221 protein-coding genes, 2 tRNA genes, 1 rRNA gene, 4 pseudogenes and 1 other annotated feature (2 of these 229 only partly in view) are annotated in these 230,686 nt (G+C 37.8%); of the genes and pseudogenes, 38 read left to right on the plus strand and 190 right to left on the minus strand.

All coding sequences use genetic code 11. From position 1 onward, the window contains the following. A 16S ribosomal RNA gene (locus RBL01_RS08325) occupies positions 1-1,400 on the minus strand; it reaches 159 nt to the left of the window's first position. A 790-nt stretch (positions 1,401-2,190) separates the two neighbouring features. Between RBL01_RS08325 and RBL01_RS08330 the strand changes: the two are divergent. Beyond that, a pseudogene (locus RBL01_RS08330) lies at positions 2,191-3,481 on the plus strand (ISL3 family transposase). A gap of 109 nt (positions 3,482-3,590) precedes the next feature. Here RBL01_RS08330 and RBL01_RS08335 read toward each other — a convergent pair. The 5 genes from RBL01_RS08335 to RBL01_RS08355 all read right to left on the minus strand — a co-directional run bounded on the left by RBL01_RS08335 (position 3,591) and on the right by RBL01_RS08355 (position 8,369). Next, positions 3,591-5,096, minus strand: coding sequence for a HAMP domain-containing histidine kinase (locus RBL01_RS08335; protein ID WP_002328187.1), 1,506 nt, complete (start codon positions 5,094-5,096; stop codon positions 3,591-3,593). Further along, positions 5,093-5,779 (minus strand): response regulator transcription factor, encoded by a 687-nt coding sequence (locus RBL01_RS08340; RefSeq protein ID WP_002290973.1) that lies wholly within the window; start codon positions 5,777-5,779, stop codon positions 5,093-5,095. The genes RBL01_RS08335 and RBL01_RS08340 overlap by 4 nt, the downstream gene beginning before the upstream one ends. A 192-nt stretch (positions 5,780-5,971) precedes the next feature. Continuing rightward, a complete protein-coding gene (gndA, locus tag RBL01_RS08345) occupies positions 5,972-7,393 on the minus strand; it encodes an NADP-dependent phosphogluconate dehydrogenase (RefSeq protein WP_058128772.1) in 1,422 nt (473 codons plus the stop codon). 169 nt (positions 7,394-7,562) lie between these two features. Beyond that, complete coding sequence (rpmF, locus tag RBL01_RS08350) at positions 7,563-7,742, minus strand: 50S ribosomal protein L32 (RefSeq protein WP_002290970.1); 180 nt, start codon at positions 7,740-7,742, stop codon at positions 7,563-7,565. 57 nt (positions 7,743-7,799) lie between these two features. Next, positions 7,800-8,369, minus strand: a complete 570-nt coding sequence (locus RBL01_RS08355; RefSeq protein ID WP_002295352.1) for a YceD family protein — start codon at positions 8,367-8,369, stop codon at positions 7,800-7,802. A 185-nt stretch (positions 8,370-8,554) separates the two neighbouring features. Here RBL01_RS08355 and RBL01_RS08360 point away from each other — a divergent pair, with 185 nt between their 5' ends. Further along, a complete protein-coding gene (locus RBL01_RS08360) occupies positions 8,555-9,457 on the plus strand; it encodes a LysR substrate-binding domain-containing protein (RefSeq protein ID WP_002319209.1) in 903 nt (300 codons plus the stop codon). Between the two features lie 34 nt (positions 9,458-9,491). Here RBL01_RS08360 and pyk read toward each other — a convergent pair whose 3' ends face one another. The 3 genes from pyk to dnaE form a co-directional block, all read right to left on the minus strand. Then, positions 9,492-11,276 carry a pyruvate kinase gene (pyk, locus tag RBL01_RS08365; RefSeq protein ID WP_002295355.1) on the minus strand — a complete coding sequence of 595 codons (1,785 nt, stop codon included), beginning with the start codon at positions 11,274-11,276 and terminating at the stop codon, positions 9,492-9,494. Positions 11,277-11,349: 73 nt separating this feature from the next. Beyond that, positions 11,350-12,312, minus strand: coding sequence for a 6-phosphofructokinase (gene pfkA / locus RBL01_RS08370; RefSeq protein WP_002304759.1), 963 nt, complete (start codon positions 12,310-12,312; stop codon positions 11,350-11,352). Positions 12,313-12,479: 167 nt separating this feature from the next. After that, the gene (gene dnaE, locus RBL01_RS08375; RefSeq protein WP_002328602.1) at positions 12,480-15,794 is read right to left on the minus strand and encodes a DNA polymerase III subunit alpha; all 3,315 of its coding nucleotides are present in this window, start codon (positions 15,792-15,794) and stop codon (positions 12,480-12,482) included. Between the two features lie 230 nt (positions 15,795-16,024). Here dnaE and RBL01_RS08380 point away from each other — a divergent pair, with 230 nt between their 5' ends. Then, positions 16,025-16,210, plus strand: coding sequence for a YjzD family protein (locus tag RBL01_RS08380; RefSeq protein ID WP_002295359.1), 186 nt, complete (start codon positions 16,025-16,027; stop codon positions 16,208-16,210). Between the two features lie 61 nt (positions 16,211-16,271). On the opposite strand, the gene RBL01_RS08385 is transcribed toward RBL01_RS08380, so the two are convergent. After that, positions 16,272-17,468, minus strand: a complete 1,197-nt coding sequence (locus RBL01_RS08385) for a multidrug efflux MFS transporter (RefSeq protein WP_002290958.1) — start codon at positions 17,466-17,468, stop codon at positions 16,272-16,274. 169 nt (positions 17,469-17,637) lie between these two features. Continuing rightward, positions 17,638-19,074 (minus strand): NCS2 family permease, encoded by a 1,437-nt coding sequence (locus tag RBL01_RS08390; RefSeq protein ID WP_002298256.1) that lies wholly within the window; start codon positions 19,072-19,074, stop codon positions 17,638-17,640. Between the two features lie 292 nt (positions 19,075-19,366). On the opposite strand from RBL01_RS08390, the gene RBL01_RS08395 reads away from it, so the two are divergent. Continuing rightward, positions 19,367-20,176: a Cof-type HAD-IIB family hydrolase gene (locus tag RBL01_RS08395; protein WP_002296740.1), complete on the plus strand. Its 810-nt coding sequence runs from the start codon at positions 19,367-19,369 to the stop codon at positions 20,174-20,176. A gap of 308 nt (positions 20,177-20,484) precedes the next feature. Here the strand turns inward: RBL01_RS08395 and RBL01_RS08400 are convergent, their stop codons facing one another. The 5 genes from RBL01_RS08400 to RBL01_RS08420 form a co-directional block, all read right to left on the minus strand. Continuing rightward, positions 20,485-22,638 (minus strand): penicillin-binding protein 2, encoded by a 2,154-nt coding sequence (locus RBL01_RS08400; RefSeq protein WP_307781078.1) that lies wholly within the window; start codon positions 22,636-22,638, stop codon positions 20,485-20,487. A gap of 293 nt (positions 22,639-22,931) precedes the next feature. Beyond that, positions 22,932-23,780 carry a MurR/RpiR family transcriptional regulator gene (locus tag RBL01_RS08405; RefSeq protein ID WP_002287653.1) on the minus strand — a complete coding sequence of 283 codons (849 nt, stop codon included), beginning with the start codon at positions 23,778-23,780 and terminating at the stop codon, positions 22,932-22,934. A gap of 224 nt (positions 23,781-24,004) precedes the next feature. Next, entirely contained in the window at positions 24,005-25,945 is a 1,941-nt protein-coding gene (gene thrS, locus RBL01_RS08410) for a threonine--tRNA ligase (protein WP_002326078.1), read from the minus strand. 336 nt (positions 25,946-26,281) lie between these two features. Continuing rightward, positions 26,282-26,461, minus strand: a complete 180-nt coding sequence (locus RBL01_RS08415) for a 2-hydroxymuconate tautomerase (protein ID WP_002287649.1) — start codon at positions 26,459-26,461, stop codon at positions 26,282-26,284. 46 nt (positions 26,462-26,507) lie between these two features. Next, on the minus strand, positions 26,508-28,331 hold the full coding sequence (locus tag RBL01_RS08420; protein ID WP_002327143.1) for a heavy metal translocating P-type ATPase: 1,824 nt from the start codon (positions 28,329-28,331) through the stop codon (positions 26,508-26,510). A gap of 277 nt (positions 28,332-28,608) precedes the next feature. Between RBL01_RS08420 and helD the strand changes: the two genes are divergently transcribed. Beyond that, entirely contained in the window at positions 28,609-30,888 is a 2,280-nt protein-coding gene (helD, locus tag RBL01_RS08425; RefSeq protein ID WP_002327144.1) for an RNA polymerase recycling motor HelD, read from the plus strand. Between the two features lie 92 nt (positions 30,889-30,980). Here the strand turns inward: helD and RBL01_RS08430 are convergent, their stop codons facing one another. The 21 genes from RBL01_RS08430 to RBL01_RS08530 all read right to left on the minus strand — a co-directional run bounded on the left by RBL01_RS08430 (position 30,981) and on the right by RBL01_RS08530 (position 47,248). Continuing rightward, positions 30,981-31,628, minus strand: a complete 648-nt coding sequence (locus tag RBL01_RS08430; RefSeq protein WP_002324387.1) for a hypothetical protein — start codon at positions 31,626-31,628, stop codon at positions 30,981-30,983. Between the two features lie 178 nt (positions 31,629-31,806). Beyond that, positions 31,807-32,526 carry a YebC/PmpR family DNA-binding transcriptional regulator gene (locus RBL01_RS08435; RefSeq protein ID WP_002287641.1) on the minus strand — a complete coding sequence of 240 codons (720 nt, stop codon included), beginning with the start codon at positions 32,524-32,526 and terminating at the stop codon, positions 31,807-31,809. A gap of 130 nt (positions 32,527-32,656) precedes the next feature. Next, positions 32,657-33,808, minus strand: coding sequence for a nucleotidyltransferase (locus RBL01_RS08440; RefSeq protein WP_002324388.1), 1,152 nt, complete (start codon positions 33,806-33,808; stop codon positions 32,657-32,659). 216 nt (positions 33,809-34,024) lie between these two features. Further along, positions 34,025-34,765, minus strand: a complete 741-nt coding sequence (locus tag RBL01_RS08445; RefSeq protein WP_002287639.1) for a class I SAM-dependent DNA methyltransferase — start codon at positions 34,763-34,765, stop codon at positions 34,025-34,027. Between the two features lie 3 nt (positions 34,766-34,768). Continuing rightward, positions 34,769-35,128 (minus strand): ribosome silencing factor, encoded by a 360-nt coding sequence (gene rsfS, locus RBL01_RS08450; RefSeq protein WP_370531476.1) that lies wholly within the window; start codon positions 35,126-35,128, stop codon positions 34,769-34,771. A 20-nt stretch (positions 35,129-35,148) separates the two neighbouring features. Then, positions 35,149-35,742: a bis(5'-nucleosyl)-tetraphosphatase (symmetrical) YqeK gene (gene yqeK, locus RBL01_RS08455; RefSeq protein ID WP_002287635.1), complete on the minus strand. Its 594-nt coding sequence runs from the start codon at positions 35,740-35,742 to the stop codon at positions 35,149-35,151. Further along, the gene (locus RBL01_RS08460; RefSeq protein ID WP_002287632.1) at positions 35,726-36,376 is read right to left on the minus strand and encodes a nicotinate-nucleotide adenylyltransferase; all 651 of its coding nucleotides are present in this window, start codon (positions 36,374-36,376) and stop codon (positions 35,726-35,728) included. Before RBL01_RS08460 ends, yqeK begins: the two co-directional genes overlap by 17 nt. 9 nt (positions 36,377-36,385) lie before the next feature. After that, positions 36,386-36,697, minus strand: coding sequence for a ribosome assembly RNA-binding protein YhbY (gene yhbY / locus RBL01_RS08465; protein WP_002290852.1), 312 nt, complete (start codon positions 36,695-36,697; stop codon positions 36,386-36,388). Between the two features lie 15 nt (positions 36,698-36,712). Continuing rightward, positions 36,713-37,822, minus strand: a complete 1,110-nt coding sequence (gene yqeH / locus RBL01_RS08470; RefSeq protein WP_058128767.1) for a ribosome biogenesis GTPase YqeH — start codon at positions 37,820-37,822, stop codon at positions 36,713-36,715. Then, positions 37,819-38,346 carry a YqeG family HAD IIIA-type phosphatase gene (locus RBL01_RS08475; protein ID WP_002290848.1) on the minus strand — a complete coding sequence of 176 codons (528 nt, stop codon included), beginning with the start codon at positions 38,344-38,346 and terminating at the stop codon, positions 37,819-37,821. The genes yqeH and RBL01_RS08475 overlap by 4 nt, the downstream gene beginning before the upstream one ends. A 227-nt stretch (positions 38,347-38,573) precedes the next feature. Then, the gene (locus RBL01_RS08480) at positions 38,574-39,359 is read right to left on the minus strand and encodes an acetyl-CoA carboxylase carboxyl transferase subunit alpha (protein ID WP_002290847.1); all 786 of its coding nucleotides are present in this window, start codon (positions 39,357-39,359) and stop codon (positions 38,574-38,576) included. After that, positions 39,352-40,221, minus strand: a complete 870-nt coding sequence (gene accD, locus RBL01_RS08485; RefSeq protein WP_002290846.1) for an acetyl-CoA carboxylase, carboxyltransferase subunit beta — start codon at positions 40,219-40,221, stop codon at positions 39,352-39,354. The genes RBL01_RS08480 and accD overlap by 8 nt, the downstream gene beginning before the upstream one ends. Continuing rightward, the gene (locus RBL01_RS08490) at positions 40,222-41,601 is read right to left on the minus strand and encodes an acetyl-CoA carboxylase biotin carboxylase subunit (protein ID WP_002295381.1); all 1,380 of its coding nucleotides are present in this window, start codon (positions 41,599-41,601) and stop codon (positions 40,222-40,224) included. Positions 41,602-41,608: 7 nt separating this feature from the next. Then, entirely contained in the window at positions 41,609-42,028 is a 420-nt protein-coding gene (fabZ, locus tag RBL01_RS08495; protein ID WP_002287621.1) for a 3-hydroxyacyl-ACP dehydratase FabZ, read from the minus strand. Between the two features lie 24 nt (positions 42,029-42,052). Further along, entirely contained in the window at positions 42,053-42,529 is a 477-nt protein-coding gene (accB, locus tag RBL01_RS08500) for an acetyl-CoA carboxylase biotin carboxyl carrier protein (protein WP_002290844.1), read from the minus strand. Between the two features lie 2 nt (positions 42,530-42,531). Then, positions 42,532-43,767 carry a beta-ketoacyl-ACP synthase II gene (gene fabF, locus RBL01_RS08505; RefSeq protein WP_002327146.1) on the minus strand — a complete coding sequence of 412 codons (1,236 nt, stop codon included), beginning with the start codon at positions 43,765-43,767 and terminating at the stop codon, positions 42,532-42,534. A gap of 18 nt (positions 43,768-43,785) precedes the next feature. Beyond that, positions 43,786-44,523 carry a 3-oxoacyl-[acyl-carrier-protein] reductase gene (fabG, locus tag RBL01_RS08510; protein ID WP_058128766.1) on the minus strand — a complete coding sequence of 246 codons (738 nt, stop codon included), beginning with the start codon at positions 44,521-44,523 and terminating at the stop codon, positions 43,786-43,788. A gap of 11 nt (positions 44,524-44,534) precedes the next feature. Next, positions 44,535-45,452 (minus strand): ACP S-malonyltransferase, encoded by a 918-nt coding sequence (fabD, locus tag RBL01_RS08515; protein WP_002324392.1) that lies wholly within the window; start codon positions 45,450-45,452, stop codon positions 44,535-44,537. Positions 45,453-45,558: 106 nt separating this feature from the next. Next, positions 45,559-45,783, minus strand: a complete 225-nt coding sequence (locus tag RBL01_RS08520) for an acyl carrier protein (RefSeq protein WP_002287614.1) — start codon at positions 45,781-45,783, stop codon at positions 45,559-45,561. A 52-nt stretch (positions 45,784-45,835) separates the two neighbouring features. Then, positions 45,836-46,798 (minus strand): beta-ketoacyl-ACP synthase III, encoded by a 963-nt coding sequence (locus RBL01_RS08525; RefSeq protein WP_002287612.1) that lies wholly within the window; start codon positions 46,796-46,798, stop codon positions 45,836-45,838. Positions 46,799-46,807: 9 nt separating this feature from the next. Continuing rightward, positions 46,808-47,248, minus strand: a complete 441-nt coding sequence (locus RBL01_RS08530) for a MarR family winged helix-turn-helix transcriptional regulator (RefSeq protein ID WP_002287610.1) — start codon at positions 47,246-47,248, stop codon at positions 46,808-46,810. 305 nt (positions 47,249-47,553) lie between these two features. On the opposite strand from RBL01_RS08530, the gene RBL01_RS08535 reads away from it, so the two are divergent. After that, the gene (locus RBL01_RS08535) at positions 47,554-48,519 is read left to right on the plus strand and encodes a GIY-YIG nuclease family protein (RefSeq protein WP_002326067.1); all 966 of its coding nucleotides are present in this window, start codon (positions 47,554-47,556) and stop codon (positions 48,517-48,519) included. A gap of 56 nt (positions 48,520-48,575) precedes the next feature. Here RBL01_RS08535 and RBL01_RS08540 read toward each other — a convergent pair whose 3' ends face one another. The 6 genes from RBL01_RS08540 to RBL01_RS08565 all read right to left on the minus strand — a co-directional run bounded on the left by RBL01_RS08540 (position 48,576) and on the right by RBL01_RS08565 (position 54,311). After that, positions 48,576-48,806: a YkuJ family protein gene (locus tag RBL01_RS08540; protein WP_002287607.1), complete on the minus strand. Its 231-nt coding sequence runs from the start codon at positions 48,804-48,806 to the stop codon at positions 48,576-48,578. Between the two features lie 85 nt (positions 48,807-48,891). Further along, positions 48,892-49,779 carry an NAD(P)-dependent oxidoreductase gene (locus tag RBL01_RS08545; protein ID WP_002287606.1) on the minus strand — a complete coding sequence of 296 codons (888 nt, stop codon included), beginning with the start codon at positions 49,777-49,779 and terminating at the stop codon, positions 48,892-48,894. An 88-nt stretch (positions 49,780-49,867) separates the two neighbouring features. Then, the gene (locus RBL01_RS08550; protein ID WP_002287605.1) at positions 49,868-51,091 is read right to left on the minus strand and encodes a glycosyltransferase family 4 protein; all 1,224 of its coding nucleotides are present in this window, start codon (positions 51,089-51,091) and stop codon (positions 49,868-49,870) included. Between the two features lie 16 nt (positions 51,092-51,107). Further along, positions 51,108-52,154, minus strand: a complete 1,047-nt coding sequence (locus RBL01_RS08555) for a glycosyltransferase family 4 protein (RefSeq protein ID WP_002319376.1) — start codon at positions 52,152-52,154, stop codon at positions 51,108-51,110. A 163-nt stretch (positions 52,155-52,317) separates the two neighbouring features. Continuing rightward, positions 52,318-54,045: a phosphoenolpyruvate--protein phosphotransferase gene (gene ptsP, locus RBL01_RS08560; protein WP_002290826.1), complete on the minus strand. Its 1,728-nt coding sequence runs from the start codon at positions 54,043-54,045 to the stop codon at positions 52,318-52,320. Beyond that, positions 54,045-54,311 carry a phosphocarrier protein HPr gene (locus RBL01_RS08565; protein ID WP_002287602.1) on the minus strand — a complete coding sequence of 89 codons (267 nt, stop codon included), beginning with the start codon at positions 54,309-54,311 and terminating at the stop codon, positions 54,045-54,047. Before RBL01_RS08565 ends, ptsP begins: the two co-directional genes overlap by 1 nt. Positions 54,312-54,789: 478 nt before the next feature. Here RBL01_RS08565 and RBL01_RS08570 point away from each other — a divergent pair, with 478 nt between their 5' ends. Together RBL01_RS08570 and RBL01_RS08575 are read left to right on the plus strand one after the other, a co-directional pair. Next, positions 54,790-57,024: an ATP-dependent Clp protease ATP-binding subunit gene (locus RBL01_RS08570; protein ID WP_002287598.1), complete on the plus strand. Its 2,235-nt coding sequence runs from the start codon at positions 54,790-54,792 to the stop codon at positions 57,022-57,024. Between the two features lie 147 nt (positions 57,025-57,171). Then, positions 57,172-57,492 (plus strand): DUF1827 family protein, encoded by a 321-nt coding sequence (locus RBL01_RS08575; RefSeq protein ID WP_002290825.1) that lies wholly within the window; start codon positions 57,172-57,174, stop codon positions 57,490-57,492. Positions 57,493-57,696: 204 nt separating this feature from the next. On the opposite strand, the gene RBL01_RS08580 is transcribed toward RBL01_RS08575, so the two are convergent. From RBL01_RS08580 to RBL01_RS08600, 5 genes are all read right to left on the minus strand, one after another. Beyond that, on the minus strand, positions 57,697-57,921 hold the full coding sequence (locus RBL01_RS08580; protein WP_002290824.1) for a hypothetical protein: 225 nt from the start codon (positions 57,919-57,921) through the stop codon (positions 57,697-57,699). A gap of 194 nt (positions 57,922-58,115) precedes the next feature. Further along, positions 58,116-59,696 (minus strand): peptide chain release factor 3, encoded by a 1,581-nt coding sequence (locus tag RBL01_RS08585; RefSeq protein WP_002290823.1) that lies wholly within the window; start codon positions 59,694-59,696, stop codon positions 58,116-58,118. A 400-nt stretch (positions 59,697-60,096) separates the two neighbouring features. Then, positions 60,097-61,473 (minus strand): hemolysin family protein, encoded by a 1,377-nt coding sequence (locus RBL01_RS08590; protein ID WP_002290822.1) that lies wholly within the window; start codon positions 61,471-61,473, stop codon positions 60,097-60,099. Between the two features lie 127 nt (positions 61,474-61,600). After that, complete coding sequence (locus tag RBL01_RS08595; protein WP_002290821.1) at positions 61,601-62,719, minus strand: AI-2E family transporter; 1,119 nt, start codon at positions 62,717-62,719, stop codon at positions 61,601-61,603. Between the two features lie 81 nt (positions 62,720-62,800). Continuing rightward, entirely contained in the window at positions 62,801-63,760 is a 960-nt protein-coding gene (locus RBL01_RS08600) for an IS30-like element IS6770 family transposase (RefSeq protein ID WP_410779630.1), read from the minus strand. A 168-nt stretch (positions 63,761-63,928) separates the two neighbouring features. Here RBL01_RS08600 and RBL01_RS08605 point away from each other — a divergent pair, with 168 nt between their 5' ends. Further along, entirely contained in the window at positions 63,929-64,363 is a 435-nt protein-coding gene (locus tag RBL01_RS08605; RefSeq protein WP_002290819.1) for a GNAT family N-acetyltransferase, read from the plus strand. Between the two features lie 77 nt (positions 64,364-64,440). Here RBL01_RS08605 and RBL01_RS08610 read toward each other — a convergent pair whose 3' ends face one another. The 3 genes from RBL01_RS08610 to recX form a co-directional block, all read right to left on the minus strand. Beyond that, the gene (locus RBL01_RS08610; protein WP_002290817.1) at positions 64,441-64,974 is read right to left on the minus strand and encodes a DUF402 domain-containing protein; all 534 of its coding nucleotides are present in this window, start codon (positions 64,972-64,974) and stop codon (positions 64,441-64,443) included. A gap of 93 nt (positions 64,975-65,067) precedes the next feature. Then, positions 65,068-66,246, minus strand: a complete 1,179-nt coding sequence (mutY, locus tag RBL01_RS08615) for an A/G-specific adenine glycosylase (RefSeq protein ID WP_307781085.1) — start codon at positions 66,244-66,246, stop codon at positions 65,068-65,070. Continuing rightward, complete coding sequence (recX, locus tag RBL01_RS08620; RefSeq protein ID WP_010721729.1) at positions 66,239-67,036, minus strand: recombination regulator RecX; 798 nt, start codon at positions 67,034-67,036, stop codon at positions 66,239-66,241. The genes mutY and recX overlap by 8 nt, the downstream gene beginning before the upstream one ends. A 107-nt stretch (positions 67,037-67,143) precedes the next feature. On the opposite strand from recX, the gene rlmD reads away from it, so the two are divergent. Then, positions 67,144-68,526, plus strand: a complete 1,383-nt coding sequence (gene rlmD / locus RBL01_RS08625; protein ID WP_002318633.1) for a 23S rRNA (uracil(1939)-C(5))-methyltransferase RlmD — start codon at positions 67,144-67,146, stop codon at positions 68,524-68,526. Positions 68,527-68,699: 173 nt separating this feature from the next. Here the strand turns inward: rlmD and RBL01_RS08630 are convergent. Then, positions 68,700-69,278: pseudogene (locus RBL01_RS08630) on the minus strand (lytic polysaccharide monooxygenase). A 321-nt stretch (positions 69,279-69,599) separates the two neighbouring features. Here RBL01_RS08630 and RBL01_RS08635 point away from each other — a divergent pair. Further along, entirely contained in the window at positions 69,600-70,070 is a 471-nt protein-coding gene (locus RBL01_RS08635) for a TspO/MBR family protein (protein WP_002292857.1), read from the plus strand. Positions 70,071-70,177: 107 nt separating this feature from the next. Here the strand turns inward: RBL01_RS08635 and RBL01_RS08640 are convergent, their stop codons facing one another. The 5 genes from RBL01_RS08640 to RBL01_RS08660 all read right to left on the minus strand — a co-directional run bounded on the left by RBL01_RS08640 (position 70,178) and on the right by RBL01_RS08660 (position 74,618). Beyond that, positions 70,178-71,404, minus strand: coding sequence for an LCP family protein (locus RBL01_RS08640; protein WP_002295400.1), 1,227 nt, complete (start codon positions 71,402-71,404; stop codon positions 70,178-70,180). A gap of 754 nt (positions 71,405-72,158) precedes the next feature. Next, complete coding sequence (locus tag RBL01_RS08645) at positions 72,159-72,359, minus strand: cold-shock protein (RefSeq protein ID WP_002292860.1); 201 nt, start codon at positions 72,357-72,359, stop codon at positions 72,159-72,161. 133 nt (positions 72,360-72,492) lie between these two features. Further along, positions 72,493-73,101 (minus strand): superoxide dismutase, encoded by a 609-nt coding sequence (locus tag RBL01_RS08650; RefSeq protein ID WP_058128688.1) that lies wholly within the window; start codon positions 73,099-73,101, stop codon positions 72,493-72,495. Positions 73,102-73,185: 84 nt separating this feature from the next. Further along, positions 73,186-73,656 (minus strand): GtrA family protein, encoded by a 471-nt coding sequence (locus tag RBL01_RS08655; RefSeq protein ID WP_002292862.1) that lies wholly within the window; start codon positions 73,654-73,656, stop codon positions 73,186-73,188. Positions 73,657-73,703: 47 nt separating this feature from the next. Continuing rightward, complete coding sequence (locus RBL01_RS08660; RefSeq protein WP_002317368.1) at positions 73,704-74,618, minus strand: cation diffusion facilitator family transporter; 915 nt, start codon at positions 74,616-74,618, stop codon at positions 73,704-73,706. Between the two features lie 145 nt (positions 74,619-74,763). On the opposite strand from RBL01_RS08660, the gene RBL01_RS08665 reads away from it, so the two are divergent. After that, positions 74,764-75,567: a DUF1189 domain-containing protein gene (locus RBL01_RS08665; RefSeq protein ID WP_002348731.1), complete on the plus strand. Its 804-nt coding sequence runs from the start codon at positions 74,764-74,766 to the stop codon at positions 75,565-75,567. A 177-nt stretch (positions 75,568-75,744) separates the two neighbouring features. Further along, positions 75,745-76,692: a phosphoglycerate dehydrogenase gene (locus tag RBL01_RS08670; RefSeq protein WP_002289148.1), complete on the plus strand. Its 948-nt coding sequence runs from the start codon at positions 75,745-75,747 to the stop codon at positions 76,690-76,692. A 67-nt stretch (positions 76,693-76,759) separates the two neighbouring features. On the opposite strand, the gene RBL01_RS08675 is transcribed toward RBL01_RS08670, so the two are convergent. The 7 genes from RBL01_RS08675 to mltG all read right to left on the minus strand — a co-directional run bounded on the left by RBL01_RS08675 (position 76,760) and on the right by mltG (position 82,279). Further along, positions 76,760-77,053, minus strand: a complete 294-nt coding sequence (locus RBL01_RS08675) for a HesB/YadR/YfhF family protein (RefSeq protein ID WP_002318627.1) — start codon at positions 77,051-77,053, stop codon at positions 76,760-76,762. Between the two features lie 27 nt (positions 77,054-77,080). After that, on the minus strand, positions 77,081-77,746 hold the full coding sequence (locus RBL01_RS08680) for a potassium channel family protein (RefSeq protein WP_002289151.1): 666 nt from the start codon (positions 77,744-77,746) through the stop codon (positions 77,081-77,083). Positions 77,747-77,885: 139 nt separating this feature from the next. Then, positions 77,886-78,518 (minus strand): response regulator transcription factor, encoded by a 633-nt coding sequence (locus tag RBL01_RS08685; protein ID WP_002295404.1) that lies wholly within the window; start codon positions 78,516-78,518, stop codon positions 77,886-77,888. Between the two features lie 6 nt (positions 78,519-78,524). Beyond that, positions 78,525-79,592, minus strand: coding sequence for a two-component system sensor histidine kinase LiaS (gene liaS, locus RBL01_RS08690; RefSeq protein WP_002318624.1), 1,068 nt, complete (start codon positions 79,590-79,592; stop codon positions 78,525-78,527). After that, positions 79,589-80,320, minus strand: coding sequence for a cell wall-active antibiotics response protein LiaF (gene liaF, locus RBL01_RS08695; protein ID WP_058128689.1), 732 nt, complete (start codon positions 80,318-80,320; stop codon positions 79,589-79,591). Before liaF ends, liaS begins: the two co-directional genes overlap by 4 nt. A gap of 168 nt (positions 80,321-80,488) precedes the next feature. Then, positions 80,489-80,968 carry a transcription elongation factor GreA gene (gene greA / locus RBL01_RS08700; protein WP_002289156.1) on the minus strand — a complete coding sequence of 160 codons (480 nt, stop codon included), beginning with the start codon at positions 80,966-80,968 and terminating at the stop codon, positions 80,489-80,491. A 135-nt stretch (positions 80,969-81,103) separates the two neighbouring features. Then, entirely contained in the window at positions 81,104-82,279 is a 1,176-nt protein-coding gene (gene mltG, locus RBL01_RS08705; RefSeq protein WP_058128691.1) for an endolytic transglycosylase MltG, read from the minus strand. Positions 82,280-82,482: 203 nt separating this feature from the next. On the opposite strand from mltG, the gene RBL01_RS08710 reads away from it, so the two are divergent. Beyond that, complete coding sequence (locus RBL01_RS08710) at positions 82,483-83,652, plus strand: serine hydrolase domain-containing protein (protein WP_128704423.1); 1,170 nt, start codon at positions 82,483-82,485, stop codon at positions 83,650-83,652. An 84-nt stretch (positions 83,653-83,736) separates the two neighbouring features. On the opposite strand, the gene RBL01_RS08715 is transcribed toward RBL01_RS08710, so the two are convergent. Genes RBL01_RS08715 through RBL01_RS08770 form a run of 12 tightly spaced genes read right to left on the minus strand, consistent with a single transcriptional unit; the run spans position 83,737 to position 96,676 of the window. Beyond that, a complete protein-coding gene (locus RBL01_RS08715) occupies positions 83,737-84,696 on the minus strand; it encodes an NAD-dependent epimerase/dehydratase family protein (RefSeq protein ID WP_058128693.1) in 960 nt (319 codons plus the stop codon). A 5-nt stretch (positions 84,697-84,701) separates the two neighbouring features. Then, positions 84,702-85,607, minus strand: a complete 906-nt coding sequence (locus RBL01_RS08720; RefSeq protein WP_058128694.1) for a hypothetical protein — start codon at positions 85,605-85,607, stop codon at positions 84,702-84,704. A 23-nt stretch (positions 85,608-85,630) separates the two neighbouring features. Then, complete coding sequence (locus RBL01_RS08725) at positions 85,631-86,785, minus strand: glycosyltransferase (protein ID WP_058128695.1); 1,155 nt, start codon at positions 86,783-86,785, stop codon at positions 85,631-85,633. Further along, entirely contained in the window at positions 86,782-88,323 is a 1,542-nt protein-coding gene (locus RBL01_RS08730; RefSeq protein ID WP_058128696.1) for a lipopolysaccharide biosynthesis protein, read from the minus strand. The genes RBL01_RS08725 and RBL01_RS08730 overlap by 4 nt, the downstream gene beginning before the upstream one ends. Before the next feature lie 9 nt (positions 88,324-88,332). Beyond that, positions 88,333-89,811, minus strand: coding sequence for an O-antigen polysaccharide polymerase Wzy family protein (locus tag RBL01_RS08735; protein ID WP_058128697.1), 1,479 nt, complete (start codon positions 89,809-89,811; stop codon positions 88,333-88,335). Positions 89,812-89,816: 5 nt separating this feature from the next. After that, the gene (locus tag RBL01_RS08740; RefSeq protein ID WP_058128698.1) at positions 89,817-90,797 is read right to left on the minus strand and encodes a glycosyltransferase family 2 protein; all 981 of its coding nucleotides are present in this window, start codon (positions 90,795-90,797) and stop codon (positions 89,817-89,819) included. Position 90,798: 1 nt separating this feature from the next. After that, complete coding sequence (locus tag RBL01_RS08745; RefSeq protein WP_058128699.1) at positions 90,799-91,776, minus strand: glycosyltransferase family 2 protein; 978 nt, start codon at positions 91,774-91,776, stop codon at positions 90,799-90,801. After that, complete coding sequence (locus tag RBL01_RS08750; protein WP_058128700.1) at positions 91,777-92,838, minus strand: NAD-dependent epimerase/dehydratase family protein; 1,062 nt, start codon at positions 92,836-92,838, stop codon at positions 91,777-91,779. 3 nt (positions 92,839-92,841) lie between these two features. Beyond that, a complete protein-coding gene (locus RBL01_RS08755) occupies positions 92,842-93,543 on the minus strand; it encodes a 2-C-methyl-D-erythritol 4-phosphate cytidylyltransferase (RefSeq protein ID WP_005880956.1) in 702 nt (233 codons plus the stop codon). Beyond that, complete coding sequence (locus tag RBL01_RS08760; protein ID WP_080391766.1) at positions 93,540-94,394, minus strand: phosphorylcholine transferase LicD; 855 nt, start codon at positions 94,392-94,394, stop codon at positions 93,540-93,542. Before RBL01_RS08760 ends, RBL01_RS08755 begins: the two co-directional genes overlap by 4 nt. Before the next feature lie 33 nt (positions 94,395-94,427). Continuing rightward, complete coding sequence (locus RBL01_RS08765; protein ID WP_080391767.1) at positions 94,428-95,231, minus strand: glycosyltransferase; 804 nt, start codon at positions 95,229-95,231, stop codon at positions 94,428-94,430. 53 nt (positions 95,232-95,284) lie between these two features. Next, positions 95,285-96,676 (minus strand): sugar transferase, encoded by a 1,392-nt coding sequence (locus RBL01_RS08770; RefSeq protein ID WP_058128703.1) that lies wholly within the window; start codon positions 96,674-96,676, stop codon positions 95,285-95,287. Between the two features lie 538 nt (positions 96,677-97,214). On the opposite strand from RBL01_RS08770, the gene RBL01_RS08775 reads away from it, so the two are divergent. Further along, positions 97,215-98,198 carry a serine hydrolase gene (locus RBL01_RS08775; RefSeq protein WP_307781086.1) on the plus strand — a complete coding sequence of 328 codons (984 nt, stop codon included), beginning with the start codon at positions 97,215-97,217 and terminating at the stop codon, positions 98,196-98,198. Between the two features lie 214 nt (positions 98,199-98,412). Here the strand turns inward: RBL01_RS08775 and RBL01_RS08780 are convergent, their stop codons facing one another. The 16 genes from RBL01_RS08780 to map form a co-directional block, all read right to left on the minus strand. Beyond that, the gene (locus tag RBL01_RS08780) at positions 98,413-100,551 is read right to left on the minus strand and encodes a glycosyltransferase family 2 protein (protein ID WP_058128705.1); all 2,139 of its coding nucleotides are present in this window, start codon (positions 100,549-100,551) and stop codon (positions 98,413-98,415) included. Positions 100,552-100,590: 39 nt separating this feature from the next. Beyond that, on the minus strand, positions 100,591-102,177 hold the full coding sequence (locus tag RBL01_RS08785; RefSeq protein WP_072538643.1) for a class I SAM-dependent methyltransferase: 1,587 nt from the start codon (positions 102,175-102,177) through the stop codon (positions 100,591-100,593). Then, positions 102,167-103,387 carry an ABC transporter ATP-binding protein gene (locus tag RBL01_RS08790; protein ID WP_058128707.1) on the minus strand — a complete coding sequence of 407 codons (1,221 nt, stop codon included), beginning with the start codon at positions 103,385-103,387 and terminating at the stop codon, positions 102,167-102,169. Before RBL01_RS08790 ends, RBL01_RS08785 begins: the two co-directional genes overlap by 11 nt. Positions 103,388-103,398: 11 nt before the next feature. Further along, the gene (locus RBL01_RS08795) at positions 103,399-104,205 is read right to left on the minus strand and encodes an ABC transporter permease (protein WP_002289081.1); all 807 of its coding nucleotides are present in this window, start codon (positions 104,203-104,205) and stop codon (positions 103,399-103,401) included. Positions 104,206-104,414: 209 nt separating this feature from the next. After that, positions 104,415-105,695 (minus strand): EpaQ family protein, encoded by a 1,281-nt coding sequence (locus RBL01_RS08800; protein WP_307781087.1) that lies wholly within the window; start codon positions 105,693-105,695, stop codon positions 104,415-104,417. Between the two features lie 43 nt (positions 105,696-105,738). Continuing rightward, entirely contained in the window at positions 105,739-107,772 is a 2,034-nt protein-coding gene (locus tag RBL01_RS08805; RefSeq protein WP_058128709.1) for a hypothetical protein, read from the minus strand. A 34-nt stretch (positions 107,773-107,806) separates the two neighbouring features. Continuing rightward, positions 107,807-108,658 carry a dTDP-4-dehydrorhamnose reductase gene (gene rfbD / locus RBL01_RS08810; protein ID WP_002294531.1) on the minus strand — a complete coding sequence of 284 codons (852 nt, stop codon included), beginning with the start codon at positions 108,656-108,658 and terminating at the stop codon, positions 107,807-107,809. Positions 108,659-108,755: 97 nt separating this feature from the next. Further along, complete coding sequence (gene rfbB, locus RBL01_RS08815) at positions 108,756-109,784, minus strand: dTDP-glucose 4,6-dehydratase (RefSeq protein WP_307781088.1); 1,029 nt, start codon at positions 109,782-109,784, stop codon at positions 108,756-108,758. 21 nt (positions 109,785-109,805) lie between these two features. Beyond that, complete coding sequence (gene rfbC / locus RBL01_RS08820) at positions 109,806-110,378, minus strand: dTDP-4-dehydrorhamnose 3,5-epimerase (RefSeq protein WP_002286442.1); 573 nt, start codon at positions 110,376-110,378, stop codon at positions 109,806-109,808. A 13-nt stretch (positions 110,379-110,391) separates the two neighbouring features. Continuing rightward, positions 110,392-111,258 carry a glucose-1-phosphate thymidylyltransferase RfbA gene (gene rfbA, locus RBL01_RS08825; RefSeq protein WP_002286449.1) on the minus strand — a complete coding sequence of 289 codons (867 nt, stop codon included), beginning with the start codon at positions 111,256-111,258 and terminating at the stop codon, positions 110,392-110,394. A 99-nt stretch (positions 111,259-111,357) separates the two neighbouring features. Beyond that, on the minus strand, positions 111,358-112,065 hold the full coding sequence (locus tag RBL01_RS08830; protein ID WP_307781089.1) for a glycosyltransferase family 2 protein: 708 nt from the start codon (positions 112,063-112,065) through the stop codon (positions 111,358-111,360). 4 nt (positions 112,066-112,069) lie between these two features. Next, on the minus strand, positions 112,070-112,897 hold the full coding sequence (locus tag RBL01_RS08835) for a glycosyltransferase (protein ID WP_010721709.1): 828 nt from the start codon (positions 112,895-112,897) through the stop codon (positions 112,070-112,072). After that, entirely contained in the window at positions 112,897-113,697 is an 801-nt protein-coding gene (locus RBL01_RS08840) for a glycosyltransferase (RefSeq protein ID WP_002377108.1), read from the minus strand. The genes RBL01_RS08835 and RBL01_RS08840 overlap by 1 nt, the downstream gene beginning before the upstream one ends. Next, entirely contained in the window at positions 113,690-114,829 is a 1,140-nt protein-coding gene (locus RBL01_RS08845) for an MraY family glycosyltransferase (protein ID WP_002331243.1), read from the minus strand. The genes RBL01_RS08840 and RBL01_RS08845 overlap by 8 nt, the downstream gene beginning before the upstream one ends. A gap of 75 nt (positions 114,830-114,904) precedes the next feature. Then, positions 114,905-115,828 (minus strand): YihY/virulence factor BrkB family protein, encoded by a 924-nt coding sequence (locus RBL01_RS08850; RefSeq protein WP_002286461.1) that lies wholly within the window; start codon positions 115,826-115,828, stop codon positions 114,905-114,907. Between the two features lie 31 nt (positions 115,829-115,859). Further along, on the minus strand, positions 115,860-116,624 hold the full coding sequence (gene map / locus RBL01_RS08855; RefSeq protein WP_002294533.1) for a type I methionyl aminopeptidase: 765 nt from the start codon (positions 116,622-116,624) through the stop codon (positions 115,860-115,862). A 157-nt stretch (positions 116,625-116,781) separates the two neighbouring features. On the opposite strand from map, the gene RBL01_RS08860 reads away from it, so the two are divergent. Beyond that, positions 116,782-117,222, plus strand: a complete 441-nt coding sequence (locus RBL01_RS08860; protein WP_002286465.1) for a flavodoxin — start codon at positions 116,782-116,784, stop codon at positions 117,220-117,222. A 177-nt stretch (positions 117,223-117,399) separates the two neighbouring features. Here RBL01_RS08860 and RBL01_RS08865 read toward each other — a convergent pair whose 3' ends face one another. Further along, a complete protein-coding gene (locus RBL01_RS08865; protein WP_002286467.1) occupies positions 117,400-117,969 on the minus strand; it encodes a TetR/AcrR family transcriptional regulator in 570 nt (189 codons plus the stop codon). A 255-nt stretch (positions 117,970-118,224) separates the two neighbouring features. Between RBL01_RS08865 and RBL01_RS08870 the strand changes: the two genes are divergently transcribed. Then, complete coding sequence (locus tag RBL01_RS08870; protein WP_002297964.1) at positions 118,225-119,457, plus strand: aminopeptidase; 1,233 nt, start codon at positions 118,225-118,227, stop codon at positions 119,455-119,457. A gap of 382 nt (positions 119,458-119,839) precedes the next feature. Next, positions 119,840-119,953: pseudogene (locus tag RBL01_RS08875) on the plus strand (tyrosine-type recombinase/integrase); the annotation flags it as partial. Positions 119,954-119,998: 45 nt separating this feature from the next. On the opposite strand, the gene RBL01_RS08880 reads toward RBL01_RS08875, so the two are convergent. Next, positions 119,999-120,072: transfer RNA gene (locus RBL01_RS08880), tRNA-Arg, on the minus strand. A gap of 153 nt (positions 120,073-120,225) precedes the next feature. Between RBL01_RS08880 and RBL01_RS08885 the strand changes: the two genes are divergently transcribed. Beyond that, positions 120,226-120,390 (plus strand): hypothetical protein, encoded by a 165-nt coding sequence (locus RBL01_RS08885; protein WP_002286676.1) that lies wholly within the window; start codon positions 120,226-120,228, stop codon positions 120,388-120,390. 70 nt (positions 120,391-120,460) lie between these two features. On the opposite strand, the gene eis is transcribed toward RBL01_RS08885, so the two are convergent. The 11 genes from eis to sfsA form a co-directional block, all read right to left on the minus strand. Then, on the minus strand, positions 120,461-121,642 hold the full coding sequence (gene eis / locus RBL01_RS08890; RefSeq protein ID WP_002286589.1) for an enhanced intracellular survival protein Eis: 1,182 nt from the start codon (positions 121,640-121,642) through the stop codon (positions 120,461-120,463). Positions 121,643-121,764: 122 nt separating this feature from the next. Further along, the gene (locus RBL01_RS08895; RefSeq protein ID WP_307781090.1) at positions 121,765-122,178 is read right to left on the minus strand and encodes a DUF3284 domain-containing protein; all 414 of its coding nucleotides are present in this window, start codon (positions 122,176-122,178) and stop codon (positions 121,765-121,767) included. Continuing rightward, complete coding sequence (locus RBL01_RS08900; protein WP_002286596.1) at positions 122,178-122,360, minus strand: DUF3188 domain-containing protein; 183 nt, start codon at positions 122,358-122,360, stop codon at positions 122,178-122,180. The genes RBL01_RS08895 and RBL01_RS08900 overlap by 1 nt, the downstream gene beginning before the upstream one ends. A gap of 30 nt (positions 122,361-122,390) precedes the next feature. Further along, positions 122,391-122,612: a hypothetical protein gene (locus tag RBL01_RS08905; RefSeq protein ID WP_002286598.1), complete on the minus strand. Its 222-nt coding sequence runs from the start codon at positions 122,610-122,612 to the stop codon at positions 122,391-122,393. 67 nt (positions 122,613-122,679) lie between these two features. Then, entirely contained in the window at positions 122,680-124,140 is a 1,461-nt protein-coding gene (locus RBL01_RS08910) for a PTS sugar transporter subunit IIC (RefSeq protein WP_002327159.1), read from the minus strand. Positions 124,141-124,247: 107 nt separating this feature from the next. Further along, on the minus strand, positions 124,248-124,568 hold the full coding sequence (locus RBL01_RS08915) for a PTS lactose/cellobiose transporter subunit IIA (RefSeq protein ID WP_002286604.1): 321 nt from the start codon (positions 124,566-124,568) through the stop codon (positions 124,248-124,250). Between the two features lie 29 nt (positions 124,569-124,597). After that, entirely contained in the window at positions 124,598-124,915 is a 318-nt protein-coding gene (locus RBL01_RS08920; RefSeq protein WP_002286606.1) for a PTS sugar transporter subunit IIB, read from the minus strand. Positions 124,916-125,065: 150 nt separating this feature from the next. Then, positions 125,066-127,768, minus strand: coding sequence for a sigma 54-interacting transcriptional regulator (locus tag RBL01_RS08925; protein ID WP_307781091.1), 2,703 nt, complete (start codon positions 127,766-127,768; stop codon positions 125,066-125,068). A 62-nt stretch (positions 127,769-127,830) separates the two neighbouring features. Continuing rightward, complete coding sequence (locus RBL01_RS08930; RefSeq protein WP_043902468.1) at positions 127,831-129,108, minus strand: DEAD/DEAH box helicase; 1,278 nt, start codon at positions 129,106-129,108, stop codon at positions 127,831-127,833. Further along, on the minus strand, positions 129,108-130,121 hold the full coding sequence (locus RBL01_RS08935) for a Gfo/Idh/MocA family oxidoreductase (RefSeq protein WP_307781092.1): 1,014 nt from the start codon (positions 130,119-130,121) through the stop codon (positions 129,108-129,110). The genes RBL01_RS08930 and RBL01_RS08935 overlap by 1 nt, the downstream gene beginning before the upstream one ends. Before the next feature lie 15 nt (positions 130,122-130,136). Then, complete coding sequence (sfsA, locus tag RBL01_RS08940; protein ID WP_002327162.1) at positions 130,137-130,865, minus strand: DNA/RNA nuclease SfsA; 729 nt, start codon at positions 130,863-130,865, stop codon at positions 130,137-130,139. Positions 130,866-131,029: 164 nt separating this feature from the next. On the opposite strand from sfsA, the gene RBL01_RS08945 reads away from it, so the two are divergent. From RBL01_RS08945 to zwf, 3 genes are all read left to right on the plus strand, one after another. Continuing rightward, entirely contained in the window at positions 131,030-131,371 is a 342-nt protein-coding gene (locus tag RBL01_RS08945) for a DUF4828 domain-containing protein (RefSeq protein ID WP_043902469.1), read from the plus strand. A 183-nt stretch (positions 131,372-131,554) separates the two neighbouring features. Further along, a complete protein-coding gene (locus RBL01_RS08950; protein ID WP_002286616.1) occupies positions 131,555-132,202 on the plus strand; it encodes a metal-dependent transcriptional regulator in 648 nt (215 codons plus the stop codon). 14 nt (positions 132,203-132,216) lie between these two features. Continuing rightward, the gene (zwf, locus tag RBL01_RS08955) at positions 132,217-133,743 is read left to right on the plus strand and encodes a glucose-6-phosphate dehydrogenase (RefSeq protein WP_002327164.1); all 1,527 of its coding nucleotides are present in this window, start codon (positions 132,217-132,219) and stop codon (positions 133,741-133,743) included. A 48-nt stretch (positions 133,744-133,791) separates the two neighbouring features. On the opposite strand, the gene ileS is transcribed toward zwf, so the two are convergent. From ileS to RBL01_RS09040, 17 genes are all read right to left on the minus strand, one after another. Further along, positions 133,792-136,590 (minus strand): isoleucine--tRNA ligase, encoded by a 2,799-nt coding sequence (gene ileS, locus RBL01_RS08960; protein WP_002327165.1) that lies wholly within the window; start codon positions 136,588-136,590, stop codon positions 133,792-133,794. Positions 136,591-136,851: 261 nt separating this feature from the next. Continuing rightward, positions 136,852-137,559, minus strand: a complete 708-nt coding sequence (locus RBL01_RS08965; RefSeq protein ID WP_002286622.1) for a DivIVA domain-containing protein — start codon at positions 137,557-137,559, stop codon at positions 136,852-136,854. 20 nt (positions 137,560-137,579) lie between these two features. After that, positions 137,580-138,362 (minus strand): RNA-binding protein, encoded by a 783-nt coding sequence (locus tag RBL01_RS08970; RefSeq protein ID WP_307781093.1) that lies wholly within the window; start codon positions 138,360-138,362, stop codon positions 137,580-137,582. 48 nt (positions 138,363-138,410) lie between these two features. After that, entirely contained in the window at positions 138,411-138,689 is a 279-nt protein-coding gene (locus RBL01_RS08975; protein ID WP_374047770.1) for a YggT family protein, read from the minus strand. A gap of 23 nt (positions 138,690-138,712) precedes the next feature. Continuing rightward, on the minus strand, positions 138,713-139,312 hold the full coding sequence (locus RBL01_RS08980) for a cell division protein SepF (RefSeq protein ID WP_002286627.1): 600 nt from the start codon (positions 139,310-139,312) through the stop codon (positions 138,713-138,715). A 13-nt stretch (positions 139,313-139,325) separates the two neighbouring features. Beyond that, on the minus strand, positions 139,326-140,003 hold the full coding sequence (locus RBL01_RS08985) for a YggS family pyridoxal phosphate-dependent enzyme (RefSeq protein WP_002286628.1): 678 nt from the start codon (positions 140,001-140,003) through the stop codon (positions 139,326-139,328). A gap of 16 nt (positions 140,004-140,019) precedes the next feature. After that, the gene (gene ftsZ, locus RBL01_RS08990; protein WP_002286629.1) at positions 140,020-141,261 is read right to left on the minus strand and encodes a cell division protein FtsZ; all 1,242 of its coding nucleotides are present in this window, start codon (positions 141,259-141,261) and stop codon (positions 140,020-140,022) included. 22 nt (positions 141,262-141,283) lie between these two features. Further along, positions 141,284-142,609, minus strand: coding sequence for a cell division protein FtsA (gene ftsA, locus RBL01_RS08995; protein ID WP_002286631.1), 1,326 nt, complete (start codon positions 142,607-142,609; stop codon positions 141,284-141,286). A 155-nt stretch (positions 142,610-142,764) separates the two neighbouring features. Then, positions 142,765-143,985 (minus strand): cell division protein FtsQ/DivIB, encoded by a 1,221-nt coding sequence (locus RBL01_RS09000; protein ID WP_002324422.1) that lies wholly within the window; start codon positions 143,983-143,985, stop codon positions 142,765-142,767. Positions 143,986-143,999: 14 nt separating this feature from the next. Then, positions 144,000-145,088, minus strand: coding sequence for an undecaprenyldiphospho-muramoylpentapeptide beta-N-acetylglucosaminyltransferase (gene murG / locus RBL01_RS09005; protein ID WP_307781094.1), 1,089 nt, complete (start codon positions 145,086-145,088; stop codon positions 144,000-144,002). A gap of 25 nt (positions 145,089-145,113) precedes the next feature. Next, positions 145,114-146,475, minus strand: coding sequence for a UDP-N-acetylmuramoyl-L-alanine--D-glutamate ligase (murD, locus tag RBL01_RS09010; protein WP_002297989.1), 1,362 nt, complete (start codon positions 146,473-146,475; stop codon positions 145,114-145,116). A 13-nt stretch (positions 146,476-146,488) separates the two neighbouring features. Next, complete coding sequence (gene mraY / locus RBL01_RS09015) at positions 146,489-147,451, minus strand: phospho-N-acetylmuramoyl-pentapeptide-transferase (RefSeq protein ID WP_002324424.1); 963 nt, start codon at positions 147,449-147,451, stop codon at positions 146,489-146,491. Between the two features lie 25 nt (positions 147,452-147,476). After that, positions 147,477-149,669: a penicillin-binding transpeptidase domain-containing protein gene (locus RBL01_RS09020; protein ID WP_010729098.1), complete on the minus strand. Its 2,193-nt coding sequence runs from the start codon at positions 149,667-149,669 to the stop codon at positions 147,477-147,479. Continuing rightward, positions 149,670-150,071, minus strand: coding sequence for a cell division protein FtsL (gene ftsL, locus RBL01_RS09025; RefSeq protein WP_002294542.1), 402 nt, complete (start codon positions 150,069-150,071; stop codon positions 149,670-149,672). It lies immediately after the preceding gene. Positions 150,072-150,075: 4 nt separating this feature from the next. Continuing rightward, positions 150,076-151,035, minus strand: coding sequence for a 16S rRNA (cytosine(1402)-N(4))-methyltransferase RsmH (rsmH, locus tag RBL01_RS09030; protein WP_002297994.1), 960 nt, complete (start codon positions 151,033-151,035; stop codon positions 150,076-150,078). A gap of 20 nt (positions 151,036-151,055) precedes the next feature. Further along, positions 151,056-151,487: a division/cell wall cluster transcriptional repressor MraZ gene (gene mraZ / locus RBL01_RS09035; RefSeq protein ID WP_002297995.1), complete on the minus strand. Its 432-nt coding sequence runs from the start codon at positions 151,485-151,487 to the stop codon at positions 151,056-151,058. A gap of 169 nt (positions 151,488-151,656) precedes the next feature. After that, complete coding sequence (locus RBL01_RS09040) at positions 151,657-152,025, minus strand: DUF3397 domain-containing protein (protein ID WP_002327166.1); 369 nt, start codon at positions 152,023-152,025, stop codon at positions 151,657-151,659. Between the two features lie 170 nt (positions 152,026-152,195). On the opposite strand from RBL01_RS09040, the gene RBL01_RS09045 reads away from it, so the two are divergent. Both RBL01_RS09045 and RBL01_RS09050 read left to right on the plus strand, forming a co-directional pair. Next, positions 152,196-153,152, plus strand: coding sequence for a magnesium transporter CorA family protein (locus RBL01_RS09045; protein WP_002324426.1), 957 nt, complete (start codon positions 152,196-152,198; stop codon positions 153,150-153,152). A 72-nt stretch (positions 153,153-153,224) separates the two neighbouring features. Next, positions 153,225-153,341: a DUF4044 domain-containing protein gene (locus RBL01_RS09050; RefSeq protein WP_002291876.1), complete on the plus strand. Its 117-nt coding sequence runs from the start codon at positions 153,225-153,227 to the stop codon at positions 153,339-153,341. 54 nt (positions 153,342-153,395) lie between these two features. Here the strand turns inward: RBL01_RS09050 and recN are convergent, their stop codons facing one another. The 20 genes from recN to rplU form a co-directional block, all read right to left on the minus strand. Next, positions 153,396-155,078 carry a DNA repair protein RecN gene (recN, locus tag RBL01_RS09055; RefSeq protein WP_002286651.1) on the minus strand — a complete coding sequence of 561 codons (1,683 nt, stop codon included), beginning with the start codon at positions 155,076-155,078 and terminating at the stop codon, positions 153,396-153,398. A gap of 17 nt (positions 155,079-155,095) precedes the next feature. Beyond that, positions 155,096-155,545, minus strand: a complete 450-nt coding sequence (locus tag RBL01_RS09060) for an arginine repressor (RefSeq protein WP_307781095.1) — start codon at positions 155,543-155,545, stop codon at positions 155,096-155,098. Positions 155,546-155,651: 106 nt separating this feature from the next. Further along, positions 155,652-156,470, minus strand: a complete 819-nt coding sequence (locus RBL01_RS09065) for a TlyA family RNA methyltransferase (RefSeq protein WP_002286655.1) — start codon at positions 156,468-156,470, stop codon at positions 155,652-155,654. An 8-nt stretch (positions 156,471-156,478) separates the two neighbouring features. After that, a complete protein-coding gene (locus tag RBL01_RS09070) occupies positions 156,479-157,369 on the minus strand; it encodes a polyprenyl synthetase family protein (protein ID WP_002286656.1) in 891 nt (296 codons plus the stop codon). A 1-nt stretch (position 157,370) separates the two neighbouring features. Continuing rightward, the gene (locus RBL01_RS09075) at positions 157,371-157,595 is read right to left on the minus strand and encodes an exodeoxyribonuclease VII small subunit (RefSeq protein WP_002286657.1); all 225 of its coding nucleotides are present in this window, start codon (positions 157,593-157,595) and stop codon (positions 157,371-157,373) included. Between the two features lie 4 nt (positions 157,596-157,599). Further along, entirely contained in the window at positions 157,600-158,937 is a 1,338-nt protein-coding gene (gene xseA / locus RBL01_RS09080; protein WP_002327168.1) for an exodeoxyribonuclease VII large subunit, read from the minus strand. Beyond that, the gene (locus RBL01_RS09085) at positions 158,938-159,792 is read right to left on the minus strand and encodes a bifunctional methylenetetrahydrofolate dehydrogenase/methenyltetrahydrofolate cyclohydrolase (RefSeq protein WP_002327169.1); all 855 of its coding nucleotides are present in this window, start codon (positions 159,790-159,792) and stop codon (positions 158,938-158,940) included. A 96-nt stretch (positions 159,793-159,888) separates the two neighbouring features. Next, entirely contained in the window at positions 159,889-160,338 is a 450-nt protein-coding gene (gene nusB, locus RBL01_RS09090) for a transcription antitermination factor NusB (protein ID WP_002286662.1), read from the minus strand. After that, positions 160,331-160,756 carry an Asp23/Gls24 family envelope stress response protein gene (locus RBL01_RS09095; protein WP_002286664.1) on the minus strand — a complete coding sequence of 142 codons (426 nt, stop codon included), beginning with the start codon at positions 160,754-160,756 and terminating at the stop codon, positions 160,331-160,333. Before RBL01_RS09095 ends, nusB begins: the two co-directional genes overlap by 8 nt. Before the next feature lie 246 nt (positions 160,757-161,002). Further along, positions 161,003-162,067, minus strand: coding sequence for a M24 family metallopeptidase (locus RBL01_RS09100; RefSeq protein WP_002286665.1), 1,065 nt, complete (start codon positions 162,065-162,067; stop codon positions 161,003-161,005). Positions 162,068-162,235: 168 nt separating this feature from the next. Continuing rightward, a complete protein-coding gene (locus RBL01_RS09105; protein ID WP_002286666.1) occupies positions 162,236-162,481 on the minus strand; it encodes a GlsB/YeaQ/YmgE family stress response membrane protein in 246 nt (81 codons plus the stop codon). Between the two features lie 138 nt (positions 162,482-162,619). Then, entirely contained in the window at positions 162,620-162,994 is a 375-nt protein-coding gene (locus RBL01_RS09110; protein ID WP_002286668.1) for a DUF956 family protein, read from the minus strand. Positions 162,995-163,076: 82 nt separating this feature from the next. Beyond that, positions 163,077-163,991, minus strand: coding sequence for a PTS system mannose/fructose/sorbose family transporter subunit IID (locus RBL01_RS09115; RefSeq protein WP_002327172.1), 915 nt, complete (start codon positions 163,989-163,991; stop codon positions 163,077-163,079). Between the two features lie 20 nt (positions 163,992-164,011). After that, positions 164,012-164,815, minus strand: a complete 804-nt coding sequence (locus RBL01_RS09120) for a PTS mannose/fructose/sorbose transporter subunit IIC (RefSeq protein ID WP_002324432.1) — start codon at positions 164,813-164,815, stop codon at positions 164,012-164,014. Positions 164,816-164,847: 32 nt separating this feature from the next. Beyond that, entirely contained in the window at positions 164,848-165,837 is a 990-nt protein-coding gene (locus RBL01_RS09125; protein WP_002327173.1) for a mannose/fructose/sorbose PTS transporter subunit IIA, read from the minus strand. Positions 165,838-165,939: 102 nt separating this feature from the next. Further along, positions 165,940-166,431, minus strand: coding sequence for a mannose/fructose/sorbose PTS transporter subunit IIB (locus RBL01_RS09130; protein WP_002289455.1), 492 nt, complete (start codon positions 166,429-166,431; stop codon positions 165,940-165,942). 190 nt (positions 166,432-166,621) lie between these two features. Then, complete coding sequence (locus tag RBL01_RS09135; RefSeq protein ID WP_172436870.1) at positions 166,622-169,429, minus strand: sigma 54-interacting transcriptional regulator; 2,808 nt, start codon at positions 169,427-169,429, stop codon at positions 166,622-166,624. Positions 169,430-169,862: 433 nt separating this feature from the next. Then, positions 169,863-170,156, minus strand: coding sequence for a 50S ribosomal protein L27 (gene rpmA, locus RBL01_RS09140; protein ID WP_002289452.1), 294 nt, complete (start codon positions 170,154-170,156; stop codon positions 169,863-169,865). Between the two features lie 12 nt (positions 170,157-170,168). Beyond that, on the minus strand, positions 170,169-170,513 hold the full coding sequence (locus RBL01_RS09145; RefSeq protein WP_002289451.1) for a ribosomal-processing cysteine protease Prp: 345 nt from the start codon (positions 170,511-170,513) through the stop codon (positions 170,169-170,171). Positions 170,514-170,539: 26 nt separating this feature from the next. Next, the gene (gene rplU, locus RBL01_RS09150; RefSeq protein WP_002289450.1) at positions 170,540-170,848 is read right to left on the minus strand and encodes a 50S ribosomal protein L21; all 309 of its coding nucleotides are present in this window, start codon (positions 170,846-170,848) and stop codon (positions 170,540-170,542) included. A 19-nt stretch (positions 170,849-170,867) separates the two neighbouring features. Beyond that, positions 170,868-170,944, minus strand: a sequence feature (ribosomal protein L21 leader region). 185 nt (positions 170,945-171,129) lie between these two features. On the opposite strand from rplU, the gene RBL01_RS09155 reads away from it, so the two are divergent. Beyond that, a complete protein-coding gene (locus RBL01_RS09155) occupies positions 171,130-171,771 on the plus strand; it encodes a uracil-DNA glycosylase (RefSeq protein ID WP_002326491.1) in 642 nt (213 codons plus the stop codon). Positions 171,772-171,832: 61 nt separating this feature from the next. Here the strand turns inward: RBL01_RS09155 and RBL01_RS09160 are convergent, their stop codons facing one another. The 5 genes from RBL01_RS09160 to RBL01_RS09180 all read right to left on the minus strand — a co-directional run bounded on the left by RBL01_RS09160 (position 171,833) and on the right by RBL01_RS09180 (position 175,816). Next, the gene (locus RBL01_RS09160; protein WP_002298016.1) at positions 171,833-173,464 is read right to left on the minus strand and encodes a SulP family inorganic anion transporter; all 1,632 of its coding nucleotides are present in this window, start codon (positions 173,462-173,464) and stop codon (positions 171,833-171,835) included. A gap of 122 nt (positions 173,465-173,586) precedes the next feature. After that, on the minus strand, positions 173,587-173,946 hold the full coding sequence (locus RBL01_RS09165) for a DUF1304 domain-containing protein (protein ID WP_002323271.1): 360 nt from the start codon (positions 173,944-173,946) through the stop codon (positions 173,587-173,589). Positions 173,947-174,104: 158 nt separating this feature from the next. Further along, positions 174,105-174,178 (minus strand) — tRNA-Arg (locus tag RBL01_RS09170). Positions 174,179-174,486: 308 nt separating this feature from the next. Then, positions 174,487-175,170 (minus strand): O-methyltransferase, encoded by a 684-nt coding sequence (locus tag RBL01_RS09175; protein WP_002288107.1) that lies wholly within the window; start codon positions 175,168-175,170, stop codon positions 174,487-174,489. 127 nt (positions 175,171-175,297) lie between these two features. Beyond that, positions 175,298-175,816 carry a signal peptidase I gene (locus tag RBL01_RS09180; protein WP_002327176.1) on the minus strand — a complete coding sequence of 173 codons (519 nt, stop codon included), beginning with the start codon at positions 175,814-175,816 and terminating at the stop codon, positions 175,298-175,300. A gap of 210 nt (positions 175,817-176,026) precedes the next feature. Here RBL01_RS09180 and RBL01_RS09185 point away from each other — a divergent pair, with 210 nt between their 5' ends. Then, positions 176,027-177,871 (plus strand): hypothetical protein, encoded by a 1,845-nt coding sequence (locus RBL01_RS09185; protein ID WP_307781096.1) that lies wholly within the window; start codon positions 176,027-176,029, stop codon positions 177,869-177,871. 44 nt (positions 177,872-177,915) lie between these two features. Here the strand turns inward: RBL01_RS09185 and RBL01_RS09190 are convergent, their stop codons facing one another. The 11 genes from RBL01_RS09190 to RBL01_RS09240 form a co-directional block, all read right to left on the minus strand. Further along, complete coding sequence (locus tag RBL01_RS09190; RefSeq protein WP_002326494.1) at positions 177,916-178,920, minus strand: lipoate--protein ligase; 1,005 nt, start codon at positions 178,918-178,920, stop codon at positions 177,916-177,918. Positions 178,921-178,930: 10 nt separating this feature from the next. Further along, complete coding sequence (locus tag RBL01_RS09195; RefSeq protein ID WP_002299607.1) at positions 178,931-179,671, minus strand: MBL fold metallo-hydrolase; 741 nt, start codon at positions 179,669-179,671, stop codon at positions 178,931-178,933. A 69-nt stretch (positions 179,672-179,740) separates the two neighbouring features. Further along, positions 179,741-180,544 (minus strand): DUF975 family protein, encoded by an 804-nt coding sequence (locus tag RBL01_RS09200; protein ID WP_002288098.1) that lies wholly within the window; start codon positions 180,542-180,544, stop codon positions 179,741-179,743. After that, positions 180,544-181,626 carry a M42 family metallopeptidase gene (locus RBL01_RS09205; protein ID WP_002288096.1) on the minus strand — a complete coding sequence of 361 codons (1,083 nt, stop codon included), beginning with the start codon at positions 181,624-181,626 and terminating at the stop codon, positions 180,544-180,546. The genes RBL01_RS09200 and RBL01_RS09205 overlap by 1 nt, the downstream gene beginning before the upstream one ends. A gap of 140 nt (positions 181,627-181,766) precedes the next feature. Then, a complete protein-coding gene (gene dltD, locus RBL01_RS09210; protein WP_002288094.1) occupies positions 181,767-183,035 on the minus strand; it encodes a D-alanyl-lipoteichoic acid biosynthesis protein DltD in 1,269 nt (422 codons plus the stop codon). A gap of 2 nt (positions 183,036-183,037) precedes the next feature. Then, positions 183,038-183,271 (minus strand): D-alanine--poly(phosphoribitol) ligase subunit DltC, encoded by a 234-nt coding sequence (gene dltC, locus RBL01_RS09215; protein WP_002288092.1) that lies wholly within the window; start codon positions 183,269-183,271, stop codon positions 183,038-183,040. Positions 183,272-183,315: 44 nt separating this feature from the next. Then, positions 183,316-184,521 carry a D-alanyl-lipoteichoic acid biosynthesis protein DltB gene (dltB, locus tag RBL01_RS09220; RefSeq protein WP_002327178.1) on the minus strand — a complete coding sequence of 402 codons (1,206 nt, stop codon included), beginning with the start codon at positions 184,519-184,521 and terminating at the stop codon, positions 183,316-183,318. Continuing rightward, positions 184,518-186,032 carry a D-alanine--poly(phosphoribitol) ligase subunit DltA gene (gene dltA, locus RBL01_RS09225; RefSeq protein WP_002317605.1) on the minus strand — a complete coding sequence of 505 codons (1,515 nt, stop codon included), beginning with the start codon at positions 186,030-186,032 and terminating at the stop codon, positions 184,518-184,520. Before dltA ends, dltB begins: the two co-directional genes overlap by 4 nt. A gap of 10 nt (positions 186,033-186,042) precedes the next feature. After that, positions 186,043-186,192 (minus strand): teichoic acid D-Ala incorporation-associated protein DltX, encoded by a 150-nt coding sequence (locus RBL01_RS09230; RefSeq protein WP_002288113.1) that lies wholly within the window; start codon positions 186,190-186,192, stop codon positions 186,043-186,045. Between the two features lie 280 nt (positions 186,193-186,472). Then, positions 186,473-188,515, minus strand: a complete 2,043-nt coding sequence (locus tag RBL01_RS09235) for an ABC transporter permease (RefSeq protein ID WP_307781097.1) — start codon at positions 188,513-188,515, stop codon at positions 186,473-186,475. Further along, on the minus strand, positions 188,505-189,272 hold the full coding sequence (locus RBL01_RS09240) for an ABC transporter ATP-binding protein (protein ID WP_002327180.1): 768 nt from the start codon (positions 189,270-189,272) through the stop codon (positions 188,505-188,507). The genes RBL01_RS09235 and RBL01_RS09240 overlap by 11 nt, the downstream gene beginning before the upstream one ends. A gap of 326 nt (positions 189,273-189,598) precedes the next feature. Here RBL01_RS09240 and nrdD point away from each other — a divergent pair, with 326 nt between their 5' ends. Both nrdD and nrdG read left to right on the plus strand, forming a co-directional pair. Further along, on the plus strand, positions 189,599-191,788 hold the full coding sequence (gene nrdD / locus RBL01_RS09245; protein WP_002327181.1) for an anaerobic ribonucleoside-triphosphate reductase: 2,190 nt from the start codon (positions 189,599-189,601) through the stop codon (positions 191,786-191,788). Positions 191,789-192,102: 314 nt separating this feature from the next. Continuing rightward, positions 192,103-192,705 carry an anaerobic ribonucleoside-triphosphate reductase activating protein gene (gene nrdG, locus RBL01_RS09250; protein ID WP_307781098.1) on the plus strand — a complete coding sequence of 201 codons (603 nt, stop codon included), beginning with the start codon at positions 192,103-192,105 and terminating at the stop codon, positions 192,703-192,705. Between the two features lie 53 nt (positions 192,706-192,758). Here the strand turns inward: nrdG and dinB are convergent, their stop codons facing one another. The 10 genes from dinB to dnaX all read right to left on the minus strand — a co-directional run bounded on the left by dinB (position 192,759) and on the right by dnaX (position 200,834). Beyond that, entirely contained in the window at positions 192,759-193,880 is a 1,122-nt protein-coding gene (dinB, locus tag RBL01_RS09255) for a DNA polymerase IV (protein ID WP_002328212.1), read from the minus strand. A gap of 108 nt (positions 193,881-193,988) precedes the next feature. Then, positions 193,989-194,861, minus strand: a complete 873-nt coding sequence (gene rsmI, locus RBL01_RS09260) for a 16S rRNA (cytidine(1402)-2'-O)-methyltransferase (protein ID WP_002318291.1) — start codon at positions 194,859-194,861, stop codon at positions 193,989-193,991. 68 nt (positions 194,862-194,929) lie between these two features. Next, positions 194,930-195,277, minus strand: coding sequence for a DNA replication initiation control protein YabA (locus tag RBL01_RS09265; protein WP_002288076.1), 348 nt, complete (start codon positions 195,275-195,277; stop codon positions 194,930-194,932). Next, a complete protein-coding gene (locus RBL01_RS09270) occupies positions 195,270-196,094 on the minus strand; it encodes a stage 0 sporulation family protein (RefSeq protein WP_002324566.1) in 825 nt (274 codons plus the stop codon). The genes RBL01_RS09265 and RBL01_RS09270 overlap by 8 nt, the downstream gene beginning before the upstream one ends. A 35-nt stretch (positions 196,095-196,129) precedes the next feature. Next, a complete protein-coding gene (gene holB, locus RBL01_RS09275; RefSeq protein ID WP_002327183.1) occupies positions 196,130-197,068 on the minus strand; it encodes a DNA polymerase III subunit delta' in 939 nt (312 codons plus the stop codon). 13 nt (positions 197,069-197,081) lie between these two features. Then, complete coding sequence (locus RBL01_RS09280; RefSeq protein ID WP_002292340.1) at positions 197,082-197,411, minus strand: cyclic-di-AMP receptor; 330 nt, start codon at positions 197,409-197,411, stop codon at positions 197,082-197,084. A 14-nt stretch (positions 197,412-197,425) separates the two neighbouring features. Next, the gene (gene tmk / locus RBL01_RS09285; RefSeq protein ID WP_002327184.1) at positions 197,426-198,070 is read right to left on the minus strand and encodes a dTMP kinase; all 645 of its coding nucleotides are present in this window, start codon (positions 198,068-198,070) and stop codon (positions 197,426-197,428) included. 63 nt (positions 198,071-198,133) lie between these two features. Then, positions 198,134-198,730, minus strand: coding sequence for a recombination mediator RecR (recR, locus tag RBL01_RS09290; RefSeq protein WP_002296223.1), 597 nt, complete (start codon positions 198,728-198,730; stop codon positions 198,134-198,136). A gap of 24 nt (positions 198,731-198,754) precedes the next feature. Then, positions 198,755-199,069: a YbaB/EbfC family nucleoid-associated protein gene (locus RBL01_RS09295; protein WP_002327185.1), complete on the minus strand. Its 315-nt coding sequence runs from the start codon at positions 199,067-199,069 to the stop codon at positions 198,755-198,757. A gap of 19 nt (positions 199,070-199,088) precedes the next feature. Further along, the gene (dnaX, locus tag RBL01_RS09300; protein ID WP_002327186.1) at positions 199,089-200,834 is read right to left on the minus strand and encodes a DNA polymerase III subunit gamma/tau; all 1,746 of its coding nucleotides are present in this window, start codon (positions 200,832-200,834) and stop codon (positions 199,089-199,091) included. A 214-nt stretch (positions 200,835-201,048) separates the two neighbouring features. Here dnaX and RBL01_RS09305 point away from each other — a divergent pair, with 214 nt between their 5' ends. From RBL01_RS09305 to RBL01_RS09325, 5 genes are all read left to right on the plus strand, one after another. Next, on the plus strand, positions 201,049-202,296 hold the full coding sequence (locus tag RBL01_RS09305; RefSeq protein ID WP_002294044.1) for an SPFH domain-containing protein: 1,248 nt from the start codon (positions 201,049-201,051) through the stop codon (positions 202,294-202,296). A gap of 24 nt (positions 202,297-202,320) precedes the next feature. Continuing rightward, the gene (locus RBL01_RS09310) at positions 202,321-203,505 is read left to right on the plus strand and encodes a hypothetical protein (RefSeq protein WP_002327187.1); all 1,185 of its coding nucleotides are present in this window, start codon (positions 202,321-202,323) and stop codon (positions 203,503-203,505) included. Further along, positions 203,502-204,299: a TPM domain-containing protein gene (locus tag RBL01_RS09315; RefSeq protein ID WP_002289232.1), complete on the plus strand. Its 798-nt coding sequence runs from the start codon at positions 203,502-203,504 to the stop codon at positions 204,297-204,299. Before RBL01_RS09310 ends, RBL01_RS09315 begins: the two co-directional genes overlap by 4 nt. Positions 204,300-204,406: 107 nt before the next feature. Continuing rightward, complete coding sequence (locus RBL01_RS09320) at positions 204,407-204,988, plus strand: IS3 family transposase (protein ID WP_002301617.1); 582 nt, start codon at positions 204,407-204,409, stop codon at positions 204,986-204,988. Beyond that, complete coding sequence (locus tag RBL01_RS09325) at positions 204,958-205,791, plus strand: IS3 family transposase (protein WP_410779649.1); 834 nt, start codon at positions 204,958-204,960, stop codon at positions 205,789-205,791. The genes RBL01_RS09320 and RBL01_RS09325 overlap by 31 nt, the downstream gene beginning before the upstream one ends. A 393-nt stretch (positions 205,792-206,184) precedes the next feature. Here the strand turns inward: RBL01_RS09325 and RBL01_RS09330 are convergent, their stop codons facing one another. Continuing rightward, positions 206,185-206,841, minus strand: coding sequence for a Crp/Fnr family transcriptional regulator (locus RBL01_RS09330; RefSeq protein ID WP_002289231.1), 657 nt, complete (start codon positions 206,839-206,841; stop codon positions 206,185-206,187). A 192-nt stretch (positions 206,842-207,033) separates the two neighbouring features. On the opposite strand from RBL01_RS09330, the gene RBL01_RS09335 reads away from it, so the two are divergent. From RBL01_RS09335 to RBL01_RS09345, 3 genes are all read left to right on the plus strand, one after another. Further along, a complete protein-coding gene (locus RBL01_RS09335) occupies positions 207,034-207,312 on the plus strand; it encodes a hypothetical protein (RefSeq protein ID WP_002289230.1) in 279 nt (92 codons plus the stop codon). Positions 207,313-207,330: 18 nt separating this feature from the next. Continuing rightward, positions 207,331-208,539 (plus strand): MFS transporter, encoded by a 1,209-nt coding sequence (locus RBL01_RS09340; protein WP_002294047.1) that lies wholly within the window; start codon positions 207,331-207,333, stop codon positions 208,537-208,539. A 181-nt stretch (positions 208,540-208,720) separates the two neighbouring features. Then, positions 208,721-209,680: an IS30-like element IS6770 family transposase gene (locus RBL01_RS09345; protein ID WP_002322607.1), complete on the plus strand. Its 960-nt coding sequence runs from the start codon at positions 208,721-208,723 to the stop codon at positions 209,678-209,680. Between the two features lie 74 nt (positions 209,681-209,754). Here RBL01_RS09345 and RBL01_RS09350 read toward each other — a convergent pair whose 3' ends face one another. The 9 genes and pseudogenes from RBL01_RS09350 to RBL01_RS09390 form a co-directional block, all read right to left on the minus strand. Beyond that, complete coding sequence (locus RBL01_RS09350) at positions 209,755-210,120, minus strand: DUF2512 family protein (protein ID WP_002289228.1); 366 nt, start codon at positions 210,118-210,120, stop codon at positions 209,755-209,757. A 156-nt stretch (positions 210,121-210,276) separates the two neighbouring features. After that, positions 210,277-211,050, minus strand: a complete 774-nt coding sequence (locus RBL01_RS09355) for a DeoR/GlpR family DNA-binding transcription regulator (RefSeq protein ID WP_025478950.1) — start codon at positions 211,048-211,050, stop codon at positions 210,277-210,279. Between the two features lie 173 nt (positions 211,051-211,223). Further along, positions 211,224-212,084: a ketose-bisphosphate aldolase gene (locus tag RBL01_RS09360; protein WP_002289226.1), complete on the minus strand. Its 861-nt coding sequence runs from the start codon at positions 212,082-212,084 to the stop codon at positions 211,224-211,226. Beyond that, a pseudogene (locus tag RBL01_RS09365) lies at positions 212,084-213,502 on the minus strand (PTS fructose transporter subunit IIC). The gene RBL01_RS09360 and the pseudogene RBL01_RS09365 overlap by 1 nt, the downstream one beginning before the upstream one ends. 56 nt (positions 213,503-213,558) lie before the next feature. After that, the gene (locus tag RBL01_RS09370) at positions 213,559-214,008 is read right to left on the minus strand and encodes a PTS sugar transporter subunit IIA (RefSeq protein ID WP_002296225.1); all 450 of its coding nucleotides are present in this window, start codon (positions 214,006-214,008) and stop codon (positions 213,559-213,561) included. A 444-nt stretch (positions 214,009-214,452) separates the two neighbouring features. Further along, a complete protein-coding gene (locus RBL01_RS09375) occupies positions 214,453-214,716 on the minus strand; it encodes a type B 50S ribosomal protein L31 (protein WP_002290330.1) in 264 nt (87 codons plus the stop codon). 98 nt (positions 214,717-214,814) lie between these two features. Beyond that, positions 214,815-216,110 (minus strand): transcription termination factor Rho, encoded by a 1,296-nt coding sequence (rho, locus tag RBL01_RS09380; RefSeq protein WP_002290332.1) that lies wholly within the window; start codon positions 216,108-216,110, stop codon positions 214,815-214,817. Next, positions 216,107-217,378, minus strand: a complete 1,272-nt coding sequence (locus RBL01_RS09385) for a UDP-N-acetylglucosamine 1-carboxyvinyltransferase (RefSeq protein WP_072538662.1) — start codon at positions 217,376-217,378, stop codon at positions 216,107-216,109. The genes rho and RBL01_RS09385 overlap by 4 nt, the downstream gene beginning before the upstream one ends. 164 nt (positions 217,379-217,542) lie before the next feature. Next, positions 217,543-218,412, minus strand: coding sequence for a class II fructose-bisphosphate aldolase (locus tag RBL01_RS09390; protein WP_002294057.1), 870 nt, complete (start codon positions 218,410-218,412; stop codon positions 217,543-217,545). 102 nt (positions 218,413-218,514) lie between these two features. Here RBL01_RS09390 and RBL01_RS09395 point away from each other — a divergent pair, with 102 nt between their 5' ends. Beyond that, the gene (locus tag RBL01_RS09395; RefSeq protein ID WP_072538663.1) at positions 218,515-218,727 is read left to right on the plus strand and encodes a hypothetical protein; all 213 of its coding nucleotides are present in this window, start codon (positions 218,515-218,517) and stop codon (positions 218,725-218,727) included. On the opposite strand, the gene RBL01_RS09400 is transcribed toward RBL01_RS09395, so the two are convergent. The 8 genes from RBL01_RS09400 to RBL01_RS09435 form a co-directional block, all read right to left on the minus strand. After that, positions 218,704-220,314 carry a CTP synthase gene (locus RBL01_RS09400; protein ID WP_002286999.1) on the minus strand — a complete coding sequence of 537 codons (1,611 nt, stop codon included), beginning with the start codon at positions 220,312-220,314 and terminating at the stop codon, positions 218,704-218,706. The genes RBL01_RS09395 and RBL01_RS09400 overlap by 24 nt on opposite strands. A gap of 178 nt (positions 220,315-220,492) precedes the next feature. Continuing rightward, complete coding sequence (locus RBL01_RS09405; RefSeq protein WP_002328217.1) at positions 220,493-220,780, minus strand: hypothetical protein; 288 nt, start codon at positions 220,778-220,780, stop codon at positions 220,493-220,495. A 479-nt stretch (positions 220,781-221,259) separates the two neighbouring features. After that, positions 221,260-222,600 (minus strand): type I glutamate--ammonia ligase, encoded by a 1,341-nt coding sequence (gene glnA, locus RBL01_RS09410; protein WP_002287001.1) that lies wholly within the window; start codon positions 222,598-222,600, stop codon positions 221,260-221,262. A gap of 27 nt (positions 222,601-222,627) precedes the next feature. Continuing rightward, positions 222,628-223,020, minus strand: coding sequence for a MerR family transcriptional regulator (locus RBL01_RS09415; RefSeq protein WP_002299672.1), 393 nt, complete (start codon positions 223,018-223,020; stop codon positions 222,628-222,630). A gap of 228 nt (positions 223,021-223,248) precedes the next feature. Then, the gene (gene hflX, locus RBL01_RS09420; RefSeq protein ID WP_002289406.1) at positions 223,249-224,478 is read right to left on the minus strand and encodes a GTPase HflX; all 1,230 of its coding nucleotides are present in this window, start codon (positions 224,476-224,478) and stop codon (positions 223,249-223,251) included. Between the two features lies 1 nt (position 224,479). Further along, a complete protein-coding gene (miaA, locus tag RBL01_RS09425; RefSeq protein WP_002327195.1) occupies positions 224,480-225,397 on the minus strand; it encodes a tRNA (adenosine(37)-N6)-dimethylallyltransferase MiaA in 918 nt (305 codons plus the stop codon). Positions 225,398-225,400: 3 nt separating this feature from the next. Continuing rightward, a complete protein-coding gene (locus RBL01_RS09430) occupies positions 225,401-226,138 on the minus strand; it encodes a glycerophosphodiester phosphodiesterase (protein ID WP_002289404.1) in 738 nt (245 codons plus the stop codon). 90 nt (positions 226,139-226,228) lie between these two features. After that, the gene (locus tag RBL01_RS09435) at positions 226,229-226,756 is read right to left on the minus strand and encodes a hypothetical protein (protein WP_002289403.1); all 528 of its coding nucleotides are present in this window, start codon (positions 226,754-226,756) and stop codon (positions 226,229-226,231) included. Between the two features lie 179 nt (positions 226,757-226,935). Here RBL01_RS09435 and clpP point away from each other — a divergent pair, with 179 nt between their 5' ends. After that, positions 226,936-227,529 (plus strand): ATP-dependent Clp endopeptidase proteolytic subunit ClpP, encoded by a 594-nt coding sequence (gene clpP, locus RBL01_RS09440; RefSeq protein WP_002289402.1) that lies wholly within the window; start codon positions 226,936-226,938, stop codon positions 227,527-227,529. Positions 227,530-227,632: 103 nt separating this feature from the next. Here clpP and RBL01_RS09445 read toward each other — a convergent pair whose 3' ends face one another. The 4 genes from RBL01_RS09445 to efrA all read right to left on the minus strand — a co-directional run. Continuing rightward, on the minus strand, positions 227,633-228,118 hold the full coding sequence (locus tag RBL01_RS09445; RefSeq protein ID WP_002319637.1) for a gamma carbonic anhydrase family protein: 486 nt from the start codon (positions 228,116-228,118) through the stop codon (positions 227,633-227,635). A gap of 151 nt (positions 228,119-228,269) precedes the next feature. Further along, positions 228,270-228,467, minus strand: a complete 198-nt coding sequence (locus tag RBL01_RS09450) for a hypothetical protein (RefSeq protein ID WP_002319636.1) — start codon at positions 228,465-228,467, stop codon at positions 228,270-228,272. A gap of 94 nt (positions 228,468-228,561) precedes the next feature. Next, positions 228,562-230,322 (minus strand): multidrug efflux ABC transporter subunit EfrB, encoded by a 1,761-nt coding sequence (gene efrB, locus RBL01_RS09455; RefSeq protein WP_002299665.1) that lies wholly within the window; start codon positions 230,320-230,322, stop codon positions 228,562-228,564. Next, positions 230,319-230,686, minus strand: partial view of a multidrug efflux ABC transporter subunit EfrA gene (gene efrA / locus RBL01_RS09460; RefSeq protein WP_002299664.1) — the final stretch only. 1,363 nt of this gene lie beyond the right edge of the window; only the last 368 of its 1,731 coding nucleotides appear in the window; the start codon falls outside the window, past its right edge — the gene reads right to left on this strand; the stop codon is at positions 230,319-230,321. The genes efrB and efrA overlap by 4 nt, the downstream gene beginning before the upstream one ends.

The following is a 230,686-nucleotide window of genomic DNA, read 5'->3' on the forward strand; positions in this document are numbered from 1 at the left end:
GGAACGTATTCACCGCGGCGTGCTGATCCGCGATTACTAGCGATTCCGGCTTCATGCAGGCGAGTTGCAGCCTGCAATCCGAACTGAGAGAAGCTTTAAGAGATTAGCTTAGCCTCGCGACTTCGCAACTCGTTGTACTTCCCATTGTAGCACGTGTGTAGCCCAGGTCATAAGGGGCATGATGATTTGACGTCATCCCCACCTTCCTCCGGTTTGTCACCGGCAGTCTTGCTAGAGTGCCCAACTGAATGATGGCAACTAACAATAAGGGTTGCGCTCGTTGCGGGACTTAACCCAACATCTCACGACACGAGCTGACGACAACCATGCACCACCTGTCACTTTGCCCCCGAAGGGGAAGCTCTATCTCTAGAGTGGTCAAAGGATGTCAAGACCTGGTAAGGTTCTTCGCGTTGCTTCGAATTAAACCACATGCTCCACCGCTTGTGCGGGCCCCCGTCAATTCCTTTGAGTTTCAACCTTGCGGTCGTACTCCCCAGGCGGAGTGCTTAATGCGTTAGCTGCAGCACTGAAGGGCGGAAACCCTCCAACACTTAGCACTCATCGTTTACGGCGTGGACTACCAGGGTATCTAATCCTGTTTGCTCCCCACGCTTTCGAGCCTCAGCGTCAGTTACAGACCAGAGAGCCGCCTTCGCCACTGGTGTTCCTCCATATATCTACGCATTTCACCGCTACACATGGAATTCCACTCTCCTCTTCTGCACTCAAGTCTCCCAGTTTCCAATGACCCTCCCCGGTTGAGCCGGGGCTTTCACATCAGACTTAAGAAACCGCCTGCGCTCGCTTTACGCCCAATAAATCCGGACAACGCTTGCCACCTACGTATTACCGCGGCTGCTGGCACGTAGTTAGCCGTGGCTTTCTGGTTAGATACCGTCAAGGGATGAACAGTTACTCTCATCCTTGTTCTTCTCTAACAACAGAGTTTTACGATCCGAAAACCTTCTTCACTCACGCGGCGTTGCTCGGTCAGACTTTCGTCCATTGCCGAAGATTCCCTACTGCTGCCTCCCGTAGGAGTTTGGGCCGTGTCTCAGTCCCAATGTGGCCGATCACCCTCTCAGGTCGGCTATGCATCGTGGCCTTGGTGAGCCGTTACCTCACCAACTAGCTAATGCACCGCGGGTCCATCCATCAGCGACACCCGAAAGCGCCTTTCAAATCAAAACCATGCGGTTTCGATTGTTATACGGTATTAGCACCTGTTTCCAAGTGTTATCCCCTTCTGATGGGCAGGTTACCCACGTGTTACTCACCCGTTCGCCACTCCTCTTTTTCCGGTGGAGCAAGCTCCGGTGGAAAAAGAAGCGTTCGACTTGCATGTATTAGGCACGCCGCCAGCGTTCGTCCTGAGCCAGGATCAAACTCTCATAAAAAGTTCGAACAATCTTGCGATTGTTAAGCTCAATTTGTTTGCTAGCATATTGCTTGCTTGTTAAAAATGTTTGTTGTCTCGAATTGAATCAAGACGCCCTACACATTTGGTTTATCTTACTTTGTTCAGTTTTCAAAGGTCTAATCTTTTTGTTTCAACAACTCTTTAATCTTATCAGATTCAAAAGAGAATGTCAACAACTTCTTTGTTTATTTTTTCTAAACGTCTTTATCACTCATTAGCAGCGACTTGATTATCGTATCATCTTTATTGTTATTTGTCAATAACTTTTTTGAAGTTTTTTTCGATAAAATCAAGCTTTATTAGCTATCTCATTTAAACGACTTCGTTATTATAACATGACATCAAAAGTGCGTCAACACTATTTTTTATAATTTTTAGCGACACCTTAAAGGAATCATTTAGAACAAATAATAATATAGCAATCTCTTTATAAAATTGCAATAGAAAATTCCCTATTTTTATTTATTATTTTTAAACACGAATATTACAGTATTTTATTGTTTTTTCGTTCATCTAAAAGCTACTTACATTTAATTAACGGATGTTATTCTATTTAATTGTTCGCTAGTTTTTTTATAATGACATCCCTGAATTTCTCACTTGCTTGTATTTTGTACCTTATTCTTTGTTGGATATATAAAGGCTCTATACTTTTTGATGTTGGTGGATGACACCAGCATCTTTTTTATTTTCCAAAACATATAGAAAAGACACCTTGAAATCCTTTAGAATTAATTTGGCGAACCAACCCAAAAGGAGGAATCAAGATGTCTTACACTCACCTTATCAAAGAAACATTAGATATTCTAGACTTATCAGTTACTTTTAACGAAAATTGTCTCACAAAAGAAAAATACAAAGGGCAAATCTGTCATATTTATCGTGGAAACTTGATTTATACAGCCCAAGAATGCATCCACTGTAAACACCAGATTGCTTCAGATATTGTGCGTTGGGGTACAACAACCGTCCGGTTGTTAATGAACGATGTTTCTGAATACCGTACCTACCTCGAATTGAAAAAGCAACGCTTCAAATGCAAAGCTTGTCAGCGGACCTTTGTCGCAGATACTTCTGTTGCGAAAAAACATTGTTTCATCAGTGAGAAAGTCCGCTGGTCTGTCGTGACTCGTCTGAAAAAAATACCTCAATGACAGAGATCGCCGCTCAGAAAAATCTATCGGTCTCTTCTGTTTACCGTATTATGAAGCGATTTTATCGTCCGTTGAATCCTTTTCGGACACCGTTACCTAAGGTACTTTGTTTTGATGAATTCAAATCAGTTCGGGGTGTTTCAGGTGCTATGAGTTTCATCATGATGGATGGACAAACACAGCGCTTATTGGACATTGTCGAGAACCGACAACTGCCTTTTTAAAACGTTATTTTAGTCATTTTTCACGAGAAATTCGTGAAGCGGTCGAATGGATCGTGATTGATATGTACGCTCCTTATGTATCGCTCGTTAAAAAGCTGTTTCCAAAAGCACAGCTGATTATTGACCGGTTTCACATCGTCCAACATATTGGTCGTACCTTTCGCAATCATCGAATCAAAGAAACGAACCAACTATTAAAAAGCAAAGAACAAAAACACTATCAATTAGGTAAGCAATTAAAAAGATACTGGAAACTTCTTCAAAAAGATGAACGCAAGCTTGATTATACTCGACGCCTTTGGCGACCTGGCTTCAAAGCTCATTTAACAGAGACCGATATTGTGGATCGCTTACTGAAAGGGAGCCCTGCTTTGCGTGTAGGCTATCAGTTATATCAAGACTTTCTTTACGCTGTAAAGGAACGAGACTACGTATCGTTTGAAGAACTACTTACCAATAATATCATGCTTCCCGAAGGCTATCAGACGACCTTGAGAACGTTCCAGAAATTTCTGCCACAAATCAAAAATGCTTTACAACAAAGTTATTCAAATGGCCCACTTGAATGTCTGAACAACCATATCAAAGTGTTAAAACGAAATGCATATGGCTTTCGTAGCTTTTATAATTTCAAATTGCGCATCATGATTCGTCATGGCAACGCATTGATTTTCAACTAAAAAAGATCAAGAGGAACTGATCCACTTGATCTCCAATTATTCTAAGATTTCTCTTTACCAACATCATTTGACAAAGAGCCTATATAAAAAGACAAGTAAAGCACATGCTTTACTTGTCTTCTGCCTTTGCGATAGGAATAAAGATTCTAAAAATTGTCCCTTGCCCTACTACACTTTCTGCTAAGATACGTCCTTTATAGTTTTCAACCAGTTGTTTAGCGATAGACAACCCCAGACCATTTCCACCCTTCGTTCTAGCTCTTGCTTTATCCACTCGATAAAAACGATTGAAGATCTTATTAAGGTCTTCTTTGGGTATTCCTTCGCCAAAGTCCTGAATCGCGATCTCAAATTCATTCAGAGTGGAAGAAATAGAGATATGGACTTCTTTTCGTGTAGTTGAATACTTTACTGCGTTATCCAATATGATAATGATTAATTGTTCAAAGTGATTACGATAAATTTGCAGGGTCACTTCTTTTGTCAAATCATCATCTAAAGTGATCACATAGTCTGGATATAATATCTTGAAATTATTATAAACTTGATAGGTGACTTCTTTTCCTTTAGTTGTTTCATTCGCATAATGAACATCTACTTGTTCTGCTCTTGATAAGTCTAGCATCTCTTGAACTAAGCTTTTCATACGGCTGATTTCTTGCATGCTGGCGCTTAATGATTCTTCTAATATCTCAGGATCATCTTTCCCCCAACGATTTAGCAGACTAAGATGCCCTTCAATAATTGCAACAGGTGTCCTTAACTCATGAGATACGTCTTCCACGAATTGCTCTTGTTGTTCAATATACAAACGCATACGGTCAAGCATCTCATTGAATATTTCAGCTAAATCTGCCAATTCATCATTTGTGTCGATTTCAGGCATGTGGATATCTGATTGCGGATCTTTACCTATAGTATCCATTGTATCTCTGAGTACCTTGAGTGGTTTTAAGAAATAAGAAGATAAAAAGAAACCTAAAATACTACTTAAGATCAAAGAAACAACTTCTAAAACAATAAGAGTCAATAATAGCTTATTTCGGATATCATAGAAAGAAGATAATTCATAGAAGCTTTGCGCATAGCCAATCTTTTCTCTTGTACCTTTAGAATATATAGGCTGGATAGATAAAAAGCCAGTTTTTCCTTCTAGTGTAACGATCGTTGGCACTTTACGAGTAGTCTGAATCAGGTTTCGACTGTTTTCATGGGTTTTAAAAATCAAGTTCTCGTCCAAATCATAAACATAAAGACCCATTGATGGCTGCCCTAGCTCAGCTATAAAGGAATCGATCTTCATTAAGTTTCCTTCGACCAGTGAAGTATGATCTACGACCTCATCTCCGTCATTTGTCGCTTTCGTCAGATTACGATACGTATTTACTAATGTCAGTTCTTCATCCGAGTTAGCCAAACGAGAAGCTACTTCTGAAATCGTACGCTCTACATTGTTTCTTTCTTTTGCCACAATCAGATTGATAGATGATTTATAGGTAATGACAGCGAAAATTGTAAACACAACGAATATGAAGAAAGAACTCGCAAAGGCCCACTTGATTGTCAAGGAGGGCCCTTTCAGTTCTCTTTTTTCCGATTTTTTCGGCTTTATCACGAGCGCATCACATAACCTGTTCCGCGTACAGTTTGGATATAGCTTTCCTCCCCGGGAACGTCAATTTTGTTGCGAAGATAACGAATATATACGTCCACTACGTTTGTTTCAACTTCTGTTTCGTATCCCCACACTTTATTTAGTAAAACGTCACGTGCTAATACCACGTTCACGTTTTCCATTAAAGTAAGCAGCAACTCGTATTCTCTTTTTGTTAGTTCAATTACTTCATTTCCGCGACGTACGACACGGTTTTCTTTTTCGATAGTCAAATCGCGATAAGTAATAGTAGTTTGTTTAGCCACATTTTTATCGCCTTCAATATCGATTCGACGCAACAATGCACGAAGACGTGCTAATAATTCTTCGATAGCAAATGGTTTGACGATGTAGTCATCTGCTCCGTGGTCAAGTCCAGATACACGATCGATCACAGAATCTCTTGCAGTCATCATAATGATTGGTGTATTTTTGACTTGGCGTACACGTCTGCAGACTTCTAAACCGTTCAATTCTGGGAGCATCAGATCCAACAATATGGCATCCCACTCATTATTTAATGCCGCATCTAAACCAGTTCGGCCGTTGTAGTGGACTTCTGCGTTATACCCTTCATGCTTCAACTCTAGCTCGACAAATCGTGCCAAGTTCTTTTCATCTTCAATGATTAGAATATTGCTCATTTATTATTTTATCCTTTCTATTCTACTGGCTTTTTAAAAACTCTATCATTATACCGATAATATGCTTAAAAATCTATAGTCATTTTATCATGGATAGCAATTTTAAAAAAGAGCTGAAGTCTACTCATAACAATCGACTTCAGCTCTTTCGTCCTCTTTTTATTTTCTCATTTCCTAACAGCCGAAAGACTATTATTCTTCATGGTACCATGAGTAATGGAAGATTCCTTCTTTGTCGACACGTTCATAGGTATGTGCGCCAAAGTAATCGCGTTGGGCTTGGATTATATTTGCAGGCAGACGTTCTGCTCTGTATGAATCGAAGTAAGCGATGGCTGATGAGAAAGTCGGTACAGGTACGCCAGCTTGGACAGCCAAGGCAACGACGTCTCTGACTGATTGCTGATATTTTTTCGTGATTTCAACGAAGTAATCATCTAGCAATAAATTTTCGATCTCAGGATTTTTGTCATAGGTATCCGTAATTTTTTGCAAGAATCGAGCTCGGATGATACATCCAGCGCGCCAGATTTTTGCGATTTCACCAAATGGCAAGTCCCAATCAAATTCTTTTGAAGCGACACGTAATTGAGCAAATCCTTGGGCATAACTCATGATTTTACTGAAATACAACGCTTCTCGGATTTTTTCGACCAATTCTTTTTTGTCTCCCGTGAACTCAAAATCGTTCGTACGAGATAAAATCTTGCTTGCTTGTACGCGTTCTTCTTTATAAGCAGAAATATAGCGGGCAAATACAGATTCAGTGATCAATGGAAGTGGCACACCTAAGTCAAGCGCGCTTTGGCTTGTCCATTTACCTGTTCCTTTATTCCCAGCTGCATCAAGGATCACATCTACTACTGGTTTACCTGTTCCTTCATCGTCTTTACGTGTCAGAATGTCAGCAGTGATTTCTATCAAATAGCTGTCTAATTCGCCTTGATTCCATTCTTTAAAGATATCAGCCATTTCTTCTACTGAAAGGTTTAAAATATTCTTCATTAAGTCATAAGATTCAGCAATCAGTTGCATATCTCCATACTCAATACCGTTGTGTACCATTTTCACATAATGTCCGGCTCCATTTGGGCCAATATATGTGACACATGGTGCTCCGTCTTCTGCTTTTGCAGAAATTTGCTCTAAGATTGGTGCAACTAGCGCATAGGCTTCTTTTTGTCCACCAGGCATGATTGAAGGTCCTTTTAAAGCTCCTTCTTCACCACCGGAAACGCCTGTACCGATAAAGTTGATGCCAGAGTTGGCTAACTCTTCATTACGACGCATCGTATCTTTAAAGAATGTATTTCCTCCGTCAATCAAAATATCGCCTTTATCAAGGTGAGGAAGTAACTCTTGGATTGTTGCATCTGTTGCCGGTCCTGCTTTGACCATTAGCAAGATCCGACGTGGTTTCTCGATAGATTCTACAAATTCTTCGATTGTATATGTTGCTTTGAAATTTTTATCTGGGTGTTCTTCTACTACAGCGGTTGTTTTAGCCCCTGTACGATTGAATAAAGCCACTGAATAGCCGCGGCTTTCTATGTTCAAGGCTAGATTTTTACCCATAACGGCCATACCGACAACGCCGATTTGTTGTTTTGACATATGAACTCCTCCTACATACGGGATTTCTCCCTAATCTCTTACATTATAGCTTAACACGGCTACATTGCAAACTAAAGAACAACATATTTTTTATTTACCGACTACAAAAAAATAAACCTCAAGGCTCCATGGTTAGCCTTGAGGTTTTACATTTTCTAATTAAAATGTATTAAGCTTCTTTTGACATTACGTCCTTACCATCATAGTAACCACAATTTGCACATACGTGATGGCTTTTTTTCATTTCACCACAGTTTGGACATTCGTTTAACCCTTTGATTGTCAATTTGTAGTGTGTACGACGTTTTGCTTTTTTAGCTTTTGATGTTCTTCTAGCTGGTACTGCCATTTTGCTACACCTCCTTGTAAAGTCTTGTATCTAAATTAGACACAATATATTCCAATCTTACTTGTTATCGTCGTCTTTTGATTTAGAATCAAAAAGTTCAGATAGTTTTGCAAGACGAGGATCAATTTTATTCTCGGCTTCTTCCATTTTTCTGCGCTGGTATTCTTCTTCGGAAACAACTTCCCAATCATTGCCTTTTGGAAGTTCTGTTGCTGCTTCCTCTTCTTTTGTCAATACCCGCATTGGAATCGCCAATAAGATGTTGTCTTCAATCGACTCTGCTAAATTCAATAATGGACCTTCAATTAGCAAAATCTCATCCGCAGACATTTGTTCATCTCTACTTTGGAATTGTTCTTCTGTCATGAATACTTCGTCTACAGAAAAATCCATGGGCAGTTCAACAGGTTCTAGTGAACGTGTTGAAGGAACTGTCAAAGTCGTCTGCACAGTGTAATGAACGATATAGCCTTTCTTATCAACTGAGACCAAACCTTCGACTTCCACTGGCGCAACATCAAGTATTAAATTGTCTCGCTTCATGAGAGCGGCTTTCAAGTCGAGCGTCTCATGAAAAGTTAACGGTGTCTCCTGGTATTTTCTCAATTCCAATAAAGACCATTTCATTTTTCATCACTCCTAAGCAACAAAAGCAATTATACAGGGCAAAAAGCATGTTGTCAATGAAATTTTCTTGACACCTTGCAGTTCATAAAAAAACAGAAAAATCTTTATTAGAAAGCCTCTGTTTGCTATCACCCTCAGAATCATTTACAATAATCATTATTCCATTAAAGGAGCGGATGATCTTCATGAACACGAAAGATATCGAATACTATGTCCAAATCGTCAAACAAAAAAACTTTACGAAAGTGGCTAATTATTTCCGTGTGAGCCAACCTACTATTACATATGCATTACAACGTCTTGAAAAAGAGTTTGATACCGTACTTATTACAAGAGATCGATCGCATCACGATTTAATCGTCACGCCTTCTGGAAAGCAGCTGTTTCTCCATGCACAAACCATTCTCCAAGAGATTTCTACTGCAAGAGCTGAAATCACTCAGTTGCAAAAGAAAAAGCTTCGTTTTGGGATGCCTCCTATTATCGGCAATGAATACTTTCCTAAACTGTCAAGTTACTTTATCAAGCATGAATTGATGAATCAAATTGAGATTACCGATGGAGGCTCTCGGGACTTATACGGGATGATCCGACAAGGGAGGATCGATTTAGCTGTATTAGGCTCAACACAGCCAATCGTGGATCAATATTTAGAAACAGAGTTACTTTTGGACAAACGTTTCATGATCGTCGTGCCACCTACACATCCTCTTTCCAAGCAGGATACTGTCTCTTTCAAAGATATAGCAGATGAACAGTTTGTACTATTGAACGAACATTATGTCCACCCCGCAGCATTCACTAAGCTTTCTAAACAAACACATACTCATCCAAAAGTTGTTTATCAAAGCAATGACTTGACGATTTTAAAGAGTATGGTCCGAGAAAATGTGGGTATCGGTTTTTTGGCAGAGATTGCTGTCCATCCTGAAGATCATTTAGTTTGCCTCCCTCTTTCAGATGAAGTTCAGCCTCGCTTCTTGATTTCATTGGCAAAACGAACACAGCAGATCGTCACGCCTCTTCAAGAACAAGTAGTCCAAGTTATCCATGAATTCGTTACAGCACAAAAAAACAGCTCTTCGTAAAAGAAGAGCTGTTTTTATTTTTTATTAAGCTAAATTAGATAGCTGTTGTTTCGCCACGGTAAACGATGCCGCGACGTGAATCAACGGTAATCAATTCACCTTCTGTAATTGTTGTTGTTGCGCCTTTAGCACCAACGATTACAGGAATATCTTGTGCAATTCCTACAACTGCAGCGTGAGAAGTCAATCCGCCTTCTTCAACGATAACAGCAGCTGCTTTTTCGATTGCAGGCATATATTCTTTGTCAGTTGATGGTACAACTAGAACCATTCCGTCTTTTGCTTTTTTTACAGCTTCTTCAGCAGATGAAGCAATAACTGCATTTGCAACGACAGATTTTTGTCCAACGCCTTGAGCTTCTAATAATTTAGAACCAATCATTTGAATTTTCATCACGTTAGTTGTTCCGCGTTCACCAACTGGTACACCAGCAGTGATCAAGATTAAATCGCCTTCTGATGCGAAACCTAATTCAACAGCTTTTTTAGCTGCTAGTTCAAACATTTCATCAGTTGTTGATGGTTTTTCAGCAACTGTTGGGTAAACGCCCCAGTTTAACATCAAACCACGTTTTGTGCGTTCGTCAAAAGTAACAGCCAAGATATCTGCATCTGGACGATATTTTGAAATCATTTTTGCAGTGTATCCTGATTCAGTTGCAGCAACGATTGTTTTCACGCCTAGATTTTTTGCAGCACGAGCTACAGATAAACCGATTGTTTCAGTTACATCTGTTTTATCGAATTCGTTCAATTGGAATGTACCTAATTCTGATAATGCATTTTCAGCTTCTTGGTCGATACGTGCCATTGTTGAAACAGCTTCAACTGGGTAGTCCCCGTTTGCAGATTCACCAGATAGCATTGTTGCATCTGTGCCATCAAATACAGCGTTAGCAACGTCAGAAGCTTCCGCACGTGTTGGACGTGGGTTTTCTTGCATTGATTCTAACATTTGTGTAGCAGTGATAACTGGGATACCAGCAGCATTACATTTTTTGATGATGCGTTTTTGAACCATTGGTACTAGTTCAGCTGGGATTTCAACACCCATATCTCCGCGGGCAATCATAACACCGTCAGAAACTTTGATGATTTCGTCAATGTTGTCGATACCTTCTTGAGATTCGATTTTAGGGAAGATTTGAACATGAGTCATGTCTTTTTCTTCTAAGATTTCGCGGATATCTAGAACGTCTTGTGCTTTACGTACAAAACTTGCAGCGATAAAGTCGATATCGTTGTCTAAACCAAAACGAATATCGTCAGCATCTTTTGGAGTAATACCTGGCAAACTAATAGAAACGCCTGGTGCATTTACCCCTTTACGTGATCCTAGCATACCTGCATTTTTAACTTCTACGACTAATTCACGGTTTGCTTCGTCTTTTTCAATGATTTGCATATCGATCAAACCATCATCAAATAAAATGTGTCCACCAACGTGAACATCGTCAAATAATCCTGGGTAAGTAACCGCGATTTTTTCTTTTGAACCTACATGTTCAGGATCCATAGAGATGCGTGTTTGATCTCCTACTTCAAATTTGATGTATCCTGCACGACCAAAATCAGCTTCTGTTGTGCCTTGAACAGTTGTACGGATTTCAGCTCCTTTTGTATCTAAAAGAATACCGACATCTTTTCCTGTCTTTTTAACTGCTTCACGGACCATAGTCATACGTGATAATTGTTCTTCATGGTCACCATGAGAAAAGTTAAAGCGGAAGACATTTGCCCCAGATTCAATCAATTGAGAAATAATTTCTACTGAGTTACTTGCTGGTCCTAATGTACTAACGATTTTGGTTTTTTTCATTTAAAAAACTCTCCCATTCAATTTTGTTTATTTAAAGCTGTACACAGCTTAAATAGCTTGGTTTCTTTCACTCTTAAAATGAAAGTGAATTATTTAGATCATATAGTGATAAGTCTGGTTTATGTTTGTTGTTTTCAAGTGTATCAATGATGTCAGACGCAACGATTTCGTTGTCATGGATACCGACACATAATCCACCTTTTCCTTCTTGAAGCAATTCGACAGCGTAAGCACCGAATTTACTTGCCAACACGCGGTCGCGTGCGCTTGGTGCTCCACCACGGACAACGTGTCCCAAGATAGATACACGTGTATGATAGTCGCCAAATTCTGAAAGTTTCTCAGCGAATTCATTTCCGCCCATTACACCTTCAGCCAAGATGATCAAGCAATGTTTCTTCCCGCGATCGCGGCCTTCTTGGATTTTTTTAGCAACTGAAGCCATATCAAAATCATGTTCTGGGATGATGATTTCATCCGCTCCGCCAGCCACACCTGACCATAAAGCGATGTCTCCTGCATTGCGTCCCATTACTTCGATAACGAATGTACGAACATGAGAAGTCGCTGTGTCACGAATACGGTCAATTGATTCTAGTACTGTATTGATTGCTGTATCAAAACCGATTGTGAAATCAGTCCCAGGAATATCATTATCGATTGTTCCAGGAATACCTACTGCTGGGAAACCGCGTTTTGTCAAAGCCATTGCGCCATGATAAGAGCCGTCTCCTCCGATAACCACTAGACCTTCGATTCCGAATTTTTTCAATTGTTCGATTCCTTTTAATTGACCTTCTTCAGTTGCAAATTCTGGATAACGTGCAGAATACAAGAATGTACCACCACGTTGGATCTTGTCACCTACATCTGCCACATCAAGACGACGAATATCTCCAGCAACTAAACCGGCAAAACCATAATTGATCCCGTATACTTCCAGTCCTTCGTAAATACCTTTACGAACAACGGCACGAACAGCTGCATTCATTCCAGGTGCGTCTCCGCCACTGGTCAAAATTCCGATGCGTTTCATAATAAACATTCACCTCATTAAAATACTTTATCCTAAGTATTACTTAGGTTTACAACCATTTTTGCGTTAACCACGACTAACATTCTAACATTATTTTTCTCACTTGTCTTGATTTACGGATAAAAAAATGAAAAAAAATGAAAGCAAGTAGTATTTTTTACCGTAAGTTATTTGAAAACCACATTATCTTCGCCAAGCAGATAAATAAGTTGCCCCTTTATACTCTTGCTGTCATCCACCCAATAAGCATCTGACAGAACTACTTTTCGTTGCGTTTTTTCGTGATACATAACTACTGGTATATATCCTGGGTGTTTCTGAAAAATCACTTGTAATTGTTTCATTATCTCGGGATCTTCTCGTTCTTCTGTAATACGCAAATAGCAAGTTTGCGAAGGATACTGGGCTTCTAACTGGTTAGGATCAGCAAAGCTTTCTCCAATTAGTTGCAGTTCCTGATTATATTTGCTGATTTCGCTCCGCCCTTGAACAAAGATCACTCGATCAACGGCAAACAAATTACGATATTTACGATAAAGAGTTGGAAAAACTGTGACAGAAATTTCTCCACTACTGTCGGTTCCTTCAACAAAGGCCATCAGTTCTCCTTTTTTTGTCCGAATTTCTCTAACTTCCTTGATCATCACTAATAAATTGACTGGTTGATTAGGGACGATATCTGTAATCAGCTGAACTTGTTTAGCTAAACGAAGACGATCAAACCCTTCTGCAGGATGACCTGACAAATAAATACCTAAGTACTCCTCTTCCAGCTTCAAGCGTTCTTCTAGTGTATAGTCAGCGACTTCTTCTTCTTTTAATGCCATGATTCCCAGCAAGTCAAGACTTCCACCACTGTAAACGATATTTTGGATTTTTCCTTCGAGATCAATCATCAATTGTTTCCTGTTAGGAGATAATTCATCAAAAACGCCTACTGCTGTCAGTGATTGCAGTAACTCTAATTTCAGCCAACGCTTATCGATCCGTATGAGGAATTGATCCACTGACTGGAACGGGCCATTTTGTTTTCTTTCGTTTAATATATCTTCTACAAAATCACGCCGAATACCTTTTATCGCTGTCAGTCCGAATCTGATTTCTTTCTTATTGACCAACTCAAAACTGGAATTACTTTGATTAATGGACGGCGAGGAAAGTTTGAGTTTATTTTTACGTGCTTCTGCAATATATTCTTTCAATTTTGATGTGTTATGCCGAACAGAATTCATCAGGCTGGTAAAGAAAGCACCTGGATGATGGGCTTTTAGATACGCCATTTGGAATCCCACGAATGAATAAGCAAATGCATGTGACCGATTGAATCCATAGTTTGCAAATTTTTCGATATATTCATATACGGTCGCTGCTGTTTTTTCCGAATATCCCTGTTGTAATGCTCCTGATACAAAATGCGACTTTTCTTCATCTAATACGTCTTTTTTCTTTTTACTCACTGCCCGTCGCAGAATATCTGACTGCCCTAATGTAAATCCAGCCATAGTCGAGGCGATCTGCATGATTTGTTCCTGATAGACGATCACTCCATATGTGTTTTTCAAAATCGGGATCAGTGAATCATCTGGGTAGCGAATGGCTTCTTTTCCTTTCTTCCTGGCAATGAAGGTATCTATATTTTGCATAGGGCCTGGTCGATACAATGCATTGACTGCGGCAATATCTTCGATGTTTTCTGGACCTAATCTTCGTAAAACGTTCCGGATACCAGCAGATTCAAATTGAAATACTCCTGAGGTTTCGCCTCGTTGAAACAAGAGCAGCGTTTTTGCATCATTTAGCGGGATCTCTTTTAATCGGATCTCATACCCTTCTACTCGCTTAACAGCTTTCAAAGTAAAATCAATAATCGATAAGTTGCGTAGTCCTAAAAAGTCCATTTTCAAAAGACCGATTGCTTCTACCTCATTCATCGTATACTGGGTCAGAAAAGCTTCATCAGAACCGCGTTGGAGCGGAACTAGTTCAAGTAGATTCTTATCGCTGATAACTACACCTGCTGCGTGAGTCGAAACATGTCTTGGCAATCCTTCTAAAATCACTGCAGTTTTGAATAAAAGTTGGTTTTTTTCGCTTGCCTGAACTAATTCTACTAATTGATGCGAAGTTTTATAAGCTTGGGTCAATGTGATTTTCAATTGATTGGGTATTGCTTTTGACCAGCGGTTTGCTTCACTTTGCGATAAACCAAACACTCTAGCTGCATCTCTAAGAACCATTTTTGCTGCCATTGTGCCAAATGTTGCGATTTGTGCCATATGATATTGTCCATACTTTTCTCGAACATAATTCAATACTTCTTCACGTCGATTGTCAGGAATATCCAAATCGATATCTGGCATCGTAAAGCGTTCGGGGTTTAAAAAGCGTTCGAACAGCAAATCATATTCTAATGGATCCACATCTGTGATTTCTAACACATAGGCTACTAATGAACCCGCAGCAGAACCACGACCTGCACCGGTAACGATTTTGTTTCTATGAGCAAAAGCCATTACATCCCATACGATCAAGAAATAATCATCGAATCCCATTTGATGGATGACAGATAACTCGTAGTCCAAACGTTCTTGGTATTCCTTTGTATAATCAGTGATTCGGCGTTCCACTTGCGAATAGCATAACTCTCTTAAATATTCTCCAGCTTGTTTTCCATTAGGAACTGGATAATGCGGAAGTAATTTCTGATGGAACTGGAATTCAAATGAAATCGATTCAGCTAAACGCTGGGCGCCTATTACAGCTTGGGAAAGACCCGCTTTTTCGAATCGTTTGATCATTTCTTGTTCTGAAAGAAGATAGCCATTTGCTGTTAGTGGTAAAGATGCAGATAAATTTTCTAAAGGTATTTGGCTTCCATCTTTGATATGTTTCATCACTTCAAGTGCAAAAAGTTCTTCTTGTTGTAAACTAGCGATGGGATGTAATGCACAAAGCGAATAATTTTCTTTTATCACATACTGATACCATTCAGGCAATTGATCAGGCGTGTTTTCTGTCAAGCCGATATAAAAATTTCTAGTAAAAACATTTTCAAGTAAAAACTGCCAATGACCGAAAAAGTTATCCTCTTTATTGAAAGCCTCAGAAACAGAATGATTTGCCGGAACAACAAACGCTAGATGGTCGGTTTCTGTCATTTCTGCAAGTTCCAATTTTTCTTGGATCATTTTTCGGCTGGAAAGTTTCATCAGCTGCTGATAACCTATTTCATCTTTTGCGTACGCAAGCAAGCCATAATTTTTTTCTTCATAAGTATAACTAAGATGTAATCCAATGATTGGCTGTACTCCTTCTTCTACACAAATACGATAGAATTCAGGTGCACCGTATAAGACATCTTTATCCGTTATGGCTAATGAAGTGTAGCCTTGTTTTTTTGCTTCTTGTACATATTCTCGAATACGTATTGTACTTTGTAAAAGAGAATAAGAAGTAATTGTATAAAGTTGTGGGAAAAACATCTTGCATTCCGCCTTTTTTTTCGTTAAAATTCACTAGCGTTAAAAGGTTTGATCCTTTTACTTTCATTAAGATAGCAGGCGCTGAAGTTGATTATTCCACTTCATTTGCTTGCTTGTAATCTTTAGGAATGAGTTCTTTCGCAAGAACTCAAATTTTATTGAGATTTGGTCTCGTTTCTTTACATTCAAAGAAAATCTGGTAAAATTAAGATAGAAAAGAGGTGTTCTTTATGCGATATATCGTTACATTATTCTGGGCTGTCGTTCTAGGTCAAGTAGTCGGTTATATTGGTGCTGCATTAACAAGCGGAACATATGATTTTACTTTGACAACAATCATTTCATTCATTGCGGGTGTCATTATCCTTTTGATTGGTGCAGTTGCGCCAAGAAAAGAAACCTCTGCCCATTCGTAAAAAAACAGCCAAGAGCTTGAGATATCTCAAGCTCTTTTTTATTTTCTACTCCTCACCACCATTATAATCTGCTGCGAAGAACTTTACGAAAGTTGAATAAAGAAAGAAGAATATTTGACAGAACAAACAAACTTGTCACAATAAAAACAGCACTGTAATTATAAGCATGCGCGACTGTCGATCCTAGCATGGGACCTAAAACTTGTCCAAAGTTGCTAAACATCTGATTGTAGCTATAGATTCGGCTGACTCCTTCTTGAGGCGTAATCTTACTGATCAGTGTATTGACAGAAGGCATCAAAGCGCCAGTTGAAAAGCCTAAAATAAAGCGAAGTATACCTAATTGGAGCGGTGTAGTGACGAATGCCATAGGTAAATAACAGCAAAATGATAAAATGAGTCCTCCAATTAGAACTTTTTGATTCCCAATCTTATCCCCTAGTTTTCCTAGTTTCGGTGAAGAAAAGACAGCGGAAACACCAGCTATCGAAACAATCAAGCCGCTGACAAAAAGGATATTTTCTGTACTTCCGCTCAATTCACGAATATATAAGGTCAAAATAGGGCTGATCGTAGTGATTCCTATCTGTAAAATCAAGGTCGTAATGAAGAGACCGATCAAAATAGAGAGATGATCCATTTTTGAAAAAATTTCTTTGGTGCTTATCAGATCTTTTTTCTCGATTGGATGGAAATCTTCTTTGACTAAGAAGATGGTCAGCACCGTTGTGATCATCAACAAAGCCCCTGTGATCAAGAATACATTTTCCATACCAAACCACTGAGCCAGTGCACCGCCCATTGAAGGTCCGATCAGATTTCCAGCAATCGCTCCGGTAGACAATGTTCCTAACGCCCATCCGCTCTTTTCTCTAGGTGCCTGTGAAGCAATCATCGCTGTGGCATTTGGAATATATCCAGACAAAATCCCATTCCAAAACCGCATGATCAAAAGCCAATACGCGTTCGGTACAAAAGCCAAAGATCCCATTGTTAATGTCATCCCTGCTGCTGCACGGATCATCATGAGTTTTCGGCCTTTTCGATCAGCTAGATTTCCCCAGATTGGTGCAACCACGGCAGATGCAAAAGCAGTCACAGAGATTGCTAGTCCCGAAAACAATTCGATTTGATCTTTTGGTGTTCCTAGTTGCTCGACATAAACTGGTATGAATGGCATAACTAAACTAATACTTGCACCAGTGAAAAAACAGCCAATCCACGCAATCACTAAATTTTTTCTCCAATTAATCTCCATCTATCATCCCTCTTTCGTCTCTTTTATCATACCTATTTTCGAATAAACAAGCAACGATCTCGCCAGTAAAAAGAGAAAAATCCCGCAAAGGTCATTTTATATGTAACGTTCTTTTTATGTAAAACAAAAAGAGATCGGAACAAATACTGTTCCAATCCCTTCTCTTTAGTTAAATTGTTGCTAGAATGATGAAGTTGATAATGAATAAAATATCAACGATCCACAAAGCAACAGAAACTTCATTGTATTTTCCTTTGATTACTTTCACAATTGTATAGAAAATAAATCCTGCTGCAATCCCATAGGAAATGCTATAGCACAATCCCATAAAGATCGATGCAAAGAAGGCCGGTAAAGCTTCTTCCATATCTAGCCATTTGATGTCTGCAAAAGAAGCCATCATCATTACTCCAACTAAAATCAATGCTGGCGCAGTTGCTTGATTTGGTACAATGGCGATCAGTGGAGAGAATAAACTACTTAATGCGAATAGCACTGCCACTACTACTGAAGTCAAACCAGTACGTCCACCGGCCCCGATCCCAGCTGCAGATTCGACATAAGTTGTTGTATTCGATGTACCAAAGATAGCCCCCACGGAAGTAGCGATCGCATCGGCAAATAGTGCTTTATCCATTTTTGTTTTGAACCCACGACCATCTTCCAACGCGATCTCGTCTTCTTTTGAGAAAATGCCTGTACGGCGTCCTGTACCGATAAATGTTCCGATCGTATCGAAAGTATCAGATAAACTGAATGCGATGATCGTCATCAATACTTGAGGAATCTTGGAAGAATCACTGAATAAAGATTGCATGCCTTCAGAGCCAAATGCTGCACCGAAAGTTGTTCCTAATTCTTTAAATGAATTACCTAACGAATTCGTTTGCCAATCAATGGAACTTAAATCAACAACCCCCATAAAGATACCAAGGACTGTGGTCGCTACGATACCGATAAGAATAGCCCCACGGACATTTTTTACAACTAAAATGGCTGTCAGTACCAAACCAATCACAGCCAATAAGATAGGAGCGTTGTCAAAGTTGGCTAACGCAGGGACGATTCCACCATTTATCGTAACATTTGTCGCTTTTCCGCCTTCAACGACAGAGCTCGAAATAGCTGACTGGTCTGCTGAAAAAGATAAGAATCCTGCATTTTTGATTCCGACATACGCAACGAAAATACCGATCCCGCCACCAATCGCATGTTGAAGACTTTCGGGAATCGCCCGAATAATCATTTTTCGAATATTTGTGACAGTAATAAAAATATTGATTAATCCGCAAATAAACACCATCGCCAAGGCTTGTTGCCAAGAATAACCAAGCCCAAAAACGACCGTAAAAGTGAAAAATGCGTTCAATCCCATACCTGGTGCCTGAGCATATGGTACATTTGCGAACAATCCCATTACCAGCGTACCAATAATCGATGCAATGATTGTCGCTAGAAATACTGCTTGGAAGGGCATACCTGATGCTGACAAAATCGTCGGATTTACGAATAAGATATAACTCATGGCAAAGAATGTCGTTACTCCCGCCATTATTTCAGTTGATACATTTGTATTGTTTTTCTTTAAACCGAAAAACTTTTCCATAAAAAGTTCCACTCCCTGAATTTTTTTCTGATGGAAAACTATAATAATAAAAAATAAGTAAAATAGGGCAAATCCATCGAACAATTTCAAATTATATAGACGTTTCATTCGCTTTTCAACGTTTTTTTAACAAAAAAAGCGAAAATAATACTTAACGTTCGTGTTTAGCTTGTGTTTAGCTATTTATATAGCCATAACTGTAGTTTTTGTTAGGAATAGCTGATTGCTCTTGTTAATTACCTAAAATATGCTAGACTAAAACAAATGCTAGTTGAGGAAGGAAGGACCCTTATTGAATAAAAAATTAATTGCCATCGATCTGGACGGAACTACCCTCAATCAAGATTCGATGATTACATCTAAAACAAAAGAGACTCTGAAAAAAGCAATCAATGCCGGTCATCATGTCAGTATTGCTACAGGACGCCCATTCCGAATGAGCCATCAGTTTTACCAACAATTAGAATTAACAACACCGATGGTTAATTTTAACGGCGCATTAGTACACATCCCTAATCAGCACTGGGATGGTGAAAGAGAAACGTTGATCAATCGTGAAATCGCTTTTGAAATCTTATCGCAAAAAAAGCAGCTAAATTTAGATTTTATCGCTGCTGAAAATCGTGATACTTTTTTTATTGACAGTTTTGATTTCTTTGATGAAAAAATTTTTGCTTCTTCTCGTCCAGGAGAGAAGAATTTGCTTTCTCCTAAAAATTTGACGACAAATCCTACGTCTTTGCTTGTCCGAACAGACAAACGTTTTGCAGGAGCTGTATCTGCTGAATTAACACGTCAATTTGGCAGTTATGTCGATGTTCGGACATGGGGTGGACCTACTGCCATCTTAGAGATTGTTTCAAAAGGAATCCAAAAAGCAAAAGGCGTGCAAGAGATTGCTAACTACCTGTCTATCGATCAAAAAGACGTCATTGCCTTTGGTGACGAGCATAATGATTTGGAATTGTTGGATTATGCAGGTTGGGGAGTAGCTATGGCTAACGGTACTGATCAACTCAAAGGCATTGCAAATGATGTCACTCCTTTGAGCAATCAGGAAGACGGTTTAGCTGTTTATCTGGAAAAACTACTTAAACTATAATAGAGAATTAGATTCCACAAAAAAGAGGTTGTGACAATTTTTGTCACAACCTTTTTTGCCGAGTAAACGGTGTTCTCCTGCCAACTCCTCAATCACAAGTCACAATATTCATAAAACATGAGAAGCTGTTTTTTTGAACTTGTTCCTTGTGACTCGGAGCTGAATGGCAGGCCCACGACCTCTTGATAAACGGCGTTCAAAAGCCAGTTTCTCGGTATGAAGTCAAATTTAAGCAAAAATGTGAGAAGCTATTTTCACAAAATTTTTCTTCATACTCGAAACTAAGCGGCTTTTTCACGACCTCTTTTTTATTTTGCCATGAACATATCATAATACGCGTCCATTATTTCTTTAGCAATCGTCAAGTTCATGTGGTCTTGTTCGTCTAATAAGTTCGGCAAGACAACACTGATGGCAATTTCCGGATTGTCTGTTGGTCCGTATGCCACGATATTACTATTGACTGTCGTAATATCTGGATGACCTTCCGCAACCGTTTCTGCAGTCCCTGTTTTTGCGGAAAGGTCCATTTTCGCACTGGCTAATGGTTTGGCTGTTGTGTAAGGATCGGTACCATGGACAACTTGGTGGAATCCTTCACGGAGGATCGCCATATTTTCTGCAGAAATATTGACCGTATTTTCTACTGTTGTGCCAATTTCTTTCTTCACTTCACCCAAGTTTCCATTTTCGTCATTGCCATAGATCGCTTTGACTAGGTGCGGCTGTACTCGTTTCCCGCCATTAGCGACTGTTGAAGCATATTGAGCTAATTGGATTGGTGTATATGTGTCAAACTGTCCAAATGCCAAATCGGTAAAGTTACCTGGAGTATACCATTCTTTGCCATTATCCGCATTGAACTTCTTCATATAATCAACAGAACGTGAGATCCCAGGAGATTCATTCGGCAAATCGATTCCAGTCGTTGTACCAAGACCAAACTCTTTGAAAGAGTCTCTCAATTGCTGATAAGCTTTAGCTTCTTCATCTAAACTAGGTAGTCCCATTCCAGGTGTATAGTCTAGTCCTAACATCTTTAACGCCACTTTGATCATATACGTATTAGAAGACAATTCCAATGCTTTGACTGCATCAAGAGCAACTTGTCCGCTTCGATTAAAGACAGAGCTTTTTTCTGAAGCACCTTGCAGACGAATCGGCTCATCAATCAAAACTTGATTTCCGCTGATCGCGTTACTTGCCCAGCCTGCTGTCAAAGTACCAGCCTTGACTACAGACCCTGGAGCAAAGGCGCTAGTAATCGTGCCTAAAGCATTCTCGGTGATTTCTTTGGAACCTTGTTCATGACTGAAACCAGTCATTGCTAGCACTTCTCCTGTCTGAGGATTCATAGCCACTGCATAAGCACCAGGCGAATACTGTGCTTTGCCGTTGTTGATCAATGTTTGATAATTCCTTTTCAAAATTTCTTCTACTTTTGATTGGAATTCTGCATTCATAGATAACATTAAATTAGAACCTTTTTCCCCAGAGAAGATTTCTTTTTGATTCGAAACATTTCCTTCATTATCAAGGGAAACTTCATATTGGGTTTTGGTTCCTTGCAGGACATCTTCATATTGTTTTTCCAAATAACTTTGTCCTACACGGTCATTCCGAGAATAACCTTTTGCTAGGTATTTCTCTGCTTCATCTGCTGGAAGTCCTTGCTTTTCAGTCGTCACACTGCCAAGAATACTTTTCAGTGAACTTGCTGCATTATATTCTCGTGTCCAGTCTGTGCCAGTCGAAACTCCTGGAAGTTCAGAAGCGCGTTCTGCCACAACAGCTAACTCTTGATCAGTAACACCAGAGTTTTTGATATAGACAGTGTTTAATTCATATGCACTATTCATCCGTTTAAAGATGGTAGCAATTTTTAATTGCTCCTCGTTTAAATTAATCTCATCAGCTGTGACTTTATTGACCATCGCACTATATTGTTCGCTGTTCCCTAATTGCTTTTCTTTTGCCGAAAGTCTTTTTGTGGCTTCTTTCAAATGTTTGGGGTCAGCCAGCCAAAAATCTTTTTTATCTCTATCTGTCAGATTTTCATCTACCGGAACATCGATCAGCGAGTTCAACTTCGTTGCGATTTCAAGAAAATCTTTAGCCGTAACTTGTGTTCCTCTCGTATATGTGATGGCCTGATTCGCTTTATTCGTGACTAAAGCTTTTCCTGTGGAGTCGTAGATCATTCCGCGAGGAGTACTTTCTTGGACCGTAATCGTAGAAGTAGACTTCACTCGCGCCTCCATCTCTTCGCCGTTCACGATCTGCAAATAACCCAATCTAGCAATCAACGCAACAAATAACGTAAATATAATGAAAAAAAGAAAATTTAAGCGAAAAGGAACATGGGACCGGCGAAACGTTTTGTTCTTAGGTTCTTGTGCACCTTTTCTTATTTTTTCTAACCAAGAAGTATTTAATATTTTTTTCATAAAATCTTTCATCATTTCCTATCCTTCCGCCTATTTACATTCATGCTTCATTGTACCCAAAAACTTCTTAATAAAAAAGAAAAAATGGGCGGAGCAAGAAATTCTTTACCTAATTTCAAGATAAAATCAACTTTTTGTTTCACAGTAATCACTTAAAGTTACATATTCAACTATTTTTTTCATTAAAAAATAAACTTATTTTTGAAAATTATGTTTTCTTAAGTCGTGAAACACTTTGGTGGGTCATTTATTTGTGGAAAACTACGTTTTGTTATTCTAAAAAACTTATATAAAAAATAGTAAGGTTTTTATTTCGAATCCATAAAATATTCTTGGATTGCTTCTCGTGTTTTTTTCACTTTTTCGCTAAGCTTTTCGTTTTTAGCCATATAGAAATAAAAAATGATATCGATCGTAGCAAATTGGGCCAAAAGTGAATTAGTTGCCGCACTTCGATTCGTGATTTCTTTTGGTCTAGATGTTTGTACGAGTACATCGGCTATCTTGCTAAGCGGGTTATTTCCAAATTGCGTCAACGCAATGATTTCGATATTCATGCTTTTCGCCAGCTCGGCTAATGCGACTACATCTGCACTTCTACCTGAGTTTGAAACAAGCCAAAGCACTTTCTTTTTCTCATTGCTGACAAGTTGCGGGAGCAAAACGTGGATATCTTTTTCAAAAATGATTGGCTTACCGACACGAGACCATTTTTGCAGAATATCTTCTACTACTAAAGAAGAGGCGCCAACCCCATATAAAAAAACAGTCTCTGCCGATTCCAAACACTCTACGACTTTTTGGATCGTTTCTTCTTCTAGAATATCTACTGTTTCTTTTATCGCTACTTGTGCATTGTTACCAAGTTTGTTTTTGATAGAGTAAAAGGACTCATTTGCTTCTATATCACTAAAACCTTCATCGATTCCAGTCTGTAGTTCTGTTGAAATCGTGATTTTGAAGTCCGTCAGACTTTGAAAACCGATTTTTTTGGAAAAACGTACAACTGTCGGCGCACTCAACCCGGAAGCTTCTGCTAATTCATTAGCAGTCATTGTAGGGACCTTCTCAATATTACCGATAATGTAGTTGGCCAACTTTTTTTCTGCTGAGGAATAATCTTCCATCATACTTTCAATACGACTAATTACGCTCATAAGTTCCTCCACCCTTTTAATGATAGTCTATGTAAGTATACCATATCAGACCCTTATTCACGGTCGTATACTGGATAAAAAAACAAAAAAACAATCCGCCCAACAGAATATCTTATTCCATCAATCCCACAGATTCTATTGAGCATCTGTGTCTTTGAGGAATACCTGTTATCTATTGTTCGGATTGTTTTCTATCTACTACTTTTTTACAGGAAATTTACCTATTAGTTTTCTCTGCTGTAATTTTTGACTTCTGCTTCCATAGCATCAATAAAGATATTCAAATCTTCTACAGCTGTTTCTTTACTTCCATAACGACGTACATTTACTGTTGCATCTTCCAATTCCTTGTCTCCAACAACTAATTGGTAAGGGATCTTTTGTGTTTGAGAGGCACGTATCTTATAGCCCATTTTTTCATTACGATCATCAACTTCTACACGCAAACCCTTCATTTGCAAGCGTTCTTTGATTTCATAAGCATAATCGCCATGTGCATCAACAGAAACAGGGATGATTGTTGCTTGTATAGGTGCCAACCATGTTGGAAAAGCGCCTTTGTATACTTCTGTTAAATAAGCGACAAAACGTTCCATTGTAGAAACGATTCCGCGGTGGATAACTACTGGACGATGCGTATTTTCCCCGTCTTCTCCAACATATGTCAAATCAAAGCGCTCTGGCAATAAGAAGTCTAATTGTATAGTTGATAATGTTTCTTCTGTACCAAGAGCTGTTTTGACTTGAACATCTAGTTTTGGTCCGTAAAAGGCTGCTTCGCCTTCTGCTTCAAAGTAATCTAATTCTAATTCATCCATAGCGGCTTTCAGCATTGCTTGGGCTTTTTCCCACATTGCGTCATCATCAAAATATTTATCTGTATTGTTTGGATCGCGATAGCTCAAGCGGAAACGATAATCTGTAATATTGAAGTCAGCATATACTGCCACCATCAATTCAAGCGTACGTTTAAATTCATCTTTGATTTGATCAGGACGAACAAATGTATGACCATCATTCAACGTCATTTCTCGTACACGTTGTAAACCTGACAAAGCACCTGATTTTTCATAGCGATGCATCATTCCTAATTCAGCGATACGAATTGGTAATTCACGATAAGAATGGATCGTGTTTTTGTAGACCATCATGTGATGAGGGCAGTTCATTGGACGAAGAACAAGCATTTCGCCATCTCCCATATCCATTGGCGGGAACATGTCTTCTTGATAATGATCCCAGTGTCCAGATGTTTTGTACAACTCAACATCTCCCATTATTGGTGTATATACATGTTGGTAACCTAGACTAACTTCTTTGTCTACGATATAACGTTCGATCGTGCGTCGGATTGTTGCCCCTTTTGGAAGCCAGAATGGCAAACCAGAACCTACTTCTGGGGAAACCATGAACAAGTCAAGTTCTTTTCCTAGTTTACGATGGTCTCTTTCTTTTGCTTCTTCACGGAGACGGATATATTCTTTCAAAGCTTTCTTGTCAAAAAAGGCTGTCCCATATACACGTTGCATCATTTGATTGTTTGAGTTTCCACGCCAATAAGCACCTGCCACTGATAATAATTTGAATACTTGTATACGGCCAGTGGATGGAACATGTGGTCCACGGCACAAATCGATGAATTCGCCTTGTTGATAAGCAGTAATCACTTCTTCTTCTGGCAATTCACTAATCAGTTCTACTTTGTACGGATCACTTGCAAAAATTTCTAATGCTTCCTGTTTTGAAAGAACACGGCGTTCAATTGGCAGATTTTCTTTGACGATTTTCATCATTTCTGCTTCAATTGCTGGCAAATCTTCTGCAGTTACTTGGTTTTGTCCATTATCTGTATCGTAGTAAAACCCTGAATCGATAGCTGGTCCAACGCCAAAGTGGATATTTGGATAGAGGCGACGCATGGCTTGGGCCATCAAATGAGCTGCTGAATGACGGACTAAGCCAAGTGCATCTTCATGGTCTGGTGTGATGATCTCAATACTTGCATCTTCCTCGATTGGACGAGTCAAATCAACGAGTTTGCCGTTCACTTTACCAGCTAAAGCTTTTTTTGCTAAGCTTTTTGAAATGCTTTCAGCAATTGCCAATGTTGTTGTTCCAGACTCAAATTCTTTGACTGCACTATCTGGAAAAGTAATTTTTATCATAATAGTTTCCTCCTTGAAATGTTTTGATTGATCAGATCATCAAGCTGAAAAACAAAAAAATCCTAGCATCTCTTGAAAAGAGATACTAGGACGAAAAGTTCGTGGTTCCACCTAATGTTCAAACGCAAATGCGTTCCTCAAGCGTTGTAACGGTCCGACCGCCCTTGCTTCAACAAGGGTTTCGAAAGTGGTCATCCTTTGGTTTTCTCCTGGAAAAGTTTCAGCCTAGCTTTTCCTCTCTTATCGAAGACTCTCAAATTCAGTTGGCTTTCTCATCAATCAATTATGTGTTTATTTAACCACTAATAAATAGAAAAATCAAGTGGGAAACTAAACTTATTTTTTCCATTCCCCATTTACACCGTATGTTCCTTTTTTCATCTCATTGATGATGACATGGATGTGTTCTTTTGGTGCCTGCGTGTTTTTATGAACAGCTTCCGTGATATCTTTCATCATATTTTCTAATTGTTCCGGACTGCGACCTTCTACTAATTCGACATGTACGAATGGCATAATGCTCTCTCCTCTTTCTGATCGTTCTTTTTTCAACTCGATTCTATCATACTATGTTTGTCTTGGGTACTGAATCAGGAAAAATGGCTGGATCTTTTTTTGCTCTCAAGGCACTCAAAATAGAGACCGTATCCACGACTTCTTGCAAAACAGCTCCGAATAATGCGGGGATTAGTCCCGTACTTGCAATTAACATCAAAAAAATACAAATAAAGATGCCAATCAGTACAGACTGTTTAGCTATTCTCATCGTATCTCTTGAAATCACTACTGCTTTTGCTACACGCAAGAGATCATCTTTCAAGATGACCGCATCTGCACTTTCACTAGCAGCTGTAGAACCATGAGCCCCCATTGCAATACCGATATCTGCAGCAGCAAGTGCTGGAGCGTCATTCACGCCGTCTCCTACCATCGCAACAGGTCTTTGATCTTTAGGGATACTTTCTAAAATGGTCAGTTTATCTTGAGGCAAGCTACGGGCATGTACAGAATCTAATTGGACTTTTTCTGCAATCGTTTGAGCAATGGCAGATCCATCCCCGGTGATCATCATCAAATTTTTCACATCAAGTTTTCTTAGCTCCTTGATTGTCTTTGCTGCTTCTGGGCGAATCTGATCCGAAAATAGGATCGTTCCTGCAAAAGATCGATCAATTGTTACATAGATTGCTGTATTGGACGTTTCTATTTCTTCAGCTGAAACAAAAGAGGCACGTCCAATCTTTACTTCATGATTATTGACTACTGCTTGGATTCCTTGACCGGTCACTTCTTTCAGTTGACTAACAGGATACAGTTGGCTGTTTTTCACGTTGTTCACTAACGAACGAGCTAAGATATGGCTAGATTCCTGTTCTGCACTAGCTGCATACAGAAGTAACTCTTCTTTTTTTATTCCATTGACTGGCTGAATCGCCTCTACTTCCAATACCCCTTTGGTAAGCGTTCCTGTTTTATCAAAAGCAATCGTTTTTGTACGTGCGAGCTTTTCAATCGTTGTTCCAGTTTTTACAACGATCCCGTTTTTACTTGAACGGCTCATTCCTGCAACTAAAGCAATGGGCGCAGCTAGAATCAGTGGACAAGGTGATGCCACTACCAGTACCTCAGCAAATCGTAAAGGGTCTTTTGAGAACCACCAAGAAATGCCACCGATCAAATAAGCAATCAACGTGAAAGGGACTGCATAACGATCAGCTAAACGGACAAATCGGGCAGGCTTTTCTTTTGATTCTTCGACTAGTTTAATAATCATTTGATACTGGCTGTCTGCGGCACGTTTTTCAGCGATCATTTGGATCGATCCGTCTCCATTTAAAGACCCTGACATAATCTGATCTCCAGGTTTCTTGGTTTCCGGGCGGGACTCACCTGTCAAAGAAGATTCATCGACCGAAGATTCTCCTTTGATCACTCGACCATCTGCAGGTACAAGTTCGCCAGGTTTGACTAGTAACTGGTCATCAATATTTATTTCATCGATCACTATATCCTGCAAATTTCCTTCTTTGAATCGATGGGCAATTCTTGGGGTGTTATCTAACAAAGACTGGAGTTCTTTACCCGCTCGTTTATTCGCGTAATCCTCTAGACTATCTCCGCCCGTAAGCATGATCAATATCATCAAACTAGCCCAGTATTCTTTGACGGCTAATGTTGCAAGGATTGCGGTAATCGCTAATACATCTACGCCATATCTTCCTGAACGTAACGTCTTGATCATTTCCAAAAACATCAAGAAGGCGAGAATCCCTCCAGTAAATGCGACAATCGCAAATGCAAGGGCCGGCTGGTGAAAAACAAATTCACTTAATAAAGCTATTCCACCAATAAGCAAAGTAAGTAAAAATTTTTTGAAATGTGTCATTGTTTTTTCTCCTCTTTTATGTGACTTAGAGAGGTTAGTAATAAATTTCCAGCTGCCTCTTTCATCTTAAGCATAGTCCTTGACTAGCACTTTTTAAAACAATAGGTCTTAATTGAAAACAACTATCACTATCAGCGTTTCCAAAATTCATCAGTTCTACAAACAAAAATATTCAGCAAGGATGACTTTTTCGATTCATCAGTTAAAAAGTACCTTTTTTCGAAAAACTATGCTATACTTTTAATTCGTTATTTACGGCGGAAGGAGCAAACATGCGATGAATGAGAAACAACTAGAACAAACGCACGTGGATGAAACGATCGAACTAATCCAGATCGAACAAAATATGCTGGATACAAAACAACAAGAATTGACTCAGGAAATGAATCATTCGACAAAAGACACAGCTAATCACAAGATTCGAGCTGGTTCCAATGAAGCTTTTTATGAATCTGCTGTTGAATATCGCCAACATGAGCAGGAATTGCTTTTGAAATACCATACTCTTGAAGCACAGCAAAAACGCCTGCAAACGTTGTCTGTCATGAAAGATAGTCCTTATTTTGCCCGTATCGACTTTAAAGAAGACCGTGAAACAGAAACATTATATCTAGGTATCGCTTCTTTAAGAGATTTGGCAGAAGAAACAATCGTTATTGACTGGCGCGCACCAATTGCCAATCTTTATTATGAAGGTGAGATTGGTCCCGCATTTTATGAAACTGAAACAGATAGAATAGATGTCGATCTGCAGTTGAAACGACAATTTAAAATCCAAGAAGGACGTATTTTATCTATGGCAGATACGTCGGAAGTAATCAATGATGACTTTTTGCTAGAGATATTGGATGAATCATCAAGCAACCATATGAAAAACATCGTCTCTACGATACAAAAAGCACAAAATGCAATCATTCGGGACACAACAAGTAAAGTAATGCTGATTGAAGGAATCGCCGGAAGTGGAAAGACATCCGCTTTGCTTCAACGTATTGCTTTTCTGTTGTATCATAATCGCAAGTGGCTAGAGGCTGAAAACGTTCTTCTATTTTCACCCAACCATTTATTTTCTGATTACATCTCGACTGTATTGCCTTCATTAGGTGAAAGCGGCGTGCCTACACAGACATTCAAAAATTATTTGGTGCAGCTGCTGCCAGAGTTTTCTTTACTAGATGAACAACAACAAGAAAGTGGTTTTTTGCTAGGGGAAAAAGATCCGATACAAGTGATGAAAAGCGGATTGACCTTAGTCGATCAGATTGATCGCTATATCCAAGGCATCACAAACTACGGTCCCTTGTTCCGTGATATGAAAATAAATGGCCGTACGATCCTATCAAAGGAATCGATTCGCCAATGGTATAAAGAAACAAATGAACAATTACCTTTACATCATAGACTCTCTCTATTACAAACGAAGCTCCTGAAAAAATTAGGCGGTCTGCAAAAAGACGAAACACGTCAGCAATGGGTCAAAGATCTAGCGGAAGAACAGCTCCAAGAACTATACGCAACAGATCCAAATCTTGAATATACAGAACAAAAGGAGCGTTCATTACGTAAAAAACTGGCCAACCAAATCGTACGTAAAAGATTCCGTCGAATCCATCGAGGGATCATGAATTATCAATTTGTCAATATAACGAAACAATATCTCCACTTTCTACAAACTGTGCCACTTTCTCTTCTAACACGACATAAAATCAGCGAGACCAGATGGCAGGAACATTTGACAACTGTTCGTACACACTTGCGTCAAAGAGAATTGCGTCAAGAGGATGCTGTACTATTCTTTTTACTGATGCGCCGAACATATCCAGTGACGGTTACACACAAAGCTCGCTATATCTTTATTGATGAAATGCAGGATTTCGCACCATCACAAGTGGCATTGCTGCAAGCCTTGTTCCCAAAAGCAAATTTGACTTTCTGTGGAGATCTAAATCAAAATGTCTTTGGAAATGAAACGATCGTTGGATCATTGGAAGACCTTTTCGTGGACCGTGAAGTCACTCGTTTCCAATTAACGACAAGCTATCGCTCCACAAAAGAAATCACTGATTTTGCTAATCATTTTATTGCAAAAGAACATCAAGTAGAAACAACAGCAAGAAAAGGAGACCTTCCTTTGCTCATCCAAGGAACAACAGATGATATCAAATTGAATTGGTTAGCAGATGCCATTCGAACGACTCAGGGAAAAGCCCGGTATTGGCGTACAGCAATCATAGCTAAAACACAAGAAGAATGCGAAGCTCTTTATGCTCAACTGCCAGACGAGTTGAAACAACAAGTCCAGCTGATTTTAAATGAGAGTGACTTTATGAAGCGTTCCATTATTTTACTTCCAGCCTTTTTAGCAAAAGGTCTGGAGTTTGACCGAGTTTTCTTGTGGGATGTAGATGCAGAACATTTTTCTTCTCAGCAAGACAAATTGATCCTTTACACCATGTGTACACGTGCGATGCATGAATTGACCCTTTTTACCTCCAATAATGAAAGTCCTTTGTTAAACAATATGGATATTTCATCTTATGAGAAAAAAGTACTGTAAGTAAAAAGACAACTGCTATCATTAATGTTAGCAGTTGTCTTTTTATTTACAATAATAATTGCAGAAAAAGTAATTCAATCATTTAAGGTCATTTATTCTATATATAAATCCAAATCTGTTTCAGGATATTTTAATTTGACAAGCGAAATAATCATTTTCAGTTCTCCCATGTTTTCTGGATATTCTGGGTCAAATACCTTGCTATGACGGCCAATCCCGCCATTGTCGATCAATCGGTAAATTCGATTCCATTCAATGAATTGGTCAATTGATTGGAAATTGCTGATTGGATAGCCGCCACAATCCAAAATCTCTGATACACGAAATGCTAGGTATGCACTATCGATCACTTTATTTTTTTTCGTGTCTATCTTCTCATTTCTTTCGATAAGAATTTTTTCAGGACGATGCTTCAAGCTCCACTCTAATAGTAGAAAGAAAGCCTCCATCCGATACTCTTCTTCAAATAACCGAAAGGCTGAATCAGAACGACGAAAAAGCAGCGGAATCAAATATTTTTGTCTATAAATCAGCATTGGTGCGCGGTCCACCATACACTCTAAATAACGGTTCAGATACCCTGTACCGACATAGTTTCCTAATCGATAGCCTTCAACGCCGAATCTTGCGTATTTTTGCGCTAATTTTGAACAATCAGTTACGTTCACAGCTAACTCTTCTACTTTGCGGTAACCGCTTAAGATACGTTCAAAAGGTTCTAAAGTGATTTTTGCTTCCATATTCTTCCCCGTCCATCTTCCACATACTTCATATCATTTCACATGATACTTATGCTCTCATCATACCACAGGTTGAATTAGAAAAGAAAATAAATCACACAAAAAAGCAAGACAATCTGTTAGTGAGATTGTCTTGCTTTTCGAAAAAGACTGAATACTTTTCGTTAAAACTGGTTGCTTAGTCTTCTAATGCCACATTATGGAACACATGCTGTACATCTTCTAGATCTTCCAGTGCATCAATCATTTTTTCAAATGTTTCTTGATCTTCTGGAGATAGTGTTACCTCGTTTTGAGGGATCATTTGGATCTCAGCGATTGAAAAATCAGTGATTCCTTTTTCTTTTAATGCTTCTTGTATACTATGGAAATCCGCTACTTCACCGTAAACGATGATTTGTCCTTCTTCTTCCATTACATCGCGAACATCGATGTCTTTTTCCATTAGGTATTCAAGGATCTCGTCAGCGTCTTCTCCTGCAAAAGCAAAGATTGCTGTATTGTCAAACATGTAAGAAACCGCTCCGGAAACACCCATGTTCCCGCCATTTTTCCCAAATGCTGCCCGTACGTCTGCTGCTGTTCGATTCACATTGTTCGTCAATGTATCAACAATCACCATTGAGCCGCTTGGTCCAAATCCTTCATAGCGCAATTCAGAGTATGTTTCATCTCCTGCACCTTTTGCTTTTTCGATTGCTCGGTCAATAATATGTTTTGGTACATTATAAGTTTTAGCGCGATCAATGACGAAACGTAGTTTTTGGTTTGCATGCGGATCAGGATCACCTGATTTTGCTGCCGCGTAGATTTCAATCCCAAATTTTGCATAAATCCGGCTATTATTAGCATCTTTAGCAGTTTTCTTTGCTACGATATTTGCCCATTTACGTCCCATATTTTCACTTCGCTTTCTGATTTGATAGTTTCATAACGCAAAAACGTCCTGTTCCATTATACTTGTGAATCACGATTCTGTGAAGCTTTTTTTCTTTCTTCCTTCATTCTTCTCATTTTTAGTCAATTATCTATACTCGGATTGGGATTTGCCCGAAATTCTGTTCCGGAATATTGCCTCCCAATTGATAGATTTGATCACTTCTAACTAACAGTTCCGCTTCTTGTGCCTCTTTTTTTCCGATTCGGGAATAAATAGAAATCTCTTTTTTTTCTTTTAAGAATCTTCTTCCAACATCGGTAAATCCAAGTAGTCGAAGATAATTTTTATTTTGTTGGACAGGAATCTCTTGCTTTTTGATATTCAGCAAGACATAACAAGATAATCGTTGGATCCGTGTCCATGTATATCTTTTTGTTTTTACCTTTGACACAAAATCCTCAAAACTATCAGCAGTTGCAGCTGCTGTTTTCATGCGCGATTCTATTCCTTCGGTCATCTGATAGATATCTGTCAGTTCCAGCAAAGTAGAAGATAACAACCGATAACGCAAATACGGCCAATAAGATTCCCAAGTCTGCAGCGAACAAGTTGAAAGATCTTCTTCTGTCTGAGGCGGCACAAGTCCAGCTATCCTTTTTCCTTCTTCTAACGCATGGCGAATGGCTGTTGCACTGGCTATCGTCTGATCTGTGATGATTTTTTCATGATAGCCTGCACTTTTACGTCGGATCGGATGTAATTCCATAGGGTGGACATACTTGGCATTTTCCTTTGCATAACTTAATCCCAAGATATGATTTGGCGAAGAAAAATCAAGCACAATATCGGGATACAGACTGCGAAAAACCTCAGTCATTTTTTGCGGATAACTATACGTTTGATCAGACAGTTCTTGAAATGCCTCTTCTATCCTATCTTGATTCTCTTGGACAAAGCGTCCGAAACTGCTGTAATCAAACGAAGTCTCTTCTTCTGTTCCAAAACACAAACTGTCACAGTCCAGTGTTTGCAAGATTTTTACTGCACCTTTAGCAAAATAGTCAGCTGACTGAACCGCCCATTCGACGGGAAGCTCCACTACTAAATCCACACCATTTTGTAAAGCTTCATTCGCGCGATGCCATTTATCGATGATAGCCGGTTCGCCTCGTTGCAAAAAATTCCCGCTCATTACAGCAATGACGACCTCTGCTCCTGTTGTTTTTCGTGCCATTTCCACATGATAGCGATGTCCATTGTGAAAAGGATTGTACTCTACGATAATCCCGCAGCTTTTCATGCGCATCCTCCTTCATAGTTATCGATAAAAAAGAAATAGAGACAAGTAAAAAAAGGCAAAAATCGGAAAAAATACCCGAACTATATAAACTATTCTCGCAAACACAATACTTCTGCGACGAAAAGCTGCACTGCAAGAGCAATGCCTATATCGTTCGGATATATAATTTATGTTGAAGATTTATTCTTTTCTTGTTAACTCGAGCAGGCAAAACCGCTAGTCTTTGTATGCTACAAAGAACCAGCGCTTTGATTTCTCTGATGCTGCTTCGTCTGTAAAATCAGAAAATGCTTCGACTTTCGAAAAGCCGCTGTTTTCCAGCATTCTTAAATAACTTTCCAATGGATAGGTACGCTCTTGATGTAGTTCATCTTCACGAATAAATCGACCAGACCCTTCTTGTTCTTCAACGAAAAAGGTAAGAAAATGTTCGATGCTGTGTTTCTCGCTTCCTGGATAACTATCCCACAAAAAAGCAAAATTATCCCCTTGATAATGATAGCTATATTCTGGAAAAACCTCATCTACTTGATAGGTGGAGTGTACGTCAAATAAAAATCGGCCATTTTCTTCTAACGCTTGATAGACTTCATCAAACACTTGCTGTACCTCTTGTCTATTTTTCATATAGCACAGCGAATCAGAAAAACAGGTAATTGCCTGATATTGTCCGATTTCTGATAAATCGAGCATATTGCCTTCCACAAATTGGATCGATGCGTCTTCTTCATATGCTCGCTGGCTGGCAATCATCAACATCTCTTCTGAAAGGTCTAACCCTGTCACTTTATATCCATCTTTTGCAAAGGCAACCGCTAATGCTCCAGTACCGCATGCCAGTTCCAAAATATTTTTTGTGTCTTCTTGTAAATGACGTTTCGAAAAAGCTAGCCATTGCTGATAAAGTGTTTCGTCCATCACTTCATCGTAAATGAAAGCAAATGTTTCATAAGCCATATGTTAATCCAACCATTCACTAAGATCGACTAGCGGAGCATCTGACCATAGTTTTTCCAGATTATAGAAACTTCGTTCTGGCGCATGGAAAACATGTACGATCAAATCTCCAAGATCGATCAATACCCATTTTCCGCCTTCTTTTCCTTCAATACGTTTTACTTCATATTTGTTTTCTTCTTCTTTATCAATGATTTCTTCTGTAATTGCGTTGATTTGACGTTCGCTATTTGCTGAACAGATCATGAAATAATCTGCCAACAAGGAAACATTTCGAACGTCTAAAGCGATAATGTCTTCTGCCCGTTTTGAATCTGCTGCTTCAACCGCAATTTTTAATTGTTCTTTACTATCTATGATGATTTCCTCCTAATATGAGCAGCTTATTTTTTTGCTACCCAGTAATTATATGTTTCGATTGTTTTTGGATAAATCTGTTGTTCTTGCGCAAGCAAATGGGCCAATGTATGTTTTGTTTCAAATGCTACAGCTTCGTCTAGATCAGCCCATGCAATGGCTCGTGCATCTTGTACCCCAGGAAAATCTCGACCTGGTTCAATATAGTCTGCTACATAAATGATTTTGTCAAGGAGACTCATCTTAGCAGCCCCAGTCGTATGCACCCGGATTGCATGAAGAATCTCTGCATCGGTGATTCCTAATTCCCGCTCTACAAACGAAGCGCCAACAAGACCATGCCAGATTGCATTATTATAATTCAATAACTCTGGATCAAAACCGTCTCTTACGATTACCATTTTGAACTCCTCATCTGGTCGTTCTTTTGCATAATCATGTGTCAATGCAGCAATACTAGCTTTTTCAGGAGAAGCACCGTATTTTTTGGCAAGAGCCACGGCTGTTTCTTCTACTCCAAGCACATGCTTGAAGCGTTGTTCGCTCATTCTCATCTGTATTTTTTGCATCAGGTTTTCTCTAGAATAAGCAGTATATTCATTACTATAGTCCATATTCATACAACCCTTCATTTTGAATATAATCAATTACTTTATCTGGAACAAGGTAGCGGATAGAACAGCCTTCTTTGATCTTTTGACGTATTTTCGTGGAACTGATGTCGATCTCAGGTACATCTACCCAAATTACAGGATATGGAGTATCCGTTGTGTATCCTGGTCGACGTATACCCACAAAGTTGACCATAGAAGTCAGCTCATCGATTTTATACCATTTTGGCAAATATTCTACCATATCCCCACCGATAATAAAGTAATAATCTGTATCCGGATTGTTTTGCGTCAATTCCTTCATAGTATCATAGGTGTAACTTTTCCCACCACGAGCTAATTCAATCGTTTCAATCTGCAAAAAAGGATTGTCTTCCACAGCTAATTCCAACATGTTGAGTCGATGTTTTGCATCAATCGTCTGTTTCTCATCAACATGAGGTGGCTGATAAGAAGGCATCAAAAATACGCGGTCAAGACCTAAATTCCGGCCAGCTTGTTCAGCCATCACTAAATGTGCAAGGTGAACGGGATTAAATGTTCCGCCCAAGATCCCTACTTGCTTTTTCTTCTCTAGGAATTGAGGCATTTCTTCAGGAAATAATTGTGAACGAACAAATGTCTTAGCTTGCGTATTCATCATGGTCACTCCTTATATTGCTTTTACTTCTTTTGATAGCCTTTGATACTTTTCTTTTGTGGAAGGTTTGTATAATACGATAACACGTCCAATGATTTGGACGATTTCGCAATCTATTTCTTTTTCTAATACTTGAGCTGCTTCTTCTGCAATCTCATCTGTATTTTGAAGTAACGATACTTTGATCAGTTCTCTTTTTTCTAAAGCTTCTTCAATTTGAACGATCATTGCTGAATTGATCCCACCTTTTCCGATTTGAAAAATCGGCTGAAGATGATGCGCTTGGCTACGTAAAAAACGCTTTTGTTTTCCTCTTAAACTCATAATTTTCCTTCTTCCTTAAATCAATGCTTTTCGCTTCAAGACATCTACACCCTTTGGCGCCCAGCCAGCAATTACTGCTGGTGCTGTTACGGTGATCCAGCCTAGACCGGCAAAAACGATGTCTGTTTTTTCTTTCACGGAAAATTCAAAACGAACAAGCTCGGGAAATTCCTCGACTTCATTAGGACGAGGCGGCTGCAATAACCCACCTACGTGTTTTTGATAAAATTCGTCTGCTTTTTCCAGTTTTGTTCGATGAATATTAACATCATTCGACACATAAGCAATAAATGAAGCACGATTGCCGCTGATAAAATCAAATCTTGCAAGCCCGCCCAAGAAAAGTGTTTGCCCTTCATTCAGCTGATAAACTTTAGGTTTGATTTCTTTTAACGGTGCAATGATCCGCAAATCTTTTTTACCTAAGTAGTGCGCCATTTGATGGCGATGGATAATTCCCGGTGTATCAATCAAAAAATGCCCGTCATCTAAAGGAATCTCGATTTTATCCAAGGTCGTTCCTGGAAACTGCGAAGTTGTGATTACATCTTGTACTCCCACTGTATTTTTGATGATTTGATTGATAAGCGTCGATTTTCCGACATTTGTTACCCCGACGATATAGACATCCCGTCCATCGCGGTATTCTTCGATTTTTTCTAATAGTTCCGTCATCTCATGAGATTTCTTAGCACTAGTTAATAATACATCTACTGGACGAATTCCTGCTTCGTAAGCACGTTCCTTCATCCATTGTGTTAATTTAGTTTTTTTCAATGATTTAGGTAATATATCCACTTTGTTCCCAACTAAAAGTACTGGATTGTCACCGACAAAACGGTGTAGTCCTGGGATTAGTGAACCATTGAAGTCAAAAATATCCACCACATTGACGATCAATGCATCTTTTTGCCCTAATTCATTCAGTAAGCGCAAAAAGTCGTCATCCGTCAATGAGACATCTTGGATCTCATTATAATGGCGTAATCTGAAACAACGCTGACAATAGACTTCCCCGGAAGCTAAACCTTTTTCCAAAGCCGTTTGCGGCGTGTATCCTAATTCACCGGGTTTGTTTGTTTGTATAACGGCACCACAGCCGATACATTGTAATTCTTCTGTCATTCGATTCCACCTCGCCAGCCCATATCAGGGTGTTTTGCTAATAGATAGGCCATAATTCTTTTTTCCAAAAAACGATTAAATTGTGTCTTCCAACTATCTGTTGCGATAATGGGTTTTACAAGGATGCTACGTATCCCTGCACGATTGGCTCCACGTATATCAGTCATAATCTGATCGCCTACCATTACTATCTCATCATCTGCTAAATCCAATTGTTTCTTTGCTATGTTGATCCCTCTTGCTAAAGGTTTCATTGCTCGTGCAACATACAAAAGATCAAATTTTTCAATCGCTCGCGCGACACGTTTTGAATTATTGTTTGAAACAACAACAACAGGGATTCCTGCATTTTTCATTTCTAAAATCCAAGTAAGCAACTCTTCTGTTCCATCTGGATTATTCCATGCAATCAACGTATTGTCTAAATCGGTCAATACTGCTTTGATGCCTAGATTCTTTAATTGGGCAGGTGTAATCTGATAGATGGCTTCTACCATCCATGTTGGTTTGTAATTTGAAAACATGCTGTCTCCTCATCTGCAAAAAATGAAGGAGCACATAAAGTACTCCTCAACCCCGTATTATACTGCATATCAGCAAAAAAAACTACCTCTATACTCGTTCGTCTTTCAGAAAAAGCATTTCTTTACAAAATGACCAAAAATAAAGATTGATCACAGAAAAATTTAGAAACAAAAAACAACTAAGCGAGCAAGAACCATTCTTTACTCTTTGCTTAGTTGTTAAACACCTAATATTGGCGGAACCTCTTGTACCGTTTTTCCAGTAATTCATGCTGGTCGAATCGAACAAGTTCCGTCAATCTTTCAATCAACGCTTTTTTCATAATGTGTGCGACTTTATATCGTGGCAACTGCTCGCCGTTGAACGTTTCAGGAATAACTCGATCAACGATTCCTAACTCGCGTAGTTCTGGCGCAGTAATTTTCATCAACTCAGCTGCTTCTGCGGCGCGACTACCGTCTTTCCACAAAATCGACGCAAATCCTTCTGGAGAAAGCACAGCATAAATCGTTTCTTCCAGCATCCAGACTTCATCCGCTAAACCTAGAGCAAGGGCACCGCCACTTCCACCTTCACCAATGATGATGGCGATGATCGGTACCTTTAAATCAGACATTTCGAGCAGATTTCTGGCAATAGCTTCTCCTTCGCCGCGCTCTTCTGCTCCTACACCGCAATATGCACCTGCTGTATTGATCAATGTAATCACCGGTCTATTGAACTTTTCCGCTTGTTTCATCAGTCGTAAAGCTTTTCGATAGCCTTCAGGATGGGGAGAACCAAAATTTCTGCGGATATTTTCCTGCAGATCCCGTCCTTTTTGAATACCGATCACTGTTACCGGTTTGCCATCTAATCGAGCGATTCCACCAACAATCGCTTCGTCATCTGCAAATAAACGATCACCATGGCATTCCTCGAAAGAATCGAAGATCTCTTCAAAAAAATCCAAGCTTGTCCATCGTTCTTTAGCTCTTGCTAACTGAACGACATCATGTGCTGTCTTATCCACGATCTATCCATCCTTTCTGTGTATGCAATTCAAGAAGCGTATGGATTTTCTGCTTTAATTCCATGCGGGGAACAATCTGATCGACAAAACCATGAGACAATAAGAATTCAGCCTTTTGGAAATCTTCTGGAAGTTCCTGCTTGATCGTCTGTTCGATGACACGTCTTCCAGCAAAACCAATCAAGCTTTGGGGTTCTGCTAAAATGATATCACCTTCCATTGCAAAACTGGCAGTTACTCCTCCGGTCGTCGGGTCTGTCAAAACAGTTAGATAAAAAAGACCTTCATTACTATGCCGTTTGACAGCAGCAGAGATTTTTGCCATCTGCATCAGAGAAAAGATTCCTTCTTGCATCCGTGCACCACCTGAAGCTGTGAACAAGACGACTGGAAGTCTTTCCTTTGTTGCTCGTTCGAATAATCTGGTGATCTTTTCTCCGACAATCGTTCCCATACTTCCCATGATAAAATTAGGATCCATCACTCCAATAATGAAGGGAATCCCCTGAATGGTTGCTTTACCAGTGAGGACTGCTTCATGAAGTCCTGTTTTATCTTGCATCTTTTTAATTTTTTCCGTATATTCGGGAAATGCTAGCGGATCTTTGGTTACAAGATCCGTATCCCATTCTTCAAAACTTTTTTCATCAATAATCAAAGCTAGACGCTGCCATGCACCGATTCGAAAAGCGTATCCGCAATGAGGGCATACTTTTTCTTCACCGATGTCTTTCGTATAAAGGATATGTTTGCAATTTGGACACTTTGCCCACATGTTATCAGGAACAGATGGCGAGTTAGCAGGTTTGCTCTCTCTATTAGGATTGATCCGAATATATTTCTTTTTCTTAAACAGAGCCATCTATGCGCCTCCTATCTCCGTTTCTGGTGTCCAATTCGGTAAAAATTCTTCTTGTAAAAATGCTGTGCTGTAATCACCTGCTATGACTGCAGGATGACTAATCAAATCCATCTGAAATTCTGCGTTCGTGATGATTCCTTCTGTGATAAATTCACTTAAGGCTCGCTGCATCTTCATTAATGCTTCAAAACGCGTATTTCCATGGACGATTATTTTTGCAATCATTGAATCATAATATGGCGGGATCGTATATCCCGGGTAAACTGCACTGTCTACTCGCAGTCCCATCCCACCTGCTGGAAGCAGTAAGTTTTGGATCTTCCCTGGAGAAGGAGCAAAATGGAAAGCAGGATTTTCTGCATTAATCCGGCATTCGATTGCGTGTCCTTGGAATACTACTTCTTCTTGACACACATTCAAAGGCTCGCCGGCTGCTATCTCCACCTGTTTTTTTACTAAATCGATTCCTGTGACCATTTCTGTTACTGGATGTTCCACTTGGATTCGAGTATTCATTTCCATGAAATAAAAATCGCCTTCTTCATCCATCAGAAACTCGATCGTTCCGGCATTTTCATAATTGACTGCTTTAGCTGCTCGAACAGCAGCGTCTCCTAGTGCTTCTCTTTTTGTTTGTGAGATCACTACAGAAGGAGATTCTTCCAGTACTTTTTGATTATTACGTTGCAAAGAACAATCTCGTTCTCCTAAATGAATGACATTGCCAAAATGATCACCTAAAATCTGAACTTCTATATGGCGAGCAGGATAAATGATTTTTTCCAAATACATATCATCATTTCCAAATGCCGCTGCTGCTTCTTGCTGAGCTGAAGAAAAATGCTGTGGGAGCTCTTCTTTTGATTGAACTTTCCGAATGCCTTTCCCGCCACCACCTGCAGCTGCTTTCAGCATCACTGGATAACCAATTCTGTCTGCTATTTCCAATGCTTCTTCTACTGTAGATAATACACCAGTACTTCCTGGAATGACTGGGACATTTGCTTCTTGCATCAATTGACGCGCATTGATCTTATTTCCCATTGCATCGATCGTTGCACTTTTAGGACCAATAAATGTGATATTGCACTCTTCACACATGGAGGCAAATCGGCTATTTTCAGATAAAAAACCAAATCCTGGATGAATTGCTTCGGCTTTTGTCACGATTGCAGCGCTCAGTACTTCCTGAACATTCAGATATGAATCAACGGCTTTTGCCGGGCCAATGCAGATTGCTTCATCTGCTAACTGTGTATGAAGTGCTTCGGCATCTGCTTCTGAATATATCGCTACGGTTTGGATCCCTAGTTCGCGGCATGCACGAATGATACGTACAGCGATTTCACCGCGGTTAGCTATCAATACTTTAGAAAACATATTTCACCTATCCAATCATAAAGGTTAATTCCGCTTCGGCTACTTTTTTACCGTCTACTTTAGCGATTCCTTTGCCTATTCCGGCTGAAGCTTTCACTTTCAATATCTCAACTTCAAGGTATAAGGTATCTCCCGGTGTAACTTTCTTACGGAATTTTGCTTTGTCCAATCCGCCGAAATAAGCCGTCTTTCCCTTGAATTGTTCAAGAGAAAGTAATGCAACTGCTCCTGCTTGAGCCATTGCTTCAACAATCAATACCCCTGGCATAACAGGTTCTTCTGGAAAATGTCCTTGAAAAAAGGGCTCATTGATCGTTACATTTTTCTTAGCAACGATCCGTTCTCCTTCAACCATTTCTTCCACTCGATCAATCAAAAGCATTGGATAACGATGTGGAATGATTTCTTTTATTTCTTGTATGTTCATTGATTTCCCTCTTTCCTGCTTTGCTTATTTTTGCTGGATCCTAAAGAGTGGCTGTCCATATTCAACAACTGACTCGTTTTCTACAAGGATTTCTGTGATTACTCCGTCGGCCTCACTAGTTATCTCATTCATTAGTTTCATCGCTTCAATAATGCAGATAACTTCTCCTTTGGCAACTTGATCACCTACTTTTTTGAAAGCTGGTTTGTCGGGCGCCGGTTGCAGATAAACGATTCCCACGATTGGCGAAACAACCTCGATTCCATCAAATACTGCCGATTCTTTTTCTTTCATTGTTTCTGGAGCAGTTGTTGCTTGTTCAGGTATGACATTGACTGGCTCCGAAACTGGCAACGTTTCGTTTGTTTGAACCATATTCATGCCTCGACTTGTTTTATTTTTATTCATATACAATTCAAATTGACCTTCACGCAAATCGAATTCCGTTAGCGAGGATTGATCAAATTGACTGACTAATTCTCTGATTTCATTGATATCCAAAATTATTCCTCCCAGCGTTTCATGCACAGAACCGCATTATGTCCGCCAAACCCTAATGAATTACTCATTGCATAAGTAAAACTTGCAGGTTTGCTTTCGTTTTTGACAACTGTCAAGTCAATCTCAGGATCTTGTTTTTCTACATTGATCGTAGGTGGGATAAATTGATGTTCTAATGCCAGCAAAGTTGCCAAGGCTTCGATCCCGCCGGCTGCTCCCAATAAATGTCCAGTCATCGATTTCGTGCTGCTGACGTAAGTATCTCTGAAATTTTCACCTAATGCGATTTGGATTGCTTTTGCTTCTGCCTGGTCATTGGCTGGTGTACTTGTTCCGTGAGCATTGATATATCCGACTTGTTCCGGCTGTACACCAGCTTCTTCCATCGCAAACTTCATTGCTTTAGATGCACCAGAACCATCTGGAGTAGGAGCTGTCATATGGTAAGCGTCACAGTTTGCACCGTATCCAACGATTTCTCCATAGATTTTGGCACCGCGAGCTTGTGCATGTTCTAAAGATTCAAGAACTAGAACACCTGCTCCTTCACCCATCACAAAACCATTCCGATTTTCGTCAAACGGAATCGAACCACGATTAGGATCAGTTGATTCTGAGAGTGCTGTTAAAGCTGCAAATCCAGCAATCCCCATCTCACAAATCGTTGCTTCTGTTCCTCCAGCAAGAATGACATCTGAATAGCCATGTTTGATGTTACGGAATGCTTCCCCAATTGAATTCGTTCCGCTAGCACAAGCTGTTACGATAGCTGTACAAATACCTTTTGCACCTACGCGCAAAGCAATATTTCCAGCTGCCATGTTGGCAATCGCCATTGGCACGAACATTGGAGAAACTCGTTTTGCACCTTTTTCATGTAGACGAATAACTTGGTTTTCGATTGTTGGAAGACCACCGATCCCAGATCCGATGATGACGCCAAACCGGTCTTGATTCATTTTTTCTTTATCTAAACCGCTCATCTCCATTGCTTCTAAAGCAGCGTAGATTCCATAGATTGAAAACATATCCATTCGTTTGCTATCTTTTTTAATAAAATATTTATCGTAAGGAAAATCTTTGACCTCGCCCGCTAAGGTAATCCCTGTTTCTGAAGCATCAAATTTAGTGATCGGTGCGATGCCATTCGTACCCTCTTTTAAGCTATTCAAAAAGCTGTCTGCGTCATTTCCAATAGGTGAAGTGACTCCATAGCCAGTAATTACCACTCGATTCATTTATTTGCTCTCCTTTTCTTATCCGTGCATGACCAATCCGCCATCGACATTGATGACTTGTCCGGTGATATATGGATTTTGTGCTAAGAAAACTGCTGTTTGTGCAACATCTTCTACTTGTCCGAAACGCTGCATCGGAATTTGCTTTTCCGCTTGTTCCTTGACTTTGTCTGCTAAAACTTCCGTCATATCAGTTGTGATGAATCCTGGCGCAATGGCATTACATGTAATGCCTCTAGTTGCAGCTTCTCGTGCCACAGATTTTGTTAATCCTACTACGCCAGCTTTACTAGCTGCATAATTTGCTTGACCAATATTTCCAATCAACCCAGATATACTAGAGAGATTAATGATGGCCCCTTCTCGCTGCTTCATCATTTTTTTCAATACGTGCTGCGTCATATTGAAGGTTCCAATCAAATTGATATCAAGACATTTTTTGAAATCTTCTGCATCCATCCGCATCACAAGTTTGTCATTTGTGATTCCGGCATTGTTTACTAACACATGGATCGATCCAAGCTTTTCTTCTGCTTCTTTGATCATTTGTCCGGCTTTCTCATAATCAGAGATGTCACCGGAAACTCCTACGCATTTTACACCGAATGCTTCGATTTCTTCTATCTTTTCTTTTGGAATCTCTCCGCGACCATTCAAAATGATATTTGCTCCAGCTTTTGCAAAAGCTAAGGCCATCGCTTTGCCGATTCCTCTTGTACTACCTGTGATAAATACATTTTTTCCTTTTACATCCATAACGTTCCTCCTTATAGTATTGCTATTGTTTCATCAAATGTCTGCTTATTCTCAACACGCAGAACTGGTATTGTTTTATCGATTTTTTTCATAAATCCGCTTAATACTTTTCCGGGGCCGACTTCGATGACTTGCTCGATGCCGATTGTTTTTAACTTATGGATACTCTCATAGAAACGAACAGGTTGCATGACTTGCTGTTCAAGTAGTCCCGCGATCGTTTCTTTCTTCATTATTTCCGTTGTTGTGTTGCTTATGATAGGAAAAGAAGGTTCAGAGAATTGAATCTGACTTAGGTCCTTCGCCAGTTTTTTTGCTGCCGGTTCTAAAATAGCTGTATGAAAAGGCCCGCTGACATTTAGAGGGATCATTCTTTTGAACCCTTTTTCTTTTAATAGTAAAACAGCTTCGTCTACTGCTTTTTCTTCGCCACCAATCACGATCTGCTGAGGTGTATTATAATTTGCAGGAGATACGATGCCGTACTTACTAGCTTCATGACAGCTTTCCTCGATCGTTTCAATCGGCGCATTCATCACTGCAACCATTTTCCCGCTTCCAGCTGGGGCCGCTTCTGTCATATAAGCGCCTCTTTTTGCTACTAACGCAACTGCTTCAGTGAAGGATAACGCATTACTAGCTACTAATGCCGAATATTCTCCTAAACTCAGTCCTAAAGCTGCATCTGGGATGATTCCGTGCTCCTTCAATAAGCGATAATATGCGATGCTGACTGTTAGAATAGCTGGCTGTGTATATTGCGTCTGATCCAAATGTTCATTTTCTGTAAAGCAAAGTTCAGCCATATCGTAGCCAAGAATTTCACTTGCTTCATCAAATGTCTGCTTTACAATGACTTCTTCATACAAATCTTTTCCCATACCTTGATATTGTGCACCTTGGCCACTAAATAAGAATGCTGTTTTCATGTTTTTCTCCAATATATCCAGAATATATGTTTGATTCTTTTTATTCAAAAAGGCCGAGACATTCCTATTTCAGGAAATGTCCCAGCCCCCAACCTAATTTTAATGATTATGCAGTTTGTTTTTCTACGTAAGTCACTAAATCTTGAACCGTTTTGATTCCGTCTTCTGTTTCGATTTTCACGTCAAATTCATCTTCGATTTCATTGATGATTTGGAATAAATCCAAGCTGTCAGCTTCTAAGTCTTCTTGGATGTCAGTAGTCAATTTGATTTCTTCAGTTTCTTTTCCTAATTCTTCTGCGATGATTTCTTGAATTTTTTCGAATACCATAATAATATATTCCTCCGATATTGTTTGCTTTTTATTTTTATAATTTAACAGTCTACAACTCCATGAGAATACTTCCCCATGTTAAACCTCCGCCATAGCCTGTAAATATTACTTTCTGCTGTTTTCCCAAGGTGATCTTTCCACTAGAAACTGCTTCATCCAATAAGATAGGGATGCTTGCAGCAGATGTATTCCCATATTTATCCATATTGGTCAGGAACTTTTCTTGCGGCATCTTTACTTTTCGGGCAATTTTCTCAATAATTCTGAGGTTTGCCTGATGCAAAAGCAGATAATCAACTGGTTTGTCTTTCATGACTTCTTGGATATTGTTTGCAACGTCTCGTACGGCAAAATCAAAAATATCTCTGCCAGTCATTTGCAAATAATACGAACCTTCTGAATCTTCTGAATAGAACGGATTTTTATTTTGCTGGTAGCCAGCGGTCAATGAGCTACTTCTGGTTCCGTCAGCTGCTAATTTTTCTTTCAGCAATTTTTTCTGTGGATTCGCTTCTAAGAGAATCCCACCTGCTCCATCGCCAAACAACACAGCAGTCGTACGATCAGACCAATCGATTAGCTTAGATAGTGTTTCACCACCAATCACCAGTCCCTTAGTTGAGCCGCAGCGGATCATTTTTTCAGCCATACTTAACGCATAAACAAATCCTGAGCACGCAGCACTGATATCAAAAGCGATAGCATGAGTTGCTCCCAATTTCCCTTGTACTTGTGCTGCTACAGATGGTGTCGTGTAATCGGGCGACATTGTTGCTACTAAAATAAAATCCAAATCTTTAGGGTTTAGATTTTTCTGTTTTATCAATTTTTCCGCCACTAAAATGCATAAATCAGAAGTCTCCTGATTTGTTACACATCTTCGTTCACGAATACCCGTCCTTGACGAAATCCATTCATCAGAGGTATCCATCATCTTGGAAAGATCATTATTAGTAATAATCTTTTCAGGAAGGACGCTGGCTGTTGCAGTAATCATTCCAAATTGTTCCATTAAATATCCTCACTTATAGTCTTGCAAGAAGTCGTGCAAGTTTTTCAGTGCATCCAGCAAGGCATGCTGTTCCTCCGTAGCCATTCCGTCTAAGATGTTCTTGACCATTTCACGATGAAAATGCTGATGGACCCGAAATAGTAACTTTCCTTTTTTCGTTAGTCCCAACTTTACAACGCGGCGGTCATCTTCACTGCGGATACGTTCGACATAGCCTTTTTTTACTAACTTGTTAATAGCAGTGGTCAAGGTCCCAACAGTAATTGATAGTTCTTTGGCTACTTCTGAAGTTGTTTTTTTCTTGTACATCCCGATTGCCTCGATCGTGTGCATCTCTGTGATTGACAGATCTTTGAATTGAGATTTTTTCAGCTCAGACTCTTCGATTGTCAAAATATCATTGAAGACACTAACAAGATAATCATTTACTGTTTTTAAATCTGGTTCCATGTTCCACCGTCCACTAATTAGTTTGATTATCAAATCTTTTGATGTTCAAACTATATCTTAACTTTTTTCAAAATGCAACCTTAAAAGATCATTTTTTTACTATATGAGCTTTTTTTAAGATTTTACTCATTTAAAACAACTGATAAATCAGCATTTATAATTTCTTTTATTAGAAAAATCATCTATCTCACATATTTTGATTATCAAAGTATTTTCTGTGAACAGAACTATAGAATTCCCTAAAACTTGTCCATTATTTCAAAATTTGTTATAGTCTTTTTATTCAAAGCGTAAAAGGAGATCCTATGTTAAAAGAAAAAATGAAAACTCTCCCCATGCTGCCGGGTGTCTATCTTATGAAAGACCGAGATGGTAAGGTCATCTATGTTGGTAAAGCAAAACGGCTCAAAAATAGAGTAAGCAGCTATTTTCATCAGAATAAACAGCATTCGAAAAAAGTATTACGCATGATTCATCATATAACAGATTTTGATTTCGTCGTAGTAGACACGGAATTAGATGCTTTATTGCTCGAGTGTCAATTGATCCAACATTACCGACCTTTTTATAACCGACAAATGAATTATTTCAGTAATTATAATTATGTACATATTACCAATAAGGGATTTGTATTAACAGATACTCCTACGGCTCGAACATACGGGCCTTTTCGTCTCTATAAAAAAATGCCGTCTATTTTGCGTATAATGGAAGAAACTTATCAAATGCCTTGGTTGTCTGAAATTAGTTTGTTAGCTTTGCGTGTCCAGCTTCCTGACCTACAGGAAATGACTTTTGAACAGAAAAAAAAGGAACTCCAAGGGCTGTTTCAAGGCCGAAACAAAAAGCTACTGACTTACTTGAAAAAAAGACAACAACATTTCATCTATCAGTTGAATTTCGAAAAAGCCGGTATGCTTCAAAAAGATATCGAATTAGTTACTTATTTTATTAGACGGATCCAGGAACAAAAGCAGTTTTTAAGAACACCATCGCTCACCTTCAGCATGCCATTAGCAGCAGATGAGAGTCAGAAAAAGCACTACCTCGTTTGTTATGGTCAACTTGTAGAAACAATGATTGCCTCTGGTGACGTTTCTCCTGACTTCTATTATGAAAAGAAAGAAGCTCATTTATCTTTGAAACGTCAATTATCAAAAGAAGAAATCGATCCTGTACAAATCTTGATCAGTTACCGCAAAAAATTAGAAAAAGAACAGTCTGAAATTGAACTGTTAAACAAAAAAGAAGCTGAAAAGCAACTAAATTAGTTGCTTCTCGGCTTCTTTTAGGCATCTTCAACTTCAAATGTCAATTATCCTAAAATTTATTGGATTAAGTCATAGATTTCCATCGCTACGATATCGATATTATCAAATTCGTATTGCTGATGAGTATCTGTTTCAGTTAATTCAAATGTATCGGTCGCTTTATCATAAGTTACTGTACACTTCTCTACGCCTTCTTTTTCAAAACGGCGAACTTGCAGTTCATTATCTGCTGACTCGACCATAGCCTCCAGTCGTTTTATGATTGCGACTAATTGTGAATGTGTCATCGGAGGTCCTCCTTTTCTTATTTCTGTTATATTGTATCAAAAGCATAGCCTACTTGCATTGATTTTCTCTAAAAAAACTCGTTTTTTATGATTTTTTTTCTGGTATTTTTCCTTCAGGCCACCAAAGTTTGATCAAAGCTTGGGTTCCGTCATTCTCAAAACCTTTATCTGCCAACTCTTCATATAGTTTCAATGCTTGGGTAGTTGCTGGCAATACAAGGTCCATTTTTTCTGCTTCTTCTAATGCAATCTTTAAATCTTTGATAAAATGTTTGACAAAAAAACCAGGTGTGTAATCTTCTTTTAAAATACGAGGAGAATAATTGCTTAAAGACCAGTTAGCTGCACTTCCACCTGAAAGCGTCTCAATCACTTTCTTTAAATCAAGTCCGTTTTTTTGTGCATAGACAAGCATTTCCGTCATTCCTGTCATCGTACCTGCAATCATGATCTGATTAGCCATTTTTGTATGCTGACCTTTCCCAGCAGAACCATGCAATGTAAATGTCGTACCAAATTCTTTGAATAAAGGCAGTACTTGATCATAAACGGCTTCTTCTCCACCGACCATGATCGTCAGTGTACCATTCTTTGCTCCTAAGTCACCACCGGATACCGGTGCATCTAACGCATCTGCGCCTTTTTCTTTTGCTGTTTTTGCAATTTTTTCTGCCAGGCTTGGTGTACTTGTAGTCAAGTCAACTAAAATATGTCCTGAGATATCTGCAGAAAAAATCCCCGACTGTCCATAGTAGATTTCTTCTACATCTTTGGGGTAACCTACCATTGTAAAGAGAATATTACTTTGTTCTGCTACCGCTTTTGGTGTATCTGCCCAGATAGCTCCTTCTGTTACTAAAGGATCAGCTTTTGCTTTTGTCCGATTATAGACAGCTACTTCGTGTCCTGCTTCTAGTAGATGGCGTGCGACAGCACTTCCCATGACGCCTGTTCCGATAAAACCAAGTTTCATTTTTTCGACCTCCTAAAAATCAAAAATCCTTGCTTCTATGCTAGTATACGCTAGAAACAAGGATTTTTTCATAAAAAATGTTTGAATTTTATCTTTTAAATGAATTTAATTTTATTTTGATTCGTTCAATCGAGTCTTCTTCTTCTTTTCTTCGCATCTCTTCTTCATGATAAACAACCATGTCTTGATAAAATTCGATCATAGCTTCGCCGAAATGTGTAGATGAAATATCATAAAGTTTAGCTTCTAAAACTTTTGGATCTTTAGGAACTTCACTGGAAATATAATCAATAAGTGCTGGTGCAAAGTCTTCGTCGGTTTCAAAAGTTTTCCCTAATGAAGGATGATCGAACAATCGGTTCAAATAAGCATTTCCTTCCACGACACAAGGTGTTCCGGCTGCCATCGCTTCTGTATAAGTAAGCCCTTGTGTTTCTGAAGTAGAAGCACTGACAAAATAATCTGCCGCTTTATAATAAAGTGCTACATCATTGTTGTCCACTTCTCCTGTGAACTGCACAAATTCTTCTAACTGCAGTTCTGAGATCAATTCCTCTAACTCTTCTACATAAGGTCCTTTTCCTACGATAACTAATCTGGCGTTAGGATAAGCGGAGATGACCTGAGGAAACCCATTAATCAAGGCTTGGATATTTTTCTCATAAGAAATCCTGCTTAAAGAAAGAATCATCAAATGGTTTTCCTGAAGACCTAGTGACTCCCTTAATTTGCTGATATCCTGCTGAGTGATATCAGAACGTTTGAATTTTTCAATGTCGATACCAGTAGGAATCACGCGAAGCGGTGCTATTACACCATAGCTGCGTAATGTATCAATAACACGTTCACTTGGACAAACTACACCTGTCGTATGATTTGCAAATAATCTAGACAAGTATTTTACATGGGATTGCCTGATCACTTTTCCTTTACCGATATAATGAAGGTAGTCTTCATACATCGTATGGTAAGTATGGATCAGAGGTATTTTCAACTTCTTAGCTACCATCTTCCCAAGTATCCCTGCTCCGAATTCTGTATGGGTATGAATAAGATCTAGTTCTAGTTCTTTGGCAACCAAATAAGCATACCACATGCCTCTAACAACAACTCTTCGATCCTTGAAAGAAATAAATGGTACACTTGGCATTCGAATCACATCTTTTTCCAACTTATCCGCATTAGGATCGGTCGTTGTAAAAATATAGACTTCATGCCCATGTCTTTCTAATTCTTGTTTTAATGTTTTGATCGATGTAGCAACTCCGCTGACTTGCGGAAAGTAGGTATCGGTAAAAAAGCCGATTTTCATGTTTTTCGCCTCCAAACTAGTCCTTGATCTGATTTACTTTTTTTAATTTGCTAGAGACTTTTTCATTCAGTACACTTTCGTATACATTTTTAAGTTCTTCACCGATTTTATTGATACTTCGCTCTTTTGCTGTTTGATAACCGGCTTGTGTCGTACTCGGTAGTTCTTGATTGGTAATCTGTTGGATCAGTCGGATAAATTCTTCGTTTGTCTTCCCCATATAGCAGTTCTTGCTATCTTCTAACCAGCCATTATACACTGGAATATCTCGAACAAGTACGTTTTGTTTGCTTGCTAAAGCTTCTAAAACAACGATCCCTTCTGTCTCTTCATAAGAAGGGAAAAAGAATAGGTCTGCACCTGAATACGCACCTTCTATGATCTCTCCACGAATGTATCCAGGAAACAGGACATTTTCAGGATGATCTTCTTTTACAATTTTCCGGATGTTCCGAGGAATCGAGTACATGGGAACATGGCCAAACCAAATAAATGTGTATTCGGGCATCTTCTTAGCAATTTCTACGAAATCAATGATTCCTTTACGTTCGAAAAACAAACCGACACAAATGATTACTTTTTGATCCGGAGACAGTTTGAAATATTCTCTGAACTTTTGTTCTTTCATTGGATCAGGGCGATATTTCTCTAAGTCGATCCCATTGGAAATAGCTTGAATCGGCACACGGATACCATAGCTTTCCAACAACTGTTTTGAATAAGGTGTTGGCGTGATCAGATAGTCCGCTTTTTGGTACAATCCTACCAGATATTTTTTTACGATAGGAGAAAGCTGGTTCGATCCGATAAAGGAATTTCGGAAATCTTCCTCTGTAGAATGCGCATGATAGACAACTTTTTTTCCTTCTCTTCTGGCTTTATTGACCATGTTATGACTATTGATTCCGTATGTATTGATGTGCAGGATGTCATAATCTTCTTTTTCATCTAGTGTATAAGAGATACCGACTTCCGTCAGAGCACGTTTTTGATGATCAAGCGCACGCCCGATTCCAGATTTTGCAAGCATCTTTTCACTTTCAAAATATAATAATACCTTCACCTTACGTCCCCCTTCACTTATATAGTATAACATAGCCTACAAACTGTCACTCAAACTTAAGCCCTATTTTTGTCTATTCTTACTGACGAAAACGTTTTCTTAAAAAAGAACAAAAAAACTGGCGTAGCTCTTTTACAAGCCACACCAGCTTTTGATACGTTGTTTATTTTACATATTCATGAACAAGTTCAACGACTTCTTCCATCGTATCGCATTCTTTCAATGCACGATCAGCAAGTTCAGCCATTTTCGCTGTGTCCAAGCGTTTCATTAAACTACGCGTTTTAAGAATAGATGTCGCACTCATTGAGAACTCATCTAGACCCATACCTACTAGCAATGGAACAGCTGTTTGATCTCCAGCCATTTCTCCACACATACCTGCCCATTTTCCTTCAGCGTGTGCTGCATCAATTACATTTTTGATCAAACGTAAAATTGATGGGTTATATGGTTGGTACAAGTAAGAAACGCGTTCGTTCATACGGTCTGCTGCCATTGTGTATTGAATCAAATCGTTTGTACCTACAGAGAAGAAATCTACTTCTTTTGCAAACTTGTCTGCTAAGACTGCTGCTGCTGGAATCTCGATCATGATGCCGACTTGGATCGTATCAGATACTTCCTTGCCTTCACTGATCAATTTTTGTTTTTCTTCTTCAAAGATCGCTTTTGCTGCGCGGAATTCTTTGAGTGTAGCTACCATAGGGAACATGATACGTAAGTTACCATGAACAGATGCACGAAGCAATGCACGCATTTGTGTACGGAACATTTCATCGCCTTGTTCAGATAAACTGATACGCAATGCACGATATCCTAAGAATGGATTCATTTCATGAGGTAATTGCAGATATGGTAGTTCTTTATCTCCACCGATGTCCATTGTACGAACAACTACAGGTTTTCCTTCCATACCTTCTAATACAGCTTTATAAGCTTCATATTGGTCATCTTCTGTTGGGAAGTCTGGAGAATCCATATACAGGAATTCAGTACGGTACAGACCAACTGCTTCTCCACCATTATTATGGACACCAACTAGATCTTTTGGTGTTCCGATGTTTGCAGCTAATTCAAAATGCTTGCCGTCAGCTGTGACAGTTTCTGCATTTTTTAATTTTTCCCATTCTGCTTTTTGTGCTGCGTAATCTGCACCTGCTTTTTCAAATTCAGCTTTTTGTTCATCTGTAGGATCGATGATTACATCGCCTTCGATCCCGTTGACAGCCAAAATATCGCCTTCTTTGACTTTAGCAGTAATTTCTTTTGTCCCAACGATTGCTGGAATTTCTAAAGAACGTGCCATGATAGCAGAATGTGAAGTACGTCCACCAATGTCTGTTACAAACGCTTTTACAAAATTGCGATCTAATTGTGCTGTATCACTTGGAGTCAAGTCATGTGCAACAACGACCACTTCTTCGTCGATCATTGATGGATTTGGTAAAGTAACGCCTAATAAGTGCGCTAAAATACGTTTAGCAACGTCACGAATGTCTGCAGCACGCTCTTGCATATAAGCATTATCTTCCATTGCTTCGAACATACCGATATACATATCCGTTACTTCTTTTAGCGCTGATTCAGCATTTACGCTGTTGTCTTTAATATTTTGCTTGATTTGACCTACCATTTCTGGATCTGAAAGAACCATCAAATGGGCATCAAATACTTGCGCTTCTGCTTCACCTAAGCTTTGCGCTGCTTTTTCACGAATTTGCTGCAATTCTTCAGTAGATTTAGCTAATGCAGCATCCAAACGAGCTTCTTCAGCCGCAGTATCTTCTACTGTTGCCTTACTGAATGTTAAATCCGGTTGAACTAGCAGGTAAGCTTTTGCAACGGCTACACCGTCACTAGCGGCAATCCCTTTTAGCATTTCAACCATTATTCAGATAAGCCTTCTTTCTTCATTGTTTCAACGATTGCTGCCATTGCATCAGCTTCGTCAGCACCTTCTGCAGTAATAGTAACATCAGAACCTTGACCTACACCTAAAGACATAACGCCCATGATTGATTTCAAGTTTACTGATTTACCTTTATACTCTAAGTTTACATCAGAGTTAAATTTGCTTGCTGTTTGTACTAATAGTGTAGCTGGACGAGCGTGGATCCCAGTTTCTGCTACTACGTGAAATTCTTTCTTTTCCATATTAATCGGTCTCCTTTAAGTGAGTGTTGTTTTTATGTGAGGGTTTTCTTTTTTAGTAATTCAGAGAATCCTAACAAATGCCACCCTTTCATCTGTAAAGATTAACATTTTTTTTCGTTAGATACAACAGTTTTCATTCAATTTCAGATAAAAGTATTCAAATTATTCCGGATTCTTTTTCATCCTTTTCTTCACATTTTATAACAAACATGTTTATTTTCTTTTTCTTGTCGCTTTCTCTTCTCCTGACGTTTATCATTCTTTCCTTTGACCCTCTTTGTTTTCATATGAAACGAATTACTTGCTTCCCTTTTTATTTTTAGTATAATAAGAGTCAAAGGTCAGGAATGATCAATATAAATTTCACCTTTTCTACCTCATAAATCTCTTAAAAAACTAGGGGTTATTCTTTTACCTCATGAAAAACGAGATGTAAAATATGGATGTACCCATTTTTGTGAAAGGACGTGAATGATTCATGCTTTGTCAAAACTGCGGCAAGAATGAGGCAACGATTCACTTGTATGCCACTGTCAATGGTCAGCGGACACAACTTGATTATTGTCAGAGCTGTTATCAAAAAATCAAAAATCAACAAAATGGAGGTCTGACTAATATGGCCCAAAACGATCCATTTGGATTTGGCAGTTTGGACGATCTTTTCCGTTCCATGTCTCGCCAAATGCAACAGCAAGGAAATTATGAGCAAACACCACCAACACAATTTGGCGGAAACAACAACTTCAATGGTGGTCAGCCACCTCAAGGCAATACAGAAGGTTTATTGGGAGAATATGGAATCAATATCACAGAACAAGCACGACAAGGTGATATCGATCCTGTGATCGGACGCGATGACGAAATCAAACGAGTCATTGAAATTTTAAATCGCCGAACCAAGAACAATCCTGTCTTGATTGGAGAACCAGGTGTTGGTAAAACAGCAGTTGTTGAAGGTTTAGCACAAAAAATCGTAGATGGTGATGTACCGCAAAAATTAATGGACAAAGAAGTCATTCGTTTAGATGTCGTATCTTTAGTCCAAGGTACTGGTATACGAGGACAATTTGAAGAACGTATGCAAAAATTGATTGAAGAGATCCGTCAAGCAGAAAATGTGATCCTATTCATAGATGAAGTTCACGAAATCGTCGGTGCTGGTTCTGCTGGTGATGGAAATATGGATGCTGGTAATATTTTAAAACCAGCTTTAGCTCGAGGAGAATTGCAAATGGTTGGTGCTACTACCTTAAACGAGTACCGCATCATCGAAAAAGACGCTGCTTTAGAACGTCGTATGCAACCTGTACGGGTAGATGAACCAACTGTCGAAGAAACGATTAGTATTTTGAAAGGTTTGCAAAAACGTTATGAAGACTATCATCATGTAAAATATACTGATGAGGCCATCGAAGCAGCCGCAACTTTATCCAATCGTTATGTCCAAGATCGCTTCTTGCCGGATAAAGCCATCGATTTGCTAGATGAAACAGGTTCTAAGAAAAACTTGACGATCCAAATCGTTGATCCTAAAACAATCGAGAAAAAACTGCAAGAAGCAGAAGAACAAAAAGTTTTAGCTTCTCGAGAAGAAGATTTCGAAAAAGCAGCTTATTATCGCGATCAGATCAATAAACTTCAAAAAATGAAAGAACGTCAGCTCACTGAAGAGGAAACACCTGTGATTACCGAAAAAGATATGGAAAAAATCGTTGAACAACGGACAGGTATTCCAGTGGGTGAATTAAAAGAAAAAGAACAGACACAACTGAAAAACTTAGCAGATGACTTGAAAGCTCATGTCATCGGACAAGATAACGCTGTAGATCGAGTAGCGAAAGCGATTCGCCGAAACCGTGTTGGATTAAACAAACAGAATCGTCCAATCGGCTCCTTCTTATTTGTTGGTCCAACTGGTGTAGGTAAAACAGAGCTTGCGAAACAACTTGCCTACGAACTATTCGGTTCACAAGATTCAATGATTCGTTTCGATATGTCTGAATATATGGAAAAACATAGTGTCTCTAAATTGATTGGTTCTCCTCCAGGTTATGTCGGATACGAAGAAGCTGGTCAATTGACAGAAAAAGTACGGAGAAATCCTTACAGTCTTGTCTTGTTAGATGAAGTAGAAAAAGCTCATCCAGATGTTTTGCATATGTTCTTGCAAATCTTAGATGATGGTCGATTGACAGATGCACAAGGAAGAACGGTCAGCTTTAAAGATACGATCATCATTATGACAAGTAATGCCGGAACTGGTAAAGTAGAAGCAAACGTTGGTTTTGGTGCGGCACGCGAAGGTGTTACTCGTTCTGTATTGAACCAATTAAACAACTACTTTACACCAGAATTTCTGAACCGTTTTGACGGGATCATCGAATTCAGTGCATTATCAAAAGAAAACTTGATGACAATCGTCACACTAATGCTAGACGATGTCAACCAAATGCTGGCAGCACAGCAACTTCACATCGAAGTTCCTACGAATGTCAAAGAAAAATTAGTTGACTTAGGCTATGATCCATCTATGGGTGCTCGTCCTCTTCGACGCACGATCCAAGAACAAATCGAAGATGGTATCGCTGAATTTTATCTTGATCACCCTTCTATCCATGAGTTGAAAGCAAAACTGGATAAAGATGGAAAAATCATCGTTACTTCTAAACCAGAACGTTTGGCAAAAGAATCAGCCGAAGAAACGGCTGAATAAATCCAGTTTTATAGCGTGAGACGGTATTTCTTTGAGAAATGCCGTCTCATTCTTTTTTCAGAAAAGTCAAAATACTGTTCATTTTATAAAAAAGAAATTATAATAAGAGAAACAAGCAATTAAAAATACATAAAAGAGGTGAGCGCCATGAAATTGGTAAATGTAACAAACAGCCATTCCCGTCTTGTATTAAACCAGCTTGAAAACACTGATGCCCATCTAGTCAAGGTCTACACAGCCGGAAATACCACTATTGTCTACACTGAAGCCCCTGAACATAATGAAATTCTGCTGATCAATGACAAACGTAAAATCCAGCCGAAAGAAATCGAAGATGCTAAAAATTATTTCTTAGATAAAATCAAAGACGCCGTTTACCACGAGGATGAAATCAAAGTAATCGAATTGGCAGGCCTTGTTGAGATCTCGATTCCAAAACATGAATTAGGCGCTACATTAGCCGTGTAAACAAATTTTGAACATAATAATTAAAGAGCGTGGGACAAAAGTAAAGAACACTTTTGTCTCACGCTCTAAACACGTATAAACGGCGGAAGCAGAAGCAACTCCTTCGGAAATAAGCTGAAATTCACAAAAATTTGAAAAGCAATTTTCGTGAATTTCTTCTTATTTCTTGGAGTTAAACGCTTCTGTCCCAGCCTCTTTTTCTTTCTAGCTTTTTGATTTTTCTCTTTTCTTTTGTACTTTTCTCTTTTCATTTTCAGTTCTACGCGTGTCTTTATTTTTAACTTTTTCCTCTTTATGGATGATTGATCGTACTTTTTGTGCAATCTGCTCGTTTTTGTCCCAGTCTTTTACATCTAATAATTGACATAATTGTAACATCTCTTCTTTTTTCTGTTTTTTTCTTTCACGTCTTTGCCATTCTGTTTCCATGTGTCACACTCTCCTTTCTTTAATCATATGTACGCAAAATAATTTTTATATTTTTTTGATTAGACATTTCTATGATTTTAAATAGTAAAAAGAGCCGTCACGGAAAATCCGTCACGGCTCTAAACAAAATATGAGAAGCTGTTTTTGTTTGGCTATTCTTATTACTTGATGCAGGGCAGCTTGTCAAGACTTCTTTACATCAAACTTTTTAATTTTACATTAGGATATTTATCCGCAAACCAGCGTTCTGCAAATTGGTTCTCGAATAAGAACAATGGTTGGTCGAAACGGTCACGAGCCAAGATATTGCGGCTTGAACTCATCTTCTCATCCAAATCTTCTGGATCGATCCAGCGAGCGATTTTGTGTCCCATTGGAGACATGATTACTTCGGCGTTATACTCATTTAACATACGATATTGGAATACTTCGAATTGTAGCTGACCAACAGCTCCAATGATATATTCTTCCGTTAGATATGTTTTATAAAGCTGAATCGCTCCTTCTTGAACTAATTGATAGATTCCTTTGTGGAAGGATTTTTGCTTCATGACATTTTTTGCAGTCACTTTCATAAATAGCTCTGGAGTAAATGAAGGGAGTTCTTCATAAGCAACTTTTAGTTTTCCTTCGAACAATGTATCCCCAATCTGATAATTACCTGTATCATATACACCGATGATATCGCCTGCTACTGCTTTTTCGACGTTTTCTCTCGAATCTGCCATAAATTGTGTGACATTGCTTAATTTCAGTTTTTTATTTGTACGTTCCAAACAGACATCCATTCCTCGTTCGAATGTTCCAGAACAGATTCGGACAAAAGCGATTCGGTCACGATGGGCTGGATTCATATTTGCTTGGATCTTGAATACGAAACCTGAAAATTCTTCCTCATAAGGACTTACCATCTGATCATCTTGTGTTTTGTGTCCATAAGGAGCTGGTGCCAATTCAACGAAAGTCTCTAAAAAAGTCTGTACACCGAAGTTAGTCAATGCAGAACCAAAAAATACTGGTGTCTGATCGCCACGAGCAATTTTTTCTTGATTAAATGCATCTCCAGCCTCTTTGATTAGTTCTACTTCTTCTAAGACTTGTTCATATAAGGAATTTTCAGTTAGAGGATGATTTTCGGGAAGCAGTCCATCTTCATCCAATTCTACTAATCGTTCATCCTGATAATTTTCCGGACGATAAAACTCTACACGATTATGGTAGATATCATAAAGACCTTCTAGCCCTTTACCCATACCGATTGGCCAATTCATCGGATAAGATTCGATATCTAATAGCTCTTCTAATTCTTCTAACAATTCCAATGGTTCACGACCATCACGATCTAGTTTGTTGATAAAAGTAAATATCGGGATGCCACGTTTTTTTACAACTTGGAATAATTTCTTTGTCTGTGCTTCGATCCCTTTTGCACTATCGATTACCATAACCGCACTATCCACGGCCATCAAAGTACGATAAGTATCTTCAGAAAAATCTTCATGTCCTGGTGTATCCAAGATATTTACTCGTTTCCCTTGATAATCAAACTGCATAACAGAACTAGTAACAGAAATCCCACGTTGTTTCTCGATTTCCATCCAGTCTGATTTGGCAAAATTACCTGTTTTTTTGCCTTTTACGGTCCCGGCTTGACGGATAGCCCCACCAAACAATAGTAATTGTTCTGTAATCGTTGTTTTCCCAGCATCCGGATGGGAAATGATCGCAAAAGTTCTGCGATTGTCCACTTGTTGCTTTAATTCTGGATTATTCATAACCTAACTCCATTTCTTCCATTCAATTATTTATATTTTCTCTAGGCACAGATTGTCCGATCTCTTAAAGAAAGACAATTTCATATAGGGCTGTGACAAAAGCCGTGTAGCAGTCTCTTTTTCCGAGTAAACGGCGTTCTAGAGACAGCCTATCAGCAATAAGCCCACCCAAGCCAAAAACACGAGAAGCTGTTTTTGCTTGGCTGCTCTTATTACTTAATGCAGGATAGCTTTTTCACAACCTTTGTCAACTACTACAACTGAATCAGTATAGCATGGATTCAGCGAATGAAAAAGCCACCAAACCATAAGAGTCAAATATTTTTTTGTCAGCTGACTAAAAGAAAAGACGTGTTGCTTGTTTATTCAAGCAACACGTCTTTCATAACCAAGTTTCCAATTATCTTCTTGGCTCGTCATCTTCGAATTCTTTTCTGAAGTATCTTCGTTCTTCTTCAGGTTCCGCTTCTGTTTCTTCCGGATCATGAAAAATGACACGGATTTTAAGGATTCGAGAACCTTCCATTTCTTCAGAAACCAGCGTAATATTATCGACATCAAACGATAACTTTTCGCCTTCATCCGGAATCATGCCTAATGCTGTAATCAAATAACCAGCCATCGTATCTACATCACTCATATGCAGATCGCTGTCAAAAGCTTCATTGAACTCATCAATCAGCATACGTCCTTGGATGATATATTCGTGTTCATCGATTTTTTCATAAAGATTCTCAACTTCATCTGATTCATCATCGATTTCTCCGACGATTTCTTCTAAAAGGTCTTCTAGTGTTGCTAACCCAACGACGCCGCCATATTCATCTAATAAAATAGCCATCTGATTCTGCGTCTTTTTCATTTCATATAACAGATCATCAATAAAGACCGTTTCAGGAACGAATAAAGGCTCCTGCATGATTTTCTTGATATCTAAATTATCAAAGCCGAATTTATGGGCAGCTTTTAGTAAATTCTTTGTATGAAGGATTCCGACTACTTTATCTTTGTCTTCGTTATAAACAGGGATTCTTGAATAGTTTTCGGATAAAACTTTATTCACATTTTCTTCCACAGTGTCGTTGATATCAATCATAAATGCATCCGTTCGTGGGACCATGACTTCTCGGGCAACTTTCGTATCAAGAGAAAAAACCCCTTGGAGCATTTCTAATTCTTCATTATTCAATACGCCTTCGTTTTCAAGCATATAACGCATTTCATCTCTGGTCATTTTTGAATCTTCATCATCAAAAGTCATCGGCGTGATACGCGCCAATAAACTTGTGGAAGCAGAAAGCAGCCAGACGAAGGGCTTAGCTACTACACCAATCAAGCGTATCAGCCCTGAAGTGAACTTTGCGACTTCTTCTGATTTATTTAAAGCAATACGTTTAGGGTACAATTCTCCAAAAACAATCGATACATAGGTCAAAATAGCCAGCACAATGATATTTGCAATATTTTTTGCCGCTGTGCCGCCACCTAATACCGGAGCTAACCGTTCCGATAAAGTATTAGCTAGTGAAGCACCAGACAAAATGTTGACCAAAGTGATTCCTACTTGGATTGTCGATAGGAAATTATTTGGATTCTGCAATATTTTTAAAAGCTTTTGAGATTTCACATCTCCTTCATCAGCTTTTTGCTCGATTCGATTCTTATTGATCGAAACAACAGCAATTTCGGAAGCTGCTAAAAAAGCATTGATCAATGTCAAAACGATCAATAATAAAATCTGCGCTAACAGCGACTGACTCTCAGGGTCAGCATTCATAATCGCATTCTCTCCTTATAAAATTAATTTTTAGTTTACGATAGAAAAAAACGTGGCACTATAGCCACGTTAAAATGGTATCACAAAGCAATTTTCTTTGCAATAAAAACAAGTGTACTAAAACTACCTACGAGGTCGTAGCAATTTTCTTCTTGTTTTCATTTTGCTTGTCTTCTTTGACGATTTTGATTATATAGGAAATGATCGTCTTGCAGATTGCGTAAAAAGGAACACCTAAGAAGATACCAAGCAATCCGGCAATATTTCCAGCTACTAGAAGAACGATAATGATCGTTAATGGATGGATTTTCAGTGATTTCCCAATTACATTAGGATAAATGATATTCCCATCCAACTGTTGGACGATTAGCACAACCACACAACAAAGTAATGCTTTTACCGGATCATTGAAGACTGTTACTAGAAATGCAGGTGCTAGTCCTAGATAAGGTCCTAAATATGGGATTAGGTTTGTCAATCCCGCAATGACCCCAAATAAGAAAGCATAATCCACACCAATTACCATATATCCTAAAAATGTGAAGGTACCAACGAATAAACATTCGATTGCTTGTCCGCTAATGTAATTAGCCAATGTTTTATTCAGTTGCCCCAATAACTCCACAATTTGGTTTCTTCTTTTTTCTGGGAAAAACTGTTGGATGTTTGGCACTAGTTTTTCTCCGTCTTTCAACATATAGAACAAGATGAATGGTGCTGTAATGATTACTACGGTTGCCGAAGCGATCGTTCCAACGATCGAACCTAAACTATTGGATACTCCACTAAGGAATTGCTGAATGATTGTCCCGTAAGAAATGTCTAATTGCTCAAAATATTTATTAATATCTACTTCCTTGAACAAAGGCAATTCGGCTACCTCTTTCAACCAGCTTTCTACCTGTTTGATGAAATCAGGCATATTAGATGCCAATGAGGAAATTTGCTGTACTAGACTTGGGATGACACTAAGTAAAATCCAAATAATTGCTGCAACTAAAAGGAGCAGCACAATTGCGACAGCCCATATTCTTTTGATTTTTGCTTTCATCAACAGCTTGACAATAGGATTCAATAAATAGTAAAGAAAGCCTGCAATCAGTACAGGTGCAAATAACGTGGAAAAAAATGTCCCGATCGGTTCGAAAATAAAGTTTATTTCTGATGAAATCATGATCAATGCAGCTATGATTAATAATTCAAGCGACCAAAACATTAGTTTAGACTGTCTAAGTTTTTCAAACAATAGATTTCCTCCTTTCTTTCTTACTAGTATATATTATATTCGTTAAAAATTCTTTTATTCTTTTTTTATTTTTATGATTTGTCAAATTAAGCTAGAATAAAATGCTTCTTGTACATAGCTCAAAAATATTTCGATTGGTGTTCTGTAATTCAATGATTTTCTTGGAATATGATTACGTTGATTGCTGACACTGGAAATAAATGTCTGATTCACTTCTCTAAAATCCATTGATTTCGGCAGTCCATTACGACGCAGAATCCCGTTAGAGTTCTCGTTTAATGGGCGTTGAGAAGGTGTTCCAGGGTCCGCAAAATATATATCAATATCATGTTGGTTACTAATGGCTTTCCAGTTAGAAAATTCTTTTCCACAGTCAAACGTAATAGATTTAAAGAAGTTTTTAGGGAAGCGAGAAAACCATTGATTAAGGGCAGTTTCAATATCTAATGCCTTACGGCCGTTGGGTTTAATCGTGATAATGACTTTAGATAATCTTTCAACTAAAGTAATGACGGCACTTTTATGATGAATGCCAACGATCGTATCATCTTCAAGGTGACCAAACTCAGAATTGAAATCAGAATAATTATCAGGTCGATCATGGATTGAGCGCTGATACTGTTGTTTTCCCCGTTTTTCCTGATGGCCATTGGGTTTTCTTTTACCTTTCATCGGTAGTGTGTCAATATCAAATATTCCTTTAGAAAATAAACGATAAAGTGTTCTCATACCGCATGAAACAGGCCTTTCTTTTCGCCCGATAATGACGTCAGGCGTCCAACCAAGAGTGACTTTCTCTTTAATGTAATCTACTTCATGAGCAGGTAATTGAATGACTTTTCTCCCACATTTTTTCTTATTTTCTTTATACTGGTGCCAATAATCAAGAGCAGTCTTGCCTTGCTTGAACTTATTGACTACATTATAAATAGTTTGTATAGCACGTCCCATTCGGTTAGCGATTTCAACCGGCTTATTATGTTGAAGATAATATGATTCTATCATTGTCAGTTCCTCTATGGTAAGATGTTTGTAGGTCATTTATGGTTACACTCCTTTGTTTTCTTTCGTCGGAAATACAATTTGAGTGTACCATAAATGCCTTTTTATTTTTCTAACTTAATTTTACAATTCGCGTTTTGAAAACTTGCCATACTTTTTATTTGTTTTATTTTCCAGTATACTATACGAAAGGAAGGTGGCTAGACCATGAAAGTTGTACAAACAAAAGATACAATGAGCAATATTTACTTAGATGCTGTACGGATCAGGCATCAAGTTTTTGTAGTCGAACAGGGTGTGCCTTTGTCTCGAGAAATAGACAAAGATGAAGCCCATTGTATCCACTTCGTCCTGTACTCAGATAAAAAAGAACCGCAAGGAACTGTACGTCTTTTGCCTTTAGAAAACGGAAAAATGAAATTACAGCGGATGGCGATTCTTTCTGAATACAGACACCAAGGGTTAGGAAAAATACTGATTGAAGAAGCAGAAAACTTTGCTAAGAATCAAGGCTATAATACGATTTTATTAGGGGCACAGTCCACAGCTGAAACTTTTTACGAAAAACTAGGATATACAGCTTACGGCGATCCTTTTGAAGATGCTGGCATGCCTCATATTTATATGAAAAAGACTTTATAAAAATTTATTTCGAAAAAAGCAAAAAACAGCAAGCTTTTGAGAAAAATCTCTCACTGGCTTACTGTTCTTTTTTGTGTTTACTTACGCGACAATTGCTTGTAACGGTTATACCAAATATCAATATAGCCTTCCGAGAACGGGCCATCTCCATTATTGATCCAGTCAACCAGAATCTTCACATTTTCTTTTAGGATGAAGTCAATATCGTTCGGATAATTCATCATTTTGCTGTGCATCTCATATTCATCGACATCCAATAGTCGTTTCTCGCCGTCAGGAAATACCTTGATATCCAAGTCATAGTCGATATATTTCAAGGCCTCATCGTCCAGCAAAAAAGGTGAAGCTAGATTACAATAATAGGAAACCCCCTTTTCTCTGATCATTGCTATTACATTGAACCAGTATTTTTTATGAAAATAAACAATCGCTGGTTCGCGCGTTACCCATCGGCGTCCATCAGATTCAGTGACTAATGTGTGATCATTCACGCCGATCATAGAGTGTTCGCTTGTTTTTAATACCATGGTATCTCGCCACGTTCGATGCAATTTGCCGTCGTGCTTGTAACTTTGGATCGTCACAAACTCTCCTTCTTTTGGAACTCCCATAGCAACCCTTCCTTAAGCAGCATTTTGTGCTTTGTGTTTGGGTGTTCATTACACCGACATCATAATTATTATATCAATAAAAATGAGCTTTGCCTAGAAAGGATTCCTATTGTTTCGATTTTTCTCTAACTGATCTACCAGTTTCATTTGGACCTTAGGAAAAACGACCGAATCAAATGCATCAGGCTTCAACCACTTCGAAGTTTTGTTCTCGGTAAATTCTTGTTCTGCTCCCTCGGTTGCCCGTCCGTAAAAAAGGAGAACATGCCATTTCAGATGACTAAAAATATGAGTAACTTCTCCTAAATGTCGTGTCTGCCAAACAAAGAGTTCCTGCTTTTCAAATGGGAGATTTTGCTCTTCTTCTGCTACTAGGTCATCAAACAGATCGATTTCTGGCTTTGTTTCCCATTCTTTTTTCAATCGCTCATACTCCTCTTGTGTCACTTCCATCATTGGAAATGTCCACATATTCGCCAGCAATTTTTGGCTATCTCTTTCTTCAAAATAATACGCTCCAGAATGATTTTGAAGAGCCGCACTGATATAATAAACGTCTTTTGGCTTTGCTTTTTTTGTTTTTACAGGAAAACTCGTTTGGATTCCTCGTTTGTTAGCTAAACAAAAGGCTTGGATCGGACAAGTCTCACACTTTGGAGAAGTTGGTGTACAGATAGCTGAACCTAGATCCATCATTGCTTGGTTGAATTCACCTGGATGCTTTTCATCAATGATTTTCCGCATCGCTTCATCAAACATTTTCCTGCTAGAAGCTTTTGCGATGTCTGCTTCAATGCAAAACAATCTGCTGACTACTCGCATCACGTTGCCGTCAACTGCGGGTTCTGGAAGTCCAAATGCGATACTTGCAATCGCTCCTGTCGTATAGGGGCCTATTCCTTTCAATGAGCTGATTTCTTCAGGCGTTTGCGGCATTTTTCCGTCAAATTCAGACATGATCTGTTTAGCAGCAGCTTGGATGTTTCGGGCTCTTGAGTAATAACCAAGGCCCTCCCATGCTTTTAAAAGCTTTTCTTCTGGAGCATTTGCTAACTCTTCAATTGTAGGAAACCATTCCATGAAACGATAAAAATAATCGATCACTGTGTCTACTCTGGTTTGCTGAAGCATGATCTCAGAGATCCAGATACGATAAGGATCACGATTATAGCGCCAAGGCAGGTTTCTTTTTTCTTGTTCATACCATTGAATGAACTGATCTTGAAATTCTTTTGTTTCTTTATCTGTCCATTTTTCCCATTCTTTATTCACTTTCCTCTTCCTTTTCCGTAATGAATCGCTGGATCATATCCAAATCAAATCCTTTTTGATATAAGCTTTGCTTTACTTTTAGATTTCTTTTTTTAGGTTCAAATCTTAAATTTCTTCGCCATAGTTTATCTCCTTGTTTGATTAAATAATCATATTCTATTTCTTGATCTGCTTCTTGCGGAAGATCAGCCATCGCTTGTTGGATCACTTCTTGAGAAAAGCCTTTCGTCATCAATGTTTGTTGGATTTTTCTCAATAATTCTTTTTGGCTTTTTCCGTGATTTTTTCCAAACGCTTTTTCGGCTGTCTGATGTGCATTTTGAACTTGGTCTTCAAATGTATATTGGCTGAGCGCTTGTTCAATGATTTCAGGTTTCAAACCTTTTTGCTGCATCTGCTGCGCTAATTTCTTTGGTCCTTTGTCACTTAAGCGTATATTCGTGCGCACATAACTTTCCCCATAGACCAAATCATCGACAAGGTCCAATTCTTTTAAGCGGGCTACGATTTTATTTCGATCTTCTTGAAGGATTTCCTTTTCTTTTAAGTATGTTCGGATTTCTTTTTCCGATCGCAACTGATAACTTAAGTAATTCATTGCTAGGTGAAAACCGAAATCAGCTCCGCTACTCTTCTTGATCTCTTGGATAGTTTCTTCGTCTAATTCCCGTCCTTTTAATAATCGATAGCGTACTAATACATCTTCAGATACTTGTAAAGCTTCTCCTTCAGATAAATCTACGCGATAGAAAGGGCCTTTGCCTTTACTGATTCTCGTAACGGTTAACATAAACATCCTCCTCGAACATATATTCTCTATCATACCACAGAAAATCCCCGTAATCAGGTATTATATGTTAGAATAAACCACAGAAAAAAGAAAAAAGGGAGATACTTATGGCAGAAACAATTGTCAAAACTGGACAAACGGTTCCTTTGAAAATCAAGCGTTTAGGCATAAATGGTGAAGGAATCGGTTATTTCAAACGGTTGATCATATTTGTTCCATATGCACTACCAAAAGAAGAAGTACTAGTGAAAATCACGAAAGCAACCCCTCGCTATGCAGAAGGAGAATTAATAAAAGTCAAAAAAACAAGCAAAGATCGCGTAGTGGCACCATGTCCTGTTTACTATGAATGCGGTGGCTGTCAATTACAACACTTAGCTTATCAAGCCCAATTGGATTTTAAAAAGGATCTGCTTTTGCAAGCATTGGAAAAATTCAAACCAGCAGGCTTTCGATCTTATCAACTTTTGCCGACGATCGGGATGGATGAGCCTTGGCATTATAGAAACAAAGCACAATTTCAGTTACGAAAAAATAAGCAGACTCAAAAAATTGAAGCTGGTTTATACGAAGCAAACTCTCATCAGTTAGTCCCTATAACAGACTGCTTGGTTCAAGAACCTCGAACACAAAAAGTAATGAATACTGTTGTTCAACTATTGAATAAATTTGATGCACCCATCTATGATGAACGGACAAACAGTGGAATCTTCCGCACAATCATGGTTAGAATCGGTGTCAAAACTGGGGAGTTACAAGTTGTTTTTATTACTCGCAGTAAAAAATTCCCGCAAAAAAACGCAATGATCCGTGAGATCAATGAACGACTGCCCGAAGTTGTTTCAATCATGCAAAATGTCCAGGCACAAAAAACGTCTCTCGTGATGGGGGATGAAACGATCCACTTATGGGGAAAAGAAGCCATTGAAGAACAAATCAATGAAGTGACTTTCGATCTTTCTCCTCGTGCCTTCTTTCAACTCAATCCTCAGCAGACCGAATTGCTTTATGGCGAAGGAATTAAAGCATTAGATGTCCAGCCTAATGAAACGATCGTGGATGCTTATTGCGGAGTTGGGACGATCGGCTTAAGTGTAGCAAAACAAGCCAAAGAAGTACGGGGAATGGATACCGTTCCTCAAGCAATCGCTGATGCAAAAAAAAATGCGGAAAGATTAGGATATCACAACACTCGATATGAAGTCGGGACAGCAGAGCAAGTTCTGCCTAAATGGTTGAATGAAGGTTTTCAGCCTGATGGTATCATCGTAGATCCACCACGTACGGGTTTGGATAACGCATTGATCCAATCATTATTGAAATACCCTCCAAAAAAACTTGTTTATATTTCCTGTAATGTTTCTACACTTGCCAGAGATCTGGTTGATTTAAGTAAAAAGTTCAAGATTGAATATTTACAGTCTGTCGACATGTTTCCTCAGACTGCACGTTGTGAAGTTGTCGTGAAGATGACGAGACTCGCTGACTAAATGAAAGAGGTTGTGAAAAAGTCTGCCCTGTATCAAGTAATAAGAACAGCCAAACAAAAATAGCTCTTCATGTTTTATGAATACTGTACTTGTGACCGAAGAGTTAACAGGAGGACACTATTTATTTAAAAAAAGGGTTGTGACATAGTTTTTGTCACAGCCCTTTTTGATTATTATTGAATATTCACGTCTATCACTTGATAAAATGCATTTGTCGTATCGCTGATATTCCATACTGCTAAAATCACATTATATCCTTTTCGATCCTGCGGAAGTGTGATCGTTTGGTTGACTGTTTTTGGTGGAACAGTTGCTTTGTCGTCTATTTTTGTGATCAATTCAAAATCACTAAATTTCAAAGGTTGATTAGGATTCCAAGTTGGTTTGGTAATGTAGTAATCCCAAGTACTTGTCCGATGTTGTGCTGTTAAATTCCAAGTAATATTTAATGTTCCTGGATTAACCATGTTTTTATGCCATCTGTTAGATGTCTGTTCATCTAAAGGCTCAAAGCCGCTGACTCCTGCACTAGCAATTTTTCCATCAATGAATGTATTTTTGGTAGCTTCGATACTTTACGGTTCCCATTGTGCTCTTCCGACATTTTGATTTAAGTTTCCTGCTGCTGATGTTCCTAGGTATGCACGGCTTCCTGGAGAAGTAATATAACCATGCGCAAAACCTGGAATGCTAAAACCGAACAACCCTAAACTAACTAACCCAATAAACAATAACGTACTAATCTTTTTCATGTAGAAACCTCCTTCATTTGATAACCACATTGTAAACGCTTTATTGCATTAACAAAAACATTATGATTTTATAATTTTATGTTGAAGTAAAAAAGGTGAAAAAAGTAAGATGCAGATTATAACAGAAGTAGACGAGAAAAGTACAAATAGAAAACATGAGAATCAAATCATATGATCTTTTTCAAAAACATCATTCATATAAACAAATGTTCAACTTTTTAATAACAACAATTATCAATTTTTTTCTTACTTCACAAACTAAATACAGGTCTTGCTGTGAGCCTTCATGGTAAACTACTATTATAGAAAGGAGTTAGTAAAATGAAGATGATAAAAGATATTCGTTTTTGGGTTTGTGTTATAGGAATTGTCATATTAGGCTTTTTATCAGGGTTGCTTAGCGGAAATCCCGGAGAATATTACTATTCTTTGCAACTTCCACCATTTGCACCACCTAGCTGGATATTTGGGCCGATGTGGACCTTACTGTATATATTGATGGGTATTTCTCTTTATTTGTTACTTAATCACAACAACAAAAAACAGCGAAACAATCTTGTCGGTCTTTTTGTGATTCAGTTCATTTTTAATTTTATATGGTCTGCTCTATTTTTTAATTTAAGAAATATTTTCATTGCAGCAATCGATATTACACTTTTAGTTATTTTCTTGTCAGTGCTTATGTATCAGTTGTGGCTGCATCATCGCCTGGCAATGTGGCTCATGATTCCTTATTATTTATGGGTACTATTCGCAACTCTATTGAATTATTCAATTTATTTTTTAAACTAAGCGCTAAAAAGAGACGTCCTGTAATTTAACACATAGAAAAAGTGCCACCTAAGTTAGATTTTTTGTCTAATTTAGGTGGCACTCTTTATTAACCAAACTATTTTTTTCTAGTACCCACTTGTTGTTCCATACTCATTATTCTGGTCATAACCATAACCATTTTGTTCCTGTCCAGCGTAAGGATCATAACTTTGAGTATCTTGACTTGGTGTATAGTACTGACTTGTATCTTCTGTTTGCTGATAATAGGTATTCGGATCTTGGTACTGATCATATGTGTTTTCTGAATAGGAAGAATAATCGGTGTACCCTTCACTATTCGATCCATCACCGTTTGTCGAATCGCCATCTTCCGAATCATCAAAGAACATCATTGAAGCATTCTCATTTTTCAAATTAGGTAATGTATCGCTTGTTTTTATATTTAATTGTTTCTTCAGTTCATTTTGGATCGAAAGAAGATCATTTTTTCCTAAAATTTGATAGTAGATATCATTGATCATTTGTCCTTCGCCTTGCAACTGGTCTTGTTTGATTGTTTCAAACGCCGGGGTGTAGTTCGTCGCTACATCAAGCATGTCATCCCAATCTAAGTCCGTCGTCACATTGTTCTCAACTGCTTTTAAAATTTTTCTATAATTGCTTACGCCATCTAAACTTAAAACTTTATTGACGATTTTCGTCACTACTTCCCGCTGACGACGTTGTCGACCGATATCGCCTTCTGGATCTTCGTGTCGCATTCGAGAATAGGCTAAACCTTTTTCTCCATTCAATGTTTGTTCACCTACTGGTACATGGACACCATCCAAAGTAAAGTCAATTTTATTATTCACTTTGATGCCACCGACCGCATTGATCAAATCTTCCATGCCATCCAAATTGATCGTTACATAATGATCAATAGGAATATCGAGCAGTTGCTCAATTGAATCCATGGCCATTTCGACACCACCAAATGCATAGGCATGATTTAATTTATCTACCGTTCCATAACCTACGATATTCGTATAAATATCTCGGTCCAAACTGATGATCGTTGATTTTTTTTGTTTCGGATTAACTGTTACTACCATCATCGTATCAGAACGTCCTTGTTCCGTTCTTCCTAATCCACCGGTATCTAAACCTAATAGCAAAACCGAAAAAGGTTCTTTGTCATCAATGCTTACTCTCTCAGAACGTTTGGAGGATATTCGATTAGAGTTTTTAGAAATTTTGTTTACTGTTTGGCTCGCTTCTCCCATAAATCTGATTCCGTATGCTGATAATCCGGCAATCAGCAAAACGAATACCCCTAACAAGGTTAATAGAACTTTTTGCCATCGCTTCATAATACACCTCTGTTTCACATTTTCTAAAATATTGTCTCATATAACTGTTCAATCAGCAAATTCACTTTTTAATCATAAGAAAACTTTAAAAAACATTTTTGTGTAACGATTATTATTTTTTAAAATTTCTCAAAATTCTTAACTATCATACCATACCGTGAAAAAGATCGAAAGACCGAATACACGCAGTTCGCAATCGTTTTATCTTTTTTTATGTATTTTTTCCAGAAAAAGCGAACAACAAGGTATTTTCCAAATAATCGTGCAGTAAAATGATCGCACATACCTTTCTCATCTTTTTAACAGTCTTTGCCTACCGTTCAGATTATCATTCGATTTCACGAAAATTTCTTCCTATGACTGTTCCTTTTGTTAAACCCATCTTCTATTCGTTTTATTTCCAGCTCACTGCATGGCTATTAAAATGACTCGAACTAGTGATTGCATTACCATCATCTTTTAATGGATAGATATGCTCCTCTTCAAAGTAAAACGATTTTCTTTTAAAGTAATAGAATTGACATGAGAATGAGTATGTATACTAGTGGTTTCACAAATGGTCTTTTATTCAACATCCAAAAAACTGAAATTTCTTTAAAATCCATTACTAACGAAGAAAATGTTCCTTGCTTGATAATTAGTTAGGACATGTCAAGTGAACAAATGCATTTACTTAGCCAAAAAATCTAAAAACTTCATAAATAGACAAAAAGACACGACTCTCTAAGAAGTCGTGTCTTTATTCAACAAATTATTATAATTTAGTCACTTCAGCAGCTTGAGGTCCGCGTGCACCTTCAACAATCGTGAATTCTACTTCTTGACCTTCTTCTAGGCTCTTGAAGCCGTCTCCTTGAATTGCTGAGAAATGAACAAATACGTCATCTCCGCCGTCTACTGTAATAAACCCAAATCCTTTTTCATTGTTGAACCATTTAACCGTTCCGTGTTCCATAAATGTATAGCCTCCAAAAAAGTTCTTGCAAGTAACCTTGCAAGAACATTATACCCAATTTAGAAAACGCTAGCAAGCTTTCGCTCTTTTATTTTCCAAATTATTTTTAAGACTGATATGACGGAGGAAATGGTTATTTTGCTGCTTCGAAACGTTTGTTTACTTCATCCCAATTAATAACATTCCAGAATGCTGCAATATAATCTGGTCGGACATTTTTATATTTCAAATAATAAGCATGTTCCCAAACGTCCAAACCTAGAATTGGTGTCTTTCCTTCCATCAATGGAGAATCTTGATTTGCAGTAGAGGTAATAGCTAATTTTCCATTTTCCATTACAAGCCAAGCCCATCCAGAACCAAATCGTCCAGCGGCTGCTTTTTTGAATTCTTCTTTAAAAGAAGATAAATCACCAAAAGCTTCATTAATCGCTTCTTTTATTTCTCCTGTAGGTTCGCCACCAGCATTTGGTGCCATGATTTCCCAGAAAAATGAATGGTTAGCATGTCCGCCACCATTGTTACGTACAGCTGTCTTGATATCTGTTGGAATAGCGTCCATATCAGATAATAATTCTTCTATTGTTTTTTCGCCTAATTCTGGGTATTTCTCAATTGCTGCATTTAAATTCGTCACATAAGTATTGTGATGCTTATCATGATGCAGATGCATCGTTTCTTCGTCAATATAAGGTTCCAATGCGTCATATGCATAAGGTAGATCTGGTAATGTGTAAGTCATAAAAAAATTCCTCCTCAATGTTTTCTTAATAATGTCTACATTACAAAGAGTAACAAAGAGAAGGAAATTCTTCAATTGTTATGCCTAGTCGTCTTTTTCACTTTGACCTACTTCTTCTTCAAAAACCTCAGTTTCTTTAAAAATAAACAACTTGCTGAAAATATAGTTCGCTAGGATAACAATAATTTGAGTGATGATTTTCGCCACATACTCATTGCTGTTCATAACATTGATCAACAATACCATTGCCCCCATGTCCAATCCGTAAGAAAGGATACGGTAGAAGAAGAACTTACCGCATTCAATAAGTGCATGTGTAAAATTCGGTGATTTTGAATGGAATACCCAAAGTTTGTTCGTTACAAAAGCAAACAATACAGAACAAAACCACGAAATAGAATTGGATAAGGCCATACTTAAATCAAAATATTGGCGTGCGAGAGCAAAACTAACAAAATTTACAATCGTAGCCAAACCACCAAAAAAGAGATAGACTAGTATCTCCCAATATCCTTTTGCTTCTAAATATCCTTTTAACTGTCGATACTGCTTCATGAGCCAACCTACCTTATTAAAAATTCTTATTTATCATACTCTATATTTCAATAACTTTCATCTTTATTTAAAAAAATTAATTTTTTTTGATCCTTTGCCTTTGTCTCTGCTTGGATCGTCACATGTGTAATACCATATTTTAATTTTAATAAAGAAATTATACGAGGATATATCTTTTCAATCTCGCTTAGTAGCTGATCTTCAAAATCAATATGTCCGTCGAAAATAATTATCTTTTCGCTATACTGCCAAATATGGACATGATGAACATCCTTTACCCCATCGATTGCTTCAATTTCTTGTTCCATTTTTTCATAGTCGATAGCAGGTGCACTTTGTATCAAAATAGCGGCAGCTTTTTTGATCACCATTATCGCTTCTATCAATATATATATCGAAATGATCAGTGTAATAACTGGATCGATCCAGTAGATATCGAAAAAACGGATCAAAATTGCTCCGATAATCACACTTACCGAAGACAGTGTATCACTTAACAAATGCAAATAACTAGATTTTATATTCAAACTTTCATCTGCTTCTTGTCGTAATAATAATACTGAGAACAAATTCGCGAGCAATCCAATAACTGCTACTGTTAGCATCAAATGACTATTTATCTTTTCTGGTGAAGTGAACCGCTTGAATGCTTCAACGGTTAAAAACAAGGATAATATGATCAATATGAATGAGTTGATGAAAGCACTCAATATTTCTAAACGCTGGTAGCCATACGTACGTTTTTTATTTGCTTCTTTTCGGGCCATTTTTTGTGCCCCGTAAGAAAAAATAATTGCCAATGTATCACTAAGGTTATGGAAAGCATCTGAAACAAGAGACAAACTCCCTGACATAATCCCTCCAATAAATTCTGATAAAGTGATCACCGCATTCAAAACCACTACTCCAAATAGTTTTTTTGATGATCTCTGTGGCTGTGTAGGCACTATTCCTTCCTCCATTTTATTTATATTGGATAGTCTTTAGACAAGAATAACATTTTTTTGATATTTCACCAATCATTCAGCTGTTTCCCTAAAGCACTTGTATTTCACTTGATACTTCGCTAGAATTGCAAGTGATGACACTACTAGATGAGGAGTACTTATGACAACAAAACAATTAATTATCAGTTCCTTTATACGATTCAAAGACCTAAAGGAGACGAGAAATGTCCCATTTTGGAAAGCCATTGTCTATCTTTTAGTTTTGAGTATAATTATGGCTTTGCCAATCTCTTTTCAAGTTTTTCAAGTCTTAAACAACATTCAATTGGATGGGCAAAAGATTGCTACTCGCATTCCTGATTTTACAATCCAAAACGGGCAGCTTCAAACCGAAGAAAAAGAAGGATTCATTTACCAAACAAACTCCATTATCTTCACATTTGATCCAGAGGGAAAACGAACAGAACAGGACATCTCTACTGATTTGATGGGGAATTTTGTTAGTGTCGGGATGTTAAAAAACAAACTTATCATAGCTCTTCCTAATACAGGCACGACTTCTGCTTTGTTGAACAATAACCAATTAGAACTTCCCTACACCAATGAATCTTTAAAAAACTTAACAGGTAAGGAGCTCCGTTCTTTTTTAAGTAAAGCATCTATACCACTTTGGATAAAAGTCCTGACATTTATATTTTCTATTTATCCTAGTTTTCTGAATCTGCTGATCACTTTGCTATTTACCAACATTGCTGCTTTTCTCTATGCACGCTTTCGACTAACAAAAGCTACTTTTCTTGATTGTTTAAAAACATTGATCTATTCAATTTCATTGCCTACTATAATTGCAACAATCTTGATGGTCTTTCTTCCTTCTTTTGACACAAGCGCCTTCATTGCTTTTGCAGGAATCTTTATTTTTGCTCAAGCTGTCAAAGGATGGGCAAAAATATCGATCAATTAAGAAATAAAGACAACTCGTTATTTCTACTTCAATAGACCCTTTTAGAGGTTGTGACATTTTTTTGTCACAGCCCCTTTTTTATTTGAAAAATATTTCTTTCTCAAAAAACAAGCAAGGCGCTTCAAAGTTCTTCTTGTATGCGCTACACTTAGAGTAAAGAAAGGCGGGAAATTAACAATGTCAGAAAGAATCATTTATGCAGATCGTCCATTTCGTGATGAATTTATCGAAGAAATCCATACTATAGCGCCTGGTTATATCTTTAAAACAGAATTACAACCAGAGGATCTACAAAATGTAGAGATCAGTTTGGGCTGGAACTCAGACTACCAAGAAAAACTATTAGCCTCTTCTACCTTGAAATGGGTCCAATCTATCTCAGCTGGTGTTGATCAGCTACCCCTTGAGACTTTTTCAAAGAAACATATTTTACTTTCAAATGGTAGTGGCATCCACAGTGAATCGATTACGGAGCATGTCTTAGGAATCATCCTTGGGTATTCTCGTGGTCTTTTTCAAGCACAAAAAGCACAGAGTGACATGAAATGGTTAGGTTCATCGGTCCATTACCAATCTATCCAAGGAAAAAAAATACTAATCATTGGAACTGGCCATATTGGAAAAATGATTGCAAAAAAATGCAAAGCATTAGACATGAACTGCTATGGAATCAATACATCCGGTCATCCAGCAGAAGGAATGGAAAAGACTTTTTCTTTAAATCAACTAAAGGAAGTTCTTCCTGAAGTAGATTTCGTAGTCAATATCTTACCTCTAACGGAGGAAACAACTGGGCTCTTTGATCAGCATATGTTTGAACACTTTGATCCAAAATCTGTATTCATCAATGTTGGCCGTGGTGCTTCTGTTAAGACACAAGATCTGGTGCAGGCTTTAAATAACCAGCAACTTTCCTTTGCAGCATTAGACGTTTTTGAGGAAGAGCCTCTTCCACAAGATCATCCTCTTTGGAAAATGGACAATGTACTGATTACTTCCCACATTGCAGGTTTGACACCTGATTTTCAAAAGAAATTAATGGCTATTTTTTTAACCAATCTGAAAAGCTACTTTGCCACCCATGAGCTTCAAACCAATCAAGTAAAATTGTCTGCAGGATATTAATAGCTGAAAACAATATTTTCAAAAGAAAAAAGAGAAGGTGACAAAACTTGTGTCACCCTCTCTTTTTTTATTGTTTTTTAAAGTGATAGGTTGGCTCCTCCAGGTTGGGATCATAATCAACAAGTAAATCATATCCTTTAAAGAACCATTCATCTGCTTCCTCGATAAAAAAAAGTGTCCCATCCATTTCCACTTTCTTTACAGGATGTTCTGGCTGTTCAACTGACATTCCAATCGAAAAACCATCATGAACCTCTGTTTTGCCGTAGACTTTTCCAAAAAAACGTATTCCGTAAGTTTCTGGCAGATCAATTTCTGAGTCAAACCACTTTTGTGCTTTTGGCGTTACCGTTAATTCCATCCCAACAACCTACTTTCTCTTTTCTTTCTATTGATTCATCTTATCGTCTAGAATATCCACATCGCCTGTCTCTCCAATCACCAGTAGATTATCATTTTCGCGAACATATTCATCTGCTGCAGGAGAAGCGATAACCGTTTGATCTACTCTTCGTATGGCGACTACTGTTAAGTCAAAACGTTGCCTGAAATTTAATTCAGCTAATGTTTTGTTGAAAAATTTAGGATTGGAGACTCGGATTTCTGCTAAAGAATATTTATCTGACAGCTCTAAGTAGTCTAGAATATTCTTTGATACTAAGTTATGTGCAATCCGTATCCCCATGTCTCGCTCAGGGTGTACGACACGATCTGCTCCGATCTTCTCTAGTACACGGGCATGGTACTCATTTTGGGCTTTTGCTAAAATATTCGGTACGCCCATTTCCTTTACCATCAGAGTAACTAAGATACTGGCTTGGATATCTTCTCCAATAGCGACAATTACATGATCGAAATTTCTTATACCTAATGAACGAAGTGTCATCTCATCCTGTGCATTTGCCACAACAGCATGAGTGGCTATATTCATATATTCATTGACTCGATCTTCATTACTGTCAATAGCCAGTACTTCTTGTCCAGCTTCGATCAGTGTACGGCAGATGCTTCCGCCAAATCGTCCAAGGCCTACAATTGCAAAATTTTGTTTCACCATTTTCCTCCTTTAGTATCTTCTTTTCTCAGTATAACAAAGCCTTTCCAAAAACAAAAGCAAGCATCATTATTGTAAAAAAGCCAAGAAAAATAATAGTTATTTTCTCAGCTTTTGATTATCCTCTTTATCATCGTTTTTATTTCACCAAACCATGTTTAAACGCATAGATAGCTGCTTGAGTTCGGTCTTCTACCTCTAACTTAGCTAATATATTCGACACATGCGTTTTAACTGTTTTCAGTGTGATAAACAATTCATCCGCGATTTCCTGATTACTTTTCCCTTCAGAAATCAGCATCAAAATTTCATTTTCTCGATTCGTTAATTCTTCATGCAATACTGGATCATTTCGCCGACTCATTTTTTCCATCATTTTTGTTGTCACTTCAGGTTCCAATACTCGCTCGCCGCGTTGCGTAGCCCTTATAGCATCAGCTATTTCATGTGCGGTAGACGTCTTCAACAAATATCCTGCTGCTCCTGCTTCAATTGCAGGATAAACTTTTTCATCATCAATAAAACTTGTGACGATAATGATTTTGGCTTTTGGCCAATCTTTTAAGATTGCTTTTGTTGATTCGATGCCATCCATTTCTTCCATGACTAGATCCATTAAAATGACATCTGGTCGAAGTGCCATCGCCTTTTCATAGCCTTGACGTCCATTTTCAGCTTCTCCAATCACTTCAATGTCTTCTTGGATAGATAAATAAGAAGAGACGCCTAAGCGTACCATTTCATGGTCATCTACTAATAAAACTTTTATCATCTTTATCTATGCCTCCTTCATCAAAGGGACCTTGATCTCCACGCTCGTACCTTGCCCTTTAAAACTAATGATTTTTACTGTTCCACCAATACCAGCTACTCGTTCTTTGATATTATTCAATCCATAACTTCCCGTTTTGGTTTCATTCATATTAAATCCTGTCCCGTCGTCAATGATACGTAATAAAAGATTGTTATCTATTTTATGCAAATAGACTTCTAATTCATTAGCCTTAGCATGTCTTAATGTGTTTGATAACAATTCTTGAACGATTCGGAACAAGTGATCCTCAATGGAACTAGTTAATTTTACATCTTCTACATCCCATTTTAGCGAAATCTGGATTTTATTCTGCAATTCCTTCAATAACTGCTCAATGCCTTGTTTTAAACTTTTTTCTTCTAAATTGACTGGACGCAGATGAAGAAGCAGCGCACGCATCTCAGACTGGGAAGCGTTGATGATCTCTGCCACCATTTTCAACTGCTTACGGAACATTTCTGGTGTCTCACTTTTTTCTGCTTGCTCCGTCAATGCCGACATCATCATCATCGCTGCAAATAATTGCTGTGAAACTGAATCATGAAGCTCACGAGCTAATCGATGCCTTTCTAATTCTAAAATCTCTTCTTTGGTTTGTCCATCTACATATTGAGGACGGCTAGTCATAATCTGTAATTCACTGGATACTTCGATCATTTTTTCTTTTATTTTAGTAATTTCCATATCAATATCTTTGATGTACAGATCATCCGACGCGCTTGGGATCGGCTGATGCAAAAGTTTGGATTCATAATTGCCAGAAGAAAGTGCACGAAGCTTTTCTTCGATTTTCCCGTATTTTGCCTTTTGAATAAGTGATAACAATAGAAATACGATCAATCCTACACCTAATGAAATTGCCATCAAATGGAAGATAAGCGGAACGTATAATAAACGCGCACGCAGCAATTCTCCCCACCAATGACTTTGGTTACTGGCATAAAAATAAGTGAAAAGTGAAAATAGAATAATAAGGAAAGCCGCAATCCCCGAATAAACAGCTAGCATTGCTTTGGATATTCTTCCCATCATATTCGTATCACCTCGACATCTCCAACCAAGGTATTGGTAATGATCTTCAATCTGCGAGGATTTTCATCATAATCACTGCTGTAGATTTTGATTTGTTCATTTTTCAAAGAAAATTGCTCTTCTTCAAACAAGACATTTCCTACTAATGTCGCATGCTCTAATCGGATGGCTACGCCCAAAGGTACTAAGATCCGTGTTCTGCCTATCCCTTTTCTTACAATCACAATATTATCATCTTTTGGCAAAAGCGTATTGCCCAAATCTATGATAGTATCACCAGAAATGACGGCGATGTTGATATCGTCCCATTCATAGACGTCGTTTCCAATACGTTGGTTACCGAATAATTGCTGTCTTTTCCGCTCATTATTATGTGTTTTTAATTGCTCTGTTTGGATCATCATGATCTGTTTCTTTCGCCAAAAAGCATTTTTGGTTAAATCTATCCCTGAAATCTCTACACCTTTCAGACCAATAAATAAAACGGCAAATACAGCCATCATCCATAAAGCAGGACTGTTGACTAAGCTAAAAAAAATGACCAAACTTCCTAATATCAATTGAAAATTTTGAAATTTAGTACGAGGATGTTTGCGCATAGCTAGATATATATTGAAAATACCGAATATCACTAAAAGCAAAAGTCCAGTATTGTTTACGATTTGCCAAACAGCAAATAACAGCAGTAGTGCTTCAACTACCACAAAAAAACGCCAAGAACTATTCATCGCTCTTTCTCCCTCCTGACACATTCTCATTTCATCATACCTATTTTTTTAACTGTTGGCTATAGGACTTTAGATGTAAGATCGTTTGTTGAAATCTAAAATACACAAAGAGAAAAAGATCTAGAGTGTATCATCAGTAAGATGAACTCTCTAGATCTTTCAGTCAGACTACGCTTGTTCTACTTTGACGATTTTAACTAACATATCGCCACCTGGAGTAGCAATAGTTACTTCATCATTTTTACGTTTGCCAATCAATGCTTGCGCAATAGGAGAATCATTGGAAATTTTGCCAGAAAACGGATCTGCTTCAGCGCTTCCGACAATCGTGTACTCTTCTTCTTCTCCATCTGGTAGTTCGATGAATGTAACTGTTTTACCAATTGATACCTCATCTGCATCTACACCGTCGTTATCGATGATTTGAGCAAAACGAATCATATTTTCAATTGTTGTGATTCTTCCTTCAACAAATGCTTGTTCATCTTTCGCTGATTCATATTCAGAGTTTTCGGAAAGATCTCCGAAACCGCGGGCAATTTTGATTCGTTCAATGATTTCTCCGCGTTTGACTGTTTTTAGTTCTTCTAATTCTTTTTCTAATTTTTCTTTACCTTCTAGAGTCATTGGATAAACTTTCTCTACCATGTGTAACGTCTCCTTTTTTCGATAAAATACCGCAAAAGGTAATCTTTTGAGGAATATAGTCCAAAAAAGATTACCACGCTTTTCTTCAAATGTAAATGTTTTTCTAAAAATGATCAATGTCTAGAGCCTGTTTTTTTAAGAATTATTTACATATTTTTCCACTAATTCCATATGTTCTTCATAAGTTTTAGCGAAATAAACATTTCCAGTGCTCGTATCTGCTACGAAATAATAATAGTCATTTTCTGCTGGTTCTAATACTGCCTTGATTGCCTCTTCGCTTGGATTGTCAAAAGGTCCAGGTCCATAGCCGGTATTGGTATACAAATTATATGGTGAATCTACAGCTGTATCTTCATACGTCACTAATTCTTTGTGTTCACCTAATGCGTATAAAACAGAGATATCTGACTGAAGTGGCATATTTGCTTTGATTCGGTTAAAGAAGACTTGTGCAATGTTTTTACGATCATTTTCTTTTACGCCTTCTTTTTCAACTAGAGAAGCTAGAGTTAAAACTTCTTGTACAGTCAAATTTTTCTGCTTGATAGCTGAATAATAGTTTTGCATGACCGTATTCGTCTTGTTCACCATTTCAATCACTAGATCCTTAAGCGAAGTACTCGTGTAATAATCATATGTGGCTGGGAATAAGTAACCTTCCAAACGGTATTTTGTGTTCTCAGCTTTAGATGCACTTTCCAACAGTTCTGGGAATTTTTGGTGCAACTCGTTAAAGAAAGTCTCATCATTCACTAAATCTAAAAATTCTTTCTTGTCTTTACCAGTTACCTTCGCTACCCGTTCAGCAATCTGATCGATATCGTACCCTTCTGGAATGGCAATTTTCCCATCTGCAACTTTTGTTGGCTCAGAAGTACCGCCTTCTTGCAACTGTTTGCCAATCTCGTCAAGAGTCATATTAGGCGCTAACTGATAATAGCCAGCTTGAAAGCCAGTTAAATTTTTAAATTTTGTATAATAATTGAAAACAATCCCGCTTTTAATAATATTGTCCTTCTCCAAAATCTCACCAATCTGCTTGTTAGAAGAGCCACTCGGGATCTCGACTTGGACTAATTGGTCATCTGATTTATCTAAAGGCTTCAACCCGCTATCTACATAACGATACACGGTAAATCCAAGAAATCCGCCAATAATCAATAATGTAAGAGCAATCACTAAAATGATCTTCCTCACAATCTTATCTTCTTTTTTACGCAGATTTCTCCGCTTGTCGATTATATCTGCTGTAGCTGCCTTACTGGCTTCTTTTTTATCTTTACTTGGGTGTTGTTTGTTTTCTGACAAAACAACTCCTCCTTACTATCAAGTTCGTAACTTTATTCATTATACATGATATTTGAATTGGCGTGAATGATTTTATTTAAATATTCTATCAAAAATGTAAGTAGTAAATCCATTACTATAAGATTAAAATAAATGTTATCAAGATACAAGCTATTTTAGCTTTATTCTTTCTGTAAAAAAGAAAGGAGACTAAATAAACTATTATGAAAAAAGGAAAACATGCTAAAAAAAGAAAATATTCATTTTTAATGATCGTTGTCGTGTTGTTTAGCCTTAGTGCGTTCTCTACAGGAACTATTCTTGGATGGCAATTTTACAATAATGAACACTCTCAGATAGTTGCCCATGCTCAATCAGCTCAAAAAAAGTTGATACTGACTACCAATGAACAACAGCTCGTTGAAAAAATCGATCAACTATTAAGAAAAAATGATTATATTGGCTCAATTTACGTAAAGAAAAATAATCGCATCATCATGGAAAAGGGCTATGGCTATGCGAATAAACTCACGCAACAACCAAATGATCCTTCTCTTTATTATCAGATTGGTTCGGTTCAAAAAGCATTGACTACTCTTTTGATTTTAAAACAAGTCGAGCGTGGGCACCTTTCTTTAGATACTAAGCTGTCTCAATTCTATCCACAAATTGCTGGCAGCCAGCAAATTACTATCCGTGACTTGCTGTATATGCGCTCAGGCTTGCACCGAACTGCTTCTCCAACCATACCGATGACTGATGAAGAAGTCGTTCAATTTGCGATTCAGCACTTAAAATTTACAGACTACCAGACGTATCATTACGAACCATTAAACTTTACCATATTGACTGGAATTTTGATCAAATTAACAAATCAACCCTATGAAAAATTGTTGACCGACGATATCATTCAACCTTTAGGATTACAGCATACAAAATTTTATGACCAAGTCAAAAATTCATCCAATCATGCACTATCCTATCAAATGTCTAAAGAGGATGATTACTTTAAACCACTGACAGAATCTGAAACAGAGATCCATAACGAATTAGGGACTGGTAATATCAGTATGTCCGTCTATGATTTAGATACGCTGTTTACACAAGTTTTATCTGGAAAACTAGTTTCCAAAGACATACTCTTCTCACTATGGCGTGAAAATGCGAATGGACATCCATATAGTGGTGGGGTATATAGCGGAGATAACTATATCCTATCACAAGGAAATATCGACTCTTTCGATACGGCCTCGGTATTTAGTAAAGATTCACAGGATGCGGTCATCATGGAGAGCAATGTAAAACCGGACAAAACTATTAAACTCCCTACAGGTTATTTAAGAAATCAAATCTATGATCTAATGGAAGAAACGAATAAGTTAGCAACTAGCTGATATGATGAAAAGCTAGGAAATACTACTTTTTTGAACAGCATTTGTTCAAAAAAGAGCCAAGAAAAGGGAATGACAAAGGTCTTGTCATTCCCTTTTCTTGTTAATTTCAGTTTTTAAATAATTAGTCATTCCACTTAAAATATCATATTTTGGTTGGTAACCAATCGACCGAATCTTAGTAATATCTGCTAGAGAATCATGGATATCACCCGAACGCTCTTCTTTGTATTCAAGTGTCAATTCTACACCGAGAATTTCATTGATTGCATGGATCAATTCCAAAAGTGTAGTTGCTTTACCCGTTCCAACATTGAATTGTTTCCCCAGTGCGGCTTCCTCATTTGCAACTAAAAGTAACGCTTGGATCACATCATCTATATAAACAAAATCTCTAGACTGACTTCCATCACCAAATAGCGTAAATGAAGTTGTTTCTCCTACGATTTGTTTCTTGTAGCGATCTACGAGAATAGAAATCACACCACTGTATGGAGAATTGGGATTTTGATTTGGGCCATAGACATTGAAGAAACGAACTGCGCTACCAGGTACATCATATAAATGACAATAATCTAGCACATATTGTTCTGCAGCAAATTTATCAACCGCATAAGGCGTCAATGGGCGAATCACGGACTCTTCTTTTTTTGGCAAAGTCGGTTCATCGCCATAAACAGCCGCTGAAGAACTAAATACGATCCGTTTTAAATCAGGTTGATACTTGCGGATCAATTCTAAAATCATTAATACACTTTCAAAATTCACACGATGTGTTTCCACCGGTCTAGCAACTGAGTCCGCCACACTGGCAACTGCTGCTAAATGAAAGATATAATCAAATTTATTAGCTTTCATGATCTCTTCCATCAAGGATTTCTCTGCAACATCCCCCTCAATAAAAGTGATATTTTTCGTCATATCAAGATTTTCTACTTTTCCCATTGATAAGTCATCAACGACGATTACCACATGTTCTTCTCCTAAATGATTAGCTAAGGTAGAACCAATGAAGCCAGCCCCACCAGTGATCAATATTTTCTTCATGAAATTCACTCCACTTCTGACTCATTAATCTTATTTCTGTTCAATAATAAGTTTATTCCACTCTCATATTCCCCCGCCATAGTTTTGCTTATTTCAGGATCCTGTTGTATAAGGACATATCCAGAATCTTCAATCCAAGCTTCATAAACCCATGAAAACAGTAAAGGTTCTTTATTAACGTTGTTAATATAATAAGAGTATTTTTCAGATAGCTGAGGATTATTATTTGTTTTAATATCATTAATAACTGGAGGAATAAGATCATGTGTATCTGGTATGTTTAAATTTACACCGTCAAAATTTATTAAACTTCTTGTATTTTGAATTAAGTACAGATAGGCATTATTTAATTCTTCATATGAATTAAACGTAAAAATTCTCACCTTTGCATCACAATCGCTAATTGTTTTGACTTCAAATTGCATAGATGTCATCGGAGAAATTTTATTCATGGATAAACCAACATTAGCCATGTCATTTCCACTAATTTCAGATGGATTTAAAACCATATTACCATCTTCACGATATTGATTTATTATATCATTTGCTGAAACCAAATAATCGTCTCTAGTTTTAGGACTGATAATTATATCAGCTTCATCGCCAACTATAGTACCATTTGATTTTAACCCTAAATATATTTTATCATCATGAATATTTTGTATAGTATAGTATATCTTAAATTTACCTTTTGGATTTACTTTTACTTTAATATTTTTCGTATTAATATTACCATCTAAAATTCCATTTTCACCATTTTTCAATGTACCTGTTATTTCAACTTTACCCTCACTATCAGCATAAAAAGCAGGTTCATCAAATGACAAGTGGGCATTTTCCACATTTTTTGTACAACCGACTAAAATTAAAAATAGACTTATGGTCCCTATTAAATAAATTATTTTTTTCAATTACTTTTCCTACACTTTCTTAATTATGAAGTCACATACTTTAATAACTCTTCCCATTGCTGTAATATAGAATTTAATGAAAAAGTATTGCTTCTTAAAAGAGCTAGTTCAGTATATTCTGCTAAAATTTTCTCATTATTAATTAAATCAATCGTACCTTTTATAAAATTATTTTCTGAAAAATCTTTCACAAGATATCCAAACTTACCATTCTGAGTTATTTCCATTGCACCTGTCGTTTCAAAAGTGACAACAGGTAATCCAAAGTTCATTGCCTCAACAAGTGTTAATCCAAAACCTTCATATAGGGCAGGTGAGACTAGAATTCTAGAATTTTTATAATATGCGGCTAATTCATCAGAATTTTTAGGTCCTAAGTAATTTATTTTTGATGGATATTTCATTTTAGAATACAAATATTGAAATTTTTCTATTTGTGACTTTGTACCATCTCCTATTAGATTAACATTCCAATTATCTGGTAGCTTATCTGCCAATTTTACTAAAATATCTATCCCTTTGCTCTCTATATCAAGCCTCGAAACACATAAAATATTATTATTTCTTTCAGTATTTATACAGTCATCGTCTTTTTCATAAATAATCGGATTATATATTTTTCTTCCTTCAATATTTATTTTTGCTAAAGCAGCAATATCATATTCAGTTAAGCATACAACTGCATCACTTTTTAAAAGATTATCCTTATAAAATTCTAAATACTTGAGTCTCTCTTTCTTTTCCGTATAGATATTTACAGGTCCGTGTATCCACACTATAACTTTTAAGCTAGGAAACTTTTCTTTTAATCTTGAAACTAAAAAAGTAAGATCGTATCTACAGATTATAATAATGTCTAGATGATTAGATTTTATAAATTCTGAAATTGCCATATATTGTTTATTCATGTAATTAGCCAGGTTTACACTTTTATTATTCAATACTAGTTCAGTATATTTTTTTATATAAGTTGTATACTTTAAAATTTTAGTTTCTCTAATCTTATACTTAGAGATAGTAAGCTTACCTGAAGGTATTTTATAAAAATTTGAGCTATCTCCAGATGCACTTAAATAAAATGAATTATTATCAAATTTCTCCATACCATCACCTATTAATGTAACTACTCTAGCAATGCCTCCCATTGGAAAACTATCAGATATAAATCCTACATTCATTTAATCAACTTCTTTCGAACAATATTAATCAATGTGACATAAAAAAATCGCAGTTCAGGAGATTTAAAATAGACCAATAGATAAATAATAGTACCCACCAAAAAACTTGTTGTTGCATATAGTAATATTCCTGTCAGATTAGAAGAGAACCTCCCCGTAATCACAAAAAATATAATTGTTGCTGCAATTGCCAATGTAACTAACTGCTTTGAGATAATTTTTATATAATTATAGATAGAAGAATGTAATCCATATTTATACACTACATAAGGTTCAATCCAACAAACAGTCATTAAAGATGATACTGTTGTAGCAAAAAGAACTCCATTAATACCTAATTTAAAAACTAACAAAAAGAAAAATGAAAATACGATATTAAGAACTGCCTCAATCACAGATTTCCATCTTTGTTGCCATGCCAAACCAAATGCTTCGATGAAAACTATTGATGAGTTTCTCATCATTAATATCACAAAATTAAGGATAATAAAAAAAACTGTTATTGGAGATAATTTATATTTTGGCCCCACCCAAAAATCAATAAATGGATTTATTGTAGCAATTAGTATGATACTTGAATAGTATGTCAAAGTGAAATTCACAAAGTTATGCCGCTCAAATACTTTAATACTTAAATGATCATCTTTATCAACAGCAACGTTACCAATACTTGAAGTAATTGAGTTAGTTATTTGCCCACAGAGCCCTCTTATGCTATTAACAATCAAAATATAATTTGAGTATATCCCCACAGTGCTAATACCTACAAAGGAGGAAATAAAAATATTGTCAGTACCATTAACCACCACGCTACCAATTTTGGAAGATAAATTCCCTATTGTATTTCTTTTCAAAGTTTCCTTAGTCTCATTATCTAAAGAATAAAATTTAAATTTTCTCAAATACGGATAATATTTTTTTACCTTAAAAGTCAATAGTACATTTGCTGTAATTGTACCTAATATTTGTATGCATAAAAAAATTATATAATTTTGATAAAAGTATAGGCTTATAAATTGAAATATTGTAACAAAACAATTACATAAAAAATCATATAGCACAGGAATATATGATTTTTGATCTGCAATAAGCAACGATCTATTGTAAGTGAAAAAGTAACTACTTACAGAATTTAGTAAAAATAAGAAATATATCACGTAAATATTTTTGATATATCTTGCATCACCAATCATATATGGCAAGAGAGGCACCAACATAATTCCTAACACCCCTATTGCTAAGCCAATAAATGTGTATATTTTCTTATAGAGATGCATTAACGAATTAATTTTACTTTCATCACCTTTTGCAATTGGTGAGTATAGAGAATAGACTATTGAAGTACCAATTCCTAATTCAGCTAAAGACAACATAGATAAAATATTTGTAAATAATCCATTTAACCCGAGATATTCAGCTCCTAAAAAATAAATAAATACACTTCTAGAAATAAATTTAATTAAAATGTTAAAAATATATATAGTCGCTGAAACACTCGAATTAATAAGAGAGTACTGCATTCTACTTTTCTTTTTCAAAATATCCTCCTAATTAAATAAAGTGCTAAAATATTTTACTATTTTCTTACTTTTAAATTTACTCAGTAAAAATGCTCCAACATAACAAAAACAAACGCTCATCCAAAAAGAAGGTTTTAAAATAAATACTGCCCATCTAAGCGTAGCATCCCGTGGTAAAAAGAAAAAACTTATTAAAGATGTTAGTATAAATATGTTAACAAATACTTTGTTTTTTCTAAAATATACTATAAATAAAATAGTTAATATTCCAAAAATAAAACTAGAAATAATCACTCCAATATAGCCAAAATCCAAGTACGTTTCAAGTATAAAAGATGAACCAAATCCATTACCTTTAAAGAAATCCTTCCATCTACTTACATAATCTAAATTATTGGCTAATTGATAACTAGCAATTCCTCGGTAATAATTATTGCCCTCATTCATACTTCTCATTCCAAAGATGGTTTGGCTTATCACACCATACTTTAATGCATCAAGAAAAGGTCCAAATGTATATAATTTTATTTCTGAAAATGGAAGTTTGTCCATAAACTTATAGCCTATACTCAACGTATCAAATGTTGTTCCTTGTTTATAAAAAAAGTCAATAATAATAGAGAATATCCCTTTTGGAGCAGATTCTCCTGCACGTAAGTAATTCATTATTCCCAAACCAAACAATCCAGGAGGCACCATGGCACCAATAATGATTCCTTCTTTTTTACCAAACCAACTTTCTTTTTTATCATAAAAACTTCTCATTATGACATACACTAGAGCAAAGAGAAAACTCAATACCAAGCTATTTCTACTTCCCATCAGAAATGTAGGAACAGTGGTTAAAACATATAATGCTAACATAATAATACTTCTTTTTTTTGTAGGATATGTTGCTAAAAATATACATAAAGCAAATGTGCTAAACAATGAAAATCCCTTGATAAAAAAGGGTAAGTGAGAAGTAAAACCAGCATGAAATTCGAGATAACTAGTTGACCTAGCATATAAGTATTTTTCAATATTTATAAGTAATGTAGACAATATAGAAGTAATATAAAGAACCCCAGAAGTAATTCGCAACAAATGAATTTTTTCATTTTCGTGAGTATTTTGATTTATCAAGATTGATTCACTAATAATTTTCTTAGTAAATATAGTTGCTACTAATGATCCTATGAATAAAAAAAGTAAACTAAAGAAAACACCTGTCAATGCAAAGTTGATATTATCGTAAGGAAAATACCAAAATTTACTTCCTCTAACTGTTGCTATCAATGGTCTACTTATTAAAAGAGTAAACATAGTTATATTAAGAAAAAAGAAAATTATTCTCTTTTTTATATTATATAAAGAAAAAAATATATTATTTAACCATATGAATGTGATCCCAAATACTTGCAATTCATAGCTATTATATAATTCTCCAATTAAAAATAGAATACATCCAGTAACAATTATTATTAAACTTATAGCATTTCTTATTGTAAAATATTTTTTTAGCATCCTACTCACCTTCTTAATTTAAACTGCAATTGTGTCAATAATTTATAAATTCTCAAATTAACTAGTAAAAATAATCCTGCAATTCGTCTATTCAAGCTAAGTCTACTTTTAAAAAGTATGAAAATTATATTTTTTCTCAGAAAACTTACTATTTGTTTGACTTCTTCTTTATATTCTTTTTGTACATTAGACTTAATGATTAAATCTAAAACTGAATAGTAAGCCCAACAAACTCTGCTATGAGCATTTTCGTATAAATCTGGAAATTTTTCCATAATTTTTTTTTCATTTTTAGTCCAAACTTTTATTATATTGAACATTTCAGCATTAAATTTTCCTTCAGTTGAACTATCGCTGTTTCTAATATAAAAATATAAAGGGGTACTCTCATAAATTACTTGATTTATTTCTAAAAAAATATCAATCATCAACTCTGAATCTTCAGCAAAGCTACTTATAGGATAATTCTTATTGTTGAATATATCTTTTTTAAATAGTTTTGTAACCGAATGTGTTCCAAATGTCTTTCCGTCTAAAATATTCTTTAAAGCTTCAAATTGAGAATAGATAATTTTACCTTTTCTTTCTTCGTGCTTATTTATTGAATAAGACCCATTTTCTTGATTATAAATATTTTCTAACTGGATTATGGATATATCCGCTTTAGCCTCTAAGAGATTTTTTAATAAGATATCAAACATTCTGATATCTATTAAATCATCACTATCCACAAATCCAATATACGATCCTTTGGAAGCCTTTAAACCGGTATTTCTAGCACCTCCGGCCCCCATATTTTTTTGATTTATAAGAGTGAATCTAGAATCCTCTCTTACAAACTCGTTACATATTTCTACACTATTATCTACTGAACCATCATTAACCAAGATTACTTCTATATTTTGATAAGTTTGATTTTTAATTGATAATAAGCATCTTCTCAATGTTTTTTCAGAATTATATATAGGAACTATTATACTAATCATTTTATCTCCATTTATTACTATTATTTTTTTTCACAAGATACGAATATAATCTATTTGAAAAGAGTAAAGTAAGAAAACTGATTTTTCTATTTAATGTAAAGTTTTTACTTTTAATAATTTTAAGAAAATTTTTAATTAATGTTAACTTTATTTCTTTGTAATATTTATCTTCTCTTTGTGTTCTTTTCACTATTGCTAATTTATCGATGACGAAGAAATTTGCCCACATTACTCGTGCATATGCATCACTAATTAAACTTGGGATGTTAGTCTTTATCAAATTATAATTATATTGCCATGCAGATACGGTATCTATATCTTTAGGATTAAATTTAGCAGATGTAATGCTCTCTTTTCGGTGCATATAATGATACTTAAGTTTAGTATCTACACCAACTTTATTTACTAATAGTAAAAGTTCAATGATAACAAAGGCATCTTCAGCTATAACATCTTTTGGAAACCTGATATGTTGAAATAATTCTTTTTTATATAACTTGTTCCAAACATTTGCAGTTAATTTTCTTCCTTTAAGAATCTCTTCAACAGCTTGAATATTATCTATAACCTTAAAATCCTCAATATCCTTATCAGTATTTAATATATAATCGCCATATTGATCATAATAACCAACAATTGACATATCAATATCTGCTACACTAAAAGCATTGTATAATATTTCATACATATCTTTATCAATGAAATCATCACTATCAACAAATCCTAAATATTTTCCTTTAGCTATTTCAATTCCTGCATTACGAGCATCACTTAAGCCACCATTTTCTTTATGAATAACTCGCACTCGACTATCTAATTTTGCATACTCATCACAAATTGCTCCACTATTATCTGGAGAACCATCATCTACTAATATAACTTCAAAATCCGTAAATGTTTGGGCTAAAATAGAATCTACACATTTTCTTAAATACTGTTCTACGTTATATATGGGAACTATTATACTAATCTCACACATTTATATCTCATCCTTAACTAATTGTACGGTATGGGTCAAAGATTCATCTAATGAAAATAATGGTTGCCAACCGCTATTGGTAATTTTTTGATTATCTAAAATAGCTGTATTCGCCTTTGAAAAACCTTTACTTTCGATCTCATCCGGTAATTCAAAACGTACTTCTTTATTTCCAATATCTGCTAATTTTTTGGCAAGATCTTTAAGATGCAAATCAAAATTTTCATCTGCGATATTATACGCTTCGCCACTTTCTCCATGAAGTAATAAATGAAGAATTGCAGAAACAGCATCACCTACGTAAATGTACGAAAAATACTGGTTGCCTTCACTTTTTAAGACGATATCCTCTCCATGCACTGTATTTAAAATAAATTGAGAAGATGCTTTCGAATCAGATAACAACATCGTTGGTCCAAAGGTTCGACATAATCTCGGAATAACGATGTCCAAATGATGTTTCGCGATATAAGCTTGACAAAGAGATTCACTTACCCGTTTGCCTTCTGGATAGCCAGCTCGTAACGTATTGCAATCGATGTAGCCACAATAATCTTCAGTAAATTTTTCAACATCTCCACGATTTTCACCATATATTTCGACAGTTGAAAGAAAAAGAACTCTGCTTGCTTTCGTAGCCACAGCATGTTTCAAGACTTGTTCAGTTCCAGCAAGATTGGTCATAATTGTTCCGATAGGATCAGTTGCATAGGCTTTTGGATGGGTGTTACTAGCACCATGAATAATATAATCAGCCGTAATTGATGATGGGAATGGCTGCGTAACATCCCCTTCAATTATTTCAAAGTTACGATTATTGACATAGGATTGGAATCGTTTTTCCAACTTATTGCGATTTCTACCCATAGCATATACTTTGATATTGGTTTCTAAATATTCGTTTGCCACCATCAAAACATCAACTAGAAATGAACCAATCATTCCTGAAGCTCCGATCATCAATAGCGATTTTCCATCTAAGCTTCTTAAATCTTTGGTGTGTTTAATTACCTTCATTAAGTCATTACGATATATCGGATTCTCATTTAAAGCCACGCTCATCACCTAGTCTTTCATTTTTAAATATGCTTTGAACAATTCTAAATCGTCTGTTGTCGTCAACTTAATATTTTTATCAGAACCCGCAGCAAAATAGAGAGTTTCACCAAGATCAACCATCATTGTGTTTGTATAAGATGAGTCTGTCATCCCAATATTTTCTTTGATTGCACGATTGTAAGCAGATAACAACTTGCCATATTGGTAAGCTTGGGGTGTTGAAACACGTCGTAATGTATTACGGTCAACATACTGTTCCGTTGTTTCTTCTGTTTTTTTGATAAATATTTGTTCATTATATGGTAAAGAAGTCACACCATTTCCATATTCTTTACATTTGACAATCACATCAGATAATACTAACTCATCTACTAATGGACGAATACCATCGTGGATGATAATTGTGTCATCATCCTCAGAATAGTCTTTTAAGAACTGCACGCCATTATTAATCGATTCTTGTCCTTTAGATCCACCGGTGATCACCCATTGTACTTTACTAATGTTAAACTCTTTGATGTAAGCCCACATGGTTTCTTCCCAACCTGATTTGCAAACAACTAGTATGCGATCAATTTGTGGGTGATGCTGAAATGATTCCAAAGTATAAATAATGATTGGTTTTCCATCAATTGTAATAAATTGCTTTGGGATGTCTTGTCCCATTCTTTTGCCAACCCCACCGGCAATTATAATAGCTGTGATCATTTTTCTTCCGCTCCTTCAGTAAGATAGTATTTCCCTCTATACTCCTTATAACAGCAATCTGGATCAATATAAATCGAATCGTGAATTGTTTTCTGATTCTCTTTGGATGGTCTTTCCATATAATTACCAAAAGCGGTTTTTAAATAACGATCATAACCAACTGGAATGGGCATTTCGGTATTTTCAAACGGCACAAACTTTGCAATTGAAAAGTCCTCTGCATAATAAATGTTTCCCATATATTTAGGTCCAACACATAATTCTGTTACATACTTAGTTGGTTTTTTATTATACTTAGTCATTTGTCGTTCTGCAAAAGACCAAATATAGTAACGGATATTTTGTTTCTTGAAAATACTTAACAATATTTTTCCACCTGTAGCCATGATTCCACCATGGTTTTCTGGAACAACTTGCGAACAAAATAGAGCGTATATTAGAGCCCACATTTTTTGTGTTTTTCTACTTAATTTAGAATCTGGAGCAACGTCTAAAGGAAAGATATCAATCGTTATTCCATGTACCATATCAAGATCCTTTTGATAAGTTTTAATAAAGGTAGTGTCCGCATCTCGAATCGTTGTAAAAGAATTATGATCATTATAATTTTTAGAAGCTTTTTGAATTGGATATTTTTTATTTAACTCTGATTCATACCAAAGCTTATAAAATTTTTCATAATCTTGTCTTGGCATAAAAAAATCAAGATCATCGTCCCAAGGAATAAATCCTTTTTCTCTCACTGCTCCGATTGCACCACCACCACAAAAGTAACAAATAAGTTGTTTTTTCTTACAGAAATCAACAATCTCTTGAGCCATTTTTAATGTAACTTTTTGTAATTTTTCCATTTTAGGATCACTACTATACAAGCAAACATCCTCCTATTTTCTCAATTGTGACTGGTAAATTTTACCTCTTAAATTATTAGGCAATAAACACACTAGACTATGCGCACATGAAACAAATAAAAAATCCTTTGCTGTACCTAAGCCAGCTTTCCAGATATGATAACGTCCCTTTAATCCTGGCATAAGATATTTTATACCTCCACGTCTTGCATACATGTCTGCGCCAGCTCTAGCATAAACTAAAGGTTCTTGCACGTTATACCCTTGGAATCCTGCTTTCAAAAGTCTTACCCATAAGTAATAGTCTTCAAATCCAATCAATGGCTGATAATTACCAACACTTAATATAGCATTTTTATCAAACATCACAGTCATATGATTAAATGGATTCCTTTTTTTCGAAAATTGGCATATTTCATGATTATATTCTGGAACAATTCTTTTTCCGATTATGTGTTCCTTATTATCAACAAATTCATCGATATTACTTCCAACAATAGAAATCTCTGGGTGTTGTTCAAATATAGCTAGTTGTTTTTCTAAACGATTTTCTACCATGATGTCATCCGTATCCATCCTAGCAACTAGTCGATTCGACGTATGTTCCAGACCTTTAGCTAGCGCCACTCCCAACCCTTGATTCTGTTCTAATTTAACTAATTTAAATTTGTCAGGGTATCTTTTTTCGAACGTCTCTACTACTATTTCTAAATTCTTATTGATTGGTCCATCATAAACTAGCACAATTTCATCAGGTAAAAGTGTCTGTGCAAAAATACTAGTGAGCGCTTCTTGTAAATATTCCGGCTTTTCTTTATCATACAAAGAAAGCAACATACTGATATTTTTATTTTTCAAATTTCTCCCTGCTTTCTTCTCAAATAATTTTTTTAGCGAAAGATTTTTTCATTTGGAAAAGCAATTTCTGCCAATGAGATCACATTTTCGTCTTCTTCAAGTCCTTGAGAGGACATTTTATCAAATAGGATCTTGATGGTTTGCAGCAAGATCTTTAAATCAAGCATCAATGAATATTTTTTGATATAAAGTAAATCAAAACGTAATTTACTGTTGTAATCAGAGACATATTTCCCATAGACTTGTGCATACCCAGTGATACCAGCACGAACATTATGCCGTAAGTAGTAATGAGGGTTTTCTGCATTGAACTGATCGACGAAGAAAGGACGTTCAGGACGTGGTCCTACGATCGACATATCGCCTTTCAGCACATTGAAGATTTGTGGTAATTCATCAAAGCGGACAGCTCGAATAAATTTACCTACAGGCGTTACTCGTGCATCATTGCTCTTAGCTAAAACTGGTCCAGATTTTGCTTCGGCTGTGGCAGTCATCGAGCGGAATTTATAGATTGAAAATTCCTTTTGATTTTTTGTGATCCGCACTTGTTTATAGATGATTGGTCCCGGTGATGTCACTTTGACTAAAATTGCTGTGAATAACATAAATGGTGAAGCAATAACTAGTAAAACAAGCGAAACGATGATATCAAACAAACGTTTGAATAGTTCATATTCAGGTTGGATTCTAAATCCAGATGCTTCAATGATACTTTCATCTTCGAAATTCATAATATTTGGATTGATCAATGTCAAGTTTTCAAATGTTGTATTCAAAAACAATTTTTTTTCATTTTTAGTAACTAATTGATAGATTTTGATTTTTTCAGCTTCTTCGATATGAGAAGCAAGATAGACAATATCGATGTCTTTAATCATATTTTTGATGTTTGCATAATAGTTATCAAGAATGACTGCTTCGACTTTATGTTTGTTGTTTTTCTTTGAACCAAAATTTTGGATTGCTGGTGCGACATCCTTTTCTAACCCAATGATGACGACCTTTTTATCTCGGCTTACTCGTAAATAAAGTTTATATACGAGAATACGATAGATACTTAAGAAAAGCGTACCAAGGACAAATGAAAGTAAGATAACGAGACGTGGAAAAGCAAACCAACGGCCCGCGAAAGTCACTACCATGATCCCTAGTGTCATCAATACCTGGCCGATGACTGTGACAAACACGATGTCACTGATCATTCGATTATAAAAAACATATACACCCAACAAAATGTTCAACGCAATAAAAATCACTGAAATAATAATTGCCGAGTGTTGGAAAGTTTCTAAATTTCGTAATGGGATCTCTCCACGAAACTTCAGTAAGAAACTACTATATACTGCTGCATTGTATACAATAACATCCATTAATATAATGAATATCCGTCGTGCAGCACTCCATTCTCCATTTTTATTCATATATACACTCCTAATCACAAAATAATACCTCTATTATCTTACCATAGCCGCCTTTAAAAACCTAGTTTATAAGCAAATTGTAATGGAATTTAAAAATGTCTAATAAAATGCTTTATGCACCTCTAATCAAGACAAGAACGCTAAAGTACAAATCTCCAGATGAATCGATTTTCACTATTGTTGGTAAATTAAAGAAGTCGAAGTATTTGCTGCTTTTTCTTTTATCCACTTGAGGTTGGGACAGAAGTGTTTAACTCCTAGAAATAAGAAGAAATTCACGAAAATTGCTTTTCAAATTTTTGTGAATTTCGCTTATTTCCGAAGGAGTTGCTTCTGCTCCCACCGTTTATTCGGAGTTAGAGTCTGTGGCAAAACTGATTTTTAGTTTTGTCCCACGCTCCTCTATATTTTTCAGATACTCCACCTTTCCAAAGCACTGTCTAGCCCATAAGAATACCTGTATTTCATGGAGAATCGAAAAAATTGAAATCGATTTTTAATGGCATTATGCTTATAGAAGAAAGTGAGGTAGTATCTTATGAATACACAAGAGTTGCATGATTTTATTGGTTTTCGACAACCCAATATATGTCAAATTGTTGCATATAAGGATGGGGCAGAAGTTTATACAGATGAATGGAATGGTTATAAAAAAGACGATACTTGTCATATCATGTCAGCAACGAAAAGTATTGTATCTTTGCTGATCGGCATTGCTTTAGAACAAGGATTAATCAAAAGTATCTATGATAAAGTATTAGATTATTTTCCAGAATATAAAGTGAAACGTGGGGAGAAAACTATTTACGCTATTACAATCAAGCACTTGCTAACAATGAAAGCACCCTACAAATGTAAAGGCGATCCATGGACAAAAGTCTGTTCAAGTGAAGATTGGACAAAAACATCACTAGATTTATTGGGAGGAAGAAAAGGTATAACCGGCGAATTCAACTATCAAACTGTCTGTTTACACATATTAACTGGCTTGTTGTATCAGACAAGTAAGCTGACAACTATTGATTTTGCTAATAAGTATCTATTTGATCCTATAGGGATACCAAACCATGTCAATTATTATGCTAAAACAGCTGAAGAACATAAGCAGTTTACAATGGATAAGTCTCCTAAAACCAATGTCTGGTTTTGTGATCCACTAAATATCGGGACGGCAGGATATGGTTTGTGTTTATCGGCAAGTGATCTGGCAAAAATTGGTGTATTATGCCTAAATAAAGGGATGTATAAAGGAAAACAAATCGTACCACTCAAGTGTATAAACGAGATGTTCAAACCTAGAACCAGTGCTTTAGAAGACTTACAAAATATGAAATATGGCTATTTATGGTGGATATTAGATTCTGGGAACGAAATATATTCAGCAATTGGCAATAGTGGGAATGTACTTTATATTGACGCTAAAAATAATCTGGTTATCTCTATCACTTCTTATTTTAAACCCATGATAATTGATAGAGTGCCTTTTGTAGAGGAATACCTTAAACCATTTATTTTAAAATAGCCTATATTAAAATAAAGTATTGATTCTTTGACAGCTAGGGTTCGTGAAACTTTGTCTATGATTTTGTATCTATTGGTGCTCTGAGCATGAATAAGAAAAAGTAACTCCCTCGACTTATTTTTTTGGAGTCGGCACCTTCTGCCTTTTTTGACAAAAAACTATAAAAAGCCGTTATTTGCGAGCGAATCACAACATAACAGCTTTTTATTATAGTTTAATCTGGTCTCAACGAAAAGTCGCCGATTCCTTCTTTTGTTAAATTATCATTGTAGAATGGATCATGCGCAATATATGCTGGCCATTTATCTTGCATTTTTTTGATTTCACCAGCAAATCGTTTTTGCTTTTCAGGGGTATCTTCATACCCTCTGGATTTTGATTCAAAATGATACAGTTCTACTTGGTGTGCATAAACATTATATCTACCTAATTCATAGATTTTCAAACATAGATCGACATCATTGAATGCCACTTCTAGCGTTTCATCGAATCCATTGACAGCTTTAAAATCAGCTGCTTTAACCATCATACAAGCAGCCGTGACCGCTAGATAATTCACATCGATGACTAACCGACCAAAATAACCGCAGTGGGTACGATCGTAGTTATTCAACGCGTGCCCTGCAACCCCACCAATTCCGACAAGTACACCTGCATGTTGAGTTGTATCATCTGGATAATACAGCTTTGCTCCAACGCAACCGATACGATCAAACTGAGCATAAGAAACCATTGTCGTCATCCAATTTGGTTCAATGACTTCGGTATCATTATTTAAAAACAAGAGATATTTACCACTTGCTTTTTCTGCAGCTAAATTGTTTATTCGAGAATAATTGAAAGGAATATCGATCAACTCCACGATAAATCGTTCGTTCAATTGCTTTTTGTATTCAGCGAACAGCTCTTGCATCTTAGGATCTGTACTCCCATTATCTGCAATAATGATCTCATAATTTGGATAACTTGTTTTTTCAATGATTGAGTCGACGCATAGTTTCAGATCATCATACCCATTTTTTGTTGGGATAATGACACTGACCAGCTCTTCTTGCAATACCTCATAAGTGACTTCATAGAAACCTGAGATCAAACCGGGACGGACGGTTCCTTTGATTCCTCTTCTATTTAGAGTATCAGTTAAGGCTTTCACGCCAGAATCATAGATATAACTTTTCGCTTCGCCACTGCTGGCTGTTGAACCTGGAATCGTTCGCCAATGATAAAGTACTTTATCAATATGGTAAATATGGTCTTCAGGGATCTGTTCTGTCACTCGTAGGACTAAATCATAATCTTGCGATCCTTCATATCCTTTTCTAAATCCGCCAAGGGACTTGACGATACTTGAACGATAAACACTTAAATGTGAAATGTAATTATTTCCCATTAGAGTATCTGGTGACCAATCTGCTTTGAAATGTGGATCGAAACGATTCCCTTCAGCATCGATCTTATCTTCGTCACTATAGATCACATCAAGTTCAGGTCGCTCATTTAAAACTTTCACTACTTCAAAAAGTGCATGAGGTGGTAATTCATCATCATTGTCCAGCAAAGCAATGAATTCACCAGTTGCGATTTCTAATGCAGAATTTGTCGCTAAACTGATATGCCCATTTTCTTTTCGAAAGACAACTTTGATCCGTGGCTCTTTTTTCTCATAAGCTTCTAAACATTTCTTGATTTTGGGGTCGGTAGATGCATCATCACTGATACACAGTTCCCAGTTATCATAAGTTTGATTTATCACAGAATCGATACACTTTTCTAGCCATTTGATTTCTACATTGTAAACGGGCATCGCTATGGAAATCAGCGGACGATAGTCAAATTTTTTAGACTGCTCTTGTTGACTTTTCAAATCGATATTTTCGTGGCGAGTGATCCACTCTGCATAATCGATTGAACCTGGTTTTAGTTCTAGTTTTACTCGGCGAATTGCTTTTTTTACACCATGTGTTCGGGCATAATTGATGCCTTTTTTCAATAACCGTTTTTTCTTTTCCCAACCAGTTTCTAGTCCATCATCATAAGGGTAACGACTATTTAGTTTCACAGCGATCCCATTTTGATGTTTTTTGGTCTGGAAGTCGAGGATTGCTCTGCCTTTTAATCGTCCAGATAAGCGGATCGAAAAACCGCTTGGTGTTTTCACATCTAAGTTGTATAAATGATTGATATCGAGTCGAACGACATTTGTTACCTCTGCGATAACATTTTCTTTATCTACTTTGATATGAGGAATCTCTTTTGTAACCTCATCGACTGCCCAACCGACGATCAGCAAATCGCCCGTTGCTCGTTCACGAGTGATTTTATCAATAAATACGGCAATTTCTTTTTTTTGCACTATCTTCCGTTCTCCTTTATCTTTCTTGAATAAATGTGATCAGATTTCTACAAACCATGTTTGCCCATTCTCAGCTGTCAACTCGACCATAAATGAGCGTTGGTCTTGCTCACTTAGTATCTGTAACTCAAAACCAGCTTTCATTCCTGCTGGGAGTTGTTCTGCCTGATTGACTTCAGGACGTTCAACCTGTAACACATTAAAATAAGGAGATTGGTTTTCTGACAAATGATACGCTAACGGTTTACGATCACTATTCGAAATCCCCCATCCTATGATCGTCAATAGTTTCGTTTCAGGATTCCATGATCGACTATCGACACATAAAGATAGTTCTTTTGCTTGGATTTTCTTTGGTGTTTCTTTTAGTCGTTTTCCACGTGATTTGATCGTGAACTCTTGTTCATCTAATAACGAATAATAACGAGTAGTGGTTGTTTGCAAGTAATGATCTAATGTCGTCTTATCGATTCTTAATTGCTGATTTTCTTTTTCAAGCATATCGATTCTTGTTTCGAGTTGCTGTTGGTTTGCTGCTAATGGTTTGATCGTAGCTAGCAATTCTTCCATCGTTTTAGTTAGTTCACCAATGAATCGATAATGGCAATGAACCGTTATCTCTTTCCCTGCAACATTAGAAAGAAGGAACATTGGTCGTTCTTTTCCATCAAATAAATAGCAATCACTTGGTGTGCGGATCACCGCATTTGTTTGAAGATACTCGCTTTTCTCCCCAGAAACCTCCACTTGAAATTCAATGGTACTTGGTTGTTCCTCAAACAAGAAGGAAACAGTTTTTACATCTTCTGGGATAGAAAAAGAAAGTACTTGGTTTTCACCGGTATGATTGTTGAATGGGATCGTTTGACTCGTTTCTTGACTGGCAGTTTTTTGTTTCATGTCCATTAGTCGTACATAATTTGAATTTTGCGGTTCAGAAACTTTGTTCTTTTCCACTGGATGTTTCATCAACGAGAAGAAATACTGATAAACTTCTCCGAATGGGCGCATTTTGAAATCATAACGGACCGCTTCAGGTAACTCTCCATACGTTGATTTTAACTCTGTATCTCCTACTGCTAAATAAAGGTAATCCTCGATATTGACATATAGCCCAGCTTTTTCAAAAACTTTTTGGAAGCCATCATGAGTATAAAAAGAATTATGGGTTTCATCTAGGAGACCATAAGAAGCCCACGGCAATTGGTTATTGAACAAATCGATCATGACAGAATTATGCGCCAAGTTAGGGAATGTAATTAGAATTTCTCCTTCTTCATTCAAAAATTCTCTAACTTTCTTCAACGTTTTTCCAGGATCTACCAAATGTTCTAAAACATCGGCAAACAAAACGTAATCAAATGTCTGTCCAGCATAATAGTTTGCCCATTCAAAACTTTCGATATCTCCATAAAATCCATCTTGGGCAAATTCGCTGACAAAATCGAACAATTCCTTATCTAGCTCGACAATGCTCACTTCACATTGTTTTGCTCCGATCAAATGTTTCGTTAATCGGCCGTTTCCGGGACCAAACTCTAAAACTTTACTTCCTGGTTTGATCTGTGCGGCAATTTTTCCCACACTGCTTTGTTCATCTAGGTCCATTTCAAAATCATATTTCATTGCTATGAGTCCCTTCTTCCCATTTATGGTCTAAGACCACGATGCCTTCTCCGATATAAGAACCACTGACAAACAAGTTCATGTATTTTGTCTTGTATACCAAAGGAACCGTTGCATTTTCTTCAAAGACCGCAACGTCAAAATAATATTCACCAGCTAACAAACCTAACTTTTCATACTCCAGATAAAAGATATTCTCACCTTTTTTCCAAGGGATCTTGATACTATCTAGTAGAGTATTGAGTCCGCACACATAAAAATTGTCGACTGTACGCAGAGCAATTCCTAAAACTGGATTTTTGATTGTATCGTCTTTTACTTCATAGGTTACTTTAACGTATAGTTTTTCTCCTTGTTCCAGCATATCCACTGGATTTTTATTTTTATCCAACAATTCGGCTTTCGTCACGTCTACGATATCTGGAGCTGCGAAGCGTTCTACTTGGTTTTTATTTCGATCTACTGTTTTAACTGATTTTTTCTTCAAAAAGTTTTCGTAATTCGTCGTTACTTCCATCGTATCACCATATTCGACAACTTCTCCATTTTTCAACCAATAGGAACGATCACAAAAACGGCGAATCGAACTAATATCATGAGAAACGAATAAAATCGTTTTTCCCGAGTTCTTAATTTCTGTAAATTTTTCCATACATTTCAGTTGGAATTCAAGATCTCCTACTGCCAATGCTTCATCCACAATCAAAATATCAGGATTCACATTGATCGCTACAGCAAAAGCTAGACGAACGAACATCCCACTTGAATAGGTTTTTACAGGTTGATAAATATGGTCGCCAATATCAGCAAATTCAATGATATCATCGACCATTTCATCGACTTCTTCTCTTGAAAATCCTAGAACCATTCCATTTAAATAGATATTTTCATAGCCAGAATACTCAGGATTGAATCCTGATCCTAGTTCTAGCAAAGCTGAGATTTTTCCTTCGATTTCCATCGTGCCGGATGTTGGTGTCAGTACTCCCGTAATGATTTTCAACATTGTAGATTTTCCTGATCCGTTTTCTCCCACGAAACCGATCATCTCACCTTTTTTTATTTCTACATTCACGTTTTTCAACGCATAAAACACATCATGATAGGATTTCTTAAAAGGATTGAGGGCTTCACGAAATCGATCCGAAGGTTTTGCGTACATATTATAAGATTTTGTGATATCTTTTAGTCTAATTGCATATTCTGTCATAGCTATTCTCCTTACAGCACATCTGAAAAATGTGGTTTCAATCTACGGAACACTGCAGAGCCGATTACGAACATTACTAACGTGAAAACCCAGAAATACAAAGTATATGTTCCATGCTCCCAGAACCAAGCTTCACTTAAAAATGACTCACGATAACCTTGAACAACATAGTACAGCGGATTTAATTTCAATATGCTTACAAGACCTGAATCAAACTGATTAGGGCTCCATAATATCGGTAATGTCCACATGATCAACTGCAGCACGATCGTAATTAATTGCATGATATCAGGTAGAAATGGTTGGATCGATGCCGTCAGCCAAGTCAATCCTGTCAAGAAAGCACACATGCAAAATAAATAATAAATCAGCTGTAAAGACATTGCTGAAGGATATATACCATTTATAAGCGCGACAGCTATGCCAATCAGAATGAAGAATAAATGGGTGTACAGATTGGATAGAATTTTCGTCGTGGGCAAGATACGAATATTGAATACGACTTTCTTTACTAAATAAGTATATTCCCGAAAAACAACCGTAGTTGATGCAAATGCATCTGAGAAGAAGAACCAGGGAATCATCCCGGTAACTAAATATACGATAAATGGGTATTTTGCATCGATCATTTGTGCTTTCAGTCCAACACCAAATACCAGCCAATAAATCAATACAGTAAATAGCGGATTGATAAACGCCCATAAGATTCCTAAAAACGATCCTGCATATCTTGATTTGAAGTCATTGATCGAAAACTGTAGCAGTAATTTTCTGTTCTGATAAATGTCCTTCATAAATAAATACAAATCTTTAAACATTTGTGTTCCTCCAAGCGATTTTCAGTGAATTACAGTCAAGTGCCATTTTACCATATTTTTGGTACCGAGCTGCGTTCTTATTTCTTTCTTAATTTTCTATGATACAAGATTTTCTCTAACGCTTCTATTTTACAGAAGATGCTAGACAATTGCAATAAACCAAAAAAGGCTGCGACGGTTGTCACAGCCTCTCTCGTATTTTGTGCCTATCAATGATAGCGTTGGATCCTGGAAGAATGAGCGCTATCTGGTTGTTCCTCATAAGATGTATCATCATAAGTCATATCGTCATATGCCTCTTCCATAACATAGAATTCCTCCGCAACTTCTGGTTCATCATAACGATGAACGGACATAGCCAACAGGATATAAATAATCGGAACCCATGGGTATGAAGTCAATGTATCCTCCATAAATGACTGCATCATCACCGCAAAAAAGGCCCAGATAAAAGTCATCTGCCCGTTGGATAAATCTGCTTTCAACGTTAAGCGACCAATAAAAAGGATAAGCAGCAAAGCAGCAATCCCAAATCCTATCAATCCATAGATATTCAAAATAGAATTATAACTATTGTGGTTTCCTAAAAATTGGTTTCCTCGCTGGAAGATAAATGTTTTCATTCCTAGTAAAACTTGCTCAGATTTTTCTCCTAGCGTCTGATAGAATTTATGCCAAATATCTTCTCGACCGGTAAACAAATTGACTTTTTCGGAAACAGCGGCTAGATAAGAAATCGGTAAAGCCAAAAGAATCGTAGCCGTATAGGCAATAAATGGCGCACGAATGACACTCATCAACGATTTAGGTAAAAGATCCAATATCGCAAAAACAATCAACGCGACTAATGCACCTCTAGATTGGCAGACCCAAATACCTAAAAAGGCTGCAACGACTGCTATCCCACCGATGATTCGAACATACCATCGTTCAAAAGAACTGGCAAATCCGCTGATCAGTAAAGCAAGAGTCATCAAAGAACTTCCGATTGTATTCGTATTGATCCAAATATCAGAAAGTGTATTACCCGGAGCCCAGATACTTTGTCCTTCTGGTACTTGGATCTCTGTAAATACACGATATAACGTGATTCCGAGGAAGACCGAAAAGACAATCAGATAAATACCGCGATCCCATTTTGTCCACTCGATCCATTTAATTACTAAACAAAATAAAATAATCAAAGGAAACAGCAAATCACCAAATAAAGACTCATTTCTTAATTCCCGAAAGTAAGAAAAGAAAAGGAAAAGGGCAAGCGCAATACCTAGATAAAGAAAATCGACGCCTTTTGCTTTATAAACATTTAAAATGAGCAAAATAGCCACACTAAAAGCGATAAGAAATGAACTATTGTTATATATAAACAAAGTTGCTGGAAAACCTAACCCTGCTGTCCAAACAAAAAAGACTAGCGTCAGCAACAAAAGCAAGAAACCGACACTCATTTTGTTGACAAATTTTTGTACGATTGCTTGAATTATCTCCACTCTCCTTTCTACTAATATTTCAGGATTATTCTCAGCTAGCCTATTACTGTACGACTAGCTGATTTTCCTGAGTTTGTGTTTGTGGTACATCTGGATAATCCGGATATTCTACTTTAAAAATCATATAACCGTCTTTATCCGGTCCATATAGCTGCGTGAACTGCGCTTCATATAATTGGTTGTAATCAGTTAATGGTCGTTTACTGATCACATAGTCGATCCCTAATTTTTCTGCGTCTTCAAAATTCAACGTGACCGAAAACATATCTGGACGATCTAAAATGAACTTTGTATCCTCCTTAGCGATAAAAGCTCTTGTATGAGCATACCGATTATAATATTTCTCATATTCTTCTTTCGGATCGATTTTCTTCCATGCAGCTATATCCGGATAAAAGCGTACTGTATTGAAGGATTTCACTCCCAATGTTGGGGTGAAGTTATATAATTCATCTTCAGACAACCAAACTTTACCAGGATCTTGTTGATCGATTTTTTGGATTTCTTTTGCCAGTGTTTTTTCAAAAATCGCTCCTGTACCTTCTACGACTGGATTGACGAAAAAGCCAGATACGATAACTAAGGCGGCAAAAGCGAGGTAAAACAAGCGTCTCCAGCCAAATAATGCAAAAGCTAAAATCACTGTTCCCAACACAGCAACTGCGATGGTTTCAAAATCCGAAAAATAATTATCCATTTTCGAATGCGTAATCGCATAGAAATAAGACCATGCATTTACTGCCAACAAAATGAATTTATACCAAATAGGAATAACATCTTCTCTCCAAATATAAGCGATAAACCAGATCGATAATAAACAAGCCGCAAAACTAAAAGTAAGGATGGCTCTTAATGGAGGAACATAAGACAGCAGAGTGATTTCTGCTAGCCATTTTGGCAACCCAACGGTAATCCAAAAGATAGAAAACAGACAAAAAATCATCAAAATACGTCCCAGTAACTTTTGTTCGCTATCTTTTTTGCCAAATAACACAAATGGACTTGCTAGGAATACAGTTGGAAAAAAGTGATAGAACAGGGCCACTTCAGAGTTATTCGAATAGTTGATATCTTCAAAAGGAATTTTCCAATTTGTAAGGAAAGAAAAAAATTCGCCAATCGTCCACTTTCCTCCAGTACTTACCCGTTTTCCTGGATATAAGGTATTCAAAGAAGCTAACAATGCGTCTTTTGACGTTAGCCAGAAATGAACCATGACTCCGCCAATAAATAAAACTGCCCCTCCAATCAACACTACATCCAACAGATCCCATGAAACTTTCTTGCTATAGTAAATAAGCAGGCCAACAAAATAAAAAATCAGCAAGTACGCCAGCATCACTTGATGGGCTGGGTAAATCACTAAAATAAACCCAATACCGAAAATAACCACCAAAAGCATCATCAACGTTCGTAGCCATTTTTTATCATGATTGTAGAAATAATGATAAAAAGCAATCATCAGTCCCAAAGTAAAGAAAATCAAATCGCCCACATGTTGCATGAACCACCACTGGACTGCTGGAGAAAATGTCAGCGCAAATGCACCGATTAGCGATAGAGCTTTTTTCCTCTTCGTTAATATCATCAGTACTTCGAATCCAAGCAAGACCATGACGACTAATTTCATCGCCCAATAAAAGGAAAGTCCTCGATCTCTTCCGAGGAAAAAGAATCCCCAGTTGAATGGTTTTCCGATAACCGTAATATCCTTTACAGGAGAATTATACGCAATGATCATGTTTTGTCCGTTTAATGAATAATCCTCGTTCACCAACGGAAAGTCCTCTTCAGCTTGTGAGAGGTAAAAAGGTGTCTGCACCAGCCATTCGTCTGACCGCACTTCCCGATTCTGTCCAAAAATCACATCAGTTTTTTTCCCATCGTCTCTTTGCGACACATATTTATCCCAAACACCAAGTGAACTTCCGTTTAAATTAAAAGTAACGATGACCACGATGACTAAAACGCCAATAAGATAGCGGAGTTTTAGAAACAGGTCAAGCACCAAATTCGAATCTGCCTGATTCGCTTTTGGCTTTTCTTTTCGTCGTGCACTTCTTGTTTGTTTTTCCATATCATGCTCCAAATTCTATTTGATAAAAAGGAAATTACTTATTCATTTTTTTGGCAGCTTCCAGCATTTGCGCAAGTGCTTCTTGCCAAGTTGGTATGACAAAACCTAACGCTTCTGTCTTTTTCAGGCTCATGACTGAATACTGCGGACGTGTTGCTTTTTGCGGAAATTCTTCTGACGTAACAGGTGCAACTTCTACATCTGTATCTTTCAATATTTCTTTTGCGAACTCATACCAAGAACAGCTATTTTCGTTCGACAAATGATAAATACCAAATGGTGCTTTTTCTTCGATGACATATACCATAAATTCTGCCAAAGTACGTGTCCAAGTTGGTCGCCCAAACTGGTCATTTACTACAGTCAGTTTGTCGCGGGTTTCCGCTAGGCGTTGCATCGTGAAGACGAAATTGTGTCCATAGATCCCGAAAACCCAAGAAGTTCGTATGATATAATAGTCTTCTAAAATCTCTTCTACTGCTTTTTCGCCTAATAATTTCGTACGACCATATTCATTTAGTGGATTCGTTTGGTCGTCTACTTCGTATTCTACATTTTTGTTTTTTCCATCGAAAACATAGTCTGTACTGATATAGACGAATTGTGCATTCACAGCTTTTGCTGCAAGTGCTACATTTCTTGTGCCATCGACATTGATTTTCTCATCTAATTCTTTTGCTTCTTCTTCTGCTTTATCTACTGCTGTGTAAGCTGCGCAATGGAAAATAACATCGGGTTTTAATTCTGTAATATAAGCCATTGTTTTCTCAGCATCTGTGATATCCAAGTCTTTTGCATCTGTTGAAACATATGGCAGATTTTTTTCATCTAATAAATGGCGCAATTCTGTACCTAATTGTCCATTTCCTCCAGTTAATAAAAACATATGGTTATCCGCTCCTTGATTTTTATTTTAAAAAAGAGACAGGCGAGCGCCTGCCTCACATGTGTTTTTCCATTAATACAGTGAAATTTCCTCTGTATTATTGTCCATTTTTGGCATATGCTGCTTCAACGGCCTCTTTTTCTTTTTTCCACCAGTCTTCATGTTCTTCGTACCATTTGATCGTGTCAGCCAACCCATCACGGAAGTTCGTAAACTCAGGCTGCCAACCTAGCTCTTCTCGCAATTTTGTCGAATCGATTGCATAACGCAAATCGTGCCCTGCACGGTCGTTTACATGGTCGTATGCGTCTTTTGGTTGGCCCATCATTTCTAAGATCAATTCCATCACGGTCTTATTATCTTCTTCACCGTCTGCACCGATCAGATAGGTTTCGCCAATTCTGCCTTTCGTCAAAATCAGCCACACTGCTGAAGAATGATCATTCGTATGGATCCAGTCACGAACATTCTTTCCTTCGCCATATAATTTTGGACGAATACCGCTTAAGATACTCGTTACTTGGCGAGGAATAAATTTTTCAATATGCTGATAAGGACCATAGTTGTTTGAACAGTTTGAAATGGTTGCACGTAAGCCAAAAGAACGCACCCATGCTTTTACTAACAGATCTGAACCAGCTTTTGTAGAAGAATATGGACTTGAAGGATTATATGGTGTTTCCGCAGTGAATTTTTCTCCTTCGCCTTCCCCATGTCCTGGCAGGTCTTCACGTAATGGAAGATCGCCGTAAACCTCGTCAGTAGATACGTGATGATAGCGTACATCATACTTGCGGCAAGCTTCTAAAAGTGTATACGTACCAATGATATTCGTTTGTACAAATGGGAAAGGATCTTTTAATGAATTATCGTTATGGGATTCTGCCGCGTAATGAACAACTGCGTCCGCTTCTTTTACTAGACGGTCCACTAATTCTGCATCTGCAACATCTCCTACGACCAATTCTACGCGATCGCTAGGAAGTCCAGCCAAGTTCTCTTTGTTTCCTGCATAAGTCAGTTTATCCAAAACAGTGACATGCACTTCTGGATGATTGTTTACCACGTAACGAACGAAATTAGAGCCGATGAATCCGGCACCTCCGGTAACAATGATGTTTTTCATAAGAAAATTTCTCCTTAATTCTTAGATTTCTCCGTAAACAAATGGATTTTCTGCTTCAAATTCTTTTAATGTCGGATGACGGTGATCTTTTTCCGACATAATCGCTCTTGATGGATCAATTGGCCAATCAATCGCTAGATCTGGATCATCAAATGCGATGCCCCCATCTGCTTCTGCATTATAGTAATTATCACACTTATAAAGGAAGTTCACATTTGGTGTCAAAGTAACGAATCCATGGGCATATCCTTTAGGTACAAGCAACTGTCGATGATTATGTTCAGATAAGATAAATCCGTCCCATTGACCATAAGTCGGGCTACCTTTGCGGATATCCACTACTACATCTAAAACTGCTCCAGTGACTACCCGAATCAATTTTGTCTGTGCAGCTTCTCCTTTTTGGAAATGAAGCCCCCGAAGGACACCAGCTTCAGCTGATAGTGAATGGTTGTCTTGAACAAAGTCATATTTCAATCCATGTTCTGCAAATTTTGCTTTTGAATAACTTTCTGTGAAGAAACCGCGATGATCGCCAAAGACATCCATTTCTACGATTTTGACATCTGTTAATTTTGTATCTGTTACTTTCATCTGTAAGGACTCCTTATTCAGCGGCCAAATTCAATAAATATTGACCGTATTGATTTTTTTTCAATGGCTGTGCAAGGGCCAGCAATTGTTCCTTATCGATGTAGCCCATACGGTAAGCAATTTCTTCCAAACAAGCCACTTTTAAGTTCTGACGTTTTTCAATTGTTTCGATAAAGGTAGATGCTTCAAGCAATGATTCATGTGTTCCTGTATCAAGCCAAGCAAATCCGCGTCCCATAAGTTCTACGGATAGTTTTCCTTTATCCAAATATGCTTTATTGACATCCGTAATCTCTAGTTCTCCACGTTCTGAAGGTTTGATACCTTTAGCGATAGAAATTACCTCATTGTCATAAAAATAAAGGCCAGTTACAGCGTAATTTGATTTTGGCTGAGCAGGCTTTTCTTCAATCGACAAAGCTTGCATATTCTCATCAAATTCTACTACACCAAAGCGTTCTGGATCATTGACATGATAGCCAAATACTGTCGCTCCTGTATCTTTTGAAGCTGCTCGTTGCAACATTTTAGACAGACCGCCACCATAGTAAATATTGTCCCCTAATACCAAGCAGACACTATCATCTCCAATAAATTCTTCTCCAATGATAAACGCTTGTGCCAATCCATCTGGACTTTCTTGTACTGCATATTCGATCTGCAGTCCTAAATCATTTCCGTTTCCAAATAATTCCTTGAAACGTGGTGTATCTTGTGGCGTTGAAATAATCAGAATTTCTTTGATTCCTGCCAACATCAGAGTAGACATTGGATAATAAATCATTGGTTTGTCATAAATTGGCATCAATTGTTTCGATGTTGCCTTTGTTAAAGGGTACAGACGTGTTCCGCTGCCCCCAGCAAGAATGATTCCCTTCATGGATATATGTTCTCCTTTTTGATTTCAAATTTCACTTTGTTATTATCTCATCAATTGTTATATTTGTCATGGAAATATTAAGGATTTAAACATCTTTTATCAACGTTTAAACCATTTTCGTTTGATCAACGCCGTAATCAGATGAATACGCCAAGAAATTTTTTGCCGTAATTTAGAATGTGTTTCAATCTCACTCGCGTTTAAATCATGTCTTCGGTACAGAGTTAACGGTTCTCTTAGGAACCCAGTCTTCTTTCCTCCCAGCAAACCAATCCACATATCATGCATCGGCACTTCTGACGGGATCGGCAAAATATCGGGTTTTAAAGAAGACCGGAAAGCCATACCAGCACCAATATAGTGACTTCTTATCACATTATTAAGCCATCCTTCTTTGGAATTTCGAAACGAAAAATACGAATCATGGATCTCTTGCAGCTCGCTGTCCACAATGACCAAATCAGAAACTACTACTAGCTGATCCGGATTCTGCTCAAAATAGTCAGTGATCTTTTTCACTTTTGTCTCCAACCAAACATCATCTTGGTCTGCCAAAAAGATTAGATCTCCTTTCGTCTGCTGGATCGCATAACCAAAATTAGCGATCAATCCTTGACGAGGCCCCGAAAAAAGCTGGATTCGCTTATCTTTTTCTGCGTATTCAGTTAATATATCCCATGTATCATCTACTGACCCATCATCAGAAATGACTACTTCATCTTCTGCTGAAAGCTGAGATAAAATACTATCTAACTGCTCTCTTAAATATCTGCCTCCATTAAAGGTAGCTATACAAACCGAACGCACGAATTCACACCTTCCAATTCTTAACATATGAGCGCAAAGTCATCCGCCAGATATGCCGGTTTTTGACGGTCAAGAACTGTTTAGCTGTTCTTAACAATAATTGTCGTCGGTGACTGGATAAATGCCTTTGATCATATTCATGATAAAATCGATTTTCTGCTTGTAAAATAGAACGGTATCGATTACTTGAAACTTTTTCATAGTCTAAAACCGAAAGATCATGTTCCATTCGTACAGGAAGGATCTCCACAGTTTTTTCCAACTGATCCACTTTCCAAAACAGCCAATGATCCAAAAAATCTAAAGAAAAAGCAGGATTAAACCCGCCAATCTTTTTTAGAAATTTGACAGACCAGGCAACACCTGAATTGATTGCCATGATTCGTTCAGCTGTTGGGCCTTCAACTTCTACTGCTTGAGCTGTACGATTGATATAACGATCTGAATATAGGGGAGAAACTTGTCGGCTCCCAGAAAAAATCATCGGAACTGCAGCAACACATTCATCTGTAAAGGTTACTTTACGCAATAGTTCAAAATAATCGTCGTCTAGCCTCGTATCCTGATCCAGAGTGACGAGACAACGTGTTCCTTCATATGCTTGAGACAACGCAAAATTATAAGCCACCGCTAAACCAGGATTTTGCGGATCATGATGGTAAACGATATTTTCTTTTTCAAACATCTCATTTTGCTGCCTTTGAGGACTATTATCGTAAACAATAAGCTGAATTTGCTTTTCGCTAAGTGCTTTGCTTAATGGTCCATAAGCTGGAGATTGACTGAATAGTTGCTGATAAAGCACAACGACTACTAATATTTCTGGTTTCATCAGAAAAAACGCCACCCCCACTTATTGAAAAATTTCATCATAGAAGTCAAAAACACGCGAAACAGTTTTGCATTTCGATGCGCACCCTTCCCGTAAAAATGGATAACTGCATAAAAGGGTGTGTACAATAACTTGTAACCTGCTTTTTCAAAACTCAAACACAAGTCGTTGTCTTCAAAGTACATGAAGAAACGCTCATCAAACCCCTTTATCTCTTTAAATTTATCAATATCAGCTACCATAAAACTACCTGAGATCATCCGTACATAACTATTAGCATCAGTAGGCAATCCTCGGCATTCAAACACAGCCAGTCGTTTGTCAAACTTTTTTTTGACCCATTTGAAAGGCACAAAGCGCAAAACGTAATCAAAAACAGCCAGCTGCTCACGGATGAGGTGCTGAGTTGTTCCATCTTCATTAAGAATCTTAGGTGCTAACATCGCACATTCCGGATGTTCTTTCAATAACAAGACCAATGCTGTAACTGTCTCTTCATCCACTAAAATATCTGGGTTACAAATAATGCCATAGCGAGAATCGCTAGCTATCAGATTGTGATTATGTCCATAACCAAATCCGGAATTTTCATCATGAAAATAGATATCGATGTAGGGATATTTCCTATACTTTGTTAGTCTTTTTTTGTACTCGGGAAGTGAATTGTTGTCAAAAATTCGGATTTTTACTGCTGTTTCATCTTTTACAGTTGAAATAAAATTATCTAGTGTCCGAAAAATTTTATCACTGTTTGCCGTCACAATACTAATAAGGATCGGCTGGTTTAATTTGTTATTCATCTATATGACGGTTCCATTTCTTCAAATATTTCTGTTTTACTTGCGTACGGTACTCTTTATTCCCTAAAAATCGCAATGTTTTTAAAATAAACTGATGTTTCTCATTGATCAGACCAATCAATTCAAATAATAAAATTGCAGTAAACAACATGGCAATAATCAATATGATCGTTCCGATTCTTCCAGTATAATTCATGACCATAGCTGTGAAAGAAAACATCAAAGCCATCGCATAAATCGTCAGGACAGCACCTTTATGAGTAAAGCCTAAACTGATTAGTCGGTGATGAAGATGTTTTTTATCTGCTGTAGAAAAAGAAACACGGTTTGCTTTTCTCCTAATGATAGCAAAAAACGTGTCTGTTACCGGCACTCCCATGACGATCAGCAAAGAAATCGATGAAACAAAAGTCACGTTCTTCAGCCCTTGTAGTGAAAGGACGGCCATCATAAACCCTAGGAATAGAGCTCCTGTATCGCCTAAATAAATCTTTGCCGGATAAAAATTGTAAGGAAAAAAACCGATAATACTTGCTACAAGACAGAAAATAACAACTGGAATATACACTGTAGAAGCATGGAGGAAAAAATATCCAATGATTCCTATCGTAATTAAACCGATCAATGAAATCCCTGCCGCCAGCCCATCCAAACCGTCAATCAGATTGACCGCATTCGTGATACCGAAGATCCAAAAAATCGTTACGGGAAAACTAAGCCAGCCTAGTTGGATATATCCAATAAAAGGAAGCGTGAAGGAATCAATACGTATATCTGCTACAAAATAAATAATAAGAGAAGCAATCAAGATCCCTATACTCTTTTGTTTAGGTGTCAGCTCATATTTATCATCGAGCACTCCTGTGACTATGATTACTAAAGAAGCAATCAAGATCGGTACAATATACGATTGAGGGATAATTTTACGGAATAAGAATAAAGTCGATATAACAAATGAAATAAAGATAGGCAGTCCGCCCGCTGAAGGCATTGGAACTTTATTTATTCTTCTTTCATTTGGTTTGTCGACCATACCTGTTTGTACTGAAATGATTTTGAATACAGGTGTTAATATCAGTGATAATAAAATTGTCAGAAAAAATCTTATAACCATACTAAAAGAAACAAGCATATGGGCACCTACTTTAATTAAGAGTCATAATTATTATAAATTACTGATATAAATTTACAATAAGAACTCTTGTTTCTACTTTTTTTTATGAGAAAATTTAGTTTTCAATTTATTGAACCATTTTCGGCTTGGATCTCGACGTTTTTTGATTTGATGACCCGTCACGTATTCTTGAACAACTGCATTGATGATTCCGCCCAAAATGATGATCGTAGCAGCAAAATTAAGCCAAAGCATGAGTACAATAAAACTTCCTATGATCTGATAACCGCTGATCCTCGTTGCAAAATACCTAGCATAGATACTAAACACTTGTGATAACAGCATCCAGCCGACAGTAGCGAAGATCGTGCCCGGAATGATCGTCTTCAACTTCAACTGAGCATTAGGGACAATTAAATAAATCAAGAACATGATGACAAATAAAGCTACCAATGTGATTGGCCACTTCAAAGTTTGGAACTGATCGATAAAGTTCACGGGTATTTGTACGATTGGCTGAATAGCATCCAAAATCAGCTGTCCCAACCCAAGAACGATAGTTACCCCACTAATAGCAATCATGAACAAGACAATGACAATTAGTGAGAAGAAACGGACGATCAAAAAATTTTTTCTATTTTCTACGCCATACGCTTTATTCATCGCAATTTGCAAAGCATTGATACTTTGACTTGCAGACCATAAAGCCGCTAATGCAGAAACGGATAACAAGCCTCCTGAACTTTGTGTCAAAAGGTCTTTGATTGCAGGACCGATAAACTGGTAAACGGTCTCAGGAATCACTTCTCGTAAATAGGTCAGTACAGTCTCTTGATCGATGTGGAGAAACGGTAAAATATTACCAAAAGCAATAATCAATGGAAATAAAGACAAGAGTAAATAATAAGCAACGACGACAGAGGTCGTACTCATTTCTGAATCAGTGATGCGCTTTTGAGTCGTCTCAATAAAGCGCATCAGATTTTCATTTTGTTTTATTTTGTTCCAAACTTTCATGTACCTCTCCCGTACCTATTGACTGGCTAGATCAATAAGTGCCTTCTTCTCCTTGTGATGTCAAAATTCTTGGACCATCTTTAGTAATAGCCAATGTATGTTCATATTGGCAAGAAAGTCCGCCGTCTCTTGTATACGCAGTCCAGCCGTTAGGATCCATTTTCATTTTCCAAGTTCCGGTATTAACCATAGGTTCGATCGTGATAACCATGCCTTCTTTCAACCGCAACCCTTTTCCAGCTTCTCCGTAATGAGGAACTGCTGGTTCTTCATGAATCGTAGGACCAACGCCATGACCAATAAAATCACGAACGATCGCTAGATTTTCGCCTTCTACATAAGTTTGGATAGCATGACCGATGTCACCAATCCGATTCCCTACTTGTGCTTGCTCAATACCGATGTACAAAGCTTTCTTCGTTACTTCCATCAATCGGTCGATCTCAGGTGTAGATTCTCCAACTACATAGGCCCAACAAGAATCAGAAATGCCGCCTTTCAAATCGATACACATATCGACTTTTACCAAATCACCGTTTTTCAAAGGCTTTTTACGAGGGAATCCATGACAAATTTCATCATTTATACTGATACAAGTCGCATATTCATACCCTTCAAAGCCAATTTGCGCAGCAATTCCGCCATGACTCTCGATATAGTTTCTGACAAATACCTCAATATCCCAACTTGTGATTCCAGGTTTTATAAAATCACGCAGATTTTTATGTACATCTGCTAATAAAGCTCCAGATTCTGCCATCATTTCAATTTCACGTGCTGATTTTAAAGTAATCATATTTTCGTCTCCTTTTTACAAATCCCTCTCATTTTAACATAGCGGCATACATTTAGCCAAATGACATTCCCCAGGTGTCTCTAGGTTTTATTTTCTTTTCAATGATGTTTTGGTATAATTCATAATTGTTAAATAATTATAAACGAGGAGGCACATCATGGCTTTAGCAAAAATCGTATATGCTAGCATGACAGGAAACACTGAAGAAATCGCCGATATTGTTGCAGAAGCATTTGAAAATCTGGATATCGAAGTCGAAATCAACGAATGTACCCAAGTAGATGCAGATGAATTCGAGGAGGCAGATATTTGCGTAGTAGCTACTTATACATACGATGATGGCGATCTGCCTGATGAGATCGTAGACTTTTATGAAGACTTGCAAGAATTGGATCTATTGGGAAAAATTTACGGTGTCTGCGGATCTGGTGATACTTTTTACGATGAATTCTGCAAATCGGTGGATGATTTCGATGCTGCTTTTGCAAAAACAGGCGCATCAAAAGGAGCCGAAAATGTTAAAGTGGATCTGAATGCTGAAGAAGAAGATATCGAAAATTTAGAAGCTTTCGCTAAAGAACTAGTCGCAAAAATTTAATATACTTGCAATAAAAGAGCCATCCAGATTTATTCAATCTGGATGGCTCTTTTATTCATTGCATTCATGGAAGAGTTCTTCGGGAGTTAAAAATGCATACGCTGTAAGAAAAACGAACTTTTCCTTATTTTGACACATCTCTTGTTACCTACTGATTTGTGGAACTTTTGAGTATATTCAATCGATTTCGATTGGTTCTTTGAATTTCAAGATAGCATCTATACTGTCTTGGATCATCTTTTCAATCTGTTCATCAGTTGGATGGATGATGCTTGAAGACATCAAAGCTGCGATCCCAGTAGCTATGATCCATGTCCCATTATACAAAGATTCGATCTGCTCTTCTGAAAGATTCACATAAGCTGGATCGCGTTTCACTGTATTCACAAAGTAAGTATAAGAGAAATTCTGCATCTCTTTTCCTCCACCATATTCTTCTAAGTACAGTGAACGATACAACTTCTTCTCTCTTCTTGCAAAATGGATATAATTAAAAGCAAGATCGATAATCGTATTCCCTGTATGCTCAACAGTGAACACTTCATATTGTAAATGATCATAGATCTGCTCAAAAAGAGCTTGTCTCAAGTCATCCATATTTTTAAACTCAAGATAAATCGGTTGCGTGGAACAATTCATTTTGTTCGCGATGTTTCTCGCAGTAAATCGTGTAAATCCATCGGTGGCAGCTACTTCATAAGCAGCTGCCAAAATCTGTTCTCTAGTAATCGTCTTTTTTCTTGCCATATTTTTTTAATCTCCTTAATTTTTTTATAACGCTTCCACCATTGATTAATTTCATTGTAACATGTTTTTTTTGATATGCAAAATTAGTTTTTGATTTTCTTCACAAGCTGAAATAGCAAGTAGTAACATATATCATGAAACTTAACCTTAAAAAAATAACCTCCTTTTTTTATTTAAAGCCTCATTGTTTGAATCATAATTAAATGGTATCATGCTAATAGTTACCAGAAAAAATGGTGAGGAGGAATTTTTATTATGTTATCTGATTTTAATGAACTTCTAAAAAAATATGCACGCTTAATTGCAGAAACTGGCGTAGCCACAGAAAAAGGACACACAGTTGTTTTACAGATCAGCGTGGAACAGGCACCCCTTGCTCGATTGATCACACAAGAAGCTTATAAACTAGGAGCCGCTGAGGTTATCGTTCAATGGACTGACGACCAGATCCAAAGAGAATTTCTTTTACATGCTGCAACGGATCGTATTGAGAATGTACCACAATCTAAAATCGATCAAGCGGATGAATGGCTTGAAAAAGGAGCAAGCAGGATCAGTGTTGTTTCTGCCGACCCCGATGCATTTGCCGGTGTAGATAGCCATCGAGTAGCGTCTTATCAATCAGCGGCTGGCAAAGCACTAATGAATTTACGCAAGGCAACTCAAGCAAATAAAGTCAGTTGGACTGTCGTGGCTGCGGCTGGTAAACAATGGGCAGCAAAAGTCTTCCCAGAACTGCCAGAAGAAAAACAAGTTGAGGCATTATGGGATCAGATTTTCAAAACGACTCGTGTCTATGAAGAAGACCCTGTCTTAGCATGGAAGAAGCATGATGAAAAATTAGCAAAAAAAGCAGAAGAATTGAATCGAGAACAATTTTCTGCCCTGCACTATACTGCTCCCGGTACAGATATCATTATCGGATTGCCTAAAAACCATCTTTGGGAAGGCGCTGGAAGCTATAATGCTCGTGGAGAAAAATTCATGGCAAATATGCCGACGGAAGAAGTGTTCACAGCACCTGACAGTCATCGAGTAGATGGTTACATTTCAAGTACAAAGCCACTGAGTTATGCTGGCACCATCATCTCGGGTATGAAATTTACTTTTAAAGATGGAAAAGTCGTTGATTTTTCTGCCGAACAAGGAGAAGATGTCTTAGCAAAACTGCTTGATACAGATGAAGGTGCGCGTCGTTTAGGAGAAGTCGCACTTGTACCTGACCCTTCACCTATTTCTCAATCTGGCATCATCTTTTTCAATACATTATTTGATGAAAACGCATCGAATCACTTAGCACTAGGTTCTGCTTATGCCTTCAGTGTGAAAGGCGGTACAGAAATGTCCGATGAAGAATTAGCAGAAGCTGGATTGAATAGAAGTCAAACCCACGTAGATTTTATGGTAGGATCTGACAAGATGGATATCGACGGAATCCGTGAAGATGGCTCTACAGTACCGATTTTCCGAAATGGCGATTGGGCTTGAGTATACTTTCGCACACATGCAAAAAATAATATAAAGCATAGAATAAAGGATCTAAGCTATTGGCTTAGATCCTTTATTTCGCTAAACAACCCCACCGTTTTTTTATATGGTACTTTGAAAAGGAAAGTTGTAAGTATTAACCCATCAGCTATTACTAAAAATAATAAAAAGTCATCTCCAGTTCATTCCCATTGGCTTTACGTAAAGCTTCAAGTTATACCGCTAGAGTTAAGAACGATATATCTTTCGTTGGATAGGACTGGTATAAGCCAATCGAAATCGTTTAATTCGAATCTATTGAAGTATGAAAATCAACTACACCGTCGACCTAGTAAGTTTTTCTTTAGTAATCAATTTTTCCCTATTTTCTCTTCGACTGTTTATTGATGGACTAAGACATACGCATGCATCTATTTTACTTTATCAAGGAGTAAATATACTTAGCGTATCGAAACGTTTAGGACATAGCAGTTTAGAAACTACAATGTCTACTTATACAAAATAACCCCCTGTACCGCAAAGGATACAGGGGTTATTTGTACGTTCCTGACTGGAATTGAACCAGCGACCTATCGCTTAGGAGGCGATTGCTCTATCCTACTGAGCTACAGGAACAATTTCAATAAATCAATTGTAGCTTGTTTGTTTTTTACTTGCAAGCTTATCTGCTAAAAAAATCAGCTTATAAGTTAGGCAAAACGTTTCCACTAGTCCTTAACAGATGATAAACTAGAGGTAGAATGAAATAATGTAGGGAGGTTCTTTCCAATGAATGATAAGCCAAAAGAAAAAGTATACGCAGAACGCTTAGATTCATCTAAAAAAAATCGGGAAAAGATTACGAAAGAAGCAATCCAAGACCACAAAAAAGAAAACCCTAAAACAAAAGAAAACAAAAAATTCAAATTTACGAAAAAAGAGGATTTACTTTAACATTTTCCTTCAAATGCCAAATGAAAAACAAAAGGGTGGTGACAAAAATATTGTCATCACCCGTTTTTTATCAAAAATAGTCATTAAGAATTGGCTGTTGCTGTGGCAAGATTGAGCTTAACGTTTCTTCATATTCTTTTGTCACCTGTATTCTTTCTTGGAATACCAACTCTTCCACTTTACGATACCCTAATAATAGCTGCGTGATATGTTGGATACTTCCTCGAACGATTGGGAGTTTTGTTTGTTCTACTTTTGAGAGATGATTTTTTCCATTTTCGATTGTTACTTCCACGATTCCTTCATTCCATTTCGCATAATGATCTTCTTCTATTTGTAGGGCAAATGCAGCTTGTCTCTTTTTAAATGGATAATTTTCCAAAAACAAAGAAATATCTACGATCCTCGCCATCATATAAGGTGTGATCATTACAGAAGCAAATGGATTTTCTAATAGATAATTTTGATCATTACCGCCGTAGCCGCATGAATATTCAAATGTTTCAAAAGCACCATTGTGAGAACTTACGAAGCGAACAAGGCTGCAAAAAGCATCATGATCCAAAAATCCCCACTCCGCAATAATAAAGGAAGACGTTGCAAGCTGATAAACGATATATCCCGTTGCTTCCTCATTATCATCAAAATGCAAAGCAAACTGGTAATTGCCTTTTTGCTTGAATTTATACGTATACCACCAGTCTTCGCGCTTCAGACCAGCTCGTTGGTTTTCCGGCATCTGTTCATAAATTCTTCTGATTGCAGCTTTTGCATCTTCAAAATCCATACGCTTTATTTTTCCAGATTTTTTTTTGATAAACGGCACATCACGACTGTTTAGTTGATAACTGATTTTATCAAATGATTGTTCATAGCCATAGCGCCGATAGAAGGGATAGGAGAATGGCGCCAGATAAGATAAGCTTACTTTACGATCACGGCAATCTTCAAGGATCTTTTCCATGATCTGATTGATCCCGCCTTGTCCCCTTGCTTCTGGATAAGAAGCAACATAGCCAATGCCGGCCATTAGGTACTCTTGTCCGTAAAAATTCACTGGAAAAGGGGTCGCCATGACTTGACTTGTTAGCCGATCCTCCTCATCAAAAAATCCGTAATTCCAAGAATTCTCCGCAAGTGTACGAAAACGTTCTCGCCTTTCAGGTGTATCTGCCCCATTAAATGCATAAGTGGCTAAATCAAACATTTCCTCAATCGAAGATACACCTAGCTCTCTTACTTTGTTTGTCATTTTGCTGCCCCTTCCTACAAAAAAGCTAGTGAGGATTCACAGGAAAGACCTATCTTCCTATGAAAAATTCCTTCTAGCTTACTTCATTTTTCAATAACTAAATAGTACCATGTTTCATTGATTTAATACGTTGCTTCGATCATATCTAGCATTTTTTTGAAACGTCTCCGTTTAAAATACATCAAGATTGTTCCTAAAAGCATATCATTCAACTTTTGAAGCATGCCATAAGACTCCATTTTTTCTGTGTAATGAACCTCACAGGTCGAATCGTCTACTGGTTTGATTTGATAATGAACAACGAATTCATTCTTCGTTGTCGATGTACGAAACTTATAAGACTGGTTTTCAATGACTTCTTCGATTTTTATGCGATCCCGGTTATTTTGCGAGAATTGTTTGACGTACTCCAAATTTTTCAGCTGTTTTCTAGTTACTGATTTGCCGGTCGCTTTACGTACATCGAAAAGGACAGAGTCCATAACTTTATCGTAAAAAAACGATGCTGGAATATTTAATTTTTTCGTGATTTCCATTAGTTATTTTTCTCCTTTGCTTCTTCTCTTTTTTTTCCCTTCATGAAGAAATAGATTCCTAATCCTGTTAGAAAAAGACCTGTGACCATACTATACAAATCATACCTTTGCGAATGTGGATTCAAACTATACAACACGATCAAAGAACCAATACTACATAAAAATAAACCGTTTTTTATCATCTCAACCATCCTATCTTTTTAAACCATTTTCTAAACAGCTGTTGATTGAAAATAAAGCACTGTTCCCCAAGGCTGTGCTTTGATCAGTTCCTTTGCTTTTTTAGCCGCAACTTCCGGATCTTCTGCACTTGTTTCAAAGAACAGCTTGATTCCTTGTTTTTCTTTAAATGTAAAAGTCATTCCTTCTTCATTGTATCCTTCTAACAATTCTTTGATTTCATCTTGTTGCATTGCACTGGCAATTGTAATCATTTCAGTTCCTCCTCGAAAATTCATTATGAGGAACGAAACTTAAAGCATTCCGCTCCTCACGTTCATCTTATTGTTGTTCTCCTGTGGCAGGGTCCATTTTGTTTGCAGAGATGACAAATGGTGCCCAAATCAAGAAAGTCACGACCATACATACTAATGTTACGATCGGTGCCCGCCAATCCGCACCTGTTGCTAAGAATGACAATAAGAACGGCGGTACTACCCATGTGACTTGCTGCGATACCGGAGCGACTAGGCCAAGATAAGTAGCTGTCCATCCAATTGCTGTTGCTACTACTGGAGCAATCAAGAATGGGATAAACATGATTGCATTCAATACGATTGGCAGACCAAACATCACTGGTTCGTTGATATTGAAGATACCAGGCCCAATGGATAATTTAGCTACTGTTAGATAATCTGCACGTTTAGAGAAAATCAAGATAGCTATCAGTAAGACGATCGTTCCGCCTGATCCGCCAAACCATGCAAAAGCATCGAACGATCCGCGGACCCACATATAAGCTTTTCCATCTTCGATTGCATCTAACACGGCTGGTGTACCAGTTTTTCCGTTATAACCTTTTTGGAAAATATCAATATTGATTAGTTGTGCTTGTCCCCAGATTCCCTCTAGCACTGGTGCCAATACATTTGGTCCATGAATACCAAAGAACCAGAATACTTGAACAAATACTGTGACGATCAATACTGCTCCCAACCCTTGAGATAATCCTAGGAATGGTTCTGCAATATATTTTTGCACCAAATCAATGATCAGTTGCCCATCAGCTACACGACCTACGATATAATTGATAATAGCAATGACGTATAAAGCGATCGTCGCTGGTAAAATGGCTGCAAATGCTTTAGATACTGCTGGTGGTACTGAATCAGGCATTTTGATCGTAATGTTGGCAAGCATCAATTTACAAAAAATAATGACTGAAATAGCTCCCATGATCATAACTGTAAAATAAGCGTTTCCATTCAAATGATCTAGTTTTAGCCAACCCCATAATCCAACTGACAGTGTGCCATCTGCAATCGTTGCACCAATCTCAGAACTATTAATTGCATCTGCGACATTTGAAGGAACATTCACATCTAATGCTGCTGATAATGCTGGACCAAAGGAAATACCTTGAATCAAGGTAGCTAAACCAACGATCCCCCCAGCTAGATCATTTACTCCATAAGCTCGGGCAAGATTATACCCCCAAGAAAAGGCAAAGATCAATCCGGCGATTGCTAGTGTACCGTTCCAGACAAAACCATTGATTCCGATGATGACATTCAATACGGCAAAGATTCCTTTGTCTGCTGCTAAACTGTCAGCATAGGTACTGTTAAACTGTTGCGGTAAATCACGAATAATTGCATTGATCATTACAGCGACTGATCCCGCCATTGTTGCGGGCAGTGTGCCGATAAAAGCATCACGCAAAGCAACTAAATGTTTTTGCGCTCCGATTTTTGCGGCAACCGGCAGGATGTATTTCTCCATCCAACTTGATAGTCCGTTCATTTTTTACTTCCTCCTATAAGTTTTTTATATAAAGAGAGTTCTCCTTATAACAAAATAAAAAATCCTTTCAAAAATTTTTCTTCTTCCGTTCAAAAAAGAAGTTGTATTTATTCGCTGTATACGCGACGATAAAGTTCGATGATTTCTTTTGCTAAATCAGTAAACGCAATAGATGTCATTAAGTGATCTTGACTGTGAACAGTCAATAATGTCACTTGCATATGATTTCCTTGTGCTTCTTGTGTCAACATGTCTGTTTGTGCATGATGCGCTTGTATAAGTGATTCTTCTGCATCAGCGATTTTCCTATCCGCTAACTCAAAATCACCGATTTTAGCAGCCGCAATCGCTTCCATTGCATCGCTCTTTGCATTACCGCCAAACATGATTAACCCCATGATGGCTTCTAGATTTTGTTGATCTTCCACGTTGTTATACCCCCAACTGCATACTTGATTTATTTCATTAGATTTTCTGCTTGTGCAAGAACTTTTTCTCCGTTCATCATGCCATAGTCTTGCATATTGATGACATCTAATGGAATACCTTTAGGCGCAAGTTTTTGTTCAAATTGAGCTTTCATGAAACGTACTTGAGGACCTAATAATAATACATCGACATTCTTAGATTCTAAATTATTATCTGCATCTGAGGCAGAGACCGCAAAAATATCGGCTTCCATCCCTTTTTCTTCTGCTGCTTTTTGCATTTTTGTGACCAATAAACTCGTACTCATCCCTGCTGAACAAACTAACATGATTGTTTTTTTTGCCATTTTTAACACTCCTTTTATTTTTTTACACTTTTATATAACGCAAGAAGCATGCCAATAAAAAAAGAGCTGAAATAGCGTTTTCATGCTTTTTAGCTCTTTTTTATAGTGCGCACACAGATGTTTAGTGTGTAAACAGTATGATTAGTGTGTTCATTTTTTTATTTTATTTTCAAGAAACATTTGTGTAAGAAATGCGATATCATCTTCTGGAATTTTTACCTGATATTTTCGTTCTAGTGCCATCAAGTTTGCCCGAACGATATCCATTTCCAAACGATAAATTTTTGAGAAAATAGACAGTTTCTCAAATTGCCGATGGCTTTCTTGTTTGATCAATCCGTCTAACATGAAGGCTAAATGGATAACGATTCCAGTATCTACTCCAGGTTCCACGATAATCGACAAATCGGTCTGGATCTGCTGAACTGTCTTTTGCAATGAACGGATCAGTTCATCAATAGAAAAGACATCGCTTAATGATCCAGAAAGTGAATCGACAATTTTAGCTGTCGGGATCTCATCATCAGCTATACGCTTTAAAATATTTAGTTTTTCATCATCAAAAACGTCATAGGCTGAAAAAAATGGGATATTTTGATAATCAACATCAACTGTTCCCGCAATTGCTTTGATCTCATATTCTTCCAATAAGGCATCGATGTGTTTTTTGAATGATTCACGTTCTAAAAACTGCATCTGGATCAGTTCTACCTTATTTTGATTAATCACTGGCATAATACGCTGATATAATTTGGCAGCTACTCCTTCACCAGTAAAGCATGTCACGATTACGGCTTTTTTACGCTGTAAAGTTTCAGATTTTTCCGCTTTGAACTGATCACGTACGATCGATTCAAAGGAAAGCTGGATATTTTGATAAATGTCTTCTAAGCTTCTTCCAACACTTGCCATCCGTATCGCTTCTATCACAATCATGGTACTTGTCATCGTGATAGCTTTCGTCCGAATGCCAGTCTCTTCATAAATCAAATCACTGAAGGTGTTTAATGATCCCATATCTGTTAACAAGAGTAGGCCATTCGTCAAATGCTCTTGATAGTTTTTGACATATTGTAACACTTCTTCATACATTGTTTGAACTTCCATAACCAGTGGCATATTAAAAGCTTTCCCTACTTTTGTTCCTAATAGTTCTTGTGCCATCTCCAACATGCTTGAAGCAGTCTGTCTGCCGTGCATCAATACGAGAACATCTACTTTGTTTTCTTTAACAGGCTCACTTTCTCCTAGATTGATAGAAAGAAACATACTAATAAAGCCGATTTCATCAAAAGGAATCTCAACTTGTTCTTCTTCTTCAATGATCGTTGAAAGATCGATTGCTACTTGAAATTCCTTCTTAAAATTTTTCCGTACGTTATTCAAATCTGGGTGGACGATCATATGACCTTCTCTCACACGATCCAATGTACTTTGCAGATGCAAAGCAAAAGCAAAACGAGCTTTTTCATTATAAATACGGTCTAACCGTTTTTCAGCCACATCATACAATTGATTGGTTAACCGCCAGATTTCATCTGGCAAAAGATCTTTGGGAATCGAACTTTTAGTCAATTCTTTGACATATGTCTGGAAATAAGCATCCACATCTTTTGAAATGAGGGTCTCTAGATCAATGTTCTCCACACCGGTTTCGGAAAGAGAAGTGACTTTTTCCTCAATATCGTTATAGACCTGCATGTTTCGTTCTGGATCTTGTGACCAGACAACATCAGCAAATCCTGGTTCAAATGTCAAATACTGACTTTTGCTGTCCATGAATCGGTCGAGACGTTCCGGTATTTCCTTGATTTTCAGTAATCCTTTTTGTACTTGAAGGGAAAGTTCTTCTTTTCGAATGATTAGCTTTTTCTCATGATGAGTACGGTAATGTAAAAAAGATTTTGCACAGACTAGTTTCAAGTCTCGTTTCACTTGACCGATATTTCCTTCCGCATCATAAAGCATGAAGGCAAGAATCGCTTCTTTTTCGATATCGATACGTTGATTCAAACGATTCGCTTCTTGTTTGATAAAAAGAGAGATGATTTCATAACGCTCATCCAGTGAACGTGAAGCAAGATTCGGCAAGGTGATTGCCATAGGAATCCGTCGATTAAACGTAGATAAGAAACTTTCTGAAGATTCAGTCGTCGCCCCAATGATCTGAACAGATGCTTCATGTACTTGTGCACTTTCTCCAAGCGGACGGTAAATACCTTTATCAATGAAAGTAAACAGCATTTCCTGCCCTTCCGGCGGTAAACGGTGGATCTCATCTAAAAACAATATACCGCCGTCTGCTTTGGCTATTAGACCGGGACTATCTTGAGCTGCTCCTGTGTAAGCCCCTTTTTTGATCCCAAAGATGTGTCCAAAGAGCAGTTGCGGATTTTGAGCATAATCCGCACAATTGAAAGAAACAAATGGCGCATCTGCAGAAAGCAACTCTGAATCGATTGCAAAATGATACATACATTCAGCAAACATCGACTTCCCTGTACCAGTTTCTCCAAAAATAATCGTATGCAGCCCCCGCGGTGGATAAAGAATCGCAGCTTTTGCCTGCTGTATGCTGACTTTTAAAGAATCATTTTCTCCAACGAGTGTTTCAAAAGTCACTTGCGTAGAAGAGTCGACATGCACTTCATCAGATTTTGACTTTTCCGTTGGCAAAGAGTAAACGACTGGTCGGCCAGCGGTTTTTACAATATGATGGGCCTTGTATAGTTCACTTAAATATCGGCTTGCATTGCTTCGATCGATAGTTAAGCGCTCAGCTACATCACTTGCTGTCAATCCTTGTTGGTTTTCTGTCAATAGCTGCAAGATCTCTTCTTGACGTTCTTTCACATAACCCCTCCTCTGGCAACCAATTTTGTTCCCGTTTTCATAATCATAGCATAAAAAGGCGCTTATTTGCGCCTTGCTCCTTTATTTCTCTCTTTTTTTGATTTATTTTTAACTTTTTTTCTTATTTTTTCTTTGTTATATTCTGGGTTCTGCTCCTTTCCAGAAAAAGTTTTCGCATACTTTTTATTTACTGCAGGAGCTGCATCTTCTTTGGTTGGCTGCTCAGTTTGCAGCTTACCTCCGTATAAAAAAATCTCTTCAAGTGTTATATTTGATGGACGTAAAAGCCGTTTTAAATCTCTTAGATTATTATCTTGTACGAGTGTAATTACTATTCCTTCATTACCCATTCGACCAGTTCTTCCCGAACGATGCAAATAAGCTTCTTCACTTAACGGAACTTCTGCATTCACTACATAAGGAAGACTTGTAATATCTAAACCTCTAGCCGCCACATCTGTGGTCAAAAGTGCTCTGACCATTTTCTTTTTGAATTGTTCTAGCGCTGCTTTTCGGAGTAGCTTGTTCTGATCAGAGGCCAGACTTCCTACCGGTACACCTCTATACAGCAATTTTTCTTCCATTACGCCTAATTCAGTCAGTTGATTAAAGAAAATCAGACCATGAAAATCTTCTATATGCGTGAGACGTCTCAAGTAGTCATCTTTCTTTCGTATCGGTACACGTAAAAAGTAATGTCTCAGTCCTTTTCGAGAATCGTCCTCTGCTGTCACGTCAATTGTCTCAAACGTTTTCCCAGTGATTTTTTCAATGCTTTCAAGGGAACGATCTGCTGTCGCTGAAAAAAAAGCTAGCTGATACTCTGTTGGAGCTTGATGAAGAATTTGATCAATGATTTGGCTGTTCCCAGCGTCAAATAGCTGGTCTGCTTCATCAAATACCATTGTTTTCACTTGATGTGCTTTTATTTTTTTTGCTTTCATCAATTCTAATATTCTTCCTGGTGTACCAATCAAGATTTCTGGTTTTTTCTTCAACCCCTCAATCTGACGTTTGACGTTGGCTCCGCCCACCAAAGATTGGACTTTCAACTCTTTGTCTTTTCCCCATTCACGTGCAACATCTGCTACTTGAATAGCTAGTTCTTGAGAAGAAGCAAAAATGACCAACGCACTTGCTTCACCTGGTTCCACGTTTAGTAGTAGAGGCCAAAGATAAGCCAGTGTTTTACCTGAACCTGTAGGAGAAACCGCTACTATACTTTGTTTATTACTTAGTGGCTGAAAAACTGCTCGTTGAATAAGAGAAGGTGAGACAAACCCTTTATCCTCATATTTTTTCTGCCAATTTTCGGGAAATACTTGTACAAATTCGTTCATTAAAAATCTTCCTCATTATCTGCATCGAATTTTATGCCGCCATTTTTTCTTAAATCATAAATCACTTGGTTCACATTTCTAGCTAGCTCGATCCACTCTTCATACAACAATCCCCAAGCTGGATCTTTCGGATGAGTCATGACATTGGCAAAATCCTCTGCTTCATCTGCCATTGGATTTTCTGCAGCTGTTACCGCCAAATCAATGATTTCTTTGTGCGCGCGATCATGAAATTGTGCTTGTTCAATTGCATTGACTCCATTCATCACTAGCGTTCCTGAGTCAAAATAAATCTCTGACGGTAAATAAGAATCACCGATTTTACCTGGCTGGATCGATACATCAAAATTCTCATAACGTAAGATCCCCCATCCAAGACCATCTACACCAGTAGAAATCTTTCTTGGGAAATAATGGACTTCTTTTGGCATTCCAAACCAAGCAACAGCTGCATATACAAGGTAAACACCTAAATCCATCAATGCACCACCTGAGAAATGAGTCGAGAAGATATTCGGTTCTTCTCCATCTAATACTTGGTCATAGCGCGAAGAATATTTCATATAGCTGAAATTTGCACCGATTATCTCGTCTTTTAATGGTAAGTAATCGGCAATCTTTTTAAAACCTGATTCATGGATATTTCTTGCTGCTTCAAAAAAATACACATTGTGTTCATTTGCCAAATGGATGATTTCATCCATTTCTTTTGGCGTCAAAAAAGCTGGCTTTTCAACTATCACATTTTTTCCTGCCAAAATTGCTTGCTTAGCTTGACTAAAGTGAAGACTATTCGGAGAAGCAATATAAATGGTGTCCATATGAGTAATATTGAAAAAAGTCTTCAAATCTGTTGCGAATTCGATATCCCCTTCATAATGAGAACCAAATTCCTGTGCTTTTTCCAAATGTCTAGAATATACCGCTGTCAATTCATATTTTTTTGTTCTTAAAGCTGCTTGGACAAATTGATGAGTAATCCAATTTGTTCCGATAATACCTAAGTTGATCATTATTTTACCTTCTTTCTATTGTATAGGATCTTCATAAGGGATATCTACATCAAATAGAATGGCCTGCTTGACAGTTACCTCATCTGCCGATACTTGACAATTATAGGCGAGGATTTGAACTCCGCTTTGCTGCGCATGTCGAACCATATCAGCTAGTGCTGGTTGCATTTCTTCATGGATCGTTGCCAGATGAAGATGTTCGAATTGAGCAATAAACAAGACATAAGCGGCATAACCATCTTGTGCGGCATACGTTAATTCTCCTATATGTTTCAATCCTCTGAGTGTGGGCGCATCAGGAAAAGCACCAATCGCTTTATTTTCAAGTGTCATACCTTTGACTTCAACAAATGCTTTTTGTCCGACCACCGTCTCTAAATAAATATCAAATTTGGAGTGAAGATAAGTTACTTCACGCTTGTATACCGTAAATGGACCAGTTAATCCTGGTAAAAGGATCGTGCCGTCTAAAATACCATCAATTGCCAGCCGATTAGGCAATTGACTATCGATATTAAACCAGTCACCCTTCTTTTTTACAGCAATCAGATCATAGGCGGTTTTCCGTTTAGGTCCAGGAGCAAATACAATAGCCACTTCAGCGCCTGGTATCAGGACCTCTTTTCCTCTACCTGTATTTTTGACATGCGCAATAATTATTTCTCCGTCTTTTTTCATACAATGTGCTATAAACCGATTCGGGCGGTCAATAAAAAAAGCTATTTCCACTTGCTGATACTTCAAATTATGTCACCTTTCTTCCTACTATGTATCCTATCATAATTTGTAGAAAAACAGTAAAAAAACCAGTCGAAAGTCTTAGAGAAATTTTAGCTTTTATTCGGTACAATAAATTAAAGAAGAAAGAATGTTTCTATACGATTATTTTCTCATAAAGGAGTGATTTGGTGATAAAAAAAATGATCTATTTTCTTGGTTCACTCATTACCGTTTTCTCAAGTTTTATTTACTTGAAAAAGAAAAAACAAGCGGAAAAGTCAGAAGGACTCTCAAAGTATCAAGGTACATGGTTCTTTAGTGATAGCCAGCAAAAACAACAATTACAGATTACATCTGATTACACGTTTTTGATCAACGGTCAGTCTCTTGGCACATCTGTGGTAGAAATAGATGAATATCGTTTAGTCGTACGTGATCAGTATGGTTTTTATCTTATCTTTTCTTATCCCGAACAAACTCTTTATGACGAATCTGCAGACACTTCATATAAGTTGTTATCTGAAAAATAGATCCCTCCCAATGTATATATATATCCTTTATAAACGAAAGAATGAGTCTTCTCTATCATCTTTCGTTTTTTGTTGTAAAAACGTCTAAAAATCCTTTGTTTTTTATTTAGAAAAATAGTCAATTAACGTTTTTTTTGTTACACTTACTAATGATGGTTTTTTACCATGAAAGGATGATCGAATATGACACCAAATCGAGAAGATTATTTGAAAATCATTTTAGAACTAGGTGGAGATACAACGAAAGTCAACAATAAACAAATCGTATCTAGTCTAGATGTCTCAGCTGCATCTGTCAGTGAAATGATTTCTAAACTTGTGAAAGAAGAGCTTGTAGAACATTCCCCTTATCAAGGTGTACAATTGACTGCAAGCGGACTGCAAAAAGCTAGCAGTCTGATTCGTAAACATCGCTTATGGGAAGTTTTTTTAGTTGAACATTTAGACTATAGCTGGAATGAAGTCCACGATGATGCTGAAGTATTGGAACATGTGACTTCGGAACATCTTGCAGATCATTTAGAAAACTATTTGAATCATCCTGAACATTGTCCTCATGGAGGATCGATTCCTAAAAAAGAGGAAGTCGTCCATGAAGAACGCCGACAAACATTGGAGTCCTATCCTGTCGGTACAAAAGTGCGTATCGCGCGAGTGCTTGATGAAAAAGAATTGTTGGATTACTTAGTCACTATTGACCTGAATATCAACGAAGAATATGAGATCGTTGACATCGCAGCTTATGAAGGACCGATCACTATCCAAAATGATAGAAAGAAAATCCCCGTCAGCTTCAAGGCGGCCAGCACAATTTTTGTCGATAAAATATAAAGGAGTGTATCCACATGTCTAATGAAAAAAATGTATTGTTTACGATATTCGGCGGTACAGGTGACCTAGCCCAGCGTAAATTGTACCCGTCTTTGTTCCGCCTTTACAGAAAAGGAAATTTAGGTGAGCATTTTGCTGTAATCGGAACCGCTCGCCGTCCCTGGAGCAATGAGCACTACCGTGAAGTTGTCAAAGAAACAATCCGTGCATTGAATCCTTCAGATGAAGAAGCAACTACCTTTGCAAGCCATTTTTACTATCAATCCCATGATGTAAATGATTCAACGCATTATCAGACATTAAAAGAATTGTCTGACCGATTAGATGGACACTATCAATTAAACGGTAATCGTGTCTATTATTTGGCTATGGCACCTCAATTTTTTGGAACGATCGTTTCTCATTTGAAATCACAAAATATTATGACAAAAAATGGCTTCAATCGTTTGATCATAGAAAAACCGTTCGGTTCTGATTACCAGTCTGCTTTTGAATTGAACCAGCAAATCAGAGAAGTATTCCCAGAACAAGATATTTTTAGGATTGATCATTATTTAGGAAAAGAAATGATCCAAAACATCTCAGCTATCCGTTTTGCCAATAATATTTTTGAGGCTCAATGGAACAATCGCTATATCGACAATATCCAAATTACTTTTGGCGAAAACCTCGGTGTAGAAGATCGCGGGGGCTACTACGATCATAGTGGCGCACTTAAAGACATGGTGCAAAATCATATTTTACAGGTTGTAGCATTACTTGCAATGGAACCGCCAGTAGCATTTTCCGAAAAAGAAATCCGTACAGAAAAGATCAAAGCATTGAAAGCTATCCGCATTTATAACGAAGAAGAAGTGTTAGAAAACTTCGTTCGCGGGCAATATGCTCAAGGTGAATTGGATGGTGTACAATTCAAGGGCTATCGCGAAGAAGACAAAGTGGATGCTCAATCAGAGACTGAAACATTCGTCGCAGGCAAATTCACTATCGACAACTTCCGTTGGTCAGGTGTTCCTTTCTATGTACGTACAGGCAAACGTTTGACTGAAAAAGGGACTCGGATCAACATCGTATTCAAACAAGTTCCTGTTAATGTATTCAAAACATCTGTCGATGAACCATGTGACGATACGACACTTCCACCTAATGTTCTAACGATCTATATTCAGCCAACTGAAGGATTTTCTTTATCCTTGAATGGGAAAGAAGTAGGGCAAGGATTTGAAACGGAACCAATCAAATTGGAATTTAGAAATAGTGCAGAAATGGTTGAAAATAGCCCAGAAGCTTACGAAAAATTACTATTAGATGCGTTGAATGGTGATGGAACGAACTTCTCTCATTGGGAAGAAGTCGCTCAATCTTGGCATATCGTGGATGTCATTCGAAAAGCTTGGGACCAAACACAACCGGATTTTCCCAACTACAAAGCTGGATCAATGGGACCTAAAGCAGCTTTCGAACTACTTGAAAAAGACGGATTCGAATGGATCTGGCAACCAGATAACTGGTATCGTGAACGTGGAAAATTAAACGATTGATAACAAAAGGGGGTGTGACAAAGAACATGTCACACCCCCTTTTCCCTTTTACTTTTCTTCGAATCCTTCAGCTACAGCTTCGGGATAGAAGTCTTCAACGATTTTTGCACAACGACCGCATAGATGAGGAAGTTTTTCATCTACTCCTACATCTTTACGAACTTGGCGACAGCGATCGCAAGTTTCCCCGTCTGCTTTTTCCACTGTAATAGCAACATCATCAAATACCATAGCGTTATCTGGCACTTGTTCATCTGCTGCCATAACTTCAAAGTAGTCTGGTGAAACGATCAATAATTGTGCAATATCTGCATCCAAAGCTTTTAACATTTCACGAACTTGTTGTTTTGGATAAACAGTTAGTTTTGCTTCCAAAGATTTACCAATCAATTTGCTGTTTCTTGCTTCTTCCAATGCTTTTAAGACATTATCACGGAAGTCCATGAAAGCAGTCCAGGTATCCATCAATTCTTCTTGGTTTGCAAACTCTTCATAACCAGGAAACTCGCTTAACTGAACGTACTCCTCTTCTTCTTTCAGGAATGACCAGATTTCTTCTGCTGTATGCGGAATGATAGGAGTCAATAATTTTGTCAAAGCTACAGCTGTTTGATAGAAAACAGTTTGCATGCAACGACGTTGATAATCATCTTCTGCTTCAATATAAACTACATCTTTAGCAAAATCCAGGTAGAATGACGATAGATCAACCGTCAAGAAGTTCATAACTGTACGGTAAATATGCATGAAGTTATATTTGTCGTACCCTTCTTCTCGGATTTCTTTGATTACTTGGTTCAATCGAACGGTCATATATTTGTCTACAGAACGTAAATCATTGTACGAAACAGTATCTTTTTTAGGATCGAAATCTTCTGTATTCGCTAATAAGAAACGCATCGTATTTCTGATTTTACGATATACTTCTGCCACTTGACTTAAGATATCCATAGAAACACGAACATCTGCTTCATAATCTACACTAGATACCCATAAGCGAAGGATATCTGCACCAAATTGTTTGATCACTTTTTCTGGTGCAATGATGTTTCCTAAAGATTTACTCATCTTACGGCCTTCACCATCTAAAGCAAATCCTTGAGAAATAACTGATTTGTATGGTGCTACACCATTGATAGCCACACTAGTCGTGATACTTGAGTTGAACCAGCCACGATATTGGTCTGATCCTTCTAAATACATATCTGCTGGGAATGATAATTCTGGTCGCTGACGTAAAACAGCTTCATGAGAAGAACCAGAATCAAACCAGACATCCATGATATCTTTTTCTTTTGTAAATTCGCCATTAGGAGAACCTGGGTGGGTAAATCCTTCAGGAAGAAGTTCTTTCGCTTCTTTTTCAAACCAGATAATTGATCCATGTTCAGCAAATAATTTTGCCACATGTTCGATTGTTTCTGGTGTGATGATTGCTTCTCCATTTTCAGCATAGAAAATCGGAAGTGGTACTCCCCATGCACGCTGACGGGAAATTACCCAATCGCCGCGGTCACGGATCATATTATACAAACGTGTTTTACCCCATGGGATAACCCACTTTACTTTTTCTACTTCATCCAAAATATTCTGACGGAATTTATCGATAGATGCAAACCATTGTGGAGTTGCACGATAGATCACAGGTTTTTTAGTCCGCCAATCGTGAGGATAACTATGAGTAAAGAAATCTAGCTTCAGCAAAGCTCCTTTTTCTTTTAATAGATCAGTAATCATAGGATTTGCTTTGTCATAAAAGATTCCTTCAAATCCAGGTGCTTCTTCTGTAAACAATCCTTTTGAGTCTACAGGTGACACTACAGATAGTTTATATTTGCTACCAGCGATATAGTCATCTTCCCCATGTCCTGGAGCAGTATGGACTAATCCAGTACCAGCGTCTAAAGTAACATGATCGCCTAAAATCACAAGTGATTCACGTTCATAGAATGGATGACTTGCAGTCATATATTCCATTTCTTGTCCAGCAAATTCTTTTAGAACTGTTACATTTTCCCAACCGATTTCTGATTGGACTGTTTCTAGCAAATCTTTCGCTACGACAAACTTACGACCATCGGCTTCCACCAATACATACGTAAATTTTGGATTTACAGCAATACCTTGGTTTGCTGGCAATGTCCATGGTGTTGTCGTCCAAATGACAAAAGCTGTATCTTCATCAAGAATATCTTTGCCGTCTTTGACATTGAAAGCTACAAAAATAGATGGAGATTTTACATCTTTATATTCAATTTCAGCTTCCGCTAAAGAAGACTCACTTGACGGAGACCAGTAAATTGGTTTCAATCCTTTGTAAATATAGCCTTTTTCAGCCATTTTACCAAATACGCGTACTTGTGCAGCTTCATAAGAAGGATCTAATGTAACATAAGGATGTTCCCAATCTCCTGCAACTCCTAGGCGTTTGAAATCTGCTCGTTGCTTATCTACTTGGGAAAGTGCATATTCACGACATTTTTCCAAGTATTCTGCCATGGACATTTCTTTACGTTTCACGCCTTTATTAGCCAATACTTGTTCAATCGGCAATCCATGTGTATCCCATCCTGGAACATATGGTGCACGATAGCCAGACATTGATTTTGAACGAATGATAATGTCTTTACTGATTTTATTCAATGAATGTCCTAAATGGATATTACCATTGGCATATGGAGGTCCATCATGAAGAACAAAGCTAGGTTTTCCTTCGTTCAACTCTTGTCTTTTTTGGTAGATTCGATTTTCTTCCCATTCTTTTTGCCACTCGCCTTCTCGGTTTGGCAAATTACCACGCATAGGGAATTTTGTTTTTCCTAATTGCAAGGTTTCTTTCATTTTCATTCAACCATACACTCCTTTATTTGTTTTCCGGACACAAAAAAGCATGTTCAGCCGCAAGGGACGAACATGCCGTGGTACCACCCAAATTTAGTTGCATCTATCTAGTGCAAACTCTCTGTGACCAATAACGAGGTCAGCCGCTGCTTCTTACTCTAATTTCGGAAAAGCAGGTCTCAAGTAGAGGATCTTTCACCATGCAGTGTCTTACCGAACTTCCACTCTCATCGGCTCGCTTTAAGAATAACAAAGTGCTTTTCTGTTCTACTCGTTTTCATTTTCACCAGGCACGATCGAGATATCAATAGCCTGTGTATCAAATGCCGTCATAGGTGCTTCTATGACTCCTGTGTCTGAGTTTACATCAGTATCATTTTCATTGTCAAGCTGTTTTGCTAAAACTTCTTTGATCACTTCATGGCTGTCAGTCACGTAGCTGGAGAATGGTTGTAAAATTTCATCCCATTCCGGACTTTTCACTTGTTCTAATTGAGACTCAAGCATCAAGCTGATACGTTGATGGAATACTCGTGTTTTTTTCTTAAGATCTTCAGTTTCTGTCGCAAGCTGTCTTGCTTTTTCTGTTGCATCTGTCAAAATTTTTCTTGCTTTTTCTTCTGCATCAGTTGTTAATTGATGTGCACGTTTTTCAGCGTTCGCAACTAACTCATCTGCTTTGTTTTGTGCAGAAGTAACGATCACTTCGGATTCCTTGCTTGCACTTGTTTTTACTTTATCAGCCGTATCTTGAGCTACGATGATTGATTGGTTCAAAGCATCTTTTAATTCATTGAAGTACTCAAGTTTTTCTTCAGAATGTTTGACTGCTTTTTCTAATTCTCGATTTCTTTGAGTCAATTCCTCATAGTCACGAACAACTAAATCTAAGAAATCATCTACTTCGTCTTGATTATATCCCCGCATTTTTGTCGGGAATGTCTTATTTTGGATATCTAATGGAGTTAAAGCCATGAGTAAACCACCTTTTTATTTTATTTACGTAATACACCGAACAGTACCCTGTACTTTTCTTTTTTCGTCTTCCCCTCAAGTTCTTGGATCTGGACTCTGCCATAACCTCTGACTGAAATAATATCTAATAGTTCAAGTACAAAATCAGGTCTTGTATTTTCTGTCCAGTTCACTTTTACTTTACCAGCTTCGATCAGCTGCTTGGACCGCTGTCTGGAAATATTATAAATCTCAGAGATCACACTGTCTAGTCGCATGGAACTAACTGTTCCTCTTTCTTGTGTCCAGCTATCTTTCGGCATAATCATTTCTGTGTATTTGATTGGTTCCAAGCGTACAGCAACCTTTCCAATCTTTGTTACTTGTGCAGCAACAAAATGATCCACCTCATTTGCAATAAATACTTGCCAGCGATCACCGTCCGAGATGATATCGCCAAAGTAAGAGCGTTTGATCCCCGTTCCCACTAAAGTTCCAAGGATTTTCCCATGACTTAGGCTGGCAAATTTGCTAGGATAATGGATTTCATACAATGCTGTTTCAAAATCTTCCTCTACAGGTTCGTAATAATCGGGGAAAATCAAACATCTTTTTCTTTCTGCCTGTTCATATCCGCCATAAAACATGAAACGCAAATTACTGCTTTGTCGAATCAGTGTTTCTAAAATATAAGATTGTCTTGGGTCAAGAAATTCGGTCAGATAGGGTGCATATTGTCCTTGAACTTGTTCAATCCAATCGCCTACCGAATCGATAAATGTACGTTCATCTGCCCGAAAGTGCTGGTATACATTTGCATCCAAAATTTTCCCCTCCTATCTATTCTGAGAATAAAGATTTTGTTGCTTCAATCAATAAACTAAATGGACAGTTATCCATATAACGATCTGTGCTAAACCTTGTACGGCTAAGTTCAAGGTCAGGATTGCCACTAAAATTGTGAAATCCAAGGGTCCAATCCTCAAAGGCAGACGATCGAACAAACTGATATACGGTTCGCAGATCTTAGCTAATAATCCTCCTAGCCCTGATTGATACCCGCCTGGAAACCAAGAGAGCAATGCATATACCATCAAGATAATGCTATAGAAATAGGCTGCCCGTTGAAGTAAATGAAGTAATAGTGCAATAGTATAAATCGTAGTTCCTCCTCTTACAGATCAAACAAATTCGCATCTGCAAAAGATTGAGCGGTTGAACTGTCAATCTCCATCCCAGTCGGTGTACAAAGAAAAATCTCATCTCCAACACGTTTGATATCTCCATCTAGTGCATAAACTGTTCCTGTTAGAAAATCAACGATTCTTCTCGCTTGTTTTTCTTCTACTAAATGAAAATTCACTAAGGTTGCTTCTCCAGCAATGATTCGTTTAGCAATCGCCATAGCTTCAGAATAAGCTCTTGGTTCCATTACAGTGATTTTTCCAGCAAGATTTGCTTTAGGTTGTGTAGAGGTTCTTGAAGCTGTTCTTTCTTTCGCTACAGTTTTTGTAGGTGATTGATGTAGTTCAATTACTTTTTTCTTTTCAGCCGGCTGAATACTTTCATGCGTTACAGGACGTGAAGTCGCCGTTTTTTGTTTTTCATGAGTATTCGCAGCAGATACAGAATGAGTTGATTGGTTCTGTGTTGTATTTTTTTTAGTTGGCTGTACAGCCTTTTTTGTTGTTTCAGGATAATCTTGGTATTCGTACTCTTCCTCATCAGCTAATCCGAAAAAATTAGCAATTGCTCCTCTGTTTAAAAGCGGCATTTTTGTTCCTCCTTTATTCGTCTTTGAATAGCGCTGTTCCTACACGGATAAATGTTGCACCTTCTTCAATCGCAATTTGAAAGTCTTGACTCATCCCCATACTTAATTCACTACATGGTGCATGGGCATAACCTTTTGCTTGAACAAGATCACGCAATTCTTTCAGCGTACCAAACACTTTATGGATTTGCTCATCAGAAGCTTCTTTAGGCGCCATAGTCATTAACCCAACAACCTTGATTTTTGTGCAGGCAGCTAAAGATTCCACAAACGGTAAAAGCTCATCTGGTGAAATTCCATGTTTTGATTCCTCACCAGAAACATTTACTTCAATAAAACAGGATAATTCTTTCTCTAACCGCTTCTGGATTTCTTCTGCTAATCTTAAACTGTCCAACGCATGAAAGTAATCAATTTCATTTACAATCAATTTTACCTTTCTGCGCTGTAAATTACCAATTAAATGCCACTTTATTTCAGGAAAATCAAATAAATCTTGTTTCTTTTCTAATAATTTATCTACTCGGTTTTCTGCACAATTCATAACGCCAGCTCTAACCAATTCTTCAGCTTGAGCAGATTCAACAGATTTTGTTACAGCTACTAATGTAACTTCTTTCGGATCACGATGAACAAGAGCACACGAATCCTGAATTTCTTGCTTGATTTTCTGCAAGTTGTCAGCAATCATGTGCTCTTCCTCTCCTTTATTTTTTACGACGGAAAAACGGTGGCGTATTTAATTCATCATCGCCATGAGATTTTGTTTCTTCGCGGTTGAATGTATCAAATTCTTTTTTTTCGATATTGTCAAAATTGGAATCATCAACTCTAGGACGAACATTTTGTTCACGTCTGATATCCCAATCGCCAAAACTGTTTTCTTCTTCTGAAGAAGTTGGTTTAGCTTGATCCATATCTAATACAGTCTTTTGAGCAGGTGATTGCATTTGTGCTTGTCTAGCTGGTCGGCTAGACTTGCGTTCCTTTTTTGATTCATCGATACCTGTTGCGATGACCGTCACACGGATTTCATCGCCCATTTCTTCATTGATAGATGTACCTAGAATGATATTTACATCGCCAGTTGCTGCATTTGCTACGATATCTGAAGCATCTTGTGCTTCGAACAATGTCATATCCAAACCGCCTGTGATGTTAAGAAGTACTTGTTCAGCTCCATCAATAGATGTTTCAAGCAATGGAGAGGAGATTGCTTTTTTCGTTGCTTCTACTACGCGATCTTCTCCACTAGCCACACCGATCCCCATCAATGCTGTACCTTGGTTTTCCATCACTGTTTTCACGTCAGCAAAGTCAAGGTTAACGTAACCTGGCGCTGTGATCAAATCAGAGATACCTTGTACACCTTGTCGTAAAACATTATCTGCTTCACGGAAAGCTTCAAGCATCGGTGTCTTTTTATCTACAACTTCTAATAAACGGTTATTTGAGATAATCAATAATGTATCCACATTTTCTTTCAAACGAGCGATACCTTCTGCAGCAAAACGGCCACGTTTCGGTCCTTCGAAAGTGAATGGACGTGTCACGACACCAACAGTCAATGCGCCCAATTCTTTCGCGATACCTGCAACGATTGGTGCAGCACCTGTACCGGTTCCTCCACCCATTCCTGCAGTGATGAAAATCATATCTGCACCGTCTAAAGCTTCGCGTAAGGATTGTTCACTTTCTTCTGCCGCTTTTTGTCCAACTTCTGGCTGAGAACCAGCACCTAAACCACGAGTATATTTGGGGCCTAATTGGATAACTGTTTCAGCTTTTGAATTTTTTAATGCTTGCACGTCTGTGTTGGCTGTAATGAATTCAACACCTTTAACGTTTTCTTCAATCATTCGGTTTACAGCATTTCCACCGCCACCACCGACTCCGATGACTTTGATTACTGCGCCGTCATTGATATTATTATCAATTGAGAATTCCATATCTTATTCCTCCCTGGATGAATTAATCAAAAATATTTGTAAAGAAACCCTTGATTTTATTTTTTACATTTTCTCCGGACTCTTTTGGTTCCGGCTCATCGTAGATTGTTTCTTCAGGTGCTTCATAGCTCTCATATGTGTTTGTTGTTTCTTGTTCAACTACCATTTGACGAGCTGCTGAGGTTTCACCCGTAACAGCAATTTTTGCCAATTGATACACTTCACTCAAGTTTGCTGAATAATCCACGATACTTATTACATTTGTAAATACCGGGTTTCTCAGCCCCATGTGATTTGGAACATACAATTTTACATTTACGCCGAAGATTTCTTGTGCCAAGTCCACAACACCAGGAAGACTAGCAGCTCCGCCTGTCAATACGACGCCACCTGGCAACTCTAATGCTTCGATTTGGTCCAATGCATCTTTTGCTTTGTTGAAAATCTGTTCCATTCGAGCTGAAATAATTTCTGACAAGTAGCGTTCATCGACTTTCACTGGTTCTGACTGACCAATCACATCTACTGGAAATTCTTCATCTGGTGATGTCCGTTCTGGGTATGCATCACCGTAGTTTATTTTCAACGCTTCTGCATTGTTAAATGACGTATTTAATACAATAGAGATATCTTTAGTGACAAATTCGCCACCTTCTTGGTCAAGATTGGTAAACTTCAATTGCTTATCATGCATAACAGCCGTTGTTGTTTGGCCGCCACCCATATCAATGACGATCGTACCAAAATCTTTTTCTCCGTCAGAAAGAATTGATTCAGTCAGCGCTAAAGGAGTAATCACCATTTCGTTGACGATTAATCCGGCATTTTCCACGCATTTACGTATGTTATGGATGATCGTTTTAGGTCCTGTAAACAACAGACCGTACATTTCTAATCTTACGCCGATCATTCCACGAGGATCTTTGATTCCCTCGAACCCATCGACAGTAAAATCTTGTGGCAATATTGACACGATTTGACGTTCAGGAGGTATTGAACGAACAAGGGCAGCTGAAGCCACATTTCTGACATCTTCATCGGTGATTTCCTTTGAATCTCCGTTAACTGCAATCATTCCCTGGCAATTTTCTACTTCAAGCATGTTTGCTGGCAAACCGACACTTACGCCTTTGATCTGGATACCTGCTTTTTCTTCTGCTTGTCGTACTGCTCGTTGTATCGCTTGGACCGTTTTATCGATATCAACGATAATGCCTCGGTTAATCCCTTCTGATTTTGCGTTTCCTACTCCAATAATATTCATTTGGCTGTCGATATATTCAGCCACGACAACTTTAACAGATGTCGTTCCAATATCAAGGCCTACATACATTCCTGTTTTTGCCATGAATGGGATTCCCTCCTACTTACTATTCCATATACAAGCGAACAACTAGCGTCCGTTTTAAAATATACTTATTAATAGATATATTCACTGCTTCCAATTCTACCATAAATTACTGGTTTTTAGAAAGTACATTCTTACTTTTTAAAGTTGTTTTATCAATTTTCATTTAAACTTGACGGAGTTGTACTTGGATTATCTTCTATTTGACTTGTTTCACTTGAATCATTTGAATCAGATGATCCGTTTGTGTTAGACGATCCAGGTGTTTGTGCTTCTTGCGTTTCTGCCTCTTCACTTGATTCGTTTGTTTGATCCGCATTTTCTTCACTTTCAGTTGTTTCTTCCGATTGGCCCGATTCTTCCGTTTCTTGAGTGCTACCGTAAGGATGCGAGAAGATACCAACTTCCATGTCGATCACACCTTTTTCATCCATATCTTTGGCTACTTGCGAATAATATTTCATTTGGTTCGCAAGATTATTGATATTTACAATAACTTGATTGCCGTCATTCATATTCAATTGGATCAGATTTTTATTACTTGCTCTTGGCGTGTACTTGATTTCAGAAATTGCTTTTTGTAATTCTGATGATAACTGATTGTATTGCTTTGTTAATTCTTTGATTTTTGCAGAGTCTTTGAACTCTTCCAAGATAGGGAGATTTTTTGTAGGATTTGCTACTTTTTCATCTAATACTGTTCCATTTTCAATCACTGGGTAGTACTGATTATTTTTTGCGATCAAAGCAATCTCTTTATATTCTGTTACATCTAAATCGAATTCATTCATCCCTTTGAAATGTATACTTGCTGTTTCGATTCTTGGCTGTGCTTTTTTAAGCCGATCGATATAAGTAGATCGATGAAAATACTGTCCCCAGACATTTTCTCCTAATGACAATTTTGTATCAGAGATGATTTCTTGGCTGTTGACTGTCTTATTGCCTGATACTGCAACTGCTTGTAATTTGCTATAAGGAGAAACATAATAGATCAAAAAAATCAGCGGTATACCCAATATAGTGATGATCAAAGCTAACCGACGAAATAGTACTTTGTGCCGTTGACTTTTTAAATTGGGCAGCCGGTTCAAAAAAGAACCGTTGTATGGCCCACCGTTTTTCTTTTGCTTGATCTCTTCAAAAAATTCGATTTTTTTCTCGGACTGGCTTTCTTCTTGCTGTTCCTCTTGAACCGTTTTTTCTTCTTCAGAATCTGAAAGGGGTGTATCTAATGTTATGTCTTCTTTTTTTGGCTCTTGGTTTTTCATCTCTTGTTCTGCCAGATATTTTCGGTTAGCCTTTTGCCAAGGAGTCAAATTGTTTTCATCAGAAGACGGATGAGACAATTTTTTTGGTTCTTTTTTCTTACTCACTAAGACCACCGCCTTTATTTTTTGATTATTTGTTTTACTAAGTCATAAAGACGTTTTGAAGCATCAGGGATTCCTTGTTCTTTAGAAGCTCGGCACATTTGCTTTTGAAATTCTTCATCACCCATGATTTCGTTGATTGTCTGACTTAGTGATTCACCTGTTAGTTCATTATCTGCAATCATTTTTGCTGCTCCTGCGTGAACAAGACTCATTGCATTTTTAGTCTGATGATCATTCGTAACATATGGGCTGGGAACCAACACTGCCGGTAACCCCAGAGCTGTGAATTCTGCGATCGAAGTTGCACCAGCACGCCCCACCAGCAGATCACTGGAAGCCATGACCTCTGCCATATTTTTGATATAAGGCTGGACACTAATATTTTGTATTTCAGGATTTATTTTATTTAGGATCTCTTCATAATATCTATCTCCTGAAGCATACAAAACTTGGTAAGAAGAAGGAATATATTCACTTAAAAAAACTGATACTGCTTGATTGATTTTAAGTGCTCCTTGACTACCGCCAAAAATCAAGACTGTTTTCTTTTCTGGATCCAAACCAAATGTTTTCAAAATATCTGATTTTTTAGTATCTGCTACTTCTTGTGCTCGAGGATTACCTACAAGAACTGCTTTGTTTTCAGGAAAAAAGGAAGCCGCATCTTTAAATGAAAGAGCGATCCGATCCACATATCGGCTTAAAAATTTATTGGTAACACCTGGTACACTGTTTTGTTCATGGATAATTGTTGGAATACCCATTTTGGCTGCAGCGTACACTACCGCTCCGGAAACATATCCTCCAGTACCGATAACGATATCTGGTTGAAAATCACTGAGGATTTTTTTTGCTTGACGGATACTCTTAAGAAACAATCGGACCGTCTTGATGTTATGCATGGAAATTTTTCGTTTAAATCCTTGAATCTCCAAGGTCTGGAAAGGCATTCCTGTATCAGGCACGATTTTGTTTTCTAGACCTCGTTTTGCTCCCACATACATGAATTCAGCATTCGGTTCTTGAGTCTTTACATAATTGACAAAGGCAAGAGCTGGATAAATATGTCCCCCTGTTCCTCCGCCTGTAACCAAAATTTTCATTTTTTATCGCTCGCTTCTACTTTTTCTATTTTAATCGGTTCACAGCTTCCATGAATCTGTTTCCTCTAGTTTCAAAATTTGGGTATTGATCCCAGCTGGCATTCGCTGGTGATAATAAAACTACATCACCATCTGTACTGTTTTCTAATGCTAAAGGAACTGCTTGTTCTACAGAATCGGCTGTTACTATTGTCTCGATGCCTGCTTTTTTTCCAGCATCCATCAACTTTTCTTTTGTTTGGCCAAATACGACCATTGCTTTGATTCCTTTTAATGAAGGAATTAATTCATCAAATGTATTTCCTCTGTCTAATCCGCCAGCCAATAACACGACCTTAGTCGTTTCAAATCCACTTAGAGCCATTTTAGTCGCTAAAATATTGGTTGCTTTTGAATCATTATAAAATTTTCTGCCTTGGATTTCTCCTACATATTGCGTACGATGTGGTACGCCATGGAAAAAATGCAACGTTTCTCGTATAGCTTCATTTGATATACCATACAATTTTGCTACAGAAATAGCAGCTAGTGCATTTTCTACATTATGCTTACCTGGTACGCCAAGTTCAGATATTTCCATTATTTTTTCTTTTTTATAGTATATTGAGTAATCGTCAGCATACACACCGTCTTCCAACACTTCTTTTGTCGAGAAAGGCAGTACGCGTGCTTTTGTTCTTTGCGCTAATTCTTGTAGTTCTGACTGATTCCAGTTAAGGATCAGATAATCTTTTTCTGTCATGTTTTTTTGAAGGTTCCATTTAGCTTTGACATATTCTTTTCTTGTACCATGATAATCAATATGTGCTTCATAGATATTGGTAATCACCGCTATATGAGGGCGGAAATCTGTGATTCCCATGAGTTGAAAACTAGATAACTCCATCACGATTTTATCTTCTGGTTTCGCTTCTTGCGCGACACCACTTGCTGGATACCCAATATTTCCTGCTAAACGTGCAATTCCTTGATCTGCTCCTGCATTCAGTAGTAGTCCTGTCATCGTTGTTGTCGTTGTTTTTCCGTTCGTTCCTGTAATCCCAATAATTGGGCATTCCGCTACTTCGTAAGCTAGCTCAACTTCCGTAATTACCGGAATACCCATTTCTTGGGCTTTTGCTACTAAAGGATGACTGTAGGGAATCCCTGGATTTTTGACCATCAATGAAAATTCTTCATCCAACAATTCGATTGGATGACTACCTGTTATTACTTTTATCCCTAAAGAAAGCAGCTCTTGTGCTTCCGGATTTTCGTCAAAAGGTTTTCCATCATTAACGGTGACAAGTGCGCCCAATTCATGTAATAATTTGGCCGCACTTACTCCGCTTTTTGCGAGTCCTAAGACAAGCACTTTCTTATTTTCATATGTTGATATTTTTTTCATTTCCCGTCATCTCCTACCAAACGATCCATAATGTGATCAACGAAGTCACAATGCTGATCAACCAAAAAACTGTATCAATCTTCCACTCCGACCATCCGCACATTTCAAAGTGATGATGAATTGGAGACATTTTAAAAATTCGTTTTCCTGTAAGCTTAAAGGAAGTAACTTGAAGCATCACACTTGCTGTTTCCATAACATAGATCAAACCAATCAAAAGCAATGTCCATTCTTGGTTTAGCATTATAGAAATTGCCGCTAAAAGTCCGCCCAACGCTAATGAACCGACATCTCCCATAAAAATCTTGGCAGGTTTTCTGTTGTAGACGAAGAAACCCAGTAAACCTCCTAAAACACTTAAGCAAATGATTAATACATCATACTGATGCTGATGCCAAGCAATTAGACCGTAAGCTGCAAAAGAGATACTTCCCAAGCCAGCAACTAATCCATCGATGCCATCTGTCAGGTTTACCGCATTTGAAAATCCAACAAGCCAGAAGAGAGCGAAAATACCATAAATGATTCCTAAAGGTAGATCTAGTCCGAAGAAATTCAATACACCTGGATAATCTTCAGAACGGTAAACAAGATAAAAGATGATTCCCCCTAGAATCTGTCCAATCAATTTCTGCTTCGAGTTCAGTCCCATGTTTCTTTTCTTGAATATTTTTATAAAATCATCAAGAAAGCCGATTACTCCGTATAACGCTAAAACAAAAAGCAAGATGAAAAGAGTAGGAGTTAGCTGTTTTTGCCAAGCTCCAACCCAAATTCCTGTCAAAATAGAGCCGATCAGAAACACTAAGCCGCCCATTGTAGGAGTTCCGGCTTTGCTATTGTGCCACTTTGGTCCCTCCTCACGAATCGCCTGACCTTGCTTTTTCATTTGAAAGTAACCAATAAATAGCGGCATTGCGGCAATTGTCATTGCACAACTGCTGACAATGGGAATCAATGCTTGTGTCCATTCCATGCTCTTTTCTCTCCTATTTCTCTTCTTATTCTTCTAAAGTAAAACTAAGTTTGTCTTCAGTGATTTTTTCATATGGAGCAAGTTCTTGTTTGACACAATAACCATCTCCATCAAAACTAACTTCAATACCGAGGATTTTCCCCAGCTTCATGATATCTGCTTTTGACCATCCTGTTACGTCAGGCATCAGCTTATCACCACCAGTGTATAGGATCAGTTTTTCTCCAGAGATCAACTGATCACCGTTGGCAGTAGATTGTTTTTGTACTTTTTTACCATTACCGATCACTACAGGTTGCAGTCCACTTTTTTGAGCATCAGCTGCTGCAACGTCCGCTTCAAGATTACGATAATCGGCTACGGATACTTTTTCTGTTTTTGTTTCTGTATCTGAATCTTCTTCAGTTTCTTTAAAATCCATTGCCCGTTTCATCAATGGATTTGCGATTTTAGCCAAGGCCATTCGATCATATGTCTTAGGGTGTTTCATTGTTAGATACAAGACATAGTCTGGATCTTCAGAAGGAACCATCTCCACAATCGAATACAGGTAGGCTGTATCTCCTGTTTGATATCCCCCTTTATCAGAAGCGATTTGGGCTGTTCCGGTTTTTGCCGATACATTGTATCCAGGTACACTATATACACCATAAGCACTACCGTAGTTTTCGCTTTCGACAACATCTCTCATATATTCACGGACTTTTTCTGTTGTTTCTTTTGAAAAAGGTTGCCCTAGAACTTCTGTTTGAGTTGTTCGCTCTTCTCCAGTTTGGGGATCCACCACTTTGCTGATATATCGAGGTTGAATCATTGTACCGTTATTCGCAATAGAAGTGAAAGCTTTCATCATTTGGAAATTCGTCACACCTACCGCTTGTCCATAAGCACTCATTGCTCGGTCGACAATATTTGATGTAGGTAAAGCACCGTTTACTTCATCATCTAGTCCAGAATGAGTACTTTGTCCAAATCCTAGTTTTTGTAAATAGTTATACCATCGTCCGCCTAATCGCTGTTCCAGTATGACCATCCCGACGTTACTTGACCATGAAAGAGCTTGACGCATGGTCAGCACACCTTTTTCACCAAAGTCATGGTCATTGATCGTAGCATCTTCTACTTGGATTTTTCCAGATTGGAAGGTTTCATTCTCGTTGAATTCTCCTTCTTCGATAGCAGCTGCAGTAGTGAAAACTTTCATGGTTGATCCTGGTTCATAACTATCTTGTACCAAGAAATTACGCCAGATAGCATCTTTTCCAGTCAATCCTTCCATTGTTTCAGGATTGAAAGTAGGTCGTTGTCCCATTGCCAAGATTTCTCCGGTTTTTGCTTTCATCAGGACTGCTGTCAATTCTTCTGGCTGATATTCTTCATTTACTTGATCCATCAGTGTTTCTAAATAACTTTGTAGTCTGCTGTCTAAAGTCGTGTAGATATCTTGTCCGTCGACAGCTTTTTCTTCTTCTGCCACTGTACCTGGCAGAGGATTTTGAAAATTATCTTTTTGATAAATAATCTTACCATCTTTACCGCTCAAGATATCATTGTAAGCAGACTCCAAACCTAGTTTACCAACTAAGCCATTCTCATCTTTGTCTGGAACTGCGTATCCAATAAAATGAGAAGAAAAGACGCCATTTGGATACATCCGAGCCTGATGGTCGACAAAGTAAAGACCAGCGACACCTTCTTTTTTCATGTCCGCTTCGATGTTTTGCTTGGTTTCTTGGGAGATATTTTTCCCATAGCTACCAAATTCAACTTGATACAGCTCTTTTTTTGCGCCGTCTTCTAAAATATTCAGTGCATCTTTTTTGTCTATAGAAAGATTCTTATGCAGGATTTCTGCTATTTTATCAAAATTCTTTTCTTCAACATACAGTTTTTTATCCCCAGAGGTATATGTTTTTGAGAGTATCGCTTTAATTGAATAAGAGGAGGCATCTTCTGCGAGCGCCACACCGTTACGATCATAAATCGTTCCTCTTTTTGCTTTTACTACTTCACTTCCTTGGTACAACTGTTTTGTTTTTTCAGCTAATGAGGTACCAGCAACATGACCTCCAATAACGATATACGAGAAACGGACGGCAAATAAAAAGAACAATCCAATACTCGTAGCAAATAAAATGATACCTACTTTTTTGCGATTGTTCATCGGATTTAGATTTTTCTTTTCCATAAACCGCCGAATTTTATTTTTAAGACTCATTTACTTCACTTTCCTTAAATTGTCGTCATTAATAGACAATCCTTTTTCTTCTGCGATTTGTTTAATCCGTTCAGTACGAGAAAGTTCGTTTTTTTCTTGTTCTAAACTCGTTTTTTCTTGCTTTTTATCATTGATTTCTGTTTGTATTGACGTGATTTCTTTTTCAGCTCCGCTGATATTTGTGCGCAGCATAACTGTTAAAACACATAAAGCAACAATAGCAATCGCCACGCTTGCCACAGCAATTTTTTCCAAAGCAGAAATCTGCTTCAATCGTTTTGCCGGTGATTGTGGAAGAATGATTTCTTGATTCGAAGAAGAATCAGGCATTTGTTGTTCTGGCTGATCCACCAATTCAGGTAAATCATATTCGTAATCTTGCATTTTCTTTAATTCTGCCATCATTCTACTCCTCTTTCATTCTTATTTTTTCTGCAATACGTAACTTTGCACTGCGTGATCGATTGTTTTCTGCTAGCTCTTCCTCTGAAGGAAGGATTGGTTTACGAGTAATGACTTTCAGTTCTGGTTGGAATTCGTCAGGTATGACAGGAAGTCCCGGTGGTAGATCTTGTACCGTACTATATTCTTTAAACATACTTTTGACAATTCTGTCTTCCAATGAATGGAAGGTGATTACGCTGATTCTTCCATTGACTTTCAATAACCGGATTGCCTGTTCTAAAGAGGCCTCTTCGGCACCGAGTTCGTCATTTACTGCAATCCGCACAGCTTGAAAAATTCTTTTTGCAGGATGCCCGCCTTTTCTTCTTGCGGGAGCTGGGATGACTTGTTTAATGATTTCGACAAGCTCACCAGTTGTTTGGATTGGTTTTGTTTTTCGTACTCGTTCGATTTCACGAGCAATTTGTTTGGAAAATTTCTCCTCGCCATAGCGGAAGAAAATCTTTACTAATTCATGGTAGGAATATTCATTAATTACGTGATAAGCGGATAAAGGAGCTGACTGATCCATACGCATATCCAACGGTGCATCTTGATGATAACTAAATCCACGTTCTGCTTCATCTAGCTGAGGGGAGGAAACCCCTAGATCATACAAAATGCCGTCTACCTTATCTACATGTTCACTCAAGCGTTCTTCTAATTCTCTGAAATTCGCTTTGATAAATGTGACCATACCTTGTTCGACATAAGAAGCTAAACGCAGCTTGGCGTGATCGATTGCTTTTTGATCTTGGTCAAACGCATACAGATGCCCTTTAGAACTTAGTTGGCTTAATAAATATTCACTATGTCCGGCACCGCCGAGTGTACAGTCTACATAAACGCCATCCGGTTTGATGTTCAATCCATCTACCGTTTCTTTCAACATGACTGTATAGTGTTGAAATGTTTCAGTCATTAGTCAGCCTCTTCCTATTCTTATAGTCCGAAATCAATCATACTTTCAGCAATTTCGTCAAAGTTATCTTCTGCTGCTGCAGAAAAATCTTGCCATCGTGTCTCATCCCAAATTTCAATTCGGTTAGATACACCGATGACTACGCAACCCTTTGTCAAAGCTGCATAATTTCTTAACGTGCCGGGTATATTGATTCGTCCTTGTTTATCAAGTTCGCATTCAGTGGCAGCCGAATAGAAGAATCGCACAAAAGTACGTGCGTCTTTTTTAGCCAACGGCATTTCGTTCAGTTTAGCTTCCAGATTTTCCCATTCGCTCATCGGATAGCCGAAAAGACAGCCATCCAATCCGCGTGTCAGAACAAACTTTTCGCCAAGTTCTTCACGAAGTTTTGAGGGCACGATTAAACGTCCTTTTGCATCAATATTATGTTGGAATTCACCCATCAACATTGAAAGCCCCCCATTCCTCCACTAACTAAAATTAGTCTACCACAATCCCCCACTTTCTACCACCTTTTCTGGGAAATCCGGGAACAACTTTTTTTATTCATAAACATTTTTTTAAAAATCAAGCTGCAAAAAGCCTTTTAAAAGACTTTTTGCAGCTTTTCTATTTTTTTCATAGGTAAGAAAGTATGTTCACAATGATCAAGACAGCGTACAAGACGATTGTCAACAGAAAAACCAAACGCCAAGTCATCTTGAAATAACGCGGATAAATAATTTCTTCATAATAATATGCTTGGAAAACAGCAATACAAATTCCCATTAGCAAAACAGAAATAAAGAAAAACGGCAAGATAGAAATTGTCCCTGTATTTCTAGACAATGTATGCATACCGCCCCACAAAAAAGGAATCGCCAAATCAGGGGCTTTTATTTTAAAACGACGATTTAACGAAAATAATTTTACAAGAAATTGGCAACCAAACAAAACGATTACCGGGTAAATATACCAAAACAAGATAAGTGGTGTGAATGTGCCCATGAACGTAAACTCCTTTTTTATCGTTGCTTCAAGTATACTGTATATACTTTACACAACTGTTTCATTTTATTTAAATTTATGCAGTTATATTCTATATCTTACAAACACATTCCATGTATTCCAATTCCCTATCCGTTATAATAAAAGAAACAGGCAACAGGAGGAAAATCATGATCAAATATTTTACATTAGATAATGAGAAACTGCGTAATACCGGAAAGGAAACTGACCAAACGATCTGGTATTGTGTAGAACATCCTAATCAAGAAGAGATTCATCAGCTGACACATCAATTTGAAATTCCGTCAGATTACATCACTTCCATATTGGACGATGCAGAAAATTCCCGTACAGAAGAATTCAATCAATCAAAGTTGACAAAGCCAGCGTTATTATTGTTACAATATCCTTTTGCTAAAACAAGTCCTAGCGGTTATTTTCAAGTGGATACATACCCGCTCTCTATCATTTTGACGCCCAAAAAGAAGCTTATCACAATTACGAATCATGAACCACTGTTTTTAAAGAAAGTCTTTAGCCAGACCTTTCCAAAAAGTGATATTTCGCCTAATCTCAATATCTTCTTTCAATTCATTTGGCAGGTCACACTCTCTTACAACAGTTATTTAGCTACGCTTCAATCTCAATGCGATACTTTGGAAGCCAAACTTCAAGTATCCACTGAAAACAAACAACTTTATCAAATCATGGATATCCAAAAAAGCCTCGTTTATTTCAGAGAAGCGACTTCTGCTAATTTAGATGCATTGAAAGAACTAGCGCAAAATAAACTTTTCCAAGAAAATCATGCTTTGAAAAATCATTTACGTGATGTATTGGTGGAAACAGAGCAGGCAATGACTACTTCTCGCATTCAATTAAAACTAGTAGAACAAATGAATCAGACTTTTTCAGCAATCGTATCGAATAATCTGAATAATATTATGAAAATTTTAACTTCTTTAACGATTATTTTAACTATACCGACAATCGTCGGCAGTATCTATGGAATGAACATTAAGTTACCTATTGCTGAAAGGGATGATGCCTTTATATGGCTAGTTCTATTAACATTATTTATTTGTATCGTAACTACCTATTATTTAAAAAAAGGGAAGTTTTTATAAAAAAGCCCTCTTGTGGAAATGGCAAAAAGATTGTACACTTGAATCAACTAATTAATGACGAGGTTGAAAACAATGCGTGAAAAAAAACAAACAAGTACTTTTGCTAAAGTAACAAAATTTGTCATTTGGACAATGCTGATTTTAACGATTGGATCTGTTGTATTGACTGCTGTAATGAGTGTCATGTAAAAATAAAATATAGCTATCAGCTGCTGAAAAGGACCTGAACCACTGCGAGGTGGCTCAGGTCCTTTTTGCGAGTTTCAATAGTTCTTTTGCATGTTCGAGTGTGAGTTTTGTAATCTCACTTCCAGCCAGCATACGTGCAATTTCTTCTTCTCTTTCTTTTGTTTTCAACTCTGAAACAGAAGTTTGCGTACGTCCATCAATCACTGCTTTCACAATATAATATTGATAGTCGGCGACTGCAGCAACTTGAGGCAGATGAGTGATGCACAAAACTTGAGAGTATTTCGATATTTGAGAAATTTTATCTGCGATGGCTTGTGCAACTCTTCCGCTCACACCTGTATCCACTTCATCAAAAATAATACTTGTCACACCTTGCTCAGAAGAAAAAATAGTTTTCAAAGCAAGCAACATCCGAGACAGTTCGCCACCAGAAGCGACTTTCACCAAAGGCTTCAGTGGCTCTCCTGGATTGGTCGTAATGTAAAATTCGATTTGGTCAAATCCATCATGATTCAATTGTCTATTTTCTTCTTTTAAGAAACGTACCTCAAACTCAGTGTTTTCCATATACAGACTTTTCAATTCATGTAGAATGGATTTTTCCAATTCTTTTGCGATTTTTTTACGCGCTTCATGAAGATCTGCGGCTTGTTGCTGAAGTAGAAGCTCTTTTTGCTCTAGTTCCTCTTTCATTTTGTCCAATTGACCTTCTGAAAAATCAGAAGAAGCTAGCTCTTCGGTGATTTCGTCATAGTAAGCCAATATTGACTCAATAGATTCGCCGTATTTACGTTTCAACTGTCGGATTAATTCTAAACGTTGCGTAACTTCTTCTAAACGACTCTCATCTAACTCCAATAAATCAATCTGACGACTCATATCGCCGATTGCATCTTGCAGCAAATAGTAAGCACTTTGGATATTTTCATAAATTGCTTCATACTCCACATCTAGATGGGCGATCCCTTGCAGTTCTGAAACGGCCAAGCCAACACCATCTACACTGTTTTGTTCATTATTCGTCAGTGCTCCGTAACCTGCAGCTAATCCATCAGCAATTTTTTGATAATTGCTAAGTTTTTCTCTTTCTTCTTTTAATTTCTCTTCTTCTCCGACTTGCAAATCAGCAGCAGCTATTTCTTCTTGCTGGAAATGGAGCATATCTATTCTCTGAACATAGGATTTTTCATTTTGCTGCACTTTTCGTACCCTTTTTTCCAGCTCACGATAAGAGATATATTCTTGCTGATAACTCTTTTTCTTCTGTTGGAAAGCTACATCTCCAAAACGATCCAATAAAGCAAGATGTGATTCAGGCTGGAGCAGTTCCTGATGTTCGTTTTGTCCTTGGATATCTACTAAATAACTGCCGATTCTTCTTAAATTAGCTAATGTGATGATATGACCATTCACTCGACAAACATTTTTTCCAGTTAAGGACATATCCCGTCGAACAATCAGATTGTCCTCATCTGTTTCGATCCCTAATTCAACCATCAGTTCAGAGAATCCTTCTTGTTTTGGTAGTTCAAACAACCCTTCAAGCACGCATTTTTCTGCTCCTTGACGTATATAATCGCTTGAACCTCTTCCTCCTGCTAACAGACCTAAAGCATCGATAATAATGGATTTACCCGCACCAGTCTCTCCGGTCAGCGCGGTCATTCCTTCGTGAAAAGAAAGCCGCAATTCCGGAATAATCGCAAAGTTAGTAATACTGATTTCTTGTAGCATCACATTCGCTCCTCAACTTAAAGGTAATGCAGGAAGTCTTTCTTCAATAAAACTGCCTGGTCTTCAGTTCGTGTAATCATCAAAACATTATCGTCATCATTGATAATCGAAAATAATTCTTTCTTGTAACGTTTATCAATCAAATTTGCTGCTGCCGAAGCATTTCCCGGCAATGTTTTCAAAATAACAAATTTTTCCATTTGGTCAACTGCCACGAAAGCGTCTTTTAATAGTTTTTCCAATTTAGTATTTACACCTTCGTTTGTTTCAGCTGGTATGCTATAACGGTAGCCGCCATCTGAGGCCGGTACCTTGATCAGTTTCAGTTCCTTTATATCTCTGGAAATCGTAGCTTGAGTAACAGATATTCCTTTGCTTTTCAGGATTTCAACAAATTCTTCCTGCTTTCGGATATCTTGCTCACTCAACAATCGAGTAATCAAACGATGCCGATCTTTTTTTCTCATTACGTCTTCGCTCCTTAGCATATTCTTCTTAATCAATGATAGCTTATTTCCTTGGTATAATAAAGAAGAATCCGCATACTTCTCACTTGATTTTCACAGTTATAATTTATTTATGGTCAAACTGTTCGTGTGCATTTGAAACCACTTCTGCCATATTAATAGCTGAATTGATTGTTCCGCTTTCGGGTACTTTCCTCAAGTGAGCCAAGAACTCGATATTTCCTTCTCCCCCCGTGATCGGAGAATAACTTAATTCCAGCACATCATATCCACCTTGTGCCGCAAATGACAAAATGTCTTCTAAAACTTTTTGATGGGTCTGAGGGTCACGAACAATTCCGTTTTTCCCTACAGCTTCTCTGCCTGCTTCGAATTGGGGTTTGATTAAAGCAATCACTTCTCCCTCTTCTTTTAAAATAGCATGTAATGGAGGCAGCATCAGTTTTAGTGAAATAAAAGAAACATCGATAACAGCAACTTCTGGAATTCCTAAGGTAAAGTCTTCGGGTTTTGCATAACGAAAATTCACTCTTTCCATTACGACGACTCTAGGATCTTGTCTTATTTTCCAAGCTAGCTGATTGTAGCCAACGTCTAAAGCATAACTCATTTTTGCGCCATTTTGCAAAGCTGCATCAGTAAATCCGCCAGTGGAAGCACCAATATCTAACAATGTTTTTCCTTCAACAGATAGATCAAATGCTTTGAGTGCTTTTTCTAATTTTAATCCCCCCCGAGAAACATAAGGAAGTTTTTTACCTTTGACTCTTAATTCACTACTCACTGGAATTTTTTCTCCCGGTTTATCAAACCGCTCGTTTTTTTCGTTGTAAATCAAACCAGCCATCACTGAACGTTTGGCTTGTTCTCTTGTTTCAAATAATCCTTGTTTGACCGCTAATACATCTACGCGTTCTTTTTCCATTCTTTCCCTCATTTCTCCACATCAAATTGCTTGATCATCTGGCGCATCAGCCCGCCATCAAAAGAAAAAACGTCCTCTTCTAATTTGTCTATGATCTTGTTGGCGGATAACAGCTCAATCTCCAACGCCTCACGTGTCTTTTCTAGGCCTAATAAACGCGGGTAAGTATTTTTTTCCATACGTTCATCTTTACCAGCTGTTTTCCCTAATGTTTTCGTTGTACCAATCACATCGAGTAGATCATCTCTTATCTGAAAAGCTAAACCTAAATGTTCGGCTAATCGTTGAAGTAGCAATAAGATTTCTTCAGGTTGCTTCGCTAATATGCCACCAGCCAGCAAGGCATAACGAATCAAATGCCCTGTCTTTCTTTCATGAATAAATGCTAATTCTTCTAAAGAAAGCTTTTTCGATTCGCCCTCGATATCTGCAGCTTGCCCAGCAACCATACCTTGTGATCCCGCACAAACAGCTAATTGCTGAAGCAGCAGAAGCTTAGGAGAATTACCTAAGTGTGCCATACTGATTAGCTGGAATGCTCCTGTAAGCAAACCATCTCCGGCCAATATAGCTAATGCTTCGCCGAATACTTTATGATTGGTAGGTTTTCCTCTACGAAGATCATCATTGTCCATCGCAGGCAAATCATCGTGGATCAAGGAATACGTATGCACCATTTCTAAAGCAGCTGCTACTTGATAGACGGGAACATCAATAGGCTCATCAAAGGAAGCAACGGCCGTTAAAAGTAATAAGGGACGTATTCTTTTCCCGCCTGCTTTCACTGAATAACTCATCGCATCATAGAGTCCTCTATCCGTTGTATGCTCATCTAAAAAAGACAAGATTTCTTTTTCTACAGCAGGTAGATGAATAGCTGAAAAGTCAGTTAATCTCATCTCAGCTTTCCTCGTTTCCGTCAAAATCAACTTCTTCATTTGATTCTGTCATCATTTTCGTCAAGGTCTCTTCTGCTTTAGCTAATGTATCTTGGCAATGTTTGCTTAATTCCATTCCTCGTTTAAACGAATCTAGAGCTGATTCTAATGGAACGTCTCCTTGTTCTAACTGCATGACAATTTTTTCTAATTCTTGCAGTGACTCTTCAAAAGTTGGATTTTCCATATTTTTATTCTCCTTTGTCTATCTCTTGTACTTGTCCTTTAACGATTCCATCTTGATAATGGATCGTCAGCAAATCCCCTTGATGAAGCTCAGAGACACTTTTTACTACTTGATCATTTAACGTCGTATAGCTGTAGCCTCTTCCCATGATTTTCAATGGACTCAACAAATCAAGAGATTGAACAGCTTGAGCAAAACGCTGCTGCTGTTGTTTCATATATTGTTGGATTTTCTCTTCTAAGCGTTTTTCTAGATAAGCAGTTTCTTGGCGAGCTGCTTTAACTCGATAAAGCGGAGCCACTTGTTCCAATTGGTGGCTTAATGCGATCGTTTGTTTTTCTTTCGCATGATAAATTTGCTGTGTAGCTTGATATAATCGCTGTTTCAACTGGTCTAATTTGATGGTCTGACCTTCATACAATCTTTCAGGCTGCCGAAATACATAGGAACGTCGAGCACGCTCGAACCGTTCTTGTTTGCGCTGGATCTGGCGTACAAACGCCTGCTGCAATCTAGCTTGCCGTTCTTGCATGCGCATCAACTCTTCTGACAAAACAGGAACAGCTAATTCTGCAGCTGCTGTTGGAGTAGCAGCCCGAACATCTGCTACTAAATCAGCGATCGTGGTATCTGTTTCATGTCCTACAGATGAAATCACCGGCGTATTAGCTTGATAAATCGCCCGAGCAACCCGCTCTTCATTAAACGGCCATAAATCCTCAATCGAACCACCCCCACGACCGATGATCATTGTATCGAAATTGCCCATCTCTTCTACTCTCTGGATATTCCTGACAACATTGTCCGCTGCTTGGTTTCCTTGTACAACTGTTGGGAACAAAACCAATTGGACAATTGGATATCTTCTTTTCACCGTCGTGATGATATCGCGGATAACCGCTCCGCTTGGACTGGTAAGGACCGCGATTCGCTTTGGGAAACGTGGCAGCATTTTTTTAGGCCCTTGAAAAAGGCCTTCCTTCATCAGCTTTTCTTTTCGTTCTTCCAATTCTTGATATAAAGCACCTATTCCATCAGGCTCCATGTGCTCTACATAGATTTGATAAGAACCTCCCGCTTCATATAATGAAATACGACCAACGACAAGGACTTTCATTCCTTCTTTTGGCTGGAATCGTAATTTTTGGAATGCTCCTTTGAACATAATAGCAGATATTTTTGCATGGTCATCTTTTAAGCTGAAATATTGATGGGCATTGGCACGTAAACGGAAATTCGATATTTCGCCTGTTAAATATACGCGTTCTAAATAAGGATCGGCATCGAATTTACGTTTCAAATACCTCGTTAATGTAGTGACAGTTAAATATTCTTGTGCCATCTATTCACCTGCTCCAAAAGCTTCGGCAGATTTTACGGTTTGATACATCAGCATCGTGATAGTCATTGGCCCTACACCCTTTGGCACAGGAGTGATCCAGCCTGCAATAGGCTCCACTTCATCAAATTTCACATCACCGATCAGCTTACCGTTAGCATCACGGTTCATCCCTACATCTATCACTACAGCACCTGGTTTTACGAATTCTTTTGTGACAAAATGTCCACGTCCTATTGCTACGACTAAAATATCTGCTTCTTGTGCCAGTTCAGCCAGATTTTCGGTTTTAGAATGAGTAACAGTAACAGTTGCATCTGCCATCAAGAGTAGCTGAGCCATCGGTTTACCGACGATATTGCTTCGTCCGATAACTACTGCTCGTTTACCCGCCGGATCGATAGAATAAGCTTCAAACATTTTCATGATGCCGTATGGAGTACAAGGAATCTTGTCCGGTTTACCCGCAAGGAGTCTGCCTAAATTCATCGGATGAAAACCGTCTACGTCTTTTTCAGGGCGGATAGCTAACAGGATCTTTTCTTCATCTATATGCTTTGGCAATGGTAATTGGACCAATATACCATGAAAACTAGGATCTTGATTGTATTTTTCAATTTCTGCAAGTAGTTCGTCTTCAGAAATCGTCTCAGGATAACGCTCTACCAATGAATGGATTCCGATTTCTTTTGCTACACGTTCTTTATTTCTTACATAGATTTGGCTGGCTGGATTTTCCCCTACCAATAAAACGACTAATCCGGGATGGATACCATTATCTTTCAATTTTTGGATTTTTTCAGCAATCTCTGCCTGCATTTTTTCAGCTAATTCTTTTCCGTTAATCAATTCTGCCATCTAACCACTCCCAGATATTTTTTGTGTTTTCATTCTACCATAGAATTTTCCCGATTTATAACAGGTTTATGATGATTCATAGAAAAAAGCTAGGACTTACGCCCCAGCTTCTAATTCTTTCAATACATTGGATAAAACACCGTTGACGAATTTACGTGAACGGTCATCACTAAATGTTTTTGCCAACTCGATTGCTTCATTTAAAGCAACAGCCGCTGGTACATCTGTCACATAAGTCATTTCAAAAATCGCGATACGCAAGATCACCAAATCCATTTTTGAGATCCGATTGATGTGCCAATTGTTTTTCAAATGTTTTTCAATCACTTTATCCAATTCATCTTTTTTTGCACAGACACCGCCAACTAGCGTATCAAGATAAACAGGAACAAACTCTGATTCATCTTCGTTGATCATGTCGCGGTGGTCTAATTCGATTGCGTTGAAAATCGCATCTTCTTTTGTTAGGTCTGCATTGAAGTCTAATGGAAATAAAGCCTGCAATGCCATTTCCCGAATCTCGTGTCTTGATAATTCTTTATTCATTCTCTTCCTCTTCGTCTTCAAAAAGTTCTTCGATTGTTGGTTGTTCTAATTTTTCAGGAACAACAGCTACTACATGGATATTGACTTCAGATAAATCGATATCCGTCATGAAAAGGACTTGCTGGCTGACCCGTTCCTGCATTTCCATTGCTACTTTAGGAACTGAAACACCATATTCTAGATAACAGTAAAGATCTACTTTCAAGCCATCTTCCTCGTTTGCTAAGTAAACACCTTTTCCGTGAGCTGCACGTCCTAATAATTCAGTGACATTGCTGGCAAAAGTTCCGCGCATTCCGTATACGCCTTCTACTTTAGAAGCTGCAATCCCGATAATTACTTCGATGACTTCAGGAGCGATCACGATCTCTCCTAAATCTTGGTTTGCGTTTAAAATCAAATTTTTTTCATCTGCCATTTATTTATTCCTCCCTTTGCCTAAGCACGAGATACATCCGAATTCCCTATGATGCGGCTATAGTGATCACGTGGTAAGAAAACTGCCGCCGATCAGCTGCAAACTGCTATGAATTGGAGAAAACACCCAACTTTATTATCTCTTACAGCTTAAAAGTTCTTCTATAGTGTATCATTAAATCGAGTGATTTTCTATAACAAAGTCTGTGAACACTGATTTTTACGCTTACTTCTTCTATTGATGAAACTATAAGATGATCAATTCTTTTGGTGAACGAGTCAACACACGATTTCCATCTTCTGTGATCAACAAGTCATCCTCAATACGTACTCCACCGATTCCTGGTAAGTAGATCCCTGGTTCATCAGTGATCACATTTCCTGGTACAAATTGCTTTTCTGCACGAGAAGAAACGTTTGGTCCTTCGTGGATCTCTAGACCGATCCCATGTCCTGTAGAATGTCCAAATGCTTCCCCGTAACCATGTTTTGAAATATAATCTCTAGCAACTGCGTCTAATTGGACACCAGTCATTCCTGGTTTTGCAGCATCAATAACTGCTAATTGAGCATCTAAGACTATTTGATAAATTTCTTTTAATTTTTCCCCAGGATCACCAATAGCGAATGTACGTGTCATATCGGAAACATACCCTTCGTAATAGCAGCCAAAGTCCAATGTGATCAAGTCGCCTTGTTCGATGATTTTTTTGCTTGCTACACCATGCGGCATAGCCGAACGCAATCCGCTAGCAACGATCGTATCAAAAGAAACACCTGAAGCGCCAAGAGAACGCATATAAAAGTCTAGTTGATTTGCGACTTCAATCTCAGTCATGCCCGGTTGTATCATTTTCAGGATGTGATCATATGCCATATCCGCAATATGACATGCTTTTTCGATAATAGCGATTTCTTCTTCATCTTTCACTTCTCTGAGTTCTTCGATCATCTGTGAAACAGGTACTAATTCCGCATCGATGATTTCTTCTAAAACCGAATATTCTAAAAATGAGACTGTTGTTTCCTCAAAAGCTAATGAGTGCAGTTCTTCTTTGCGTACTAAGTTTGCTACCTCATCAAAAATAGGTCCGACATTTTTAATAATTTCAAACCCTTGAGCCTGCGCTGCCGCCTGCTCGGTATAACGAAAATCAGTAATAAAAAATGCTTTTTCCAAAGTAATAACAGCTAATCCTGTCGTACCTGTAAAGTTCGTTAAGTAACGAAGATTGTACGGACTGGTGACCAAAAATGAATCCAAATTTTCTTCTTGCATTTTTTTGCGCAATTTTTCTACACGTAGCATCATAATGAAACTCCCTCTTTCTTTGCACGCTTTTTTCTATTATAGCAAACTTTTCTTCATACACGACAGTTAAATAAAAATTTCTGGAAAACTTCTTTTTCTTAAAAACAAGTAAAGAAAAAAGAGTCACAGTCTCGCTGCAACTCCTTTAGTTTACTATTTTGTAAAAACTTATGATCGTTTTCCAAAGAAAAATGAGACAACTGCTACCAAAATCACTGCGCCTAAAATAGATGGAATAAGTGCCATACCTGCAGCTTTTGGTCCCCATTCGCCGAAAATTGCTTGTCCAATACTTGAACCGACTAGTCCAGCAATGATATTCGTTACACAGCCCATCGAATTTCCTTTACTGGTGATTGCACCTGCAATTGCTCCGATCACGGCTCCAACAATCAATGTCCATAACCAACTCATAATATAACCTCCTTCTTTGCTAATCAATTTTAGCATATGGGATTTAAAGGGGACAAATAATTGGTTTTGCTATTTCATATTTTCTTCTGCAAAGTAAAAAAATAAAGAAAACCTCCTCTTAGAAGTTTTCTTTATTTTTTACTTGCGTTTAAACATACTACGAATACCACGTTTCACTACATCAAAGAAACTCAATGATTGTACCATTCTATCTTCATCTACATATTCTCTGATCGCACGAAGCACTTTTTTAGGTTCTTTGGAAGAAAATGTGTATGTACCATTTTTTTTCGTTTGAATGGCATATCGAGGAATCCATTTTCCCTTTAGCATGACTGATGCTAGTACATAATCCACTTCTTCCCATGGAATTTGGATATATTTGCGTCTATCTCGCGCATGGTAAAACTCAAAACCATTATCACCTATCATGATTTGCCCGTAATCTGTCAGACCCGTAAACGAAGTAGCATCAATTACCAAGTCTACTTTTGTATTGATTGATTGAACCATTTTCTCCCTCCAGATATTTGTTTATGAACAGTATACTATATAAAAAAAGCTCGGGACAACGCCCGAGCTATATTTTTATGGATTATAAAAGTCCGATGACGTGTCCAACAATACCGACTACGAATAAACCAAGGATGATAACGATTGGAGAAACCTTTTTCTTAAGCAACCACATACATAACAATGTTAATCCTAATGCAGCTAAACCAGGAATCAATTGGTCTAAGTTGTCTTGTAATGTTGTTACCTTTTCAGGAGAAAGGGCTAAGCCATTATTAACTTGTTCAAATGCACTCTTGATTCCTTCACCACCTGAAGGCAATTTATCCCATTCGATGTAAGCACCTTTATCTAATTTTACAGTTGATACAACTGGTAAGAATTTGATTGATACCCATCTTTGTACAAGGGCAGCTAATACGAACATCCCTAAAATTGAAGCACCTTTTGTTACGTCTTGTAACAATCCGCCAGAAAGGTCATCAGTAATTTTAGAACCAGCTTTGTAGCCAAATTCTTGTGTATACCACATGAATGCCCAACGAATAATGTTCCAACCTAAGAAGAAGATGATTGGTCCAAGGATATTTCCTCCCATAGCTAATGAAGCACCTAGTGCACCTAGCATTGGACGTACTGTAAACCAGAACACTGGGTCACCAACACCAGCTAAAGGACCCATCATACCTACTTTAACCCCTTGAATCGCTACATCATCAACAGGTGCGCCATTCGCACGTTCTTCTTCCAGTGCCAATGTAACCCCTAAAATTGGAGAAGCAATGTATGGGTGTGTATTAAAGAATTCCAAGTGACGTTTTAATGCTGCAGAACGTTCTTCTTTTGTTTTGTATAATTTTTTGATTGCTGGAATCATAGAAAATGCCCAGCCACCGTTTTGCATACGTTCGTAGTTCCATGAACCTTGAATGAAGGTAGAGCGCCATGCAACAGCTAAACGATCTTTTTTTGATAATTTGATTTTTTCTTCTGCCATTTTATTTTCCTCCTTCAAGATTAATAGTCATTCAAAATGTCGCCTAAAGGGTCACCAGAGTTGCTTCCGCCTCCATTATTTGATGAACCACCCATTTTAGAAAGGTTCAAGTAAATAAGAGCTAATGCAACACCTAAAGCACCTAGAGCAATCAATGTTAATTGAGAAATTGCAGCTACAACGAAGCCGATAATGAAGAATGGCCATACTTCTTTTGTAGCCATCATGTTGATTACCAAAGCATAACCTACAGCTACGACCATTCCCCCACCGATAGCCATACCATCTGTTAACCATGCTGGCATTGATTCAAGGAATGATTGCACAGTTTGTGCTGGGATAAATAGCAATGCTGCTGCCGGGATCGCAATACGAACCCCTTGTAAACACACAGCAATGATGTGCCACATTTCAACCGTACGGATGTTTCCTTCTTCAGCAGCCGCATCCATCAAATGAACGATTGGAACAGCGATTGTACGTACGATCATTGTTAAGAACAACCCTGCAACAGCCAAAGGAACGGCAATCGCGATTGCAGAAGGAACACCTTTAACACCTTGTCCACCTAAAACTAAAATAATTGCTGATGCTACTGATGCTAATGCAGCATCTGGTGCTACAGCGGCACCGATATTTGCCCAACCTAAAGCGATCATCTGAAGCGTACCGCCAAGTACGATACCAGCTTCGAGGTTACCGGTAACTAAACCGATCAATGTACATGCCACTAGTGGTTGATGAAATTGAAATTCATCAAGAATACCTTCCATACCAGCTAGAAAGGCAACTAATACGACTAAAATTATTGAAATAATAGACATGATAAGCCTCCTATAAATTTTAATATTATTTATTACGCTTTTGCTAATTCAGCTTTTGCTTTTTTCAAAATATCATCCATGTTATCGCGTGAATCATTAGGTACTTTACGTACATCGAATTTCACACCTTTTTGTTCAAGCTTCTCAAACGCTTCAACGTCTTCTTGTCCCATAGACAATACTTTACTTACAACGACTTTACCAACCGAATGCGCCATTGACCCAACATTTAATTCTTTGATTTCTACGCCACCTTCAACAGCTGTCAATACGTCTTCAGGATTTTCAAATAAAAGCAATGCTTTGGTATTTCCAAAACGAGGGTCTTTTGCCACTTCGATCATTTTGCTAATAGGAATAACATTTGCTTTTACACCTGGAGGAGCAGCTTGTTCGATTAGTCTCTTACGCAGATCATCCTTTGATACTGCATCTGAAACAACGATAATACGGTTTGGTTGCACTGCTTTTGTCCAAGCTGTCGCAACTTGTCCATGTAACAGACGTGAGTCAACACGTGCTAATACATATTTGATTTTCCCGTCTCCGACCACAGTTCCTTCTGGAAGTGCTCCTTTAGGTTGTGCGTCTTCAACTGCTGCTTTCGGTGCTTCTGCCGGTTCTAATTCTTCCGGTTTTACTTTTACACCGTCTTTTGCTGTTTCAATGATATGTGCTGCAATTTCATGAGCAGATTCCATTGAAAAGCGTGATGCGTAGGCTTCAATCAACATTGGTAAATTCAAACCGCTTACGATTGCCCATTTATCTTTGTGCTCTTCGAATAATGTGTTTGATTGATTGAACGGTGTTCCGCCCCATAAATCAACTAAGAATAACACTTCGTCTTGATTATCAAAAGAAGCAACCGCTTCTTCCAATTTGGCTCTCAAGTCATCTGGACCTTCACTTGGTTTCAAGATCACGGCTTTGACGTTTTCTTGTTCGCCAAAGATCATTGAACCGGATTGTAAGATTCCTTCAGCAAATTGTCCATGACTTGCTAGGATAATCCCTACCATATTTATACCTCCTATTTACTTTTGTTGTAACAAATTCAAAAATATTAATAATTGCTAACCATTACAACAGAATTATTTGACCTTTTCCAACAACCATTCTTGCTACACCTTTTTGATTTTCGCTAGTAGTTCCATCAAAAGGATTTTCCTGTCAGCAGGTACTTTTCGAATCTCTAACTCCACTTCTTGACTGTTCAAGTAACGAAAGGAATCAATATCTTGTTGATTTACTGAAACAAAATTGGTAATCATTGATTTGCCTTCAGTAAAACTCATACCGCCGATATTCAACGACTTCAACTGTACACCGCAGCGGACAACCGCTTCAACATCTTGGGGATTGGTGAATAAAAGCATCACTTTTGCTCGTGATAATAATCCACTATGATAGATTTGAATCATTTTCTGCACGGTTATTACATTTGCTGTGATCCCCGGCGGTGCAGCTTCTTTTAGTAGAAACTTTCTCAATTTATCTTGAGCAACTACATCGCTGATCACAATGATACGTTCAACACCTGTTTGCTTCGACCAAACTGTTGCGACTTGCCCGTGGATTAAACGATCATCTATACGTGCCAATCGAATATCCATCTGCAAAACTCCTTCTTCCTCACTACTTCACAGAAACCCCTATCATTTCTGTGTGAACAACCACCTCCTAGCACACACTACTATAAGCAAAAAGCGTGCCAACTTTTTTACGATACACTAATTGAATTTAAAGGATTCTTAACCAATACACAAAAACGATACACTATAAAAGTGTATCGTTTTTGTGTATTCATGGCACAGTGTATTCTTTTTTATCTAACTGATTATGGACTAGACGTAGCAGGTAATACATTTCTTCTATCGGCACTTTTACTTTTATCTGATCTTCTAACAGAACAACTGAAGTTGCCAATTGGCTATAAAGAGGATCATTCGTTGTATTTGTCAATTCGTTTTCTTCCACAGTCAATGGTTCATTCCGAATAATACGTTCGATCATTCCTGCTGTGTGCATCACTAGGTTGATTTTGAATCCATATTCTTCATCGCCGATTCCCGTCGTCTGAGAGATTTGTGTAGAAAATTGCCACATTGGATCGATTAACTTACTACCATTAATAAAGATGAAGTTATCAGAGATAAACTCAACACACGTATTTTTAGCTGACTCTTCATCTAGGAAGATGAATTCAGTTTCCTCCAATTCTGATTCCATCAGCAACTGATCCAAAATGACTTCGATATTTTGATCAATAAAACGTTCTAAAGGAATAAATGGGGCTTGGATATTCAAATCAGTAATCCCAGTAGTAGCTATGATCTGATATTCTTTTTGGATAACTGGCAGTTCTTCTTTCACTTCCACAATCGACAAAGCTAGAACTTCTAATTCTGTTTCTTGACGCTTGTTTACCGCTCGTTCGATCAATTCTTTGATTCTTTGTGCTGTACCTTCGCCAGATGCGCAGATAGCCAAAACAGCTTTTTTCTTATGAATAGGTTTTGCTTCCTGAACAGATTCTACAGAAGATATTTCTGCGTAACCTCGAAAATTTTTCAATGATTCATGCAACATATCTAGATCTGTCCCTAATACTGAGACCTTTCGTACAGTTTCCAAAACTAGAGAAGTTGTTACCATATCAACAGTACGTACTGGAATCCCAGTGTCTCTTTGAATTTGCGAATTAAACGACGCAAGGGACCCCATATCTACTAAGAGTATGACCCCGCTTCCTTCATCTACTTCTTGTACATTGCGTTCAATTCGATCCAATGCTGTTTTCGGATCCATATCCAAAGGCATGTCTACTGCTCGTACGTTCTCTGCATCTAACAACTGTTGGACAACTTGGACCATACTGCTTGCTGTGCTGTTTCCGTGAGCTGCAACGACTACACCGATTCTGCCGCTTGCTTGATTTGCCCGTAACGAGACGAGTAGAACGGTCAAGTAATAGTCTTCACTTTCTGGAATCTCCACTTGAAAATACGTTTCGATATAACTACGCACTTCTTTCGCAACAGCATATTCATCTGGAAAATCAAAAGCCATCTCACGGATGTTATCATTCGTATGCCGTTCTTCTCCTAAGTTGATTTTTTTCAAAAAAGAACTGATATGCAAGCTCATAGCATAAATAAAGTTTTGCTGAAACTCATATTGTAAAGATCTTTTGACCATTACATAAATCTGATTGGTCACTTCTATGATTTTCGGATCTACAAATTCTGCTAATTTGCTGTCTGCATTAAAAGAAAAACCATGGTCTTTATAGAAAGACTTCAGATGGATGTTGATATCTGTAGAAATGAAATGATTGATTGCTTCTTGATCCAAACCATCCGACTTCAGTAAAGCTGCTTTATCTCCGATGATATCATATAGATTATAAGGTAACTCATAGGAGTCCGATTGGATTTTCATGATCGTATCATTTGGTGCTACAGTTATCTTTGGCTCCAATATTTTAGAAAGCTCTGCCATTGCACTGCGGTTGCTTGCTAATTGAATCAATCCGCTACGAATCCCTTCTGTCAAATCATCGATTGTGATCGAGATTTCGGGTGATTGCATATGATTTAGAAATCCTCGTGCACATACTAACTGGATATTTGACTTCAATTGTCCTATATTTCCATAGGTCACACTGCCGATCAATGCTTTTGCTACATCTTCTGTCAAAGAAATCTTTCGCTGCGTGCGGTTTGCTTCGTGGGCAATCATGATTTTTACTAAATCGACTTTCTCATTTGCAGGACGTTTTTCAAAAGCCGGAAGTTTGATATTGATCGGGATACGCCGAACAAAAGTTTCTAATAGAGAAGAACCTGGGTCTTCTGTGGTCGCACCTACGATCCGTACATTTGCTTCATGGGATTTCGTTGTTTCCCCAAGACGACTGTAAGTTCCGTGATCCATAAAGTAAAAGATCATTTCTTGTCCTTCAGGTGGCAACCGGTGAATCTCATCCAAAAACAGCATACCGCCATCCGCTTGATCGATAATCCCCATTTTTTCTTCATCTGCGCCTGTAAAAGCACCTTTTGCGTACCCAAATAAATGACTCATCAAAAGCTCAGGGTTATTGGCATAATCAGCACAATTGAAAACAATCAGTTCCGTTTCCTCATCTATTACATGATGCGCTTTTGCAAAATGATACATCGCGTGTGCAAAATAAGTCTTTCCTGATCCGGTAGGTCCTGTAATCAAACAATTTAATCCTCTTGGCGGATACAAAATCGCAGCTTTTGCCTGTTCCACTGAATTTTTCATGCTGCCGTTAGCTCCAATGATTTTTGCAAAGATATCCTTAGTATCTATTTGGAGTGTATTTTTTTCTTCAGAGACCGGCGTTTCTTTGTAACTGACTACATGTTTTGTAACTGGCTTTACGTGCGTAACGAGTGTTTGATATATGTAACGTACTGGTCGTCCGTCTGTCTTTATCAGTTTTCCTTCGCGCACTAGCTGATTCAGATCTTTACTGCTATTTGTTCGCTGAATCCCTAACACTTCAGCAATTTCCTGTGTTGTTACTCCTTGATCATATTCTGCCTTTGTTAAATGAGCGGTTTTTTCTTTGACATACATATAAATTCGGTCAATGCGTTTTGCCAATGGTATCGCTCCTTTTCTATAGACTGTTGTACTTAGGCTTCAAAACATAATACTATGTATTTATTTCTGTTTCGTCAACTATTTACCTGATTTTGTTTTGTTGATAACAAGCGAAGGGACAAGCGTAATGAAGATAAAAGAACACAAAATATCAATTACATTTTTATATCGGAAACAAGAAAAAGAACACTATTCATCCTACAATGATGCTCCTGATAGCAAAAAATAACGCTTTCATCAATAAAAACAATAGTTATCAAAACATCCTGATTACAAGATGGCAAAAAAATATTAAGTGTAAAAAGACAAAGTAAACTTCGTAGCCTCCACTACAACTTTTATTTTTATAAACAAAAAAAGGCTGTGACAAAAGTCTTGTCACAACCTCTTTAATCACAAGATTCAATTAAGCTTCTTGAGCTACTGGATAAACAGACACTTGTTTTTTGTTACGGCCTTTACGTTCGAAACGTACTACGCCATCAACTTTTGCAAATAAAGTGTCGTCTCCACCGATACCCACGTTTACACCTGGATAGATTTTTGTACCGCGTTGACGGTAAAGAATTGATCCACCTGTAACTGTTTGTCCATCAGCACGTTTAGCACCTAGACGTTTTGATTCTGAGTCACGGCCGTTAGATGTAGAACCGCCACCTTTTTTGTGGGCAAATAATTGTAGATTCATAGATAACAACATGGTCTGCACCTCCTATTTATCATTAATTGTTTTAATTTGGATATATTCTGAGTTTTCAGCTTCTATCGATTGTAATCCTAATAAAAGATTTTCTAATAGAATCTCAGCAATATTGTTTTGTTCTTGTGTCATTCCTGAAGTGACTTCGGTATAAAGATAACCGCCTTCTTCTTCATTCATTTCAACAATCGGCTCAAAACCGGCTAATGAGGCAATCCCGTTGACAGTGCTGATCGCTAACGCAGAAACACCTGCACAAACGATATCACTTCCATAAGGACCAGCATCAGCATGCCCGGTCAAAGTGAATGAAACGATCTGACCTGCGTCATTTCGCTTAAATGTTCCTTTGATCATATATAGGCCTTCTTTCTCAAACGCTATTAAGCGTTGATCGCGTCGATAACCACTTTTGTATATGGTTGACGATGACCTTGTTTACGGTGTGAATGTTTTTTAGGTTTGTATTTGAAAGTAACGACTTTCTTTTGTTTGCCGTGTTTTTCAACAGTACCTTCAACAGTTGCACCTGCAACAGTTGGAGCGCCTACTTTTGTAGATTCGCCGCCTACTAAGATAACTTCGTCAAAAACAACTTTTTCTCCTGCTTCAACGTCAAGTTTTTCAACATAGATTGCTTGTCCCACTTCAACTTTTACTTGTTTACCACCAGTTTTAATAATTGCGTACATGCTATAAAGCACCTCCTTCTGATATACTTAGACTCGCCATCCGAAGTGACAGCATATGCTGTGCTTATTACTTGTTCTGAGCGGTTGTAGCTGTGGAGTCCACAATTACAACAGTACTAGCTTACCAGAACAGCAACCGTTAGTCAACTAAATTTAAAATCAAAAAGTAAAACAAAAATTCAAGCAATACTTCTGATTTTCTATCCTCCCAGTTCTACCAAATAAAATAGTCGCATTGTGTTTCTTTTATTCTTATAATAAAAGAAAAAGGAGGAGCATAAATGGAATACCCAAAAGAACTGATACAAGAAGCTTCTTTAAGAATGAACGGCCGTCCTGTAGAAGGATTTGTTGCTGGGCAAGGACCTCTTCATCCTAAACTGATGCTCGTGGGAGAAGCCCCAGGGAAAACAGAGATTGATACGCATGTTCCTTTTAGCGGTCAAGCTGGAAAAGAATTGATGCAGGCACTTTCTTCAACTGGCTTAACACGAGAAGAGGTGTATATCACCAGTGCTGTAAGGAGCCGCCCGTATCGCGTGACTCATCGGATCAATAAACGGACACAACAGTCAGAAACTGTTTACCCAAATCGGACACCTACTCGTTCCGAAGTATTTGCGCATGCACCAATATTGGATTACGAACTGATGAAGGTCCAGCCAAAATTAATTTCGACACTTGGAAACATTGGTCTTCAACGTTTACTTGGCAAAGAATATACGGTTACCAAAAATCATGGTCAACTCTATACAGGGCCTGTCTTACAATTAACAGAACAAAAGGATGCCTACGAATGGTCAGAAAAAAACTATCGAATTCTTCCACTTTTTCATCCAGCAGCTATTTTCTACAATCGCTCCCTTGTACCTGTTATCCATCAAGACTGGCAAGTACTAGCTTCACTTTTACAGCAAGATTAAAAAGAACAGACAAGACCATAAAATCTTCAGTTTACAGTCTTGTCTGTTCTTTTTCATTGTTTTAACGGCTAATTGCAGTATATTTCGCATGTAAAGCTGTCAACGCATGAGCAACTGTTTGATGTTGATGCGTGAATGTATGTTCCCACAAGTGAGAAAGTTGTTTTTCTACTTCTGGCTGCAAGGAAGTATAGATAATCGTTTGTCCTCTTTGCTCTGCTTTTTCTTGAAATTCATCAAAAACTGCACGTGCCGTCAAATCAATACTTGGTACGCCTCGCATGGAGAAAATGACACCATCGTGATGATTTAGTTCTTCCAATTTATTTTTGAGTTTTTCTGAAGACATAAAAAACAGTGGACCACTAATATACACTACTGTCCAGTTATTCAGCTTTTCCGTTTCTGGCAGCCCCATTCTTTGCCAATCGATCGTTTCTAATGAAATCGTGATAGCAGCGCTTTTGACAACAAAAAATACACAGCCGCCGATCACCCCGATCACGATAGCAATACTTAAATCAAAGATAACTGTACAAATCATCGTAAGGATAAACAATAGAACTGCTGACCAATATTTATTAGTAAATAGCTCCTTGATCGTTTCCCATTCATTCATACGCCAAGCCGTCACGATCAAAACACCTGCAAGTGCTGGCATTGGAATCTGTGACATCACTGGCGCAAAAACAAGCATGGAGAGCAGTAAGACAACTGCATGTATCATACCAGCTAATCTAGTTTGTGCACCAGATTTGATGGCCACGCTTGTACGGGCGATGGCCGCAGTAGCAGGAATCCCGCCAAAGAAAGGAAGCAACAGATTTCCAATTCCTTGCGCCATTAATTCTTGATTGCTATCTAAGGGCTTATTTGCCATTCGGCCAGCCGAAGCACCACATAGCAAGCTTTCAATCATTCCTAATAAAGCAATGCTAATAGCTGGAACTGCCACTTGTTGCAAGGCAGAAAAGCTAAAATCTCCCATATTCAAACGATTACTACTGATCAATGTTTGTGGAATCTTACCCACAGTTGCTACTGGTAAATGGAACAATAGCATAACTGCTGTTGCCAAAATGATAGCCAGCAGCGAACTAGGCATTCGTTTCGCCCATTTTTTTGGATAGATAAACATCCCTAAAATGACTAGCCCTCCCATGATCAAAGAGGCTGTGTTTATCGGAAATCCTATCGTTTGATAACTACTTAGTTTTTCAATAACGTTTGTACCTTCCGAGTGAACACCAAATAAATTATCGATCTGACCTAATGCAATAATGATAGCAATACCTGAAGTAAACCCCGTAATTACGGGTGCTGGGATAAAAGAAGTCAGTGTTCCTAATCGGAAAAGTCCTGCTGCAAGTAAAAATAGACCCGCTAAAAAAGTAGCAAGCAATACACCTTGCATTCCCTTTGTTGCCGCAATAGACATCAAGATAGCTGCCATCGCACCTGTCGGACCTGATATTTGATAAAAACCGCCTGATAAACCGCCAATAACGATACCGGCAATGATAGCCGTAATCAAACCTGCGGCCGCATCAGCTCCGCTTGACACCCCAAAAGCCAAGGCTAAAGGCAATGCTACAGCAGCTACTGTGATCCCAGCCAAAAGATCTTTCTGAAATCTTGAAAGATCATAACCTGAAAATTCTTTTTTTAGTGAGGAAACATAATTTTTGAACACCTATCTAACTCCTTTTTCATGAAATTTTCTAAAATACCATTCATTAGAATATCATATTTCATGAGATAAAGTAATATTTTTCACAAAGTTTCCTGTTAGATAAATTCTTATTTTTTCTATATTTATAAGAAAATAGAAAGCAATGCCAACAGAGCTAGCCCACCTTGTTTGAGTAAAATCCAACGATCGCTAGTCAAACTGCCATATAATGCAACAAAAAAAATAGATATTAATAGCATACTTGTGATTTCTTTAGATGCAGAAGAAAGATAAGCTCCATAAAGTAGTCCCACTCCTAATAGTCCATTGTACACTCCTTGGTTCTTAAACAATGTTTGAACAGATTTTCTGCTTAACTCTTCTTTACTCATTTTAAAAACCCTACTTGTCGTGTCAGAATCAGTTCTCACCGTTTCGATATACATGATATAAAAAAATTCAATTGCAACTAGAGTCACTAAAATTTTCGATAGTATCGTCATATCTTCTTCCTCTTTTCTGATGAATTTTATTTTTTTGCTCCTTATAATTGTACTCGATAAGGATGTTTTTTTATTTTATTTGCCTTTGAAAACAAACAATATTGGCACAAAAAACAAAGAAAAACCGTTAGAAACCTCAGTTTCTAACGGTTTTTTAGCGTCACAGGAGGGATTCGAACCCCCGACCGTCCGCTTAGAAGGCGGATGCTCTATCCAGCTGAGCTACTATGACAAGAATCAGCGGAACATCAATAATTATAGATAATTAAATTGCTTCTGTCAATACGAAATAGTTATTTAATTAGCAAATAATGAATTATTTTGGCCCAACTACTAAATCAATCTTTTAAAACGAGACATTCTCCTTCAGCTGTTCTAAGGTTATCAATTGAAAACAGGAGCTACATTGACTTCATGCTACTCCTGTTTATTTAGATTTCCTGTATCCTTTAATTGACTTACAAATATAGAAACTTTTACATCAAGTTCGAATTGAGCCCTCGATTCAATCGATTATCTACAGGCTGCCATAATCATGTATCACAACTCAATTGTTTCTGATTCCTTTGTCATTAAGATCACACCATCACCTAATGGCAAGATTGTCGATGTCAAATCGGGATGATCCATCACAACACGAAGAAATTCATTTAATTTACGATGGATAGCTCGTTTGCCACGGGGAATCTCTTCATCTGGGAGCAAGATCGTTCCTCCTTGGAAGATGTCATCTACCATCAAAACGCCACCTTTTCTTAACAAACGTAAGCATTCAGGTAAAAATTCAATATATTTTGATTTTGCACTATCCATAAAAATAAAGTCATACGGACCAGACAACTCCGGCAAGATATCTGCTGCTTGACCTTCAAGCAAAGTCACTTTATCTGTCAGTCCTAGACGTTCATAGTTTTTTTTAGCTTTCTCGATCATGACATCGAAACGATCAATTGTCGTAACATGAGCGTTTTCTCCGATTGTCGTGGCCATGACACTTGATGAAAAACCGATAGCTGCTCCGATCTCCAAGATTCGTTCAGGCTGAAGCTGTCCAAGTAAAAATTTCAAAAATACAACTGTTTCATGGGGAATAACTGGTACTTCTGCTACATGAGCTTCTTCTTCCAGTTTGCCTAGCTCACCCGGTAATTTTTTTTGCTGGGTACGCATAAAATCCAATAGTTCTTCTTTGACTACAGGACGATGCATCATTTCATTGCGCATACTACTCCTCCTCTTTACACATTATACGAACAACTGACTAAATCTACAAGCTGCATGAGTGTTTTCTCGTGTTTCATGTTCAGAAGAGTCGTTGGATCTCTGGAATACATTTATGTTTTTAACATTCTTACAACAATTTCTGTGTTCGTCTCCGCTTCTTTTTCAACTCTACAAAAGTATTCCATGCTGTGATTCCTGTTAGGCAAAAAGCAATCGTAAAGAATAACCCCTGAATCCATGCAAATGCCGTTTTTGAAAGGACTAGTCCAATATATGGAATCTGAAAGATGGGACTACCGATAATATTTCTCTTTTTTACTACTCCAGGCTCAATATAAGTCTTTGTATCAGCTTTTATATAAAAATCTTCGTGGTTGTTTTCAACGGCTATTACACGACGCGTCGAGATTTTTTTTCCTGAATTTTCATAATATGTAATAATATCTCCGACTAAAATCTCATTTGTATTTTTCGGTCGTACATATATCAGATTTCCTTGTGCGTAATATGGACTCATTTCTTTGTCCTTAATAATATAAGGAGTCAAACCAAAAATTCGGGGAACCAAGACGACGAGAAGAATAAGAATTAAAAATATAATCAACGTTATAGAACTTATAAAAGTTATTTTTTTGTAATCAGGCATCGTTTTCAACTTCTTTCTTTATTCAATCCTTCTTAATCATATAATAACGATAAATTTTTTCAAATTATAGCTGTAAAAATGTTTCCCTTTAATAATTACATGTTTCTAATTCTATTTCCTCATCTTTATCTCATTTTTTATTATAAATAATTGACGTTAGTTTAAAAAACGTTTACCCTAACATTACAAGTTTTAGAAAGGAATACCTTTATGGCTTTTTTTAATAACATATATAATAAAAAAGAATCTTTTTATTTACGTATAAAGTGGAGCATAATCATTATATTATCATTGTTATTTTTAACAGGAATTGCTTATTTCTTTTATTTTATTTTTTCTCCTGCGGACAGCAATCAAATGAAAGAAATAAAAGATTCGTGGGTTTTCTATACAAAAGATGATCCTGATTTTAAGTTTGACAGCAAGTACACTCGTACGATTCCTACCGTGGATAAAGACGAAACATTCATTATGGAAACGACACTTGAAAAACCGTTGGACGAAGCAAATTTACTAATCAAAGGAAACCATCAATGGATTACTGTATATCTAGGCGAAAAGATTTTATACCAACGGAAAAATTATCAGGAAGAAAGCAATCCCGGACTCTCATTGGCTGTGATAGATTTACCAGCAAATTATATCGGAAAAAAATTGACCCTTACAGTCTCATCTCCTTATCAGAACTATGCTGGACTGCCACCGAAAGTTTATCTAGGAACAACTGGACCATTGATTAGTTTTATTTATTCACAATCAGTGCCGCAAGTATTGACGATGATAATCGCTGTTTTTATCGCTATAGGGACCTTTTTCTATACGATCTACTTGATGTATAAACAAAAACGTCTTGAATACTCACTTATTCTCTTAAGTTGCTTTGCTTTGGCATTAGGATTTGAAGCTGTATCAGAAGATATTTTAAGTGGTATTCTTTTTGAACCATTCGTTCATTCTTTTTTATCTCATTTATTTATTATCTTAACGTCAGCTTTCATCATCTGCTACTATTGGAGCCGAATGTTTTACTATAAAAAATGGTACGGAATTTTTTGTACGTTCCAACTTTTGATTTTTATCGGCGTTCTGCTTTATGCAACTTTTACTCCTGCAGAACTTCCTGAATTAATGCCGATTGCTAATATTGCTAGTGTTATAAGCACTTTAGTCACTTCACTTGCATGCATTGGCGAAGCATATAAGAATAACCGTTTTTATGTAGCTTGTACACCTTGGATCGTCTTGGTAGCCATTATCCATTGCTTGATTTACATCCAAACGGCATTAGGTATCTATCAAACAACGATCAATTGGTCTACGATTTTATATATTATCATTCTAATCGTTATTATCAGCTACAATCTAATCGATCACATCTTAAATACCGACAAAGATCGGAGACAAGTAGATTTCTTAAAAATCAAAAATGATTTGTTGGAGCAACATTATGAGCAGCTTCGACAGCATATCCAAGAAGTAAATACACTTCGCCTGGAATTTGTCCAAGAGATGGAGAATCTGCAAGATTTAATGCATACGGACCAAACAAAAGCTAAAAACTATGTGGAAAAGATATTAGAAGAAGCAAAAAATTTCGAAATGCTGTGTTCTTTTTGCAACCACCAGGTGACAAATCTTATCTTAGCGCGTTACCAGAAGTTAGCTGCCAAACGGAATATTCAGATAACCTTCCAAGCAGATCTTCCCGAAGAACTTCCTATCAACGATGACGATCTGGCTCAACTTTTGATCCACGCTTTAGAGCATTCCTTTAGAGAAACTCATGCCATCGAAAATCCACTGTATCGAAAAATTTATTTGTCGATACACGAACAAGAGGAACATTTCGTCATTTGTTGCGAACATAGTGCACATTACGATACAAACCTATTTAGTCGAGGCATCACAGAAGAATTAGATGATCAGGAACGTTTTGACTTAATGATGATGAAAGACGTAGCGGATCGTTACACAGGAACACTAACGCAGGAAAAAGATACTTTCATTGATCGGATCACTGTTCAACTCTCTCGAAATTACCCGAATCCTGTATAAAAAATAGCGGAATCCATATATGTGGATTCCGCTATTTTTTATTTTCAATAAAGTAAGGTAAGCAATTCTTCTGGTTCTATCGCACCAAAATATTTCTTCACATCAATTTGGCTGACTATTTTTGATAGAGATGCTTTATCATATTTCTGTCCAACCAATTTTTTTTCCACGTCAGAGATATCTCCTAGTCCGAAGAAATCGCCAAAGATTTTTGCTTCTTTGATCATTCCTTCTGAGACATTCAAATGGACTTCAATCGAACCGATAGAAAAACGTTTTTGGCGAGAGAAATTGAAATCTGGAGACTTCCCGTAATTCCAATCCCAATTTCGATAATATTCCTCAGAGATTCGATTGATTTTTTTCCAATCTTCATCAGTCAATTCGTACGTTTTTACTTCTTCTACTGACTCTACGCCGAAAATTTTCAACAAGATTTCTTGACGAAATTCTTCTGTTGTCATTTTTTGCTTTTCTTCTGGAAGAAATGGTTTGATATTCGTTACACGAGAACGGATCGATTTGATTCCTTTTGATTCGATTTTGTCTTTTTTTACTTTTAATGCATTGACTACTTCATTGATATCAGAGTCGAACATAATTGTTCCATGAGCAAACATCCGACCGTTGGTAGCATACATCGCGTTGCCAGAAAATTTCATGCCATCAATGACTAGATCATTTCGGCCTTTCAATTCCGCCCCAGCAACACCCAATTCATGAAGTGCTTGGATGATTGGCTGTGTTACTTTCGCAAAGTCACGGAATGAATCCCCATCATCAGGCATGATAAAACTAAAGTTCAGGTTTCCAAAATCATGGTAGACAGCTCCGCCTCCACTTAAGCGACGGACAACATGAATGCCATTTTCTTCCACATAATCTCGATTGATTTCTTCAAGCGTATTTTGGTTTCTGCCGATGATGATTGAAGGTTCATTGATATAAAAGAGCAAAATAGGTTCATCTAAAGGCATTTCTTGCAGCAAATATTGTTCAATTGCTAAATTGATTCTTGGGTCGTTGTTTTCATTTGGTACAAAAATCATGTTCTTCCTCCTAAATGTTAAACACTTTGTCAACTGCAGCAAGTTCTACATCAATCCCTTTACCTGCTGCCTTTTGCGCTTCATTTTTCAATTGTTCTAAATCACCAAACTGAGGTAGGTGTGTAAGTACAAGTTTCTTTACGTTAGCTGATTTCGCAAGTTCTCCAGCTTCTTTTGAAGTGAAATGGGCATGATGATGTTCATTTCCTTCAAAAAGATAGGTATCTGCTAGAAACAAATCAGCATCTTTCGCAAAATCAGCGAAACTTTCCAAATAACCTGAATCACCTGTAAATACGAATACTTTCCCCGTTGTTTCTTCTACGATACGCATGGCGTAACATACTACTGGATGGATTGTTTCCATAAAAGTAATCAGAAAAGGACCAATTTTTAATTCTTCAGCTTCAAAATAAGGATGTCCTTTTGAGACATTTTCCATCGTCAGTTCTTCAAAGTGAATGGAATCTTTTGTGTGTCCATAAATTGAAAGCAATGTCTCCGGATTTCTCTTAGGATGAAGTTGCCAGTAATACTGTAATACACCAAGGTCAGCAATATGATCATGATGATAATGGCTAAGGATCACAGCATCTAGATCAAGTGGATCAAGGTGTTCTTGTAATTTGATCAGCGTAGCACTACCTGCATCGATCAACAAATTGAACCCGTCAGATTGAAGCAAATAACCTGTTGTCCCTTGATTTTTATAAGGATACGCTCCTAAGCATCCTAAAACAGTTAATTTCATCGTACATTCCCCCTCAAAGATTTATCCTACCACAAAAGTTATTTTTTTGATGAATAAACTGCTTACATGCTAAGTAAAATAGGCGTCTGGACCTCCTTTTTCAATCCGTGCTTGTTCATAAAATTCTGCAACTGACACATTCACATAAACAATGACCCACAAAAGACCGATGAACAAAGCGATTGCTCCTAGCAAATACCAGCCGATAAAAGACAGCTGCAACAAAATATACGTACCAATTCTATCTTTCAATAAAAACCAGCCATATTTCAAACATTGAATAACCGACAAATCAGGATAGTCGAACTTTGTCCATGCAGCAAATTGGAATAAACCGCCAACAATACTCATGATGAGTGCTGAAACAAAAATCATCCCTATCATCGATAAAACAAAGCTGATATCAAGAAAATCTTCTGGCATGACACCCGTAGGTACCGCATTTGAACTGAAAAGCAGCTGCATATAAGTACTCACTCCGCTGATTAAAAACATGGGCAGAAAGATTAAACTGTTGAGTAGCCAGTTGATGACTGAATTGATCAAATTGATGCCAAGTATCGAACCAAAATACTTTCTTTGGAAAACTGAAAATAAAAGGTTACTTTTTGGTCTGCCACCCCGTACAACTACTAGCGCAATGTAAAACAATGCATAGTTGAATGCGAATAAAAGTAAATTATCGACTAGAAAACTCAATAAGTGCTGCTGCATGCTTTCTTCCGGAAAAGGACTGAAACCGTCAAAAAAGTTCTGGATGACGCTCGTAAATATTATAGATAAGAAAACAAGCCAAGTATTGATTCCCCATTGATTTTCCAAAGAAACTCGTGCTTTTTTCCGATATTCAGAAATAGGTATTCTATTATTCATTATTCATAACTCCGAATTTTTTCAACTGTTTCACTATCAAGCCGTTTCACTAATTCTGTGACTAGTTTCACTGTATTCAAATAATCATCTTCATGAATCACTGATGTATGGGAATGCAGATAACGAACAGGAACGGTAATGGCTACAGACGGAACACCATCTCTTGTCAAATGCATTTGTCCTGCATCAGTTCCTCCGCCAGAAATCACTGTATATTGGAATGGAATATCCATTTCCTCTGCTACATCAATAACAAAATTCAATAATTTTTTATGCGGGATCATAGATGCATCAAAAATCAAAATCTGTGGGCCTTTTCCTAAAATCGAATCTGCTTCTTTTGGTGTCATTCCTGGAGTGTCTCCTGCTGTACCAGTATCTAAAGCAAAAGCAATATCGGGATTTACAAGGTGTGTACTTGTTCGAGCACCTCGCAAGCCTACTTCTTCTTGCACATCGCTTCCTGCGAATAAAACATTTGGGTGTGCTTCTTTAGATAGATTCTCTAATACTCGCAGAGAAACAGCTGTCCCGATACGATTATCCCATGCTTTTGCCAGTAAATATTTACTGCCATTCATTCGTTTGTATTCAATATATGGAGTGACCATATCTCCAGGACGTATGCCCCACTCTTTGGCTTCTTCTTGGCTTGATGCGCCAATATCAATGAACATATCCTTTATTTCATAAGGTTTATTTCTTACTTGAGGTGTTAAAACATGTGGTGGTTTGGAACCAATCACACCGTGGACGATTTTCCCTTCACGTGTTTTGATTTCAACTTGCTGAGCAAGCATGACTTGCCCCCACCAACCTCCAAGAGTTTGGAATTCCAAGAAGCCTTTTTCGGTTATTTTTGTTACCATAAAACCAACTTCGTCCATATGACCAGAAATAAAGACCTTGGGGCCTCCGCCAGCACCATGTTTGGCAATCACACTGCCTAAACCGTCATAAAAAATATCATCAGCGAATGGTTTGGCATATTCTCTGAATACTTCTCTTACCTCTTCTTCATTTCCAGGTACTCCTTTTGCAGAAGTTAAATCAATAAGTAGCTGTTCTTCTTTTGTATCCAAATGTTTTCCCCCATTTCTATATTCATATTGTGATTATACCATTGCTTATGATTTTTGTTCAGGCAAACTTGGTATTTTTATCTTTTATTCAGAATATTCAAAAATAAAGAAAACAAGCGAGCAACACTCGCCTGTTTTCTTTATTTTAATTGTAGTTTATCTGGTATTTGATGTTGCCAAGATTTGCTAAAAAAAGCATCGTCAAGATGATACTTACTAGCAGTAATATGATTTTCTTCTAAAAACGGTCTGATCTGTTGATCTGCAGCCAACCAGCCTTTCCAGCCTAGATGGATCGTGTCTTCCATAAAATAGTTGGTACCCGCTTGATTGACAAAATCAGCTATTCGATTGAATCCTTGGCTATTTAATTGAAATTTGATCTTTTTGGCAAATCCTTGTAACATTTCTTGAGATAGTCCGGTATAATCGCTCCATTTCTCGTTAACCGGTGGGATGATGAACAATACTTCGTTATGGTTTTTTGCTAATTGATCCAAGACCAGCTGAAAATCAGAAAATTCTGGCGAAAAACGATAATCCCAATTTTTTTGTGACTGTTTGAGCTCTGGCTCGTGGGCTCGGATACGATGCGTATAAAAATCGTTTTTCAACCCGAATGGATTATTCGTCGTTTCTCGTTCTCCAATTTGATTTGCTAAAATGGATAATTCTGTTTCTTGGTATTGTTTTGGTAATCGTTTTGACTCATGATCGATTTTTTGCTGTCGATCTTTCAACCCAATATTGCTGAATACTTCATCCTCTCTCTTCAGCATGTTCCATTGGCTGCGCAGCTGATTCAAAGATTCAGGTAAAGGTAGCTTCCCTTTTTTGATCGTTTGCAGAATCGCCGTCAACGTATCATTCTCTTTTACTTTTGAGAAAGTTAATAATCTTCTAGCTAAATAGCGATCAGCAGGCGTTACTTTCTTCATTGAAAACAACCAGTCGTATGTTTGAAGTTCAGAATAATACGTATTAAAGTAATCAGTTTTTACACCATTTTTAACGAACCACTGAGGAGAAATAATAAAGACGACTTTCTTGTTTTTCATAGCATCTCCTGCAGAACGCATCATCATATATTGGCTTAACGATTGTGTCCCGGGTGCTCCCAGCAAAAATGGACGATAGTTTCGCTGGTATTTTTCTGCCAGAACAGACGGATGAAATGGACTGATTCTGCTTAATTCACTTGAGCCAAAAAAAGGAATATATTGTTTTTCAGATAATGCATAATTTTTTATCGCATCTCCTTTCAACACGTTCACTGACATGGAAGAAGAGGCACGTCTAATCGTTTCTGGATTAGAGATATCTACTTGATAGGAGGAGGTAAAAAACACAAACAGTAAGCCAACAGCTAAAACAACCGGGCCGAAAATAGCAAAAAGTTTCTTTTTCATACTCAACCCTTCAATGCAGTTGCTTGTTGAATGATTTTATTCGGTGTGCTCCAATCCTCTCGCTCGAATTCAGATACAGGGACTTGGATATCCAGCTCTCCGTCTAGCTCGACTAATAATTGAACAGATGCTAAAGAATCAAGCAACCCTTCATCAAATAGATCAATATCACGATTTTTTCTTACTTCATCTGTTCCTGTTATTTCTTCTAAGATTGATAAAATTTGTTCTTCCATTTTCCTTTTCTCCTTTGTTATATAAATTAATATGTCACTATTCGTTAGCTAAAAAAAAGTTTATCTAAAAATCCTGAAAAAATCAGGAAGCTAAAACATACTGCTTGAAATGTCAAAAATACGGCTAAGCCATGCGTAAATTTGTTAGAAGGCAACTGATCTTTATGCTTCTTCTTAAATCGGATCCATGCATCTGTCAGACAGATCAGACAAGCATGATACAGTCCATATACGATGTAGTACCATGTCAATCCATGCCATATACCCATTAGAAGAAACAAAGCAAAATAACCGATATTTGACATTACGATCTTGCTTTTAAAAAATTTTTTCTTCATCATGAAGAACATCAATCGCATATATACATAATCACGGAACCAAAAGGACAGCGTCATATGCCAACGATTCCAGAATTCTTTGATATTCCATGATAAAAAAGGTTTATTGAAATTGATTGGTGTCTGATATCCCATCATGTAGCTTGTACCGACTGCAAATAAGCTATAGCCAGCAAAATCAAAAAACAAATACATACTGTACACGTACATATAACCTACTAATGCCCATGAAATACCACCATGCTGTAAGGCAATGCGTCCCACTACAGGAAGCAGTACTTGACCAAAATAATAACCGATAATGAATTTATATAAAAAACCGACAAAAATATTTTGGACGCCTTTTCCCAAAAGATCAACATATTTATCACGAACAGGCGGATGGAGCTGATCTTTTTCAAATCTCCTATAGCGATCGATTGGTCCAGAAGAGATTGTTGGAAAGAACAGCAGAAACTGGATATAACGAAATGGCTTATATGTTTTGATCATGCCATCTCTTATTTCCATGATCATTTGTACAGATTTAAAGGTTAAATAAGAGATTCCTAAAAAACCAAGTAACGATGCTTTTCCATGTTCAAAAAAAGGAGTCACTTTCGTTAAAAACAGTGGAATTATCGCTAAAATAACGGCGGCAAAAAACCATCCTGTCTGATTTTTCCTTTGCCGATAAACAAAATAGCCCCATACAAGTATCGTCTGCCACAAAACATACCCAATCAGCGCCGCTCCCTGTTGCCAATAATTACCTCCAAAGCTGACAAATAAAAAGAAAAGTGTCACTGCTGATTGATAAACTGGTAATCTTTTTTCCCATATCAATAAAGATAGAACGATCGGTACAAGCGCAATGGCTAAAAGAAAAAAATAAAACGGCTCTGCATAAGGGATCATATGAGGTAACATCATTCAGGATTCACCTCAGCTGTTAATTTTTTTCGATCGATTTTTCCATTAACTGTCTGAGGCAGCAGATCGACATAATGGAACTTCTGAGGAATCATATAATCCATCACAACTTCTAGTAATTGTTCTTTGATAGATTTAGTCAACTGAAAATCCGGCTGTTTCGTTTTGTCTTCTAATACGACAAAAGCAACCAGCTGCTGTACTTTTGTTCCTTGGTATTTTGGTACGACGACAGCTTGTTTGATTCGGTTGTCTTGGAGCAGATAATGTTCGATATCCCCGAGTTCAATCCGGTATCCATGTAATTTGACCTGCTGATCCATACGTCCTTCATAAAATAAAAGCCCATCTTCATCTAGTCTACCTGCATCCCCTGTATGGTAACTTGCTAAGTCATTTTGACAAAAGAACGCAGCAGCTGTCTTTTCGGGATTGTTCAGGTAACCTTTTGATACGCTTGGTCCTGCAATAATGATTTCACCCGTTTCTCCTTTTGAAACAGGTTTGCCTTCTTGGACAATAGAAACTTTCGTGTCTTTTTTTACGTAGCCAATCGGTAGTCGGTCATAACTATCTAGTACATGCTGGTCAATCTGAATACTTGAAATAGCTACAGTTGCTTCTGTTGGACCGTAAGTATTATATATCCGTGCATTTGGGAATCGATCAAGTAGACTTTCTGCAGTTTTTTTCGTCAATTCTTCTCCGCAAAATAAAAACATGTCCAATTCCGGCACATTTTCTCCATTGAATGTAGGTTCCATCAAGCAAATATCCATAAATGATGGAGTAGAAACCCACACATTCAACTTCAAGGCTGGCAATGTCGCGAATAATTGACGAAAGTCTTGAACAACTGCTTTATTTAACGGCTTCAGCATTCCGCCAGAAACTAATGCAGGATAAATAGAAAATACCGATAAATCAAAAGAAAATGGCGCTTGGGCTAAGAAATGCATACCAGGCTTGATCCCAAAGTCTTCCATCGTCCATTGAACAAAGCTGACTAGATTATCATGACTGATTTGTACGCCTTTTGGTTCTCCAGTAGTACCAGAAGTAAAAATAATATAAAAATTTTCTGTACCTTTTACGCTATTTCTGGGATAAAATCCTACTGGTATCTTCTTGATTTCTTGAAATTCTTTTTTTGTTATGACAGGAACCGAAGGAATATCTTCTATCCAGTCCCCGATACTGATGACCATAGATGGTTTAGCCACCCGAAAGATCGACAGGATACGCTCCTTGGGTGTATGCTCTTCAATCGGCAAATAGGCATGGCCAGATTTGACAACCCCTAGAAATGAGACAATCATTTCAAACTCCAAATTGCCAAAAACGACAATTGGTCCATCGCCTTCTACCTTTTTTTCTAAATAATAAGCAAGTGCGTCTGATGCTTGTTTCAATTCACCAAAAGTATGCGTCTCATCCGCCTGATAAGCAACTCGATCAGGTTCATTTATTCCCCAATCATCGATTGCTTCAATAATCGTTTTGATTTCCATACTCTTCCTCCTAAAATTCGTTATAGATAAAAGTTCCTCCTTGAATATTTTTATAGTGATACAGATAAATCAGGAACAGCAGTACTGCACTATAAAAAATTGTTCGAATGATGAATTTTCCCCAATAATTCAATTTTGGATTAGAACGCCATTTGTTCATTGGATTCCCTCCTCATATAACCTCACACAAAGTGTAACTAATTTTGACAAAAAGAAACATGTGTCTAGCTTACAGAAACCGTTTTTTTACTAACAGTTTTGTCACATAGCTTTTATAAAAATAGCACATCAAATCACTGCTTTTTTCTTTATAATTTCTCGTACTTTTAAAAAATATAAAAAATAAAGAGGTTGTGACAAAAATCGTGTCACAACCTCTTATTCCAAATAAATGGTATTCAAAATTTAGTTCTATTTATTATCTTGTCTTATTCCGTATATCATTCCTCGATAATCCGACAATATAACTGACTCGTAATGACATAAAGCAAAAGATAGATAAGGATCAATAAGCCACTCACAAGATAAGCCAACCAGTAATCGGCAGTTTTTATATACTGAGTGAAGACATTGATTGCAAATACTGCGTGAGTGATCCCTAATATCATGGGTGGAAAGAAGGTAAGTGCGTTTTGCTCGAAGATCATCCGTCTGATCCTTCTTTGTGGAATCCCCAGCTTAGTCAATAGGTGATAATTTTCTTTTTCTTCCTCTGCTTCTGCTAATTTCCGGACTGTCAAAATACTACCAGTAGCAATAATCACGATCATCCCGACAAATAGTGTGACAAAAATATTGATACCGATTCGCCGATTGACTGCACGCAATTTCGAATAGCTGGAAGAGAAATTCAAACGAGAGCTTTCTTGGCTAAATTGTGCTTCCTTCATTTGGTCATCCGGAAGTTTCTTTGTGCTAATTTCTCCTTGTAGACTTCCATTTACGATATCATAAGAATAATAAACAGCATTGAGCCACTTTATCGACAGGTCATTGCTCAGTCGTTCATCTATTTTTTCATTATTTCCACCTGATACATCTACATTGACTACTTGATAATCCACACCTTTTGCTTTTTCAAAAACGGTATCATCTACAATCAGTACAGGACTTAGATATACCATTGTTTCGTCACCTAATACACTTGGAAGCATTTGTTGAATCTTCAATTCTTGATTATCTGGCAGTCCAATACTAGATCCATATAATGAAATATTCCGAAAAAGAGTTTGCATTTGATCAAGCAAAACAGTATGACCAGGTGATTTCAAAGAAATGTTCGGCAAACCTGGATTAACTTTTCTGAAGGCTTGATATTGTGTTTCTGTGATCAGATTAGCAGTTTGAAACATAGGTTCTTCGAGATTTTGACTATAGATACTCCCAATGACTTTATAATGCAAGGTGATTTCTTTAGTTATCTTCTGCCCTTCCTCTGCTAGAATCGGCTTGATTTTTTTCTCTGTCTCAACATCAAACTGATAGTCCATCAGGGAGGAAACTTTCTCCTGGTAGGATAAAATAGTAGAGATACTAGCCGTGCCGCCAATTGTCACTAAAGAAATTCCGAGAATGACTGTAATCAGAGAATTTGTACGCCAACTTTTGAGCAAATGAACTTGCGTGTTACCCATTATCAAAAAATTGATACCATAGTAATAAATCTTCCATTTACTCAATATGATCAAAAATAACCGAAATGTATAACAGAAAAACAAATAAGTACCGACCACACAAACGAAAAAAATTAAAAAAGAAAAAAAGAAAACTAATGTATCAAGATAATGATAACTGATCATCCATGAAGTGATTTCCCTAAAATGACTAGCTCCAAAATATCCGCTCGTTAAAAGTAGTAACCCGATGACTGCGAGTAATCGGTGCCTTGTCCTGAAGCGCATTGTTGAACTATCTGCTTGTTCTTTTTCTCCAAAACTTCGAATCATTGGATAGCGCCATATTTTCCATATTGAATATACAGATACTGCTAAAAGGATGATGAAAAAAGCAAATAAAGTATCTACTACTGATGGAATGGAGATAAAAAATGGACTAGTAAGATCCATATCCATCATTCGAACCAAAATCATTGAAAAGAGTTTGGAAAAAATAATACCGAGTAATATCCCAGAAATGCAGGCGAACAATCCAATTATCATGATTTCTAACACATATATACCTGATATCTGCAGTTTATTCATACCAAAAAGCTGATAGATGCCTATTTCCTTTTGCCTTCTATTCAAGAAAAATCGGTTAGCACTGAATACGAAAAAAAGCAAAACAACAGTAATGATAAATCCGCCAAAACTCAATCCACCATCTATCGAAGTATCTTGACTTGCTCTTCTGACTAAAGATTGATCGTAGGTCATTGCGCTGAAGGAATAATAGATCATTACGGATAAAGTCAAACTGAAAAAATAAACAAGATAGCCTCGTGACTGCCGAAAAAAACTTTTAACGGCTAGTTTATACAGCATTCATTTTTCCTCCTCCGCCAATCGTCGCCTGCATGTCTATTACTTTCTCAAAGAACTCTCTTCTTGTCCCTCTTCTGACAACTTCAGAAAAAATCACACCATCTTTAATAAATAAAATTCTATCGCAGTAGCTTGCTGTATATGGATCATGGGTGACTAACAGTATCGTTGCTTTTTCTTTTTGATTCATGGTCTTCAAGTAGTTCAACAATTCTGTAGCCGACTTCGAGTCCAAAGAGCCAGTTGGTTCATCTGCAAAAATCACTTGTGGCTGAACAACAAGTGCTCTAGCAGCTGCAATTCGTTGTCTCTGTCCGACAGAAAGTTCATCGGGATACCGTTTGAGCATTTCTTCTATATTCAACAATTGAGCTACATGTCTTACTCTCTTTTCCATTTCCTCTTTAGTCATCCGTTCAACTGCTAGGGGCAATAGGATATTGTCTTTTGCATTTAGGGTATCGATCAAATTGAACTCTTGAAAAATGAATCCTAGTTTTTTTCGACGAAAGTCACTGAGCTCACTATTTTTCATTTTTGTGATTTCTTTTCCTTGTATCGAGACACTGCCCATCGTAGGCAAATTGATCGTGGACAAGATATTCATCAGCGTTGTCTTTCCTGCACCACTTGGGCCCATAATCCCAACAAACTCGCCTTCTTCTACTGTGAATGAGATATTATCTAAGGCTTTGACGGGAGAAAGTTTGCTGCCGTAGCTTTTACTTAGATGTTTCACTTCGATCATCTTTTCCAATTCTTCTCCTCCTCTTTCAATTTTCATTTCTATTTATTTGCATAGTAGCATATCTACGAATAATTTGCTCTTATGTTTTTGTCATTTTTACTTGGACTGAATAAAAAATTTTATTCAATTATTTTATTCAGCAAAATTAAATATGCAAAAAAACAAATCCACCAGCTACAAGTTTTCACCTTTTTTCACAATAAAATATACACTACATATAGTATATAAATCCAATTATACAGCACATTGAATACTATATATAGCCGATATTTAGTTGCTCCTTCCCAGATTTTGTTTTATGATAGACAAGAACAATTTAGCAGGAGTTGAAGATAATGAAAGTAAATTATAAAGAAAAAACTGTCGTTATTCAGCAGCCAGAGACATCCCAGATGAAAGTCATCAAACGCGATGGCCGCCATGTTGATTTCGATGAACAAAAGATCAATGAAGCACTGATCAAAGCAGAAAAGAAAATTCACGGCTCATTATCACCACTTACTTACGAAAAAATTCAAATGATTGCAGACTTGGTTGTCCAAGAAATCAAAAGCCGGTTTGCTGAAAATGTCAAAATCTATGAGATTCAAAACATCGTGGAACATATATTACTAGAAAAAAACGAATATGAATTAGCAGAAGAGTACATCAATTATCGTACCAAACGAGATTTTGCTCGCAGTAAAGCAACAGATATCAACTTTTCGATTGAAAAGCTAATCAACAAGGACCAAACTGTCGTGAACGAAAACGCAAATAAAGACAGTAATGTTTTCAATACACAGCGAGATCTGACAGCCGGGATCGTTGGAAAATCAATCGGACTGAAAATGTTGCCACCACATATAGCAAATGCGCATCAAAAAGGCGATATCCATTACCATGATTTGGATTATCATCCTTATACACCGATGACGAATTGCTGCTTGATTGATTTCAAAGGCATGCTGAACAATGGGTTCAAAATCGGCAATGCCGAAGTCGAATCGCCAAAATCTATCCAGACCGCCACAGCACAGATCTCACAGATTATTGCCAATGTAGCGTCAAGTCAATATGGTGGCTGTTCTGCCGACCGAACAGATGAATTGCTTGCTCCTTTTGCAGAATTGAACTATAAAAAACATCTAAAAGACGCGGAAGAATGGATCGATTCGCCAGAACGCCAAAAAGAATATGCAAAAGCAAAAACCAAAAAAGATATCTTCGATGCTATGCAAAGTTTGGAATATGAAATCAATACCTTATTTACTTCAAATGGACAAACTCCTTTCACTTCATTAGGATTTGGACTAGGAGAAAACTGGTTTGAAAGAGAAATTCAAAAAGCAATTTTACAGATTCGAATCAATGGATTAGGGAGTGAAAAGCGGACAGCTATCTTCCCTAAACTGATCTTCACTTTGAAAAAAGGTGTGAACTTAAACCCTGAAGATCCTAATTACGACATCAAACAACTAGCATTGGAATGTGCAACGAAAAGAATGTATCCTGATATTCTGAATTACGATAAAATCGTTGAATTAACTGGAAGTTTCAAAGTACCTATGGGCTGTCGTTCATTCTTGCAAGGGTGGAAAGACGAAAATGGTCAAGAAGTAAATGTCGGACGAATGAATTTAGGTGTTGTTACATTGAATTTGCCAAGAATCGCGATCGAATCAAAAGGAGATCAGAATAAATTCTGGCAGTTACTGTCTGACCGCTTAGAAATCATGAAAGATGCTCTTCTCTATCGTGTAGAACGTTGTAAAGAAGCCATTCCTGCAAATGCACCAATTTTATATATGTATGGTGCTTTCGGGAAACGTCTTTCACGTACCGATTCTGTCAATGAATTATTCAAAAACCGTCGAGCTACTGTATCGTTAGGCTACATTGGATTATATGAAGTTGCTTCAGCTTTCTTCGGTGGCGAATGGGAAACAAACCCAGAAGCAAAAGCTTTCACACTTGATATCGTCAAAGAATTAAAAGCTAATGCAGATGCATGGGGGGATGAATATGGTTATCATTTCAGTGTCTATTCAACTCCAAGTGAAAGTCTAACTGACCGTTTCTGCCGTTTGGATACAGAAAAATTCGGCATCATCGAAAATATCACAGATAAAGAATATTATACAAACAGTTTCCACTATGATGTGCGTAAAAACCCAACGCCATTTGAAAAATTGGAATTTGAGAAGGATTATCCAAAATATTGTTCAGGTGGATTCATCCACTACTGTGAATACCCTATGCTCCAACAAAATCCGAAAGCTTTAGAAGCTGTATGGGATTTTGCATATGACAAAATCGGGTATCTTGGTACGAATACGCCAATCGATCATTGCTATCAATGTGGTTTCGAAGGTGATTTCAAACCGACAGAACGAGGATTCGAATGTCCAGAATGTGGAAATCATGATCCAAAAACATGTGATGTAGTCAAACGTACTTGTGGCTATTTAGGAAATCCGCAAGCTCGTCCGATGGTACATGGCCGCCATAAAGAAATTTCCTCACGTGTGAAACACATGAAATGAGGTTGTGAAAAAGCTATCCTGCATCAAGTAATAAGAATAGCTAAACAAAAATAGCTCCTCATATTTTTCGTTTAGTTGGGCTTATTACCGCAGATGCAAGCTTTTGAACACCGTTTATTCAGAATAAGAGGCTGTGACAAGTCTTTTTTCACCACCCTCTTTCGATGGCTTTGTATCTTTGAACGCCCTCTATCAAAATAAGAACAAGCTTTCTTGAACAATGGATTTAGGTCAGTTTGTTCTTATTTATGTGGTCGAGTAGATTTTATCTTCAATAGCTATATCTTTGAACCTTAAATGAAAGAAGTTTTTTTATGAGAAATCCAAAACCAAAAGAATGGTTAGCAAAAGACTACAGCCAAAACTATATTGCTGACTACAAACCGTTTAATTTTGTCGATGGTGAAGGTGTCCGCAACAGTCTTTACGTTAGTGGCTGCTTATTTGCCTGCGAAGGCTGCTTCAACAAAGCTGTACAAAATTTCCGATATGGCAAACCATTCACACCTGAATTAGAAGAACAAATCATCGCTGACTTGCGCAACGATTACGTGCAAGGATTAACTTTACTTGGTGGCGAACCTTTTTTGAATACAGATGTTTGTCTGCAAGTCGTACGACGTATCCGAAAAGAGTTCGGTACGACAAAAGATATCTGGTCATGGACAGGCTATACCTTTGATGAATTGCTACAAGATTCAGAAGATAAATTAGAACTCCTTTCGCAAATCGATATCCTTGTTGACGGACGCTTTGAATTAAGCAAACGTGACCTAAAACTACAATTTCGCGGAAGTAGCAACCAGCGGATCATTGACGTCCAAAAATCTTTAGAATCCAATCAAGTTGTGATTTGGGAAAAATGTACGGATGCAACAGAAACCTATGAACAAATCAAAAAGCAAGACTTGATATAAAAACAGCTTTGGGAGAGAAAACGGATTTCCGGTTTCAACTCTCAAAGCTGTTTTTATATTTCTTGATTTTCCCATAATGGAAGGACGATGTTTTCATAAGTCATCGGGTCCAGATTCGTCAAAGTAATCCCTAACAATCGGATCCCTTTTTCTACTCCCAAGATTTCCTCCCATATAAGGCTTGCTTGATAAAAGAGTGCTTCTTTTTTATAGATATATTCTGGCAATGTCACTCTTTTGGTCACAGTAGAATAGTCCGTGTACCTGACCTTCAAAACTACTGTTTTCCCATGTTTTTGGACTCTTCTCAGTGCTTCTTCTACTTTTTCAGCTAGTTGGCGCAACTGAGTCAGCACTGCTTCTTCCGTTTGCAACGGCTGCCCATAAGTATGCTCTTTTCCCACAGATTTTCGCTCTCTTGTAACGTTTACTGGAGAATCATGGATTCCTCTGACTTTACGATAAAGAGAATAGCCCATTTTTCCAAAATTTCGAATCAACATCATTTCTGTGCATTCATATAGGTCTTTTCCTGTATAAATCCCTAGCTCATGCATTCTAGGTACAGTTTTCTTCCCTACCCCATGAAATTTTTCAATTGGCAAAGCTTTTAAAAATGGCACAGCGTCTTGAGGGGCAACTACCGTGATTCCTCTAGGTTTTTGATAGTCTGATGCTAATTTGGCCAAAAACTTATTGTAACTTACTCCCGCAGAACATGTTAGCTGGACACTCTCCCAAATATCTGCTTGGATCATTCGGGCGATTTTGATGGCTGACTTGCAATTGATTTTATTTTCGGTCACATCAAGATACGCTTCATCGATACTAACTGGTTCCACAATATCTGTATAACGATAGAATACTTCCCGTACTTGTTTGGAAATATCGCTGTATTTATGATGGTCGCCAGGCTTAAAGATGGCTTGCGGACAAAGCTCATACGCTTTTTGTGCACTCATTGCTGAATGAATTCCGAATTTTCTTGCTTCATAATTTGCTGTAGTCACTACTCCACGCCCACCAGTGTCACTGGGGTGTCTGGCAATTACTAATGGATGTCCGCGAAACTCAGGATGATTTCGTTCTTCAACCGAAGCGAAAAAAGCATCCATATCAATATGAATGATTTTTCTTGATGTATCATTATGTAAAGGAAATTGCAGCTCCATCATCCTCACCTCTTATTTATTATACAGGAACATTCGTTCGCGTTCAAGAGATTTGAAAAGTTAGTAGCTGATTTCCTCATTAGTCTTTCATTATAGACAACTTATACTATCTCAGTCTAATTCATGGTACTGACGGTAGACTTCTTGTTTTTTCAGCCCATTTTTCAGCGCTACTGCTTTGATAGCAGCATTTGGTTTTTCGCCTGAAGCGATCTTTGCTTCTACTTGTTCCTTTAACGTTCCCAACTCTTCATCAACTTCCGTCACTGGCGTTTCGAACAAATTCCCTTCTACAAGCAGACAACATTCACCTTTTACTGGATGTTCTTCGATATAAGCGAGTAGCTCTTCCGTACTTCCTCTAAGGTATTCTTCATGGACCTTTGTCAATTCCCGACACAAAACGACTTGGCGATTTCCAAAAATTTCTAAGAAATTCGTCAATGTAGCAGTGATCCGATAAGGTGACTCATAAAAAATCAGCGTAGCTGTCTGTTCTTTTAGCTTTTTCAATGTTTCTTTCTGTTCTTTTTTCTTACGTGGAAGGAAGCCATAAAATAAAAATGGTTGAGGTACTAGCCCTGAAGCAATCAAAGCCGTCATCCCAGCTGTAGGTCCTGGGATAGAGATCACAGAAATCCCTTCTTTTATGCAGGCTAAAACTAGCTCATGTCCAGGATCGCTGATGGAAGGCATTCCTGCGTCACTGACTTGAGCAATCGTTTTTCCTTCTTTTAACAAAGCAATCAATTGAGGGACACGTTCTTTATAATTATGTTCATGTAAACTTTTTTGGGGTGTATGGATTTCAAAATGATTCAATAACTTTTGTGTATTACGCGTATCCTCACTTGCGATAAGATCGGATTCTTGCAGCATACGAACACTTCTGTAGCTCATATCTTCTAAATTTCCAATTGGCGTCGGTACAAGATATAAATCCCCATATACCGGATTTCCCTTGAAACTTTTTTGATTATACATCTGTCACAATCTCCTTAATAAAAAGACTGGAGCAGTATTTCTCCGCTCCAGTCTCCTCTTGTTATTGGTCATCGACCGCTTTCGCGATAGATCACTTCTAGACAAAACGCACAAGGCTCGTCATTGTCCCTTCTTGATCCATATAAATCGTAGCAGACATGGAATCCTTCTTCATAAATTTTTTCAAGATTCATACGAGACTTAGAAAGTTCCTGCTTCACATTTTCAGCTGGAGCTTGTGCAACTTGGTTCAATTCCCGCAGGTGTTCCCGCAGACGTTGATTTTCCATCTCCAAAGTTGTATTTTTTTCTACGATCTCATGCAAAGCATGCTTCATTTCAACAAGTTCTGTTAATGTATTTCTCAACTCTGATTCTAATTGATTCAATCCGTCGTATAATGATCTCTTATCCATTCATCTCACCTACTTGGATAAATTCTTTCAATTCATCCCATTCATATTCGACAGGATTTTCCCGTCCAGTCAGCCGAATACTAACGATACGGCTAAGCAGATTCAACCCTACGACTTTCCCTTTACCATCAGGTGTAGCAATTACTTTTCCAAAGTCAGGGAGTTCTTTTTTCGCTGTCTCGTATTCTTCGCTCTCATATTGCAGACAGCACATCAAGCGTCCGCATAAACCGGAAATTTTTGTTGGATTCAAAGATAAACTTTGATCTTTTGCCATTTTGATTGATACAGGCACGAAATCGCCTAAAAAAGAAGAACAGCATAATGGACGCCCACATGGACCAATTCCGCCTATTATCTTTGCTTCATCGCGGACACCAATTTGTCGAAGCTCAATACGAGTACGAAATACAGCGGCCAGATCTTTTACCAATTCTCTAAAGTCAATTCGCCCGTCCGCTGTGAAAGAAAAAATCAATTTATTTCGATCAAATGTGTATTCGGCTTTGACCATTTTCATTTCCAACTCACGCAACTGCACTTTTTCTTTTGCGATTTTCAATGCATCATAAGCATCTTTTTTGTTTTTTTTGTCTTTTTCTAATTCAGCTTGTGACGCTTTATGCAAGATCGGACGGATAGCTTCAGGAAGGTCATTGGGATCAATCTCTTTTTTAGGAAGGACAACAGTAGCAATATGTAAGGATTGCTGAGATTCGACTAATACCTTGTCATTATAAACATATTCAGAGTCTCCTGGTGCAAAATAATAGATATGACCTGCATCTCTATATCGGACACCTACTACTTCTACCATTTCCATCCTCCTTGATCATCATCCTTTGCGGCAAGCTAAAAAATCGTATGCAAAACGAACTGTTCCGCAACAGCCTGAAAACTGACATTGCTGCGTAGTTTCTGCTCTGCGATCAATATCCGTTCAATTATCTGGTTTATCTGTTTCACTTTGCCATATTCGCCGTTTGCTACTGCTTGACGCTGTGCTTCCTGATAATAAAACATCAAGACAGATAATCCTGTAAACTGTTGTGTTTTTTCTTTAAATGATTTTACCAATTTTTTTTGGACATAGATAAAGGCTTGAGTATCTTGCTTTTGCAAGTAAACGAACCATTGATAAATCAAGTCCTTAGCATCATTAAACCATTCATCTTGAGAGATTTCAACTGCTTTTCCTAAACTGTTTGTTAAGAAAGCCAAAAGTTTTGCTTTTTCCAATGGAATCTGCTCTTCTTGCAATCGATGGATCAGTGCTTCTTTCGAAAGTTCTTGAAAATGCAGAACTTGACAACGAGATTGAATAGTAGGGAGAATTCTTCCTACTGCATCTGTTTCTAACACCGCCAAAAAATCTCCAGGGGGCTCTTCCAAGAATTTCAACAAACTGTTTGCCGCACTGCTATTCATTTTTTCAGCTTCTTTGATCAAAAAAACTTTTTTTCTTGATTCGTAACCGCTGCGACTGAATTCCGTCTGCAAACGTCTGATCTGATCGACTTTGATGGTTTGTCCTTCCGGTTCAATAACCAAAACATCTGGATGTTCTTTCTTTTCGATCCGCTGACAATTGTTGCATTTTCCACAAGGCAGATTGTCTTTCATTTGGGTACAGAACAGGTGCTGTGCAAGCCATATACCTACTTCATGTTTTCCTATTCCTTTCTCCCCTTCAAAAAGATAAGCATGAGCGATACGCCCATGCTCAAAACTCCGTTGAAGCTGCTGATACACGATCGGTTGCATTTGAGCCAAGTTTATTTCTTGATTCATAGCTCAGCTCCTCCTAAAATTGATGGAATCCTTCAACAGGTAAGACGAAGACTGTGGCACCGCCTACTTCTACTTCTACTGGATAAGGGACGCCCCCATCCATCGAAATATCCAGTGTAACAGGTGTAGATACAAATTGCTTTCTTGATTCACACGTTTTTTTGATGATTTCCAATGCTTCTTCTACACGGTCATCTTCAATACCCACGATAAACGTGCTGTTTCCAGCCTTAAGGAAGCCGCCTGTCGATGATAGTTTTGTGGCACGGATATTTGCATCAATCAATTCATTTGATAAACGGTTGCTGTCTTTGTCTTGGATAATCGCTAAAATAATTTTCATAAACGTTCACCTTCCTAGTTTTCAAAAAATTGCGGATACTGTTCAATAATTGTATGATAACTTGTTTGCAGCACTTCTTCAAAGCTTTTTCTTGCATCAACTTTGTGGATTCTTTCCGGATCCTCTTCTGCCAGCTTTAAGTAAGCATGACGTACACGCTGGTGGAATTCCAAACCTTCCGAATCTAAACGGTCGATTTGATTTTGTCTGTTTTTCTTGATTCTTCTTAATCCGGTGTCTGAATCTACGTCAAGATAAAGGGTAAAATCCGGCGTAGTACCTTCTGTAGCAAACTCATTCAACCGAGCAATCTCGGTAACGCCGATGCGTCGGCCTGCACCTTGATAAGCAAGAGAACTGTCGACAAATCTATCGCATAAAACGATTTTCCCTTTTGCCAGAGCAGGCAGAACCTTTTCGACTAGATGTTGTCTTCTTGCTGCTGCATAAAGCAGTGCTTCCGTACGTTCATCCATCCGATCATTTTTTGGATCAAGGATCACTGCTCGGATCTCTTCAGCAATCGGAATGCCTCCTGGTTCTCTTGTTTGAATGATTTCTGTTTTTGCTACTTCTTTCAAAAGAGGGTAAAGTTCATTCAAGATGCTGGTTTTTCCTGCACCATCAGGCCCCTCGATTGTAATAAATAGTCCGTTCACATTGTTGCCCCCATCTCTTGTGCTGCTTTTATATTGTATCTGAAAAAACACTTAATTAGAAATTTATAACTCACGTCTTCCTTCGACAGCTTTCAATAAAGTAACTTCATCTGCATACTCGATATCAGAGCCTACAGACAGACCATGTGCTAGACGAGTCACTTTGATACCTGCGGGTTTGATCAGACGTGAGAGATACATAGCTGTTGCTTCTCCCTCTGTTGTTGCATTTGTTGCGATAATCACTTCTTTTACATCTGCATCATGCAGCCGCTGCAACAGAGAAGAAATATTGATGTCTTCTGGACCTGTCCCTTCCATCGGTGATAACACACCATGGAGAACATGATAAAGTCCGTGATATTCTCGCATTTTTTCCATTGCCATTACATCTTTCGGCTCTTCGACCACTAGGATAACGCTTCGATCACGTGAAGGATTTCTACATATTTCGCAGGGATCTTCTTCTGTGATGTTTCCGCAGATACTACAAAAATGCAAATCGCGTTTTACACTTAACAAAGATTTAGCAAATTCATTTACTACTTCATCTTTCATATCGATCGTATAAAAGGCGAGTCTTGTCGCTGTTTTCTGACCGATTCCTGGAAGTTTCATGTAGCTGTCGATCAGTTTCGCAATTGGTTCTGGATATTGCATATTCATTACTCCTTCAGTTTAAAACTAAAATCCTGGCAAACCTTTTGCGTATTTCCCTAATTTTTTCTCAGTTTCCACATCAATTTGTGCGATCGCATCATTGACTGCCATTACGACAAGATCCTGAAGCATCTCGATATTATCAGGATCAACGACTTCTTCATTGATTTGGATATCTTTCATGCGACGATCGCCTGTAAAAACCGCTTTGACCAATTCATTGGTGGCTTTACCTGTAAACTCTGTTTTATTTAGCAACTCTTGTGCTTCTGCCATTTCTTTTTGCATTTTTTGTACTTGTTTCATCATGCCTTGCATATTGCCCATTCCACGCATCATAATTATCTACTCCTTTTTATTAATCATCTACCACTGTAACAGCTTCGGAGCCAAACAGTTCCTCTGCTTTTACTACAAGTGTTTCTTCTGGTACTTCTTGTTCTTGAGGAAGCAACTCGATTTCTCCTTCTGAGTCTTCAGAAGCAAAAGAGTTTTCTGTTCCCTCTTCTTGTGCCTGCGTCAAATAATTTCTTCGAAGTTCTGGCCAGCTTTCTCTTGTAATATAAACAGGATCAGGCGCATAATCTTTGATAATTCGGCTTAAGTTGTTGTGTACCGAAAGCTGCAATTCTTCGTCATTTGCTGCTCTTTGACAAACAATCTCATAATCAAACGCAATCACTAGTCCTGTTGGTCCAGCTGCAACTGGTTCGCTTGCTTTAAGCATTGCTCGCTGAGTGACAGATAGACTCATCAGCAAGTCTTCCCATACTTCTTTTACTTGGTTCAGATGCTGTCTTGTCGCTTCCCGCAGAACTTTATATACTCGTTCCGTCGGTACACGATAGGTACTTGTCTGTTTTTTATGATTTGTATGCTGTACCGGCTGTACTTTTGTATTCTCAATTCCTGTATTACTGCGTAGTTCCTTGATTTCGTTTCTTAGTTCCATAATCTCTTGTTGTAGCTGTTTTACTATCTGATCATCTGCAAATGCTACATCTGCTGAAGGAACAGAAGCAGACGGTAGCTGTGCAAGTTTGACTGTAGCGACTTCCAAATAAATAGCGGCACTATTGGTAAAACGAATTTCATTTTGAGTATCGCTCAAAATCTTTATCATTGAAAACAGCTGATCCGCTGAAACAGTTTGTGCCAATTCTGTAAATGTACTTCTGATCGTACTCGATTGTTCCTCAACTAGGTTAGGTGCTTGCTGATACATCAGCAAGTCACGGCAGTATTGTAACATATCCTCTAGAAAGCGACGTGATTCTTTGCCGGCTGCGAGAATTTGGTTCAATGTTTCCAATGCTTCTGGTACTTCTTTTTTCACGCAAGCGCTCAAGTAACTGTCCATCATTTCGTCAGTTAAGCTACCTGTCACTTGCATGGCATCATCTAAAGTAATTGTTCCTTCACTAAACGAGATTGCCTGATCAAGAATACTCAATGCATCCCGCATCCCGCCTTCTGCAGAACGGGCAATCACATTCAATGCAGCTGGTTCATAGCTGATAGTCGATTCTTTCAAGATAAATTCAAGATGTTCGACAATATCTGCCGTATTGATCCGTTTAAAATCAAATCGCTGAGTCCGTGAAATGATCGTAGCTGGTATTTTGTGAGGTTCGGTCGTTGCTAAGATGAATATGACACTTTCTTTTGGCTCTTCCAATGTTTTCAACAAGGCATTGAAAGCTCCTGTTGAAAGCATATGTACCTCATCAATAATGTACACTTTGTACGCTGCCTTTGTAGGCGCATAATTTGCCCGATCACGGATAAATCGGATTTCTTCGACTCCGTTGTTGCTGGCAGCATCGATTTCGATCACATCTTCTTGCGTACCAGAAGTAATTGATCGACACATTTCGCATTCGTTGCATGGCTCGCCGTCTTTACTGTTCGGACAGTTGATTGCTTTTGCGAAAATCTTTGCTGCACTCGTCTTTCCGGTTCCTCTGGGTCCTGTAAACAAGTAGGCATGTGAGGTTTTGTGGGAAACAATAGCATTTTTTAGTGTCTGTGTCACAGCTTTTTGTCCAACGATGTCTTCGAAACGCTGCGAACGCCAGACTCGATAAAGTGCTTGATATGCCATAAGGATCCCCCTTTTTTAAAAAATTCACTATCTCTTATTATACGTGATATTAGGTAAAAAAACTACTATCCTTCTCGGCTTTTTCAGGTATTTAAACAATACGCAATTTTCCATTTCAATTCCGTCTCTAGTCCGAGAAGTTTCACATCTTCCTATGGTATAATAAATAAATAATAATTGTTTGGCATTAGCTGAATCAGAGGAGGAATTTTTTATGGGTCTTATCAAAGCAGCAACAAGTATGGTTGGCGGCGGTCTGGCAGATCAATGGCTAGAAGTCATCGAACCAGACAATATGAGTGATACAACGGTCATGACAAAAGGTGTCAAAGTCCGCAAAGATGACAAACGTGGCTCCAATCGTAAAGGAACAGAAGATGTTTTAACAGACGGAACAGTCGTCCATGTCTATCCAAACATGATGATGCTTTTGGTCGATGGTGGAAAAATCATCGATTATACCGCTGAGGAAGGTTATTACACCATTAAAAATGACGCAGCTCCTTCCATGTTCAACGGAACACTGAAAGAAGCAATTGCTGAAACTTTTGACCGATTTAAATTTGGCGGCGTCACACCGCAGAAACAACAAGTTTTTTATATCAATCTCCAAGAAATAAAGGGAATCAAATTCGGTACAAGCGCGCCGTTGAACTACTTTGACAATTTCTATAACGCAGAATTATTCTTACGGGCACATGGCACTTATTCTATTCATGTCGTTGACCCGATTTTATTTTATACAAACGCAATCCCTAAAAACAAAACACAAGTGGAAATCAATGATATCAATGAGCAGTATTTAGCTGAATTCCTAACAGCGCTGCAATCAGCAATCAATCAGATGTCTGCAGATGGTCAACGGATTTCTTATGTACCATCTAAGAGTTTGGAATTAAGCAAATACATGGATACTGCATTGGATGATTCTTGGCGTGAATTACGTGGGATGGAGATTGTTTCTGTGGCTGTAGCCAGCATTTCTTACACCGATGATTCTGTGAAACTGATCAATATGCGTAACGAAGGGGCGATGCTAGGTGATCCTAGCGTACGTGAAGGATACGTGCAAGGTTCCATTGCACGTGGTATGGAAGCAGCCGGAAAAAATGAAGCAGGAGCAATGACCGGCTTTATGGGTGTAGGTATGGGAATGAATGCAAATGGTTCTTATCTTTCTCAAGCAGCTCAAAATAACCAAGAACAAATCAAACAACAAGCAGAAAAACAAAATCAACAAACTGCACAAGGAAATGCGGATACTTGGACATGTCCAGTTTGCGGGACAGAAAATTCCGGAAAATTCTGTTCCAACTGCGGAGCTGCCAAACCTGTAGAAAACGTTCAGCCTAAGCTACAAATGCGATGCAGTGAATGCAATGAGATCGTGGATCTTTCCAACGGCATCCCTAAATTCTGTCCAAACTGTGGTAAACCGTTTAAAGGAATCCCCGTTGATTAATTTATTTAGAAAGGTGTGCAGCTGATGGATGTTCTTACACATAAATGTCCTAATTGCGGCGGTCCGTTGACTTTTGATCCCAAAGACCAAAAATTTCATTGCGAATACTGCCTGAATATCTATACAGAAGAAGAAGTCAGCCAATATGAGCAAAAGCAAAAAGAAGCGCGTATGGCTGGCGAAGAAAGCAAAGAAGAACCTTCACCTACCGAAGATTTTACTTTTACAGCCCAAGAACAGCTTGCCGATATGAATGAAGCCGAGCGCAAAGCGGTTGACGAGGCAGGCGGTTTTTCAGGTACAGCGGACGAATCTGCAGATAATACCGCAGCGATGGATCTTTTTCTTTGTCCCAACTGTGGTGCAGAGATCGTGACTGATGCGACAACTGCTGCGACTTATTGTTACTACTGCCATAATCCCGTCGTACTATCGGGACGTTTAAGCGGAGAATTCTTGCCAAATAAAGTACTTCCTTTTGCTGTCGAGAAAGAAGAAGCAATCAACAGATTTCTCGCTTGGACCAAGAAAAAATGGTTTGTTCCCAAAGCTTTTTTCAATAAGGATCAAATCGATAAGTTGACAGGTGTGTATTTCCCTTATTGGGCTACAGATGCTGAAGTAGATGGTGCCATGCAGGCGAATGGTACAGTTATCCGCATATGGCGGATAGGTGACATCGAATACACAGAAACGAAGCAATTTGCTGTTTCAAGAGCAGGCAAGCTTTCTTTTAAAGAACTAGTAAAAAATGCCTTATCAAAAAATACGCAACAAAAGATGGTCGAAGGCGTGCAACCTTTCCCGTTAGATAAAGCAATTGATTTTAAAAGCCAGTATTTAGCCGGGTTCCAAGCAGAAAAAAGAGATATCGAATATGAGGCAATCAAATCACAGATTCAATCTGAATTAAAAGACTATTCAGAGAAGCTGTTAAAAGATACCGCAAATGGATATACAACATTGACCGGTGTGCGAACTTCTGCTTCAATCACAAACGAAGTAAATAATTACGTATTACTGCCGGTATGGCTTGTTACTTATCGAAGCAATGACTCAAGTAAAAAAGTCTACTACTACGCAATGAATGGACAAACAGGAAAGGTCAGCGGTGTCCTGCCGATCAGCCAGAAAAAATTGGGACTGACCGCTCTTGGGATTTTCGCTGGGCTAGCGATCCTCTTTCTGATCGGAGGTTACTTGATATGATGAAAAAATTTTTTTTATTCTTTCTTTTGCTAGTAAGTGTTGGCTGGCCGGTGGCTACTCATGCAGATACAGCTACGGTAAATGATGAGGCTGGGTTATTCACAACAGATCAAATCCAATCTTTGGAACAACAGGCAGAAAAGCTGAATGAAAAAATCAAAGGACGAGTCTTGATCGTAACGACTACATCTAATTCAGAAGAACCAAGAGACTTTGCTGATAATTACTTAAGAGACGCAGTCGGAAATGATCAAAATGGCTCAGTATTGCTATTAGATATGGGACAGCGTGAAATCTACATTTCGACTTCTGGTAATATGATCGATTATTTGACTGACAGCAGAATCGATTCGATCTTAGATGATGTTTATGATCAGATGACAAATGCTGCCTATTACAATGCTGCAAAAGCTTACCTGTCTAAATCAGCAACATATGTGGAAGACGGAGTTCCAGGAGGACATTATCGTGTAGACGAAGAAACTGGCAAAATTACACGCTATAAGGTTTTGACGACAGTAGAAATCATCATTGCTGTTGTTTTGGCTCTTATCCTTAGTCTTGTCTTTTATTTTGTGACTGTTTCGCGTTATCAATTGAAATCAGGCATCTACAAATATCCATTCCGAGAAAAATCCAGTATCAAATTAACTGAAAAAACCGATCGTCTGACAAATTCTTTTGTCACGACAAGAAGAATCCCCAAAAGCCCACCTCCTGGAAGCGGCGGTGGCGGAAGTACTACCCATTCTAGCGGTGGCGGTACTTTTGGCGGTGGCGGCAGAAGTTTCTAAAAATTGCTAAATGAATGTTCGCAAAAAAAGGGCTGTGACAAAAATCGTGTGTACCGACCCCCAAAAGTTAGACCAAAAAATCTAACTTTTGGAGGTCGGTATTTTTTATGGCTAAGTATACTTTTGAACTTAAATTAAAGATCGTTCATGATTATTTGGATGGTAAAGGCGGAAGTGATTATCTGGCAAAGAAGTATTCCATTAAGGCTCCATCACAAGTGAAGCGCTGGATCAATGCCTATCAAGAATTTGGTGAAGAGGGTCTAGTAAGAAAGCGACAAAAGAAAAAATATTCTGTTCAATTTAAGCTGGATGCGATAGAGTTATATCTAACAAGTGAGCTGTCCTATCGTGAAGTTGCCAACACACTTAACATGAACAACCCTAATTTGATCGCTAGTTGGATGCGTCAATTCCGTGAGGGTGGGATCGATGGACTCTCAAAAACGAAAGGATGTCCACCTATCTTGTCTAAGAAAAATGAACCCAAAAATAAGAAAAAATCTACAACTAAAGCAACGTCTAAAGAACGTGAACGCATCGAGGAGTTGGAGAAACGAGTCCGTTCCCTTCAAATTGAAAATGCCTTTTTAAAAGAATTGAGGAAGCTGCGAAAACAGGAAGCCCAACAACGACGAATGAAGCAATCGCACGAATCATCGCAAGCCTCCGAGGACCGTTTAAATTAGTTGAGCTTCTAGAAACTTTAAAGTTCCCTAAGGCAACCTTTATGTACTGGCAAAAACGATTGGACCGTAAAAATCCAGATCAAGAGATTGAAGCGGAAATGCTTAAAATTCGGGAGAAGCACAAGGATTATGGCTGTTTACGGATGACCAATGAACTAAGAAACCGCGGTTTCTCTATCAATAAAAAGAAAGTTCAGCGCCTGATCAAGAAGCTAGGAATAAAAGTAACGGCATACACACGTAAATCACGGCGCTACAATTCTTATCGAGGACAAGTCGGAGCAGTAGCCCAAAATCGGATCCATCGTCGTTTCTACACCAGTATCTGCCATCAGAAAATCACGACGGATACAACTGAATTTAAATACCATGAAGTGGATGCCAAAGGCATTATCCGTCAAAAGAAATTGTATCTAGATCCTTTTATGGATATGTTCAATAGTGAGATTTTATCCTATCGTATCTCTGAAAAGCCCAATGCATTAGCGGTAATGGAAGGTTTGGAGGAAGCTGTCCAGACCACTAACGATTGTCCCTATCGTCGTATGTTTCACTCAGATCAAGGTTGGGCGTATCAAATGAAAGCTTATAGAAACAAATTGAAGGAGTACAAAATCTTTCAAAGCATGTCTCGGAAAGGGAACTGCTTAGATAATTCACTTATGGAGAATTTTTTTGGCTTATTAAAACAAGAGATTTTTCACGGGAAAGTTTATAACTGTTTCGTGGAATTAAAATCAGCCATCGATAGCTATATCTATTACTACAATAATGAACGGATAAAACAGAAATTAAACTGGTAAAGTCCCGTCCAATTTCGTAAAACAACCGTAACGGTTGTGTAAAAATATCATTTTAGAGCATGAAAAAAGGAGTGGATTTCTCCACTCCAAAAAAGTCTAACTTTTGGGGGTCACTACAGTGTCACAGCCCCTTTTGTTGCAAATAAACGGCGTTCAAAAGCTTACATCTACGGTGATAAGTCCAGCCAAGTTAAAAACATAAGAAACTGTTTTTACTTGGCTCTTCTTATTACTTGATGCAGAACAGCTTTTTCACAACCTCTTCCTTAAACGGTGTTCTCCTACCAACTCCTCGGTCACAAGTCACAATATTCATCAAACATGAAAAGCTGTTTTTTGAAATTGTTCCTTGTGACTCAGAGTTAAACGGCAGGCTCACAACCTCTTTGTTCATCAAAAGATAATATTGTCTTCTAACAAGTCCATATTCAAAATAACGATATGATGATCTTTCACTGTGATAATACCATCTTTTTTCAACTGCTTTAAAATTCTGTTCACACTGCTAGCAGTTGAGATGCCACAAAATTTGGCGATTTCTTCATTCGTGATCGAAAAATCGATCAGCATCCCTTCTTCTGTCCGCACACCAAATAAATCATATAATTCGTAAAGTTGCGTACAAACAGCTCCCAGCTTTCCATTTAATAGCATTTGCTGCATTTTTTTCATCGAATAAAGCAGACGATAGCGGTAATACTCTTTTACATAGTGTTGTAGCTTTGGGTCTTGGTTGATATTTTGCCAAAAGCGCACACGATTGATTCGATAAAACTCTGCATATTCTGATTCAACTCGAATATTATACGGCGAATCGATGAATTGTGAATATTCGTCTTTTAAAAGAGAGACGATTTCAAGATCTTTGATATAGCGAAGGTTAAATTCTCTCCCATCATTTGAAATAACACTTGCTTTTACCGTTCCCTCTTTCAAGATATACGTATGGGAATCTTCCATCCCTTCGAATGTCAAATATTTATGATATCCTTTGCGTATAATCGGAAAATCATTTTTATCCAAATATTCCTTTAAGACTCTACTATCCAATGATGCTCCCCCATCCAAACTTTCATCTAAAAAGATCATACAGTACTTTAAAACTTTTTAAAGTCCAAAGGTATTTTACTAATGATATTAACATTTGTTAAGTACCTTTTTCCATCACTTATGCGATTTTTTTCCTTTTTTTTATTCGTTATACTGCAGAAGTAAAATTTTTTAAGAATAGAGGGAAAAAACATGAATTACTGGATGAACACAATCATTAATCGATTAGAAACAGCATATCAAACAAGATTTGATATGAAAGCTTCTTTAGTCTTTTTAAATGATGCGTATCAAAACTCGATCGAATTGATCAAAGCAGTGGATGAGAATCCAACAAACGAATGCGAAGAATTTTTAAATCTGTTTATGTCTACAAGAGATTTATTTATTCGCCAACTTGTTGATCGCTATCCATCCAATTATCACGATGTAGAAGTTCAAATACAAAAATTAAAAGCATATTCAGCTTAAGGGGAATGTATAACATACATGGAAAAGAAATTATTTAATAAATATTTTATCGGAATCACATTGATCAATTTTATTGTCTACCTGATTTATTATCTGTTGATGGTCATCATGGCAGTCATTGCGCAAGACACCTTACACGCCAGCTTGAGCCAAGCAGGTTTTGCTTCTGGGATCTATATCATCGGAACATTGCTGGCACGCTTATTCATGGGGAAACAGTTAGAACTATTTGGTCGGAAGTTTACCTTAAGAGGCGGCGCGATCTTCTATCTCCTTTCAACATTAGCATATCTTTATACGCCAACTATCGGGGCATTGTATTTAGTTCGATTCTTGAATGGATTCGGCTACGGTACAGTTTCTACAGCTACAAATGCTATCGTTACTGCATATATCCCTGCATCTAAAAAAGGGGAAGGCATCAATTATTATGGATTAAGTACTAGTTTAGCTGCCGCTGTTGGGCCATTTTTAGGAATGATTTTGCTGAATATGACTGATTTTCGTTTCATTATCTGGTTTTCAATTGTACTGGTCTTCTTTGTTACGATTGCCTGCCTTGTCTTTCCTGTAAAAAATATTCCATTATCTGAAGAACAAAAAATATCTCTTCGCTCATGGAATATCAATAGTTTTATTGAAAAGAAAGCACTTTTCATTACAGGAATTGCCTTTTTGATGGGTCTTTCTTATTCAAGTGTTTTATCATTTTTATCTTCTTATACAAAAGTAATCCACTTAGTTGCTGCTGGGTCATTTTTCTTCGTCGTATATGCTTTGGTCATCACATTTACACGTCCATTGACTGGAAGGATTTTCGATGTCAAAGGAGAACAATACGTGATGTATCCTAGCTATTTATTCTTAACAGCAGGATTATTTTTACTGAGTGTAACGACGAATAGTGTGACATTGCTTATCTCTGGAGCATTAGTCGGCCTAGGTTATGGTACGTTTATGTCAAATGGACAGGCTGTTTGTTTAAAAATCGTCCGCGAACATCGAATCAGTATTGCTTTATCTACCTACTTTATTGGTTTAGACCTAGGCTTAGGCGTTGGTCCTTATTTGATGGGGATGCTAAAATCTCTTACTTCATTTAGAGGATTGTATGTGATTGCCGGAGTCATTCCATTGATATGTACAGCACTCTATCTTGTTAATGGCCGAAAACATAGTCATGAAGCAGAGGGCGAATTGATTGAATCATTGAAAAATGAAATTTGATCTTGATGAATAGATAAAAAAAACCGTTCAGATCTGAAAATGATCTGAGCGGTTTTTTGAGTAAAAATAGTTTATGATTATTCTTCGCGAATTGTAAAATTAAGTTAGAAAAATAAAAAGGCATTTATGGTACACTCAAATTGTATTTCCGACGAAAGAAAACAAAGGAGTGTAACCATAAATGACCTACAAACATCTTACCATAGACGAACTGACAATGATAGAATCATATTATCTTCAACATAATAAGCCGGTTGAAATCGCTAACCGAATGGGACGTGCTATACAAACTATTTATAATGTAGTCAATAAGTTCAAGCAAGGCAAGACTGCTCTTGATTATTGGCACCAGTATAAAGAAAATAAGAAAAAATGTGGTAGAAAAGTCATTCAATTACCTGCTCATGAAGTAGATTACATTAAAGAGAAAGTCACTCTTGGTTGGATGCCTGACGTCATTATCGGGCGAAAAGAAAGGCCTGTTTCATGCGGTATGAGAACACTTTATCGTTTATTTTCTAAAGGAATATTTGATATTGACACACTACCGATGAAAGGTAAAAGAAAACCCAATGGCCATCAGGAAAAACGGGGAAAACAACAGTATCAGCGCTCAATCCATGATCGACCTGATAATTATCCTGATTTCAATTCTGAGTTTGGTCACCTTGAAGGTGATACGATCGTTGGCATTCATCATAAAAGTGCCGTCATTACTTTAGTTGAAAGATTATCTAAAGTCATTATCACGATTAAACCCAACGGCCGTAAGGCATTAGATATTGAAACTGCCCTTAATCAATGGTTTTCTCGCTTCCCTAAAAACTTCTTTAAATCTATTACGTTTGACTGTGGAAAAGAATTTTCTAACTGGAAAGCCATTAGTAACCAACATGATATTGATATATATTTTGCGGACCCTGGAACACCTTCTCAACGCCCATTAAACGAGAATTCTAACGGGATTCTGCGTCGTAATGGACTGCCGAAATCAATGGATTTTAGAGAAGTGAATCAGACATTTATTTCCAGTGTCAGCAATCAACGTAATCATATTCCAAGAAAATCATTGAATTACAGAACACCAATCGAAATATTTTTGAGCTATGTACAAGAAGCATTTTATTCTAGCTTAATTTGACAAATCATACTTAATTAAACATCTATTTATTTTTAAAGCTTTCATTTATCGATAAGAATAGTTTAACTGTTGTTTTATTCCATTTTCCGTTCATCTGGTACGATGCCTTGACTTAGCAACCACTTGTGGAAGAACCATTCTGCCACACCGATCAATAGAGCAGGAATCAATACTTTCATCCAAATATCGACTGTATCATTCATAAAATATAGATAGAGCCACAAGATAACTGCAGCTGAACCAGCATCTGCGATCGTCGCTGCGATGTTCCCTACTTTACGTAAGATCAACAGATCCCCTAGCACATAGATCATGACTACAATAATTACCCCAACAATCGTTGAATCCATAAAGCTAACACCGTATAAACCTGTCAGCACGACCCACAGAATCGCCCAGATCATGATTGCCTTCACTACCAACGCCTTCACATGTTTCATTTTCTGCACTCCTTTCTCCTGGATAAAAAAGTAAGATTATCTAACAAGATAACCTTTTCATTATTATACCATCGGCTAAGAGAAGCGAGCAAAGATAAGGTCCTATCTAAGAAAACGAAAAAATGGGAAAACACCTTAGAATATTCACGTAATAATTTATCCATACAGACATTCGATATGGTGTTCCTTTACTTTCGCATACTGTTCTTTTGTCAGTTCTTTACTTGTCACCAGATAATTGATTTCATGAAAAGCAATGGATTGATGCATGAATTTATGTGCAATTTTTTGCTGTGTAACTAAAACGGCAAGCCGGTCTGATTGTTTTCTAAAAGCTTTTTTGACCATTGCCTCTCCTTCATGAGTTTCTGTTACTCCTTGGCTGAAATCTAGCCCGCGACAACTCATTATCGCTAAATCCGCATAATATGACAATGCAACGTTATAGGCTTTTGAACCGTTGATTGTTGCTCGTTTCGGAACAATTGCCCCACCCAATACAGATACTTTTGCCGTTGTGTATTCACTCAACATAGCAGCTGTGACGATGCCATTCGTAATGATCTGCAAACCATCAAATCTTGCTAGGTTTCTGACTAAATGTAAAGAGGTTGTACTGGAATCCAAGAATAAGACCATATCATCTCGAATCAAAGAAGAAGCTGTATCTGCAATCTTACGTTTTTCTGTTTCTTCTTCTAATTTGGTGATCTTCATCAGGTAAGGCACGTCAATTTTTCGATTGTCAACAAGCATGGCGCCACCGCGAACTCTACGGATCAATCCACTTTTTTCCAGACAAACAAGGTCACGTTTAATCGTGGCTTCGCTATAATTTACTAACTCGATCAAATCGGTGACTCTTGCAAATTGGTTGTTTTTTAGATAATTCACAATCTCCTGCTGTCTATTCTCCACTTCATTCAACATAAAATCACCCCATTTACTTTATATAGTAACAGGAAAAAAGAGGTTGTGACAGAAGTGATTGGCTTCGAGAAATAAGAAGAAATTTTTCGAAAAAACTACTTCTGAACATCGTGTGTGGTTAAGAAGGTATGACAAGACTATTGTCATACCCTCTTGATCATACATTTTTATTTTTAGTATAAGCTAGCCTTGCCTACTGTGTTCAAAATTTCCATTTTATGTTTGACTACTTCTTGTACCTTTTTATTAGCTGCTGGATAAATTGCATTCGGCTCGTACATCGATGGATTTTCACTCAATATTTCTCTCAAAGCATTGAAAAAGACGCTTTTAAGATCTGAGCTCAAATTCACTTTGGCAACTCCGTATTTTACAGCTTCGCTGACTTCTGCGTCCGGATTACCTGAACCGCCATGTAAAACAAATGGAAGATCGATTTGTTGGTTCAATTCTTTCAGTAAGTCGATATTTAATTTTGGAGTTCTGTTTTTCGGATACAAGCCATGCGCTGTTCCAATTGCTACAGCAAGTGTATCGATTCCTGTTTCTTTCACAAAAATCTTCGCTTGATCAGGATCTGTATAAATGATTGTTTCAGCACCTCCTTCAGCAGAACCATTATTCCCAATCGTTCCAAGCTCAGCCTCCACTGAGACATTTACCGCATGAGCTAACGCAACCACTTTTTTCGTAATCTGTACATTGTCGTCGAATGATTTCAAAGACGCATCGATCATCACGGAAGAATAGCCGTTTCGAATCGCCCGTAAGACATCTTCTATCGTACCGCCATGATCCAAGTGGATAACGATCGGCAGTTTACTTGTATAAGCATAGGCTCTTACTGCCGCAACAAACTCATCACTTAAATAGGCGATTTCATCAGGATGAATTTCTAAGATTACTGGTGCTTCTAATCTCTCTGCTTCTTCGATGATTGCTTTCATCATATCATAGCTGCAAATATTGAAGGCTGGTACTGCAAATTGATTCTCTTTAGCCACTTTCAATAACTCTTTCATTGTATATAACATTACGCTTCCACCTCATTTGTTAGATTTTCATTTTTCGTCCACTTGTCTTGTTTTTTCTCTTTCACTGTTTTTTTCAATAGTCCAAGCATAAAGGCTGTAGTGACTGTACCTTATGCAATTGCCAAGACATACATAGGTAAATTGTTCATAACATTTGGAATTAGCATCACCCAAATCCCTCCATGAGGTGCCATTGAAGTAACTCCTACTGCCATGGAAATCCCTGCAGCGACTGCTGAACCTGTCATCAAACTAGGTATCACGCGGATCGGGTCAGATACCGCAAACGGTATAGCACCTTCTGTAATATACGAAGCGCCTAAAATCCAGCATGATTGACCTGAAGTCCGTTCTTCTTTGGTAAATTTATGTTTGAATAATAAAGTGGCTAAAGCAATACCTAGGGGAGGTGTCATTCCTGCAGCCATACAAGCAGCAATCGGTGCATTTACTCCAGCTGACATCAAACCGATCGAGAAAGTCGAAATCGATTTATTGATCGGCCCACCCATATCAGCTGCCATCATGATCCCGATAAGTAATCCGAACAATAGCCCGGATGTATTTCCCAAGCTATTCAGCCAATTTTTCAAAGCATCCAACACCCATGTGATCGGTTGTTCAATCACAAATACCATCAAAAGCCCAATAATTAAGATCGATAAAAGGGGGACGACAATCAGCTGATAAATAGCAGAAAATTCTTTTTTTACGCTGATTTTATTTGCCAGAAAATCACAGATATACCCTGCTAGCACGCCACCAATCATTCCGCCAAGAAAACCTGAACCACCTGTAGAGGCCAGTAATCCGGCAACAATTCCTGGGGCAAAACCTGCTTTTCCAGCAATCGATGTAGCAATCCCCGCGCCTAACGCAGGAACCATCATGGCAAACGCTGTATCTCCTCCGATCCTTGAAAATGCAGCTGCTAACACATTATAGTCTGCTGAGTTGGGATCAGCCGCTGTAATCCCAAAGGCAAAACTCAGTGCGATGATGATTCCGCCTGCGATCACAAATGGAAGCATGTAATTCACACCATTCATGAAATGATTATAGATTGTCGGCTTTTTCTCATTTGCAGCTGGTTCTTTTTCATTAGACACAACGAATACGCCAATATCTCTCAATGCTTCGTCTATTACTACTTGCGGTTCTTTGATTGCTCGGCTTGTAGAGACACGCTTTACTTTTTTCCCGGCAAATCGGTCCAATTCGATTTCTTTATCTACTGCAAGAATGATTGCATCTGCCTCTTTGATTTCTTGTTCAGATAACTGATTTTCTGTTTTTACACCTTGTGTTTCGAATTTTGCTTGATGGTTTAGATTTCTTGCTGTTACTTCTAATTTTTCTGCCGACATATAAGTATGAGCAATTCCAGTCGGGCAAGCAGTTACACCAACGATTTTCATGATTATTTTCCTCCTTTTTCTTCACTATCGATACTCGGACAAAGACTCTACTATTTTCATTCTTGACTAATCTGTCTGATGATATCTGCTGGCGTAGTGGCTTCTTTTATTCCCTTTCTAAAATCTGCATTCATCAATCGTCTGGAGAGTGTGCTGAGAATCTCTAGATGCATATCTGCTGATTTTTCAGGAACTACGATGGCAAAAATATATTCAATTGGCATTTCATCTATCCCGCTATAGTCCGTTAATTTGGCTGTATGAAAAAAACACAGTGCTGGTTTTGTCACATATTTGCTTTTTGCATGGGGAATCCCAAATCCATCTTCTATTCCTGTGGAGATCTCCTCCTCTCGTTTGAATAGTGCCTTAACGACTTTTTGAACATTTCTTACCTTATTTGTTTTTTTCAACACATCCCCTATTCGCTCAAATAATGATCCTTTTGAATCTATCGATGGATCGAAAACAATCAGTTCTTCTGCGATCAATTGATCAAACCTCATAAAAAACCTCTCCCCCACAAAAAATGTTAACGCTTTCTTAGAACTGAGGTCAGTATAGCATCGCTAGCTGTACCGTTCAATATTATGAATGAACAGAGGAAAAAGACCCATCATCCGCGTGTATAAGTCATTAAAATGAACGATCTAGCTCACAAACAATCGCAAGTCTATAACAAAACAAAAAGCCTTCCTTGAAAGGAAAGCTTAGCTTCTAATTTTAGGTAAATGGTTTTTTACTTCGAAATAACCCCTCTTCATTTCGTTAATATAAGGTGTTTTTATCAAGTGGATAATTAAAACTATATACTAGTTTTTCATTGTTTTGTGCATTATGATCCTACGACTTTTTCAGCATCAAACGAAGTTTTAAATTGGTAAAAAACATAAAAAAACAGACTATCCCTATCAGATAGTCTGCTAAACGTTGAGTTATCAGCGTTTTTATTATTCCGCAGCGTTTGCGTCTTTGAGACCGTATTTTTTGTTGAAACGGTCCACACGTCCGTCTGCTTGTGTGAATTTTTGACGTCCAGTGTAGAATGGATGTGAGTCAGAAGTTACTTCGACACGGATGACTGGGTATGTATTACCGTCTTCCCATTCAACTGTTTCTTGTGAAGTTTTTGTTGAACCTGACAAGAATTTGAAACCAGTTGTTGAATCCATGAATACTACTGGGTGGTAATCTGGATGGATGTTTTCTTTCATGATTTTTTCGCTCCTTTGCCCTGCTCCATTTGCTGAACCAGAGTTGATTTGTCGATTTACAACATTAACATCTTAACATGTTTCAGTCAAGGTTGCAATTATCTTTTCAGATTTCTGGTCGGATTTTTTTTACCAAAGGAGACATCTTGAAATTCTTTGAAAAATTGCTGATTGTTTTTTGTTTTACGCAAAAAGCGGATCAGTTGTTCCGTATATTCTAATGAATCTCCAGTCATATTTTTTCGAAGTTTCCAAATTTCTTCTAATTCTTCACTTGGCATCAATAATTCTTCTTTTCGGGTACCTGATTTTTTGATATCGATGGCTGGGAAGATCCGACGCTCGGATAACTCGCGTGAAAGTTGTAATTCTAGATTTCCAGTTCCCTTGAATTCTTCATAGATCACGTCATCCATACGGCTTCCTGTATCGACTAAAGCGGTCGCTAAAATCGTCAAACTGCCACCTTCTTCGATGTTTCTTGCTGCCCCGAAAAATTTCTTAGGTTTATACAATGCGGCTGGGTCAATCCCGCCACTCAATGTACGTCCGCTTGGTGGAACAACTAAGTTATAAGCTCGAGCAAGTCTAGTAATGCTATCCATCAAGATAACGACATCTCGTTTATCTTCGACTAAACGCATAGCACGCTCCAATACTAATTCAGAAACTCGAGTATGGTTTTGCGGCTGCAGATCAAATGTTGAAGATACCACGTCGCCTTTCACGCTTCGTTCTAAGTCAGTTACTTCTTCCGGTCGTTCATCAATCAGTAGAACGATCAATTCTACTTCCGGATAGTTTTCTGTGATGCCATTCGCGATTTCTTTTAATACAGAAGTTTTCCCTGCTTTTGGCGGTGCGACGATCAATCCACGCTGACCAAAACCGATTGGAGAAAAGATATCGATCATTCGGGTAGATAGTCTTTGCGGTGTTGTTTCCAGTTGAAGCTGTCTTTGCGGATAAAGAGGTGTTAAGGCTGGAAAATGCGGACGTTCTTTTGCTTCTTCCGGATCTTTTCCATTAACGCTTTCCACGTGCATCAAACCATAATAACGTTCCGATTCTTTAGGTGGACGGGCTTTTCCTGCCACTTTGTCCCCATTTCTCAAACTGAATCGTCTGATTTGTGAGGCAGAAATATAGATATCTTCTGCACTTGGTCCATAATTGATTGGCCGTAAAAAACCGTAACCATCTTGACCAACGATATCCAATATTCCTTCCATATAATAAAATCCTTGTTTCTCTGCTTGTGCACGAATCACAGCTAGAGATAATTCCTTTTTGTTCATCTTACTGTAATAAGGAATTTTAAATTCTTTGGCATAACTATAAACTTCTTTTAACGTTTTGTTCTCTAGTTCTGCCATTGTCAAATAATCGCTCATTCAGCTCCCACTTCCTCTATCATTTCAATTGATGCCCCTAAGGCTGTTAGTTTCTCGATAATATGATCATAACCGCGTAAGATATAATCTACATTGTAAATCGTCGTTGTCCCTTCTGCCAATAGTCCAGCAATCACTAAACAAGCACCTGCCCGAAGATCAGAAGCCACGACTTCTGTGCCGTGAAGTTTATTTGGACCATTCACGATGATCATATTTCCTTCCACGGTAATATCAGCGCCCATTCGTGCTAGTTCGGGCACATGATTCACACGTTTCGCATAGATCGTATCGATGATTTCTGAAGTGCCTGTAGTCATCAATAGAAGCGCAGTAAGTGGCTGCTGCAGATCTGTGGCAAATCCTGGATAAGGATAGGTCATGATGTTTGCGGGTTTTAATTCTTTCGAGGGGTAAACTTCGATTTCATCTTCGCTGATTTTCATATGGACACCAATTTCCTGCAATTTTGCTATAAAGCTTTCCAAATGTTCAAAGATCACATTTTTCACTTTGATACCATTTCCTACTGCAGCTGCTAATGCTAGATAGGTTCCTGCTTCGATGCGGTCAGGAATCATGAAATGCCGACAGCCATGTAATGTTTCGACTCCTTCGATACGGATCACATCTGTACCCGCTCCTCGAACTTTCGCCCCCATATTATTCAGTAAAGTTGCCACATCTATGATTTCCGGTTCTCGTGCAGCGTTTTCAATTACTGTCTGTCCTTTTGCTTTTACAGCAGCTAACATCACATTGATCGTTGCTCCGACTGAAACCACGTCCATGAAAATCCGATTGCCACGCAATCCTTTATTTTCTGTCCGTAAATACATGGCACCATGTTCATTTGTCACTTCAGCACCTAGAGATTCAAATCCTTTGACGTGTAGATCAATCGGTCTAGGGCCTAAATAACAGCCACCTGGCAGGCCTACTACCGCTTCGCCAAATTTACCAAGCAGTGTTCCCATAAAATAATAAGAAGCACGCAAACTATTGATTTTTCCGTGCGGCATCGGAATCGATACGATTTCTCGAGGATCGATTTCTAGTATGTTGTTGGAAAAATGGACAGTTGCGCCCATGATCTCTAAAATTTCAATTAATGAATGAACATCTTGTATGTCCGGCACACCTTCCAAGATCACTGGGGAATCAGCTAAGATTGCAGCTGGAATCAATGCGACTGCACTATTTTTTGCACCGCTGATCGTTACTTCACCAGCTAAAGGTCGGTTTCCTTTGATTACGATTTTTTTCATCTGTTTCCACCTTGTTTATTAATCTTTTTTCATGGATATGCTTGTATTTTATCATAGATAAAAAAAAGAAACGAGCATGGTCTGCCGTTTTAAGTAAAAAAGAATGGAGAACGACTTTTGAAGTCGTTCTCCATTCCTATATATCGTATCTGTTATGTGGATGCTTACGCTTTGTTAGCTGAACCGAACCAGTCGATATGAGATTTAGCATCTTCAACGATTGCTGCTTTACCTGGAGCTAATAATTTACGAGGGTCGAATCCTTTACCTTCTTTATCTTTACCAGCTTCGATATATTTACGAGTAGCTGCAGCAAATGATAATTGGAATTCAGTGTTAACATTTACTTTTGAGATACCCATTGAGATAGCTTTTTCGATTTGATCTTGAGGAATACCTGATCCGCCATGTAATACTAAAGGCATGTCTGGACCTACAGCATCAGCAATTGCTTGTAAGTGGTCAAAAGCTAATCCTTTCCAGTTTTCTGGATATTGACCATGGATGTTACCGATACCGCAAGCTAAGTAGTCGATACCTGTAGCAACCATTTGTTTGCATTCTTCAATATCAGCTAATTCGCCGTTACCGATGATTCCGTCTTCTTCTCCGCCGATTGAACCAACTTCACATTCAACTGAGATACCTTTTGCATGTGCTTTTTCAACAACGTCTTTAGCTAATTTCAAGTTTTCTTCAAATGGTAGATGTGAACCATCGAACATTACTGAAGTATAGCCTAATTCGATACATTCCAAAGCAGCTTCGTAGTCACCATGGTCTAAGTGGATAGCAACTGGAACAGTGATGTTCATTGCTTCAACTAAATCAGTGATTAAATCTTTACAGATTTTGTAACCACCCATGTATTTAGCTGCACCCATTGATGTTTGGATAAGTACTGGTGCTTGTTTTGCTTCAGCCGCTTCAAGGATTGCTTGAGTCCATTCCAAGTTGTTTGTGTTGAATCCGCCGACAGCGTAACCGCCTTTACGAGCAGCTTTTAAAAATTCAGCTCCTGATACTACTGGCATAATAAAATTCCTCCTAAGTTTTGTAAAACTAAATTTGTTAAGACAATTCTTAACCAACGACCCTATTTTACCAAACATTTCGGTAGTTTTCTACTAAAATCAATGAAAATGAAAATTTTCAAGAAGTTTTTTGCAAAAAATAAAATATCCAATAGCGCTTTAATCGAAAAAAGTCTTTTGATTTCTATCTTTTTTCCTACAAATAATAACAAATCAGAAAAAGAGAAAAGTGACAAGAAAATTGCTTATCCCCTTCTCTTGCTACTTTTCTCTTTCTATCAAGCTCAAAAATTATTTTGTTTCATGATCTGCTAATGATGCTCCGACAAATGCTTTGATTAATTTTTGCGGGCGATTTGGACGAGAAATCAATTCTGGGTGGAATTGGCATCCCACAAAGAATTTTTTCTCTGGCAGCTCTACGATTTCTACTAAACGGTTATCTGGTGAGACACCTGAAAAGACTAGCCCTTGTTCTTCAAACAATTGACGATATTTGTTGTTGAACTCATAGCGGTGACGGTGACGTTCTTGCACAACATCGGCTCCATCATATGCTTCAGCCGTCTTCGTTCCTTTTTTGATTTTACATGGGTATAATCCAAGGCGTAAAGTTCCACCCAAATTCTCGATGTTTTCCTGATCAGCCATTAAATCAATAATATTGTTTGCTGTATCTGGATTCGTTTCAGCTGATGACGCATCTTCTAATCCAACGACGTTACGTGCAAATTCGACACAAGCCATCTGCATACCAAGACAAATACCTAAAAACGGAACGTCATTTTCGCGAGCATAACGAATCGCTTCGATTTTCCCTTCTACTCCGCGATCACCAAATCCACCAGGAACCAAGATTCCATCTGCGTCTTTCAAACGTTCTTCTACATTTTCTCTCGTTAATTCTTGTGCTTTGATCCAATCGATCTCGATGTCTGAATTATAGGCGAAACCAGAATGTTTCAATGCTTCAACTACTGAGATATATGCATCTGGTAACTCGACATATTTACCGACAAGCGCAATCCGTACTTTTTTCTTCAAGTTCAAGACACGTTCTTCTAATTCTTTCCATTCTGTCATGTCTGCTTCTGGTGTATCTAGTTTCAAATGGTCGCAAACAATTTGATCCATTCCTTGTGCTTGTAAAACTAATGGGATGGAGTAAAGTGTATCTACATCTGGCGACTCGATAACTGCTTCTGGTTCGACATCACAAAATTGTGCCAATTTATTTTTCACGCTTTGAGAAACAGGTTGCTCTGTACGTACCACCAAAATATTCGGTTGGATACCTAAACCACGTAGCTCTTTTACACTGTGCTGCGTTGGTTTAGTTTTCATTTCTCCAGCAGCTTTCAAGTAAGGAATCAATGTTGTATGGATATACATAACATTATCTGTACCGACATCTGCTTTCATTTGACGAAGTGCTTCAAGGAATGGCAAAGATTCTATATCACCTACTGTTCCCCCTACTTCTGTAATGATCACATCTGAATCAGTCATTTTAGCTGCTCGCATGATTTTTTCTTTGATCTCATTTGTAATATGAGGAATAACTTGAACAGTTGCTCCCAAGTATTCGCCCTTACGTTCTTTACGCAAAACTTCAGAATAGATTTTTCCTGTGGTCACGTTGGAGTATTTGTTCAAATTGATGTCAATAAAACGTTCGTAGTGGCCCAGATCCAAATCTGTTTCAGCACCATCATCTGTTACGAATACTTCTCCGTGCTGATATGGGCTCATCGTCCCCGGATCCACGTTGATGTATGGATCAAATTTTTGGATAGTTACTTTTAAGCCGCGGTTTTTCAATAAGCGTCCTAAAGAAGCTGCAACAATCCCTTTTCCGATTGATGAAACGACACCGCCGGTCACAAAAATATATTTTGTCATAAGTTCAAAAACTCCTTTTTAATTTATGTGCAGGAAAAGTCTCAGAAAATAAACAAAGCTCCCTATTCTTCAATAAGAATAGGGAGCCGAAATTTCTGTAAACTTCTGACCCTCTAAAAGGGCGCCCAAAGTGTATAATACAAGCTGACTAAGGGAAAGTCAAGTACTCAAATGAATACTATCCGCTTACAATTTTTTCTTTTTCGATATCCTTTGAGAAATTATTTCTTAAGTCCTTTATGAGTGCAAAAAAATTTAATCCACATAATAGGCTTGATATAAACATAGTTAACGTTAAACCTAAGCAAATCAGAAAATCGTTACTGAAAAATTTTAAGTGAAACAATAGATAAAAAAATAAAACAAACATTATGATAGATAATATCCCACCTAACAAAGAACTACTTTTTCCTACTTGCAGCAACAGTTTATATAGCTTATCGTAGAAACAATCTTTTTCTTTCACCCTTATTTACCTCCTTTACGTAAAAAACGTAGTCCACAGTTCTCGGATTTTTGGCATATCTTTTCTATTAAATAATATCAAAAACAAAACAGTTCCACTAATTTTTTCAAAGATGACCTTTTTTTCAACAAAAGTGCCTTGTAGGGATTCATTGAAGGTAACGAATCACATAAGTAAAAAATAAGGAGATGCGACAAAAGTCGTGCCTCCTTATTTCTAAATAAACGGTGTTCTCCTGCCAACTCCTCGGTCACAAGTCACAATATCCATCAAACATGAGAAGCTGTTTTTGAAATTGCTCCTTGTGACTCAGAGTTAAACGGCAGGCTTACGACCTCTTGATAAACGGTGTTCAATCAGTTGACCCTCGGTATTAGCTCAAAAAACGGCAAAATATGAGGAACTATTTTGCCGTTTGTTTCTCTAATACTCAGGTCAAAACGCTGATTTCACAGCCTCTAATTCACGTTATTCCTGTTTTAATAAAGTTCTAGATATTGTTCTCTTTCCCACTCGGAAACAGTTTGTCTGAATGCCGCCCATTCGAGACGTTTTGCTTCAACAAAATTTGAGAAGATATGTTGTCCTAATGCGTCAATCATTACATTATCCTTACGCAATTCTTTGATAGCATTATGGATAGTTGAAGGTAAGTCCTGGATATGTGCAGCTTCTCTTTCTTCCTCATCCATTACATAAATGTTACGGTCAACAGCTGCTGGCGGTGTGATCTGATTACGGATACCGTCTAGTCCTGCTTGCAACAATACTGCCATTGCCAAGTATGGGTTTGCAGATGGATCAACTGACCGCAATTCCAAACGTGTGGATAAACCGCGAGATTCTGGTACACGTACTAATGGCGAACGATTACGGCCACTCCATGCGACATAAACAGGCGCTTCATAACCTGGAACGAGACGTTTATAAGAATTGACTGTTGGATTGCAAACGGCTGTGTAGGCACGAGCATGTTTCAGCAAACCACCTAAGAAATGATAAGCTGTTTCACTTAGTTCCAATTCACCGTCTTTATCATAGAAAACATTTCCTTCATCATTGAACAAAGACATATTGCAATGCATACCAGAACCATTGATCCCAAATAACGGTTTCGGCATGAAAGTCGCGTGAAGTCCATGCTTGCGTGCAATCGTTTTGACAACGAGCTTGAAGGTTTGGATATTATCACAAGCATCTACCACATCTGCATATTTAAAGTCAATTTCATGCTGTCCTGGCGCTACTTCATGATGTGAAGCTTCCACTTCAAAGCCTAGACTTTCTAATTCCAACACGATGTCACGGCGGCAATTTTCACCTAAATCTGTTGGCGCAAAATCAAAATAACCACCTTTATCATTCAAGGTCGTTGTGATCCCACCGTCTTCGTCTAATTTAAATAAGAAGAATTCTGGTTCAGGTCCTAAATTGAAAGAGGTAAAACCAAGGTCGCGCATATCTTTCAATGCTCGTTTCAAATTCCCGCGAGGATCGCCGGCAAATGGTGTCCCATCCGGATTATAGATATCACAAATTAAACGAGCAACTTTTCCATGAGCACTTTCCCATGGGAAGATCATCCAAGTGGAGAGATCTGGATACAAATACATATCGCTTTCTTCAATTCGAACAAATCCTTCAATCGAAGAACCGTCAAACATCATTTTGTTTTCTAATACTTTGTCGATCTGGCTCACTGGAACTTCTACATTTTTGATCGTACCTAAGATGTCTGTGAACATCAATCGTAAAAATCGTACGTTTTCTTCCTCAATGATTCGTTTGATTTCTTCACCTGTTATCTGTTTCTTTACCATGGTATCCCTCTTCCTTTTTTAATTTATTCAGTCAAAGAATTGTCTTTGCAATCCTTGCGACTGATAATGACCTGTTTTGCTTAACCCGCCTTGCGCCAAAATCTCATCACGAAAAATTTGTCGAACGTCATGATCCGTCAACGGCTTCTTGTTTTTTGCTTCTTGTTTTTTCGCCTGTGCCATTTCGTATACACGTTTGATCCCAGCCATATTCAATCCATCTGAAAGATAGTCTTTAATCTCAAGCAGCATATCAATATCATTCAGCGAATACATACGTCGGTTTCCTTCGCTTCGTTCCGGATGAACTAAATCTTGTTCTTCATAATAGCGAATTTGCCGAGCAGACAAATCAGTCAGCTTCATAACTGTACCAATTGGAAATACGGACATAGATCGGCGCAATTCCTTTTCTCCCATCAGACGTCCCCTTTCGTTTTATAAGTTGGCTAAAGTGTACCAATTAAAAAAAATATTGTCAACTGCATATGTTAGGTTTTCTAACATGAGATCTCTATTTTTTTATAAAATAACAAAAAATAAGAAAACAAAAAAGGTATCTAGTTGATTTTCGTACCAGATATCTTTTATTTTTTATTATACTGTACTATCCTTTATTAGTGTTTTTATTGTTAAAAAAACAAAATTTTATTGGTTTTTTCTTAACCATTTTGAATTGGTTTTTGCAAACCCTTTAACTTCATATTCGTTTGTTTCTTCCATGTACGCTTCGTCCAAAACCATTGTTTGTCTTCTCAACTCGCTTAATTTCTGTCCTTCGTTGCTTGGCACAGAAAGTGTATAAGGGGTCATTAGTTCCATCAGCTGACGTTTGATTGCTTCGATCAACGCCATCTTACCTTCTTTCGTCTGAGTAGAAATCAATACGTTCGGGAATAGCGTAGGCGTGAACATCGCTGGGTCGATCTGGTCTGCCTTATTGTAAACAGTCAGTATCGGCATTTCTTTCATATTCAGTTCATCCATCAATTTTAGGACAGTCTGCTCCTGTAAAATACGATCTGGAGAACTAGCATCGACTACATGTAGCAAAAGATCCATATTTTGACTTTCTTCTAATGTAGAATGGAAAGCATCGATCAGTTGCGTAGGCAGGTCTTGGATGAACCCGACGGTATCCGTTACAGTAATCTCAAATCCTTCAGCAAAACGCCATCTCTTAGTCAATGGATCTAACGTTGCAAACAATTGATCTTTCGAATAAGTATCCGCTTGTGTCAATAGATTCAAGATAGTTGACTTTCCGGCATTCGTGTAGCCAATAAGTCCAATCTGAAAAATCTCGCTATTTTTTCTTTTTTGGCGATTGCGCTCTCGATGAGCTTCTACTTCTTTCAATTCTTTCTTAACAGCAAAAATTTTATTCCGTATATGTCGGCGGTCTGTTTCTAACTTTGTTTCACCTGGCCCTCTTGTTCCGATCCCACCGCCAAGACGAGATAATGTTTTCCCTTGCCCTACTAAACGAGGCAGCAGGTATTCTAACTGAGCAAGTTCAACCTGCAGCTTCCCTTCTTTCGAACGAGCACGCATCGCAAAAATATCTAAGATCAGCTGCACGCGATCAATTACCGGAAGACCAACAGCATCGGTAATCAGTTGGCTCTGTCTCGGAGTTAGCTCATGATTAAAGATGATCAAATCCGCTTCATGCGCATCCGCTTGTTGAACTAATTCTTGTAATTTTCCTTTACCGATAATCGTTTGCCGATCCACTTGTGGTCTCTTTTGTGTAATTGTGAATACGACTTCTCCTGATGCGGTATTCGTCAGCTGAACTAGCTCTTCCATTGACTCTGAAAAGTAACGCTGGTTTGCTTCGGTTTCTACCCCTACGATGATCACTTTTTCTTCCATTTTATTCCGCCTCCAGCCATTTTTTGATTGTTTGCTCAATCTGACTTTTTTGATTTGGCTCACTTATAAGATCAAACCACTGTGCATCCAAACGGTTACGAAACCACGTCAACTGACGTTTCGCGTATCTTCTCGAATGTAGTTTGACTTGTTCTGTTGCTTCTTCCAATGTTTCTTTCCCTTCAAAATAAGGGAAAAATTCTTTATATCCAATACCTTGACTGGCCTGGACTTCTCCAAGCTCATACACCTTACGCGCTTCTGCTACTAAACCTTCTGCTAGCATCAAATCGACTCTTTGATTGATTCGTTCATAAAGAATACTACGCTTCGTATCTAATCCAATCATGAGGTAATCATACAATTGCTTTGGCTCTTCTTTAGGTGCCGTGATACTATGTCCTGTCGTCTCTAAAACTTCCAGAGCTCTTATCACCTTTCGTTGATTGTTCCAGTGGATTTTCTCAGAAGCTGCCGGGTCTTTTTCTTTCAACTGATTCCATAATGCTTGGGAACCAGTTGTCTCGGCTAACGTTTCATACTTTTTTCTAATCTCAGGATTCGCTTCTTCTGTCGCCCCTAACTGGTAATCGTATAGAAGGGATTGGATATACAGACCCGTGCCACCAGCGATGATAGGTAGATGCTCTCGGTTCGCAATCTCGGTAATCAATTGTCGACCTGAATGCTGAAAATCAGCGGCTGAGTAACGTTGAGTAGGTTCGATCACATCAATCAAATGATGCGGAACATTATTCATCTCTTCTTCTTTGATTTTTGCTGTACCGATATCCAGATTTTTATAGATTTGCAGTGAATCACCACTGATGATCTCTCCTCCAAATAGTTGTGCGAGTTCCACACTTAGCGCTGTTTTACCGACTGCTGTCGGACCGACGATCACTAATACTTTTTCCATATTTTACCTACTTTTCGTTGATTGTTTCCACCGAAGAGCTTTCTCCGGAAAATCAGTTATTATTCCATCTATTTTGAGTTCTTGACATTTGGCCATTTCTTCTTCATCGTTAATCGTCCATGCACGAATTGCTTTTGGAAAATCAGCTGCCTGGACTGGATGTTCGAACAACCAAGTATTTTTTGGATGTACTCCTTCTATATAAGGGGTTTCTGCTGCTAGTTGGATCTTTTTATCAGAAGTACTCATCAATAAGTCCAGCTGTATCTCCGGTTCCAGTAATGCGATTTTTTCCAAAGAATCCAAATGAAAGCTGCAATATGCATGTTGAAAAGGCCAATCTCTACTTTTTAATGTTTCGGCTAATTTTTCTTCGATACCGGGATATTCATACTGATCAGTTTTAATTTCAATCATTAGCATCCCTCGGTAATTTTTTTGGAGGAGCAGTCCTAACACTTCTCTCAATTCAGGAACTTTAGCTGCTGGAAATTCTTTGCTGAATTTGCCCCCTGCATTCAATTTTTTGAGTTCTTCCAATGTTTTTTCTCGAATCAGCCCTTTACCGTTAGTCGTCCGGTCCACTTCTTCGTCGTGCATAACGATCAAATAACCATCTTTGCTTAGATGGACATCTAGTTCGATACCATCTGCACCTACTCGTACAGCTTCTGCAAATGCAGGAAGCGTATTTTCTGGGTGGGTGCCGCTACTTCCGCGATGGGCATAGATTTGTAACATCTTTCTTCACTCCGTTCAGTTCTATTGTATCATTAAGAAAAAAAGAAAGCATTACCACGCTCTCATGTGCAACGGCAATGCTTCAAAATATCAGCTCCAAACATCATCTTTCGAGAAGAAACCAATCGGCTGGCGCGTCATAGTCTTCAACTGAGCTTTTTTTTCATTGATCATTTCAGTCAGACTATCCGTAAAATTCTCTAAAATCACGCGTCCGCCTTTATAAGCATATCCACCAATCTTCATTGTTTCATCTGGAGATAAAATCACTTTTCGATGGGAGATATTCTTAAATAGCTCGTCTAAAATATAATTTGGCAAATAAAAACTATTTTGCGCTGAAAATGATTGGAGATACGCAAAATCGTCAATCGTGATATAACAATCATCAAATGCATCAAAGCTGACATATTCTTCCATCAGCGTTGTCCGTTTCTGCAAGATCTCGTTGATCTTTTTATTTAATTGATTCAGCGTCTCGATTTCTTTGACTTTCAATTCCAATTCACGTCTACGCTGTTCTTTATTTTCCAAGTGACGCATTTGCAGTATCATGCCAATATAGACAACTACAGCACCTGTCAGCACTCCGATAAGACCAGTAATACCAACTATCAATCTGTTATTCCTCCTTGTTTTGTTTCTCTGCTTATCATACCATAAAGCGGGTTTATGCGACTAATTTGCCTAAGTTTTTTATTTGACCTTTTTTGACCAAAAATGTATACTACATTTTAGGTATTAGAAACTAAATTATGGTACACTATTTCTAAACGAAATCAAGGAGGAACTCTATTATGAATTTAATTCCTACAGTCATTGAACAATCTTCACGAGGTGAAAGAGCTTACGATATCTACTCACGTTTATTGAAAGACCGTATCATCATGTTAAGCGGCCAAGTAACAGATGATCTTGCTAATTCGATCATCGCCCAATTGCTTTTCTTAGACGCTCAAGATTCTGAAAAAGATATCTATCTTTATATCAATTCTCCTGGTGGTTCAGTTACAGCAGGTATGGCTATTTACGACACAATGAACTTTGTCAAAGCAGATGTCCAAACAATTGTTATGGGTATGGCTGCTTCAATGGGAAGCTTCTTGCTGACAGCTGGTACAAAAGGTAAACGATTTGCTTTACCAAATGCTGAGATCATGATCCATCAACCTCTTGGCGGCGCTCAAGGGCAAGCAACTGAAATCGAAATTGCGGCACGCCATATTTTGCAAACACGCGAACGCTTAAACAAAATTTTAGCTGAACGCACTGGACAACCGCTTGAAGTGATTGAAAAAGATACAGATCGTGACAACTATATGACAGCTGAACAAGCAAAAGCATATGGATTGATCGATGAAGTCATGGAAAACAGTTCTTCATTAAATTAATCTGTTTCAAAGGAAGCTTTTTTAAGCTCTCTTATCTAAACCAAATAAAAAAGGATGGTCAACTCAAACTGACCATCCTTTTTTATTTTATGGATGCTACTGCCTATCTTTGCTCCTTGAATTTTCCTTGCGCATGCATCCGACCTATCTCGACATAATGCTGGATGTTTTCTTTGTTTTTTTGTATTTCTTCTTTTGTCAAAGGACGGATCACTTTAGCTGGGCGACCAAAAGCCAAGACATTAGGAGGAATAACTTTTCCTTCTGTTACTAATGATCCAGCACCAATCAAACTATTCTCACCAATAACCGCATGATTCAATATCGTGGTCCCCATCCCGATCAGCGCCCCTTTTTCGATTGTACAGCCATGTAGCATGCACTGATGTCCTACCGTCACATTCTCCGCAATATCTACAGGTGCATCATGATCGACATGGATGATTGTACCATCTTGGATATTCGTTCTTTGTCCTACTTTTATCCAATTACTGTCCCCGCGTAAAACAGCTTGATACCAGATCGTCACATCTTCTGACAATGTCACGTCACCAATCACTGTGGCATTTGATGCTATAAACCGTTCCATATTTATTTTTCTCCTTTCATTTTTTGTAGAAACTAATCCTATTGAATAAAGATATCATAGCATATATTTATTTCATAAGAAAAAAACAGGTAAAACCTGCTCAGGCCAGATGTCTATTTACAGTATCTGGTAACTGACGTTTTACCTGTTTTTATTGTACATCTATATTTTCTTCTATTACTTTTTTTAAAATTGATTCGTACACTTCTATTTGTGCTGCCAAGCGTTCGATTTGAAACTCATTTTCAAAAAAATCAGCTGAATCAAAAGGCTTCGTCTGACAGACGTGCGTTAAACGATCAACTTCTCTTTTGGCTTCAGTAATTTTTTCATTTAAAAACTGTTCCATCTCCGTGTCCTCACTTTTCTTGATAACTTTACTTTACCATTATCAAGAATAGAGAACAAAAAATAAGTTTTAAACTGTTTTATTCTTATATGACTTATTCTGCTTCCTCAGCAAATTGGCTGTTATACAGTTTTTCATAAAATCCACCTTGTGCCAATAAACTCTCATGCGTTCCTTTTTCAATGATCTGACCTTGATCCATCACTAGAATCAGATCTGCATCACGGATTGTCGATAAACGGTGAGCGATGACGAAACTTGTCCGTCCCTCCATCACGCGATCCATTGCTTTTTGAATCAACGCTTCTAAACGGGTGTCTACTGAACTTGTTGCTTCATCTAAAATCAAGATTTTAGGATCGGAGACCACTGCTCGGGCAATCGTCAGCAACTGTTTTTGTCCTAAAGACACATTGTCTCCCTCAGAATTGATGGCCATATCATATCCATCTGGCATCGTTCGGATAAAATGATCTACGTTTGCTGTTTTCGCAGCATCAACTACTTCATAATCTGTCGCATCAAGCTTTCCGAAGCGGATATTATCTGCAATCGTTCCTTGATAAAGCCATGCATCTTGCAAGACCATACCAAATAGCGAACGCACATCACTGCGACTCATTGATTTGGTGTCGATTCCATCAATCCTTATTGCTCCTTTGTCTACGTCATAAAAACGCATCAATAGATTGATCAATGTCGTCTTGCCGGCACCGGTCGGACCGACCACAGCTACGGTTTGACCAGCTTTCACTTCAAAATTCAAATCTTGGATTAATGGTTTCTTCGGATCATATGCAAAATCGACATGATCGAATGTCACATCTCCTAAAATCGTTTCTGGCAGTGAAGCATCTACTTTGTTTTCTTTTTCTTCTGGCTCATCTAAAATCTCGAATACACGTTTCGTTGCCGCTGATGCACTTTGCAAAACTGAAGACAATTGTGTCACGTTCCCCATTGGCTGACTGATTTGCCAAATATATTGGATGAATGCTTGTAGTTGACCGACAACGATCGCCCCAGTAATAACATAAAAGCTTCCTAGAACAGCCATACCAATATAAGTAGCATAGGCAGTTAATTGAACTAGAGGCATCATCAAGCCAGAAATGAATGCTGCACGAAACCCAAAGTATTTCAAGCTGTGATTAACTTTTTTGAATCCTTCCAATGTTTCTTTTTCGCGTCCATATACTTTCAATACACTAAAACCTGTCATATTTTCTTGGACGTAGCCGTTTAGCTCACCAAGAGAATTCTGCATGCTTTGAAAATATTTCTGCGAAGCATTGATCACTCGTTTTGAGATCCAGATCGATGTTGGAATCATGATCATAGAGATCAACGCCATCATCGGCTGGATATAAAACATCATTGCTGCAGCCAACGTAATTCCCAATATCGCATTTACGATACCAATAAAAGCTTGTTGTAAAGCACCGCTGACTGCATCTACATCATTCGTCACACGAGACAAAATATTTCCTTGCTGGTTTTTATCGAAATATGAAACCGGAAGACGATTGATTTTTTCTTCTATGTCTCTTCTCAAATCATGCATGGCACTTTGAACGACATTTGTCATCAAAACACCAGAAAGTAATTGCGAAATACAATACCCTATTCCAACAACTGTGATCCAAATGAGACATTTGAATATATAAGAAAAATTGATTGATTCGCCATTGGCAATATTACGGCTGATTTCTGTAGTAGGAAGTCCTGTAACATATGGCAAAGCCACGTTGAAAGCCACTGTCAGAACTGTAAATAGGATCACTAAAAGAAAAGTCCCACGATACGGTCTGATATATCGAGCTAAACGTTTTAAGGAAGAAAAGGTTTTTTTCATGCTAATTCCTCCTTTGATAATTGTGAAGCGGCAATATCATAATAAATCGGGCATTTTTCCAACAACTCCCGATGCGTCCCCATACCGACGACTTCTCCTTCATTTAATACGATGATCTTATCTGCATGCATGATCGTTCCCACACGTTGTGCTACGATCAATACAGTAGATTCTGTCGTTTCTTTTTTCAGACGAGCACGTAACTTCGCATCCGTTTGATAATCTAATGCAGAAAAGCTGTCATCAAAAATATAGATTTCCGGACGGCGTATGATGGCTCTGGCTATTGCCAATCGTTGTTTTTGCCCACCTGAAAAATTGGAACCACCTTCTGATAAATGTTCATTAAATCCATCTGGTTTTC

This window comes from Enterococcus sp. SB12 (genome assembly GCF_030910025.2).
In the GTDB taxonomy this organism is placed as follows: domain Bacteria; phylum Bacillota; class Bacilli; order Lactobacillales; family Enterococcaceae; genus Enterococcus_B; species Enterococcus_B faecium.

Bases quoted from the DNA above. Each gene is read 5' to 3' on its own strand.
- RBL01_RS08570 (WP_002287598.1), top strand. From the start codon at position 54,790: ATGCTTTGTCAAAACTGCGGCAAGAATGAGGCAACGATTCACTTGTAT.
- RBL01_RS09065 (WP_002286655.1), bottom strand. From the start codon at position 156,470: ATGGAAAAAGAACGCGTAGATGTATTAGCGGTCAAACAAGGATTATTT.
- eis (WP_002286589.1), bottom strand. From the start codon at position 121,642: ATGACAAACAAAGTAAGAGAGCTAGGTGTATCTTCGATTGAGGAAATG.
- RBL01_RS09280 (WP_002292340.1), bottom strand. From the start codon at position 197,411: ATGAAAATTATTTTAGCGATTATCCAAGACAAAGACAGCAACCGTTTA.
- RBL01_RS09450 (WP_002319636.1), bottom strand. From the start codon at position 228,467: ATGGAACAGTTTTTAAATGAAAAAATTACTGAAGCCAAAAGAGAAGTT.
- RBL01_RS09040 (WP_002327166.1), bottom strand. From the start codon at position 152,025: ATGGGCACATTCACACCACTTATCTTGTTTTGGTATATTTACCCGGTA.
- RBL01_RS08415 (WP_002287649.1), bottom strand. From the start codon at position 26,461: ATGCCATTCGTACATGTCGAATTAGTAGAAGGTCGCAGTCCGGAACAA.
- RBL01_RS08540 (WP_002287607.1), bottom strand. From the start codon at position 48,806: ATGACACATTCACAATTAGTCGCAATCATAAAACGACTGGAGGCTATG.
- RBL01_RS09430 (WP_002289404.1), bottom strand. From the start codon at position 226,138: ATGTTACAAATCTATGCCCATCGCGGAAGTAGCGGCACCCACCCAGAA.
- clpP (WP_002289402.1), top strand. From the start codon at position 226,936: ATGAATTTAATTCCTACAGTCATTGAACAATCTTCACGAGGTGAAAGA.
- recX (WP_010721729.1), bottom strand. From the start codon at position 67,036: ATGTTAACCGTTACGAGAATCAGTAAAGGCAAAGGCCCTTTCTATCGC.
- RBL01_RS08860 (WP_002286465.1), top strand. From the start codon at position 116,782: ATGGCTTTAGCAAAAATCGTATATGCTAGCATGACAGGAAACACTGAA.
- thrS (WP_002326078.1), bottom strand. From the start codon at position 25,945: ATGATAAAAATTACTTTTCCAGATAGTGCAGTCAAAGAATTTGAGTCT.
- recN (WP_002286651.1), bottom strand. From the start codon at position 155,078: ATGCTACAAGAAATCAGTATTACTAACTTTGCGATTATTCCGGAATTG.
- RBL01_RS08795 (WP_002289081.1), bottom strand. From the start codon at position 104,205: ATGTTTAAAGATTTGTATTTATTTATGAAGGACATTTATCAGAACAGA.
- RBL01_RS08580 (WP_002290824.1), bottom strand. From the start codon at position 57,921: ATGGAAACAGAATGGCAAAGACGTGAAAGAAAAAAACAGAAAAAAGAA.
- RBL01_RS08775 (WP_307781086.1), top strand. From the start codon at position 97,215: ATGAATACACAAGAGTTGCATGATTTTATTGGTTTTCGACAACCCAAT.
- zwf (WP_002327164.1), top strand. From the start codon at position 132,217: ATGTCTAATGAAAAAAATGTATTGTTTACGATATTCGGCGGTACAGGT.
- RBL01_RS09310 (WP_002327187.1), top strand. From the start codon at position 202,321: ATGGATGTTCTTACACATAAATGTCCTAATTGCGGCGGTCCGTTGACT.
- rfbD (WP_002294531.1), bottom strand. From the start codon at position 108,658: ATGTTTTTATTAACTGGAGGAAATGGACAATTAGGTACAGAATTGCGC.
- RBL01_RS08965 (WP_002286622.1), bottom strand. From the start codon at position 137,559: ATGGCTTTAACTCCATTAGATATCCAAAATAAGACATTCCCGACAAAA.
- RBL01_RS09125 (WP_002327173.1), bottom strand. From the start codon at position 165,837: ATGGTAGGGATTATCCTAGCAAGTCATGGACAATTTGCTGAAGGAATC.
- fabG (WP_058128766.1), bottom strand. From the start codon at position 44,523: ATGGATGTAAAAGGAAAAAATGTATTTATCACAGGTAGTACAAGAGGA.
- mraZ (WP_002297995.1), bottom strand. From the start codon at position 151,487: ATGTTGATGGGTGAATTCCAACATAATATTGATGCAAAAGGACGTTTA.
- RBL01_RS08475 (WP_002290848.1), bottom strand. From the start codon at position 38,346: ATGTTTTCAAATTACAAACCAACATGGATGGTAGAAGCCATCTATCAG.
- RBL01_RS09395 (WP_072538663.1), top strand. From the start codon at position 218,515: ATGAAAATGAAAATTTTCAAGAAGTTTTTTGCAAAAAATAAAATATCC.
- liaF (WP_058128689.1), bottom strand. From the start codon at position 80,320: ATGAATAGTTCTTGGCGTTTTTTTGTGGTAGTTGAAGCACTACTGCTG.
- RBL01_RS08745 (WP_058128699.1), bottom strand. From the start codon at position 91,776: ATGTGTGAGATTAGTATAATAGTTCCCATATATAACGTAGAACAGTAT.
- RBL01_RS08840 (WP_002377108.1), bottom strand. From the start codon at position 113,697: ATGAATAACAAATTAAACCAGCCGATCCTTATTAGTATTGTGACGGCA.
- RBL01_RS09335 (WP_002289230.1), top strand. From the start codon at position 207,034: ATGAATTACTGGATGAACACAATCATTAATCGATTAGAAACAGCATAT.
- RBL01_RS08655 (WP_002292862.1), bottom strand. From the start codon at position 73,656: ATGAAGCAGTATCGACAGTTAAAAGGATATTTAGAAGCAAAAGGATAT.
- RBL01_RS08675 (WP_002318627.1), bottom strand. From the start codon at position 77,053: ATGGAATTAACGGTAACGCCAAAAGCACAAAAGTGGTTTGACTCAGAA.
- rfbA (WP_002286449.1), bottom strand. From the start codon at position 111,258: ATGAAGGGAATCATTCTTGCTGGGGGCAGCGGAACACGTCTGTACCCT.
- ftsA (WP_002286631.1), bottom strand. From the start codon at position 142,609: ATGGCAAAAACAGGAATGTATGTAGGCCTTGATATTGGAACGACATCT.
- greA (WP_002289156.1), bottom strand. From the start codon at position 80,968: ATGGTAGAGAAAGTTTATCCAATGACTCTAGAAGGTAAAGAAAAATTA.
- RBL01_RS08420 (WP_002327143.1), bottom strand. From the start codon at position 28,331: ATGACACATTTCAAAAAATTTTTACTTACTTTGCTTATTGGTGGAATA.
- dltD (WP_002288094.1), bottom strand. From the start codon at position 183,035: ATGAAAAAGAAACTTTTTGCTATTTTCGGCCCGGTTGTTTTAGCTGTT.
- accD (WP_002290846.1), bottom strand. From the start codon at position 40,221: ATGGCTCTGTTTAAGAAAAAGAAATATATTCGGATCAATCCTAATAGA.
- RBL01_RS08445 (WP_002287639.1), bottom strand. From the start codon at position 34,765: ATGGCTTATGAAACATTTGCTTTCATTTACGATGAAGTGATGGACGAA.
- RBL01_RS08755 (WP_005880956.1), bottom strand. From the start codon at position 93,543: ATGATCACAGCTATTATAATTGCCGGTGGGGTTGGCAAAAGAATGGGA.
- ftsL (WP_002294542.1), bottom strand. From the start codon at position 150,071: ATGGCAGAATTAAAGAAAATGCAAGATTACGAATATGATTTACCTGAA.
- rpmF (WP_002290970.1), bottom strand. From the start codon at position 7,742: ATGGCAGTACCAGCTAGAAGAACATCAAAAGCTAAAAAAGCAAAACGT.
- RBL01_RS08895 (WP_307781090.1), bottom strand. From the start codon at position 122,178: ATGGAAATCACGAAAAAATTAAATATTCCAGCATCGTTTTTTTACGAT.
- RBL01_RS08910 (WP_002327159.1), bottom strand. From the start codon at position 124,140: ATGAACGGACTATCAAGTTGGATGGAGAAATACATCCTGCCGGTTGCC.
- RBL01_RS09075 (WP_002286657.1), bottom strand. From the start codon at position 157,595: ATGGAAAATCCAACTTTTGAAGAGTCACTGCAAGAATTAGAAAAAATT.
- RBL01_RS09445 (WP_002319637.1), bottom strand. From the start codon at position 228,118: ATGGAACGGTTTATAGCATCAAATGCCACAGTGATTGGTGACGTGACA.
- RBL01_RS08645 (WP_002292860.1), bottom strand. From the start codon at position 72,359: ATGGAACACGGAACGGTTAAATGGTTCAACAATGAAAAAGGATTTGGG.
- RBL01_RS08920 (WP_002286606.1), bottom strand. From the start codon at position 124,915: ATGGCAAAAAAAACAATCATGTTAGTTTGTTCAGCAGGGATGAGTACG.
- RBL01_RS08400 (WP_307781078.1), bottom strand. From the start codon at position 22,638: ATGATGAAAGATTTTATGAAAAAAATATTAAATACTTCTTGGTTAGAA.
- RBL01_RS09390 (WP_002294057.1), bottom strand. From the start codon at position 218,412: ATGCCAGTAGTATCAGGAGCTGAATTTTTAAAAGCTGCTCGTAAAGGC.
- RBL01_RS08390 (WP_002298256.1), bottom strand. From the start codon at position 19,074: ATGGAAAAGTTTTTCGGTTTAAAGAAAAACAATACAAATGTATCAACT.
- RBL01_RS09155 (WP_002326491.1), top strand. From the start codon at position 171,130: ATGGAATACCCAAAAGAACTGATACAAGAAGCTTCTTTAAGAATGAAC.
- yqeK (WP_002287635.1), bottom strand. From the start codon at position 35,742: ATGAATATGGACTATAGTAATGAATATACTGCTTATTCTAGAGAAAAC.
- RBL01_RS09130 (WP_002289455.1), bottom strand. From the start codon at position 166,431: ATGGATATTCGATTGGCACGTATAGATGATCGTTTAATCCACGGGCAA.
- RBL01_RS09375 (WP_002290330.1), bottom strand. From the start codon at position 214,716: ATGAAAGAAAACATCCATCCAGATTACCACCCAGTAGTATTCATGGAT.
- RBL01_RS08440 (WP_002324388.1), bottom strand. From the start codon at position 33,808: ATGAAAAGCTGCGGGATTATCGTAGAGTACAATCCTTTTCACAATGGA.
- RBL01_RS09345 (WP_002322607.1), top strand. From the start codon at position 208,721: ATGACCTACAAACATCTTACCATAGACGAACTGACAATGATAGAATCA.
- RBL01_RS09190 (WP_002326494.1), bottom strand. From the start codon at position 178,920: ATGATTTTTGTACCAAATGAAAACAACGACCCAAGAATCAATTTAGCA.
- RBL01_RS09085 (WP_002327169.1), bottom strand. From the start codon at position 159,792: ATGGCAGAATTGATTAACGGAAAAGAATTAGCTGAAAAAATGCAGGCA.
- fabD (WP_002324392.1), bottom strand. From the start codon at position 45,452: ATGAAAACAGCATTCTTATTTAGTGGCCAAGGTGCACAATATCAAGGT.
- dnaE (WP_002328602.1), bottom strand. From the start codon at position 15,794: ATGTTTTTCCCACAACTTTATACAATTACTTCTTATTCTCTTTTACAA.
- miaA (WP_002327195.1), bottom strand. From the start codon at position 225,397: ATGGAAAAAGTATTAGTGATCGTCGGTCCGACAGCAGTCGGTAAAACA.
- RBL01_RS08935 (WP_307781092.1), bottom strand. From the start codon at position 130,121: ATGATCAACTTAGGTATTATCGGAACAAATTGGATTACTCATCAATTT.
- RBL01_RS08870 (WP_002297964.1), top strand. From the start codon at position 118,225: ATGTTATCTGATTTTAATGAACTTCTAAAAAAATATGCACGCTTAATT.
- pfkA (WP_002304759.1), bottom strand. From the start codon at position 12,312: ATGAAACGCATCGGAATTTTGACCAGTGGCGGAGACGCACCTGGAATG.
- nusB (WP_002286662.1), bottom strand. From the start codon at position 160,338: ATGAATAAAGAATTATCAAGACACGAGATTCGGGAAATGGCATTGCAG.
- rho (WP_002290332.1), bottom strand. From the start codon at position 216,110: ATGAGCGATTATTTGACAATGGCAGAACTAGAGAACAAAACGTTAAAA.
- RBL01_RS08355 (WP_002295352.1), bottom strand. From the start codon at position 8,369: ATGAAATGGTCTTTATTGGAATTGAGAAAATACCAGGAGACACCGTTA.
- RBL01_RS08670 (WP_002289148.1), top strand. From the start codon at position 75,745: ATGTCAGAAAGAATCATTTATGCAGATCGTCCATTTCGTGATGAATTT.
- RBL01_RS09115 (WP_002327172.1), bottom strand. From the start codon at position 163,991: ATGGCAGAAGAAAAAATCAAATTATCAAAAAAAGATCGTTTAGCTGTT.
- efrB (WP_002299665.1), bottom strand. From the start codon at position 230,322: ATGAAAAAAACCTTTTCTTCCTTAAAACGTTTAGCTCGATATATCAGA.
- nrdD (WP_002327181.1), top strand. From the start codon at position 189,599: ATGAAAGTAAATTATAAAGAAAAAACTGTCGTTATTCAGCAGCCAGAG.
- RBL01_RS08750 (WP_058128700.1), bottom strand. From the start codon at position 92,838: ATGAGCGTGGCTTTAAATGAGAATCCGATATATCGTAATGACTTAATG.
- RBL01_RS08435 (WP_002287641.1), bottom strand. From the start codon at position 32,526: ATGGGACGTAAATGGGCAAATATCGTAGCAAAGAAAACTGCTAAAGAT.
- RBL01_RS08490 (WP_002295381.1), bottom strand. From the start codon at position 41,601: ATGTTTTCTAAAGTATTGATAGCTAACCGCGGTGAAATCGCTGTACGT.
- RBL01_RS08600 (WP_410779630.1), bottom strand. From the start codon at position 63,760: ATGACCTACAAACATCTTACCATAGAGGAACTGACAATGATAGAATCA.
- RBL01_RS08550 (WP_002287605.1), bottom strand. From the start codon at position 51,091: ATGAAAATCGGCTTTTTTACCGATACCTACTTTCCGCAAGTCAGCGGA.
- RBL01_RS09045 (WP_002324426.1), top strand. From the start codon at position 152,196: ATGATCAAATATTTTACATTAGATAATGAGAAACTGCGTAATACCGGA.
- RBL01_RS09195 (WP_002299607.1), bottom strand. From the start codon at position 179,671: ATGAAATTAACTGTTTTAGGATGCTTAGGAGCGTATCCTTATAAAAAT.
- RBL01_RS09095 (WP_002286664.1), bottom strand. From the start codon at position 160,756: ATGGCAGATGAAAAAAATTTGATTTTAAACGCAAACCAAGATTTAGGA.
- RBL01_RS08835 (WP_010721709.1), bottom strand. From the start codon at position 112,897: ATGAAACCAGAAATATTAGTAGTCGTTGTGCTTTATCAGCAACTATTC.
- RBL01_RS09180 (WP_002327176.1), bottom strand. From the start codon at position 175,816: ATGCCTGATTACAAAAAAATAACTTTTATAAGTTCTATAACGTTGATT.
- RBL01_RS08740 (WP_058128698.1), bottom strand. From the start codon at position 90,797: ATGATTAGTATAATAGTTCCTATATATAATTCTGAAAAAACATTGAGA.
- RBL01_RS08385 (WP_002290958.1), bottom strand. From the start codon at position 17,468: ATGGAGATTAATTGGAGAAAAAATTTAGTGATTGCGTGGATTGGCTGT.
- RBL01_RS08865 (WP_002286467.1), bottom strand. From the start codon at position 117,969: ATGGCAAGAAAAAAGACGATTACTAGAGAACAGATTTTGGCAGCTGCT.
- RBL01_RS09295 (WP_002327185.1), bottom strand. From the start codon at position 199,069: ATGATGCGTGGAATGGGCAATATGCAAGGCATGATGAAACAAGTACAA.
- rplU (WP_002289450.1), bottom strand. From the start codon at position 170,848: ATGTACGCAATTATTAAAACTGGTGGTAAACAAGTAAAAGTTGAAGTG.
- RBL01_RS08685 (WP_002295404.1), bottom strand. From the start codon at position 78,518: ATGATAAAAGTTTTATTAGTAGATGACCATGAAATGGTACGCTTAGGC.
- yhbY (WP_002290852.1), bottom strand. From the start codon at position 36,697: ATGAGTTTAAGAGGAAAACAAAAGCGTTTTTTACGTAGCCAAGCGCAT.
- RBL01_RS08770 (WP_058128703.1), bottom strand. From the start codon at position 96,676: ATGAATAAAAATGGAGAATGGAGTGCTGCACGACGGATATTCATTATA.
- nrdG (WP_307781098.1), top strand. From the start codon at position 192,103: ATGAGAAATCCAAAACCAAAAGAATGGTTAGCAAAAGACTACAGCCAA.
- RBL01_RS08660 (WP_002317368.1), bottom strand. From the start codon at position 74,618: ATGGAGGAAGGAATAGTGCCTACACAGCCACAGAGATCATCAAAAAAA.
- RBL01_RS09110 (WP_002286668.1), bottom strand. From the start codon at position 162,994: ATGGTTCAATCAATCAATACAAAAGTAGACTTGGTAATTGATGCTACT.
- rsmI (WP_002318291.1), bottom strand. From the start codon at position 194,861: ATGTATAATCAAAAAAGTTTCAAGGGAAATCCGGTATATGGGGATTTA.
- RBL01_RS09020 (WP_010729098.1), bottom strand. From the start codon at position 149,669: ATGAGTCTTAAAAATAAAATTCGGCGGTTTATGGAAAAGAAAAATCTA.
- RBL01_RS08635 (WP_002292857.1), top strand. From the start codon at position 69,600: ATGAAGATGATAAAAGATATTCGTTTTTGGGTTTGTGTTATAGGAATT.
- RBL01_RS09070 (WP_002286656.1), bottom strand. From the start codon at position 157,369: ATGAGATTAACTGACTTTTCAGCTATTCATCTACCTGCTGTAGAAAAA.
- RBL01_RS09185 (WP_307781096.1), top strand. From the start codon at position 176,027: ATGGCTTTTTTTAATAACATATATAATAAAAAAGAATCTTTTTATTTA.
- RBL01_RS09315 (WP_002289232.1), top strand. From the start codon at position 203,502: ATGATGAAAAAATTTTTTTTATTCTTTCTTTTGCTAGTAAGTGTTGGC.
- RBL01_RS09100 (WP_002286665.1), bottom strand. From the start codon at position 162,067: ATGATGCTACGTGTAGAAAAATTGCGCAAAAAAATGCAAGAAGAAAAT.
- RBL01_RS08715 (WP_058128693.1), bottom strand. From the start codon at position 84,696: ATGAAGAAAATATTGATCACTGGTGGGGCTGGCTTCATTGGTTCTACC.
- RBL01_RS08605 (WP_002290819.1), top strand. From the start codon at position 63,929: ATGAAAGTTGTACAAACAAAAGATACAATGAGCAATATTTACTTAGAT.
- glnA (WP_002287001.1), bottom strand. From the start codon at position 222,600: ATGGTAAAGAAACAGATAACAGGTGAAGAAATCAAACGAATCATTGAG.
- fabZ (WP_002287621.1), bottom strand. From the start codon at position 42,028: ATGAACATACAAGAAATAAAAGAAATCATTCCACATCGTTATCCAATG.
- pyk (WP_002295355.1), bottom strand. From the start codon at position 11,276: ATGAAAAAAACCAAAATCGTTAGTACATTAGGACCAGCAAGTAACTCA.
- RBL01_RS08785 (WP_072538643.1), bottom strand. From the start codon at position 102,177: ATGAAATATGATTTTGAAATGGACCTAGATGAACAAAGCAGTGTGGGA.
- RBL01_RS09320 (WP_002301617.1), top strand. From the start codon at position 204,407: ATGGCTAAGTATACTTTTGAACTTAAATTAAAGATCGTTCATGATTAT.
- RBL01_RS09265 (WP_002288076.1), bottom strand. From the start codon at position 195,277: ATGGATAAGAGATCATTATACGACGGATTGAATCAATTAGAATCAGAG.
- rpmA (WP_002289452.1), bottom strand. From the start codon at position 170,156: ATGTTGTTATCTATGAATCTACAATTATTTGCCCACAAAAAAGGTGGC.
- RBL01_RS08380 (WP_002295359.1), top strand. From the start codon at position 16,025: ATGCGATATATCGTTACATTATTCTGGGCTGTCGTTCTAGGTCAAGTA.
- recR (WP_002296223.1), bottom strand. From the start codon at position 198,730: ATGCAATATCCAGAACCAATTGCGAAACTGATCGACAGCTACATGAAA.
- rfbB (WP_307781088.1), bottom strand. From the start codon at position 109,784: ATGAAAAACATCATTGTTACCGGAGGTGCCGGATTCATCGGCTCTAAT.
- hflX (WP_002289406.1), bottom strand. From the start codon at position 224,478: ATGGAAGAAAAAGTGATCATCGTAGGGGTAGAAACCGAAGCAAACCAG.
- RBL01_RS08985 (WP_002286628.1), bottom strand. From the start codon at position 140,003: ATGATTGCTGACAACTTGCAGAAAATCAAGCAAGAAATTCAGGATTCG.
- dnaX (WP_002327186.1), bottom strand. From the start codon at position 200,834: ATGGCATATCAAGCACTTTATCGAGTCTGGCGTTCGCAGCGTTTCGAA.
- rlmD (WP_002318633.1), top strand. From the start codon at position 67,144: ATGGCAGAAACAATTGTCAAAACTGGACAAACGGTTCCTTTGAAAATC.
- dltA (WP_002317605.1), bottom strand. From the start codon at position 186,032: ATGGAAATCAAAACGATTATTGAAGCAATCGATGATTGGGGAATAAAT.
- RBL01_RS08575 (WP_002290825.1), top strand. From the start codon at position 57,172: ATGAAATTGGTAAATGTAACAAACAGCCATTCCCGTCTTGTATTAAAC.
- RBL01_RS08900 (WP_002286596.1), bottom strand. From the start codon at position 122,360: ATGATAAAAAACGGTTTATTTTTATGTAGTATTGGTTCTTTGATCGTG.
- RBL01_RS09370 (WP_002296225.1), bottom strand. From the start codon at position 214,008: ATGAGGTTTGATCAATTGATCGCAGAAGAACTGATTGTTTTCGATCCA.
- RBL01_RS08930 (WP_043902468.1), bottom strand. From the start codon at position 129,108: ATGAACGAATTTGTACAAGTATTTCCCGAAAATTGGCAGAAAAAATAT.
- dltC (WP_002288092.1), bottom strand. From the start codon at position 183,271: ATGGAAGAACAAATTTTATCAATCTTAGAAGAAATAACAGGAACAGAT.
- map (WP_002294533.1), bottom strand. From the start codon at position 116,624: ATGATTACTTTAAAATCAGCACGTGAAATTGAAATGATGGCAGAATCT.
- RBL01_RS08535 (WP_002326067.1), top strand. From the start codon at position 47,554: ATGTTAAAAGAAAAAATGAAAACTCTCCCCATGCTGCCGGGTGTCTAT.
- RBL01_RS08585 (WP_002290823.1), bottom strand. From the start codon at position 59,696: ATGAATAATCCAGAATTAAAGCAACAAGTGGACAATCGCAGAACTTTT.
- RBL01_RS09120 (WP_002324432.1), bottom strand. From the start codon at position 164,815: ATGTCTATTATTTCAATAATTTTAGTCGTATTAGTTGCCTTTCTAGCT.
- RBL01_RS08760 (WP_080391766.1), bottom strand. From the start codon at position 94,394: ATGGAAAAATTACAAAAAGTTACATTAAAAATGGCTCAAGAGATTGTT.
- RBL01_RS09270 (WP_002324566.1), bottom strand. From the start codon at position 196,094: ATGGTAGAAGTAGTAGGTGTCCGATATAGAGATGCAGGTCATATCTAT.
- RBL01_RS08790 (WP_058128707.1), bottom strand. From the start codon at position 103,387: ATGACAGAATATGCAATTAGACTAAAAGATATCACAAAATCTTATAAT.
- RBL01_RS08520 (WP_002287614.1), bottom strand. From the start codon at position 45,783: ATGGTATTCGAAAAAATTCAAGAAATCATCGCAGAAGAATTAGGAAAA.
- murG (WP_307781094.1), bottom strand. From the start codon at position 145,088: ATGAAAATTTTGGTTACAGGCGGAGGAACAGGGGGACATATTTATCCA.
- RBL01_RS08850 (WP_002286461.1), bottom strand. From the start codon at position 115,828: ATGAAAGTTTGGAACAAAATAAAACAAAATGAAAATCTGATGCGCTTT.
- RBL01_RS08735 (WP_058128697.1), bottom strand. From the start codon at position 89,811: ATGCTAAAAAAATATTTTACAATAAGAAATGCTATAAGTTTAATAATA.
- rfbC (WP_002286442.1), bottom strand. From the start codon at position 110,378: ATGAAAGTAACAGATACAAAATTAACAGATGTCAAAATCGTAGAAATG.
- RBL01_RS08950 (WP_002286616.1), top strand. From the start codon at position 131,555: ATGACACCAAATCGAGAAGATTATTTGAAAATCATTTTAGAACTAGGT.
- RBL01_RS08650 (WP_058128688.1), bottom strand. From the start codon at position 73,101: ATGACTTACACATTACCAGATCTACCTTATGCATATGACGCATTGGAA.
- RBL01_RS09400 (WP_002286999.1), bottom strand. From the start codon at position 220,314: ATGACAAAATATATTTTTGTGACCGGCGGTGTCGTTTCATCAATCGGA.
- RBL01_RS08665 (WP_002348731.1), top strand. From the start codon at position 74,764: ATGACAACAAAACAATTAATTATCAGTTCCTTTATACGATTCAAAGAC.
- murD (WP_002297989.1), bottom strand. From the start codon at position 146,475: ATGAAAAAAATATCAACATATGAAAATAAGAAAGTGCTTGTCTTAGGA.
- dltB (WP_002327178.1), bottom strand. From the start codon at position 184,521: ATGATGTTACCTCATATGATCCCTTATGCAGAGCCGTTTTATTTTTTT.
- RBL01_RS08765 (WP_080391767.1), bottom strand. From the start codon at position 95,231: ATGTTGCTTTCTTTGTATGATAAAGAAAAGCCGGAATATTTACAAGAA.
- RBL01_RS08530 (WP_002287610.1), bottom strand. From the start codon at position 47,248: ATGGAACCAGATTTAAAAACAGTAAATGATTATCTTGTTAGTGTCTTC.
- RBL01_RS09230 (WP_002288113.1), bottom strand. From the start codon at position 186,192: ATGAACAAATGGCGTTCTAATCCAAAATTGAATTATTGGGGAAAATTC.
- RBL01_RS08725 (WP_058128695.1), bottom strand. From the start codon at position 86,785: ATGAATGTAGGATTTATATCTGATAGTTTTCCAATGGGAGGCATTGCT.
- dinB (WP_002328212.1), bottom strand. From the start codon at position 193,880: ATGATGGAGCTGCAATTTCCTTTACATAATGATACATCAAGAAAAATC.
- RBL01_RS08405 (WP_002287653.1), bottom strand. From the start codon at position 23,780: ATGAGCGTAATTAGTCGTATTGAAAGTATGATGGAAGATTATTCCTCA.
- RBL01_RS08545 (WP_002287606.1), bottom strand. From the start codon at position 49,779: ATGAAACTTGGTTTTATCGGAACAGGCGTCATGGGAAGTGCTGTCGCA.
- RBL01_RS08805 (WP_058128709.1), bottom strand. From the start codon at position 107,772: ATGGAAAAACAAACAAGAAGTGCACGACGAAAAGAAAAGCCAAAAGCG.
- RBL01_RS09235 (WP_307781097.1), bottom strand. From the start codon at position 188,515: ATGCTGTATAAACTAGCCGTTAAAAGTTTTTTTCGGCAGTCACGAGGC.
- mraY (WP_002324424.1), bottom strand. From the start codon at position 147,451: ATGGAATGGACACAAGCATTGATTCCCATTGTCAGCAGTTGTGCAATG.
- helD (WP_002327144.1), top strand. From the start codon at position 28,609: ATGAATGAGAAACAACTAGAACAAACGCACGTGGATGAAACGATCGAA.
- holB (WP_002327183.1), bottom strand. From the start codon at position 197,068: ATGAATCAAGAAATAAACTTGGCTCAAATGCAACCGATCGTGTATCAG.
- rsmH (WP_002297994.1), bottom strand. From the start codon at position 151,035: ATGACTGAAACATTTCAACACTATACAGTCATGTTGAAAGAAACGGTA.
- RBL01_RS09360 (WP_002289226.1), bottom strand. From the start codon at position 212,084: ATGTTATATACAATGAAAGAGTTATTGAAAGTGGCTAAAGAGAATCAA.
- RBL01_RS09340 (WP_002294047.1), top strand. From the start codon at position 207,331: ATGGAAAAGAAATTATTTAATAAATATTTTATCGGAATCACATTGATC.
- RBL01_RS09050 (WP_002291876.1), top strand. From the start codon at position 153,225: ATGCGTGAAAAAAAACAAACAAGTACTTTTGCTAAAGTAACAAAATTT.
- RBL01_RS09175 (WP_002288107.1), bottom strand. From the start codon at position 175,170: ATGCGCAATGAAATGATGCATCGTCCTGTAGTCAAAGAAGAACTATTG.
- fabF (WP_002327146.1), bottom strand. From the start codon at position 43,767: ATGAATCGAGTGGTAATTACTGGCTATGGAGTCACTTCACCTATTGGA.
- ftsZ (WP_002286629.1), bottom strand. From the start codon at position 141,261: ATGGAATTCTCAATTGATAATAATATCAATGACGGCGCAGTAATCAAA.
- RBL01_RS08340 (WP_002290973.1), bottom strand. From the start codon at position 5,779: ATGAGCAATATTCTAATCATTGAAGATGAAAAGAACTTGGCACGATTT.
- RBL01_RS08430 (WP_002324387.1), bottom strand. From the start codon at position 31,628: ATGGAAGCAAAAATCACTTTAGAACCTTTTGAACGTATCTTAAGCGGT.
- RBL01_RS09060 (WP_307781095.1), bottom strand. From the start codon at position 155,545: ATGAGAAAAAAAGATCGGCATCGTTTGATTACTCGATTGTTGAGTGAG.
- RBL01_RS08360 (WP_002319209.1), top strand. From the start codon at position 8,555: ATGAACACGAAAGATATCGAATACTATGTCCAAATCGTCAAACAAAAA.
- RBL01_RS08610 (WP_002290817.1), bottom strand. From the start codon at position 64,974: ATGGGAGTTCCAAAAGAAGGAGAGTTTGTGACGATCCAAAGTTACAAG.
- yqeH (WP_058128767.1), bottom strand. From the start codon at position 37,822: ATGACAGAAGAATTACAATGTATCGGCTGTGGTGCCGTTATACAAACA.
- RBL01_RS08525 (WP_002287612.1), bottom strand. From the start codon at position 46,798: ATGGAACAATTTGGAATGATTACTGCAACAGCCAGCGTCCTTCCTGAA.
- RBL01_RS08590 (WP_002290822.1), bottom strand. From the start codon at position 61,473: ATGAATGCTGACCCTGAGAGTCAGTCGCTGTTAGCGCAGATTTTATTA.
- RBL01_RS09165 (WP_002323271.1), bottom strand. From the start codon at position 173,946: ATGACGATACTATCGAAAATTTTAGTGACTCTAGTTGCAATTGAATTT.
- RBL01_RS08905 (WP_002286598.1), bottom strand. From the start codon at position 122,612: ATGATTACAATTGCCAGTGCAATGCAACAAGATGAAATCAAAGAATTG.
- RBL01_RS08845 (WP_002331243.1), bottom strand. From the start codon at position 114,829: ATGCTTGTTTCTTTTAGTATGGTTATAAGATTTTTTCTGACAATTTTA.
- RBL01_RS09145 (WP_002289451.1), bottom strand. From the start codon at position 170,513: ATGATCAAAGGAACATTTAAGCGAAATGACGCAGGTCAGATCGTTTCA.
- RBL01_RS09350 (WP_002289228.1), bottom strand. From the start codon at position 210,120: ATGAAACATGTGAAGGCGTTGGTAGTGAAGGCAATCATGATCTGGGCG.
- liaS (WP_002318624.1), bottom strand. From the start codon at position 79,592: ATGATGGGAAGAATATCCAAAGCAATGCTAGCTGTTTATTCGGGGATT.
- ptsP (WP_002290826.1), bottom strand. From the start codon at position 54,045: ATGGTTGAAATGCTAAAAGGGATTGCCGCTAGTGACGGTGTAGCCGTT.
- RBL01_RS09355 (WP_025478950.1), bottom strand. From the start codon at position 211,050: ATGTTGAATGAAGTGGAGAATAGACAGCAGGAGATTGTGAATTATCTA.
- RBL01_RS08980 (WP_002286627.1), bottom strand. From the start codon at position 139,312: ATGCCGCTTTTAAACAGAGGAGCAATTGCTAATTTTTTCGGATTAGCT.
- RBL01_RS09200 (WP_002288098.1), bottom strand. From the start codon at position 180,544: ATGAATAATAGAATACCTATTTCTGAATATCGGAAAAAAGCACGAGTT.
- RBL01_RS08710 (WP_128704423.1), top strand. From the start codon at position 82,483: ATGAAAAAAGGAAAACATGCTAAAAAAAGAAAATATTCATTTTTAATG.
- RBL01_RS09415 (WP_002299672.1), bottom strand. From the start codon at position 223,020: ATGGGAGAAAAGGAATTGCGCCGATCTATGTCCGTATTTCCAATTGGT.
- RBL01_RS08640 (WP_002295400.1), bottom strand. From the start codon at position 71,404: ATGAAGCGATGGCAAAAAGTTCTATTAACCTTGTTAGGGGTATTCGTT.
- RBL01_RS09385 (WP_072538662.1), bottom strand. From the start codon at position 217,378: ATGAAAAAAATCGTAATCAAAGGAAACCGACCTTTAGCTGGTGAAGTA.
- xseA (WP_002327168.1), bottom strand. From the start codon at position 158,937: ATGGCACAAGAATATTTAACTGTCACTACATTAACGAGGTATTTGAAA.
- RBL01_RS09135 (WP_172436870.1), bottom strand. From the start codon at position 169,429: ATGTATGTCAAAGAAAAAACCGCTCATTTAACAAAGGCAGAATATGAT.
- RBL01_RS09105 (WP_002286666.1), bottom strand. From the start codon at position 162,481: ATGAGTTGGTTATGGACATTGATTGTTGGAGCCGTGATCGGAGCAATT.
- RBL01_RS08885 (WP_002286676.1), top strand. From the start codon at position 120,226: ATGAATGATAAGCCAAAAGAAAAAGTATACGCAGAACGCTTAGATTCA.
- RBL01_RS09305 (WP_002294044.1), top strand. From the start codon at position 201,049: ATGGGTCTTATCAAAGCAGCAACAAGTATGGTTGGCGGCGGTCTGGCA.
- RBL01_RS08565 (WP_002287602.1), bottom strand. From the start codon at position 54,311: ATGGAAAAGAAAGAATTTCACGTAGTAGCAGAAACTGGGATCCACGCT.
- gndA (WP_058128772.1), bottom strand. From the start codon at position 7,393: ATGTCAAAACAACAAATCGGCGTTGTCGGTATGGCCGTTATGGGTAAA.
- RBL01_RS08460 (WP_002287632.1), bottom strand. From the start codon at position 36,376: ATGATGAATACGCAAGCTAAGACATTTGTTCGTTCACAATTATTTCCT.
- ileS (WP_002327165.1), bottom strand. From the start codon at position 136,590: ATGAAAATGAAAGAAACCTTGCAATTAGGAAAAACAAAATTCCCTATG.